At 64.5% G+C, this 230,686-nt stretch carries 200 protein-coding genes (1 of these 200 only partly in view); 94 read left to right on the forward strand and 106 right to left on the reverse strand.

The window, feature by feature from the left end; genetic code table 11:
- The 3 genes from oxc to ACR9YP_RS31990 all read left to right on the forward strand — a co-directional run.
- Positions 1-613 carry the 3' end of an oxalyl-CoA decarboxylase gene (oxc, locus tag ACR9YP_RS31980; protein WP_474217836.1) on the forward strand. The gene continues 1,121 nt to the left of window position 1, outside the view, so 613 of the gene's 1,734 nt are visible here — the last part of the coding sequence; its start codon lies beyond the left edge, outside the window; the stop codon is at positions 611-613.
- Between the two features lie 149 nt (positions 614-762).
- Positions 763-2,040, forward strand: a complete 1,278-nt coding sequence (gene frc / locus ACR9YP_RS31985) for a formyl-CoA transferase (RefSeq protein ID WP_370990854.1) — start codon at positions 763-765, stop codon at positions 2,038-2,040.
- Positions 2,041-2,644: 604 nt separating this feature from the next.
- Complete coding sequence (locus ACR9YP_RS31990; RefSeq protein WP_370990853.1) at positions 2,645-2,827, forward strand: hypothetical protein; 183 nt, start codon at positions 2,645-2,647, stop codon at positions 2,825-2,827.
- A gap of 92 nt (positions 2,828-2,919) precedes the next feature.
- Here the strand turns inward: ACR9YP_RS31990 and ACR9YP_RS31995 are convergent, their stop codons facing one another.
- From ACR9YP_RS31995 to ACR9YP_RS32025, 7 genes are all read right to left on the reverse strand, one after another.
- Positions 2,920-3,144: a hypothetical protein gene (locus ACR9YP_RS31995; RefSeq protein WP_370990861.1), complete on the reverse strand. Its 225-nt coding sequence runs from the start codon at positions 3,142-3,144 to the stop codon at positions 2,920-2,922.
- A 51-nt stretch (positions 3,145-3,195) separates the two neighbouring features.
- Positions 3,196-3,438: a transcriptional regulator gene (locus tag ACR9YP_RS32000; RefSeq protein WP_370990852.1), complete on the reverse strand. Its 243-nt coding sequence runs from the start codon at positions 3,436-3,438 to the stop codon at positions 3,196-3,198.
- A gap of 97 nt (positions 3,439-3,535) precedes the next feature.
- Positions 3,536-3,745, reverse strand: a complete 210-nt coding sequence (locus ACR9YP_RS32005) for a cold-shock protein (RefSeq protein ID WP_091892417.1) — start codon at positions 3,743-3,745, stop codon at positions 3,536-3,538.
- 391 nt (positions 3,746-4,136) lie between these two features.
- Positions 4,137-4,370 (reverse strand): hypothetical protein, encoded by a 234-nt coding sequence (locus ACR9YP_RS32010; RefSeq protein WP_438109693.1) that lies wholly within the window; start codon positions 4,368-4,370, stop codon positions 4,137-4,139.
- Between the two features lie 17 nt (positions 4,371-4,387).
- Positions 4,388-4,744 carry an alpha/beta hydrolase gene (locus tag ACR9YP_RS32015; protein ID WP_438109694.1) on the reverse strand — a complete coding sequence of 119 codons (357 nt, stop codon included), beginning with the start codon at positions 4,742-4,744 and terminating at the stop codon, positions 4,388-4,390.
- A 35-nt stretch (positions 4,745-4,779) separates the two neighbouring features.
- Positions 4,780-5,910 (reverse strand): alpha/beta hydrolase family protein, encoded by a 1,131-nt coding sequence (locus ACR9YP_RS32020; protein WP_438109696.1) that lies wholly within the window; start codon positions 5,908-5,910, stop codon positions 4,780-4,782.
- Between the two features lie 23 nt (positions 5,911-5,933).
- Entirely contained in the window at positions 5,934-6,908 is a 975-nt protein-coding gene (locus tag ACR9YP_RS32025) for an alpha/beta hydrolase family protein (RefSeq protein ID WP_438109697.1), read from the reverse strand.
- A 500-nt stretch (positions 6,909-7,408) separates the two neighbouring features.
- Here ACR9YP_RS32025 and ACR9YP_RS32030 point away from each other — a divergent pair, with 500 nt between their 5' ends.
- Positions 7,409-7,852: an SRPBCC family protein gene (locus ACR9YP_RS32030; RefSeq protein WP_091892246.1), complete on the forward strand. Its 444-nt coding sequence runs from the start codon at positions 7,409-7,411 to the stop codon at positions 7,850-7,852.
- Here the strand turns inward: ACR9YP_RS32030 and ACR9YP_RS32035 are convergent.
- On the reverse strand, positions 7,842-9,020 hold the full coding sequence (locus ACR9YP_RS32035) for an IS110 family RNA-guided transposase (protein ID WP_438109699.1): 1,179 nt from the start codon (positions 9,018-9,020) through the stop codon (positions 7,842-7,844). The genes ACR9YP_RS32030 and ACR9YP_RS32035 overlap by 11 nt on opposite strands.
- Positions 9,021-9,540: 520 nt before the next feature.
- Entirely contained in the window at positions 9,541-10,872 is a 1,332-nt protein-coding gene (locus tag ACR9YP_RS32040) for an Hsp70 family protein (RefSeq protein ID WP_474217837.1), read from the reverse strand.
- A 168-nt stretch (positions 10,873-11,040) separates the two neighbouring features.
- On the opposite strand from ACR9YP_RS32040, the gene ACR9YP_RS32045 reads away from it, so the two are divergent.
- The 16 genes from ACR9YP_RS32045 (at position 11,041) to ACR9YP_RS32120 (ending at position 29,345) form a co-directional block, all read left to right on the forward strand.
- The gene (locus ACR9YP_RS32045; protein ID WP_438109702.1) at positions 11,041-11,466 is read left to right on the forward strand and encodes an ATP-binding protein; all 426 of its coding nucleotides are present in this window, start codon (positions 11,041-11,043) and stop codon (positions 11,464-11,466) included.
- A 498-nt stretch (positions 11,467-11,964) separates the two neighbouring features.
- Positions 11,965-12,102, forward strand: a complete 138-nt coding sequence (locus tag ACR9YP_RS32050; RefSeq protein WP_164934547.1) for a hypothetical protein — start codon at positions 11,965-11,967, stop codon at positions 12,100-12,102.
- A gap of 463 nt (positions 12,103-12,565) precedes the next feature.
- Positions 12,566-13,573 (forward strand): Bug family tripartite tricarboxylate transporter substrate binding protein, encoded by a 1,008-nt coding sequence (locus tag ACR9YP_RS32055; protein ID WP_474217838.1) that lies wholly within the window; start codon positions 12,566-12,568, stop codon positions 13,571-13,573.
- 84 nt (positions 13,574-13,657) lie between these two features.
- Positions 13,658-14,155, forward strand: coding sequence for a tripartite tricarboxylate transporter TctB family protein (locus ACR9YP_RS32060; RefSeq protein ID WP_091892240.1), 498 nt, complete (start codon positions 13,658-13,660; stop codon positions 14,153-14,155).
- Positions 14,156-14,196: 41 nt separating this feature from the next.
- Entirely contained in the window at positions 14,197-15,753 is a 1,557-nt protein-coding gene (locus ACR9YP_RS32065) for a tripartite tricarboxylate transporter permease (RefSeq protein WP_438109704.1), read from the forward strand.
- A gap of 366 nt (positions 15,754-16,119) precedes the next feature.
- Complete coding sequence (gene oxlT / locus ACR9YP_RS32070; RefSeq protein WP_438109705.1) at positions 16,120-17,409, forward strand: oxalate/formate MFS antiporter; 1,290 nt, start codon at positions 16,120-16,122, stop codon at positions 17,407-17,409.
- A gap of 261 nt (positions 17,410-17,670) precedes the next feature.
- Positions 17,671-18,993 (forward strand): oxalate/formate MFS antiporter, encoded by a 1,323-nt coding sequence (gene oxlT, locus ACR9YP_RS32075; protein ID WP_370990844.1) that lies wholly within the window; start codon positions 17,671-17,673, stop codon positions 18,991-18,993.
- A 179-nt stretch (positions 18,994-19,172) separates the two neighbouring features.
- Positions 19,173-19,598: a CBS domain-containing protein gene (locus ACR9YP_RS32080; RefSeq protein WP_091892232.1), complete on the forward strand. Its 426-nt coding sequence runs from the start codon at positions 19,173-19,175 to the stop codon at positions 19,596-19,598.
- 103 nt (positions 19,599-19,701) lie between these two features.
- Positions 19,702-20,721 carry a 2-dehydropantoate 2-reductase gene (locus ACR9YP_RS32085; protein ID WP_438109708.1) on the forward strand — a complete coding sequence of 340 codons (1,020 nt, stop codon included), beginning with the start codon at positions 19,702-19,704 and terminating at the stop codon, positions 20,719-20,721.
- Positions 20,722-20,732: 11 nt separating this feature from the next.
- On the forward strand, positions 20,733-21,506 hold the full coding sequence (locus ACR9YP_RS32090; RefSeq protein ID WP_474217839.1) for a fumarylacetoacetate hydrolase family protein: 774 nt from the start codon (positions 20,733-20,735) through the stop codon (positions 21,504-21,506).
- A gap of 376 nt (positions 21,507-21,882) precedes the next feature.
- A complete protein-coding gene (locus ACR9YP_RS32095; RefSeq protein ID WP_061020029.1) occupies positions 21,883-22,086 on the forward strand; it encodes a hypothetical protein in 204 nt (67 codons plus the stop codon).
- A gap of 55 nt (positions 22,087-22,141) precedes the next feature.
- On the forward strand, positions 22,142-22,792 hold the full coding sequence (locus ACR9YP_RS32100) for a hypothetical protein (protein WP_370990840.1): 651 nt from the start codon (positions 22,142-22,144) through the stop codon (positions 22,790-22,792).
- Positions 22,793-23,109: 317 nt separating this feature from the next.
- Positions 23,110-24,105, forward strand: a complete 996-nt coding sequence (locus ACR9YP_RS32105) for an NAD(P)H-dependent flavin oxidoreductase (RefSeq protein ID WP_438109713.1) — start codon at positions 23,110-23,112, stop codon at positions 24,103-24,105.
- A 124-nt stretch (positions 24,106-24,229) separates the two neighbouring features.
- Complete coding sequence (locus tag ACR9YP_RS32110) at positions 24,230-25,198, forward strand: zinc-binding dehydrogenase (protein ID WP_474217840.1); 969 nt, start codon at positions 24,230-24,232, stop codon at positions 25,196-25,198.
- A 222-nt stretch (positions 25,199-25,420) separates the two neighbouring features.
- Positions 25,421-26,794 carry a cation diffusion facilitator family transporter gene (locus ACR9YP_RS32115; protein ID WP_474217841.1) on the forward strand — a complete coding sequence of 458 codons (1,374 nt, stop codon included), beginning with the start codon at positions 25,421-25,423 and terminating at the stop codon, positions 26,792-26,794.
- Between the two features lie 223 nt (positions 26,795-27,017).
- A complete protein-coding gene (locus tag ACR9YP_RS32120; RefSeq protein WP_474217842.1) occupies positions 27,018-29,345 on the forward strand; it encodes a PAS domain-containing sensor histidine kinase in 2,328 nt (775 codons plus the stop codon).
- A 224-nt stretch (positions 29,346-29,569) separates the two neighbouring features.
- On the opposite strand, the gene ACR9YP_RS32125 is transcribed toward ACR9YP_RS32120, so the two are convergent.
- Positions 29,570-30,463, reverse strand: coding sequence for a LysR family transcriptional regulator (locus ACR9YP_RS32125; protein WP_128934918.1), 894 nt, complete (start codon positions 30,461-30,463; stop codon positions 29,570-29,572).
- Between the two features lie 224 nt (positions 30,464-30,687).
- Here ACR9YP_RS32125 and ACR9YP_RS32130 point away from each other — a divergent pair, with 224 nt between their 5' ends.
- From ACR9YP_RS32130 to ACR9YP_RS32150, 5 genes are read left to right on the forward strand one after another with little or no spacing between them, the layout of a single operon-like run.
- On the forward strand, positions 30,688-31,161 hold the full coding sequence (locus tag ACR9YP_RS32130) for a formate dehydrogenase subunit gamma (protein ID WP_128934919.1): 474 nt from the start codon (positions 30,688-30,690) through the stop codon (positions 31,159-31,161).
- Positions 31,158-32,714 (forward strand): formate dehydrogenase beta subunit, encoded by a 1,557-nt coding sequence (locus ACR9YP_RS32135; RefSeq protein ID WP_438109722.1) that lies wholly within the window; start codon positions 31,158-31,160, stop codon positions 32,712-32,714. The genes ACR9YP_RS32130 and ACR9YP_RS32135 overlap by 4 nt, the downstream gene beginning before the upstream one ends.
- Positions 32,715-32,724: 10 nt before the next feature.
- Complete coding sequence (gene fdhF, locus ACR9YP_RS32140) at positions 32,725-35,598, forward strand: formate dehydrogenase subunit alpha (protein WP_438109724.1); 2,874 nt, start codon at positions 32,725-32,727, stop codon at positions 35,596-35,598.
- Positions 35,599-35,602: 4 nt separating this feature from the next.
- On the forward strand, positions 35,603-36,430 hold the full coding sequence (gene fdhD / locus ACR9YP_RS32145; protein ID WP_438109726.1) for a formate dehydrogenase accessory sulfurtransferase FdhD: 828 nt from the start codon (positions 35,603-35,605) through the stop codon (positions 36,428-36,430).
- Positions 36,420-36,653 carry a formate dehydrogenase subunit delta gene (locus ACR9YP_RS32150; RefSeq protein WP_164934545.1) on the forward strand — a complete coding sequence of 78 codons (234 nt, stop codon included), beginning with the start codon at positions 36,420-36,422 and terminating at the stop codon, positions 36,651-36,653. The genes fdhD and ACR9YP_RS32150 overlap by 11 nt, the downstream gene beginning before the upstream one ends.
- Here ACR9YP_RS32150 and ACR9YP_RS32155 read toward each other — a convergent pair.
- The 14 genes from ACR9YP_RS32155 to ACR9YP_RS32220 all read right to left on the reverse strand — a co-directional run bounded on the left by ACR9YP_RS32155 (position 36,628) and on the right by ACR9YP_RS32220 (position 53,974).
- Positions 36,628-39,600, reverse strand: coding sequence for a bifunctional [glutamine synthetase] adenylyltransferase/[glutamine synthetase]-adenylyl-L-tyrosine phosphorylase (locus ACR9YP_RS32155; RefSeq protein WP_438109728.1), 2,973 nt, complete (start codon positions 39,598-39,600; stop codon positions 36,628-36,630). The two genes, ACR9YP_RS32150 and ACR9YP_RS32155, sit on opposite strands and share 26 nt — an antisense overlap.
- Positions 39,597-41,057 carry a sensor histidine kinase gene (locus tag ACR9YP_RS32160; protein WP_474217843.1) on the reverse strand — a complete coding sequence of 487 codons (1,461 nt, stop codon included), beginning with the start codon at positions 41,055-41,057 and terminating at the stop codon, positions 39,597-39,599. Before ACR9YP_RS32160 ends, ACR9YP_RS32155 begins: the two co-directional genes overlap by 4 nt.
- On the reverse strand, positions 41,041-41,721 hold the full coding sequence (locus ACR9YP_RS32165) for a response regulator transcription factor (RefSeq protein ID WP_438110845.1): 681 nt from the start codon (positions 41,719-41,721) through the stop codon (positions 41,041-41,043). Before ACR9YP_RS32165 ends, ACR9YP_RS32160 begins: the two co-directional genes overlap by 17 nt.
- Before the next feature lie 284 nt (positions 41,722-42,005).
- Positions 42,006-43,583, reverse strand: a complete 1,578-nt coding sequence (locus ACR9YP_RS32170) for a Do family serine endopeptidase (protein ID WP_438109729.1) — start codon at positions 43,581-43,583, stop codon at positions 42,006-42,008.
- A 221-nt stretch (positions 43,584-43,804) separates the two neighbouring features.
- The gene (locus tag ACR9YP_RS32175) at positions 43,805-45,148 is read right to left on the reverse strand and encodes a methyl-accepting chemotaxis protein (RefSeq protein ID WP_438109731.1); all 1,344 of its coding nucleotides are present in this window, start codon (positions 45,146-45,148) and stop codon (positions 43,805-43,807) included.
- Between the two features lie 112 nt (positions 45,149-45,260).
- Positions 45,261-45,743 carry a cytochrome c-type biogenesis protein gene (locus tag ACR9YP_RS32180; protein ID WP_091890976.1) on the reverse strand — a complete coding sequence of 161 codons (483 nt, stop codon included), beginning with the start codon at positions 45,741-45,743 and terminating at the stop codon, positions 45,261-45,263.
- Between the two features lie 4 nt (positions 45,744-45,747).
- Entirely contained in the window at positions 45,748-47,730 is a 1,983-nt protein-coding gene (locus ACR9YP_RS32185; RefSeq protein ID WP_438109733.1) for a heme lyase CcmF/NrfE family subunit, read from the reverse strand.
- Entirely contained in the window at positions 47,727-48,236 is a 510-nt protein-coding gene (gene ccmE / locus ACR9YP_RS32190) for a cytochrome c maturation protein CcmE (protein WP_438109735.1), read from the reverse strand. The genes ACR9YP_RS32185 and ccmE overlap by 4 nt, the downstream gene beginning before the upstream one ends.
- A gap of 37 nt (positions 48,237-48,273) precedes the next feature.
- Positions 48,274-49,383 (reverse strand): c-type cytochrome biogenesis protein CcmI, encoded by a 1,110-nt coding sequence (gene ccmI, locus ACR9YP_RS32195; protein WP_438109737.1) that lies wholly within the window; start codon positions 49,381-49,383, stop codon positions 48,274-48,276.
- A gap of 130 nt (positions 49,384-49,513) precedes the next feature.
- A complete protein-coding gene (locus tag ACR9YP_RS32200) occupies positions 49,514-49,783 on the reverse strand; it encodes a hypothetical protein (protein WP_091890965.1) in 270 nt (89 codons plus the stop codon).
- Between the two features lie 99 nt (positions 49,784-49,882).
- On the reverse strand, positions 49,883-51,283 hold the full coding sequence (locus ACR9YP_RS32205) for a hypothetical protein (RefSeq protein ID WP_438109739.1): 1,401 nt from the start codon (positions 51,281-51,283) through the stop codon (positions 49,883-49,885).
- Between the two features lie 162 nt (positions 51,284-51,445).
- The gene (locus tag ACR9YP_RS32210; protein WP_438109741.1) at positions 51,446-52,822 is read right to left on the reverse strand and encodes an ATP-binding protein; all 1,377 of its coding nucleotides are present in this window, start codon (positions 52,820-52,822) and stop codon (positions 51,446-51,448) included.
- A gap of 84 nt (positions 52,823-52,906) precedes the next feature.
- A complete protein-coding gene (locus ACR9YP_RS32215) occupies positions 52,907-53,578 on the reverse strand; it encodes a response regulator transcription factor (RefSeq protein WP_128934932.1) in 672 nt (223 codons plus the stop codon).
- 240 nt (positions 53,579-53,818) lie between these two features.
- Positions 53,819-53,974, reverse strand: a complete 156-nt coding sequence (locus ACR9YP_RS32220) for a hypothetical protein (protein ID WP_164934544.1) — start codon at positions 53,972-53,974, stop codon at positions 53,819-53,821.
- A 234-nt stretch (positions 53,975-54,208) separates the two neighbouring features.
- On the opposite strand from ACR9YP_RS32220, the gene ku reads away from it, so the two are divergent.
- From ku to ACR9YP_RS32245, 5 genes are all read left to right on the forward strand, one after another.
- Positions 54,209-55,192 carry a non-homologous end joining protein Ku gene (gene ku, locus ACR9YP_RS32225; protein WP_474217844.1) on the forward strand — a complete coding sequence of 328 codons (984 nt, stop codon included), beginning with the start codon at positions 54,209-54,211 and terminating at the stop codon, positions 55,190-55,192.
- A 59-nt stretch (positions 55,193-55,251) separates the two neighbouring features.
- A complete protein-coding gene (locus ACR9YP_RS32230) occupies positions 55,252-55,488 on the forward strand; it encodes a hypothetical protein (protein WP_091890952.1) in 237 nt (78 codons plus the stop codon).
- 205 nt (positions 55,489-55,693) lie between these two features.
- Entirely contained in the window at positions 55,694-55,867 is a 174-nt protein-coding gene (locus ACR9YP_RS32235) for a hypothetical protein (RefSeq protein WP_438109745.1), read from the forward strand.
- A gap of 206 nt (positions 55,868-56,073) precedes the next feature.
- Complete coding sequence (locus ACR9YP_RS32240; protein WP_091890949.1) at positions 56,074-56,238, forward strand: Flp family type IVb pilin; 165 nt, start codon at positions 56,074-56,076, stop codon at positions 56,236-56,238.
- A 274-nt stretch (positions 56,239-56,512) separates the two neighbouring features.
- The gene (locus ACR9YP_RS32245; protein ID WP_438109747.1) at positions 56,513-56,932 is read left to right on the forward strand and encodes a hypothetical protein; all 420 of its coding nucleotides are present in this window, start codon (positions 56,513-56,515) and stop codon (positions 56,930-56,932) included.
- Positions 56,933-57,018: 86 nt separating this feature from the next.
- On the opposite strand, the gene ACR9YP_RS32250 is transcribed toward ACR9YP_RS32245, so the two are convergent.
- From ACR9YP_RS32250 to ACR9YP_RS32265, 4 genes are all read right to left on the reverse strand, one after another.
- Positions 57,019-59,514, reverse strand: a complete 2,496-nt coding sequence (locus tag ACR9YP_RS32250) for a cation-translocating P-type ATPase (protein WP_474221154.1) — start codon at positions 59,512-59,514, stop codon at positions 57,019-57,021.
- A gap of 243 nt (positions 59,515-59,757) precedes the next feature.
- Positions 59,758-60,390, reverse strand: coding sequence for a hypothetical protein (locus ACR9YP_RS32255; protein ID WP_438109749.1), 633 nt, complete (start codon positions 60,388-60,390; stop codon positions 59,758-59,760).
- 8 nt (positions 60,391-60,398) lie between these two features.
- Positions 60,399-62,654: a xanthine dehydrogenase family protein molybdopterin-binding subunit gene (locus ACR9YP_RS32260; protein WP_474217845.1), complete on the reverse strand. Its 2,256-nt coding sequence runs from the start codon at positions 62,652-62,654 to the stop codon at positions 60,399-60,401.
- Between the two features lies 1 nt (position 62,655).
- Positions 62,656-63,117 (reverse strand): (2Fe-2S)-binding protein, encoded by a 462-nt coding sequence (locus ACR9YP_RS32265; protein ID WP_438109753.1) that lies wholly within the window; start codon positions 63,115-63,117, stop codon positions 62,656-62,658.
- Between the two features lie 367 nt (positions 63,118-63,484).
- Here ACR9YP_RS32265 and ACR9YP_RS32270 point away from each other — a divergent pair, with 367 nt between their 5' ends.
- Entirely contained in the window at positions 63,485-65,140 is a 1,656-nt protein-coding gene (locus ACR9YP_RS32270) for a thiamine pyrophosphate-requiring protein (RefSeq protein ID WP_438110849.1), read from the forward strand.
- Positions 65,141-65,247: 107 nt separating this feature from the next.
- Entirely contained in the window at positions 65,248-67,746 is a 2,499-nt protein-coding gene (locus ACR9YP_RS32275; protein WP_438109757.1) for a GAF domain-containing sensor histidine kinase, read from the forward strand.
- 3 nt (positions 67,747-67,749) lie between these two features.
- On the opposite strand, the gene ACR9YP_RS32280 is transcribed toward ACR9YP_RS32275, so the two are convergent.
- Together ACR9YP_RS32280 and ACR9YP_RS32285 are read right to left on the reverse strand one after the other, a co-directional pair.
- Positions 67,750-69,327 carry an MDR family MFS transporter gene (locus tag ACR9YP_RS32280; protein ID WP_249760594.1) on the reverse strand — a complete coding sequence of 526 codons (1,578 nt, stop codon included), beginning with the start codon at positions 69,325-69,327 and terminating at the stop codon, positions 67,750-67,752.
- Positions 69,328-69,483: 156 nt separating this feature from the next.
- On the reverse strand, positions 69,484-69,999 hold the full coding sequence (locus ACR9YP_RS32285) for a YcgN family cysteine cluster protein (RefSeq protein WP_128934941.1): 516 nt from the start codon (positions 69,997-69,999) through the stop codon (positions 69,484-69,486).
- Between the two features lie 294 nt (positions 70,000-70,293).
- On the opposite strand from ACR9YP_RS32285, the gene ACR9YP_RS32290 reads away from it, so the two are divergent.
- The 4 genes from ACR9YP_RS32290 (at position 70,294) to ACR9YP_RS32305 (ending at position 74,641) form a co-directional block, all read left to right on the forward strand.
- Positions 70,294-72,573: a transglycosylase domain-containing protein gene (locus tag ACR9YP_RS32290; protein WP_438109759.1), complete on the forward strand. Its 2,280-nt coding sequence runs from the start codon at positions 70,294-70,296 to the stop codon at positions 72,571-72,573.
- Positions 72,574-72,582: 9 nt separating this feature from the next.
- A complete protein-coding gene (locus ACR9YP_RS32295) occupies positions 72,583-73,161 on the forward strand; it encodes a DUF1214 domain-containing protein (protein WP_091890931.1) in 579 nt (192 codons plus the stop codon).
- Positions 73,158-73,742 (forward strand): DUF1254 domain-containing protein, encoded by a 585-nt coding sequence (locus tag ACR9YP_RS32300; RefSeq protein ID WP_091890927.1) that lies wholly within the window; start codon positions 73,158-73,160, stop codon positions 73,740-73,742. Before ACR9YP_RS32295 ends, ACR9YP_RS32300 begins: the two co-directional genes overlap by 4 nt.
- Before the next feature lie 491 nt (positions 73,743-74,233).
- Entirely contained in the window at positions 74,234-74,641 is a 408-nt protein-coding gene (locus tag ACR9YP_RS32305; RefSeq protein WP_438109761.1) for a GFA family protein, read from the forward strand.
- 37 nt (positions 74,642-74,678) lie between these two features.
- Here ACR9YP_RS32305 and ACR9YP_RS32310 read toward each other — a convergent pair whose 3' ends face one another.
- From ACR9YP_RS32310 to ACR9YP_RS32330, 5 genes are all read right to left on the reverse strand, one after another.
- The gene (locus ACR9YP_RS32310) at positions 74,679-76,589 is read right to left on the reverse strand and encodes a TRAP transporter large permease (RefSeq protein WP_474217846.1); all 1,911 of its coding nucleotides are present in this window, start codon (positions 76,587-76,589) and stop codon (positions 74,679-74,681) included.
- On the reverse strand, positions 76,586-77,611 hold the full coding sequence (locus ACR9YP_RS32315; RefSeq protein ID WP_128939066.1) for a TRAP transporter substrate-binding protein: 1,026 nt from the start codon (positions 77,609-77,611) through the stop codon (positions 76,586-76,588). The genes ACR9YP_RS32310 and ACR9YP_RS32315 overlap by 4 nt, the downstream gene beginning before the upstream one ends.
- A gap of 165 nt (positions 77,612-77,776) precedes the next feature.
- The gene (locus ACR9YP_RS32320; protein ID WP_438109764.1) at positions 77,777-78,787 is read right to left on the reverse strand and encodes a transketolase family protein; all 1,011 of its coding nucleotides are present in this window, start codon (positions 78,785-78,787) and stop codon (positions 77,777-77,779) included.
- Positions 78,784-79,629 (reverse strand): transketolase, encoded by an 846-nt coding sequence (locus tag ACR9YP_RS32325; RefSeq protein WP_474217847.1) that lies wholly within the window; start codon positions 79,627-79,629, stop codon positions 78,784-78,786. Before ACR9YP_RS32325 ends, ACR9YP_RS32320 begins: the two co-directional genes overlap by 4 nt.
- A 22-nt stretch (positions 79,630-79,651) precedes the next feature.
- Complete coding sequence (locus ACR9YP_RS32330) at positions 79,652-80,413, reverse strand: SDR family NAD(P)-dependent oxidoreductase (protein WP_438109766.1); 762 nt, start codon at positions 80,411-80,413, stop codon at positions 79,652-79,654.
- A 136-nt stretch (positions 80,414-80,549) separates the two neighbouring features.
- Between ACR9YP_RS32330 and ACR9YP_RS32335 the strand changes: the two genes are divergently transcribed.
- Entirely contained in the window at positions 80,550-81,437 is an 888-nt protein-coding gene (locus ACR9YP_RS32335) for a LysR substrate-binding domain-containing protein (RefSeq protein WP_438110851.1), read from the forward strand.
- 70 nt (positions 81,438-81,507) lie between these two features.
- On the opposite strand, the gene ACR9YP_RS32340 is transcribed toward ACR9YP_RS32335, so the two are convergent.
- The 4 genes from ACR9YP_RS32340 to ACR9YP_RS32355 all read right to left on the reverse strand — a co-directional run bounded on the left by ACR9YP_RS32340 (position 81,508) and on the right by ACR9YP_RS32355 (position 84,072).
- Positions 81,508-82,392, reverse strand: a complete 885-nt coding sequence (locus tag ACR9YP_RS32340) for a DUF1259 domain-containing protein (RefSeq protein ID WP_438109768.1) — start codon at positions 82,390-82,392, stop codon at positions 81,508-81,510.
- 47 nt (positions 82,393-82,439) lie between these two features.
- Positions 82,440-82,673, reverse strand: coding sequence for a hypothetical protein (locus tag ACR9YP_RS32345; protein ID WP_370985269.1), 234 nt, complete (start codon positions 82,671-82,673; stop codon positions 82,440-82,442).
- 433 nt (positions 82,674-83,106) lie between these two features.
- On the reverse strand, positions 83,107-83,868 hold the full coding sequence (locus ACR9YP_RS32350) for a hypothetical protein (protein ID WP_438109770.1): 762 nt from the start codon (positions 83,866-83,868) through the stop codon (positions 83,107-83,109).
- Between the two features lie 15 nt (positions 83,869-83,883).
- Complete coding sequence (locus tag ACR9YP_RS32355; RefSeq protein WP_438109772.1) at positions 83,884-84,072, reverse strand: hypothetical protein; 189 nt, start codon at positions 84,070-84,072, stop codon at positions 83,884-83,886.
- A gap of 255 nt (positions 84,073-84,327) precedes the next feature.
- On the opposite strand from ACR9YP_RS32355, the gene ACR9YP_RS32360 reads away from it, so the two are divergent.
- Positions 84,328-85,305 carry a DUF2336 domain-containing protein gene (locus tag ACR9YP_RS32360; RefSeq protein ID WP_438109774.1) on the forward strand — a complete coding sequence of 326 codons (978 nt, stop codon included), beginning with the start codon at positions 84,328-84,330 and terminating at the stop codon, positions 85,303-85,305.
- Between the two features lie 204 nt (positions 85,306-85,509).
- Here the strand turns inward: ACR9YP_RS32360 and ACR9YP_RS32365 are convergent, their stop codons facing one another.
- From ACR9YP_RS32365 to ACR9YP_RS32375, 3 genes are read right to left on the reverse strand one after another with little or no spacing between them, the layout of a single operon-like run.
- Entirely contained in the window at positions 85,510-85,854 is a 345-nt protein-coding gene (locus ACR9YP_RS32365; RefSeq protein WP_091890887.1) for a DUF1491 family protein, read from the reverse strand.
- Positions 85,855-85,912: 58 nt separating this feature from the next.
- Complete coding sequence (locus ACR9YP_RS32370; RefSeq protein WP_130221062.1) at positions 85,913-86,614, reverse strand: peptidoglycan-binding domain-containing protein; 702 nt, start codon at positions 86,612-86,614, stop codon at positions 85,913-85,915.
- Complete coding sequence (locus ACR9YP_RS32375; RefSeq protein ID WP_438109776.1) at positions 86,607-88,484, reverse strand: PAS domain-containing sensor histidine kinase; 1,878 nt, start codon at positions 88,482-88,484, stop codon at positions 86,607-86,609. Before ACR9YP_RS32375 ends, ACR9YP_RS32370 begins: the two co-directional genes overlap by 8 nt.
- 408 nt (positions 88,485-88,892) lie before the next feature.
- Here ACR9YP_RS32375 and ACR9YP_RS32380 point away from each other — a divergent pair, with 408 nt between their 5' ends.
- Both ACR9YP_RS32380 and ACR9YP_RS32385 read left to right on the forward strand, forming a co-directional pair.
- Positions 88,893-89,327: a DUF5330 domain-containing protein gene (locus ACR9YP_RS32380; RefSeq protein ID WP_438109778.1), complete on the forward strand. Its 435-nt coding sequence runs from the start codon at positions 88,893-88,895 to the stop codon at positions 89,325-89,327.
- A gap of 66 nt (positions 89,328-89,393) precedes the next feature.
- A complete protein-coding gene (locus tag ACR9YP_RS32385; protein ID WP_091890882.1) occupies positions 89,394-89,822 on the forward strand; it encodes a SufE family protein in 429 nt (142 codons plus the stop codon).
- 3 nt (positions 89,823-89,825) lie between these two features.
- Here ACR9YP_RS32385 and ACR9YP_RS32390 read toward each other — a convergent pair whose 3' ends face one another.
- Positions 89,826-90,242 (reverse strand): Ros/MucR family transcriptional regulator, encoded by a 417-nt coding sequence (locus ACR9YP_RS32390; protein ID WP_091890880.1) that lies wholly within the window; start codon positions 90,240-90,242, stop codon positions 89,826-89,828.
- Positions 90,243-90,390: 148 nt separating this feature from the next.
- Positions 90,391-91,266: a DUF308 domain-containing protein gene (locus ACR9YP_RS32395; protein WP_438109782.1), complete on the reverse strand. Its 876-nt coding sequence runs from the start codon at positions 91,264-91,266 to the stop codon at positions 90,391-90,393.
- Between the two features lie 311 nt (positions 91,267-91,577).
- On the opposite strand from ACR9YP_RS32395, the gene ACR9YP_RS32400 reads away from it, so the two are divergent.
- Entirely contained in the window at positions 91,578-93,227 is a 1,650-nt protein-coding gene (locus ACR9YP_RS32400) for an ArnT family glycosyltransferase (protein WP_438109784.1), read from the forward strand.
- Positions 93,228-93,433: 206 nt separating this feature from the next.
- Positions 93,434-94,213 carry a class II aldolase/adducin family protein gene (locus tag ACR9YP_RS32405; RefSeq protein WP_438109786.1) on the forward strand — a complete coding sequence of 260 codons (780 nt, stop codon included), beginning with the start codon at positions 93,434-93,436 and terminating at the stop codon, positions 94,211-94,213.
- A 355-nt stretch (positions 94,214-94,568) separates the two neighbouring features.
- Here the strand turns inward: ACR9YP_RS32405 and ACR9YP_RS32410 are convergent, their stop codons facing one another.
- The 3 genes from ACR9YP_RS32410 to ACR9YP_RS32420 form a co-directional block, all read right to left on the reverse strand.
- Entirely contained in the window at positions 94,569-95,963 is a 1,395-nt protein-coding gene (locus tag ACR9YP_RS32410; protein ID WP_438109788.1) for a M20/M25/M40 family metallo-hydrolase, read from the reverse strand.
- Between the two features lie 40 nt (positions 95,964-96,003).
- Positions 96,004-97,332: a glycosyltransferase family 87 protein gene (locus ACR9YP_RS32415; protein WP_474217848.1), complete on the reverse strand. Its 1,329-nt coding sequence runs from the start codon at positions 97,330-97,332 to the stop codon at positions 96,004-96,006.
- Between the two features lie 139 nt (positions 97,333-97,471).
- The gene (locus tag ACR9YP_RS32420; RefSeq protein WP_438109789.1) at positions 97,472-99,094 is read right to left on the reverse strand and encodes a helicase HerA-like domain-containing protein; all 1,623 of its coding nucleotides are present in this window, start codon (positions 99,092-99,094) and stop codon (positions 97,472-97,474) included.
- 335 nt (positions 99,095-99,429) lie between these two features.
- Here ACR9YP_RS32420 and ACR9YP_RS32425 point away from each other — a divergent pair, with 335 nt between their 5' ends.
- The 9 genes from ACR9YP_RS32425 (at position 99,430) to ACR9YP_RS32465 (ending at position 107,638) form a co-directional block, all read left to right on the forward strand.
- The gene (locus ACR9YP_RS32425) at positions 99,430-99,795 is read left to right on the forward strand and encodes a hypothetical protein (RefSeq protein ID WP_091890866.1); all 366 of its coding nucleotides are present in this window, start codon (positions 99,430-99,432) and stop codon (positions 99,793-99,795) included.
- Positions 99,796-99,821: 26 nt separating this feature from the next.
- Entirely contained in the window at positions 99,822-100,229 is a 408-nt protein-coding gene (locus tag ACR9YP_RS32430) for a DUF4332 domain-containing protein (RefSeq protein ID WP_128934964.1), read from the forward strand.
- Positions 100,230-100,497: 268 nt separating this feature from the next.
- Positions 100,498-101,358 carry a dihydropteroate synthase gene (gene folP, locus ACR9YP_RS32435; protein WP_474221156.1) on the forward strand — a complete coding sequence of 287 codons (861 nt, stop codon included), beginning with the start codon at positions 100,498-100,500 and terminating at the stop codon, positions 101,356-101,358.
- A complete protein-coding gene (folB, locus tag ACR9YP_RS32440) occupies positions 101,355-101,723 on the forward strand; it encodes a dihydroneopterin aldolase (protein ID WP_008553485.1) in 369 nt (122 codons plus the stop codon). The genes folP and folB overlap by 4 nt, the downstream gene beginning before the upstream one ends.
- A 1-nt stretch (position 101,724) precedes the next feature.
- The gene (folK, locus tag ACR9YP_RS32445) at positions 101,725-102,216 is read left to right on the forward strand and encodes a 2-amino-4-hydroxy-6-hydroxymethyldihydropteridine diphosphokinase (protein WP_438109792.1); all 492 of its coding nucleotides are present in this window, start codon (positions 101,725-101,727) and stop codon (positions 102,214-102,216) included.
- Positions 102,217-102,297: 81 nt separating this feature from the next.
- Positions 102,298-104,169, forward strand: coding sequence for a methylmalonyl-CoA mutase family protein (locus ACR9YP_RS32450; RefSeq protein WP_474217849.1), 1,872 nt, complete (start codon positions 102,298-102,300; stop codon positions 104,167-104,169).
- A complete protein-coding gene (locus tag ACR9YP_RS32455; protein ID WP_438109794.1) occupies positions 104,166-104,630 on the forward strand; it encodes a GFA family protein in 465 nt (154 codons plus the stop codon). The genes ACR9YP_RS32450 and ACR9YP_RS32455 overlap by 4 nt, the downstream gene beginning before the upstream one ends.
- Before the next feature lie 23 nt (positions 104,631-104,653).
- Positions 104,654-106,810, forward strand: a complete 2,157-nt coding sequence (scpA, locus tag ACR9YP_RS32460; protein WP_438110854.1) for a methylmalonyl-CoA mutase — start codon at positions 104,654-104,656, stop codon at positions 106,808-106,810.
- Positions 106,811-106,849: 39 nt separating this feature from the next.
- Positions 106,850-107,638 (forward strand): RsiV family protein, encoded by a 789-nt coding sequence (locus ACR9YP_RS32465; RefSeq protein WP_474217850.1) that lies wholly within the window; start codon positions 106,850-106,852, stop codon positions 107,636-107,638.
- Between the two features lie 7 nt (positions 107,639-107,645).
- Here the strand turns inward: ACR9YP_RS32465 and ACR9YP_RS32470 are convergent, their stop codons facing one another.
- A complete protein-coding gene (locus tag ACR9YP_RS32470; protein WP_370985254.1) occupies positions 107,646-108,137 on the reverse strand; it encodes an SRPBCC family protein in 492 nt (163 codons plus the stop codon).
- 211 nt (positions 108,138-108,348) lie between these two features.
- On the opposite strand from ACR9YP_RS32470, the gene ACR9YP_RS32475 reads away from it, so the two are divergent.
- The 9 genes from ACR9YP_RS32475 to ACR9YP_RS32515 all read left to right on the forward strand — a co-directional run bounded on the left by ACR9YP_RS32475 (position 108,349) and on the right by ACR9YP_RS32515 (position 116,105).
- Positions 108,349-109,341 carry a tripartite tricarboxylate transporter substrate binding protein gene (locus ACR9YP_RS32475; RefSeq protein ID WP_091890852.1) on the forward strand — a complete coding sequence of 331 codons (993 nt, stop codon included), beginning with the start codon at positions 108,349-108,351 and terminating at the stop codon, positions 109,339-109,341.
- Positions 109,342-109,531: 190 nt separating this feature from the next.
- Positions 109,532-110,023 (forward strand): tripartite tricarboxylate transporter TctB family protein, encoded by a 492-nt coding sequence (locus ACR9YP_RS32480; protein WP_474217851.1) that lies wholly within the window; start codon positions 109,532-109,534, stop codon positions 110,021-110,023.
- Between the two features lie 4 nt (positions 110,024-110,027).
- Entirely contained in the window at positions 110,028-111,539 is a 1,512-nt protein-coding gene (locus ACR9YP_RS32485) for a tripartite tricarboxylate transporter permease (RefSeq protein WP_370985253.1), read from the forward strand.
- 89 nt (positions 111,540-111,628) lie between these two features.
- Positions 111,629-111,943, forward strand: a complete 315-nt coding sequence (locus tag ACR9YP_RS32490; protein ID WP_438109803.1) for a nucleotidyltransferase family protein — start codon at positions 111,629-111,631, stop codon at positions 111,941-111,943.
- Positions 111,944-112,285 (forward strand): HepT-like ribonuclease domain-containing protein, encoded by a 342-nt coding sequence (locus ACR9YP_RS32495; protein WP_438109804.1) that lies wholly within the window; start codon positions 111,944-111,946, stop codon positions 112,283-112,285.
- Positions 112,286-112,313: 28 nt separating this feature from the next.
- Positions 112,314-113,300, forward strand: a complete 987-nt coding sequence (gene meaB / locus ACR9YP_RS32500; RefSeq protein ID WP_438109806.1) for a methylmalonyl Co-A mutase-associated GTPase MeaB — start codon at positions 112,314-112,316, stop codon at positions 113,298-113,300.
- Positions 113,297-113,953 (forward strand): pyroglutamyl-peptidase I, encoded by a 657-nt coding sequence (locus ACR9YP_RS32505; RefSeq protein ID WP_438109808.1) that lies wholly within the window; start codon positions 113,297-113,299, stop codon positions 113,951-113,953. The genes meaB and ACR9YP_RS32505 overlap by 4 nt, the downstream gene beginning before the upstream one ends.
- 234 nt (positions 113,954-114,187) lie before the next feature.
- Entirely contained in the window at positions 114,188-115,558 is a 1,371-nt protein-coding gene (locus tag ACR9YP_RS32510; protein WP_438109809.1) for a TIGR03808 family TAT-translocated repetitive protein, read from the forward strand.
- Between the two features lie 238 nt (positions 115,559-115,796).
- A complete protein-coding gene (locus ACR9YP_RS32515; RefSeq protein WP_091890828.1) occupies positions 115,797-116,105 on the forward strand; it encodes a GIY-YIG nuclease family protein in 309 nt (102 codons plus the stop codon).
- Between the two features lie 125 nt (positions 116,106-116,230).
- Here ACR9YP_RS32515 and ACR9YP_RS32520 read toward each other — a convergent pair whose 3' ends face one another.
- From ACR9YP_RS32520 to ACR9YP_RS32535, 4 genes are all read right to left on the reverse strand, one after another.
- The gene (locus ACR9YP_RS32520) at positions 116,231-116,818 is read right to left on the reverse strand and encodes a TIGR03809 family protein (RefSeq protein WP_438109811.1); all 588 of its coding nucleotides are present in this window, start codon (positions 116,816-116,818) and stop codon (positions 116,231-116,233) included.
- 513 nt (positions 116,819-117,331) lie between these two features.
- Positions 117,332-119,041 carry a S8 family serine peptidase gene (locus ACR9YP_RS32525; protein ID WP_438109812.1) on the reverse strand — a complete coding sequence of 570 codons (1,710 nt, stop codon included), beginning with the start codon at positions 119,039-119,041 and terminating at the stop codon, positions 117,332-117,334.
- Positions 119,042-119,057: 16 nt separating this feature from the next.
- Positions 119,058-119,753, reverse strand: a complete 696-nt coding sequence (locus ACR9YP_RS32530) for a hypothetical protein (protein WP_091890819.1) — start codon at positions 119,751-119,753, stop codon at positions 119,058-119,060.
- Entirely contained in the window at positions 119,750-120,319 is a 570-nt protein-coding gene (locus ACR9YP_RS32535; protein ID WP_091890816.1) for a sigma-70 family RNA polymerase sigma factor, read from the reverse strand. Before ACR9YP_RS32535 ends, ACR9YP_RS32530 begins: the two co-directional genes overlap by 4 nt.
- A 437-nt stretch (positions 120,320-120,756) precedes the next feature.
- Between ACR9YP_RS32535 and ACR9YP_RS32540 the strand changes: the two genes are divergently transcribed.
- Complete coding sequence (locus ACR9YP_RS32540) at positions 120,757-121,914, forward strand: GGDEF domain-containing protein (protein ID WP_474217852.1); 1,158 nt, start codon at positions 120,757-120,759, stop codon at positions 121,912-121,914.
- A 62-nt stretch (positions 121,915-121,976) separates the two neighbouring features.
- Positions 121,977-123,080 carry a DUF2336 domain-containing protein gene (locus ACR9YP_RS32545; RefSeq protein ID WP_438109815.1) on the forward strand — a complete coding sequence of 368 codons (1,104 nt, stop codon included), beginning with the start codon at positions 121,977-121,979 and terminating at the stop codon, positions 123,078-123,080.
- Between the two features lie 10 nt (positions 123,081-123,090).
- Here the strand turns inward: ACR9YP_RS32545 and ACR9YP_RS32550 are convergent, their stop codons facing one another.
- Together ACR9YP_RS32550 and ACR9YP_RS32555 are read right to left on the reverse strand one after the other, a co-directional pair.
- Positions 123,091-123,729, reverse strand: coding sequence for an NrsF family protein (locus ACR9YP_RS32550; RefSeq protein WP_438109817.1), 639 nt, complete (start codon positions 123,727-123,729; stop codon positions 123,091-123,093).
- Between the two features lie 2 nt (positions 123,730-123,731).
- Positions 123,732-124,277, reverse strand: coding sequence for a sigma-70 family RNA polymerase sigma factor (locus ACR9YP_RS32555; RefSeq protein ID WP_474217853.1), 546 nt, complete (start codon positions 124,275-124,277; stop codon positions 123,732-123,734).
- A gap of 288 nt (positions 124,278-124,565) precedes the next feature.
- On the opposite strand from ACR9YP_RS32555, the gene ACR9YP_RS32560 reads away from it, so the two are divergent.
- From ACR9YP_RS32560 to ACR9YP_RS32580, 5 genes are all read left to right on the forward strand, one after another.
- On the forward strand, positions 124,566-125,231 hold the full coding sequence (locus ACR9YP_RS32560) for a hypothetical protein (RefSeq protein ID WP_438109819.1): 666 nt from the start codon (positions 124,566-124,568) through the stop codon (positions 125,229-125,231).
- Positions 125,232-125,337: 106 nt separating this feature from the next.
- The gene (locus ACR9YP_RS32565) at positions 125,338-126,117 is read left to right on the forward strand and encodes an enoyl-CoA hydratase (RefSeq protein WP_438109820.1); all 780 of its coding nucleotides are present in this window, start codon (positions 125,338-125,340) and stop codon (positions 126,115-126,117) included.
- Between the two features lie 199 nt (positions 126,118-126,316).
- A complete protein-coding gene (locus tag ACR9YP_RS32570) occupies positions 126,317-127,747 on the forward strand; it encodes a TolC family outer membrane protein (protein ID WP_438109822.1) in 1,431 nt (476 codons plus the stop codon).
- Positions 127,748-127,772: 25 nt separating this feature from the next.
- Complete coding sequence (locus ACR9YP_RS32575; protein WP_438109824.1) at positions 127,773-128,330, forward strand: ATP-binding protein; 558 nt, start codon at positions 127,773-127,775, stop codon at positions 128,328-128,330.
- 51 nt (positions 128,331-128,381) lie between these two features.
- A complete protein-coding gene (locus tag ACR9YP_RS32580; protein ID WP_438109826.1) occupies positions 128,382-129,344 on the forward strand; it encodes an amidohydrolase family protein in 963 nt (320 codons plus the stop codon).
- 3 nt (positions 129,345-129,347) lie between these two features.
- Here the strand turns inward: ACR9YP_RS32580 and ACR9YP_RS32585 are convergent, their stop codons facing one another.
- The 3 genes from ACR9YP_RS32585 to ACR9YP_RS32595 all read right to left on the reverse strand — a co-directional run bounded on the left by ACR9YP_RS32585 (position 129,348) and on the right by ACR9YP_RS32595 (position 135,295).
- Complete coding sequence (locus ACR9YP_RS32585; RefSeq protein WP_438109828.1) at positions 129,348-132,464, reverse strand: efflux RND transporter permease subunit; 3,117 nt, start codon at positions 132,462-132,464, stop codon at positions 129,348-129,350.
- A gap of 28 nt (positions 132,465-132,492) precedes the next feature.
- Positions 132,493-133,737 (reverse strand): efflux RND transporter periplasmic adaptor subunit, encoded by a 1,245-nt coding sequence (locus tag ACR9YP_RS32590; RefSeq protein WP_091890789.1) that lies wholly within the window; start codon positions 133,735-133,737, stop codon positions 132,493-132,495.
- A gap of 145 nt (positions 133,738-133,882) precedes the next feature.
- Entirely contained in the window at positions 133,883-135,295 is a 1,413-nt protein-coding gene (locus ACR9YP_RS32595; protein WP_438109830.1) for a CoA transferase, read from the reverse strand.
- Positions 135,296-135,352: 57 nt separating this feature from the next.
- On the opposite strand from ACR9YP_RS32595, the gene ACR9YP_RS32600 reads away from it, so the two are divergent.
- Both ACR9YP_RS32600 and ACR9YP_RS32605 read left to right on the forward strand, forming a co-directional pair.
- The gene (locus ACR9YP_RS32600; RefSeq protein WP_091890782.1) at positions 135,353-135,640 is read left to right on the forward strand and encodes a hypothetical protein; all 288 of its coding nucleotides are present in this window, start codon (positions 135,353-135,355) and stop codon (positions 135,638-135,640) included.
- Positions 135,641-135,799: 159 nt separating this feature from the next.
- The gene (locus ACR9YP_RS32605; protein ID WP_438109832.1) at positions 135,800-136,570 is read left to right on the forward strand and encodes an SDR family NAD(P)-dependent oxidoreductase; all 771 of its coding nucleotides are present in this window, start codon (positions 135,800-135,802) and stop codon (positions 136,568-136,570) included.
- A gap of 182 nt (positions 136,571-136,752) precedes the next feature.
- Here the strand turns inward: ACR9YP_RS32605 and ACR9YP_RS32610 are convergent, their stop codons facing one another.
- The 3 genes from ACR9YP_RS32610 to ACR9YP_RS32620 are packed head-to-tail and all read right to left on the reverse strand — an operon-like array spanning position 136,753 to position 142,545.
- A complete protein-coding gene (locus ACR9YP_RS32610; protein ID WP_474217854.1) occupies positions 136,753-140,271 on the reverse strand; it encodes an error-prone DNA polymerase in 3,519 nt (1,172 codons plus the stop codon).
- A complete protein-coding gene (locus tag ACR9YP_RS32615) occupies positions 140,268-141,860 on the reverse strand; it encodes a Y-family DNA polymerase (protein WP_438109837.1) in 1,593 nt (530 codons plus the stop codon). The genes ACR9YP_RS32610 and ACR9YP_RS32615 overlap by 4 nt, the downstream gene beginning before the upstream one ends.
- Positions 141,757-142,545, reverse strand: a complete 789-nt coding sequence (locus ACR9YP_RS32620; protein ID WP_438109839.1) for an ImuA family protein — start codon at positions 142,543-142,545, stop codon at positions 141,757-141,759. Before ACR9YP_RS32620 ends, ACR9YP_RS32615 begins: the two co-directional genes overlap by 104 nt.
- 165 nt (positions 142,546-142,710) lie before the next feature.
- On the opposite strand from ACR9YP_RS32620, the gene ACR9YP_RS32625 reads away from it, so the two are divergent.
- Together ACR9YP_RS32625 and ACR9YP_RS32630 are read left to right on the forward strand one after the other, a co-directional pair.
- Positions 142,711-144,105, forward strand: a complete 1,395-nt coding sequence (locus ACR9YP_RS32625) for a UdgX family uracil-DNA binding protein (RefSeq protein WP_438109841.1) — start codon at positions 142,711-142,713, stop codon at positions 144,103-144,105.
- A 98-nt stretch (positions 144,106-144,203) separates the two neighbouring features.
- Entirely contained in the window at positions 144,204-145,832 is a 1,629-nt protein-coding gene (locus ACR9YP_RS32630; RefSeq protein ID WP_128944816.1) for an inorganic phosphate transporter, read from the forward strand.
- A 176-nt stretch (positions 145,833-146,008) separates the two neighbouring features.
- Here the strand turns inward: ACR9YP_RS32630 and ACR9YP_RS32635 are convergent, their stop codons facing one another.
- Positions 146,009-147,181, reverse strand: a complete 1,173-nt coding sequence (locus ACR9YP_RS32635) for a M20 aminoacylase family protein (protein ID WP_474217855.1) — start codon at positions 147,179-147,181, stop codon at positions 146,009-146,011.
- A gap of 212 nt (positions 147,182-147,393) precedes the next feature.
- On the opposite strand from ACR9YP_RS32635, the gene ACR9YP_RS32640 reads away from it, so the two are divergent.
- Complete coding sequence (locus tag ACR9YP_RS32640) at positions 147,394-149,013, forward strand: GMC family oxidoreductase (protein WP_438109845.1); 1,620 nt, start codon at positions 147,394-147,396, stop codon at positions 149,011-149,013.
- 12 nt (positions 149,014-149,025) lie between these two features.
- Positions 149,026-149,913 (forward strand): alpha/beta fold hydrolase, encoded by an 888-nt coding sequence (locus tag ACR9YP_RS32645; RefSeq protein ID WP_438109847.1) that lies wholly within the window; start codon positions 149,026-149,028, stop codon positions 149,911-149,913.
- A 2-nt stretch (positions 149,914-149,915) separates the two neighbouring features.
- Here ACR9YP_RS32645 and ACR9YP_RS32650 read toward each other — a convergent pair whose 3' ends face one another.
- On the reverse strand, positions 149,916-150,149 hold the full coding sequence (locus ACR9YP_RS32650; RefSeq protein WP_438109849.1) for an L-2-amino-thiazoline-4-carboxylic acid hydrolase: 234 nt from the start codon (positions 150,147-150,149) through the stop codon (positions 149,916-149,918).
- Here ACR9YP_RS32650 and ACR9YP_RS32655 point away from each other — a divergent pair.
- Positions 150,148-150,468 carry a hypothetical protein gene (locus tag ACR9YP_RS32655; RefSeq protein WP_438109850.1) on the forward strand — a complete coding sequence of 107 codons (321 nt, stop codon included), beginning with the start codon at positions 150,148-150,150 and terminating at the stop codon, positions 150,466-150,468. The two genes, ACR9YP_RS32650 and ACR9YP_RS32655, sit on opposite strands and share 2 nt — an antisense overlap.
- A 120-nt stretch (positions 150,469-150,588) precedes the next feature.
- Here the strand turns inward: ACR9YP_RS32655 and ACR9YP_RS32660 are convergent, their stop codons facing one another.
- The 4 genes from ACR9YP_RS32660 to ACR9YP_RS32675 all read right to left on the reverse strand — a co-directional run bounded on the left by ACR9YP_RS32660 (position 150,589) and on the right by ACR9YP_RS32675 (position 154,281).
- Positions 150,589-151,821 (reverse strand): ABC transporter permease, encoded by a 1,233-nt coding sequence (locus ACR9YP_RS32660; RefSeq protein ID WP_474217856.1) that lies wholly within the window; start codon positions 151,819-151,821, stop codon positions 150,589-150,591.
- On the reverse strand, positions 151,821-152,540 hold the full coding sequence (locus tag ACR9YP_RS32665; RefSeq protein WP_474217857.1) for an ABC transporter ATP-binding protein: 720 nt from the start codon (positions 152,538-152,540) through the stop codon (positions 151,821-151,823). The genes ACR9YP_RS32660 and ACR9YP_RS32665 overlap by 1 nt, the downstream gene beginning before the upstream one ends.
- Positions 152,537-153,709, reverse strand: coding sequence for an efflux RND transporter periplasmic adaptor subunit (locus tag ACR9YP_RS32670; protein ID WP_438109854.1), 1,173 nt, complete (start codon positions 153,707-153,709; stop codon positions 152,537-152,539). The genes ACR9YP_RS32665 and ACR9YP_RS32670 overlap by 4 nt, the downstream gene beginning before the upstream one ends.
- A 188-nt stretch (positions 153,710-153,897) precedes the next feature.
- Positions 153,898-154,281 (reverse strand): hypothetical protein, encoded by a 384-nt coding sequence (locus ACR9YP_RS32675; RefSeq protein ID WP_474217858.1) that lies wholly within the window; start codon positions 154,279-154,281, stop codon positions 153,898-153,900.
- Positions 154,282-154,658: 377 nt separating this feature from the next.
- Here ACR9YP_RS32675 and ACR9YP_RS32680 point away from each other — a divergent pair, with 377 nt between their 5' ends.
- From ACR9YP_RS32680 to ACR9YP_RS32695, 4 genes are all read left to right on the forward strand, one after another.
- Positions 154,659-155,603 (forward strand): metallophosphoesterase family protein, encoded by a 945-nt coding sequence (locus ACR9YP_RS32680; RefSeq protein WP_438109858.1) that lies wholly within the window; start codon positions 154,659-154,661, stop codon positions 155,601-155,603.
- Positions 155,604-155,617: 14 nt separating this feature from the next.
- Complete coding sequence (locus ACR9YP_RS32685) at positions 155,618-155,953, forward strand: cupredoxin domain-containing protein (RefSeq protein WP_438109859.1); 336 nt, start codon at positions 155,618-155,620, stop codon at positions 155,951-155,953.
- A 115-nt stretch (positions 155,954-156,068) separates the two neighbouring features.
- A complete protein-coding gene (locus tag ACR9YP_RS32690; RefSeq protein ID WP_164939366.1) occupies positions 156,069-156,617 on the forward strand; it encodes a sigma-70 family RNA polymerase sigma factor in 549 nt (182 codons plus the stop codon).
- Positions 156,614-157,378 carry an anti-sigma factor family protein gene (locus ACR9YP_RS32695; protein ID WP_438109861.1) on the forward strand — a complete coding sequence of 255 codons (765 nt, stop codon included), beginning with the start codon at positions 156,614-156,616 and terminating at the stop codon, positions 157,376-157,378. Before ACR9YP_RS32690 ends, ACR9YP_RS32695 begins: the two co-directional genes overlap by 4 nt.
- Before the next feature lie 124 nt (positions 157,379-157,502).
- Here the strand turns inward: ACR9YP_RS32695 and hpnO are convergent, their stop codons facing one another.
- A complete protein-coding gene (gene hpnO, locus ACR9YP_RS32700) occupies positions 157,503-158,894 on the reverse strand; it encodes an aminobacteriohopanetriol synthase HpnO (protein ID WP_091890735.1) in 1,392 nt (463 codons plus the stop codon).
- Between the two features lie 140 nt (positions 158,895-159,034).
- Here hpnO and ACR9YP_RS32705 point away from each other — a divergent pair, with 140 nt between their 5' ends.
- A complete protein-coding gene (locus tag ACR9YP_RS32705) occupies positions 159,035-159,661 on the forward strand; it encodes a DUF2147 domain-containing protein (RefSeq protein WP_370985219.1) in 627 nt (208 codons plus the stop codon).
- On the opposite strand, the gene hpnN is transcribed toward ACR9YP_RS32705, so the two are convergent.
- Complete coding sequence (hpnN, locus tag ACR9YP_RS32710) at positions 159,629-162,217, reverse strand: hopanoid transporter HpnN (RefSeq protein ID WP_474217859.1); 2,589 nt, start codon at positions 162,215-162,217, stop codon at positions 159,629-159,631. The two genes, ACR9YP_RS32705 and hpnN, sit on opposite strands and share 33 nt — an antisense overlap.
- 462 nt (positions 162,218-162,679) lie before the next feature.
- Between hpnN and ispH the strand changes: the two genes are divergently transcribed.
- Both ispH and hpnH read left to right on the forward strand, forming a co-directional pair.
- On the forward strand, positions 162,680-163,606 hold the full coding sequence (gene ispH / locus ACR9YP_RS32715) for a 4-hydroxy-3-methylbut-2-enyl diphosphate reductase (protein ID WP_091890726.1): 927 nt from the start codon (positions 162,680-162,682) through the stop codon (positions 163,604-163,606).
- Between the two features lie 35 nt (positions 163,607-163,641).
- Positions 163,642-164,802 (forward strand): adenosyl-hopene transferase HpnH, encoded by a 1,161-nt coding sequence (hpnH, locus tag ACR9YP_RS32720; protein ID WP_091890723.1) that lies wholly within the window; start codon positions 163,642-163,644, stop codon positions 164,800-164,802.
- Between the two features lie 576 nt (positions 164,803-165,378).
- On the opposite strand, the gene ACR9YP_RS32725 is transcribed toward hpnH, so the two are convergent.
- From ACR9YP_RS32725 to ACR9YP_RS32755, 7 genes are all read right to left on the reverse strand, one after another.
- Positions 165,379-166,188 (reverse strand): hypothetical protein, encoded by an 810-nt coding sequence (locus tag ACR9YP_RS32725; protein WP_438109864.1) that lies wholly within the window; start codon positions 166,186-166,188, stop codon positions 165,379-165,381.
- Positions 166,189-166,356: 168 nt separating this feature from the next.
- Positions 166,357-167,106 carry a phosphorylase gene (locus ACR9YP_RS32730; RefSeq protein ID WP_474217860.1) on the reverse strand — a complete coding sequence of 250 codons (750 nt, stop codon included), beginning with the start codon at positions 167,104-167,106 and terminating at the stop codon, positions 166,357-166,359.
- Positions 167,103-169,070: a squalene--hopene cyclase gene (gene shc / locus ACR9YP_RS32735; RefSeq protein ID WP_474217861.1), complete on the reverse strand. Its 1,968-nt coding sequence runs from the start codon at positions 169,068-169,070 to the stop codon at positions 167,103-167,105. The genes ACR9YP_RS32730 and shc overlap by 4 nt, the downstream gene beginning before the upstream one ends.
- A gap of 51 nt (positions 169,071-169,121) precedes the next feature.
- Positions 169,122-170,390 carry a hydroxysqualene dehydroxylase HpnE gene (gene hpnE / locus ACR9YP_RS32740; RefSeq protein ID WP_438109869.1) on the reverse strand — a complete coding sequence of 423 codons (1,269 nt, stop codon included), beginning with the start codon at positions 170,388-170,390 and terminating at the stop codon, positions 169,122-169,124.
- Positions 170,390-171,229, reverse strand: a complete 840-nt coding sequence (gene hpnD, locus ACR9YP_RS32745; protein ID WP_370985212.1) for a presqualene diphosphate synthase HpnD — start codon at positions 171,227-171,229, stop codon at positions 170,390-170,392. The genes hpnE and hpnD overlap by 1 nt, the downstream gene beginning before the upstream one ends.
- The gene (gene hpnC, locus ACR9YP_RS32750) at positions 171,219-172,103 is read right to left on the reverse strand and encodes a squalene synthase HpnC (RefSeq protein ID WP_438109871.1); all 885 of its coding nucleotides are present in this window, start codon (positions 172,101-172,103) and stop codon (positions 171,219-171,221) included. Before hpnC ends, hpnD begins: the two co-directional genes overlap by 11 nt.
- Before the next feature lie 192 nt (positions 172,104-172,295).
- Positions 172,296-172,529 (reverse strand): hypothetical protein, encoded by a 234-nt coding sequence (locus ACR9YP_RS32755; RefSeq protein ID WP_128935013.1) that lies wholly within the window; start codon positions 172,527-172,529, stop codon positions 172,296-172,298.
- 461 nt (positions 172,530-172,990) lie between these two features.
- Here ACR9YP_RS32755 and ACR9YP_RS32760 point away from each other — a divergent pair, with 461 nt between their 5' ends.
- On the forward strand, positions 172,991-173,488 hold the full coding sequence (locus tag ACR9YP_RS32760; RefSeq protein WP_438109874.1) for a hypothetical protein: 498 nt from the start codon (positions 172,991-172,993) through the stop codon (positions 173,486-173,488).
- 78 nt (positions 173,489-173,566) lie between these two features.
- Here the strand turns inward: ACR9YP_RS32760 and ACR9YP_RS32765 are convergent, their stop codons facing one another.
- The 4 genes from ACR9YP_RS32765 to ACR9YP_RS32780 form a co-directional block, all read right to left on the reverse strand.
- Complete coding sequence (locus tag ACR9YP_RS32765; RefSeq protein WP_438109876.1) at positions 173,567-175,933, reverse strand: efflux RND transporter permease subunit; 2,367 nt, start codon at positions 175,931-175,933, stop codon at positions 173,567-173,569.
- Between the two features lie 215 nt (positions 175,934-176,148).
- On the reverse strand, positions 176,149-176,934 hold the full coding sequence (eutC, locus tag ACR9YP_RS32770) for an ethanolamine ammonia-lyase subunit EutC (protein ID WP_438109878.1): 786 nt from the start codon (positions 176,932-176,934) through the stop codon (positions 176,149-176,151).
- Between the two features lie 6 nt (positions 176,935-176,940).
- Positions 176,941-178,527, reverse strand: coding sequence for a B12-binding domain-containing radical SAM protein (locus tag ACR9YP_RS32775; RefSeq protein ID WP_091897464.1), 1,587 nt, complete (start codon positions 178,525-178,527; stop codon positions 176,941-176,943).
- Positions 178,528-178,679: 152 nt separating this feature from the next.
- Positions 178,680-180,062 (reverse strand): ethanolamine ammonia-lyase subunit EutB, encoded by a 1,383-nt coding sequence (locus ACR9YP_RS32780; RefSeq protein WP_438109881.1) that lies wholly within the window; start codon positions 180,060-180,062, stop codon positions 178,680-178,682.
- A 323-nt stretch (positions 180,063-180,385) separates the two neighbouring features.
- Here ACR9YP_RS32780 and ACR9YP_RS32785 point away from each other — a divergent pair, with 323 nt between their 5' ends.
- Positions 180,386-182,125, forward strand: a complete 1,740-nt coding sequence (locus ACR9YP_RS32785) for a methyl-accepting chemotaxis protein (RefSeq protein WP_474217862.1) — start codon at positions 180,386-180,388, stop codon at positions 182,123-182,125.
- A 47-nt stretch (positions 182,126-182,172) separates the two neighbouring features.
- Here the strand turns inward: ACR9YP_RS32785 and ACR9YP_RS32790 are convergent, their stop codons facing one another.
- From ACR9YP_RS32790 to hpaR, 16 genes are all read right to left on the reverse strand, one after another.
- On the reverse strand, positions 182,173-183,651 hold the full coding sequence (locus tag ACR9YP_RS32790; protein ID WP_438109883.1) for a hypothetical protein: 1,479 nt from the start codon (positions 183,649-183,651) through the stop codon (positions 182,173-182,175).
- A 106-nt stretch (positions 183,652-183,757) separates the two neighbouring features.
- Positions 183,758-184,990, reverse strand: a complete 1,233-nt coding sequence (locus ACR9YP_RS32795) for an acyl-CoA dehydrogenase family protein (protein WP_438109885.1) — start codon at positions 184,988-184,990, stop codon at positions 183,758-183,760.
- Positions 184,991-185,233: 243 nt separating this feature from the next.
- Positions 185,234-186,442 carry an ABC transporter substrate-binding protein gene (locus tag ACR9YP_RS32800; RefSeq protein WP_438109887.1) on the reverse strand — a complete coding sequence of 403 codons (1,209 nt, stop codon included), beginning with the start codon at positions 186,440-186,442 and terminating at the stop codon, positions 185,234-185,236.
- 127 nt (positions 186,443-186,569) lie between these two features.
- A complete protein-coding gene (locus ACR9YP_RS32805; RefSeq protein ID WP_128939008.1) occupies positions 186,570-187,145 on the reverse strand; it encodes an HdeD family acid-resistance protein in 576 nt (191 codons plus the stop codon).
- Positions 187,146-187,273: 128 nt separating this feature from the next.
- Positions 187,274-188,797: an FAD-dependent oxidoreductase gene (locus tag ACR9YP_RS32810; protein WP_438109889.1), complete on the reverse strand. Its 1,524-nt coding sequence runs from the start codon at positions 188,795-188,797 to the stop codon at positions 187,274-187,276.
- Positions 188,798-188,828: 31 nt separating this feature from the next.
- Positions 188,829-189,455, reverse strand: a complete 627-nt coding sequence (folE, locus tag ACR9YP_RS32815) for a GTP cyclohydrolase I FolE (protein WP_370985202.1) — start codon at positions 189,453-189,455, stop codon at positions 188,829-188,831.
- A gap of 135 nt (positions 189,456-189,590) precedes the next feature.
- Positions 189,591-190,481 (reverse strand): alpha/beta fold hydrolase, encoded by an 891-nt coding sequence (locus tag ACR9YP_RS32820; protein ID WP_474217863.1) that lies wholly within the window; start codon positions 190,479-190,481, stop codon positions 189,591-189,593.
- Between the two features lie 125 nt (positions 190,482-190,606).
- Positions 190,607-191,434 carry an HD domain-containing protein gene (locus ACR9YP_RS32825; RefSeq protein ID WP_130211834.1) on the reverse strand — a complete coding sequence of 276 codons (828 nt, stop codon included), beginning with the start codon at positions 191,432-191,434 and terminating at the stop codon, positions 190,607-190,609.
- A gap of 213 nt (positions 191,435-191,647) precedes the next feature.
- Entirely contained in the window at positions 191,648-192,526 is an 879-nt protein-coding gene (locus ACR9YP_RS32830; RefSeq protein ID WP_438109891.1) for a transglutaminase family protein, read from the reverse strand.
- Complete coding sequence (locus ACR9YP_RS32835; RefSeq protein ID WP_474217864.1) at positions 192,523-195,048, reverse strand: circularly permuted type 2 ATP-grasp protein; 2,526 nt, start codon at positions 195,046-195,048, stop codon at positions 192,523-192,525. Before ACR9YP_RS32835 ends, ACR9YP_RS32830 begins: the two co-directional genes overlap by 4 nt.
- A 27-nt stretch (positions 195,049-195,075) precedes the next feature.
- A complete protein-coding gene (locus ACR9YP_RS32840; RefSeq protein ID WP_474217865.1) occupies positions 195,076-198,345 on the reverse strand; it encodes a transglutaminase family protein in 3,270 nt (1,089 codons plus the stop codon).
- A gap of 311 nt (positions 198,346-198,656) precedes the next feature.
- Positions 198,657-199,964 (reverse strand): methyl-accepting chemotaxis protein, encoded by a 1,308-nt coding sequence (locus ACR9YP_RS32845; RefSeq protein WP_438109894.1) that lies wholly within the window; start codon positions 199,962-199,964, stop codon positions 198,657-198,659.
- On the reverse strand, positions 199,942-200,463 hold the full coding sequence (locus tag ACR9YP_RS32850) for a PAS domain-containing protein (protein WP_438109896.1): 522 nt from the start codon (positions 200,461-200,463) through the stop codon (positions 199,942-199,944). Before ACR9YP_RS32850 ends, ACR9YP_RS32845 begins: the two co-directional genes overlap by 23 nt.
- Before the next feature lie 186 nt (positions 200,464-200,649).
- Positions 200,650-202,173 carry a UxaA family hydrolase gene (locus tag ACR9YP_RS32855; RefSeq protein ID WP_091897425.1) on the reverse strand — a complete coding sequence of 508 codons (1,524 nt, stop codon included), beginning with the start codon at positions 202,171-202,173 and terminating at the stop codon, positions 200,650-200,652.
- 201 nt (positions 202,174-202,374) lie between these two features.
- Entirely contained in the window at positions 202,375-203,151 is a 777-nt protein-coding gene (locus ACR9YP_RS32860; protein WP_438109898.1) for an HpcH/HpaI aldolase family protein, read from the reverse strand.
- A 241-nt stretch (positions 203,152-203,392) separates the two neighbouring features.
- Complete coding sequence (hpaR, locus tag ACR9YP_RS32865; protein WP_438109900.1) at positions 203,393-203,911, reverse strand: homoprotocatechuate degradation operon regulator HpaR; 519 nt, start codon at positions 203,909-203,911, stop codon at positions 203,393-203,395.
- 111 nt (positions 203,912-204,022) lie between these two features.
- On the opposite strand from hpaR, the gene hpaH reads away from it, so the two are divergent.
- The 3 genes from hpaH to ACR9YP_RS32880 all read left to right on the forward strand — a co-directional run bounded on the left by hpaH (position 204,023) and on the right by ACR9YP_RS32880 (position 207,036).
- Positions 204,023-204,829, forward strand: a complete 807-nt coding sequence (hpaH, locus tag ACR9YP_RS32870; RefSeq protein WP_438109902.1) for a 2-oxo-hept-4-ene-1,7-dioate hydratase — start codon at positions 204,023-204,025, stop codon at positions 204,827-204,829.
- Between the two features lie 30 nt (positions 204,830-204,859).
- Complete coding sequence (locus ACR9YP_RS32875; RefSeq protein WP_438109904.1) at positions 204,860-205,258, forward strand: 5-carboxymethyl-2-hydroxymuconate Delta-isomerase; 399 nt, start codon at positions 204,860-204,862, stop codon at positions 205,256-205,258.
- A 149-nt stretch (positions 205,259-205,407) separates the two neighbouring features.
- Positions 205,408-207,036 carry a thiamine pyrophosphate-dependent enzyme gene (locus tag ACR9YP_RS32880; RefSeq protein WP_438109905.1) on the forward strand — a complete coding sequence of 543 codons (1,629 nt, stop codon included), beginning with the start codon at positions 205,408-205,410 and terminating at the stop codon, positions 207,034-207,036.
- Positions 207,037-207,088: 52 nt separating this feature from the next.
- Here ACR9YP_RS32880 and alkB read toward each other — a convergent pair whose 3' ends face one another.
- From alkB to ACR9YP_RS32900, 4 genes are all read right to left on the reverse strand, one after another.
- A complete protein-coding gene (gene alkB, locus ACR9YP_RS32885) occupies positions 207,089-207,742 on the reverse strand; it encodes a DNA oxidative demethylase AlkB (RefSeq protein WP_438109907.1) in 654 nt (217 codons plus the stop codon).
- A 9-nt stretch (positions 207,743-207,751) separates the two neighbouring features.
- On the reverse strand, positions 207,752-208,498 hold the full coding sequence (locus tag ACR9YP_RS32890) for a 2OG-Fe(II) oxygenase (protein WP_474217866.1): 747 nt from the start codon (positions 208,496-208,498) through the stop codon (positions 207,752-207,754).
- 156 nt (positions 208,499-208,654) lie between these two features.
- Positions 208,655-209,341 carry a DUF2848 domain-containing protein gene (locus tag ACR9YP_RS32895; protein ID WP_370985187.1) on the reverse strand — a complete coding sequence of 229 codons (687 nt, stop codon included), beginning with the start codon at positions 209,339-209,341 and terminating at the stop codon, positions 208,655-208,657.
- Positions 209,334-210,683 (reverse strand): amidase, encoded by a 1,350-nt coding sequence (locus ACR9YP_RS32900; protein WP_474217867.1) that lies wholly within the window; start codon positions 210,681-210,683, stop codon positions 209,334-209,336. The genes ACR9YP_RS32895 and ACR9YP_RS32900 overlap by 8 nt, the downstream gene beginning before the upstream one ends.
- Before the next feature lie 178 nt (positions 210,684-210,861).
- Between ACR9YP_RS32900 and ACR9YP_RS32905 the strand changes: the two genes are divergently transcribed.
- The 4 genes from ACR9YP_RS32905 (at position 210,862) to ACR9YP_RS32920 (ending at position 214,562) form a co-directional block, all read left to right on the forward strand.
- A complete protein-coding gene (locus ACR9YP_RS32905) occupies positions 210,862-211,275 on the forward strand; it encodes a Zn-ribbon domain-containing OB-fold protein (protein WP_091897396.1) in 414 nt (137 codons plus the stop codon).
- A 3-nt stretch (positions 211,276-211,278) separates the two neighbouring features.
- Positions 211,279-212,418, forward strand: a complete 1,140-nt coding sequence (locus tag ACR9YP_RS32910; protein ID WP_438109914.1) for a thiolase C-terminal domain-containing protein — start codon at positions 211,279-211,281, stop codon at positions 212,416-212,418.
- 5 nt (positions 212,419-212,423) lie between these two features.
- Positions 212,424-213,338, forward strand: coding sequence for an SDR family oxidoreductase (locus ACR9YP_RS32915; protein WP_091897391.1), 915 nt, complete (start codon positions 212,424-212,426; stop codon positions 213,336-213,338).
- A gap of 114 nt (positions 213,339-213,452) precedes the next feature.
- On the forward strand, positions 213,453-214,562 hold the full coding sequence (locus ACR9YP_RS32920; protein ID WP_474217868.1) for an SMP-30/gluconolactonase/LRE family protein: 1,110 nt from the start codon (positions 213,453-213,455) through the stop codon (positions 214,560-214,562).
- A 135-nt stretch (positions 214,563-214,697) separates the two neighbouring features.
- Here ACR9YP_RS32920 and ppc read toward each other — a convergent pair whose 3' ends face one another.
- The 3 genes from ppc to ACR9YP_RS32935 all read right to left on the reverse strand — a co-directional run bounded on the left by ppc (position 214,698) and on the right by ACR9YP_RS32935 (position 220,519).
- On the reverse strand, positions 214,698-217,496 hold the full coding sequence (gene ppc / locus ACR9YP_RS32925; RefSeq protein ID WP_438109920.1) for a phosphoenolpyruvate carboxylase: 2,799 nt from the start codon (positions 217,494-217,496) through the stop codon (positions 214,698-214,700).
- Positions 217,497-217,767: 271 nt separating this feature from the next.
- Positions 217,768-219,123, reverse strand: coding sequence for a group II intron reverse transcriptase/maturase (ltrA, locus tag ACR9YP_RS32930; protein WP_474217289.1), 1,356 nt, complete (start codon positions 219,121-219,123; stop codon positions 217,768-217,770).
- A 1,036-nt stretch (positions 219,124-220,159) separates the two neighbouring features.
- On the reverse strand, positions 220,160-220,519 hold the full coding sequence (locus ACR9YP_RS32935) for a hypothetical protein (protein ID WP_438109921.1): 360 nt from the start codon (positions 220,517-220,519) through the stop codon (positions 220,160-220,162).
- 342 nt (positions 220,520-220,861) lie between these two features.
- Here ACR9YP_RS32935 and ACR9YP_RS32940 point away from each other — a divergent pair, with 342 nt between their 5' ends.
- A complete protein-coding gene (locus tag ACR9YP_RS32940) occupies positions 220,862-221,053 on the forward strand; it encodes a hypothetical protein (RefSeq protein WP_370985180.1) in 192 nt (63 codons plus the stop codon).
- 508 nt (positions 221,054-221,561) lie between these two features.
- Here ACR9YP_RS32940 and ACR9YP_RS32945 read toward each other — a convergent pair.
- From ACR9YP_RS32945 to ACR9YP_RS32955, 3 genes are all read right to left on the reverse strand, one after another.
- Positions 221,562-221,966 carry a YccF domain-containing protein gene (locus ACR9YP_RS32945; RefSeq protein WP_370985179.1) on the reverse strand — a complete coding sequence of 135 codons (405 nt, stop codon included), beginning with the start codon at positions 221,964-221,966 and terminating at the stop codon, positions 221,562-221,564.
- A 241-nt stretch (positions 221,967-222,207) separates the two neighbouring features.
- Positions 222,208-223,752, reverse strand: coding sequence for an acyl-CoA synthetase (locus ACR9YP_RS32950; RefSeq protein ID WP_438109925.1), 1,545 nt, complete (start codon positions 223,750-223,752; stop codon positions 222,208-222,210).
- Positions 223,753-223,914: 162 nt separating this feature from the next.
- Positions 223,915-224,724 (reverse strand): crotonase/enoyl-CoA hydratase family protein, encoded by an 810-nt coding sequence (locus ACR9YP_RS32955; protein ID WP_474217869.1) that lies wholly within the window; start codon positions 224,722-224,724, stop codon positions 223,915-223,917.
- A 105-nt stretch (positions 224,725-224,829) separates the two neighbouring features.
- Here ACR9YP_RS32955 and ACR9YP_RS32960 point away from each other — a divergent pair, with 105 nt between their 5' ends.
- The 3 genes from ACR9YP_RS32960 to ACR9YP_RS32970 all read left to right on the forward strand — a co-directional run bounded on the left by ACR9YP_RS32960 (position 224,830) and on the right by ACR9YP_RS32970 (position 229,220).
- A complete protein-coding gene (locus ACR9YP_RS32960) occupies positions 224,830-225,702 on the forward strand; it encodes an SDR family oxidoreductase (RefSeq protein WP_128942983.1) in 873 nt (290 codons plus the stop codon).
- Between the two features lie 416 nt (positions 225,703-226,118).
- Positions 226,119-227,696, forward strand: a complete 1,578-nt coding sequence (locus tag ACR9YP_RS32965; protein ID WP_474217870.1) for a fatty acid--CoA ligase — start codon at positions 226,119-226,121, stop codon at positions 227,694-227,696.
- Between the two features lie 234 nt (positions 227,697-227,930).
- Positions 227,931-229,220, forward strand: a complete 1,290-nt coding sequence (locus ACR9YP_RS32970; protein ID WP_438103448.1) for an IS4 family transposase — start codon at positions 227,931-227,933, stop codon at positions 229,218-229,220.
- Positions 229,221-229,358: 138 nt separating this feature from the next.
- Here ACR9YP_RS32970 and ACR9YP_RS32975 read toward each other — a convergent pair whose 3' ends face one another.
- On the reverse strand, positions 229,359-230,633 hold the full coding sequence (locus ACR9YP_RS32975; RefSeq protein ID WP_438109931.1) for an acyl-CoA dehydrogenase family protein: 1,275 nt from the start codon (positions 230,631-230,633) through the stop codon (positions 229,359-229,361).
- Positions 230,634-230,686: the final 53 nt, after the last annotated feature.

Consider the following 230,686-nt stretch of genomic DNA (forward strand, 5'->3'; position numbering starts at 1 on the left):
GCTCATGAACAACAAGTCGCCGATGGACTATCACGGCGCGCTCGGCGTGCTGAAGAATGTCATCAAAGATCACCCCGAGGCGATCCTCGTCAACGAAGGGGCCAACACGCTCGACCTCGCCCGCGGCGTCATCGACATGTACCGCCCGCGCAAGCGTCTCGACGTCGGCACCTGGGGTGTGATGGGCATCGGCATGGGCCAGGCGATCGCGGCAGCCCTCGAGACCGGCCATCCCGTGCTCGCAGTGGAAGGCGACAGCGCGTTCGGCTTCTCCGGCATGGAGGTCGAGACCATCTGCCGCTACAACCTTCCGATCTGCGTCGTCATCTTCAACAATGACGGCATCTATCGCGGCACCGACGTCAACGGCGCCAACTCGGATCCGGCGACGACGGTGTTCGTCAAGGGCGCGCGCTACGACAAGATGATGGAAGCTTTTGGCGGCGTCGGCGTAAACGCGACCTCGCCGGATGAACTGAAGCGCGCGGTCAACGACGCCATGACCTCCGGCAAGCCGACGCTCATCAACGCGGTGATCGATCCGGCCGCGGGCTCGGAGAGCGGCCGCATCGGCAACCTCAATCCGCAGAGCGTTCTGCAGAAGAAGAAGTAACTCCGGGTCATTCCCCGCCCAGGCGGGGAATCCAGTATTCGCCGGACCATCCATTGTGGCGAGCACTGAGCCCAACCGAAACGACAGCGAATACTGGATGCCCGCCTTCGCGGGCATGACGGAAACAGAGTGGTAACAGGAGCAATACGATGACTAAAGCGCTCAAGGGCGTTCGCATTCTCGATTTCACCCACGTCCAGTCCGGACCGACCTGCACGCAGTTGCTGGCCTGGTTCGGCGCCGACGTGATCAAGGTGGAACGTCCGGGCGTGGGTGACATCACCCGCGGTCAGCTGCAGGACATCCCGAACGTGGACAGCCTGTATTTCACCATGCTCAACCACAACAAGCGCTCGATCACGCTCGACACCAAGAACCCCAAGGGCAAGGAAGTCCTCACCGAGTTGATCAAGAAGTGCGACGTGCTGGTGGAAAACTTCGGCCCCGGCGTGCTCGACCGCATGGGCTTCCCCTGGGAGAAGATCCAGGCGATCAACCCCAAGATGATCGTCGCCTCGATCAAGGGCTTCGGTCCCGGCCCCTACGAAGACTGCAAGGTCTATGAGAACGTCGCGCAGTGCACCGGCGGCGCCGCCTCCACTACCGGCTTCCGCGATGGCCTGCCGCTCGTCACCGGCGCGCAGATCGGAGATTCCGGCACCGGCCTGCATCTGGCGCTCGGCATCGTCACGGCGCTCTATCAGCGCACGCATTCGGGCAAGGGCCAGAAGGTCACCGCCGCGATGCAGGACGGCGTGCTCAACCTCGCCCGCGTCAAGCTGCGCGACCAGCAGCGCCTCGCCCACGGCCCGCTCAAGGAATACAGCCAGTTCGGCGAAGGCATTCCGTTCGGGGATGCCGTGCCGCGCGCCGGCAACGATTCCGGCGGTGGCCAGCCCGGCCGCATCCTGAAGTGCAAGGGCTGGGAGACCGATCCCAACGCCTACATCTACTTCATCACCCAGGCCCCGGTCTGGGAGAAGATCTGCGACGTGATCGGCGAACCCACCTGGAAGACCGATCCGAACTACGCCAAGCCCCCGGCCCGCCTGCCGCGCCTGAACGAGATCTTCGCGCGCATCGAACAGTGGACGATGACCAAGACCAAGTTCGAGGCGATGGAGATCCTCAACAAGGACGACATCCCCTGCGGCCCGATCCTGTCGATGAAGGAGATCGCCGAGGATCAGTCGCTGCGCGCGACCGGCACCGTCGTCGAGGTCGATCACCCGACCCGCGGCAAGTACATCTCGGTCGGCAACCCGATCAAGCTGTCGGATAGCCCGAGCGACGTGCAGCGCTCCCCGCTGCTCGGCGAGCACACCGACGAGATCCTGCGCTCGGTGCTCGGCTTCAGCGACCACCAGGTCGCCGATATCCACAAGTCCGGCGCGCTCGACCCGCCGCAGAAGCAGGCCGCTGAGTAAGTGGGAGCACTCTGACGCGAGACAAAAGGGCCGCCTGTCGAGGCGGCCCTTTTTGCATGAGAACACCTGCCATCACCGGCCCCCAACTAAAAAGTCGAAAAACAACCCCATGCACAGTAGCTAACTCCTTGGGCTAAAAGGGATTGCTGATTTTGCGAAATTCCCTTTGACGCGTCGGGCAAAACAGGGGTATTATGCCATCGTCCACAGATACGGATGTCAGGCTCGGCAAAGAGCTTGCGCCCTTCACCCGCCGTTTGCCATCGTCTGAAACGACACTGCGAATGTCCAGAACGCTTCGCCGAGCAGCTGGACCGTCTGGCGTTGAACCCCGGGGAATGTTCGACCAGCCGACGTTGAATTAAGATTGGTTTGGAGGAACCGATACGATGACCCACGGTTATTCTCCTGACCGGTGCGCTCTCGGAAGTGCGGGCGCGCCTCCTTCCAGCGAGTGACTGCGCGCCTCGCACGAGATCTGTCCAACGCTGAAGACTTGGCCGCCGTCTCGCCCGGAGGGTGTCTATCCCCGTCAGCGTAGGCGCCGGAGACGTGGCATTCAGCTGCCGTCCGGACCACGCTTGTTGATCAAATCGAGGTCGAAATGTTGAGAGATCAATCCTCTGATCGCGCAAAGCGCGAAGCCAACAAGGCGTTCAAGCCCGTCAAAACCCAAAAACCGATGAGTGACTATGCGAAGGACCAGCAATCCTTCCACGAGAATCGCGAACGACTGAAAGCGGAGCGATTGGCCCGCGAGGCCAAGCGCAAGAGCCACTCCGAATAGCAGCGTTGTGGACCAGCGTGAAGCGGTTCTCCAAAGAGATGATGCTTGAACAATAACCTGAAGCGCGACGACGATTCCCGTCTCATCATGCTTTAGAGCATCGAGAGCACGACGACCCCGTCTTCGAGCTCTCCCGAAGCGAGCCGCGTCCGCGCGATGCGCTCGAACTCCGTCCGATATTTCTGAAGATAGCTGAAGGCCTGCTTCTGCGTCTGAAACGTGGTGGCCAGTCGGCACATCTGCCGGCCCGCACCAAGCGCGAGAAAGAAGGTGATGGTGCCACCGCTGTCCGATTTAACTTGAGGCATGACCCGCATCCTTTGCATGTGACCGGTCCTCTCCAGATGTCGTCGGCACAATGGAGTCGACTATCGCGGCAGCTTCTTGTTGCGCTTGGCCTTTGCAGGCGCCGGCAACGATGCTTGTAGGGCCGCCTCAGCCGCCTCCTTGGCTTCGCGCAGTTCTCGAAGCCGCGCCATATTCTTGCGAACGTCGACGGCCTGCTTTTCGGCATCCGCCATGGCTCGCGCGCCTTCTTCAGCGGCCAAACGTTGACGATTGGACCGCGCAATAGCTTCGGGCGACGGTTCAGCCGACCTCTTGGCCCTCATTGTTCACCTACCCGACAACGGACAAAACCCGCTCAATCCGGGGATCGAGCGGGTAGCGTGGCCGTTTCAGTACATCCGTGAAACGGCGCCAGGGCCCCTAGGCCAGCGAGAGATTCTCTGCGCTGACCTTGCCCCGCATCTTGTCGGTCTTGAGCTCGAAGTTGACCTTTTGGCCCTCGGCGAGACCCGCAAGACCAGCCCGCTCGACCGCGCTGACGTGAACGAACACATCATTGCCGCCGTCGTCGGGTTGAATGAATCCGAAGCCCTTTTGGCCGTTGAACCACTTCACAGTACCTGTCGTCATGTTCTTCTCCAAAGCGCACACGCGCACGTTCCGCGTGATCGTCACGCAGAAAAATTCAATTCGTCGATGTCTCTGGAAAAAGGAGCCCGCGGGCGCATTCAACAAGGCACAGCGGCTGAACGAACAGACACAACGTATACCCCGTCATGGTCACTTACAAGGCTTTGGCCAGATATAGTTGCAAGCTCCGACTCTGGCAAAAGTTTCACGCGTTCGAGGACTCGCGCTGGTGCAGCACCAATAGGGAACCGCGGGTACAAGCTTTCGGCCGCCGCACCGTGAGCGCAACGACCAAGAGCCAAAAGCGTGCTGCGCAACGGAAGCCGCAATCCGGACCCTGAATGATCGGAGAACGACAGCAATTGTCGCTGCAATGATCAGGATTTCTTACTCAAGTCGTTCTTGCCGCACGGCATTGTTCTTGAAACACTATCGCCTCGGCCGCCCGGGCTCGGCGCCCGCCAGCCAAAAAGAACGCTAGCCACCTGGGAAATTTGTCTAACGGTTCCAGCGTCGAATACGACGAGCGCTCGATCGGCTCCTTTCGAGGCATGGAGTCTTCAAGCAATTTCATGATGAGCGGCCCGATTGGCTTGTCAGGCGCTGCTTGCTCGACGATGCCCATCCTCCCGATCATAACGCTCAACGCTCTCCGAACTGCTCGCGAAAGAACTTCACTAAGGTCGCGTTGAACTCGCGATGAAATGTTGCGCGGTCAAATCCCGCGGGCACGTCGGTGCAGATGCGTGGGACTGCCGCTGCAAGCTGGGGCGAGCAAAGCGCGAGAAATGCAAAGTGCCCGGCCGGCACGACGTGAATGTCAGGCTTGCCGGGCAGCCCCTCCGCGACGCGCGACGTGCCCGAACCGTCCCCGACAGCCGGGAGGCGCCGAACTGCGATCGCCAGAACTGGAAAGGCGCGTTGACGACGGCGAGGTGTTCCCGTCAGGACGGCCTGCCGCAGAAGCAGGCCGCGGAGTAGGCGGTTCACATCGATCAAGGGCCGCCGTTTCGGCGGCACTTTCTTTTCGAATGCTAACCGGGCGCCAGCGTCTGTCCGACCGCATAGAGCGAGCATTCTTTCCATGCGGCCATGCATTGGCGCATCGCCTCGGTCTTCGCGTCGTCAACCGTTCGCTGGTTGGAGGTAATTGACGAACAATGACCTTCCCGATTCCAGGCATATGCCTTGATGTCGGTCCACGCCTTCACATAAGCATCGAAATAGATCGTGCACGCAGCGTTGAGGGGCGTCGGCGCCGGAATGGCGGCGGGTGGAGGCAATTCGACAACCAGCGAGGTCGGCAGCCGCAACCGGTTCAGGAAGTTCTCCACCGCAGGCCACCAGATGTCGGCGGGACCCATCGGCACCATGGCATGCCCATCGACACCGAAGGGCGGCAAGATCTGAAACTGCGCCGGTGCGCCGGAGGAGACGTAAGCATCGAACATGCGACGGCCCAACGCCGGCGGAGCATTCTGATCGTTCTCCGAATAGACCCACAGCGCCGGAATTCGCGCCGCGCGGCCAAAGATGCCGGCGTCCGCCACGAGATGGTCCGGGCTGCACGTACGACCCGGGACCGAGCCGTGAGCCCCCTCGAAATTGAGGACGCCGATGACGCCGGCAGGATTGCTTGCCGCCGCGGCCGTCACCGCAAAGCCCCCCGTCGAATGTCCCATTAGCAGGACCCGATCGGGCTCGACCCAGGGCTCACTACGAAGCGTGGCAACAACGCCGATGACGTCTTCAGCCGCGATCCGCCCAACGGCTAGATAGTCCCGATCATCGCATGGTCCGGAAAGTGCCTCGGCAAACGGTCCCTCTGAACGACCGAAACCCCGACGCATGATCGATGCGACGGCATAACCGCGCTGTGCAAACGCGACGGCAGGATTGAGAAGATCGACCGGCGATTGTCGCGCTGCGGCCGCGCGAAACGCTTGCCCGGTGGCAGGATTTGTACCGTGAATCAGCAGAACCAGCGGAAAGCGCCCGGGCCGGTCCGGGCGAATGATCATGGTTTCAAGCTTGACCTGACTTCCATCGGCGAGCGTGATCGGGATCAGCCGATCTTCGCGAACGAGGCCCGACAGCGCGGGATCGGCCGCAGCCGGAGACAGCAGAAGCCCAAGCACACCCATCACACAGCCAAGTCGTCTCACCCTCGCCTCCCCGAACTCAATGCTCAGTGATCGCCGCCAGCGAGCTGCTCACGGAAGAACTTCACTACGGCCGCGTCGAACTCGCGGTGAAAGGCCACCCGATCAAAGCCTTCAGGATCCGAGCACACCTGCGGCCTCAATGCTGCGAGCTCCGTCGTGCAGGGCGGCAGAAATGCGTAGTGACCGGCCCCAACGACGTGAATATCAGGCTTGCCCGGCAGACTACGGGTTACGTATGCGACGCCGGTCGCATTGACGCCCCCTCCCCCTAGTTCGGATCGCCAGACCTGCAGCGGGATTCCGATGCCCGCCAGATTTTCGGGTGTGAATGAAAAACTCACAGCAGGATCGACGATCACTGCGGCCTTGATCCGGGCATCGTGTGGCGGGTCGGGAGGAATCTCGCCAGCGCGCAGTTGCTCGCAGACTGTCGATTTGTTCTCTTGCTTACAATTGGGGGCAAACCTGCGAAAATCGGGCTGACCGCCGACCAGAACCAGTCCGGTAAAGCCGCCCAGAGAGAAGCCGAACAAACCAACCTTGACGGGATCGATAGCGGCCCTGTCCTTCCATTCGTGCAGCATGAAATCCAGCAGGCGGACCATATGTACTGGACGCGATGACCAGACCGACATCCCGCGCTCCGACATGTCGTTGGTGTTGTTGCCTGGATGGTTGATCGCCGCGACGACAAAGCCGGCGTTTGCCAGCGCTTCTATGATGTCGAGGTGAAGGGCGAAGTAGCCGCTATTTCCATGGGAGACGATAACCAGTGGCAGTTTGGTCCCCGTGATGGGACAGTCCTTCGCTCCCTCCAGCCAATCGACTGTGGGCACTGAAAGCCTGCCAAGCGCCACATGCGTCGGCTCCGCCGCGCAGGGATACCAGATCGCGCCCGACAGCGCCGGATCGGACTCCAGGAGCTGAATGCCTGCGGCGTCCGCCGGCGAGCCAAGACAACAGAGAGTGACGACGAAAGCCCAAAGCGTGCTGCGCAACGGAAGCCCCCTGATTTCGCGCAGGAGTTGAACGAGGAACGATAGCGGAATTGTGGCTCAGCTTGTCACGCGGGCACACCTTCGCCGCTATTGGCGTTGAGGCAAACTGCCCGCAAAAAGGGAGGGCTATCGCATATGGTGCGAACGATGCTTCGGCGTCGGGACTCGGCTCCCTCTCCCGCTTGCCGGGGGAGGGCTGGGGTGGGGATATCTCCGCGGCGGGATTGTCGAGAAATGCGGAGGCTGTCCCTGGGTGGCAAGAGCCCTCACCCGCCGCGCTTTGCGAGCGCGTCGGCCTCTCCCGCAAGCGGGAGAGGCGAAGCACCTCCGTCGCGGCGGCGATCAAGCCTCATCCCATCATGCTTAGCAACCCGGCCGAACAAGACTCGACCAAAAAAATCCGAGACGCTTGTCGGATCGGCAGCTTCCCCGTCGTCCTCGTGACATGAATGGGCCATAGACGCCAAACTCGGGCCCATCAATCACTGAGGATAACAATCATGCCCAGCACGATCCGCTTGCACCGCGTCCTGGCCACTAGCCCGGAGAAAGTCTATCGCGCCTTCCTGGAGGCCGATGCGATGGCGAAATGGCTTCCGCCGAACGGCTTCACCTGCACCGTGCATCATTTCGAGCCCAAGGTCGGCGGCACGTTCAAGATGTCGTTCCGGAATTTCACCACAGGCAACGGCCATTCGTTCGGCGGTGAATATGTCGAGCTCGTGCCCGGCGAACGCATCCGCTACACCGACAAGTTCGACGATCCCAATTTGCCGGGCCTGATCGAGGTGACCGTGGTCTTGAAGAAGGTCTCGGTCGGCACCGAACTCGACATCACGCAGGCCGGCATCCCCGACGTCATCCCGCCGGAGGCCTGTTATCTCGGCTGGCAGGAATCGCTGCGCAACCTGGCCCGGCTCGTCGAGCCTGAGATCAACCAATAGCGACGACATGAGTATTGTAGCAACCATTAGAATGGCTCGTCTGCGCCTGCCATGATGACGCCGTGCTCGCGTCCGTCAAGGCGTGGCCTGGCAACAGACCATGTGAGGTTCGAGCGAGCGACGGCCATCCTTGACGGACGCTGCGCGCGACGTCATGAGGGGCCGTAGGTCGGGACGAAGAAGCGCGTCCCGGTCGAACTAAGAAGCAGAAAGTGATCCTACCGGCGGTTCGCCGCACCACGGCGGTACCGCGGGCCACCACCGTGTTGGCGAAGATCAGCATCTTCCTGGCGCAGGCAACGAGCGCGCGCTTGTGTTCCTTTCCGGCTGCGGTCAGCCTCTGGTAGAGCTGGATCAGCTGCGGGTTCCATCGAAACGATGCAGCCAGTGAAGCCGTATAAAGGGCGCGACGCAGCCGCTTGCGTCCGCCCTCGATATGCCGCACCCCGACCTGGTCGCCGCTGTCGTCGTCATAGGGCGCCAGCCCGGCGAGAGCGACAGCTTGCTCCCGCGTGATCCGGCCGATCTCTGGCAGACGCACCAGGATGGCAACGGCGGTCGGCAGCCCGATGCCGTCGACGCTGTTGATCAGCGCAAGCCTCTTGGCAAGGTCGGGATGCTCGCGGAGCGAGGCGACCAGAGCCTTGAGTGCGGCCCTCTCACGTTGCTCCAGACGAGTGATATCTTTGCGCCAGAGCTGGTTAATCGCCACATTACGGCAGCTCTCGATCCTGTTCTTGAGGCGCGCAATATCCTCGCCGATCTGATCGATCATGGTCAGTTGCTCGGCGAATGGCAGCAACCGAGGATCGGGAGCGGCATGGATCTTCCGCACCGCTGCGGTGCAAGCTGCGATAAGGGCGGCATCGATCTTATCGTTCTTGGCTCGCTGCAAGTGGAATTTGGCATAGCCCCGGACCTGAGCCGGCTGAAACACCACAACCACAAACCCCTTGCGTCGCAGTTCGGCGACGACAGGCTGTTCGTAACCGCCACTCGCCTCGATGCCGATGCGTTTGACGCGCTGCTGTCGCAGCCACGTCAGCAAAGCCTCATGGCCTTCCGCCGTGTTCTTCACCTGCAACTGCTCGCCGCGGCCCTCGATCGCCACATCGAGCTTCCGTTTGCCGGTATCGATCCCGGCACAGATCGTGCTATGCTTGGCCATCTTCGTCGATCCCTCCCTTGTTATGCGAACCTTAAGTTCGTTCAACCATTCGGGTCCCGATGAAGTGCCGATCGCGATCTCGCTACGTCAGACAGCCCTCAAGGCTTCGGTGGGTACCGATCCGATCGAACGGCGACCCAGCTCGGGCGGCTACCCGGGCTGGGCCATTCCTCACGGAACGGTTCAATATAACCGATCAGGCTAATACAAGGGTGGGCAAAGCGCAGCGTACCCACCAATGCTCTCTCAACCCGGAAAGATGGTGGGCACGGCGCTCCGCGACTTTGCCCACCCTACGGCACTGTTCGATGGGACGCGCGGATCTACCCACGTCGTCATTGCGAGCGCAGCGAAGCAATCCAGAATCGTTCTGCGGAGGGACTCTGGATTGCTTCGCTGCGCTCGCAATGACGGAGAATGAGGAAGTTTCCGAGAGAACAACTCACATCGAGTCTGCAGATATCTACACAGCCCAACTGCGGTTGCCAGTGAAGCAGATCCGACTGATTGCGAACGATTGTTACGCGCCTGTCCTCGGCTCGATCCCGCCACTCGCCGTCCATCGGCCCGGATCAGGACTATGTCCGATCAGCGCCAGCCCGTAGGCGATCGACTCGAACTGGTCGCCCGACATCAGCCGTTCGTTGCCGAACCGCTCGGCGAACAGCTTTCGGACGGCGGGCACGAAGGACGTGCCGCCGGTCAAGAACACTTTCTCCACCTCGCGCGCGGTGATGCCGGCCTCGCCCAGCACCTTGTCGACGGTGGCTCCCAACCGGGCAATGTCGTCGGCGATCCAAGATTCGAAATTCTTCCGTGTGATGGTCGCGCCGATGTCGACCCCGCCGCCCCTGAAGCGGAAGTCCACCTCGTCCTGCGCGGACAGCGCCACCTTGGCGTCGGACACCGCGCGGTACAGCGAAAAGCCGAGGTCGAGATCGACGATGGTGATGAAGTCCTCGAGCAGAGCCGGCTTCAGCGCGGTGCGCGCAAGCTCGCGGAGCTCGCGCAAATCGCCGTTGCTCTTCATCATCGCGAGCTGATGCCAGCGCGCGAGGTTGGTGTAGTGGCCGCTGGGGACCGGCAACACCTTGTCGAACGAGCGGAAGCTGGAGCCCTTGCCGAGGCGCGGCGAGACGACATGGTCGACAATACGGTAATCGAACGTGTCGCCGGCGATGCCGATGCCGGCGTGTCCGAGCGGCTCGGCGCGAAGGCTTCCGCCCGCACGCGAGAAACGCATCACGGAGAAATCGCTGGTGCCGCCACCGAAATCCGCAACCAGCACGGTGGCATCGCGCTCCAGCCGGCGGGCGAAGGAGAACGCCGCGCCCACGGGCTCGTAGACGTAGCGGGCGTGGCCGGCGCCGAGACGATCGAACGCGGCCCGGTAGCGCTGCATCGCCAGCGCCTCGTCGGGATTGCCGCCGGCAAAGCGGACGGGGCGGCCGACCGTGATGTTTGCGGCCTCGAAGCCAAACCGGTCCCCGCCACGGCGCGCCAGCGTCCGCAGGAATGCCGCCAAGATGTCCTCGAACTTGTAGCGCTGCCGGAACACCTGGGTGGTGTTGAAGCTGGAACTCGCCGCAAATGTCTTGAACGACTGCAGGAAGCGGTAGACGTGGCGTCCTTCGAGAAATTGCTCGATCGCCCACGGCCCGCCCTCGGCCTGGGCGCCGGCTCCCGGCCGGTCCTCCCAGAAGCACAACGCCGAGACGTAGACGCTGTGGCGCTGACCGCCGTGGTCGAAGCGGATGGCCTCGACCCGGCGATCGTCCGCCGCGAGCGCGACGACCGTATTGCTGGTCCCAAAATCGATGCCGATCGAGACGGCGGGCGAGGCGCTCGACATGAACCACTCTGACAGTTGATTGGATAAGGGGGCGGACCAATAGCGGCTTTGACCTGCCCTGCCAACCCGGTTCATTGAGTCCGTCAGAACAGCCCTTCTTACGGCCACCTATGCTCTGAGTGCGTCACCCATCTCGACGAACGTACTGCTCGAAAAAATCCAATCGTCGTGGACACCCCAGGTCCCCCGATCAATGAGGTCGCGCAGTTCGCGGGGCGGAAGGCCACCATCCAGCGATTACAGGATATTGCAATCGAGAAAGCTCGCCACGCCATTATTTTCGGCGAGAGAGGGGTCGGGAAGACCTCTCTGGCAAACATATTCCACAAGGATCTGAACTCCGAGACGAGGCGGGTTCGAGAGATTGCGGTTGACGCAGATAGTGCTGACAGTTTCGACAGCCTATGGAGGAAAGTGTTTAGGCGTATCAAATGGGAGGGTGATGATGCGACACTCGATCTTCAATTTCCTGCTCCAATCGAGCCCGACCACGTCTTTCTTCAGTTGGGGCGATTTGGTCAGAATGAAATTCCGATTATCATTATTGATGAGTATGATCGGATAAGTCCGACGAAATCGCTCGAGTGTTTGTAGAGTCCTTTTTGAGGCAGAAGCCTGCATTGTATACCACGCTAGCTATACAATTCACCTTCGAGTGTTTTGAGAACGTGTGCATGGCCCCGACCTGGTGGAACAGTCTCAAGAAAGTCGAACAAGAACTCCTGACTCGGCGCATGATGTCATTTGGACAAAGTGGGAACAACTATTTGGAGTTTGCGGGAGTTGAACGTCTCAAGAACCTCGAACCGTAGTGCCTTCCAATCGATCGCGCCTGCTGCCATTGATCTCGCTCCATTGCCGCGTAACCTTATAGCACTTACTCAATAAGTGCGAAAGTTACTCAATAGGTGCGCCATCGGCGCGCCTCGAAGATTTTGAGGCCGAAATACCCGTTAATCCGGCATTATGCTGCAATGCGAGAGATCGCGTGCTGCTATGCAAACAAGAACATGGACACTGGCATCTGGTATACATAGATTGCCCTTCGAAATGAGACAGCAAGATTGACTGTTCTCAAGAAAGGGATTTCCAATGTCCAAGACCGCTTCCGTTGCTCTCGCCCCCTCCTCCTCGCTGTTCGCCCGCCTGATGGCCGCGATCGACAGCCTCCTGATGGCGAGCGCCGAGATTTCGAATCACAACGGCGACCTGCCGCGTTTCGGCCTGTAAAAAAGGCCTTGCCCGCCCCGCCGAGCGGCGGGTTGGCAAGCCCCGCAGACGCTGCGTTTGATCAAATGGCCCCGCATGTCGGGGCCATTTTGTTTTTCGTCCTCGCCACGCTCGCGACCGCATCTGCGACGATTGGTCCGCCGACGTGACCCGCCGATCCGATTGTTTGGCTGCTGGCATCTCGCATACCATTCGGGAACCAAGAACGGTTTCACAATCAAAGGTGTAAGGCGGGGAAACGTAACGCGGGACGGGAACGGCCGAGGGGAGACGCGTGCCGCGAACCCCGGCAGAGCCTTAGCCGAAAGGAGCGGATGCCGCGCGTTGTCCCTGCTCATAGAGTTTCTATCGGGACTGCCGTGGGAGATCGACCGCAAGGGTGACCCCAGGGCAGGTGAATCGAGATGGGCTGACGCAAGCCGACAAAGAGCGGCTGCGTTCGAGGTTCGACAGGGAGAGAAACATGAAGCCATTCGTTCTGAATGTCGCTTTGGCGGCAGTCGCGATGTCGTGCGCCAACAGCACCCCAAGCCGTGCTGCCTGGGAGCCGGTCCGTCCGGTCGAGTTCATCGTGCCCGCGGGCACCGGCGGCGGCGCCGATCAGATGGCGCGCACCATCCAGGGCATCGTTACCAAGCACAATCTGATGAAGCAGCCGCTGGTCGTCATCAACAAGGCCGGCGGCGCAGGCGGCGAAGGCTTTCTCGATGTGAAGATGTCGTCGGGCAATCCTCACAAGATCATCATCACGCTGTCGAACCTGTTTACGACACCGCTGGCAACGGGGATTCCGTTCAACTGGAAGGATTTGAGCCCGGTGGCGATGCTGGCGCTCGATGAATTCGTGCTCTGGGTGAATGCAGAGAAGCCGTACAACACCGTCAAGGACTATGTCGACGCCGTGAAGAAAGCGCCGCCCGGCTCATTCAAGATGGGCGGCACCGGCTCCAAGCAGGAAGACCAGATCATCACGGTCGGCATCGAGAAGGCGATCGACTCGAAGTTCACCTACATCCCGTACAAGGGCGGCGGCGAAGTTGCCGTTCAGCTCGTCGGCAATCACGTCGATTCGACCGTCAACAATCCGATCGAGGCGGTCGCGCAATGGCGCGGCGGCAAGCTCCGTCCGCTCTGCGTCTTCGACGCCCAGCCGATGGCCTATGACGAGCCGATCGCCGACGGCAAGGCCTGGAAGGATATTCCGACCTGCAAGTCGCAGGGCCTCGCGATGGAATATCTGATGCTGCGTGGCATCTTCATGTCGCCCAAGGCCACGAAGGATCAGATCGAATACTACGTCGAGCTGTTCAAGAAGGTCCGCGCCACGCCGGAATGGCAGGATTTCATGAAGAACGGCGCCTTCAACACGACATTCCTGACCGGAGCAGAATACGCGAAGTGGGTCGAGGCCGAGGAGAAGCGCCACCAAGGCTTGATGAAGGAAGCCGGCTTCCTCGGGTCGGGAAACTGACCCGCGACATCGACGACGGCTGAGGACGCTACGCGTCCTCCCGTCTGCCGCGACCGCGAAAGACTGCGTCCGCCTGGAGGTCACATGACTGAACAATCCGGATCCGAATCCGGCCCCGCACACAAGACGCTGGAAATCGGCATCGCGCTATTGATCGGCGCCTTCGGCCTGGTCGTGATCTTCGGCAGCCTGAAGGCCGGCATCAACTGGGGCGCGGAAGGCCCGCGTGCCGGCTTCTTCCCCTTCTATGTCGGCGCCACCATCGTCGGCGCCAGCGCCATCAACCTCTGGAGCGCGCGACGCGACGGCGACGGCCGGCTGTTCGCAACATGGGGACAGCTTCGCCAGGTCATGAGCGTCGTCGTGCCCACCGCGATCTATGTCGGCTCGATGCCGTTCATCGGCCTCTACGTCGCCTCGATGGTCTTCATCGCCTGGTTCATGCGCTGGCTCGGCGGCTATCGCTGGCTGACGACCATCGCAGTGGCGATCGGCATGCCGGTGCTGACCTATCTTGTTTTCGAGCGCTGGTTCCTGGTCCCGCTGCCCAAGGGTCCGTTCGAGGAATGGCTCGGTCTGTAAGAGCCGCGCCGCCATCCGTTACTGCTGCAGGACGTATCGATATGGAAGAGTTGGCCAATCTGTTTCACGGCTTCGCGGTCGCCCTGCAGCCCTACAACATCATGCTGATGATCATCGGCATCACGCTCGGTGTCATCATCGGCGTGCTTCCGGGACTCGGCGGCGCCAACGGCGTCGCGATCCTCCTTCCCCTGACCTTCAGCATGCCGCCGACATCGGCGATCATCATGCTGTCCTGCATCTATTGGGGCGCATTGTTCGGCGGCGCCATCACCTCGATCCTGTTCAACATACCCGGCGAGCCCTGGTCCGTGGCGACCACCTTCGACGGCTATCCGATGGCGCAACAGGGCAAACCCGGCGAAGCCCTGACCGCCGCCTTCACCTCCTCCTTCGTGGGCGCATTGTTTGCCGTCATCATGATCACGCTCGTCGCGCCCCTCGTCGCGGGCTTTGCGCTGCGATTTGGTCCGGCGGAGAAGTTCGCGGTGTACTTCCTCGCCTTCTGCAGCTTCGTTGGCCTCAGCAAGGAGCCGCCGTTCAAGACGATCGCGGCGATGATGATGGGCTTTGCACTCGCGGCGGTCGGCCTCGATTCGATCACGGGACAGTTGCGGCTGACCTTCGGCGTCACCGAGTTGCTCAACGGATTCGACTTCCTGATCGCCGTGATCGGCCTGTTCGGCATCGGCGAGATCCTGCTGACCATGGAGGAAGGGCTGGCTTTCCGCGGCGGCAACGCCACCATCAACCTTCGGGTCGTGCTTCAGACCTGGCGGGAATTACCCTCCTACTGGATGACGTCGCTGCGCTCCTGCCTGATCGGGTGCTGGATGGGCATCACGCCCGCTGGTGCCACGCCGGCATCCTTCATGAGCTACGGCATCGCCAAGCGTCTGGCACGACGCGGCAACAATTTCGGCAGGGGCGAGATCGAAGGCGTGATCGCGCCGGAGACGGCCGCACATGCCGCCGGCACCTCGGCGCTGCTGCCGATGCTGTCGCTCGGAGTGCCGGGCTCCCCGACTGCCGCCGTCCTGCTTGGCGGCTTGTTGATCTGGGGCCTGCAGCCCGGCCCCATGCTGTTCGTCGAGCAGAAGGAGTTCGTCTGGGGCCTGATCGCGTCGATGTATCTCGGCAATCTCGCCGGCCTCGTCGTCGTGCTCACCTGCGTGCCGATCTTCGCCGCGATCCTCCGCGTGCCCTTCGGCATCATCGCGCCGCTCATCCTGGTGCTCTGTGCGATTGGCGCCTATTCCGTGCACAACAGCACCTTCGACGTGATGCTGATGCTGGTGTTCGGCGTGCTCGGCTATCTCCTGAAGAAGTGCAACTACCCGCTCGCGCCGCTGGTGCTCGCCATCGTGCTCGGCGACAAGGCGGAGGAAGCCTTCCGCCAATCGCTGCTGGGATCCCAGGGCTCGCTCGGGGTGTTTTTCTCCAATGGCCTCGTCAGCACGATCATGGCGCTCGGTCTGGTCGCCCTGTTCTGGTCCGCGATCCAGGAAGGCTACAGCCGCCTGCGCACGTCGATGGCGCGAGGCGCGCCGCCGGCGCAATCCGCGCCGAAAAGCGAAGGCCGAATCTCTCCGCACTAGGCTTCTGGAATAAAGAATTCCAGGAAATGGGCGGTCCCCGAACGTCCGCGCCTCGGGCCGCGCGGGCGGCGCACGCCCCCTCGGCAACTGAAAGTCCGAACGGAGCGGGTCTGCCGGCAGTTCTTTGCGCCCTTTGCAAAAACGAAAATCTCCTCACAAAATCAATCTGTTGACGTGACCCGGTCGCCGCCGTCGCGGTTACGCCGCAGCGTTTTGGGCTTTACAATTCCTCGGCAATCGCGCATGTGAACGACTCCCGCGATATTTCGCCGCACCTCCAGTCCTCTGCTTGAATCTTGGCATAATGAATACCAGGATGCGGGCAGCGCATGCATAAAAATGATCGGCGCGTTCGGGAGGGTTTTTATGACGGACATGGTGCAGTCAACAGCGGCCCCAAGTGCCGCGCGCGTCAGCGATGCTTATCGCTGGGCGCAATTGGCCATCGGCGTAGGCGCGATGGTGATGATCGCCAACTATCAATACGGCTGGACGTTCTTCGTCCCCGACATCCAGAAGAAGTTCGGCTGGGATCGCGCCTCGATCCAATGGGCCTTCACCCTGTTCGTTTTGTTCGAGACCTGGCTCGTGCCGGTCGAAGGCTGGTTCGTCGATAAATACGGCCCGCGTATCGTGGTGCTGGTCGGCGGCCTGCTCTGTGCCATCGGCTGGGCGATCAACGCGCAGGCGACAACGCTCAACGGCTACTATCTCGGCATGATCATCGCGGGCATCGGCGCCGGCGGCGTCTACGGCACCTGCGTCGGCAACGCGCTGAAGTGGTTTCCGGACAAGCGCGGTCTTGCCGCGGGCATCACGGCCGCAGGCTTCGGTGCAGGCTCTGCGCTGACCGTCGCGCCGATCCAGGCCATGATCAAGGACAGTGGCTTCCAGACCACCTTCCTCTATTTCGGCCTCGGGCAAGGCATCATCATCTGCCTGCTCGCCTTCTTCCTGCTGGCGCCGAAATCGGGCCAGGTGCCGAACGTCGTGGTCAATGCCGCGCTGCTCCAGTCTCGGCGCAACTACCAGCCGACCGAGGTGCTGCGCCAGCCGATCTTCTGGCTGATGTACTTCATGTTCGTGATCGTCGGCGCCGGCGGCCTCATGGTGACGGCGAACCTGAAGCCGATCGCGGCCGACTGGAAGGTCGACAACGTGCCGGTCACGCTGATGGCGGTGACGATGACGGCGGTGACGTTCGCGGCGACAATCGACCGCGTGCTCAACGGCCTGACGCGTCCGTTCTTCGGCTGGATCTCCGACATGATCGGCCGCGAGAACACGATGTTCATCGCCTTCGGCATGGAAGGGATCGGCATCTGGTTTCTCTACCTCTGGGGCCACGATCCGATCTGGTTCGTGCTGCTCTCGGGCTTCGTGTTCTTCGCCTGGGGTGAGATCTACTCGCTGTTCCCCTCGACCTGCACCGACACGTTCGGCGCCAAGTTCGCGACCACCAATGCCGGCCTGCTCTACACCGCGAAGGGCACCGCCGCGCTGCTGGTGCCGATCGCCAACTACATGCAGCAGTCGTCGGGCACCTGGGACAGCGTGTTCATCATCGCGGCAGGCGCCAACATCCTGGCTTCGCTGCTGGCGATCGTGCTGCTCAAGCCCTGGCGCAAGGTCGTGGTCGCGAAATCGACCGTCTGACCCGCTCCACCACAGTTCACTGAGCATGACGCCCGGCCTCACGGCCGGGCGTTTTCGTTTGATGCGAAGACACTGCGATGCCGTGGAGAGCGGCTGGAACCCGCGCATTTTGTTGGACGGGGAGCCAAGATAAGGCTTGCAATCTGGAATATGGTATACCAAGCTCCGCGCCGCGCTTGCGACGATAAGCCACAACATTTGCGACACTGGGTCATCTTGCAATCCCACGTCGCAGTTAATCAGCGCGTTGGGAGGTTCTTGATGATTTCCAGCTTGGACGGCGCCGTCACGGCCGCGCCTCTTCGCACCGGTTTCCGCTGGCTCCAGCTCGTGATGGGCATCGTCTGCATGGCGATGATCGCCAATCTGCAATACGGCTGGACGCTCTTCGTCGATCCGATCGATGCGGCCCATCATTGGGGACGCGCCGCGATCCAGCTCGCTTTCACCATCTTCGTCGTCACCGAGACCTGGCTGGTGCCGGTCGAAGCCTGGTTCGTCGACAAATACGGCCCGCGCATCGTGGTCATGTTCGGCGGCGCGATGATCGCGCTCTCGTGGATTCTCAACTCCTACGCCGATAGCCTCACCCTGCTCTACGCCGCCGCGATCATTGGCGGCATGGGCGCGGGCGCGGTGTACGGCACCTGCGTCGGCAACGCGCTGAAATGGTTTCCCGACCGCCGCGGCCTCGCAGCGGGCGCGACCGCCGCCGGCTTCGGCGCCGGCGCCGCGCTCACCATCGTGCCGATCGCGAGCATGATCGTTTCGAGCGGCTATCAGCACGCGTTCCTCACCTTCGGCATCGGCCAGGGCCTGATCGTGTTCGTGCTCGCCTTCTTCATCCAGCCGCCGCGGATCTCGATTCCGCCGAAGAAGAAGCAGCTCAATTTGCCGCAGACCAAGATCGACTTCACCCCGCCACAGGTGCTGCGGACCCCTATTTTCTGGGTGATGTATCTCGTTTTCGTCATGGTCGCTTCCGGTGGCCTGATGACCGCGGCGCAGATCGCCCCGATCGCGCACGACTTCAAGATCGCCGACACGCCGGTCACCCTCGCCGGCTTCCAGATGGCGGCACTGACCTTCGCGATCTCGCTCGACCGCATCTTCGACGGTTTCGGACGTCCCTTCTTCGGCTGGGTCTCCGACACGATCGGCCGCGAGCCCACCATGTTCATCGCCTTCGGCACGGCGGCGGTGATGCTGCTGGCGCTGTCGGCCTATGGCCACGTGCCCGTCGTCTTCGTACTCGCTACCGCGATCTATTTCGGCGTGTTCGGCGAGATCTACTCGCTATTCCCCGCGACCTGCGGCGACACCTTCGGCTCGAAGTTCGCGACCACCAACAACGGCATGCTCTACACCGCCAAGGGCACAGCATCCCTGCTCGTTCCGCTCGCCAGCGTGATCTCGACCGCCTATGGCTGGAAGGCCGTGTTCGTAGTCGCAGTGGCGCTGAACGCGACGGCGGCGCTGATGGCGTTGTTCGTGATCAAGCCGCTGCGCCGCTCCTTCATCCTCGGCAAGGAAGCCGAGAGCGCTGACACCGCAACCGGCAACGCCAAGACCGAGACGGCGTAAGCCACCAACGCGTTTTGCAGGGCTTGAGAAGGGGCGCAGCGATGCGCCCCTTTCTTTTTTGCACGCGGCAAACGTCAGCATTGCTGCCGCAAGATTTTTCGGATCAGCCAAATCCAGCGCTTGACGATTGGCATTATGTATACCACACTTGCCCCTGTCATTCACCCAGGGAGGTTGCAATGCTGGTCGGAGACATTCTGCGCAAGAAGACGCCGCGCGTTGTCACGGTGCGAATGAACGAAACGGTGGGTATCGCCGCCAAGCTGATGCGCGCCAACAACATCAGCGCGCTGGTCGTGAAGGACGTGGTCCGCTCCGAAGGCAACACCGCGGTCGGCATGTTCACCGAGCGTGACGTGGTGCGCGCCGTCGCCGAGCACGGCGCGGCCGCCGTCAACGTCAAAGTCTCGCAGCTGGTCTCGGTGCAGCAGCTCGTGTCCTGCACCTCCTCGGACACGATCGAGCATGTCCGGCACCTGATGAACCGTCATCACATCCGCCATTTGCCCGTGATCGACGATTACAGCCTCGTCTCGGTCATCAGCATGCGCGACATCGCCGCTGCCGTTGACGAGGCCACCAACTCGACGCCGCAAGCAGCCTAAAGCGGCAAGCCTTCCCCTGCGACTACCGGCCCCGGCTCGGATCCTTCCGAGCCGGACCGGATCTTTCGTCCCAAATTCCGGCTTCTGCTCCTTCGAGGACTTCATGAAGATCTGCATCTACGGCGCCGGCGCGATCGGCGGTTATCTCGGGGTTCAGCTCGCGCGCGCGGGCGCCGATATCAGTCTGGTCGCACGCGGCGCTCACCTTGCCGCGATGCGCGAGCGCGGCCTCTCGCTGCTCGCAGGCGAGGAGAAGCACATCGTGCATCCGCGCTGCACCGACGATCCCGCCGAGCTCGGCGTGCAGGATTACATCATCATCACGCTGAAGGCGCATTCGATCACCGGCGTGATCGAGAAGATGCAGCCGCTGCTCGGGCCTCACACCCGCATCGTCACCGCGGTCAACGGCATCCCCTATTGGTACTTCTACAAGCACGGCGGCCAATACGAGAATTCGACGCTGGAGAGCATCGATCCCGGCGGCCGGCAGTGGCGCGAAATCGGCGCCGAGCGCGCCATCGGCTGCATCGTCTATCCCGCCACCGAGATCGAGGCGCCCGGCGTGATCCGCCACGTCTACGGCAACAATTTTCCGCTCGGCGAGCCCTCGGGCGAGATCACGCCGGACGTACAGCGCCTCGCCGATCTCTTCGTCGCAGCCGGGCTGAAAGCCCCGGTGCTCGACCGCATCCGCGACGAGATCTGGCTGAAGCTGTGGGGCAATGTCTGCTTCAATCCGATCAGCGCGCTGACCCATGCAACGCTCGACGTGATCTGCACCGATCCGGCGACGCGCGCGCTGTCGCGCGCGATCATGGTGGAGACGCAAGCCATCGCCGAAACGTTTGGCGTCAAATTCCGCGTCGATGTCGAGCGCCGCATCGAGGGCGCCCGCAAGGTCGGCGCACACAAGACCTCGATGCTGCAGGATCTCGAGCGCGGCCGCCCGATGGAGATCGACCCGCTCGTCACAGTGGTGCAGGAGATGGGCCGTCTCACCGGCATCGCCACGCCCGCGCTCGACTCGGTGCTCGCGATGGTGACCCAGCGCGCCCGCATCGCCGGCCTCTATGACGGCGTCTCGACACCATCAGATCCTCGCGCACTGGCGGTGGCGTGATGGCGGGCGAGATGAAACAGTGGCTGCGCTTCCGCCACGCCGGTGCGACCGGCTTCGGCACGCTGACGTCGTCAGGCATCAGCGTGCACGAGGGCGAGATGTTCGGCCACCATGCGGCCACCGGCAAGGCTCTGGCGCTGTCGGACGTCGAGCTGCTCGCGCCTTGCGTACCCAGCAAGATCGTCGCTCTCTGGAATAATTTCCACGCGCTCGCCGCCAAGCTGAACCAGCCCGAGCCGCCGGAGCCGCTCTATCTGCTGAAAGCCACCACCAGCATCACGACGCCCGGCGCGGTGATCCGCCGCCCCTCTTATTACGACGGCAAGACCACTTACGAGGGCGAGCTCGGCATCGTCATCAGCAGGACCTGCGCCCGCGTCTCCCCTGGTGAAGCGGACAGCTTCATCTTCGGCTACACCTGCGTCAACGACATCACCGCCAACGACATCCTGACCAGCGACCCCACCTTCCCGCAATGGGCCCGCGCCAAGGGCATCGACGATTACGGCCCGTTCGGACCCGTTATCGCCACCGGCCTCGATCCGGCCAAGCTCGTGGTCCGCACCATCCTCAATGGCGCGGAGCGGCAGAACTATCCGATCTCGGATATGATCTTCAGCGCGCAGGAGCTGGTCAGCAGAATCTCCCATGACATGACCCTGCTCCCCGGCGACCTCATCGCCGTCGGCACCTCGGTCGGCGTCGGCGTGATGAAGGAGCCGGTGAACATCGTGACCGTCGCGATCGACGGCATCGGCGAGCTGACCAACGAGTTTCGGCTATAGCGGCAGGCACCGTCCCGTAGCGTAGCCGGATGAGTGAAGCGCCATCCGGGATCACGCTCTTCCGCGAACGTTTCCCGCATATCGCTTCGCTCATGCGGGCTACAAATAAAGGGGCGGGCGTAAGATGGGTAGAGCATAGCGAAACCCATCATCTCTCCTCAGCGAAGCGGCTGATGGGTTTCGCTTCGCTCTACTACGGGCTACGGACAGCCATCACGCAGCTCCGAAACATCCGTACACATCACATCTCCGCGCGCCCGACATATGCCGCCAACATGTCCCGCGCTCGCCGCAACTTGGACGCATTCGGCCGCCCTTCTGTGAGGCGTGTCTGGGGGCACGGCATCGCCGTGTTTGGACCAAACCTGCTAGGGGTATGACTGTGAAGAAGATTGTAATTGCTCTGGGTGCCACGCTTGCTCTGGTGACGGCTGCGAACGCTGCGGATCTGCCGCGCCGCCAGCCCGTGCCGGTCTATCCGGCTGAGCAGGCTCCGATTGGCAAGATGCCGATTGGCAAGAGCCCGGTTGGAAAGGCCCCGATCGGCAAGGCGCCCGGCCCGGTCGCAGCGCGTTACTGACGCGCAATACGATACGCATCTCGCGTAAAGCGGCTGAGAGTCGAGGGGCAACAGCGTGACGTACAAACCTGATCGATCCGGATCCTGCATCCTCGCGGGCTTCGCGCTCGCGGCCATGATCGCATGCACGATGCCCTCGGCCTCGGCCCATGAAGCGAACAAGCGCGTTGCCGATGCGAACGCGCTTGCTACGAACGACACCGCATCACGACCGGCGCCGCAAGCGACGCGGCGTCCCGTCGCGCGTGCGGAGAAAGGTCCGTACTACGTCGACTTCCGGGCACGAACCGCCGCAAGCTGGGGCCACGCCTTCGTCTGGTACGGCAAGACCAGCGAGCGTGCCGTCGAGGTCGCGGGCCTCACGCCCGCGGGCGACACGCTTGCTTACGTGCTCGGCCACATCACCTTTGTGCCCTCCGAGACCGGCGCGAGCTACGGCGATCTCGATCCGGAATATCTGACCGCGAGCTATCGCGTGTACCTCAACGAAGCCGACGCCAAGCGCGTATTCGCCTATATCAAGAAATTGCAGGCGAACTCGCCGGTGTGGAACGCCGAGACCGCCAACTGCACCGGCTTCATCGGCGACATCGCCGAATTCATGGGATTGCAGGTCCCCAACCGCTGGCAGCGCCCGGAAAACTTCGTCAACCGCCTCAAGGAAATGAACGGCGGCCGCCAGATGGTGCGGCTGTCGGCGGAGTAGTTCTTCGGTCCATACTCGGTGTCATTGCCCGCGAAGGCGGGCAATCCAGTATTCCAGAGGCTGCGAAGCTAGAGCCGAAACGCCGCGGCGTACTGGATGCCCCGGTCAAGCCGGGGCATGACGACGGCGTATGAGGAAGGAGCTTGCGCCGTCAGGTAGCGACGCAATCCAATTATCCGCCCCGCGGAATCCCCCTCGTCCCCGCATGATCGCCCCACCCCAATCGCACGCCCCGCTGATAGACTTTTGCCGGCCCGGGCGGCATCCTGACGCCAACACGCGATAACGGAGCGCCACACCGGCGGGGGAAACAGAGCATGTTGCAGACACGGTTCACCAAACTCGTCGGCGTCGAGCATCCGATCGTCCAGGGCGGCATGCAATGGGTCGGGCGGGCCGAGCTGGTCGCCGCGGTCGCGAACGCAGGGGCGCTCGGCTTCATCACCGCGCTGACCCAGCCGACGCCGGGGGATCTGACCAGGGAGATCGCGCGCTGCCGCGACCTCACCGACAAGCCCTTTGGCGTCAATCTCACCATCCTGCCCGCGATCAAGCCGCCGCCTTATGCCGAATACCGCGCCGCCATCATCGAGAGCGGGATCAAGGTGGTCGAGACCGCCGGCAACAAGCCGCAGGAGCATGTCGACGAGTTCAAAAGGCACGGCGTCAAGGTCGTGCACAAATGCACCAGCGTGCGGCACGCGCTCTCGGCCGAACGCATGGGCGTCGACGCCATCTCGATCGACGGCTTCGAATGCGCCGGCCACCCCGGCGAGGACGACACCCCCGGCCTGATCCTGATCCCGGCCGCCGCCAACAAGGTCAAGATCCCGATGATCGCCTCCGGCGGCTTTGCCGACGCCCGGGGCCTCGTCGCCGCGCTGGCGCTCGGTGCCGACGGCATCAACATGGGCACGCGCTTCATGGCCACCAAGGAAAGCCCGATCCACCAGCTCATCAAGGAGAAGATCGTCGCCAATGACGAGCGCGAGACCGAGCTGATCTTCCGCACCATGCGCAACACCTCGCGCGTCGCGAAAAACGAGATCTCGACCAAGGTCGTCGCGATGGAGAAGGAAGGCGCCAAGTTCGAGGACATCCGCGAGCTCGTTGCCGGTGCCCGCGGCAAGATGGTCTACGCGACGGGGAATTCGGACGAAGGGATCTGGTCGGCCGGCCAAGTGCAGGGCCTGATCCAGGACATCCCGAGCTGCGCCGAGCTGGTCTCCCGCATCGTGCGCGAGGCAGAGGCGATCATCCGCGGCCGGCTGGAGGGAATGATTGCGGGCGCAGCGGCGCAAGCGGCAGAGTGATCGCTGATGTGATTTGAACACGGCGCCCGCCACCGCGAAGGTATGCTCCCTCGCCCCGCTGCGGGGAGAGGCGAAGAGCACCGCCTCCGGTTAAACCGGTTCGTCAAATGCCAGAAAGCAACTTATGAAGGCTTACGTCTACGGCCCTGATGGCGCTACGATTTCCGACGTCGCTCAACCAAAACCTAAGGGCACGCAGGTGCTGGTCCGCGTCCGCGCCTGCGCCCTCAACCGCGCCGACACCGGCATGCGCAAGGGGCACGCCCACGGCGCGGCCGGCGGCGTCGGCACCGTGCTCGGCATGGAATGGGCCGGCGAAGTCGCCGAGCTCGGGCCGGATGCGAAGGGCGTGAGGGTCGGCGATCGCATCATGGGCTCGGGCAGCGCAGCGTTTGCCGAATATACGCTGGCCGATCACGGCCGGCTGTTTCACGCGCCCTCGAACATGAATTTCGAGGAGGCGGCCACCCTGCCCGTCGCGCTCGCGACCATGCACAACGCCGTCGTCACCGTCGGCGGCGTGCAGGCGGGCCAGACCGTGCTGATCCAGGGCGCGAGCTCCGGCGTCGGGTTGATGGCGATGCAGATCGCCAGGCTCAAGGGCGCAAAGCTCGTGATCGGCTCGTCGACCGACGCCACCCGCCGCGGCCGGCTGAAGGAGTACGGCGCCGATCTCGCCGTCGATAGCTCCGATCCGAAATGGGTCGACGACGTCCTGAAGGCAACGGACGGCGAAGGCGTCGATCTCATCGTCGACCAGGTCTCGGGCAAGGTCGCCAACCAGAACCTCGCTGCAGCGAAGGTCAAGGGCCGCATCGTCAATGTCGGCCGGCTCGGCGGCACCCATGCCGACTTCAATTTCGACCTGCACGCCGCCCGCCGCATCGACTATGTCGGCGTCACCTTCCGCACCCGCACCATCGAGGAAGTCCGCGAGATTTTTGAGGAGGTTCGGAAGGATATCTGGAGTGCGGTGGAAGCGCGAAAGCTGCAGTTGCCGATCGACAAGGTGTTCGCGTTCGACGACATCGACAAGGCGTTCGAGCACATGGAGGCGAACAAGCATTTGGGGAAGATCGTCGTGACGGTGTGAGGGTGTGCTGACCGAAGTAGAGCGACCGCCCCGCACTCTCCGCTCGTCATGGCCGGGCTTGACCCGGCCATCCACGTCTTTGCCACTCGGCACGAAGAACGTGGATGCCCGGGACAAGCCCGGGCATGACGGAGAGAGGTTGACTTCGCTCCTGCAACTCACTTGCGACTACAGCTGTGGATCGTGGCTTGATGTTCACCCACGCCCTGCTAAATCCCCGCCATGACCTCCCAGCCCAACAAGACCACGGTCGCCGCGATCTCGATCTTCGCCAGCGGCGGCATGGCGGCGGCCAAGTTCGTGGTCGGGATCGCGATCGGCTCGCTGGCGCTGATCTCCGAAGCCCTGCATTCCTCGATCGACCTGGTCGCGACCATCATCACCTGGGCGGTCGTGCGGGTGTCCGACAAGCCGGCGGACGAGGAGCACCATTATGGCCATGGCAAGCTGGAGAGCATCTCCGCGCTCGGCGTCACCGCCCTGCTCTACGTGCTCGCCGGCGGCATCCTGGTCGAGGCCTATAGCCGGCTGCGCGAGGGAACCCCGCCGCCGACCATTTCGGCCGTGCCCTTTGTCGTGCTGGTGATCGACATCGCCGTCAATCTCTGGCGCGCCCGCGCGCTGCACCGCGCCGCGCAGGAGACCAGGAGCCAGGCGCTGGCCGCCGACGCGCTGCATTTCGCCTCCGATGTCATGGGCTCGTCTGCCGTGATCGTGGGCCTGGTCCTCGCCGGGCTCGGCTTCTGGTGGGGCGACGCGGCCGCGGCCGCCGCCGTCGCCGTGCTGATCGCGGCTCTCGGCCTGCGCATGGCGGGCTCGACGGTGCAGACGCTGGTCGACCGCGCGCCGGAGGGCGCCCAGGAGAAGGCCACGGCCGCGATCCGCAGCGTGCCCGGCGTGATCGATGTCGAGCGGCTGCGCCTGCGCATGGTCGGGGCGACCATGTTCATCGACACCATCGCAAAGGTGCCGCGGACCTATCCGATCGACCGCGTCGAGGACATCAAGCACAACGCGCAGGCCGCCGTCACAAGAGCGTTCGGCGACGCCGACCTCACCTTCACCGCCGTCCCCGTCGCACGCAACAACGAGACCGTGCGCGACCGCATCATGGTGATCGCGCGCAATTCCGGCCTCGCCGTCCACCACGTCACGGTGCACGACCTCGGCACCAAGCTGATCGTCGGCATCGACCTCGAGGTCGACGGCGAGATGCAGCTCGAGGCCGCCCATGAGGTCGCCAACACGCTGGAACGCAACATCCAGGAGGAATTCGGCGAGGACGTCGAGGTCGACGTCCATATCGAGCCGCTGGAACCGGAGTTGCCGTTCGGCGTCGACGCCTCGCCGGAACGGGTGCAGACAATTGCCGCCGCGCTGGCCGAGTTTGCCGGCGAGGGCGAGATCCACGACATCCACAATGTGCGCGTCCGCAACACCGACGCCGGCGAGATCGTCAACTTCCACTGCCGCGCCGCGCCGTCGATGAGCGTGATCAGGGTGCACGAGCATGTCGACGCGATCGAGCGCGCATTGCGGCGCGCGTTCCCGAGCGTGAAGCGCGTCATCAGCCACGCCGAGCCGCCGCGCGCGTGACTTAGTGCGCCAGGAGTCACACGTTCTCGTTTCGGACTCCTCACGCACGTGAGTTTGCGGACTCTCGATGCGCAAACTGCGCGTTGGATAAGAATAATTTCGCGTTAACGATTCGTTGACTCTCGACAGCCCGCGAAAACTGGATTCAAATCGGTGTGATTCGAAAGCGACGTGGGGCTGCTTTCGAGCCTAGTTGCAAGCAGGTTTTCAGGGGGCCGAAGGCATGTCGCGTGCAGACGCCGCGAACGCGTGCGTCCAATCCGATTCGATCAAGGGATTGGCGCAATCGATCGCGAAACCTGCCTATCACCGGCTACTGATCGCGGAGCCAGCGCTGCGCCGCGCCGTGCCGACGCTCATCATCGCCTTCCTGATCACGATCTGCCTCGGCGCGTTCGTGCAGGTCGTCGACCAGACGCGCCAGAAGCGGCTGGTGATCCGTCACGACATCTCGGCGCTCGCCGATTTGCTCGCCGAACGCATCGACCGCCTCACCTCCGTGCGGCAGGAGCGGCTCAAGAACATCGAGAGCCTGCCGACGCTGCTGCCTGACCTCATTCCGTCCTGGGGCACGGCCTCGGGCCGCCATGTCATCGTCACCTCGGCCGGCATCGACCGCCGTATCCTCGCCCGCATCCCGATCGAGAGCGATCCCTCCGGCAACGACCGCCTGCTCGATGCGATCACGACGGCGCAACTTATCGCGGCGCCGCCGCGCGACGGCAACATCGCCGACATGACACTGCCGAACGGCAACGCCGCGATGGCGACCTCGCGGCAGATCAAGTCGCTGCCCGGCTTCGTCACCGTGATCCAGGAACGCAACGAGCCGATCTGGGGCTCGGACGCCGCGCTCTCGGTGACGCTGTCGGCGACCACCGGCTTCGTGGTCCTGATCCTCGGCTTTGCCTTCCACTGGCAGTCGACCCGCGCCCGCGAAGGCGACCTCATCAACGACGCCGTGCGCGGCCGCATCGACACCGCGCTCAACCGCGGCCGCTGCGGCCTGTGGGACTGGGACCTGTCGCGCGGCCGGATCTTCTGGTCGCAGTCGATGTTCTCGATGCTCGGCCTCGACGGCCGCAACGAGCTCCTCACCTTCGGCGAGGTCAACGCGCTGGTGAAGTCCGACGACATCGATCTGTTCGAGATCGCCGATCGGCTCATCTCCGAGAAGATCGACCACATCGACCAGACCTTCCGCATGCAGCATGTCGACGGCCACTGGATCTGGCTCCGCGTCCGCTGCGAAAAGACGCGCGGGGCGACCGATTCCAGCGTCCACCTAATCGGGATCGCCGTCGACATCACCGAGCAGAAGAGCCTCGCCGAGAAGACTGTGGAAGCCGATCTTCGCCTGCGCGACGCGATCGAGACCATTCCGGAAGCCTTCGTGCTGTGGGACGCGAGCGACCGCCTGGTGCTCTGCAATTCGCACTTCCAGCGCTTGCACAAGCTGCCCGACACCGCCGTGATCCCCGGCACCTCCTACGAGACCGTGCTCGAGGTCGGTCGCATGCCGGAGGTGCGCACCCGCCACAACGAGACCGCGGCCCAAGGCCCGGGCGCGCGTACCTTCGAGGCGCAGCTCGACGACGGCAGCTGGCTGCACATCAGCGAGCGCCGCACCAAGGACGGCGGCTATGTCTCGGTCGGCACCGACATCACCCGCATCAAGGAGCACGAGCAGAAGCTGGTCGACAACGATTTGCGCCTGCGCGCCACCGTCATCGACCTCAAGCGCTCGCAGGCCGCGCTCGAACGCCAGGCGGTCGAGCTCGCCGATCTCGCCGAAAAGTACCAGCGCGAGAAGACCCGCGCCGAGGAAGCCAACCAGACCAAGTCGAAATTCCTCGCCAATATGAGCCACGAGCTGCGCACGCCGCTCAACGCCATCATTGGCTTCTCCGAGATCATGGGCTCGGGCATGTTCGGTGAGCTCGGTTCGGAGAAGTACCAGGAATACTGCGAGGACATCCTGACCAGCGGCCACTATCTGCTCGAGGTCATCAACGACATTCTCGACATGTCCAAGATCGAGGCCGGCCGCATGAAGCTCGACATGGAAGAGCTGGACCTGTCGCGAACGCTGGCGGAATCCCTGCGGGTCGTCACCGGCCGGGCGCAGGACAAGCACCTGACGCTCGACGCCGACATCGCCAAATCCATCTCCGTCGTCGCCGACCGCCGCGCCACCAAGCAGATCATCGTCAACCTGCTGTCCAATGCGGTGAAGTTCACACCCGACGGCGGACGTGTCGTGGTGCGCAGCCGGCAGCTCGACGACCGGATCGTGCTGATGATCGCCGACACCGGCATCGGGATCGCGCCGCATTCGCTGGCGCGACTCGGCCGCCCGTTCGAGCAGGTCGAGAGCCAGCTCACCAAGACCTATCACGGCTCGGGACTGGGCCTCGCCATCGCCCGCTCGCTGGCGCAGCTCCACGGCGGCTCGATGCGGCTGCGCTCCAAGATCGATGTCGGCACGGTGGTGCGCGTGACGCTGCCGCGCGACGCGATCAAGGCCTCCGGGATATCGGCGGCGGCTTAGAGCTTCATGTAGATCCGGCTGGCTTTAGGTTGAATCGATTGCCGCGGCTCGTTCACCTCTCCCGCTTGCGGGAGAGGTCGGCGCGAAGCGCCGGGTGAGGGCTGTCTTCTCTAGGGGATTGTCCCATTGCGGAGACACCCTCTCCCCACCCCTCTCCCGCAAGCGGGAGAGGGAGTGCACCTCCGTTGTGGCAATCAAACGTGATCTCATTGCGCTCGAGATATCTACAATTGCAGCGTCGGCGCCACTTCGCGTGCGACATTGACCAATGCCGCGATCAGCGGCGTCATCGGATCGCGCTGCGGGATCACCATGCCGATGCTGTAATTGACGTCGGGATCGACGATCGGGATCGAGCGCACCGTGTCGGACAGGCCGAGCGTCTCGGCGAGCTTGGCCGGCATCACGCTCGCCCAGCGTCCCGTCTTGACGTGCGTGAACAGCACCAGCAGCGAGTTCGACGTCAGCGTCGGTGTCGCCTCGGCACCGACCGAGCGCAGCGCGCGGTCGATGATGCGGCGGTTCTGCATGTCGGGCGTGAGCAGGCATAGCGGCACCTGCCCGACCTCGGTCCAAGTCACCGTCTCGCGGTCACCGAACATCGCATCGGGCGCGGTCAACAGGCGATAGCTCTCGTTGTAGAGCGGAATGGTCCGCACCTTGCCGATCGGCTCATTCTCGATATAGGTCAGCCCCGCATCGACCTCGAGATTTTCGAGCAGTCCCAGCACCTCGGATGACGTGGTGGACTGGATGCGGAAGCGCACCTCGGGATGCTTGGCGCGGAACGGCGTCGTCAGCGCGGCGACCATGCCGAGCACGGTCGGGATAGCCGCGATGCGGATCTCGCCGGAGAGCTGATGTTTCAGCCCGTTGATCTCGTCGCGCATCGCGCGGGCATCGCCCACGATCCGCCGCGCCCAGTCCAACGCCCGCTCGCCTTCCGGCGTAAAGCCCTGGAAGCGCGACCCGCGCTGGACCAGCATCACGCCGAGGATCTCCTCGAGCTGCTTGAGCCCGGTCGACATCGTCGGTTGCGTCACGCCGCAGACCTCCGCCGCGCGTCCGAAATGCCGCTCCTTCGCCAGCGCCAGCAATAGTTCAAGCTTGTCGATCAACCGGTCGTCCCCTCGAGTTCTGTCGTGGCATGCAAGCTAGCACGCTCGCCCCCTCCCAACACGCAAAAACCGCCGGGCGGAACGGCTTTGATTGCAACCTCAAATCGATCGATAGCATCCGTCAATCGATCGGAATTCGCAATCGCAGCACGGGACAGCTTTATTGATCTTCGAATGATTCCAAATAGTTTGGGAGGAAGAAACGCTCTGGTTGAGAATGAAGAATGACAGCGGTTTATGATTGGGACGAGACGCGCGGCGCCGAGATCATCGCCGAACACGCTCAGCAGGAAGGCGCGACGCTCGTCATCCTGCATGCTCTTCAAGAGGCGTTCGGCTACGTGCCGGAGGCCGCCATCCCCATGGTGGCGCAGGCGCTGAACCTGTCACGCGCCGAAGTGCACGGCGTGTTCACGTTCTATCATGATTTCCGGCACAAGCCGGCCGGTCGCCATGTGCTGAAGCTCTGCCGCGCTGAAGCCTGCCAGGCCGCCGGCGGCGATGCGCTGGCGGCGCGCGCCGAGGCGAAGCTCGGCGTGGCGCTCGGCAACACCACGGCCGACGATCGCGTCACGCTGGAGCCGATCTACTGTCTCGGCCTGTGCGCGACCGCCCCGTCTGCGATGCTCGACGGCCGCCTCATTGGCCGGCTCGACCAGAAGCGCCTTGATGCGCTGGTTGCGGAGGCACAGCGATGAGCATGCGTCTCTACGTTTCACGTGATGCCGGTGCGGTTGCTGTCGGCGCTGACGAAGTCGCGCTGGCGCTGGAGCAGGCTGCAGCCAAGCGTGGCATTGCAATCGAGATTATCAGGACCGGCTCGCGCGGCCTGTACTGGCTGGAGCCGCTGGTCGAGGTCGCGACACCGCAGGGCCGCATCGCCTTCGGCCCGGTCAGCGAGACCGACGTGCCCTCCCTGCTCGATGCGCTGGCCAGCAACACGCCGCATCTGCTGCGGCTGGGGGCGACCGACGAGATCCCCTGGCTGAAGCGCCAGACCCGCCTTACCTTCGCCCGCTGCGGCGTGATCGATCCGCGCTCGCTCGACGACTACCGCGCCCATGGCGGCTACAAGGGCCTGGAGCACGCGCTGTCGCTCGGCACGGATGCTATCCTGAATGAAGTGACTGCGTCCGGCCTGCGCGGCCGCGGCGGCGCGGGCTTTCCGACCGGCATCAAATGGAAGACGGTGGCGCAGGCCAAGGCCGACCGCAAATTCATCGTCGGCAACGCCGACGAAGGCGACAGCGGCACCTTCGCCGACCGCATGATCATGGAAGGCGATCCGTTCCTGGTGATCGAGGGCATGACGATCGCCGGCATCACCGTCGGCGCGACCAAGGGCTACATCTACATCCGCAGCGAATATCCGCACGCGGTCGAGGCGATGAATGCCGCCATCGCGGCGGCGAAGCGCGGCGGCTATCTCGGCGCGAACATCGGCGGCTCGAAGCAAGCCTTCGATCTCGAGGTGCGTGTCGGCGCTGGCGCTTACGTTTGCGGCGAGGAGACCTCGCTGCTGGAAAGCCTCGAAGGCCGCCGCGGCATCGTGCGCGCCAAGCCGCCGCTGCCGGCGCATCACGGCCTGTTCGGCAAACCGACCGTCATCAACAACGTGCTGTCGTTCGCCGCCATCCCCTTCATCCTCGCCGAAGGCGCCAAGGCCTATGCGGATTTCGGCATGGGCCGCTCCCGCGGCACGATGCCGATCCAGCTCGCCGGCAACATCCGCTACGGCGGGCTGTTCGAGACCGCCTTCGGCGTGACGCTCGGCGAGCTCGTCGACGATATCGGCGGCGGCACGTTCACCGGACGGCCGGTGCGCGCGGTCCAGGTCGGCGGCCCGCTCGGCGCCTATTTTCCCCGCGCCCTATTCGACACGCCGTTCGACTACGAGGCCTTCGCCGCGCGCGACGGCCTGATCGGCCATGGCGGCATCGTCGTGTTCGACGACAGCATCGACATGCGCAGGCAGGCGCGCTTCGCCATGGAGTTCTGCGCCGTCGAATCCTGCGGCAAGTGCACGCCGTGCCGGATCGGCTCGACCCGGGGCGTCGAGACCATCGAGAAGATCATCAACGGCGAGCGCGTGAGCGAGAACCTCGCCCTCGTCGAAGACCTCTGCAACACCATGAAATTCGGCTCGCTCTGCGCGCTCGGCGGCTTCACGCCCTACCCCGTGCTCAGCGCATTGAAGCACTTCCGGGAGGACTTCGTCCCGGCGCCGACCACGCTTCAGGCCGCGGAATAGGAGAACGACAATGTCTCTGATCGAAGAAATCGACTTCGGCACGCCGCGCTCGAAATCGGAAACGATGGTGACGCTGACCATCGACGGCAACCAAGTCACGGTGCCCGAGGGCACTTCGATCATGCGCGCCGCGATGGACGCGGGCCACCAGATTCCCAAACTCTGCGCCACCGACATGGTCGACGCGTTTGGCTCCTGCCGTCTCTGCCTGGTCGAGATCGAGGGGCGCGCCGGCACGCCGGCCTCCTGCACCACCCCCGTGATGAACGGCCTCGTCGTGCACACCCAGACCGAGCGGCTGAAGCAGCTGCGCAAGGGCGTGATGGAGCTCTACATCTCCGACCATCCGCTCGACTGCCTCACCTGCGGCGCCAACGGCGATTGCGAATTGCAGGACATGGCCGGCGCGGTGGGCCTGCGCGACGTGCGCTACGGCTATGAGGGCGAGAACCACGTCTTCGCGAAGACGGATGGCTGCACCAACGACCACTGGATGCCGAAGGACGAGTCCAATCCCTACTTCACCTACGATCCCTCCAAGTGCATCGTCTGCTCGCGCTGCGTCCGCGCCTGCGAGGAGGTGCAAGGCACCTTCGCGCTGACGATCTCGGGGCGCGGCTTCGACAGCCGCGTCTCGCCGGGCATGAGCGAGAGCTTCCTCGGTTCCGAATGCGTCTCCTGCGGCGCCTGCGTGCAGGCCTGCCCGACCGCGACGCTGACCGAGAAGTCGGTGATCGAGATCGGCCAGCCCGAGCACTCCGTCGTCACCACCTGCGCCTATTGCGGCGTCGGCTGCGCCTTCAAGGCCGAGATGCGCGGCGAGGAAGTGGTGCGCATGGTGCCTTACAAGGACGGCAAGGCCAATCGCGGCCATTCCTGCGTCAAGGGCCGCTTCGCCTGGGGCTACACCAACCACAAGGAGCGCATCCTTAAACCGATGATCCGCGAACGGATCGAGGATCCCTGGCGCGAAGTGTCGTGGGACGAGGCGTTCTCGTTCGCCGCCACGAAGATGCGCGGCATCCAGAAGAAATACGGCCGCGACGCCATCGGCGGCATCACCTCGTCGCGCTGCACCAACGAGGAAACCTACCTGGTGCAGAAGCTGATCCGCGCCGGCTTCGGCAACAACAATGTCGACACCTGCGCCCGCGTCTGTCACTCCCCGACCGGCTACGGCCTCGCCACCACCTTCGGCACCTCCGCCGGCACGCAAGATTTCGACTCCGTGGAAGACACCGATGTCGTGCTCATCATCGGCGCCAACCCCGCCTCGGCGCACCCGGTGTTCGCCTCGCGGCTGAAGAAGCGGCTGCGCCAGGGCGCCAAGCTGATCGTGATCGATCCGCGCCGCACCGAGATGGTGGAGTCGCCGCATGTGAAGGCGCTGCACCTGCCCTTGATGCCCGGCACCAACGTCGCCGTCATGACCGCGCTGGCGCATGTCATCGTTACCGAAGGCCTCGTCAACGAAGCCTTCGTGCGCGAGCGCTGCGACTGGAGCGAGTTCGAGGAATGGGCCGCCTTCGTCGCGCAGCCCAAGAACAGCCCGGAAGCCACCGCGATCCTCACCGGTGTCGATCCCAAGACGCTGCGCGAGGCGGCCCGCATCTACGCCACCGGCGGCAACGGCGCGATCTATTACGGCCTCGGCGTCACCGAGCACAGCCAGGGCTCGACCACCGTGATCGCGATCGCCAACCTCGCGATGGCAACAGGCAATATCGGCCGCCCCGGCGTCGGCGTGAACCCGCTGCGCGGCCAGAACAACGTGCAGGGCTCCTGCGACATGGGCTCGTTCCCGCACGAGCTGCCCGGCTACCGCCACATCTCGGGCGATGCCGTGCGCGACCAGTTCGAGGCGCTGTGGAACGTCAAGCTCAACCCGGAGCCGGGCCTGCGCATCCCCAACATGTTCGATGCCGCGGTCGAAGGCACGTTCATGGGAATCTACGTGCAGGGCGAGGACATCCTGCAGTCCGATCCCAACACCTCGCACGTGGTGGCGGCGCTGTCGGCGATGGAATGCGTCATCGTCCACGATCTTTTCCTCAACGAGACCGCGAACTACGCCCACGTCTTCCTGCCCGGCTCGAGCTTCCTCGAGAAGGACGGCACCTTCACCAACGCCGAACGCCGCATCCAGCGCGTGCGCAAGGTGATAACGCCGAAGAACGGCATTGCCGATTGGGAGGTCACTATCGGCCTCGCCAAGGCCATGGGCTTCGAGATGAACTACAGCCATCCCTCCGAGATCATGGACGAGATCGCGGCGCTGACCCCGACCTTCGCCGGCGTCTCCTATGCCAAGCTCGACGAGCTCGGCTCAGTGCAGTGGCCGTGCAACGAGAAGGCGCCGGAGGGCACGCCGGTGATGCATATTGATGGCTTCGTCCGCGGCAAGGGCAAGTTCGTCGTCACCGAATATGTCGCGACCGACGAGCGCACCGGCCCGCGCTATCCGCTACTGCTCACCACGGGCCGTATCCTCAGCCAGTACAATGTCGGCGCCCAGACCCGGCGCACCGACAACGTGGTCTGGCATGCCGAGGACCGGCTGGAGATCCATCCGCACGATGCCGAGCAGCGCGGCGTGCGTGACGGCGACTGGGTACGCCTAAAAAGCCGCGCCGGCGAGACCACGTTGCGCGCGGAGATCACCGACCGCGTCGCGCCCGGTGTCGTCTACACCACGTTCCACCACCCGGACACGCAGGCCAACGTCATCACCACCGACTATTCGGACTGGGCCACCAACTGCCCTGAATACAAGGTCACGGCGGTGCAGGTCTCGCCCTCGAACGGCCCGTCGGACTGGCAGAAGGCTTATGACGCGCAGGCGCGGCAGTCCCGCCGCATCGTGCCGGCCGAGGCTGCGGAGTAACCGCATGCACGTTCCGGTTCAGGCCATCGACCGCGAGATCTGGCGCGACGGTGCGGCCTCAGAGGGCGCGCGGCTGATCCCGGAGGAGACGCCGCTGGCGCTGACCTACAACGGCGGCACCTACGCCGTCATGATGGGGACACCGCAGAATCTGGAAGATTTTGCCGTCGGCTTCAGCGTGAGCGAAGGCATCGTCGGATCGGTCGACGACATCCGGTCGCTCGAAGTGGTCCGCCTCGACGACGGCATCGAGCTGCGCATGTGGCTGGCATCGGAAGACGCCGCGCGCATCAGCGAGCGTCGGCGCCACATCGCAGGTCCAACAGGCTGCGGCATCTGCGGCATCGAGTCCATTGCCGAGGCGGTACGGCCGGCGGCCGTGGTGCCGCAGGGGCAGAGCTTTGTGCCGGATGAAATCATGGCGGCGATGCAGGCCATCGCGCCGTTGCAATCGATCAATCTGCAAACCCGTGCCGTTCACGCCGCCGCGTTCTGGTCCCCCGCCGGGGGCATCATCGCGCTGCGCGAGGATGTCGGCCGCCACAACGCGCTGGACAAGCTCGCCGGGGCGCTAGCGCGCAGCCGCACGGATGCGCGCGGCGGCATGGTGCTGCTGACGAGCCGCGTCTCGGTGGAGATGGTGCAGAAGACGGCCGCGATCGGCGCCCCCGTGATGGTCGCCGTGTCCGCGCCGACCGCGCTCGCGGTACGCACGGCGGAAGCCGCCGGCATCACACTGATTGCCATTGCCCGCCAGGACGGGTTCGAAGTGTTTTCGCATGGTGACCGGGTCGTCGCCCGCCATGCCACGGAGGTTGCCGATGTCGCCTGACCGCCTGATCTACATGGCCAACCAGATCGGCAAGTTCTTCCAGAGCCAGGGCCATGACAAGGCCGTGCCTGGCATTGCCGAACACATCAAGAAGTTCTGGGATCCCCGCATGAAGCGCGCGATCTTCGTCCATCTCGATGCGGGTGGAGTGGGGCTCGAGCCAAACGTGCGCGAGGCCCTCACCTCGCTGAAGCAAACTACAACCCTTCCAGCAGCGCCCTGAACACGCGCCGCACCTCGCTCTGCGTTTCCTTCACACGCGCCTCCAGCGACGAGAAGTCCGGCGCATCGCCAGCGCGCGCCATCACCCGCAGGAGGTCGGTGCCGGCGGTTTCCGGCTTGAAGCGCTCGCTGACGCAAAGCCGCAAGATCTGCGTCAGGTCGTGATAGAGCCGCGCTGCGGCACGCAATATCTCGGTCTCCGATTGCGCGAGCACGCCAAGCCTGCATGCATTTTCCAGCACCTGCAGGGTGCTGACGTCGAGGATCTCCGGCTTGTCGTGGGCATGCACGAGCTGGAGGTATTGTGCAATGAAATCGATATCGACCATGCCGCCAGCAGCATGTTTGAGATCCCAGCAATCGGCCTCGCCCTTCTCCTGAGCGATCGCGCGCCGCATGTCGGCAACATCGTGGGTGGTGATTGCGGGATCGCGGCGGCGGGTCAGAACATCGCGGATGACGCGCTCGATCCGTTCGCGGAATTCAGGCGACGCCGAGACCACGCGGGCGCGCGTCAGCGCCATGTGCTCCCAGGTCCAGGCCTCGTTGGCCTGGTAGTCCGCGAACGAAGTGAGGCTCGAGGCCACGGGACCGGCGCGTCCCGACGGACGCAGCCGCATGTCGATCTCGTAGAGCACGCCGTAATTGGTGCGGGTCGTGAAGGCGCTGATCAGGCGCTGAGTGAAGCGGGCAAAGTAATGCGCACCCTGCAGCGATTTCGCACCGTCGGAATCCGGATTGTCGCTGTCGAAATCGTAGAGCAGGATCAGATCGAGATCGGACGAGGCGGTCATCTCGCGGCTGCCGAGCCGACCCATCGCGATGATCGCGGTCTGCTGATCCCTGATGCGGCCGTGCTGGGCGGCAAAGCGATCGGCGACGAGGCCATGCACGGTGTGGACGATGCCTTCGGCGACGTCGGCAAAAGCGGTGCTCGCCTGCTGCGCCGAGACCGTGCCGGACAGGATGCGCGTGCCGATCAGGAACAGGCTCTCCTGCCCGAACAGGCGCAGGCGATCGAGAAACTCCTCGTATGAGCCCGCGTCCTGCACGGTCGTCGCGAGCCGTCCCGACAATTCCTGCCTGTCGGGCATGGCGCCGAAGAAGCGCGGATCGATCAGACCGTCCATGAGCTGCGGCTGCCGCGCCAGCATCTCGCCGAGCCGGGGCGCCGCGCCCAGCACCAGCGCCACCAGCGCGACGAGCTCACGGTTCTGGCCGAGCAGCGTGATCAGCCGGCCGCCGCGCTGGAGCGCCCCCAGGAACTGATCGAACGCCACCACCGCGCGATCCGGTTCCTCGGCATGGGCAAGACCGTCGATCAGGGCCGGCACGAACTCGATGAAGGCGCTGCGCGTCGCCTCATTGCGAAACACGCGATAATCGCCGGTGATCCAGTCGCGCACCGTCTGCGCGACGGCAGCCGGCTTCTTGAAGCCGAGCGTCACCAGGTGCTGAAGCAGGCGCGGATCGTCGGGACCGGCACTGTAGTCGAGCGTCGGCAGCAGTTTGTCTGTCCCGGTCGGATCGTCGCCCTCGAACAGTTTTTCGTAGTGTCCCTGAACGATTTCGAGCTGCCGCAACAGGTCGCGTGCAAAGGCCTCCCGATCCGGATAGCCGAAGAACCAGGCGAAGCGCTCGACGGCTTCCTTGTCCTCGGGCAGCGTATGGGTCTGCTCGTCGGCGATCATCTGCAGACGGTGCTCGACCCGGCGCAGGAATTCGTAGGCCGTGGTGAGCTCGTCGCGCGCCGCAAAGGTGATCCAGTTGCTGGAGGCGAGCACGTCGAGCGCTTTGAGCGTCGGCCGCACGCGCAATTCCGGATGGCGGCCGCCCGCGATCAATTGCTGGGTCTGGGCGAAAAACTCGATCTCGCGGATGCCGCCGCGCCCGACCTTGACGTTGTGTCCCTCGACGGCGACCTCGCTCTGGCCGCGATAGGTCTGCATCTGCCGCTTCATGTCGTGCACGTCGGCGAGCGCCGCGAAGTCGAGATGCTTGCGCCAGACGAAGGGCGCGATCTCCGCCAGAAGCGCTTCACCCGCGTTGGCATCGCCGGCGCAGGCGCGCGCCTTGATCATCGCAGCCCGCTCCCAGGTGCGCCCTTCCCGCTCGTAATAGTTCAGCGCGGCGTCGCGGGAGATCGCCACCTGGGTCGACGACGGATCGGGTCGCAAGCGCAGATCGACACGGAAGACATAGCCGTCATAGGTGCGCTGCTGGAGGATGCGCGCCATCCCCTGCGTCACGCGGACGAAGAACGGCTGCGGCTCGATATCTGGCGCGAGCGTCGTCGCATCGGGATCGAAGAACACGATGAGATCAATGTCGCTGGAATAGTTCAGCTCGCCCGCGCCCATCTTGCCCATCGCGAGTACGATCAGCCCGCAGCCTTGTTCGGGCGCCTCGGGATCGGCCGGTGAGAGCTTGCCGCGTGCGGCTTCCTGTCGCAGCAGGTACTGGAGCGCCGCCTGGACCGAGAACACCGCGACATCAGTCAGCGCCGCCGTCACCCGCATCACCGGCCAGACGCCGCCGATATCGCATAGCGCGGTCAGCAGCGCTGCCTCCGCCTTCATGCGGCGAAGCAGGCGCATCACCTTGGGCTCATCCGGCGCCGCGAGCACCGCGCCCCTTGCCTCCGCCATCAGCGCCGCCAGATGCACATCCGGATCGCATTCGAGCAACCGGATCAGGCGCAGGGGATCGGCGCGCACCAGATCGAACAGATAGGGCGAGAATTCCGCGATGCCGGTCAAAATATCCCGGGCGAAGGGTTGAACCAGCAGGGATTCGAGACGGGCCGATTGCGCCGGCTCGAGCTCGGCCAGCCAATTCCCAAAACGTCTTTCGTCGGTTGTGGAAGCGGCAACATAGGGAGCCTCCACGAAGCGTGCCGCGAGGCTCTCACCATGCTTGTCCGCGTTTCCCGGCGCGGAGTGGTTCATGCCACCTTCTGTGGCACATCCTGTATTGGCGGAGCAACCCTGTCGCCGGCGCCCGCGCGCGCCGGCAGCACCAGCGTGGCGACGAGACCGGGATGGGCATCGCCCAAGCGCAATTCGCCGCCGTGCAGTGTCGCAACCGCCGAGGCGAGGCTGAGGCCGAGGCCGGAGCCCGGCAGCGTGCGGCTGGCCTCCAGCCGCACGAATCGCTCGACGACGTGCTTGCGATCCGCTTCGGGGATCCCCGGACCACGGTCGGTGACGCTGAGCAGCACCTGGTCGCCATCGCGCCTCGCCTCGATCGTGATTTGCCTGGCATCCATGCTGACCACGGTTCCTGCAACCTGAGCCGCCGGCTTGCCGTATTTGATCGCGTTCTCGACGAGATTGGCGAGCGCCTGGCTGATCAGTTCGCGGTTGGCGTGAACCGGCGTCGGCTCGGCCTTGACCTTCAGGGTCATGCCGTCATCTTCGGCAAGCGGCTCATAGAGCTCATGGATGCCACCCGCGACCTCGGCGGCGTCGAAATCGTCCATGTTGCCGCGCGCCTGCCCGGACTCGGCACGCGCGATCATCAAGAGCGCGTTGAAGGTGCGGATCAGCCCGTCGGACTCCTCGATGGTGCGCTCCAGCGCGGCGCGGTAATCCGCCTCGCAGCCCGATTTCGCCAGGGCTTCCTCAGCGCGGTTGCGCAAGCGCGTCAGCGGCGTCTTGAGGTCGTGTGCGATATTGTCGGAGACTTCCTTCAGTCCCGCCATCAGCGCCTCGATCCGCTCCAGCATGGCGTTGAGGTTTTCGGCGAGGCGGTCGAGCTCGTCGCCGCTGCGCCCTACCGGCAGGCGCTCACTGAGATCGCCGATCATGATGCGATGCGCCGTACCGCTCATCGCGTCGATGCGCGTCAAGACACGTCGCGCCACGAAGATGCCGCCGCCGAGGCCGAGCACCACGACGATCAGGATCGACCATTGTGCGGCCTTGGCGACGATGCCGAACAGGCGACGCCTCTCGTCGAGGTCGCGGCCGATCAGGAGACGGAAGCCGTTCTCCAATTCGGTGACGCGAACGAGCGCGCGATGGTCGCGCTCATCGGCATCCTCGATCCGCCGATAGGCGGTCTCCGACCAGCCGCGCGTCGCCATCACGCCGGGCGCGAGCGAGCCGACATTGCCGGCGATCGCCTGCCCGGTCGGCGTCGTCACGAGGTAGAGGTTGGCGCCCGGGCGCAGCGCCCGATATTCGATCGTCCGCACCAGGCGAAACATGCCGCCACGGCCGTAGATCTCGTTGATCTCCGAGGTCTCGGCATTCACCGTCTGCGTGATCTCCTCGGTGATCAGTCGCCGCGTATTCCAGGCGAAATAGCCGAGCAGCGAGGCCGCGAACATCGCGAACAGCAGCAGATAGACCAGCGTCAGCCGGAACGCCGTGGTGCGGACGAGTTTACCGAATGCCGTCACGGATCATGTACCCCGCGCCCCGGATCGTGTGCAGCAGCGGGCGCTCGAAACCCTTGTCGATCTTGGAGCGGAGCCGCGAAATGTGCACGTCGATCACGTTGGTCTGCGGATCGAAATGATAGTCCCAGACGTTCTCGAGCAGCATGGTGCGCGTCACCACCTGGCCGGCGTGCTTCATGAGGTATTCGAGCAGGCGGAATTCGCGCGGCTGGAGCGTCAGCTCGTCCTTGCCACGGGCGACGCGGTGGGACAGCCGATCAAGTTCGAGATCGCCGACGCGGTAGAGCGTGTCCTCGGCCGGGCCGCCGCGGCGGCGCGACAGCACCTCGACGCGGGCCAGCAGTTCGGCGAAGGAATAGGGCTTTGGCAGATAATCGTCGCCGCCGGCGCGCAGGCCCTTGATGCGGTCGTCGACCTGCCCCAGCGCGGAGAGAATCAGCACCGGCGTGGTGGTGCCCTTCTCGCGCAGCCCACCGATCAGCGACAGGCCGTCGCGCTTGGGCAGCATGCGGTCGACCACCAGCACGTCGTAATCGCCGTTCTCGGCCATGGCGAGGCCTTCGTCGCCGTCGGCGGCGTGATCGGCAATGTGTCCGACTTCGCGAAACGCCTTCACGAGATAGTCGGCGGATTCGCGGTCGTCTTCGATGATGAGGAGGCGCATCGTGCGTTCGGCGGCGGTCAAGGGAGTGAACCTTCTCTAAACATGGCGCGAGCGGCAATCGCATGCAAGCCGAGCGGAACGATCTCGGATCGGGAAAAAGGCGGGCGGTGAAGCTGGGGGGACTTCACCGCCCTAGGCCTTCCGACGGAGGGGGGCGTAATTCCACCGGAAGGTAGATGAGGGAAGCAAACGTTGCGCTGCTCCCCCGAAGGGCGCCGGCGGCGGGGGCGACTGATGCCGGCGACACCCTTCATCTCGTAGACCTCCTGAGGCTTCAGCCCTTGTTAGCCCTTGGCGATGGGCACGGCGACGAAGCGCGACTGGCCGCCGCTCTTCACGCGCATCAGGACGCTGTTCTTGTTGTCGGTCCGCGCCGTGTTGATGGCGTCGCGGACTTCGCCGGCGGTGCTCACGCTCTTGCCGCCAACTTCGAGAATCACGTCGCCTTCCTTGAAGCCGCGTTCGGCCGCGGCGCTCTTCGGATCGACTTCGGTTACCACGACGCCTTCCTTGCCGGCACCGGCCACGGAATTGGCGGGCGCAACCGTCATGCCGAGCTTGGGAACGTCGGTGCCGCGGCTCGCACCCTTGCCCTTGTCATTGTCGTTGTCGGCCTTGGCCTCGATCGTGTTCGGCAGCTGGCCGAGGGTGAGGTTCACCACCTTGTCCTGGCCCTTGTGCAGCACGTTGAGCTTCACGGTCGCGCCGGGTGCCATGCCGCCGATGGTGCGGGCGAGCTCGCGGGCGTCCTTGACGGATTCGCCGTTGACCGAGGTGATCACGTCGCCGGACTCGATACCGGCCTTCGCCGCCGGACCGTTCGCCTGCGGCTCCGCCACCAGCGCGCCTTCGGCCTTCTTCATGCCGAGGCTGTCGGCGATGTCAGACGTCACCGGCTGGATCTGCACGCCGATCCAACCGCGGCTGACCGAGCCCTTGTCCTTGAGCTGGGCCACCACGCTCTTGACGGTGTTGGCGGGAATCGAGAACGCGATGCCGACGCTGCCGCCCGAGGGCGAGTAGATCGCGGTGTTGACGCCCATCACCTCGCCGTTGGTGTCGAAAGCCGGACCGCCCGAATTGCCCTTGTTCACGGGCGCATCGATCTGGATGAAATCATCATAGGGACCGTTGCCGATGTCGCGGCCGCTGGCCGAGACGATGCCCGCAGTCACGGTGCCGCCGAGACCGAAGGGGTTGCCGACCGCGAGTACCCAGTCCCCGATCCGCGGCTTGCTATCCGCAAGCTTGGCGAACGGGAAGTTCGAGCTGCCCTCGACCTTGATCAGGGCGAGGTCGGTACGCTGGTCGGTGCCGATCACCTTGGCAGTGTAGGTCTTGCCGTCGTCGGTGGTGACCTCGACCTTGTCGGCGCCGTCGACCACGTGGTTGTTGGTCACGGCATAGCCGTCGGGCGAGATGAAGAAGCCGGAGCCCTGGCCCTGCACGACGCGGCCACGGCCGCCCTTGAGGCCCGGGAAACCATCGGGACCGCCGAAGCGGCGGAAGAAGCGCTCCATCGGCGAGCCCGGCTGGAACGGCGAGGAGGAATCATCGCCGTCATCGTTGCTCGCGGTCTTCTCCTTGATGTTGACCTTCACCGAGATCACCGACGGCTTCACGCGCTCGACGATGTCGGCGAAGCCGATTGGACGCTCGACCTTCCGAACCTCTTGGTTGACCTGCGCATGCGCCGGGCTGGAGAACAGGTCTGCCGGCGAGGTCGACGGGCTGAAGCCATAGACGGCCGCGCCGAGACCGGCGACGACCGAGGCCATCAGCGCGATCTTGCGCGCGGAGAACACCGACCGGCGCGGCTGCCGGTAGGACGGAAGATTCGAGAGGTCGGGACGGTCGGTCATGCAGAGATCTCCAGGGCCTTGAAATTCATTTGGCGCCGGATAGCGGCACCTTACGGTTCTGAAGATGGGGGCTCCCGCCTTACCGTGCGCTGGCGGCGGGGTTAAACTTTCGTAATGAAGCAGCGGCGCGGATGCGGCAGTTTAGCGCAGCCCGAAAATCGTGGTTCTACAGGAACTTAATCGAGTTCCCGCGATGAGCGTGGAACCCTGCTCGGACGATTTTAGCTTGCCCTGACACTGACGATGAACTCGTCGACCTCGCGTTTCAAGGTCTCGGCCTGCCGCGACAGATCGACCGCAGAATCACGCGCCTCGGCGGCCATGCGCCCGGTCTCGGCCGAGGTCGAGGTGATCTGGACGATGTGGTTGGAGACGTCGAGCGTGCCGTGCGCGGCATCCTGGGCGCTGCGCGTGATCTCCTGCGTGGCATTGCGCTGCTGGGCGGTGTCGATCTCGATGCCGGACATGATCGACGAGATCTCCGACAGCGTCTTGGAGATGCCGTCGATCGCGCCGCGCGTCTGTGCGGTGATGCCCTGGATGCTGGCGACATGCGAGGTGATCTCCTCCGTCGCCTTGCTGGTCTGGTGCGCCAAACTCTTCACCTCGGACGCGACCACCGCAAATCCCTTGCCGGCCTCCCCCGCCCGCGCCGCCTCGATGGTGGCATTGAGCGCCAGCAAATTGGTCTGCGAGGCGATTGCCTGCACGAGCTGCACGACCTCGCCGATCTTGTCGGCCGCATCGGACAGCGTGTGGATGGTGTCGCGGCTCTTCTCGGCCTGGGACGCTGCGCCCTCGGCGCGCTGGGTCGCGTCGGTGACGCGGCGGCTGATCGTGCCGATCGAATTGGTCATCTCCTCGGCCGAGCCCGCAACGGTCTGGACGCTGGCGCTGGCCTGGCTCGCGGCGCTTGCCACCGCATTGGCCTTGGTGCTGGTGTCGTTGGCGGTCCGCGACAGCGTCTCGGCGTTGCTCTTCAGGTGCACGGCAGAGGACGCCACGCTGTCGACGACGCTGGCGACGAGATCGTTGAAGCGCTTGATCCGTGCGTCCAAAAATGTCGACCGCTCGGCCTGGTGCTGCGCCTCATGCAACTGCCGCTCGGTGAGGCGGCGCCGCTCGAGGCCATTGGTCTTGAAGACCTCCAGCGCACCGGCGAGCAGGCCGATCTCGTTGGTGCAGCCGAGTCCCGGAACCGGCGTCTCGAATTTCTGATCGGCGACCTCGCGCATGGCATGCACGATCGCTGCCAAGGGATTGAGGATGCCGTTGCGCACCGCAAACCAGGTGGTGAGGCAGATCGCGACGGCGACGACCGCGATCACGCCGCAGGCGACCAGGAAATAGGAGAACGCGGTCTGCGCCTGCTGGTAGATCTGCATCGCATGGTCGCGCGCCGGACCGCTCAGCGCGGCGAAGTCCGACGATAGGCTGGTGATCTCGTTGTTGAGGTAGAGCACCGCGACGAATCCGGTGCCGCCGCCGATGCCAAGCAAGAACAATAATGCAGCGACGACGGCGCCGACCAGGAAGCGGATCGTCAGATTGCTATTCGCGAACATTGGGGGACTCAGAGTTTGGAATCGAATCTCGCGACAAGTTTCCAGACAAAGGTCAACATAGCATGAAACACGGAGAGACCGGCGGCCTGCGCATCATGGCGCAGCCAGGACGCTAGGACGATTTGGCATCATCCGACATCAACGCGGCGAGCCGCGCCTCCTCGTCGGGCGAGAGCGGCGGTGCCGGTAGATCTGCACCGCTTCGCGCGCGGCGTCGAATTTGCAGCCAGAGCGCCAGGCCGCCGCCAACCAGCAGAAGCGGCGCGAGCAGCCATAGCAGCATGGTCTGCCGCTCGAAGCGCGGCTTCAGCAGCACGAACTCGCCATAGCGCGCGACCAGGAAGTCGAGCACCTGCGAATTGCTGTCTCCGGCGGCGATGCGCTCACGCACCAGCAGTCGCAAATCGCGCGCGAGCGGCGCGTCGGAATCATCGATCGACTGGTTCTGGCAGACCATGCAGCGCAGCTCGCGCGACAAGTCGCGCGCGCGCGCCTCCTTGGCGGGATCCGACATGATCTCGTCAGGCTGCACCGCGTGCGCCGCCGGCCAGGCCAGCAACATCAGCGCGACGATCACGAACCACATCCGGCGCATCGGATCACTCCGCCGGCTGGAGGCGCTGCTTGGCCCGCGCCGGCTTCGGCGCACCGACCCGCAAGCGGCGGTCGGACAGCGACAGCACGCCGCCGAATGCCATCAGCACCGGCCCCCACCAGATCAGCAGCACCAGCGGCTTGTGATAGATGCGCACCGCGATGGCGCCCTCGGCAGTGGCGTCACCGAGCGAGATGTAGAGCTGGCTCGCGCCGCGGGTCAGCAGCGCCGCCTCGGTGGTCGACGAGCCGCGGGTGGTGAAGCTGCGCTTGGACGGCGTCATGATGCTGAGCGTCTCGCCGTCGCGGCTGACGTTGAACTCGGCGATCATCTCGCGGTAGTTCGGGCCCTGGCGCTGAAACAGCCCGTCGAGCTTCACGTCATAGCCGGCGACGTGAGCGACCTCGTTCTGCTTCATCGTCGCGATATATTCACTGTTCCAGGTGGTCTCGCAGACGATCCCGATCAGCGCGACACCGAGGCCGGCATGCGCGAGCGCGGTGCCCCAGGCCGAGCGTGGCAGGCCGCGCGCCCGGTGCAGCACCGTTGCGAATGGCAGGCGAACCAGGCCCGTGCGCTCGACGATGTCGGTGACCGCGCCGGCGACGACGAAGACACCAAGCCCGATCGCGAGCGGCGCCAGCGCGCTGCCGCCCCGCGCCCAGGCCCAGGTGATGGCGATGACGACGAGGCTGGCAACGCCCGCCACGAGCAGGCGCTGCGTCACGCCGAGCAGATCACCACGCTTCCACGCCAGCATCGGGCCGAACGGCACGGCGAGCAGCAACAGGGCAAACAGCGGAGCGAAGGTGAGATTGTAGAAGGGCGCGCCGACCGACATCTTGAAGTCGGCGAGCATCTCCATCGCCAGCGGATAGAGCGTGCCGAACAGCACGACTGCGCAGGCGACCGTGAGCAGGAGGTTGTTCAGCACCAAGGCGCCCTCGCGCGAGATCGGCGCGAACAGGCCGCCCTGCTTCAACGAAGTGGCGCGGCCTGCGAACAGCGACAGGCTGCCGCCGATGAACAGGCAGAGGATCAGCAGGATGAACACGCCGCGGGTCGGATCGGTGGCGAAGGCGTGCACCGAGGTGATGACGCCCGAGCGCACCAGGAAGGTGCCGAGCAGCGACAGCGAGAAGGTCAGGATCGACAGCAGGACGGTCCAGACCTTCAGCGCGTTGCGCTTCTCCATCACCAGCGCCGAATGCAGCAGCGCGGTGCCGGCGAGCCACGGCATCAGCGAGGCGTTCTCGACCGGATCCCAGAACCACCAGCCGCCCCAGCCGAGCTCGTAATAGGCCCAGTACGAGCCCATGGCGATGCCGAGCGTCAGGAAGATCCAGGCGACCAGCGTCCACGGCCGCACCCAACGCGCCCAGGCCGCGTCGATCCGCCCCTCCATCAGCGCCGCGATGGCGAAGGAGAACGAGATCGAGAAGCCGACATAGCCGAGATAGAGCATCGGCGGATGCACGGCGAGACCGATGTCCTGGAGCACCGGATTGAGATCGCGCCCCTCGATCGGCGGATTGGCGATGCGCAGGAACGGGTTCGAAGTCACCAGGATGAAGAGATAGAAGGCGCTGGCGATCCAGGCCTGCACGGCCAGCACATGCGCACGCAGCGACAGCGGCAGATTGTTGCCGAAAGCCGCGACCAGCCCACCGAACAGCGCGAGAATCGACACCCACAGCAGCATCGAGCCTTCATGGTTTCCCCACACACCGGTGATCTTGTAGAGCAGCGGCTTCATCGAATGGGAATTCTCGTAGACGTTGGCGACGGAGAAATCCGAGTTCACGTGCAGCATCACCAGCGCCGTGAACGAGGCGCCGACGAACAGCAGCTGCGCCAGCGCGGTGGAGCGCGCTACGTTCATCAATGCAACGTCGCGCAGGCGGGCGCCGATCAACGGCACGACGGACTGGATCAATGCAAGCCCGAGCGCCAGCACCAGCGCGTAGTGTCCGGATTCTGCGATCACCGCACCGCTCCCTGCGGATTACCCTGCGCGGTCGTGGCCGCAGGTTTGCTGCCGCCCGAAGCCTTGCCGTCGTAATCGTCCTTCCAGTGCCCCTGCTTCTTCAGGGCATCGGCGACGTCCTTGGGCATGTAGGTTTCGTCGTGCTTGGCAAGCACGGTGTCGGCCTTGAATACGCCGTTGGCATCGAGCGCGCCTTCGGCGACGACGCCCTGCCCTTCACGGAACAGGTCGGGCAGGATGCCCTTGTAGGCGACCGGCAGCTTGGCGTTGCCGTCGGCGACCTCGAAGGTCACCGCGAGATTGTCGCCGCGCTGGAGCGAGCCGGGCTGCACCAGCCCGCCGAGGCGAAACCGCTTGCCGGGCCCGACGTGCTTCTCGGCGACCATGGTCGGGGTCGAGAAGAACACGATGGAGTCGCGCAACGCGTTGAGCACCAGCGCGGCCGCGAGGGCGAGCACGGCGAGCGAGCCGCCGATGATGGTCATACGTCGCTGCTTGCGCGTCATGGCGTATCCGTTCTCCGCTCGTCTCGTCTTAGAATCGTCATCCGTCGAGCCCGAGAGTCCTGAGCCCTTCGTTGAGCTGGCGCAGCCGCTCGGCGTCGCCGGCGACGGCCTGCCGGGCATCGGCCGATGCCCCCACCGCCTTGCCACGGTCGCCCATCACGAGATAGGCACGCACCAGGCGCAGCCACCCCTCGACGTCATCGCCGTTCTGTTTGAGGCGCGTGGCGAGGCGTTCGACCATGCCGCGCACCATCGCGTTGCGATCGCCCTCGGCCATATCCTTGGAAGCTGCGATCGTCTCATCCGACAGCGCCGGCATCGTGCCGCCGCCGACCCGCGCCAGCGAAGACTGCACCAAAGGACGCCACGGCGCATCCGCCGGCGCCTTCGCAAGCAGCGTGCGCCAGATATTGGCGGCATCGTCCTTGCGGCCGTCCTGCTCGGCGGCGAGCCCCAGGAAGTAGTTCGCCTTGGGATCGTCGGCGTTGAGCGCGCGCGCATGCTCGAATTCCGCCTTGGCCTCGGCGGTCACGACGCCGCCGGCAGCGGCCGAGAGCGCCTCGCCGAGATCGGACCGGCGCTCGGCGCTCTCGCCATTGTAGGTGAGCGAGTTGCGATAGGCGCGCACCGCATCGTCGAAGCGGCCGAGCCGCTCCAGCACCGGCGCGAGCACGTTCCAGCCGCGACCGTCGGTCGGATTCTTTTCCAGATGTTGCTCGACCTGCACGACGAGGTTCTCGAGCGATTGCGCCATGCCGGACCCGGATCCGCGCTCGCGCTGCGCCAAGGGAAAGTCCTGAAGCTTGGGCGAACCGAGCGGCATGTAGACGCCGATCGCAACCAGCGGCAGACCGGCGAGCGCCAGCACGGCGGCGGCGCGGCGCCATTTGAGGCTCGATTTCGGCGCCGTTGCGGGTTCGCTGGCGGCCGCGGCGAGCAGCCTGCGGCTGATCTCGACGCGGGCAGCCTCGGCTTCAGGAGCGGCGATCAGTTCCGCGCCGAGATCACGCTCGATCTCGGCCAACTGGTCCTTGTAGACCGCGACCTCGCTGCCTTGATTTTGCGCGCGTCCGCTGCGCCCGAGCGGCAGAAGCACGGCGAAAATCGCCGCGACCGTCATCAGCGCGAACACGAACCATAGCGTCATCTGGCAAGCTTCCGGCGGCGCACGATCCGCGCCCACAGGTGGCTTTACACCACGGCCGGACGAGGCGGCAATTGACAATTGTCAATTCGGCGCGACCGCGCGCGGCCCGAAACGATGAAACTCCAACGGCTTAGCCGATCTCGAAGTCCGCACTTTGTGCGGCATCCTCGCCGTGCCCGTTGAAGGCCTTCAGGAAGTATGTTCCGGGCCGGATTGCAGCGGGCATTCTGATGCGCAACGCCCCCACCGGAACCGGCGAGGCGACCCTGGTGACTGTCTCCGGCAGTTGCCGACCGCTTGCCTTCTCGACCAGCACCACCTTCGCGCCGACCATCAGTCGTTGATATTTGGCAGTGATGACGCGGTTCTCGATTTCGATGGAGCTGATAATGGGTTTCATGCGCCCACAAATAGAAATTCCCCGGACTTGCACGGGACCGTAGGGCTCGCCACCGGTAGCGTCAACCTCAAATTGTGATCACAAAAATATGCGCTTATATCAGCTTGCGCGCGACGATTTGCGCTCGCCCGTGAGCGCGTTTTCTGCCGCACGACTCATCAGCGAGGCGTAATCGTCGCCGAACAGCACCTGGCAGAAGCGGATCGCGGCCTGTACCTGCTGCTGCCGATAGGTGCGGACCTTGTGATCGGCGGCGCGCAGCGACTGCACCAGCTGTTCGGTCGAGCGTTCGACATATTGCTGGAGGTCGGAATAGGTGCGCAGCGTCACCTCGTTGATCGCAAGCTCGCTCGCATAGTTGCGGCAGGTCGCGACGAAATCGATCAGCGCCACGGTTTCCTCGACCTCGGTGCTGTCGATTCGCGCCCCCGGCGGAATGTCCTTCTCGGCGCGCTGGCGCAGGATGCGGCGAACGCGGCCGGGAACGCTGTCGATCTCGGATTGCAGCGCATTGGAGATGTCGGCCCGGATCGAGACCAACTGCTTGCCCCAGGCGGAATCGTTGCGCAGGTCGAGCTCGGTGCGCAGGCCGCGCACTCCGTCGTGCAGCGCCTTGAGGTTGCCGGCGACATTGTCGAAATGGCCGCGCTTGATGTCCATGCGCAGGATCGCAGCAACGCAGGACAAATCGTGCAGGGCGATCGTGACGGCGACACCGTAGGGCGTTGCGGCGACGCGGATCTCGTCATCCGACGCCGCAATCTTGATGGCGAGGCGGATGATCTGCCACGGCGCGGTCATGCGCTGCACCACCATCGACAGCGCGAAGGGCAGCATCTGCGGGGTCTGGAGAACGGGAATGTTGAGCGCTGACGTCACAGAAGCGATCTGCGAATCGCCGAAGGCGCGCAGGAAGCGCGGCAGCTTCTCGTTCAAGGCGGCGATGGCTTCCCGGACCTGGAGCACCGCGCCGATCGAACAGAGATCATCGATCACATTGGGCGGGCCGACACGGGCCAGCGCGCGCGACTTGTCGCCGCCGCCGGGCCCCGTCAGCGCGAAGATCGCGTCCGCAGCCACCGCCTGGAGCTTTGAGGCCAGCGCCTCGACCTGTCCGGCACTGTCTGCCGGCATGCGGGCCAGCGCCGCCTCGAATTCATTCACCTTGTCCGGGGCGCCGTCACGGCCGAGCCATTGCCAAATCGGATGCAGCGAGGAGCGGCGGATTTGTCCGACCCGGATCGGGGCGCCCGCCTCGACCAGGAACGGTTCCAACACTTGGAACAACAAGCGCGACAGATCGTCCGTACGCGGCGGCGGGGCCTCGTCGGCTTTGCTCTTGCGGACGATCTTGCGCAACTGCTCGAGCACGAGGGTCGCGACAGCCGTGTCCTGGCCACGCTCCAGCGCGCGCTCGAACTCCCGCATCAGCAGCGCCTGCGACTGCGGCGGGAGCTGCGCGAGATATTCCCTCAGCCGCTCGATCGATGTCTGGCTCATGCGCCCGGGTCATGCACGGTAAAATGGCGGACATGGGATGCGTCCGGGCGCGATCTTAAGAGGTCCCCACTTAAGAAGCCGTTTAGGAAGTCGCCTCGAATGCCTCCGGTTTTCTCCTGCAGCGGCATCGGCCGCAACGAAAAATCCAGTGAGAACAATGGACTATACCCCGGGAAGGACCAGTTCGGCCCGCAGGCCCCCGATCGGCGCCCCGCCGAGCGAGAGGCTGCCGCCATAAAGCGCGGCGAGATCGGTCACGATCGACAGCCCCAGCCCCGAGCCGGGCTTGGATTCGTCGAGCCGCTGGCCGCGCCGGGAGACCTTGGCGCGCTCGGTCTCCGACAGGCCGCGGCCGTCGTCATCGACGATGATCCGCAGACGCGGGCCGGCGCCGGTCTGGTGCGGCGTCTCGACCAGAACCTCGATGAAGACGCGCGAGGCCGCCCATTTGCAGGCATTGTCGACGAGATTGCCGACCATCTCCTCCAGATCCTGCCGCTCGCCCCGGAACTTCACAGACGGATCGGCCTTGGCCTCGACCACGATGCCACGATCGCGATGGATCTTCTCCATGGTCCGCCGCAGCGCCTCGATGGCGGGCGCCACCTCCGTCACGGTTGCGACCACCGAGACCCGCGCCGCAATGCGGGCGCGCTCGAGATGATGGGCGACTTGGTCGCGCATCACGTCCGCCTGCTCCATCACCTTGGACGCGAACGGATCGGCCGCGTGGGCGCCGGCCTCGTTGACGATGACCGACAGCGGCGTCTTGATGGCATGGGCGAGATTGCCGACATGGGTGCGCGCCCGTTCGACGATCTCGCGATTGGCGTCGATCAGCGCATTGGTCTCGCGCGCCAAAGGCGCGATCTCGACGGGAAATTCGCCCTCGAGCCGCTCTGCCCGCCCAGAGCGGATGTCGGCGATCGATTCCGAGATGCGCTTGAGCGGCGCCAGGCCAAAGCGGACCTGGAACACGGTGGTCAGCAGCAGCACGATGCCGAGCGCCGTAAACGTGCCGCCGAGATAATAGTCGAAGCTCCGCGTCTCGTCGAAAATCTCGGTGTCGTCGCCGGCGACGCTGACGAGAAATTTGCCGTCGGCGCCGAGATCGACCGGCCGCTCCACCATGCGCAGGTTCTGCCCTTCGGGACCGTCGACATAAGCGAGCCGGATGCCGGCGGCGGTGAGCTCGGCCCCCTGCTCTTCCAGCTTCGGCAGTTTCTTGTCCCAGAGCGAGCGCGAGGAGCGCACCTCCGGCTTCTCGGTGTCGGTCCGCGTGATCTGCCAGTACCAGCCGGACAGCGGCAGCTCGAACAAGGGCTCGCCGAGCGACTGGAACTGGCGGTCGGGCGGCTCGTCGGGGGTCGCGACCTCGGCGATCAGCGTGCGGAGATAGAGATTGAGCCGACGGTCGAAGGCGCGTTCGGTGGCGTTCTTGTAGACCGACGACAGCACCACGCCGGTGATGGCCAGGATCACCACGAGCCAGGCGGTCGCCGACAGGAACAGGCGGTTCGCAAGCGAGCTAGCGGGCATCGGAATGAACCCGGGAGGCGCAGGATGGCAGGGCGTCGGTCATGACCGGACCAAGGCCCCTGTCGAGCCGTCCGTCAAGGCGCTTCAAGCGCCGGGGGATGGCGGGGTCAGAAGATAGCCGAGGCCACGGACGGTCTGGATGATGTCGACGTCGAGCTTCTTGCGGATGCGGCCGACGAAGACCTCGATGGTGTTGGAGTCGCGGTCAAAATCCTGGTCGTAGAGATGCTCGACCAGCTCGGTGCGGGAGACCACGCGCCCGGAATGGTGCATCAGATAGGCCAGAAGCCGATATTCGTGCGAGGTCATCTTCACGGGATTGCCTGACACGCTGACCCGGCCGGTCCTGGTATCGAGCGTGACCGGGCCGCAGCTGAGTTCGCTCTGTGCATGGCCGGTCGAGCGGCGCAGCAGCGCGCGAATGCGCGCCAGCACCTCCTCCAGATGGAACGGCTTTGCGACATAGTCGTCGGCGCCGGCGTCGAACCCCTGCACCTTGTCGCTCCAGCGATCACGCGCGGTGAGGATCAGGACCGGCATAGTGCGGCCGTTGCGGCGCCAGGCCTCCAGCACCGAGATGCCGTCCTTCTTCGGCAGGCCGATGTCGAGCACCACGGCGTCATAAGGCTCGTTGTCGCCGAGATAGTGCCCCTCCTCCCCGTCGAAAGCGCGGTCGACGACGTAACCAGCGTCGGTCAGCGCCTTGGTGAGCTGGCGATTGAGATCGGGGTCGTCCTCAACAACGAGCAGGCGCACGCTTCTCTCCAAAGATTGGCTGCAAGAACAGGCTGCATGACCACGGCCAGAGATGAGCAATTCCGGCGTGAACTGAATATGAACGCGGGGAACCGGCACGTTACTTTTTGGTCATATACGACCTCCCACGCGCCGACGCGACTGCGCCCGCCAGGCAACCGGGCGAGCCGGCGGGATGGCGGGCGCAATGTGCCGCGTCACGCGGCGAATAGGAAGGTCCGAGGCGTTCGGATCTGCCGGTCAGGTCCGGAAGAACACGAACCAGATGACGGCGAGGATCAGGATCGCAAGGCCGGTCGAGATGGCAAGCAGCGCCGCCACCGACGGCCCGGGCTCGCCCTGACGGGCCTCGGTCGGAGTTTCCACGATCTGATGCCGCTCTCGCGTGGTTGCCATGATGCCCTCAATCTTTGGATGTCGCTTCAGATAGCCACGACCTCCTCGCAGCCGATATTTGAAGCCAACGCGTGATTGGATATGATGTTCCGGCCTTTGCCCGCGGATCGGGCAGCAACCGCGGACCCAGTGGCCGGTTAACGTAGTTGCAAGATTGAGCAACCCGTCTTGCTATGATTCGTTGTTCCCCGATGGTATCCTTATCATCCGTCCCCGTTGCGTTTGGAGTAGCCCATGGCCCCCCGCGCCAATTGGAAGGGTTTTTTGCGTCTGTCGCTCGTGACCTGTCCGGTCGCGCTCTATCCGGCCACTTCGGATACCGAGAAGGTTTCCTTCAATCAGATCAACCGCAAGACCGGCCACAGGATCAAGTACCTCAAGGTCGACGCCGAGACCGGTGACGAGGTCACGTCCGAGGACATCGTCAAGGGCTACAAGGTCGACACCGACACCTATATCGAGGTCACCAAAGACGAGCTCGACGACATCGCGCTGGACTCCACGCACACGATCGAGATCGACGAGTTCGTGCCGAAGGCCGATATCGACAACCGCTATCTGATCCGTCCCTATTACCTCGTGCCCGACGGCAAGGTCGGCCACGACGCCTATGCGGTGATCCGCGAGACCATCCGCAGCATGGACAAGGTCGCAATCGGCCGCGTGGTGCTGACCAACCGCGAGCACATCATCGCGCTTGAGCCGCTCGAGAGCGGGTTGATGGGCACCCTGCTGCGCTATCCCTACGAAGTGCGGAGCGAAACCGAGTATTTCGACGACATCCAGGACGTGAAGCTGACCAAGGACATGCTCGACCTCGCAAAACACATCGTCGAGAAGAAGTCCGGCGCGTTCGAGCCCGAGCTGTTCGAGGATCATTACGAAACCGCGCTGATCGATCTCATCAACAAGAAGCGCAGCGGCATACCGATCACCGCCAAGGCAGCGCCGAAGACCGGCGGCAATGTCATCAACCTGATGGACGCGCTGAAGAAGAGTCTCGCGAGCGAGAAGGAGGCGGTGCCCGCGGCAAAGGCCGTCAAGGAGACCGTCAAGGGCAAGAAGCCGAAGAAGCGCGTCGAGGGCCAGCGCGAAATGCTGCTGCCGATCGCCGGCAAGGGCGGCAAAGACGCCGCGGCGAAGACTGCGCCCAAGGAGGCTCCGAAGAAGGCCGACAAGCCGGTGCGCGCGCCGGCGCGGGCGAAGAAGGCCAGCTAGACGCATCGCACCTAACAATCGCACCGTGATGTCCCCCCTCGCCGGTCGGCCGGACTGACATGCCCTGGTCGGCGGAGTTCGACGATCCGGTTCGCGTGAGCAACAAACGCAAGCTGCTCACGCTTCAAGAGGCGGCGGACTACGTCATGCAGCTGCCCGAGGACGCCCAGCACGAGGCGCACTGGCAGACCGCGATCGAGACCTTGATCAATGCGGCCGAGACCGGCGGGGGCTGGATGATGTTCGCCCGCATCGCCATGTTGCGGGCGCTCAATGCGGACGGACGGCGCGAATGAGGGCGATAGTCGGCCCCTTCGAGCAGCATGCTTGCCGAGCCGTTGACGAACAGGCTCAATAATCCGTTAAGCGCGACCGTCGTTTGCCGATACGGCGGAGCTCTGCGCATGAACCAGGGTATTCCTACGGGAGACAAAATTAAGCACCGGTTGTCCTTGCGCACAGCATGATGCCAGCCCCAATCGAGCCAAGAGTACGCGTGCCGTGCAGCAGCAGGACGTCAGAAAGAGCTACATCAGCATCGTGAACGACGCACGCGAGAGCGAGCGGACCGCGGGCACGGGGGCGCGCTCGCAGCGGGGCGCGGTAAAGGACTTCGTTGGCCGCCTCACGGCCATATTGAAACGCCGCCTCCCCGGCGCCGCGATCACGTCCTAGCGGACCTGCGGCTGTCGCAGAGAGCGCGCCGATTTGCATCCATTTGGATGGGATGAGGGAACCTTAATTTAATGAATGTCACCGTATGAAACAGAGGCGCGTTCGCCCGGATTTAATTCTTTTGGCGCGCAGAAAATCTATTCGATCGATTTACGAGTTCGAAAACGACGCGGCCATACGTTGGTTCGGATGAAGAGGAGTTGGCAATGAGTTTGCTTAGGTCTTTCCTTGCCGATGAGACTGGCGCCACCGCCATCGAATACGGCCTGATTGCCGCCGGCATTGCACTGGCCATCGTAACCGTCGTGAACAACACGGGCAGCCAGCTCCTCAACAACAAGTTCAACTCGATCAGTTCGTCGCTGAAGTAACGGCCACCCTGGCCCGAGGCGACGTCTCCATGCGCTGACTTCAGCATGGCTCGCGGCGGCCTTGCCGGAGCATGCAGCCTCCTCAATTCCGTCATTGAGAGCCACCGGGTCCACGCGAAGCGCGGGCCCGGCGGCTCGCAATGACAGAGTGTGGAGCGACGCCGCGGTTCCATTGACTCGAATGTCTGCTTACGGGATTCTCGCTCTGCAACCGCGGCGCGGCTCGACGAGCCATGCTGTCTATCGATGAACCAGAGCTGCTTGAAGGATGCAGATGAGAAGCGTGACGCTGTTGGCGCTCAGCCTCATGTTTGTCGGCGTCTGGTCGGGCGACGGCGCGAGAGGACAGACCTCGGCCGCGCCGCCGGTTTCGCTTGCTCCCCCCAATGCGCCGCCACCACGCGGGAACGCCATAAATTCAAGAATTCCGCCGGCGGCATCCGGCAGAGAGGCTTCGCCACCTGTGGTCGGCGGGCTTCCGCAGGCGCCGAATCCGGCCGCCGACTACGATGGATTCAGCGTAGGCACCGACGACAATGACACCCCAAGTCAGGTGACGCCGCCCGTGAGGTCACGCGCAGCAAAGGGCTCCAGGTCCAATCCGGATACAAACGGCCTCGCCGGACAGTCATCGATCGATCAGGAAGACGAGGCGTTGCAACGAAAGCTGACGATTTGCAAGAACTGCAAATAGCAGGTTTGTCAGCCGTTGGTGAAACCGACCTTCGGCTGTGCGGCTGGCAAGCTCGTGGCCCGCACGGAGCGCCAGCGAAATCCGGGCTACGGGGCTGAGGCAGGCCAGCGATGACGCAACGGGTATTTCGATAGCTCCAGCAACACCAGGGACACAAGCGCTGCCGCCACCGTAACGGCGAGATCGTCGGAATGCAGCGGGCCAAAGCGGAACAGGTCGGCGGCGGCCGGCCACGCAAGGCTTAGGGAGAGCACGGTGGTCACGAACACGACAATGATGACCAGTGTCCGGTTCGGCCGGGTAAAGGCTTCGATAAGCGACGTCGAGAACGAGCGGTTGACGAAGATCAGGCTCACGATCACCAAGACCAGCGAGAAGAACGTCAGGGCACGCACCTCGTTCGCCGGCATGCCGTAGGCATTCGCCGTCACCATCACGCCCCCGGTCAGGGCCAGCGCGAGCGCACCCTGCAGCGCCGACCAGGCCAGCAGGGGCCTTGGCAGCAGCGGCTCGTCCGGCGAGCGCGGCGGCCTCCGCATCACGTCGCGCTCTTCGGTCTCTGCCTCGAAAACCAGGGAGCAGACGGGATCGATGATCATTTCGAGGAACGCGATGTGGACTGGCCCGAACAGGAGCGGCAGCCCGGTCACCAACGGCAGCAGCGCAAGCCCGGCAATCGGAACGTGGACCGCGAGGATGAAGCTCATCGCCTTGCGAAGATTGTCATAGATCCGGCGGCCGAGGCGGATCGCCTTCACGATGGAGCCGAAATCGTCGTCAAGCAGAACGATCGAGGACGCCTCGCGCGCCACGTCGGTGCCGCGCCCGCCCATGGCGATGCCAATATGGGCAGCCTTCAGCGAGGGCGCGTCGTTGACGCCGTCGCCCGTCATAGCAACGATTTCGCCGGCGCCCTTGAGCGCATTGACGATGCGTAGCTTCTGGGCCGGCGCAATTCGCGCGAAGACGGCTTGTCCCCGCGCCGCCTGGGCCAGTTCGGCCTCGGCCATGCCTTCGGCGTCCGCCCCCGTCAGAATGCGTTCGGGATCGAGGCCCGCTCGCGTCGCGATCGCAGATGCGGTCGCGGGATAGTCGCCAGTGATCATGACCACGCGGATGCCAGCGGAACGGCATTCGGCGACGGCGCCCTTCACTTGGGGCCGCAGCGGATCGGCAAAGCCGGTCAGGCCGCAGAATCGGAAGGAGAAACCGCGTTGCGTCTCGGGCGGATCCGTCGCCGCACAAGTCGCGCGCGCAACGCCGAGCACGCGAAGCCCGTCTCGCGCGAGGACGTCCACACCTGCCCGCAATTCAGCCAGCTCTTCCGCGCTCATACCGCAAAGCATGCCGATCGTCTCGGGCGCGCCCTTTGTCGCGACGACGCATTCGTCACCGCTTCCACGCCACACGTTTGACATGGCGAGCAGGTCGGGACGCAAGCCGTAGCTCTGCGCAAGCCGCCGGCCGGTGCCGGTCCCCGGGCCGAGCGAATGCAACGCCTTCTCCATGGGATCGAACGGCTCCGGGACGCAGGCCAGGATGCCAGTCTCAATCAATGAATGGAATGCATGCTCCGCGCGCGCCGCGATGTCAGGCGTGCATTGTGAACCATCGGGCAGCACCAGACGCGCAACAGTCATGCGGTTTTCGGTCAGCGTGCCCGTCTTGTCCGTGCAGAGCACGGTTGCCGCCCCCAGTGATTCGATGGCGGAGGCCCGCCGGGTTAGCACGCGAGCCTGCGAGATGCGCCAAGCCCCCATGGCGAGAAACACCGTCAGAACGACCGGAAACTCCTCGGGAAGCATCGACATGCCGAGCGCAATGCCGGCAAGCACGCCCTCGAGCCAGCCGCCGCGATAGAGTCCATACAGGAGCACGGTCAACGCGATCACGAAGGCGCTGGCGATCGCAAACATTGCCACCAGGTGCGTCGTTTGCTGTTTCAGGCGGGGCGCCTCCGTCGACAGTGAATGCAGCGATTGTCCGATCTTGCCGATCTCGCTTCGGACTCCGGTCGACGTGACTTCAGCCACGCCGCTTCCGCGCACCACCAGCGTCCCGGAGAACACGAATGGATGGTCATCGCCACCGGCAGGCGGCGCCTCTGGCTGCTCGAGCGCGGCCAGCTTGCGGACCGGGACGGACTCCCCCGTCAGCAGCGATTCATCCAGCAGGAGATCGTCGCACTGAAGGACCGTAGCGTCGGCTGCCACTCGGTCTCCCTCGGAGAGCATGATCAGGTCGCCGCGAACGACCTCGCGGCCTGGAATGCGGATGTGTTCGCCGCCGCGGATTACGAGTGCGCGGGGGCTGGTCAGATCGCGCAACGAGTCGAGCACGCGCTCGGTGCGTGCCTCCTGCACGATGGTGATGACAATCGAGATCGATGCAAACACGAGGAGCAACAGCGCTTCGCCGAGATCGCCCAGGACGAAGTAGATCAGCCCGCCCGCCAGCAGCAACAGCAGCATGGGCTCGCGCAGCACCTCAAGGATGAGTTGCACGATCGTTCGCCGCTCCGTGCGAGGCAGCTCATTGAAGCCTTCGGCCTTCAGCCGTGCCTGCGCTTCGGACGCGGTCAGCCCCCTGCAGCCCCGGCCATCGGTGTTGGAAGGGCACGGCGGCTTATCATTGTGTTTCTCGTTGGCGAACGTGCTGTCAGGATAGCGCGCGAGGCTCAAGTCCACGGGTCCCTAGGAGCAATTGAACGATGAGGGCCGTCATCTCGCCCTCAACGCCATCATGGCATGCCGCAACCGGCTGCCGGCTTGACCTGGGTCAAGCGTCTGCGCTCCCACGGGGCCTTGCTGGGGCTGGCGAACGCGTCAGTTCGGACAGGGTTGTCCGGCGGCGCCCCACAGGGCCATGTCCTTGACGTGATCTTCGAAGGTGCCCGGCGGCGTCGCGCGGCCGGCTCCGGGGGCCCAGCCCCGCGGAATGAAGCCGCTCAGCGACGCATCGTGCCGCAAGTGCTCGACGAGACCGGCAGCGTCACGACCGCCATTGCGCTTGGGATCCTTCATCTGCGCGCAAATCTCGGCGCCGCTCTTGCCGAACCAGATGAAATCGACCGGAGCGAGCTGCCAATCGATGCCGGCGCGCGGCGGCGATGGTGCCGGCTCGTTGGCCTGGGTGGAGGTCATGTGACAGGTCGAGCACGGGATCGCCTCCGCGCCGATGCGGCTCTCGCCGCCGTGGATGTTCATGCCATGCGCGCGCGGTTTGGTTTCGCCGGCCGGCGTCCAGATCGGAATTGCCTTGGCATCGACATGGCAATTGGCACAACGTGGATGTGTCACCACCGCTTCAATCCGCTTCCAGGCCTCCAGCCCCTCGGCGCGGCTGACGCTGCCCGGTGCCAGCACGTTCTTGGCGGCCTCGTCCTTGGCCGCGACAATCCCCGTGAGAGCGGCCATTGCCGCGCCGGCGAGGACGAGCGCAATCAGAGATCCCTTCATGGCCTGCCTCACACAAAATCGATAAACTTGTTGAAGGGCATTTCGCGGATGCGCAGTCCGGTCGCCGCGAAGATCGCGTTGGCGAGCGCGGGGGCGGCCGGCGGAACAGGCGGCTCTCCGACGCCTCTCACTTTGGGATCATTCTCGAGCCCACGAACTTCGATGACCGGGCACTGGTAGATCCGCATGGCCTCGTGGTGGTTGTAATTGGTCTGCTGCACCGCGCCGTTTGCGTAAGTGAGCTCGCAGTTGATGGCGTGGCCGAGTCCCCAGATGACGCCGCCCTGCACCTGGTTCTCGAAGTTGACGGGATCGACGACCTTGCCGACGTCGACCGCGACCCAGACCTTATCGATCCTGATGCCGCTGTCGGTCTTCGTGACCTCGACGACTTCGGCTGTCGGTGTCCCAAAGGCTTCGACGAATGCGACGCCTCGTCCTCGGCCGTTCCCGAGCGGTCCCTTCCAATCCGACATTTCAGCGAGCGTCTCGAGCAGCTTGCGGTAGGTCGGAACGGCGCACATCTCGATGCGCGCCTTCATCGGATCGAGGCCCGCCGCATGGATCAGCTCGTCGATGAAGCTCTCGGTGAAGAAGCCGGCCGTCGAGGCGCCGACCGACCGCCACGTGGTGCTCGGCGACAGGCCCTGCGCCTCATAGGTCGTAGCCCGGAAATTGGGGATGTCGTAATAGACGTTCCACAGACCGGCGGCCAATTGACCATCGGGATCCTTCGAGGGGATACCCGAACGCTCAAGCAGCCCCTTCAGCGGAGCCGTCGAGGCCAGTTGCAAATCGGCCGCGACGATCTTGCCTTTCTCGACGCTTCCCCTATGCCGGGCGATCGCAATCTGTCGCGGAATGTCCTGGAGGAAATCTTCCTCGCGCGAGAACACCAGCTTGATCGGCGTTCCGCGCATCTGGTTTGCGATCTCGGCGAGCACCCGCACGTTCTCGTATTCGAGACGGTGGCCAAAACTTCCGCCACTCCACTGATTGTGGAAGGTGACCTGTTCCGGCTTCAGGCCGATCGCCGTCGCGGCGACATGCTGCACGAATTGGGGGCTCTGGTGGCCGACCCAGATCTCCATCCCCTTGTCGGTGACGAGGCCGATCCCGTTGAGCGGCTCGAGCGGCTGATGCGCCACATAGGGCGCGCGATACTCGGCCTCGACGCGCGTGCCCGTGTTCAGGCCGGCTTCGACATCGCCGATCTTCCGCCACTCCTTGCCCAGGAATTCCGGCTTGAACGAGGATTCCAGAACTTTCCAATGGTCGGCCTGCTCAGCGGGATATACTGACGGCGCCCACTCGCAAGCGATCGCGTCGGCCGCCTTGATCGCGTACCAGCTGTTCGTGGCGATCACCGCAACGCCATTCTTGATTTCGAGGATCTTCTTGACCCCTGGCATCGACCGCGCCTTGCTGGCGTCGTACGATTTCAGCGGTTGTCCCTTGTTGGGGTTCAGCTTGACGGAGGCGTACAGCATGCCGTCCATCTTCTGGTCGATGCCGAACTTCAACTCGCCCATGACCTTTGCGCGAACGTCGAGGCGCGTCATCGGCTTGCCCAGAATGCGCCATTTGGACGGGTCGCGCGGCTTGGCATCGAGCACCGGCGGAATTTTCGCGGCCTCCGCCGCGAGCTCGACATAGGCGATCTTGGTTCCGCCCGGCAGGATCACATGGCCGGATTGGGTGCGGAGGTCGGCCACAGCGATGCCTGAACGCTTGGCCGCAGCCGCCTTCAGCGTCTCGCGCGCGACGGCGCCGGCAACGCGCAGCTTTTCATAGGTGTCCGGGATCGTGCTCGACCCGCCCGTCATTTGCAGGCCGGACTTTCGGAGATTTTCGAGCACCGCCGCACGTGCCTCCTCGGCGGCTGGACTTTGGTCAGCGGCCAGGAATGGCGCGAACTCATCTGCAAAACCCGTGTTGAAGTAGGCCGGGCTAGGCCCTGCAAACCGGATTTCGAACTGACCGGGATCGAGGTCCATCTCTTCGGCGATCATGATCGGCTGCACCGATCCAACGCCCTGGCCGATGTCGGCATGCTGCGCGATCAGCGTGATTTTTTCCGGACTGATCTCGACCCAGGGATTGAAGGTCACAGAGTCCGGCCCGAGGCCGGCAGCCAACGGATTGCCATTAGCGCTCGGCGTTGCGGCCTCGGCATTGCCGTAGGCGCCGAAGGCGATGCCGCCGGCGACGGCGGCGGAGCCGAAAACGAAAGCCCGACGCGAAAGGCTCTGCATGTGGCCCATCTCACTTCTCCGCCATCTTCTTGGCCGCCGCGTGGATTGCCGCGCGAATGCGGGGATAGGTGCCGCAGCGGCAGAGATTGCCGGACATCACCTGATCGATCTGCTCGTCCGTCGGCTGGGAGATCAGCTCAAGAAGCGAGATGGCCTGCATGATCTGGCCGGTCTGGCAGTAGCCGCACTGCGGGACCTGATGCGCGATCCAGGCCTGAAGGACCGGGTGCTGCTCTCTTTTGTCCAAGCCTTCGATCGTGACGACGGACTTACCCGCGACCTCGCCGATATGCGACTGACAGGATCGGACCGCCATTCCGTCGATCTGGACGGTGCAGGCGCCACATTGCGCGACCCCGCAGCCATATTTGGGACTGGTGATGCCGAGCTCGTCGCGCAGCACCCAGAGCAGAGGCATCTCGGGAACGACGTCGACCCTGTGCTTGATCCCATTGACGGTGAGCTCGATCATGTCGACGTGTCCCTTCGCAACGTTGGAACTAAGCGTGCCTACGAAGCTTCAACACTGTCAAACCGAATCCCCACCGCATCTGCGCTTACTTTCAAATTCGCACGACAACTGCGGGCGAGTTTGAATTCGGCGGCAAGCTGGATGCGGTGAGCTGCCCAATTCGACAGCAGCGCATCGCGTGAGTGCGCCTTCTCGTCGCGCGATAGCTTGATCGATTTTGCGAGCACACTGCGAACCGCAGAGCAGCGATGACGGTGCGTCCTGCGTATACCTCCTGCATGGCAGACCTACCTGCAGGCGCGATCAACTGCGCTTTACGCCTCTCCAATTTCCTGATCCTCTCTCCTCAATCGCCGGACCAACCGGCCTGCCCAGGGAGAGAGACGCCATGAAGCTCGGCACCGCCATTGCAGAAATCATGCGGCGTGAGGGGATCGAGATCCTCTGCGGCTATCCTGTCAACCATCTGATCGAGCATGCGGCGAAAGCCGAGATCCGACCCGTGATGGTGCGCCAGGAGCGTGTCGGCATCCATATGGCGGATGCGATCTCGCGGGTGACGTCGGGCCGCAGCATCGGCGCGTTCTGCATGCAGCATGGGCCGGGCGCGGAGAACGCGATGGGCGGCGTTGCGCAGTGCTTTGGCGAATCCGTTCCCGTGCTGGTGCTGCCGATGGGTTATCAGCGCCGGCTGTCGCATATCGAGCCGAACTTCAATTCCAGCGAGGCGATGAAGCCGTTCGCGAAATCCTCCGAGCCAATCATTCTTGCGGCTGAAGTCGCCAACATCTTTCGCCGCGCCTTCACCAAGCTGAAGAACGGCCGCGGCGGGCCTGTGATCGTCGAGATCCCCTCCGATATGTGGAACGAGGAGGTGCCGGAGCCGCTGAACTACACGCCGGTGCTGCGCACGCGCTACGGCGCCGACCCTGTTCACGTAAAGGAAGCAGCCAACCTGCTCGTGAATGCAAAACGGCCGGTGATCTATGCCGGCCAGGGCGTGCATTACGCGCAGGCGTGGCCACAATTGAAAAGGCTGGCCGAACGGCTGGCGATCCCCGTCACCACCAGCCTTGGCGGCAAGTCGTCGTTTCCGGAAACACATCCGCTCTCGCTCGGCTCGGGCGGGCTCGCGGTGCCGCGCGCGGTGCCGAAGTTTCTCTCCGAGGCCGACGTCATCTTCGGCATCGGCTGCTCCTTCACCGAGACCAATTTCGGCATCGCGATGCCGAAGGGCAAGACCATCATCCACTCCACGTTCGACCCGAACCATCTCAACAAGGATGTGGAAGCCAAGATCGGCCTCGTCGGCGATGCCGGTCTTGTACTCGATGCACTGCTGGAGGAAATCGGCAAGTCGGTTGCATCCGATCGCGACGCCTCGGCGGTCGCGGCCGAGATTGCGGCCTCGCACAAGGAGTGGCTGGCGAAATGGATGCCGAAACTCACCAGCAATGACGCGCCGCTCAGCCCCTATCGCGTGCTGTGGGATCTTCAGCACACCGTCGACATCCACAACACCATCATCACGCATGACGCCGGCAGCCCGCGCGACCAGCTCTCGCCGTTCTGGAAAGCGGTCGAGCCCCTCACCTATCTCGGCTGGGGCAAGACGACGCAACTCGGCTATGGCCTTGGGCTCGCGATGGGTGCCAAGCTCGCAAAGCCCGACAAGCTCTGCATCAATGTCTGGGGCGATGCGGCCATTGGCTTTACCGGCATGGATTTCGAGACCGCAGTGCGCGAGCGCATCCCGATCATGTCGATCCTGCTCAACAACTTCTCGATGGCGATCGAACTGAAGGTGATGCCGGTCTCGACCGAGAAATATCGCTCGACCGACATCTCCGGCGACTATGCCGCGATGGCGCGCGCCTTCGGCGGTCATGGCGAGCGGGTGACGAGGCCGGAAGACATCGTGCCCGCGATCAAGCGCGGCATCCAGAAGACGCAGGAAGGCGTGCCGGTGCTGCTGGAGTTCATCACCAGCAAGGAGACCGAGGTGTCGCGGCCCGGCACGTGAGCCGGGACGGGCTTCAGCGGCGAGGTCTCAGGCGCTGGCTCCGGCCGCACAAGATGTGATAATCCGGCGCGGTGCTACGCAAGCCGTGGCATCAAGCCGGATTAGGAATGACCACCCCTTCCAACGAAATCGAGGAACTCGAGCGCCGATTGCAATCGGCTGCAGCCGAGAATGCACGGCTGCGCGGCGAGCTTGCGGTTGCGCGTGATCGCCAGAGCGCCAGCGCCGAGATCTTGCGCACCATCGCGGCCTCGCCCTCCGACGCCCGGCCGGTCTTCGCGGCGATCGCGTCCAGCTCAAAGCGCCTGCTCGGCGGCTTCTCCGCCACCGTGCTTCAGTTCATTGACGATGAGCTGCACCTCGTGGCGTTCACGCCGACCAGCCCGGAGGCGGACGAAGGACTCAAGGCGTCGTTCCCGCGCAAGATCGCGGACTTCCCGACTTTTGCGCTCGTGCGCGACGGCGAGACGATCCAGTTTCCCGACAGCGAGGCCGCCGACGTCCCGGAGCTGAACCGGGAGCTGGCGCGACTGCGCGGCTTCCGCAGCGTGCTGTTCATGCCGCTGATGAACCGGGGCGCGCCGGTCGGCATGATCAGCGTTACGCGCGCCGAGCCCGGCGCGTTCGCGCCCGACCTCGTGCAGCTGCTCCAGACCTTTGCCGACCAGGCCGTGATCGCGATCGAGAATGCGAACCTGTTCAACGAGACGCGCGAGGCGCTGGAGCGCCAGACCGCAACCGCCGACATCCTCAAGGTGATGGCCGCCTCGCCTTCGGACGTGCAGCCGGTGTTCGCAGCCATCGCCGGCAACGCCAATCGCCTGATCGGCGGCTTCTCCACCGCGGTGCTGCGTTATGTCGACGGCGCCGCGCATCTTGCGGCATTCACGCCGACCGATCCCGCGGGTGATCGCGTGCTGCAGACCTCGTTTCCAGTGCCGTTTGCGCAATTCCCGCCTTACCAGCTCGTGGCCAATGGTGCGGCGGCGCAATTGCCCGACACCGAGCTCGAGCCGGCCGCGCGCGACATCGCCCGCGCCCGCGGCTATCGCAGCATGCTGTTCACGCCGTTGATGAGCGAGGGCGAAGCCATCGGCATCATCATCGCCACACGCCGCGCGACCGGCCGCTTCGCCGAGCATCACGTGCGGCTGCTGCAGACCTTCGCCGACCAAGCAGTGATCGCGATCAAGAATGTCAGCCTGTTCAACGCCACCAGGGAAGCGCTGGAACGTCAGACCGCGACCGCCGACATTCTCAAGGTGATCGCAGCTTCGCCTGCCGACGTCACGCCGGTGTTCCAAGCCATCTCCGACAGCGCCAAGGCGCTGATCGGCGGGCACTCCTCCACCGTCACCCGCGTCATCGACGGCATGCTGCATCTGGCGGCCTTCACCACCGACAACGAGGCCGGCAACGCAGACCTGCTCAGCTCGTTCCCGACGCCGCTGTCGGCGTCAGGCATTCACAGCCGGGTGGCAAGAAGCGGACAATATGCCTTCCGCAGCGACATGCAGAGCGAACCGGATCTCACCGAGGCCATGAAGGAGCTGGCGCGGACGCGAGGCTATCGCAGCATCCTCGTCGTGCCGATGCTGCGCGACGGCGTTGCGATCGGCACCATTGCCGTCACGCGGCCGGAGCCCGGTCATTTCCCCGACAAGGCGATCAACCTGCTCAAGACCTTTGCCGACCAGGCCGTGATCGCGGTCGAGAACACGCGCCTGTTCAACGAGGTGCAGGACCGCACCAGCGAGCTCGCCAAATCGCTCGATGATCTGCGCGCCGCGCAGGACCGGCTGATCCAGACCGAGAAGCTGGCCTCGCTCGGCCAGCTCACCGCCGGCATCGCGCATGAGATCAAGAACCCGCTCAACTTCGTGAATAATTTTGCCTCGCTCTCCGCTGAGCTCACCGACGAGCTGAACGAGGTGCTCGCCCCGGTTAGGCTCGCAGACGACGTCCGCGCGGAGGTCAACGAGCTGACGGGGCTTCTGAAGGACAATCTGCAGAAGGTCGTGCAGCACGGACGGCGCGCCGATTCCATCGTCAAGAACATGCTGCTGCATTCGCGCGAAGGCGGCGGCGAGCATGGACTGAGCGACATCAACGCGCTGGTGGAAGAGAGCCTCAACCTCGCCTATCACGGCGCGCGCGCCGAGAAGCCGGGGTTCGACGTGACGCTGAAGCGCGAGCTCGATCCCGCGGCCGGGCAAGCCGAAGTGTTTCCGCAGGAGATCACTCGGGTGCTATTGAACCTGATCTCGAACGGCTTCCACGCGGTCACCAAGCGCAAGGCGGAGGGCGCCGCCGATTACGAGCCGGTGGTGGTCGCCGCGACGCGCGACCGCGGCGACAGCATCGAGATCCGCATCCGCGACAACGGCACCGGCATTGCGGACGAGGTCAGGGAGAAGATGTTCAATCCGTTCTTCACCACCAAGCCGGCCGGCGAAGGCACCGGCCTCGGGCTATCGATGAGTCACGATATTGTGGTGAAACAGCACGGCGGCACGATCGACGTCGCGACCGAACCCGGCGCGTTCACGGAGTTCACGATCCGGCTGCCGCGGAAGAGCAGTTTTGCGGATGCAGGCGGCGGCTAAGCCCTACTCCGCCATCTCGACGGGTTGCTTCGCCGAGGGACCGGCCAGCGGCCGCTCCTCCATTGCGATCAGACAGAGTGCAGCACCGGTCATCAGCGCCGTGGCGGCGCCGAAGACGTAGCGGAACGCATGCCGCATGTCGTCGGCGGGAATCGTGCTGACGGCGGCGTGATGCTCGCCGAGCGGAATGTCGGCACCGAGCGCGATCAGCAGGATGGCCGCGAACGCCGCGACCGTGAAGGACGACATCAGCGAGCGGAAGAAGTTCAACGCACCGGTGATAGTACCGATCTGCGGCCGCGCGACCGAATTCTGCACCGAGACCACGCAGACCGGAAAGGTGGTGCCGAGGCCGAGCGCAAACGCGGCCATCAGCGTCAGCAGGCCCCATAGCGGCAGCGTCGTCAACGTGAGCCCGAGGCCGCACAGCGCGGCCCAGGAGGTGCCGATGATGGCGACGCGCTTGTAGTGCTTGGCCCGCGCCATCGTCCGACCGGCGATGGCCGCACCGCAGGTCGAAACGGCTGCGAGCGGAATCAGCGCAAGGCCCGCCTCGCTGGCGCTGAGGTGATAGACGGATTCGTAATAAAGCGGGAGCTGGACCGTGAGGCCCGTGATCGCGCCGAGCGCACAACCGCCGGCCATCAGCCCAAACGGTACGACACTTCCGCCGAGCAGCGGCAGCGGCAGGAACGGCTCGTCCGCCCGCCGCGCGTGCCAGACGAAGCTGACGACGAGTGCGACCGCGCCGCCCACCATCGCAAGCACAGTCGGCGACAGCCAGGGATAGCGCGTGCCACCCCAGGTCAGCACCAGCATGAACACGACGGCGGAAGCCATCAACAACACGCCGCCGAGCCAGTCGACCTTGCGCTTGCGGTGGAACACCGGGATTTTCTTCATCCTCGGCAGCAGCAGCGCGATCGCGGCGGCCGCGAGCGGCAGGTTGATCCAGAAAATCATCGACCAGTGCAGATGCTCGGCAAACACGCCGCCGATGACCGGGCCGAGGATGCCGCCGACCATCCAGACACTGGAGAAATAGGCCTGGTACTGGCCGCGCTCGCGTGGGCTCACGACGTCCGAGATCACCGTCTGCACCACCGGCATGATGCCGCCGCCGCCGAGCCCCTGAAGACCCCGCGCGAGAATCAGCATCGGCATGTTCGGCGCAATCGCGCACAGCACCGAGCCCGCGACGAACAGGCTGAGCGAGGTGATGATCATGGCCTTGCGGCCGTAGATGTCGCTGAGCGTGCCGAACACCGGCGCGACCGCAGTCGAGGCGAGCAGATAGGCCGTGATCACCCAGGACAGGCTGGAAACGTCCTGGAACTGGCGCCCGATGGTCGGCAGCGCAGTCGCCACGATGGTCTGGTCGAGCGCTGCCAGGAACATCGTCAGCATCAGGCTGATGACGATGGTGCGGACCTCATCCTGTGACAGCGGCACCGGCGGCGCGATGGACGGCGCGTCATCGACGCTGATGACCTCGCTCGGAAGGCGGGACAGCTCTTCGGCAATGTCGTCAGGCAACGGCTGGATGTCGGCAGAACTGCTCTGCCGGTCGAACTTGTTCATCTCGATCGGACGTCGTGGGGCGGCACAACGCCGCGAAGGATTCGTTCTATGCAGTCCAATGTAGACAGCAAAATCCTTCCCGGGCAGACACCGCGGCGCATGGGTGCATCCCACCGCAGGGTCATCCCGAACACGTGATCCGAGGCGCGCGGCGGATCAGTCCTTCGGACGTCGCTTCAGACGGGCTCGTTTCGGCAGCACGGCCGGCCATTGCACGATGTGATCCTCGAGATCCTCGTCGGGGATCTCCTCCTCGCTGCCCTCGACCCGGCCGCGCACGGAGACGCCGGCCTCATGCACGGTATTGGGATCGCCCGACACCAGCGGGTGCCACCAATAGAGGTCGCGGCCTTCGGCGACGAGCTTGTAGCCGCAGCTCGGCGGCAGCCAGTTCAGGGTGCGGACATTGGCCGGGGTCAGGCGGACGCAGTCCGGAACCTTGTCGGAACGATTCGGGTAGTCCTTGCAGGCGCAGCTTGCCCCATCCAGCAGCTTGCAGCCGATATGGGTGAAATAGATCTGCCCGGTGTCCTCGTCCTCGAGCTTGTTCAGGCAGCAGCGACCGCAGCCGTCGCACAGGCTTTCCCATTCGGCCGCCGACAGCTGCTCCAACGTCTTGGTTTTCCAGAAGAATCCTTCCTGGCCTGAAGGTCGTTTGGGAGCTGCGGTCATGCGCCTCAACAAAGGTTCGAAAGAGCTACGGCGAAGTCATCTAGAGCGAGCGGCCGTGACGGTGCAAGCAACGCCCTCGGAAGGCCCGTAATGTCCCGGGGTCAATTAGGCCTGTTGTTCAAAATCGCGAGCGTGGCCATTGGTTTATGGGCCCTGCTCGGCTAGAAGGAACAGCAAGTCCCCGAAGGACGCGAACCGGGCGCCTTGGGTTTGCCGCAACATTCCCGCAAGACGTTCCGATGCCGCCCCCGGCCGGGTGCTTGAACGCTTTCGAAGCAAGCCGCAAGGTTCTAGGTGCGCCAGATCATACCACCGCATTGGAAGCAGAGGATCCGGAATTTCTTCCTGGATCTCGATGCACGCATCGATTCCTCGCTGTTCTCCTCGGCCAAGGGCATCCGCGAGCTCTACGAGCGCTACTCCACCTTCATGGACCGGTTCTATGTCGGGCGGTGGAAGCGCTGGGTGTTCATCGAGCCGCTGTCGGAGGCCGCGACCCTCGGCCTCGGCGGCCTGGTCGTGATGCTGACGCTCGCCATCCCCGCCTTCCGCGAGACCGCGGACGAGGACTGGCTCAAGAAGTCCGACCTCGCGGTGACCTTCCTCGACCGCTACGGCAACCCGATCGGCAGCCGCGGTATCAAGCACAACGACTCGATCCCGCTGGAAGATTTCCCGGACGTGCTGATCAAGGCGACGCTGGCGACCGAGGACCGCCGCTTCTACGACCATTTCGGCATCGACATCGCCGGCACCGCGCGTGCCCTCGTCACCAACGCCCAGGCCGGCGGCGTCCGCCAGGGCGGCTCCTCGATCACCCAGCAGCTCGCCAAGAATCTGTTCTTGAGCAACGAGCGCACCATCGAGCGCAAGGTCAACGAAGCCTTCCTCGCGGTCTGGCTGGAATGGCGCCTGACCAAGAACGAGATCCTCAAGCTCTATCTCGACCGCGCCTATATGGGCGGCGGCACCTTCGGCGTCGATGGCGCTGCGCATTTCTACTTCAACAAATCGGCGCGCGACGTGACGCTGGCGGAAGCAGCGATGCTCGCCGGCCTGTTCAAGGCGCCGACGAAATACGCCCCGCACATCAACCTGCCGGCCGCCCGCGCGCGCGCCAACGTCGTGCTCGACAACCTCGTCGATGCCGGCTTCATGACCGAGGGCCAGGTGTTCGGCGCCCGCCGCAACCCGGCCTTCGCGGTCGACCGCCGCGACGAGGCGTCGCCGAACTATTATCTCGACTACGCCTTCGACGAGATGCGCAAGCTGGTCGACACTTTCCCGAAGTCCTACACCGAACGCGTCTTCGTGGTGCGGCTTGCGATCGACACCAATGTGCAGAAGGCCGCCGAAGACGCGATCGAGAACCAGCTGCGCCAGTTCGGCCGCGATTATCATGCGACGCAAGCGGCGACCGTGGTCGCCGATCTCGACGGCGGCATCCGCGCCATGGTCGGCGGTCGCGACTACGGCGCCAGCCAGTTCAACCGCGCCACCGACGCCTATCGCCAGCCCGGCTCCTCGTTCAAGCCTTACGTCTACACCACTGCGCTCCTGAACGGCTTCACGCCGAACTCGATCGTGGTCGACGGCCCGGTCTGCATCGGCAATTGGTGTCCGCAGAACTATGGTCACTCCTATTCCGGCTCGGTGACGCTGACGCAGGCGATCACGCGCTCGATCAACGTGGTGCCCGTAAAACTGTCGATCGCGATCGGCCAGAAGGAGCAGCCGAAGGCGCCGAACCCGGCCAAGATTGGCCGTGCCAAGATCGTCGAAGTCGCGCGCCGCTTCGGTCTCAAGGCGCCGCTGCCCGACACGCCGTCGCTGCCGATCGGCTCGGACGAAGTCACCGTGCTGGAGCACGCCGTCGCCTACGCGACCTTCCCGAACCGCGGCAAGGCGGTGACGCCGCATTCGGTGCTGGAGGTGCGCACCGGCGCAGGCGACCTCGTCTGGCGCTGGGATCGCGACGGGCCGAAGCCGAAGCAGGCCATTCCGCCGAACATCGCCGCCGACATGGCGGGCATGATGAGTCACGTCGTCAGCGAAGGCACCGCGCGCCGCGCCGCACTGGACGGGATTCCGACCGCGGGCAAGACCGGCACCACCAATGCGTATCGCGACGCCTGGTTCGTCGGCTACACCGGCAATTTCACCTGCGCGGTGTGGTACGGCAACGACGACTACTCGCCGACCAACCGCATGACCGGCGGCTCGCTGCCGGCGCAGACCTGGCACGACATCATGGTCGCGGCGCATCAGGGCGTCGAGGTCCGGGAGATCCCCGGCATCGGCATGGGCCAGAAGCTGCCGCCGCAGCAGATCGCCAACGCGCAAGCCAATGCGGCGCCGAAGGTGCTGGAGACCAAGCCCGGTCCACCGCCGGTGCTGACCAAGCGCGGCGCCGACATCCTGGTGCGCGTCGAGAAGCTGCTGGATGATGCGGCCAAGACGGCGAACAAATCGGCGGCCACCGATACCAAGCCGGCCTCGTCGACGAATGCGCTCGCCTTCCCGCAGAATTATGCGGAAGAGAACGCCAACACCTCCGCCCCGCGCAAGAACTGATCGAAACCCGTGCGGCTGATCCTGATCACATTGACGGCCCTTCTGCTCGCCACCGTCGTCGGCGTCGGCGCGACCTGGATGACGACGACGCGCGGCACCGAGATCGGCGCGCTGACCATCGGCCCCTGGACCGCCCGCCCGCGCACCGGCACCGCCGACGTCGATCCCTATTCGCGCGCCACCATCGTGCGCAACGGCGAGCTGCCGATCGGCACCGGCGATGGCGTCGCCTTCACCGCGACCGCCGATGACAAGAAGAAGGCGCTCGACGGCCGCTGTGATGTCGTTGTCTCCGGCGTGACACCGCCGGCGCGGTTCTGGACGCTGACGCTGTACGACCGCAAGGGCCACCTCGTCGCCAATTCGCTTGCCCGCTACGGCTTCACCAGCCAGGAGATCGTGCGCCAGTCCGACGGCACGTTCGAGATCCGCATCGCCTCGCGCTCGCGCGCCGGCAACTGGCTGCCAACCGGCGGCATCGAGCGCTACGCCTTGATGCTCCGCCTCTACGATACCCCGGTCGGCGTTGCCACCCGCACCCAGCGCGATGCGCCGATGCCCACTATCACGACGGTGGGCTGCTCATGATCCGGCTGCTGTTCACCATCGTTGCCGGCATCGTTCTGGGCCTCGTGGTCCATCTCGTCAGCGTGCTGGCGCTGCCGCGGATCGCGACCCAGGATGCCTATTCGCGGCTGACGCCGATGACGACGGTGAACGCCGTCACCCAGCTTCCCCTCGCCGACCCGCAGACCTCACCGATGCCGTTCATGGACCCGGCCTTTGCGCTCGCGATCTGCCGCTACGATCTGTCGGGCGGTCCTATCAAGCTGGCCGTGCCGGTGAGCCAAGCCTACACCTCGGTGTCGTTCTACACCCGCAACGAGATCGCCTATTACGCCATCAACGACCGCTCGGCGGGCCGCAAGGTGATCGAGCTCGACCTGATGACGGAAGCGCAGCACAACGAGCTGCCCGAGGACGAGGAGGTCACCGCGGCCGACCGGCTGATCATCGATTCCCCTGCGACCACCGGCCTGATCGTGATGAAGGCGCTCGCCCCCGAGCCCGGCCTGATGCAGCAGGCGCAGGCGACGCTTCAGGCTGCGACCTGCGCCCCGCAGACCGAGCCGCCCGCCAAGGCCGAAGCGCCGCGCGGCCGGCGTTGAAGCGGGCCGCTTCGGCGGCGCCAAACAAAAAAGTGCGAAAACAACCCCATGCACAGTAGCGGGGCATTGAAATCGTTGGGCTATCCGACCACCCAAAAAACGACGCGGCCTCGCATCAAGAATTCGGAAATTTGACACGTCGGGCAAAACACCGGCATACTGGCATCATCGAGAGTTCGTCACACCCGCGCGGAGCAGTCCGTCGCGGGTGTTTTCATGTCGGAGCAGAGGTTGAACGAGCCGGACCGGACACCGCTTAGCCATACTCGGCAGGTCTTTTCAGACTGCTGACACCGCGCTCATTCCGATGGCCCATGGCGAGCCGACCGCTCCTGACGCGATCGTCGGCATATGGGAAGCGGACGACGGCACCGTAAAGCTCGACATGGCTGTCAGGCGACAGTAGGACGCAATCGCAAATCGATTGCGCCGTTGAAGCAGCAAGCCTCGAGGGCTATCGATCGGCGATGCCTTCAAAACGGGAGGAACGCATGAGCATCATCACCGGCGGCTGTCACTGCGGTGCAATCCGTTATCAGATGGAAGGCGAGATGATCGTGCACGCGCTGTGCCACTGCCGCGATTGCAGGCTTCACGCCGGCGCCCCAGTGGTCGGCTGGACGATGTACGCGGAGGATGCCGTCAAGGTGACCAAGGGCGAGCCCAAGGTGTACCGGTCTTCGGAACATGTGCGGCGGTACTTCTGCGCTGACTGCGGAACCGGCCTGTTCTATGTCAACGCCAGCATGCAGCCCGGGGTCATCGACGTCCAGAGCGCGACCTATGACGATCCCGATTCCGTCCCGCCGACGATGCAGATCCAGGTCGCCGAGCGGCTTCGCTGGATGGAGCATGCGCACGAACTGCCGACGTTCGACCGCTTTCCCCCTCAGCCGTAGCGGCGAGCAATGACGCGCGCCGACAAGATCTCCCGCATCACAGGAATCCGGTCGAAATCCACGGGATCGCGGCAACCACCAGCGTGCCGATCAGCAAGGCCACGATATAGCCGACAATCGGCTTGATGCCTTCGTCGGGGCTGATGCGGCTGATCGCGCATGCGGCGTAAAAGCCGACCCCGAATGGCGGGGCGAACAGGCCGATGCCCATGGCGAGAACGACGACCATCGCATAGTGCACCTCGTGCACGCCGACCTGGCGGGCGATCGGAAACAACAGCGGCCCGAACAGCACGATGGCCGGAATGCCTTCGAGCACGCTGCCGAGAATGACGAACGCCACGATGGTCACACCGAGGAACACTGGCGTTCCGCCCGGCAGCGCAGTCATGAACTTCGCGAGTGATGCGGAGAAGCCTGATTGCGTCAGGGCCCACGCCATCCCGGTCGCGGCGCCGATGATCAGCAGGATCGCGCCGGACAGCGACGCGGTCTCCACTAGCATCGGATAAAGCCGACGCCAGGAGAACTGGCGATAGATCAGGAGCCCGGTGAGCGCCGCGTAGACGATACCGATCGTCGAAACCTCGGTCGCGGTCGCGACGCCCTCGACCACCGCGGCGCGGATGACGAAGGGCAGCGCCATGGCCGGAATTGCGATGACGAAGGCGCGGCCGATCTCTCTCCCCGTCGCGCGCTTCACATGCGACAGGTCCTCGCCGCGGTATCGCCACCAGACGACGGAGCAGAGACCGATCGCCAGCACGATGCCAGGCAGCAGGCCGCCGGTGAACAGCGCCGCGATCGACACGCCGGTGACCGAGCCGATGGTGATCAGCACCAGCGACGGCGGAATGGTCTCTGTCTGCGCTCCGGTTGCCGCAAGAAGCGCGACGAGATCGCCAGGCTTCGCGCCGCGCTTGGTCATCTCGGGAAACAAGACCGGCGCCACTGCCGCCATGTCGGCCGCCTTCGATCCTGAAATGCCCGACACCAGGTACATCGCCCCGACCAGGACATAATGCAGGCCGCCGCGCACGTGGCCGAGCAGGCTGGCGAGAAAGCCGACCATGGCACGTGCCATGCCGGTCATTTCGATCAGCAGGCCGAGGAACACGAAGAGGGGCACCGCTAGCAGGATCAGATGGCTCATGCCTTCGTCCATCCGTCCGATGATGACCACATCAGGCGTGCTCGTCGTCAACGTCAGATAGCCGACGGTGGCGAGGCCAAAGGCGAACGCGATCGGCACCGCCGCCAGCACCATGGCGCCGACGATGACCACGAAGAAGATGAGCAGGTTCAGATTGCCGAGCGGTTTCAGCATTGGCGCCGCGAGCACAAGTGCAGCGATGACGCCGGCGACGAGCGCCACGGCCGCGAGCAAGCTTCGCAGTCCCGCGATGCGAACGAGCCGCAGAACCGCCGCGACCAGCATCAATCCGATGCCGACGGGCAATGCCGCGGCACGCCAGCTGTTGACGATCTCGAGCGCCGGCGTCGTGACGAACACCTCGTCGGCCGCGAATTCGTAAGCCGGATGGATCACCAGCAGCAGGAACGCCAGTGACGCTGCGGCGGCAACGACATCCAGGAACGCGCGCGCATCGGGGCGGAGCATGCCGATGATGGCCGTCATCCGCATGTGCTCGCCGCGCTGAAAGGCGATCACGGATCCCAGCATGGCGAGCCACAGGAACAGGATGCCGGCCAGCTCGTCGGCCCAGATGATCGGGGCGGCCCAGATGATCGGGGCGTGAAACACGTATCGGCCGACGATGCCGGCCGACAGCACGACGATCTCAGCCAGCACCAGGAGTGCGGCCGGGATCGCAACCACATGGCCAAGTAGCTTGTTGGCCCTGACGGACCACAGCCGCACACCAGATTGAGATGCCGCGACAGCGGCACCTTCGTCGATGTCGGACCTATGGTTGACGGCCGTCATGACAGCTTGCCCGCCGCTTTCTCGAGCTGCGCCCAGGCCTCTTCGCCGAACTTGCCCTTCCAATCGGCGTAGAAGCTCGTCTTGGCGAGCGCCTGCCGGAACGCGCCGCGATCGACCTCGATGAACTGCATGCCCTTGGCGGTCAGATCCGCGCGCAGCGAGTCGCTCAGCTTCGCGATGTCGGCGCGCTCGTCCTTGGCCGAACGATCGAACTCGCGCGTCACGATCGCCTGCACGTCTTTCGGCAATTTCGCGAAGGCGCGCTTGTTGCCGAGGATCCAGTAATTGTCCCAGACATGGCCGGTCAGGGAACAGGTCTTTTGCACCTCGTAGAGACGGGCGGTCGCGATGATTGGCAGCGGGTTTTCCTGCCCGTCGACCACCTTGGTCTGGAGCGCCGAGTACACTTCGTTGAAATTGATCGGCGCAGGTCCTGCACCGAGGGCCTGGAACAGCGAGGTCAGATTGGGAGCCGCCGGCACGCGCAACTTGAAATTCTTCAGGTCCTCAGGCGCCCTGATCTCGCGGCCGGACGAGGTGACGTGGCGGAAGCCGTTGTCCCAGGGGCTCGACACCGCCATGATCGGCGTCTTGGCGATTTGTGCGCGGATATAGGCGCCGAGCTCGCCATCCATCGCCTTCCAGACCGCGTCATAGCTCGTGAAGAGAAAGCCGAGATTGACGATGCCTGCGGCCGGGACCAGCGTCGCGAGAATCAGGGACGACAGGTTGAAGAACTCGACGCCGCCGTTGCGCACCTGCGTCAGGAGATCGGTGTCTGAACCGAGCTGGTTGGCCGGAAACAGGTTGATCTCGAGCCGGCCGCCCGTGGCCTCGCGAATGCGGTCGATCGCCTCTTTTGCGCGAACGTTGACCGGATGGGTCGGATCCTGTCCCGTCGCGAGCTTGTAGGTGAACTCCGCCGCCGACGCCGGGCGTGTGAGAACGGCACATAGCGGCACGGCGGCGCCTGCCATCAGCAATCTGCGACGGCTGAGGGTGGTCGGCTTGCGCAAGGTCATCGTTTCCTCCTGTTGAGCATGGATTGAAGTGCGGCGACGGCTTCCGCCACCAGCTGTTGCTGCTGGCCGGCTCTCGATGCGCCGGCATTGGACAGCAGCTCTCGTTCTCCACAGCATTGCCGCGAAGCATGTCGATCTGGTCAGTTACGAAAGGTGGCCGCGGCGTTAGCGCAGCCACTCCTTGATCTGCCGCGTCACTTCCGCGGTCGAGATGCCGTAGCGATCGTGCAGGGTCGGAAGCGCGCCGGCGGCGAGAAATTCGTCGGGGAGCCCAATCTGCCGGAACGTCGGATGCACGCCCGCGCGCATCAGCAGCGCCGCCACGGCCTCGCCAAGGCCGCCGATGACGGTGTGGTTCTCGGCGACGACGACCAGGCGGCCGGGCTTGCCCGCTTCGCGCAGAATCGTTTCGGTGTCGAGCGGCTTGATCGTCGGCACGTGCAGGACAGCCGCATTGACGCGATCGTCCTGGAGGGACTGGGCCGCCTCCAGTGCACGCATGGTCATGATGCCCGAGGAGCTGATCAGAACGTCGGCGCCATCGCGTAGCAGCGCCGCCTTACCGAGCTCGAAACGGTAATTGTACTCGTCGAGCACCAGCGGCACCTGGCCGCGCAACAGGCGCATATAAACGGGCCCTCGATGCGCGGCGATGGCCGGGACGATCTGCTCGATTTCGTGGGCATCGCAGGGATCGATCACCGTCATGTTGGGCATCGCGCGGAATAGCGCGAGGTCCTCGGCGGCCTGATGGCTCGGCCCGTAACCCGAGGTCAGGCCGGGCAGCGCGCAGGCGATCTTCACGTTGCGGTCTTCTTCCGCGATGGTCTGGTGGATGAAGTCGTAGGCGCGGCGCGAGGCGAACACCGCATAGGTGGTGGCGAACGGCATGAAACCTTCGGCGGCGAGACCCGAGGCTGCGCCGAACAGAAGCTGCTCGGCCATGCCCATCTGATAGTAGCGATCCGGAAAGGCCTGCGCGAAGATGTGCAGATCGGTGTATTTGCCGAGATCGGCTGTCATGCCCAAGACGTCTTCGCGGCTGCGGGCAAGCTCGACCAGCGCGTGCCCGAACGGCGCCGGCTTGGTGCGCTGCCCTTCCGCCGCAATCGAGGCGATCATGGCCGACGTCGTCAGCCGCGGCTTCCCGGACGGTGTCGATCCCACGGACTTCATGGCTGCTCTCCCGCGTTCAGCACCGACAGCGCCAGCTGCCATTCATGCGGCTCGACGCGAATGAAGTGGTTCTTCTCGCGCTGCTCCAGGAAAGGAACGCCCTTGCCCATCAACGTGTCGGCGACGATCATGCGGGGCTTTGGCTCGGGATGCGCCATCGCGGCATCGAAGGCACCCACCACCGCGTCGAGATCGTTGCCGTCGACACGCTGCACGAACCAGCCGAACGCCTCGAGCTTGTCGACCAGAGGCTCAAAGCCCAGCATCTGCTTGGATGGACCATCGGCCTGCTGATTGTTGACGTCGACGATCGCGATCAGATTGTCGAGCTGGTGGTGAGCCGCCGACATGATGGCCTCCCATTTGGAGCCCTCGTCCAGCTCGCCGTCGGAGAACAGCGTGAAGATGCGCGACGTCGACCGCTTGCGCTTCAGCCCGAGCGCCATGCCGACGGCGATGCCAAGACCAAGGCCGAGCGAGCCGCCCGACATCTCCATGCCCGGCGTATAGGACGCCATGCCGGACATCGGCAGTCGGCTCTCGTCGAAACCGTAGGTTTCGAGTTCGGCCTCGGGAATGATCCCGGCCTCGATCAAGGCTGCATAGAGAGCGATCGCATAGTGCCCGTTCGACAGCAGGAAACGGTCGCGGCCTTCCCAGGCGGGATCTTCGGCGCGAAAACGCATGGCGTGAAAATAGGCCACAGCCAAGACGTCGGCGATGTCGAGCGCTTGGGCGATATACCCCTGGCCCTGGACCTCGCCCATCAGCAAGGCGTTGCGGCGAATGTTGCGGGCGCGCTGTGTGAGTGTCGGCGCGTTTGCGAGCGTTGGTGTTGCCATGATCGTCTCTCCCCTGCTCCGCTCAGTGGATCAGCATGCCGCCGTTGACGTCGATGACGGCGCCGGTCACGTAGGCCGAGAGGTCGGAAGCGAGGAAGGTGTAGATGCCGGCGACATCGGCGGCCTCGCCGAGCCGGCCGAGCGGAATGCCCTCGAGGATCTTCGCCCGCATCTCGTCCGTGAGCTTCCCGGCGGTGATATCGGTGCCGATCAGGCCGGGCGTCACGCAATTGACGCGGATGCCGTCGGGCCCGAACTCGCGCGCCATCGCCTTGGCGAGCCCAAGCACGCCGGCCTTTGCCGCCGAATAATGCGGTCCGCCGAAGATGCCGCCGCCGCGTTGAGCCGAGACCGACGACATGCACGCGATCGAACCGCTCCTGCGCTTCTGCATGTGCGGGATCACGGCCTGCGACAGGAACAGGATGCCCTTGAGGTTGACGTCCTGGATGCGGTCCCAATCTTCCGGCTTGATGTCGAGAAGTTTTACGGGCTGGGTCACGCCGGCATTGTTGATGAGGATGTCGATCTGGCCGAATTTGGCGATCACCGCTTCGACCGCCTTGATGCAGGCCTGCTTGTCGGCGACGTTGCAGGCAAAGCCGAGGTGCGGCTCGCCAGCGACCGGTTCGAGGCCGCGCGCTGCGTCTTCCGCGGCCGCACCGTCGATGTCGAGAATGGCGACCCGGGCTCCCTCGGCCGCAAAGCGGCGGGCGGTTGCAAGGCCAATGCCTCGCGGAGAGGCCGCTCCGGTGATGATGGCTGTCTTGCCGCGTAGCAGCATTGTGGTCCTCCCTGAATTGCTGTTGCCAGGCACCCGACGGCGCCGCCGTTCTTGACCCGTTTGATTATGCGGCAGCGCGCCTTCGGACAAACGCGCTGTTGTCTTGCATGGGTGAATTTGGTTCACTTATCGGATGCTGCTGTCGAGTATCCCGATATCGTCGATCCGCGCCTTCGAGGCGGCCGCCCGCACCGGCTCGTTCCGGGACGCGGCGAACGAGCTTCATCTCACTCCGAGCGCGGTCAGCCACGCCATTCGCAAGCTCGAAAGCGCGATGAGCACCGTCCTGTTCGAGCGCAGCGCCCGGGCGGTGCGGCTGACGCCGGCGGGCGAGAACCTGATGCGTCATGCCGGCGCCGCTTTCGACAATCTGCGCCGGGGCATCGAGGAGGTCGCAGGCCGCGGCCCGCAATTGCTGAGGGTGCATTGCGCACCGAGCTTCGCTGCCCAGTGGCTCGCCCCGCGGCTCGCCCGCTTCATGGCCGCCCAGCCCAAGCTCGAGGTTCGGCTCGCTGCCAACACGGAATACGCCCGGTTCAGCAACGACGATTTCGACATCGACATCGTCTACGGCCAGCCGAGGGCCGAAGGGGTCGAGATCATTCCGCTGGGCGAAGAGACCGTGACGCCGCTCTGCACGCCCGAACTCGCGAAGAAAATCCACAAGCCGAAGGACCTGCTCGACCAGGTGCTGATCCGCTCGGACGTCAAGCAGGTGCAGTGGCATCAATGGTTCACGGCCAACGGCCTCGAAGCGCCGGCCATCCACGGCATGCGCTTCGATCGCAGCTTCCTGGCAATCGCGATGGCGTCGAGCGGACTTGGCGTGACGCTGGAATCAACGCGGCTCGCCGAACGCGAGATTGCGACCAAGCTGTTGGTGGCGCCACTTGCCAGACGTTCCACCGACATTCGCTATGTCGGCCATCATCTGGTCTTTCCCCGCGCTGGCCAGCAGCGTCGGGCGATCCGCGCCTTTACCGAGTGGATCACGCGCGAGCTTGCGGCCGGCCGCTCGGCTTGAGCGATAGGCGCGGCCACGATGGCGGCAGTCGTCACGCGCGGCGAGCGATAATCACCAGCTCGGCTCCGCGTCAGCTTTTCGTGCTGGCGGTCTTGTCCAGCGCAGCACGCAAGCCCTCAGCAAGCTTGACGGCATCGTCGTTTGCCCAGAAATGCATGAAGAAGAGTCGCGGCTGCTCGTCCAGCATGTGACTATGCAGCGCCGTCACCTCGATGCCGTGCGTCCGCAGCGCCACGATGACCGGGTTCACCTCGTCGCTGGTGAGGACGAAGTCACCGGTGATGGCCGCCTTGCCGCCGCCGGTCGGCTGGAAGTTGATGGCGATCGCGACGCCCATCGGGCCGACGGGGGTCAGCAGCATGCCGTCTTCCGTGACGGGGTCGCGCCGCTTGACGTTGAACTGGTAAACGCCGCCATTGCCCTGCCCTTTGACGCCGATGATCTGGTCGAGCTTCGCCGTGTCGAGGTCGATGGCAGGCGGATTGCCCGCCGCCGCGACCGTCAGAGGAGTTTTGCTTTCGGCGAGGGCATCGTGGATTGCGGAGGCCAGCTTGACGGGATCGCCATGTCCGGCGACGTGCATGTAGAAGGTCGCCGGGCTCGCGCGCAGGAGATGATTGTGCACGGCGGTGATCTCGATACCGCTCGCGATCATCTTCGCCATCACAGGATTGATCTCGGTCTCGAGGAGCACAAGGTCACCCATGACCATGGCGCCGCCATGCGCAGGCTTGAACGCGAGCCAGCCGCCAAGCGCGAGCGCCGGCTTGATCGTGACTCCGTCCAAAGTCACGGTGAGATCGGTACGAGGGAAGCCGTAACGATGGACATCGTCCGCAACACTGGGCTTGCGGCCCAGCGTCTCGTCGACCTTCTTCCAGTCAACATCCTGCGCATGAGCGCTCGCGATGAAGCAGGCACTGACGCCGATCAGCGCCGAAATCGTCTTTCGCATTGATCTACTCCTTGAGCTTGGTTTCAGGCTCTCGCACCCCCAAGGGTTCACTTCTGTTCCTTGATCTGTCCGCTACTGTCCACGACGAGCCGCACGTCCTTGCCGTTCTTCACGGCCTTTGCGGTCGTGCCTTCTGCAGTCGACTTGATGTCGCTGACCTGCGAATAGCCGGCGGCCTGGAGTTTGGCGACGAACTCCTCCTGTGTCAGCGCATGTGCGCTCGAGAGCCCGCCTGCAGTCGCCAGAAGCAGGACTGCGTGAAAGATCGCTGGTGTACGCATGATCGTTCTCCTGGTGGTATTCCCCGCCCCAGGTGAAGCCCGCTGTGTGACGTCGCTTCCGGACGAAGGCCACGACGCGCAACAAGGTACCAGCACGCGATGCCCTCGCCTATCGCGCGTCGGCGCGGCGCGCCGATCAGTCGGGACAATTTGTGGAATGGCTTGGAGGTCGAAAATGACATGCTGCGTCCCAGGTGAAGATCAGGACGCGATTCTTCAGCATGTCGCCTCGCGGGGGGATCGCAAACCCCCGTCACCGCAAATAGAAACCGTGATGGCAGAGCTGTCAATCCGAGCTTTACCCTCAAATCGCCAGCGCGTGTCACGAAGAGTTCACCGCCGAACGGAACCGCTAACCACCAGCTCGAAACGACCGGAGGATCTCACATACATTGCCCGCGTTGAGGCGTGTCATTCGAGCGGGCTTGCGCGCTCAGCCCTTCGAGACGACCGCGCGGCCGTAAGGAGGCTGCGCTGCGACCGGCGGGTTGGCGGTCTGGGCGGCGAGCTCGCCGATCAGGCGGTCGGCATCGGCGGCCATGCCGTCGGGCGCCTGGATCACCAGCCGCTCCAGCGCCCAGCGGTAGGACGAGACGCGCTGCTCCAGGCACTGCTGCACCCACTGCACGATCAGCGAGTTCTCCTGCATGCGCGCGACCGCGTCATCCCTCTCTCTTGGCGAGAGCGCGGAGACGCGCGCCATGCTGGCATCGCGCTTCCTGTCGAGATCGATGACGCGGATTGCGCTGGCGAAGAACGGCTCGAACCGGGTGATGTCGTTGCGCACGTCCTCGATCAGCTGCGCATAGCGCGAGGAATGCGAGCGGTGCGGCTCGTCGATCAGCGTGCGTCCATACATGGTGCGGTCGAACACGATCTTCTGCCGCCAGGGCGAGGGCAGCGGCTTGTAGTCGCCGAACACGCTCTTCCAGGCCGGGCGCGACAACGGCGGCTCGATCATGGGATAGGCGAGATCGCGAAGCTGGCGCTCCTCGTCGGTGAGCTGGAATTGCGCGGGCTTCAGGCCAACGCTGGAGGTGACCTCCGCCCCTAACCAGCGATGCATGTCGTCGCTGCGCATGTCGGCGCGGGTGCGGCCGAAATCGCCGCCGCTACAGGCGCCGAGCGCAGCGCCAAGCAGCGTGAGCAGGACGGCCGATACGAAAGGCCGGATCTGGCGGATGGTGTCCGGCATTGCAAAAGCCTGAAGTCAGCGGCGGCGACGACGGCGCCCCGGCGCTGTGCCCTGCTCCGGCCCACGATCGCCTCTGGTTTCGTCCGCCTCGCGCTCGATACGGATCACCGGGAGGATCAGAACCGTTCCCGTTTCCGTGCGCGGTGCGGTATCCCCCGACGAGCCTGCCCGGCGAGCGGCCGGAAATTCGATGATCGTCCCCATATCCAGCTCTCTATCAATTGCCGTGCGACCAAACGCGCTTCATGCAACATGCATTCATTAAGATCAGTTATGGTTAACGGGATGTAAACGCGCTTTCCGGACCGTAACCGCACGGAGCGTGCCGCGCCGTCCCGTTGCGGCACGACTCGCCTTAAATTGCCGGGCCGGCTTCACGCCTCATTTTCCTTAACGAGGCTTTAAAGGAACCTGCGATAGGCTCGCGACAAGGATATCTCCCGAGTTGCGTACGCCTCCATGACCAAGTCGCTGTTTCCCGGATTCGATGGGCTGATGACCCTCTCCCGTCGCGAAGGCGTCGACATCCGCCCGACGCTGCTGCGCGTGCTGACCGATCTCTATGTGCAGACGCGCGTCCATAGCGATGACGAACAGCGGCAGTTCGTCGAGCTCGCCACGCGGCTGATCGACCAGGTCGACGATGCGACGCGCGCGGCCGTCAAGGCGCGGCTTGCGGTCTATCCGACGACGCCCGTCCCGATCCTCCAGAAGCTCGGACTGGTCGCCGCCCAGGAAGGCCGCAGGGTTCCGCTGGCGCGCGAGATTCCCACCTCGCCGCCGACACACGCCCCGGCCCGCACGCCCACCGAGGCCGAGCAGCGGCTGGCCTCGAACATGGCGATGCAGCCGAAGGACGCCGCCGAGATCCACGACATGTTCTTCCGCGCCGGCACCTCCGAGCGCGCGCTGATCCTGCACAATCTGGCGCAGACGCCGCTCAAGGCCGCGCCGCGGATTCCGACCGTGCGCGCCAAGCGCGCGATCCAGATCCTGGAGATGGCGGCGATCGCGGGCGACATCGAGAACTTCACCTTCGAGCTCGGCGACAGTCTGATCCTGCCCTCACGCGTCGCGGCTCAGATCGTCGACGATGCCGGCGGCGAGGCGCTCGCGGTCGCCGCACGCGCTCTCGAGATGCCGAGCCCGGTGTTCCAGCGCATCCTCTTGTTCTTCAAGCCGGAGATCGGGACCTCCGTGAACGACGTGTACCGGCTGTCGCGGCTCTATGACCGCCTCGGCGAGCACTCCGCGCTGGTGATGCTGGCGGCCTGGCGCGGCTCGACGCTCGCGGTCACCCGCGCAAAGTACCAGACCGCGCTACATGACGGCGAACGCCAGCGCGCACGTGCCGGTGCGAGCCAGACCCGGCCGGGCGTGCAGCCGGGCACGAGCCCGACGGTGCGCAGGGGCACCGGCGGATCGTCGGATCGCTAGAAGATTTAGATTGGTTTGTCGCTGAGAAGGCGGTGCGCTCCCTCTCCCGCTTGCGGGAGAGCGTCGGGGTGAGGGTGCCTCAACAGAGGGACTCTCCCAGTGGAGAGAGCCCCCACCCGGCGCTTCGCGCCGACCTCCCCCGCAAGCGGGAGAGGTTAAGAGCCTGCGGCCTGATCGTGGCAAACAACGGCTATCGCGCCCGCATCACGCCCGCGCCAGCTCAAGAAAATGCCGGCCCGCGCGGTCCTCGGTCTCGACGATCCAGGCGTCCGGATCGAAGCGGATTTCCTTGGTCAGCCGTTCCTCGATGGTGTGCTCCGGCAGAGGCTGCGGCGCGACCGGCACGAAGAAGCGATCGACCGGACGGCCGTCGTCATAGACCGTCTGCGGCGCCGGCGTATACAGCATCGCATTGCCGTCGAGCAGCGACACCTTCACGAACACCGCGCCCGCCTCCTCGGCGCCGCGGCGGCGCACGGCGCCGAACACGCCCTCGGTCTGACAGCGGCGCAAATAGGCCGCCACCCATATGTTGGATTTCAAACGCATGAGTTCGAACGATAGGCCAGTGCTGCAATCAGCACCAGCCTCCGTGCGGGCGCCAAAATTATTCGACGGGATGGCCGATCGCGGCCGCGAGCTCGCGCAGCAGGCGGTCTGAGACCTGGCCGGTGACCTGCATCTTGTGCTCGCGCTCGAATTTCTGGATCGCGGACTGGGTCTCGCCGCTCATCGTGCCCGTGATCTTCAAATTCCCGTAGCCATATTCGGACAGCGCGCGCTGCACGCCGGCGATACGTCGCGCGGCCGGGCTCTGCACCGGGATCGGCGCCGGCGGACGCAGGGCCGAGGGCGGCGTCGATGTCGTCGCCTTGACCAGATTGGTCATCGGATCGTTCGAGCGCGTCGAGGCGGTCGCCTCGACCGGCCTTTCGGGCGGCTTCTCGGCGGCGCGCTCGGCAGGTTTGGGCTCAGTGCGAAACTCCGTCGCGCGCGGCTCGAGCGGCGACGTCTCGGCACCGACGGGACGCGGACGCGGCAAGGGGTTCGCCAGCGGCACGGACGACGGCGCGGGTAGATTGATCACCGTGCCGAACATCGGCGCGGGATGCCGGCCGGTCTGCAGGAACAGCGCATTGGCAACGATCGCACCGATCGCAGCGACGGCGACGAGGCCGGCCAGCGTATCCTTGGGGCTGTGCAGCAGCACGCGCATGACGAGGTTGCGCTCGGTCTCGACGTCGATGACCGCGGCCTTGGCACCACGACGGCGCGGAGCGGCTTCGCCCTTTGCAGACTTCTTAGGCACTTTTCTTCACCAGCGCAGGTTGGTCTTGAAATTCTTCGTGAAGTTGGTCGTGAGATTGGTCGTGAGATTGATTGTGAGATTCCTGGCGCAGCACCGGCGTCAGCGTCGCGATCTTGCTCTCCGCCGGCTTGGCCTGCGGCGGCGTGTAGACGAGCGGCAGCTTGACGGTGACGGCGGTGCCCTCGCCTAACCTGCTTTGTACCGTCAATTCGCCGAGATGCAACGCTATGAGGCTCTTCACGATCGAAAGTCCGAGGCCGGTGCCTTCGTGACGGCGCTGATAGGTCTTGCCGGCCTGGAAGAACGGCGCGCCGATGCGTTTGAGATCGTCGGGCGCGATGCCGACGCCGGTGTCGCTGATGCGCAGCGCAAGCTGCGAACCCGACACCGCCGCCGTCACGGTGACCTGACCGCCGCGCTCGGTGAACTTGATCGCATTGGCGACGAGGTTGAGCACGATCTGCTTGAAGGCTCTGGGATCGCCGGTCATGACAGGCAGATCCTGCGGCGCATCGGTGATGAGGTCGATGCCGTTCTCCCGCGCCTTCAGCGCCAGCAAATTGCAGCAATGCATCAGCGAGGCGCGCGGCGCGAACGGCTCCGAGGCAATCTCGAAATTGCCCGATTCCATCTTGGACATGTCCAGGATGCCGTTGACGACCGACAGCAGATGCTGGCCGGAATCGTTGATGAGCTGGGCATATTCCTTGCGCTGGGCCGCTCCCAGCATCAAGGTCTGCTCCTGCGCGATCATCTCGGAGAAGCCGATGATGGCATTCAGCGGCGTGCGCAGTTCGTGGCTCATGGTGGCGAGGAAGCGTGTCTTGGCGGCGTCGGCCGCTTCGGCGGCGCTGCGGGCCTGATCGAGCGCCTGCTCGGAAAGCTTGCGGTCGGTGACGTCGCGCATCACGGCGACGACTTCGGCTTCGCCCGTGACGTCACGAGCCCTGTCCTGGTCGAGCGGGCGACAACGCATCTCGACCCAGATGAAGTCGATCTGGCCGCGCTCGGAGCCGGCAGGTTCCCGCCGCAGCCGGAACTCGACGCTGCACACGTCGCCGCGCGCCGCATCCGATAAAGCCGTGAGATAGGCCGGGCGATCGGCGACGTGCACGCGGTCGAACAGGCCGTGGCCAAGCAGTTGCGTGACGGGCATGCCGAGCATGGTCTCCGCCGCCGGCGAGATGAACTGCACCGCGCCGTTGCGCTGATGCCGCGAGATGACGTCGCTCATGTTGCGCGCGAGCAGGCGATAGCGCTCTTCCTCGCGCGACAGCAGCGCAACGCTGGTGCGCGCGAGCGATTCCGCGCCGAAGGCGAGGCCCGCGGCGTAGAGCGTCGCCGAGGCGACGCCGAGCGCCATCAGCACGCCGCGTTCTGTGGCGCTCGGCAGGTCGATCGGCAGCCAGCCGAGCTGGCTGACGAGGATCAGGATCCCGGCACAGGACAGCGCGAGCAGCGAGGCGAAGGCCGCGACGCGGCGCGAGGCCGACAGCGCGGCTTCGAGCGGAACTACGACCAGCCAGATCGCGGCGAAGGATTCGATGCCGCCGGTGGTGGCCGCCACCGCCATGATCAAGCCGGCAAGCGCCAGCGACGACAGCACATGCGCGCCTTCATAGCGGCCGGTGCGCGACAGGAACCAGGACAACAGGATCGGCGCGATCAGCCAGGCGAACGCGGCCACCTCGATCGCGCTCGGCGCGCCGCGCAGGACGAGATAGATCGGGAATGCGGCGAAGGCAGCCAGACTGCCAAGCAGCCGCGGCGCCATAAAGGCACGATGGCGCGCTCGCGTCAGCGCATCGTAACGCGCGGAGGGATGCAGCAGCGCATCGAGACAATCGCGGATGATACTCAAAACGGTCACGGGTCTCGCGCTTCGGCTCAATCGTCTTTAGAAGACGCGCCGGAACGCCTCCTTATCGTTGAGCCACCGTGTCAGAGCGACCTTAAACGAGTGCTAAGGCGGCGCGGCGTGCGGCCGGACACCGCGTCATCGCGGAGCTTTTTAGACGATTTGGCGACGTCTTCGCTGCGGATGGTGAACACGGAGTTTCACACTCCTCGGCATGGTTTCGAATTGGTGGATGCAGGGGGCCAGCAGAATCACGGGCGCGGGCGTCAATCGAAAATTTACGAGACCGTCGATCCCGAAGATTTTTGCGTAAATTTTCCGCGAATTAAGCTCAAGGCAATCACTTGCGATTTATCGAGGCTTGCTAGGTCCGACATCCGCGGAGATCGCCGCGGCGGGATCGAACGTACAGGTCGCAAGATGCGCTTTCTGATCCGCATCACATTCTGGCTCGGGCTGGTGCTGGTGCTGCTGCCGCGGGACAAGACGCCCGAATCGGAGAAGCTGCCGCAGATCGGCGCCGCCGATGCGGTGCAGGCTGCGACCGCAGCCGTCTCCGACGTGACCCAGTTCTGCAAGCGCCAGCCGACGGCCTGCGAGGTCGGTGGACAGGCCGCGACCATCATCGGCCAGCGTGCCCAGGACGGCGCGCGCAAGATCTACCAGATCATCAACGACAAGAAAGAGCAGATCACCAACGAGAAGAACGACAAGACGGACAAGAAGGCGCCCGACCATACCGGCTCGATCGCGCTGGCTGGCGAAGGCGATGCCGTTGCGAGCGAGGCGCCGCGCGACACCCTGACCCAGGACGACCTCGCGCTGGAATGGCGCGGACCTGCGGTCGCAAATTAGCCCCAAACCCTATCGATTTCACGGCTTCGCGTCCCTATATTGGCCTAAAAGGGAACATGGGCCAGCATGACGACGATCGACGAAATCAGGGACAATTTCGAACTTCTCGACGAGTGGGACGACCGCTACCGGTACGTCATTGAGCTCGGCCGCACCCTGGAACCCATGCCGCAGGCAGAGCATTCTGCCGCGAACAAGGTGCAAGGCTGTGTCAGCCAGGTCTGGCTCCAGAAGCTGGTCGAGCGCGGCAATGGCGCGCCGATCCTGAAGTATCGCGGCGACAGTGATGCGCATATCGTGCGCGGGCTGGTTGCGATCGTGTTCGCGCTCTATTCCGGCCGCACGCCGCAGGAGATCCTCGACACCGACGCGATCGCCGTGTTCAACGAGTTCGGCTTTCGCGATCATCTGACGCCGCAGCGTTCCAATGGCCTGCGCTCGATGGTCGAGCGCATCAAGACCGACGCCAAAGAGGCGCTCGCGGAAGCGTCCTGAGAGCTACTTCCGCTTCCGCTGCTGCTGTCCGAGGCCCATCTGCTTCGCCAGCTGCGAGCGTGCCACCGCGTAGTTCGGCGCGACCATGGGATAGTCGGCCGGCAAGCCCCATTTCTCGCGATATTGCTCCGGCGTCATGTTGTACTGAGTGCGCAGGTGGCGCTTCAGCGACTTGAAGCGCTTGCCGTCTTCCAGGCACACCAGATAATCCGGCGCGATAGACTTCTTCAGCGAGACCGCCGGCTTGGCCGGCTCGAGCGGCGCGGTCTCGGTACGACCCGACGAGACCCGCAGCAGCGCGCCATGCACCTGGCTGATCAGGTTCGGAATCTCCGCCGACGGCGTCGGATTGTTGCTGAGATAGGCCGACACGATGCTTGCCGTCAGCTCGATGAAATTCTTGTTCCCCGCATCCGACATGCGCCCGCCCTTTCTCCGCCATCCTTCTCACGGGATTGACGACGCCAGAGTATTCCCTGTCAACAATACGTTCGGCGGAACCACGACAACTGTCGAGGAAGAGCTGATTACTGGCGAACGGCGGCGCTTTACTTTCTGCGCGGCGGCCTCAACCCCGCTGGTCGAGATGTGCGCGGAGCTCGTCGATCGAGGCAAAGCGCATCATGCCCTCCGGCATCTGTGCTTCGATCGAACCGTCGGAATAGAGCGAATAGGCCATGCCATCGACGACGCCGGACTTGAGCACGGTGACGGGCGCCTGATCGGCCGCAGCCGCCGGCTCAGGCGCAGGCGGCGGTTCAGCTGCAGGCGGCGGCGGAGCGGCGTCCGCAAAGGTCGAGGGCGAGCGCGGCGGAGGCCGGCGCGAGGTGACCGGCGGCTCCGGCGGGCGCATGCGCTCCGGCTTCGGCCAGGCGTCCTCGAAACTGGCAGGCGGAACATCCGGGGCGGCGGGCGCTGCTGGTTCCTCATGAGGCGGCGACGGGCCCTCGGTGGCCTTCGCCTCCGCGCGCTCACGCTCCTTGCGCGAAGTCGAGGCGAACAACAGGTTGCGGCGGCGCGGCGCCTCCGGAGCCGCAGGAGGCGTTGGTGCTTCCGGCGCCTCGACGCGCGGACGTTCGCGCGCGGCGGCTTCGCTCTGCCACGGCGGAGGGGCTGCGGCTGGTGGTGGCGCCGGTTCGATCTTCGCAGGCTGGGCAAGCGCCGGCTCGGGCGCAGGCGCGCCAGGCATCGTCAGACCCGGCAGCACGGGCCTGACCCGAACCTCCGATGCGGCTGCTCCGGTGGCCAGCCGGCGGGCGATGCCCTTCAGCTCGAGCAGCAGGAGATGCAGGCCGACCAGTAACATTCCGGTGCAGACGCCGATAGTTCCGGAGATTATGAGGGTGCTGCCGACACTGAATTCCCTGACTGTGTAACCAAACAGGATCGCAAGGAGGCCCGCCAGAACGGCGAAAATCCCCACAATCAACATTGCCAAGGTCATCGAACTTACCCCCGGCCGCGCACCCACACGCGACACTCGTCAAACCACGATACCGTCATACGGTGTTCCACGCCAACGGCCAATTGTGGGCACTGTTCCTAAAGGGAAAGAAATCAGGGACTTATTCACATTCCCTTCAGCTGCGGCTCGCTACTGCTACAGTGCTCCAAGTTTCTGGTTTTGCTGCGTCGCATCAGGAATTTAGCCATAATGCCCAATTACTTGGTAATGGAACTGCGCTATAGGGATTCCGGGGAGCAGGCCCGCGCGCACCAGCAGGGCCGAGAGGGGATTCCGGGTCACCAATAGCCATGACATCCATCACGACTTCGGCGATCGACACGCCTCTGCGGCGCTCGGTCGAACGGACTTGCGACGATCTCGCCATGCTGGTGCTGGCCGCGGTCGCCGTCATTGCAGGATTGACCTTCCGCGACTACGGGCTCGGCTGGGACGATTACACCCACGCTGAATATGCCGACCTGTTGCTGCGCATGTTCGGTTCCGGCTTCAGGGACACGGCGGCGCTCTCCTTCGCCAATCTCTACATGTATGGCGGCGGCTTCGACATGGTCGCCGCTCTCCTGCACAAGATCATTCCGCTCGAACTGTTCGAGACGCGACGTCTGGTCGGCGCCATCGTCGGTGTGATTGGGCTTGCGGTGACGTGGCGGCTCGGTCGCCGCATCGGCGGCCCCCTTGCCGGTCTCGCCTCACTCCTGCTGCTTGCGCTCTGCCCGATCTTCTACGGCCACATGTTCATGAACCCGAAGGATGCGCCCTTCGCGGTGGCCATGATCATCCTGATGCTGGGCCTCGTCCGTCTCGCGGAGGAATATCCGCAGCCGTCGCCGCGCACGGTGCTGATCGTCGGCTTGGGTGCCGGCCTTTCGCTGGGCTGCCGCGTTCTCGGCGGTCTCGCACTGGTCTACGCCGTGCTCGGCTTCATGCCGCTGTTCCTGGAGGAGCTGCGCAGCGAGGGCCTGCGCGAATCGATCCGCCGCTTCGCCCATGTCGTCTACGTGCTGCTGCCCGGCCTCGTGCTCGGCTACCTCGTGATGGGGCTGATCTGGCCGTGGTCGATCATGCAGCCCGGCAATCCCTTCGAGGCGCTGACCTACTTCTCGCACTTCTTCGAGAAGCCCTGGAAGGAGATGTTCGACGGCGCGATCGTGTCCGTGCCCGACATGCCCTGGTCCTATCTGCCGACGCTGTTCGCGCTGCAGCTGCCCGAGGTCATGCTGGTGCTGATGACCGGCGCCGTGATTGGCACTTTCGCACTGCTGCCGCGCCGCGAGGTTCCCGCGCGCCGCAAGACCATCCTCTTGATGCTGACGCTGGCCGCGACCCTGCCGCTCGCGATCGCAATGGTGAAGCGGCCGGCGCTGTACAATGGCATCCGCCATTTCGTCTTCGTGATCCCGCCGATGGCGGTGCTCGGCGGCGTCGCGTTTGCCTGGGCCATGGAGCGCCTGCGCGCCAATCACCGCACCTGGCAGCCGGTCGTGCTCGCCACCTTCTGCTTCGGCCTTGCGCTGTCGCTCGCCGAGATGATCCGGCTGCATCCCTATCAATACACCCACTTCAACCACATCGCCGGCACCGTGCGCGGCGCCGACGACCGCTTCATGCTGGACTATTGGGGCCTGGCGCTGAAGCAGGCTTCCGATGAATTGCGCGAGCAGTTGATCGAGCGCCAGGAAGTGCCGCCGGTCAATCGCAAATGGAAGGTCGCGGTGTGCGGTCCGCAGCGTCCGGCCCAGGTCGCGCTCGGACCGGACTTCACCATCGGCTGGGATTCCAATGCGGCCGATTTCGCGATGACGCTGGGCGAGTTCTACTGCAAGGGCCTCACCGCGCCCGTCATGGTCGAGATCAAGCGCGACGACGTGGTGTTCGCCCGCGTCTACGATATCCGCGGCCGCAGCATTTCCAGCCTGCTGTCGATCCCGGCGCCGTAATCATTTTCTCTCGACCGTAGCCCGGATGGAGCGCAAGCGAAATCCGGGATCAGGCGTCCCGCATTGCGCTTCCGCCTTCGCTCTTCGAGCTACGGCGGAAGCTCCATGCAGGCTACGCGCGACAGCCACGCTCCTTGCGCCTTGCCGTCAACCCGGCGCAAGACTACGCTCTCTCCCCGCAACAACGATGTTCGGAGAGATCAGCCATGTCGCCAGCGGAAGCGCGCCTGAAGGAAGTGCCGTCGAACATGACGGAGGCCGAGTGGCAGCAACGGGTCAATCTCGCCGCCTGCTATCGCCTGGTCGCGCTGTACGGCTGGGACGATCTGGTCGACACCCACATCTCCGCGCGCGTGCCCGGCCCCGACCATCACTTCCTCATCAATCCCTACGGGCTGATGTTCGATGAGATCACGGCGTCGAGCCTCGTCAAGGTCGATTTGCACGGCAATCAGCTCTCCGAGAGCGAATACAGCATCAACCCGGCCGGCTTCACCATCCATTCGGCGATCCACGAGGTGCGCGAGGACGCGATCTGCGTGCTGCATCTCCACACGCTCGACGGCACCGCTGTGTCGAGCAGCGCCGAAGGCCTGTTACCGCTGAACCAGACCGCCCAGCTCGTCACCCACGATCTCGCCTATCACGACTATGAAGGCATCGCGCTCGACCACGACGAGCGGCCGCGGCTCCAGAAGGACCTCGGCGACCACAACCACATGCTCCTGCGCAACCATGGCACGCTGACGGTCGGCCGCTCGGTCGCCTCCGCCTTCGAGCGCATGTATCACCTCGAGCGCGCCTGCTCGATGCAGGTGCGCACGCGCGCGCTGGGCACGCCGGTCTATCCGGTCGACGACGTCGCGATCGACAAGAACACCGAGCTGCTGTCAAACCGCGACCGCGCCGAGCTGCGCGCCACCAACCTCGTGTGGCCGCCGCTGCTGCGCAAGCTCGACCGCGAGCTTCCCGGCTACCGCTCTTGAGATTTTCGTGGTTTCGTGTAGGGTAGACGTCAACTACCTCTGCACGTTTTGGAATGAAACGCCGCTCAATTCCGGGCGGCGTTTTTATTTGGGGCGGCGGTCGCAATCACCATCACCGTCACCCTGAGGTGCTCGCCTCTTCGGCGAGCCTCGAAGGGCGACGGCCCGGCTGCATCGGGGCCGTGCATCCTTCGAGGCTTACCGTGAAGCGCGTTGCGCTCCACGGCTCGCACCTCAGGATGACGGAAGGCGCTCTCGTAGGGTGGGCAAAGGCGCATAGCGCCGTGCCCACCATCTCGCAGTTCGCCTCGGAAGTGGTGGGCACGCTGCGCTTTGCCACCCTACGACACCGCCTTTACTTCACCTCCGCCAGCGCGGCGAGAATCCTGGCCCAGGAACGGATGCCCTTCTGGAAGCTGCGGAGGTCGTACTTCTCGTTCGGCGAATGGATGTTGTCATCGTCGAGGCCGAAGCCGACCAGCAGCGAGTCGAGGCCAAGCGTGCGCTTGAAGTCTGCGACGATCGGGATCGAGGCGCCCGAGCCCATCAGCACGGTCTCCTTGCCCCATTCCTCGGTCAGCGCCTTGCTGGCGGCGGCAAGCGGCTTCATGTTCCAGTCGAGCGCGACCGCAGGCGCGGCGGAATGGTCACCGAACTCGACCTTGCAATCGCCGGGAATGCGCGCCGTCACATAGTCGCGGAAAGCCTTGCGGATCTTTGCGGGATCCTGCCCCTCGACCAGACGGAACGAGACCTTGGCCGAGGCATGCGACGGGATCACCGTCTTTGAGCCCTCGCCGATATAGCCGCCCCAGATGCCGTTGACGTCGCAGGTCGGACGCGAGGAGGCCTGCTCGATCAGCAACCGGCCCTTCTCGCCCGCCGGGATCGACAGGCCGATCGGCTTCAAAAACATCTCCGGCGTGAGATTGAGCTTCTTCCACTGCTCGAGGATATCGGGCGGCAGGTCCTTCACGCCGTCATAGAAGCCGGGGATGGTGATGCGGTTGTCGTCATCGAACAGGCCACCGAGAATTTTGGTCAGCACCCGGATCGGGTTCATCGCGCTGCCGCCGAACACGCCGGAATGCAGGTCGCGATTGGCGGCGGTGATCTTAAGCTCCTCATAGAGCAAGCCGCGCAACGACGTCGTGATCGCCGGCGTGTTGCGGTCCCACATGCCGGTGTCGCAGACCAGCACGTAGTCGGCTTTGAACTCGTCCTTGTTGGCCTCGATGAAGGGCACGAAATTCTTCGAGCCAACCTCCTCCTCGCCTTCGATCAGGAAGGTGATGTCGATCGGCAGCGAGCCCGTCACCTTTTTCCAGGCGCGGCAGGCCTCGACGAAGGTCATGACCTGGCCCTTGTCGTCCTCGGCACCGCGCGCGACGATGATCTTGCGGCCATCGGCATGGTCGGTGACGACAGGCTCGAACGGCGGACGGTGCCAGAGATCGAGCGGATCGACCGGCTGTACGTCGTAATGGCCGTAGAACAGCACGTGCGGTCGTCCGCCTGCCCCGGTCTTGCCGACGATGGCGGGATGGCCGGCGGTCGGCCTCACTTCAGTGGCAACACCGAGGCTCGCGATGTCCTTGGCGAGATGCTCGGCCGCTGCCTTGCAATCGGCGGCGAAGGCCGGATCCGCGGAGATCGACTTGATCCGCAACAACGAGAACAGGCGCTCCAGGCTGTTGTCGAAATCCTTGTCGATGTGGTCGAGCACGGATTGAAGCTGCGCATTGGCCATGGTCGTGATCCTGACTTTCGAGTCTCAAGAAATCGGGGGCTCAAGGTGTCTGCGCTTTTAGCGCCGGCGCGGCCTCGGGGCCAGCCGCAACCGGCGGGTGCCGGATGTGCCATGCGAGGCTGCCGGCAAGGATGGCGGTCGCAACGAGATTATTGCCCCAGGCCTGGATGACATTGGGAAACCACGGCAGCGACAGCAGCATGAGGATGCCGGCCGCGGCCAAAGCGAGCCAGGTTCCCAGCCGCACATTCGCCCGCGCGTCGAAGGCAGCCCGATGCATCAGCACCGTCATCGGGAAGAACAACCACATGAAATAGTATTGTCGCGCCAGAGGCGAGGCAATCGTCATCAGGCAGAACAGGATGCCGAGCTCCTCGGCATCGGAGCGCGCCGTGCGCCGCGCTTGCCGAGGCATGATCGCGACGAAGCCGAGCCCGAGCAGTGCCGACAGCGCGAGCACGATCCAGTTCGCCGTCCGGTAGTCGACGTCGATGACGTTCATCGTACGCGGCGGCTTGTTGGGATCTTCCAGATTGTAATTGATCGGCCGGCCCAGGCGATGCGTGACGGCAATGAGGGACTGGTTGACCCACGACCAGTTCTGCTCGTCGCGCTGGCCAAAGCCTTTTTCCGAGCTGCTCCCGACCATGGCCTGGTACCAGGTCGCAAGTTCGGCCGCGTTGCGCTCGAAGCCGCGGATCGGCGCCGGCACGACGTAAAGAAGAATGCCGATGAAGGCGACGGTCGCGACCACGGCCTCCCACTTCCGCCGCCAGACGAGATAAGGCAGCACTGCGATCGGAAACACCTTGATGGCGGTCGCGAGCGCGAACATGAAGCCGGCAAGCCAGTGGTGCTGATGCCGCAAGCTCCAGAAGCCGTAGAGCATCATCGCGAGCAGGACGAGGTTCGGCTGGCCGAGGTCGAACATGTCGAACACGAAGGTGACGGTGACGAAGGCGGGCAGCGCTTCCAGCCACGGACCGGCCCTGCGGTCCGATCCGGCCAACACCTGGGAGAACGTACCGGTGCACCACCACGCCACCGCATTCAGGATCGACAGCACGACATAGAGCGGGATCTTGCCGAACCAGCTCGGGAACGCCAGCAGGACCGCCGGCAGCGGTGGATAGATGAACTCGAAATAGTCGCTGATGTCACCGGGATAGAGCGGCCGCCCCTGCAAGACCTGCTGCCCGGCCCAGTACCACAGCCCGTAATCCTTGGTCTTGCCGTGGCCGAAGATCTCGGGAATGAGCACGTCGGCAGTCAGGAGGAGGCAGCAGAACAGGAAAAGCAGGTCGAGCGGCGCACGCAACGACAGGCGTCTCGGCGCATCGGGTTTGGCTAACGGGGTGGCGGAGATCACGGTGGGGTCCAGTCGGCGGCGGACTACCACGTAGCAGACGGACGGATGTTTGGAGAGTCCCTCACCGGAATTTGTGCCGGTGGTGATGGCTCCCCGATGGCCGCTAAACCTTCCGCAGCGTCATGGCCGGACCTGCTGCCTACCGCCGCAGCAATCCGCCGAGCGCGCCGCGAACCAGGGTGCGGCCGATCGAGCCGCCGAACTGGCCGGCGACCGACTTGCCGATATTTGCGGCCATCCCCCCGATCACCTGGTTAGTCACCGATCGCGTCACGTCGCGCGCAATGACCTGGCCGGTCGACAGCCGGCCACGCTTGACGTTGGTGCCAAAGATGGTGCCGACGATCGAGCCGATCTGGCCGAGGACGCCGCCACCGCTTCCGCCTGCCGAACCGTCGGCCGTTGCCGCCGTGCCGGCGAGGCGCTTCTGAAGGATCTCGTAGGCGGACTCGGAATCGACGGCGGTGTCGTATTTGCCCATGACCGGGCTTGCCGCCATGATCGCCTTGCGCTCCTCCGGCGTGATCGGTCCGATCCGGGCCGATGGCGGCCGTATCATCACCCGCTCCACCATCGAAGGGGTGCCATTGCCTTCGAGGAAGGATACCAGCGCCTCGCCCTTGCCGAGCTCCATGATCACCTTGGCGGTGTCGAGCTTCGGGTTGGGCCGGAAGGTCTGGGCTGCGGCGGTGACCGCCTTCTGGTCGCGCGGGGTGAAGGCGCGCAGCGCATGCTGGACCCGGTTGCCCAGTTGCCCGAGCACGCGGTCGGGCACGTCGACCGGGTTCTGCGTCACGAAGTAGACGCCAACGCCCTTGGAGCGGATCAGACGCACCACCTGCTCGATCTTGTCCATCAGCGCTTTGGGCGCGTCGTTGAACAACAGATGCGCCTCGTCGAAGAAGAACACGAGCTTCGGCTTGGGCAAGTCGCCAGCCTCGGGCAGCTCCTCGAACAGCTCCGACAGCATCCACAACAGGAATGTCGCATAAAGTCGCGGGCTCTGAAGCAGCTTGTCGGCGACCAGGATGTTGACCATGCCGCGGCCGTCGCGGTCGGTCTTCATGAAGTCCTTCAGCGTCAGCGCCGGCTCGCCGAAGAATTTGGTGCCACCCTGGTTCTCCAGCACCAGGAGCTGGCGCTGGATGGTGCCGACAGTCGCCTTGGTGACATTGCCGAAGCCCTGGGCGGCCTTGCGGATGACGGCGAACGGATCCTCCTCCGCGTCCGCTGCCTTTTTCCCGCTATCGGGCACGATGGCGTCGAGCAGCGCGCGAAGGTCCTTCATGTCGATCAAGGCAAGACCGTTGTCGTCGGCGACGCGGAAGGCGACGTTGAGCACGCCTTCCTGCACGTCGTTCAGATCGAGCATGCGCGCGAGCAGAAGCGGCCCCATTTCCGTGACGGTCGCCCGCACCGGGTGGCCCTGCTCGCCGAACACGTCCCAGAACACCGTCGAGAACTGGTCGGGCTGGAAGGTCAGCCCCACCTCGGTGGCGCGTTTGACGATGAAATCTTTGGCTTCGCCGACCTCGGAGATGCCGGAGAGGTCGCCCTTGATGTCTGCGGCGAAGACCGGAACACCGGCGCGCGCAAATCCTTCCGCCATCACTTGCAGCGACACCGTCTTGCCGGTTCCGGTTGCACCGGTGACGAGGCCGTGGCGATTGGCGAGTGCCAGCGTCAGCCAGGCCTGCTCGTCTCCCTTGCCGACGAAAATCTTGGCGTCGGTGTCACCGAGCTTGCTGTCCTGTGCGGTCATAATTCTCACTGATCTCTGCAGGTTTCGCGTATCGAAACTCGAATGCATTAGTTCCGTAGTTTAACGCATGTTGTGCGTCGATTAAAACCATTCAACGCGTCCCAAACATGCGACATTGGCGGAAATATCAGCCGAAAGTCGGAATGGAGCGTTCGCACCGCGGTATTTTTTTGCTGATTCCATCTCCGCTCTTGCACCGCTGCAACACTGCTTACGCGTTCGAAGATGAATCGCGGCGAGGCGTGCGTTCATCGCTTGAATTTCACATCGCACCGGCTCAAGATCATTTTCGAAAGCAATACTCCGGCATGTGAACCGGCTGAGGGGCAGGCCATATGGACGAGCTGATCGGACGGCTGGCGACAAACGCCAGCATAGATAGTGCTGTCGCGGAAAAGACCGTCGGCATTATCCTGGGCTTCCTCCGCAGCGAGGGTCCTTCCGATAGCGTTCAGGCTCTGATTGATCAAATCCCCGGAGCAGAAGCCGCGATCGAGGCGTGCAAGAGCGGCGGCGGACTGTCGCGGCTGATGGGCGGCGGCCTGATGGCCGTCGGCTCGCGCCTGATGGGCCTTGGACTGGGCATGTCGGAGATTCAAAACGTCGCCCGTGAACTTTTCCGCTTCGGCCGAGACAAAATCGGAGCGGATCAGATGGGCAAGATCATCGCGGGGACGCCGGGCCTCAGCCAGTTCGCCTGAAGCCACGCATTTCATATTCGAGTATCATGACATATCCGATCTCCGAGATTGACGGCCTGTCGGCCTTTGCCGCCAACAAATTGAAGGCGCAAGGAATCCGCACCACCGACGCGCTGCTCGAAGCCGCCTCCACCGTGAAGGGCCGCAAGGCACTGTCCGCCAAGACCGGCATCAGCGAGCAGCTGCTGTTGGAATGGGCCAACGTCTCGGACTACATGCGCATCCCCGGCATGGGCCGGGCCAAGGTCGGCCTCGTTCGCGCCGCCGGCGTCACCACCGTACGCGAGCTTGCTTATCGTAATCCGGCAAGGCTCGCCCAGAGCATGCGGGACGCCAACGAGAAGAAGAAGCTCCTCCGCATCCTGCCTTCCGAGAAGTCGGTCGGCGACATCATCGCCAAAGCGAAGAAGCTGCCGCCGAAGATCACGTATTAGGGCGGCGTCTCTCTTAGCATACGGCTAGCCGCGTTAGCTCTCGGCGCCGTTTGCTGACGGGCATCACTGCATCCCCCAAACTCCGTCGTCATACCCCGCGAAGGCGGGGTATCCAGTACGCCGCGGCTGCTCCGTATCACGGGCTCGCCTCTGGAATACTGGATTGCCCGCCTTCGCGGGCAATGACAGCGAGGGTGTTGGCACCCCGCGGGCATGTCGGCCCCCCTTCCGTCTTGACTCCCCCTCCCCGACCGCTAAAGCCACCCGCATGAGTGCCTCGCCCTCTCCATCCGTCCCGCCGGCCGGCTCGGCCGGGGCCGACGTGCTGCGGACGCTGCTGGAACGATCGATTCCGGCGGTGATGGGGGTGCTCAACGTCACCCCGGATTCCTTCTCCGATGGCGGCGAGTTCATCGCGCCCGAGCAGGCCTTCGCGCGAGCCCGGGCGATGATCGCTGATGGCGTCGACATCATCGATATTGGCGCCGAGTCCACCCGGCCCTACAAGGGCGCCCAGCCGGTCACGGCGGAATACGAACTCGCCCGGCTGAAGCCGGTGCTGGCTGGTGTCGTGGCGCTTGGGGCGCCCGTCTCGATCGACAGCATGAAGGCGGAGGTGGTGGCCTTCGCGCTCGACCAGGGCGCGGCCATCGTCAACGATGTCTGGGGTCTGCAACGCGACGCCGCCATGGCACCGCTGGTCGCTGTGAAAGGCGTTCCGGTCATCGTCATGCATAACCGCGACAATGCCGACCCCACCATCGACATCGTCACGGACATGAAGACCTTCTTCCTGCGCTCGCTGGATATTGCGGCCAAGGCCGGCATCGCGCGGGAAAAAATCGTGCTCGATCCCGGCATCGGTTTCGGCAAGACGGCCGAGCAGAGCATGATCGCGCTGGCGCGGCTGCGTGAACTCGACATGTTCGGCCTGCCAATCCTGGTCGGTGCCTCGCGCAAGCGCTTCATCGCTTCGGTGTCGCCGTCGGAGCCGAAAGAGCGGCTCGCCGGCTCGATCGCCGCGCACCTCATCGCCGCGCAGCGCGGCGCCAAGATCATCCGGACCCATGACGTCGCCGAAACCTTGCAGGCCCTGCGGGTGGCGCACGCAATCGAGAGCAAGCCATGACCGATACGATCTTCGTGACCGGCCTGTCGATCCATGCCCGCCACGGCGTCATGGATCACGAAACCGAAGTCGGCCAGCGCTTCGTCATCGATCTCGAACTCTATACCGATCTGTCGGAGCCTTCGCGTAGCGACCGGCTCGCCGACACCGTGTCCTACGCCGAGGTCGTGGCGACCACGACGGCAGCGTTCAAGAACACTAATTACAAGCTCCTGGAGCGCGCGGCCGGCGCGGTCGCCGATGCCATCCTGTCGCATTTCCCGCGCATCCGCGCCGTGAAGATCACCGTGCACAAGCCGCATGCGCCGATCGCCGCGATCTTCGATGACGTCGGCATCATGCTGACGCGCTCGCGGCATCCATAAGATGGCAAGCGTGCTGATCGCACTCGGCGGCAATGTCGGCGATGTCCGCGCGACATTCGGCAAGGCGATCGCCCATATCTGCGGCATGGCGCAAGCCGCGCTGATCGCGCGCTCGTCGGATTATGCGACCCCGCCGTGGGGCGACGAGGACCAGGACCCCTTCATCAATGCCTGCATCGAGATCGAGACCAGCCTCGATCCGCATGCACTGCTGTTCGTGCTGCAGAAGGTCGAGCAGAAATTCGGCCGCACACGCGACAAGGAGCGGCGCTGGGGCCCGCGCACGCTCGATCTCGACATGATCGCCTATGACGATGTGAGCTTGCAGAAACCCGATCTGACCCTGCCGCATCCGCGCCTGTTCGAGCGCGCCTTCGTGCTGGTGCCGCTGGCCGAAATCGCGCCCGACCGCGTGATATCAGGCATTCGTGTGCGTGACGGGCTCGCCAGCGTCTCGACGCAAGGCATTGAGCGGCTTCCGGATACCGGTTAACCAAAAACAACCGTTTGCAGGGACGGTCCGCCGTGGCAATTTCGCCTGCGAATAACAAGATTGTCGGGAGCCCTGGGCCGTATGACCTCCGTGACTGACGACCTGCCGCTGGCGGCGGAATTCCCCAAGGCCACGATCGAAGACTGGCGCAAGCTGGTCGACGGCGTGCTGAAAGGCGCGCCGTTCGAGAAGCTGGTCGGCAAGACCTATGATGGCCTGAAGATCGAACCGCTCTACCCGCGCGCCAAGGGCGTTGCGCCCGTGGCGGGCCGGCCGCTGGCTGCGCCCTGGCAGATCATGCAGCGGGTCGACCATCCCGATGCGGCCGCCGCGAACGCGCAGGCGCTGACCGATCTCGAGAATGGTGCGACGGGGCTCGCGCTGGTGTTCGCCGGCGGCAGCGGCGCCCACGGTTTCGGCCTGGAACCGTCGGCCGATGCAGTCGCAAAAGTCTTGAAGGACATCCATCTCGATGCCGGCATCGGCCTCGAGCTCCAGATCGGGCCGCAATCGCGGATGGCCTCGATCCATGTCGCGGAATATGTGAAGAGCGCTGGCCTCGATCCTGCCGCCTGCAACATCCGCTTCGGGCTCGATCCGCTCGCGGCTAGCGCTGTGTGGGGTCACAGCCCTTATACGTGGGAGGAAATTGTTCCCGCCGTCGCCGGCGCCATCAAGGGCCTGGCGGCGCTCGGCTTCAAGGGGCCGTTCGCGTCGGCCGACGGGCGCGTGATCCACGATGCCGGCGGCTCGGAGGTGCAGGAGCTCGCCTTCGTGCTCGCCTGCGGCGTTGCCTATCTGCGCGCGATCGAAGGCGCCGGCATTGCGCTGGGGCAGGCGCAGGGCATGGTCTATGCGCGGCTTTCCGCCGATGCCGACCAGTTCCTGACCATGGCCAAATTCCGCGCGCTGCGGCTGCTCTGGGCGCGCATCGAGACGGCGTGCGGACTCACGCCAAAACCGCTGTTCATCGCCGCCGATACGGCCTGGCGCATGCTGACGCAGCGCGACCCTTACGTGAACATGCTGCGCGCGACCATCGCGACCTTTGCGGCGGGGCTTGCCGGCGCCAATGCGATCACCGTGCTGCCGCACACGCTGGCGCTCGGGCTACCCGATCCGTTCGCGCGGCGCGTGGCGCGCAACACGCAGCTTTTGCTGCTGGAAGAGAGCAACCTCGCCAAAGTCAGCGATCCCGCCGCCGGCGCCGGCGGCATCGAGACGCTGACGGCGCAGCTCTGCGACGCCGCCTGGGCGCTGTTCCAGGAGAGCGAGAAAGCCGGCAGCGCCTTCGCAGCGCTTCAGCAGGGTCTGTTCCAGGGCAAGGTCGCGGCGGCACGAAAAGCGCGCGACGCCAACATCGCAAAGCGCCGCGACGTGCTGACCGGCGCCAGCGAGTTTCCAAACCTGCACGAGAGCGAGACGCTCGTGCTGAAGGCGACGCCGGTCGCGCTTCCGCGTTACGGTGAGCAAAAATACAAATTCGAGTCGCTGCCACCGATCCGGCTTGCGGAACCGTTCGAAGCGTTGCGCGACAAGTCGGATGCCGCGTTGAAGGCACGTGGCGCGCGGCCAAAAGTGTTCCTGGCCAATCTCGGCACGCCCGCCGATTTCACGGCACGGGCGACCTTTGCCAAGAGCTTCTTCGAAGCCGGCGGCATCCAGGCCGTCGACAGCGAGGGCTTTGCCGATCCGGCCAAGCTCGCGGCCGCTTTCAAGGCCTCCGGCGCCGAACTCGCCTGCCTTTGTTCCAGCGACAAGGTCTATGCGGAACATGCCGAAGCCGCTGCACGGGCCCTGCAAACGACCGGCGCGCGGCATATCTATCTGGCAGGCCGCCCGACCAATGCCGAGGCGGCGCTGCGCGCGGCCGGCGTCACCGGTTTCGTCTTCGCCGGCGGCGATGCACTTGCGACGCTGCAAGACGCCTATCGACGGATGGAACAGGCATGACCGAAACCAGCAAACCCGTTCTCACCGGTGGCTGCCAATGCGGCGCCGTGCGCTTTGGAGTCATGACGGCGCCGACCAGGATCTCGATCTGCCACTGCCGGATGTGCCAGAAGGCGGCTGGCGCGCCATTCGCCTCTTTCGCCGACATCAACAAGACGGACTTTGCCTGGACCAAGGGGCAACCCTCATTCTTCCGATCCTCTTCGATCGCCCAGCGCGGCTTTTGCGCCGCCTGCGGCACGCCGCTGAGCTTTGGCCGCATCGACGGCGATCGGATCGAGATCATGACCGGCGCTTTCGACCATCCCGACCGGGTGATACCGACGCGGCAGTTCGGTACCGAGTCCCGTCTCGGCTGGGTGGTCGGCATCGCCAACCTGCCGAGCCAGACCACGCAACAGAATTACGGGCCGGAGAAGATGGCGACCATCGTCAGCCATCAGCATCCGGATCATGATTGAGCGTCTATCATATGGTTGAGACCATGAGCCGCATTCCCAATTTCGCCGATGTCGCCTTCGCGCGCACAACCACCGCCGCGCCGACCGGCAGCGCCGAGCCGTGGCTGACGCCCGAGGGCATTCTGGTGCAGCCCGCTTATGGCGAGGCAGATGTCGCCGGGCTCGATTTCCTCGAGACTTATCCCGGCATCGCGCCCTATCTGCGTGGTCCCTACCCCACCATGTATGTCAACCAGCCCTGGACCGTCAGGCAATATGCCGGCTTCTCCACGGCGGAGGATTCCAACGCGTTCTACCGCCGCAACCTCGCGGCGGGACAGAAAGGCCTCTCGGTCGCCTTCGACCTCGCCACCCATCGCGGCTATGACAGCGACCATCCGCGCGTTGGCGGCGACGTCGGCATGGCCGGTGTTGCCATCGATTCCATCTACGACATGCGCACGCTGTTCGCAGGGATTCCGCTCGACCAGATGAGCGTGTCCATGACCATGAACGGCGCGGTGCTGCCGATCCTCGCGCTCTATGTCGCGGCTGCCGAGGAACAGGGCGTGCCGCCGGAAAAACTCTCAGGGACGATTCAGAACGACATTCTGAAAGAGTTCATGGTGCGCAACACCTACATCTATCCGCCTGCGCCTTCGATGCGGATCATCTCGGACATCTTCGCCTACACCTCCACGAGGATGCCGAAGTACAATTCGATCTCGATCTCCGGCTATCACATGCAGGAGGCCGGTGCGACGCAGGATCTCGAGCTCGCCTATACGCTCGCCGACGGCGTCGAATATCTGCGCGCCGGCCTTGCCGCCGGCCTCGACGTCGACCGTTTCGCGCCGCGCCTGTCGTTCTTCTGGGCGATTGGCATGAACTTCTTCATGGAAGTCGCCAAGCTGCGCGCCGCGCGCCTGCTCTGGGCGAAGCTGCTGAAGCCGTTCAACCCGAAAGACCCGCGCTCGCTGTCGCTGCGCACGCACAGCCAGACCTCGGGCTGGTCGCTGACGGCGCAGGACGTCTTCAACAACGTGATGCGCACCACCGTCGAGGCGATGGCGGCCACCCAAGGCCACACCCAGTCGCTGCACACCAATGCGCTCGACGAGGCCTTGGCGCTGCCGACCGATTTCTCGGCGCGTATCGCCCGCAACACCCAGCTTTTCCTCCAGCAAGAGAGCGGCACCACCCGCATCATCGATCCCTGGGGCGGTTCGTATTATGTCGAGCGGCTGACGCGCGACCTCGCGGCGAAGGCCTGGAGCCATATCCAGGAGGTCGAGGAGCTCGGCGGCATGGCCAAGGCCATCGAGGCCGGCGTGCCCAAGCTGCGCATCGAGGAAGCCTCGGCCAAGACGCAGGCCCGCATCGATGCCGGCAAGCAGGCGGTGATCGGCGTCAACAAGTACAAGCCGACCGACGAAGCTCCCATCGACATCCTCAAGGTCGACAACACCAATGTCCGCCGCTTGCAGATCGACAAGCTGACGCGGCTGAAATCCGAGCGCAATCAGAAGGACGTCGATGCCGCCCTCGCCGCGCTGACGCGCTCGGCCGGCGAAGGCAACGGCAATCTGCTCGCGCTCGCCATCGACGCGGCACGGGCCAAGGCGACCGTCGGCGAGATTTCGGAGGCGATGGAGAAGGTGTTCGGCCGGCACCGCGCCGAGATCAAGTCCATCACCGGCGTCTACAAGCGGGAGGCGTCCAGCATGGGTAACCAGGTCGAGAAGGTTCAGGCGCTGATCGACGCCTTCGAGGAGGCGGAGGGCCGCCGCCCGCGCATCCTGGTCGCCAAGATCGGCCAGGACGGCCACGACCGCGGCCAGAAGGTGATTGCGTCTGCCTTCGCCGACATCGGCTTCGACGTCGACATCGGACCGCTGTTCGCCACGGCGGATGAAGCCGCGCGGCAAGCGGTCGAGAACGACGTCCATATCCTCGGCGTCTCCTCACTCGCCGCCGCCCATCTCACCGCCGTGCCCGCGCTGAAGGCGGCGCTGAAGAAGCAGGGCCGCGACGACATCATGATTATCGTCGGCGGCGTGGTGCCGCCGCAGGATTACGATGCGCTCTATGCCGCCGGCGCCGAAGCCATCTTCCCGCCCGGCACCGTGATCGCGGACGCAGCCGAGGAGCTGATCCGCAAGCTGAACGCCCGGCTCGGGCATAGCGAGGCGGCGGAGTAACCGACGCCGCCGATCTTCCGACAAGAAGGATTTTGCGTGATGTTTCCCGCGCCAACGTTCATGCGCGCGCTGGCTGCGGCCGCGGTTTGCGGCGCGCTGGTCGGTCTGGCAAACGCAGCCGAACCCAATCCCGACGCCGTCATCAAGACCAAGAGCATCGAGGCGCGAATCTTCCTCGACGATAAGGTCAAGGCAGATGCAGCGCTGGCGGCCGATTGCCTTGCTGAAGGCAGGAAATGGCTCGACAAGAACGCGGCCGAAGCTGCCGCCTCGCGCAAGGAGTATCCGCAGTTCTTCAAGGACGGCGGCTGGGATTTCGAGCGCAGATACACGATCCGCTCGGTGATTGCCGATCGCTACGTCAGCGTCCTGCGCAACGACTACATGGACACGCACGGCGCCCATCCGAACTCGGACGTAAACACGATCCTGTGGGACAAGACCGAGAACAAGCGCATCTCGATCCGCCCGTTCTTCGCCGAGACCGTCGACAACGGGGCGACTATGAAAGCGATGGTGAAGGCCGTGCTCGTCTCACTGAGAGCCGAAAAGAAGAAGCGCGACGCCAGCGAGACAGCGACCGACGAGTGGTTCAAGGGCGTCGCGCCGAACCTGCTCAGGATCGGCGCAGTGACGCTCGCGCCCTCAGCCGAAGCGGGCAAGAGCTCCGGCCTCACCTTCCATTACCCGCCCTACGCCGTCGGCCCCTACGCCGAGGGCGAATATGTCGCGTTCGTGCCGTGGGAGGCGCTGAAGCCCTACCTGACCGCGGAAGGCACCCGCATCTTCGGCGGCGCACGGCCGAAGGGCGACGCGGACGCGCAGTGAGCGCTCGCTAACGCGATCGCGGACTGACGCGAGCCAATGTCCGCGCAAGTGAGTCCGTCCAATCGGGAATCCAGGAGCCAAACAGCGCTTGCCAGCGATCGGCGTCCGCAGGTTCCGTATCGAGGGCGACCGACCATTCGATGAGGGTGCGGTCACCTTCGATGATCGGGCGCAGATGCATGGTGCCCTGGTAGCGCGTCGGCGCTGGCGCTTGGCTCCCCGCTTGGCTCCCGTCATCTTGCGGATACGGCAGCGCTTCGAGACCGGCATAGGTCAGGCTGTGCTGCCGGTCCGAGTGATCGACCAGGCGCTGGCGGATCCAGTTTCCGAGATAGCAGAAGCGCCTGATGGCGCCGACTTCGTCGCCGCGCTTGTCGTCTTCGATCACGCTCTCGCTCACCCCGTCGATGTAAGCGGGATAGTTGTTGAAATCGCGGATGAGCGACCAGACTTCGTCCAGCGGGTGGTCCAGCACGGCGCTGTAATAGGCTTGGGTCATGGCTTGCCTTCTTTCGTTACGCGCTGAGGTTGGCGACTTGCGCGGGCAAAACCCACCCGATTTCCGACTGGCCTTTCCGGTGGGCCTCCAGCTTTCACACAACAGTACGATCCCATTGGTAGCGCTACCTTGCAGCGGCGCCGCAAAGCCGACTAGAATGCCGCCGTTGACAAGAGCGCCCGACGTCACGGGCGCCGCTGGGAGGCATTCAATGTCCAAGATTTCGCGCCGCACCTTTGCGGCTTCATCCGCCGCCGTTGCGGCATCCGCCGCTTTCGGGTTCAAGCCCGCACGCGCGCAAACCTATCCGGCGCGGCCGGTCACCGTGATCGTGCCCTGGGGCGCCGGCGGTGGCACCGACGCGACTGCGCGCATCGTCGCGGCGCTGCTGGAGAAAGATCTCGGCCAGCCCTTCAACGTGGTCAACCGCACCGGTGGCTCCGGCGTCGTCGGCCACAGTGCGATCGCAACCGCGCAGCCCGACGGCTACACCATCGGCATGCTCACGGTCGAAATCTCGATGATGCACTGGCAGGGCCTCACCGACCTGACGCCGAAGAGCTACACGCCGCTGGCGCTGATGAACGAGGATCCGCCCGGCATTCAGGTCTCCTCCTCCTCGCCGTACAAGACGGTCAAGGAGCTCGCCGAGGCGATCAAGGCGGCGCCCCCGGGCAAGTTCAAGGCTTCGGGCACCGGCCAGGGCGGCATCTGGCATCTGGCGCTGGTCGGCTGGATGCAGGCGATGGGCCTACCCGCCAACCAGGTCGCCTGGGTGCCCTCGAACGGCGCGGCGCCAGCCATGCAGGATCTCGCCGCCGGCGGCCTCGACCTCACCACCTGCTCGGTGCCGGAAGCGCGCGCCATTATCGAGGCCGGCAAGGCCAGGAGCCTCGCCATCATGGCACCGGCGCGCAATCCGATCTTCAAGGACGTGCCGACGCTGAAGGAGGCGATGGGCATCGATTACGCGACCGGCGCCTGGCGCGGCATCGGCGCACCCAAGAACCTGCCGCCGGAGATCGCAACGAAGCTCACCGCGGCCCTGAAGAAGGTCTACGACTCCGCCGAGTTCAAGGACTTCATGAGCAATCGCGGCTTTGGCACTGTGTGGGGCGATGGCGCCCATTTCGCCGGCTTCATGGACAAGGGCGATGCCCAGATGGGCGAGGCGATGAAGGCGGCCGGCCTGAGCAAGGCGTGACCTGGTACTGCGACGCTCTGATCGCCTCTCCCCGCCTGCGGGGAGAGGCCGGAATTCGCGCAAGGCGCGGATTCCGGGTGAGGGGGACTCTCCACGAATCCAACTCTCACCGTCCTCGCGGAGAACCCCCTCACCCCAACCCTCTCCCCGCGCGCGGGGAGCGGGAGAACACTCTTTGTAGGACTCCCCCATGCGTCTTCCCGACTCCGTCACGGGATCGTTTCTCGTCACACTCGGCGCAGCCGCCGCCTATGGCGGTTGGATCTTGCCGCCGGTGCCGGGGCAGCCGGTCGGCCCCAACGTGTTTCCGCTGGTGATCGGGACGGGGCTCGCGCTATGCGGGCTCGCGATCGTGTTCGGCATCGGCCATTCCTTCGAGGAGGAGGAAGAGCTCATCCCGTTCGAGGACGGCCAGGCAGCTAGCCCGCCGCCGCAGGGCAAGCTCTACGGCCTGCGCGCGCTGCTGCCGCCGGCGCTGCTGCTGTTCTACGTCTTTGCCGCCGACCGGCTCGGCTTCATCATCACCGCGGCGATCATGGTCTACGTGACGTCGACCGCGTTAGGGGCGAAGTGGAAGCTGGCGCTGCCGCTCGCGGCGCTCTCGCCGTTCGCCATTCACCTCATCTTCGGCAAGCTGCTCCGCGTGCCGCTGCCTGCCGGCCTGCTGCCGACGCCCTGGTAATCCCATGCTGAAAACCCTGATTGATGCGTTCGCACTGATCTCCACCTGGGAGGTCATCATCGCGATGTTCGCGGCCTCCGTGTACGGGCTCGTGATCGGCTCGCTGCCGGGCTTGTCGGCGACGATGGCGACCGCCCTGCTCGTCCCCGTCACCTTCTACCTGTCGCCGATCGCGGCGATCGCGACCATCGTCGCGGCCTCCTCGATGGCGATCTTCTCCGGTGACATTCCGGGCGCGCTGCTGCGCATTCCCGGCACGCCGGCTTCCGCCGCCTATGCCGACGAAGCCTATGCCATGACCCGCAAGGGCCAGGCCGAGCTTGCGCTCGGAGCCGGCGTCTGGTTCTCCGCGGTCGGCGGCATTGCCGGGGTGCTGTCGTTGATGATCCTGGCGCCGCCGCTGGCCGAGATCGCGCTGTCGTTCTCGACCTTCGAATATTTCTGGCTGGCGCTGCTCGGCCTGATGTGCGCCACCTTGGTCGCGCGCTCCTCGCCGGTGAAGGCGATCGCGGGCATGTTCATCGGCCTCTTGGTCTCCTGTATCGGCATCGAGAACCCCGGCGGCGTGCCGCGCTTCACCTTCGGCATCACCGACCTGTTCGGCGGCATCGAGCCGATCCCGGCGCTGGTCGGCGTGTTCGCAGTGGCGCAGGTGATGCGCGCGATGCTGACGCCCGAGCCGCCACCGCTGCCGCGGCGTAAATTCGGGAGCATCATGGCCGGCCAGTGGAAGCTGACGAAGCTTTATCACTGGCAGATGACGCGCGGGAACATCGTCGGCATCATCATCGGCGTGCTGCCCGGCGCCGGCGCCGACATGGCCGCCTGGGTCTCCTACGCGATGTCGAAGCGGTTCTCCAAGGAGCCGGAAAAGTTCGGCACCGGTCATGTCGAAGGCCTGGTCGAGGCCGGCGCCAGCAACAATGCCAGCATCGCCTCCGGCTGGGTGCCTTCGCTGCTGTTCGGCATCCCCGGCGACACCATCGCCGCGATCGCGATCGGCGTGCTCTACATGAAGGGCCTCAATCCGGGCCCGACGCTGTTCACCGAGAAGGCGTCCAGCATGTATGCGATCTATCTGATGTTCATCATCGCGAACATTTTGATGATCCCGCTCGGCATCGCCATGATCCGCGTTGCCGCCTACATCCTGCTGGCGCCGCGCTCCACAGTGATGCCGATCATCATGCTGTGCTGCGCGGTCGGCTCGTTCGCGATCGGCAATAACATGTTCGGCGTCGTCACCGTCGCCGCCTTCGGCGTGATCGGCTATGTGATGGAGGCCAACGGCTACCCCGTCGCAGCCATGGTGCTCGGCATCGTCATGGGCACCATGGTCGAGCAGGCTTTCGTCACGTCGTTGATCAAGTCGGACGGAAGCATCCTGCCGTTCTTCGAGCGCCCGGTCGCGGCGATCCTTGCCGCGATGGCGATCGGCGCCCTGCTGTGGCCCGTGATGGTGTGGATCTGGCGCAAGATGAAACCGCTCCAGACGGCCGCGGCAACATCCCGGTGATTCCAGGCGAGCGGCGCCCTCGTCTGCCCATCGAGACGCCCCTAAGTCCGGCGCTGGGCCGCTTGGCGGCTTTGTGCTAGTATCCAGCCATGATCGAGGTCGCCGACATTCCGCTTCAGACAATTATTCTGAAGCTCAAGGAGATCGCTCCCGCCTTGAGGGCTGCGGGCGTGAAACGGCTATACATCTTCGGATCACGTGCCCGCGGTGATGCGCGGCCCGACAGCGACCTGGATGTTCTCGTCGAAACGACCTCGCGCGAGGAACCACCACGGTTCGATTTCTTCAAAGTCCTGCATCTGATAGAAGATGAGGTGGGCCTCACGACGCAAATTTCATTGCGAAACCTGCTGAAGCCCCGCATCGCCGAGCGGATCGCGGATGACCTGGTCGAGGTATTCTAGATGCCGCCGACCGCGGAAGACCGGTTGCGAGACATTCTCGAAGCCATCGTCGAGATCGAGGCATTGCTGGCAGGCTACAACCTCGACCTCTTCACTGCAGACAAGACGCGCCGCATGGCGACAGAACGCTATCTCGAAGTCATATGTGAAGCTGCCCGGCGCTTGACTGACGATATCAAGAAAGACGCGCCAGAGATCGACTGGCAGAGAATGGTCGATTTCGGCAACCACTTGCGCCACGCGTACCATGCAACAGACGTAGGGATTGTGTGGGACATCGTTCAAGATCATCTTCCGCCGTTGAAATCTTTCGTTGAACGGTGCATTCGGGCATCCAGCTGATGATGCATCCACCCGCTCGCCTGCAACGATGACCAGCCCCAAGACGTTCGACATCAAATCCCTCGCCCGCGACCTCCGCGCCGGCAGCCGCGCGGCGCTGGCGCGGGCCATCACGCTGGTGGAGAGCCGGCGCGGTGACCATCAGGCGCTGGCGCGCCAGCTGGTGCAGATGCTGCTGCCCGACACCGGCAAGGCATTTCGCGTCGGCATCACCGGCTCGCCCGGCGTCGGCAAATCAACCACGATCGACGTGCTCGGGACGTATCTGATCGAACAGGGCCACAAGGTCGCCGTGCTCGCGGTCGATCCGTCCTCGGCGCGCAGCGGCGGCTCGATCCTCGGCGACAAGACGCGGATGGCGCGGCTGGCGGCCTCCACTGATGCCTTCATCCGCCCCTCGCCGTCCTCGGGCACGCTCGGTGGCGTTGCGGCCAAGACGCGCGAGGCGATGCTGCTCTGCGAAGCCGCCGGCTTCGACGTCGTGCTGGTCGAGACCGTCGGCATCGGCCAGTCCGAGACCGCGGTCTGCGACATGACCGACTTCTTCCTCGCCCTGATGCTGCCGGGCGGCGGCGACGAGCTACAAGGCATCAAGAAGGGTCTGGTCGAGCTCGCCGACATGATCGCCATCAACAAGGCCGACGGCGACAACCTCAAGCGCGCCAAGATCACCGCGGCCGACTATCGCGGCGCGCTGCATATCCTCAGCCCCCGGTCAGAGCATTGGCACCCACCGGTCGAGACCTATTCGGCGCTCACCGGCACCGGCATCGCCGAGCTCTGGCAGAGGGTTCTGGATCACCGCAAGGCGATGAGCGCATCCGGCGAGTTTGCCGCGCGTCGGCGCGATCAGCAGGTGAAGTGGATGTGGTCGATGCTGGAGCAGCGGATGCTGGCGCGGCTGCGCAGCGAGGCATCGGTGCGGACCAAGGTCCGGAAGATCGAGGCGGAGGTGGCCGACGGCCATCTGACGCCGGCGCTCGCCGCCGAGCAGATCTTGGAGTTGCTGCAATGAGCGAAAAGCTCCGCGTTCTCCTGACCGGCTTCGGGCCGTTTCCCGGCGCGCCCTATAATCCGACCCAGCCACTGGTGGCGCGACTGGCGCAGCTGCGCCGCCCGGCACTCGACAATGTCGCGATTGCCAGTCACATTTTCCCGGTCACCTATGCTGCGGTCGACCGGCAATTGCCTGACGTGCTCACGAAGGTGAAGCCGGATGCGCTTCTGATGTTCGGCCTCGCCGCACGCACGCCTTACTTGCGCATCGAGACCCGCGCCCGCAATGCCGTCACCATGCTCTGGCCGGATGCCGCCAACACCCGCTCGAGCAAGCGCGGCATCGCCGGCCATGCGGACGCGATGATGTTCGGTCCGCACACCGCAAGGCTGCTGCGCGCCGCACGTCTCACCGGCATCGATGCGCGCTCTTCGCGCGATGCCGGCGCCTATCTCTGCAACTATCTGAGCTGGCGCGCGATCGAGAATGTGAGAGCGGGCGGGCCAAGGCTTGCGGCGTTCATCCACATTCCCCTGCTCGCGCGTAGCGGCGCCGTGCGCCGCAAGGGCGCAGCCCGGATCACATTGGACGAGCTGGTGGATGCTGGCGAAGCCATGCTGATGGAGATGGTGCGGTTGGCAAGGAAGGAGCGGAACACACCGGTTTCGTAGGGTGGGCAAAGGCGCACTTGCGCCGTGCCCACCATGCATCTGCATCCGAGGTGCCAATGGTGGGCACGCTTCCGCCTTCGCTCTCCGAGCTACGGCGGACAGGTCGTTTGCCCACCCTACCGCACCTCGCTTGCGTAAACATTTAACCCTACCGCGAACAATCCTCACGCCACCGGCCGCCCCTGCGCTACCTAGTCGGCGCGGACACCTCCCGCGTCCGCCGGAGGACGCGTCATGGACCTCAATCGCCGTCATCTCATCGGAGCTTCGACCGCCGGCATCGCCGGCGCGCTCGCCATGCCGGCTGACGCTGCGCGCGCGGCGCCGCTGACTTCCCTGCTCGGCCGCGACGCCACGCAATTCGGCGTGCGGCCCGGCAGCAGCGAGGACCAGACGCGAGCGCTTCAGCGTGCGATCGATGAGAGCGCGCGGGCGCAGATGCCCCTCGCCTTGCCGCCCGGCACCTACCGGACCGGCCTGTTGCGGCTCCCGAACGGCGCACAACTGATTGGAGTGCGCGGTGCGACGAAACTCGTTTTCACCGCCGGAGCCTCGGCGATCCAGAGCGACGGCGCGGACTCGATAGGCCTCACCGGGATCACCTTCGACGGCGGCAACATTCCGCTGCCGACACGGCGCGGCCTGATCCACGTCCTCGGCGGCCGCGACATCCGCATCACCGATTGCGCGATCACCGGCTCCGGCGGCAGCGGGGTCTGGCTCGAACAGGTGTCCGGCGACATTTCCGGCAATATGTTCACCAATATCGCGGTGACGGCGGTGGTCTCGTTCGATGCCAGGGGCCTCAGCGTTTCCCGCAACACAATCACCGGCACCAATGACAACGGCATCGAGATCCTGCGCACCGCGATCGGCGATGACGGCACGCTGGTCGCTGACAACCGCATCGAGGACATCAAGGCCGGCCCCGGCGGCTCCGGCCAGTACGGCAACGCCATCAACGCCTTTCGCGCCGGCAATGTGATCGTGCGCGGCAACCGCATCAGGAATTGCGACTACTCCGCGGTGCGCGGCAACTCCGCCTCCAACATCCACATCACCGGCAACAGTGTCAGCGACGTGCGCGAAGTCGCGCTCTATTCCGAGTTCGCGTTCGAAGCCGCGGTGATCGCCAACAACACCGTCGACGGCGCCGCCGTTGGCGTCTCCGTCTGCAATTTCAACGAGGGCGGCCGCATCGCCGTTGTCCAGGGCAACATCATCCGCAATCTGCTCCCGAAGCGTCCGATCGGCACCGTACCCGACGACGATGCCGGCGTCGGCATCTACATCGAAGCGGATTCATCGGTGACCGGCAACGTGATCGAGAACGCGCCATCCTACGGCATCGTCGCCGGCTGGGGCAAATATCTGCGCGACGTCGCGATCACGGGGAACGTGATCCGCAAGGCCCTGGCCGGCGTCGGCGTCTCCGTGGTGCCGGGAGCCGGCACTGCGCTCGTCAACAACAACATGATCTCCGAGACCCCGCGCGGCGCCGTGGTCGGGCTGGATCATGCGCGTGCGGTGACGTCGGACCTGTCGGCCGACGGTGCGCAGCGGTTCGCGCAGGTGGTGGTCGGCGGGAATGCAGTGCGGCGTTAACTGTGCGGCTGGCAGACGGGCCGAGCATCCTTCGAGGCTCCCCACGCGGCGCGTTGCGCCACGTGTCTCGCACCTCAGGATGACGGGACGAGCGAGCGAACTCGACTTCGCGAAGAGCTATTCGGCACCACACTCAAAGGCTGTTAAGTCTGATATTGACAACAAGCACGCTGCCGTCATCCTGAGGTGCGAGCCGTGCGGTGCGGAGCACCGCGCGGGGAGCCTCGAAGGATGATTTGTGGGCATCTTTGTCTACATGCTGCGGTGCGCGGATGGCTCGTTCTATATCGGGAGCGCCACTGGAGAGGACGTGTCCAAGCGCGTCGATGAGCACAATGCCGGCGCTTATCCCGGATATACCTATTCGAGGCGTCCGGTCGTCTTGGTGTGGTCCGAGCATTTCGAACGGATCACCGACGGCATTGCGGCCGAACGGCAGCTCAAGGGATGGAGCCGCGCCAAGAAGGAAGCGCTTGTTCGCTCGGATTGGAAGGCAGTAAGCCTGCTTGCGCGCCGACGTGCGGGAGCGCCGAGGTCCAAGAAGTGAGCGGCGACGCGGCTGGCAGACGGGCCGCACATCCTTCGAGGCTCGCCCTTGCGGTGCTCTTACCGCAAGGCTCACGCCTCAGGATGACGGGGTTGGAGAAGTTCGGCTGCCCTCTTGAACATCCCTTAGAACGCGTTCCGCAGCAGCGGGTATTTTGCCTGCAGGCCGTCGAGGCTGAAGGTGAATTCGACGACGCGCTCGGGGGCTGCGACGATTTCGGCGGCGGGCGGGGAGAACTGCGGCAGAAGCGTTGCCATCGTGGCCGGCGCCGTCGGCGGTGCCATCACGGCAGGTGCCGTGATCGGTGCCATCGCGGGCGGCGCGGAGAGCGGTGCGATCGGGGCGTCGGTGATGTCGGCGAGAGCGTCCGGCTTGGGATCGAGCCTGACCGGTACGGCGGTCTCGGGCGCGATGTGGACGGCCTTCGGCTGCACGGTCTGCGCCTGTTGCTCACGCGGAAACACGCGCGGCATCGTCGCCGGCGACCAGCCGAAGGCGGGCGTCACGCTCGCGGCTGCCGCGGCGACGTCCGCGCCCGTTGCAAGCGCGCGCCAGGTCTGGACCGCACGCTTGGCCTCCTGGATGTTTTCGAGGAATGCGATCTCGGAGTGGTAGCGGCGCCAGCGTCCGGTCTCGAACATTTCAGAGAGATGTTGCAGCCGCTGCTCGGCGAGAACGCACCAGCGTGCCGCAAGGTCGCGGCTAACAGCCACGTCGCGAATAGTCTCTTGGCGATGTGTCATGAACCAGCCCGTCAGGAGAAAACACGGACGCGGGGACGCAACGCACACGAATCAATTTAGACGCGACATGAATATTTTGTGGAAAAGTTTTGACTTGTCCAGCAACGACGCCGCGCCTGTCGTCAAAGACCGTAGTCGTGCGGAGATTTCCTGTGTTTTCGAGTCAAGCTTCGCACAAGCATGACGGGCTTGCGGCGTGCCGAGTCGACGATCGGCACGAACGCGGGCGCGATCCTTCAACCGGAAGCTGAACGAGCGCCAGGCTTCGAAAGATCAGATGCCTAAAAAGAAAAGACCCGTCCGGGGGGACAACCGGACGGGTCGAGCCATATGGGCGCTTGGGGTGGATGGGCGCTCGCGCCTGATATGACTGATGGGGAGGGATGACCGCTCCCACATAATTTGGTCGTGGCAGCTGGCTGAACGTTCAACGCGGGGTTTGCTTTTTTGACCTTCGCCGTGCGCGCATCTTTGTCGCAGCGGCTATCGCGGCGCCGGCCTATCCGCCTGAGAAATCGCGGATTTCTCTTCTGCGCTTGACAGCGAGGGTTGCTCGATCGCGCGGCTGCCCGGCTCATCGCGACGCTTGCCGGCGTCTTCACGTTTTGTTGTACCGGATGCCGCCGCAACCGGCGTCGCGCTGTCGGCGGGAACGGCCATGACCGCGGCAAACGCATCGGCCTCGCCGTCGCCGAACAGATCATCACGGCCGGGTGAACCGAGGTCGCGCGCGGTCTTCGCGAGCGCCATGCGCAGCTCTTCCGGCTTCAAGGCATGGTTGCGCTCGAACAGCAGCGCCGCGATGCCGGAAACATAGGCCGCCGAGAACGACGTGCCCGACGTCATCTGATATTTGCCGTCGGGCGCCGGCAGGAAGATGTCGACGCCGGGGGCTGCGACCGCGATGTAGTTGCCACGGTTGGAGGCGGTGAACAGCCGGTCCTGCTGATCGGTGGCGCTGACCGCGATCACGTTGGGATTGGCGGCGGGATAGAGCGGCGGCGATTTCGCGCCGGCATTGCCGGCGGCCGCAATCAGCACCAGCCCGCGCACAGCGGTCGCCGCGATGGCCCGCTCGATCACCGCGTCCTTCGGACCGGCGAAGCTCATGTTGACGATCTGCGCGCCGTGCTCGGCGGCATGGTTCAGCGAGCGCAGGATGATGTAGGACGAGCTCTCGGCGCCACCGGCGGTGCCGCCGAAGGCGCGGATCGCGATGATGCGCGCCTCGGGCGCGCTGCCCATCAACCGCGCATGCGCCACGATGGCGCCGGCGATGCCGGTGCCGTGAACGTGCGGCCCCTCGGCGCTGCCGAGCGCATCGAAATTGTCGGCAATGGAATTGGCGAGTTCGGGATGGCTGGCGTCGATGCCGGAGTCGATCACGGCAATCGTGACGTTGGCGCCGTGCGCCAGCGTATGCGCCTGCGGCAGGCGGAGCTTTGTCAGTGCATATTGCGCAGGATCGCCCTCGGTCGACCCCGACGATGTCTGGTCCTGGAGCACATAGCGGAAGTTCGGCTGAATCGAGCGCACACTTCCGTCGGCCGCGAATTCGCGCCGCACCGTCTCGTACGGCCGGCCGTCGCTGATGCGGAACAGGCCGAAAGTTGCGCCGATCAGCGGAAAATTCTCGGAGGCGACGCGCGTCAGGCCATGGCGGCGCGCAAGCTCATCGGCCTCGGCCGGCGCCAGCGCGCCGTCGATCTCGGCGACGAATTCGTTGGCGAAGCTGCGCAGGTTCACCGCGGCCGGCGTGCTGTTGCCACGCCCCTTGCCGGCGCTCTTCTTGCCTGATTTTCCACCGCCCTCGCCGCCCGCGTTCGGCTGCGCCAGGCATTCGCCGCCGGCATCGCGATAGGGTGCGGTGCAGGCCGGATAGAGGTTCGGCGAATAGCGCGCATAGGGCAGCACCGGCGTCGTCCGCATGCGCAACGGTGTGGTGCGGGGAATGGCCGCGATCGTCCGCGGGCCGCGGCCGACGCTGACCGCGCGCGCGGCAACACCGGGGCTGACACGCGGGGTAATGCTCGGAGAGATGGTCGGCGTGCGCGAGGGAACGCTGATCGTTGGCGTACGCATGATCGCCTGCGCCTGCGCCTCGGCGCCGAGACAGGCTGTGAGCAGCAGCGCGGCTCCAACCGACGAAACGTAGGCCCCGGCGCGTACCCTGCTCTCGGACTTGCGCATCATCGGTTCAGCGGCGCGTTCACGGCGTCGCGACGGCAAGATTGACGAACTTCTCGCGCTGCATCTTGCCGAGCAGCGAGGCGAGCTCATCCTGGCTCATCGCCTTGTTGAATTGGAGGCGGAACATGCCGCCCTTGGCTCCGTCGATGATCGACGCCTGATAGCTGTCGAGCAGCGCGGTGATGTCGGCGATGCGCGCCTCGGGGGTGAAGCGCACCAGCGCACGCGCCGGCGCGACCGTGCCACCAAGTTCGCGTGTGATCGGCGCACTGGTCGAGAGCGAAGCCGTCTGGAAGGTCGCCGGCTGGTTCTTCATCAGCACGGCGCCGATAATTCCGGCTTGCAGCACGAGCGCGACGGCGCCGAGGCTCGCCGACCAGGCCAGCGTCCGCGGCGACAGGCTCGCGAAGAAGGTCGCGATGCGTGCCGACAGCGGCAGCGAACCGGTCGCCCGCGCCGGCTCGGCATCGATCGCGGCAAACAGCTTCTGCATCGCGCGCGCCGACGGAGCGCCCAGGCTCTCGTTCAGATGAATGGTCTCTTCGTACTCGCCGCGGATCGCGGCATATTGCTTCGCAAGCTCCGGATCGCGCGCCAGCGCTTCCTCGACGCGGCGGGCATCGCGCGCGTTCAGCGTGCCGGCGGCGTGCCAGGGCAGCAGCAGTTCAATTTCACTGGGCTCTTGCTCCAGCATCTTCTTGCTCAAAGCCATCATGGCCAGCCTCGCTCAACGCCGGCTGCCTTCAGCAGTTCGGCCAGTTTCTTGCGCGCATAGAACAAGCGCGTCTTCACAGTGTTCTCCGGTATCCCGACGATTTCGGCCACCTCTTCCACGGACTTCTCGTGGTAGTAGACGAGATCGACGATTTCCCGGTGCTCCGGCGAAAGGCCCGTCAGACACTCCCGCAACGCCTCACTGGTATCCTTCTTCTGCACCACCGTTTCCGGATCGTCGGACGTATCCTCGATCGCGTTGGCGGCCTCTTCGTCCAACTCGAAATCCTTCCTGCGCCGAAGCGCAGACAGGGCCTTGAATCGGGTGATGGCCAGCAGCCAGGTGGAAACGGCGGATCGGCCCTCGAATTTGCCGGCTTGACGCCAGACGTCGAGAAACACCTCGCTGATGAGGTCCTCCGCCGCCTGCTCGTCCCGCACGACCCTGAGTCCGAACCTGTAAACCCTGACATGGTGCCGCCCGTACAGCACCTGCATGGCGAGCCGGTCGCCTTGAGCGATCCTGGCGATCAGGACCTCGTCCGAAGCCGCCTGTGTTGCGCTCAAAGGCCGTCTCGCAAAGTTGGTCGGGTCGGTGCGGCGGACGGTTCGACGGGGGGTACAAAATTATTCAAGTTACCGCACACATACGGGGGCCTATGTGATCTACCCCACATACGCGCTTTTTTCTCGTTCCATCGGCGGCGACCCGCCTCGATCCAGATCGGTAACATAATACTGAAATATTTCCCTGCGGAAGGACTGTCCGGCACAGGCAGCCCGGTCAAGTCTGGATCCATAGCAGCCCTGCACGGTGTATGTCTCACGAACCCCTGCTTTGGCTCGACCGCATCGCAAACCGATGCTTAACCGCCAGCAAATTTCGCTGCCGGGCCGACATTCCCCTGTTCCGCGCTGCACGGTTCGGATTCGATTTCGAAGGATACCAAACCTAAAGGCTTGCCACGTAGATTTTTGAGCTGACATCCACCATTGGCGGGACAATGAACACGGCCGCGACGTCGCTTCCCGAGAGGAATGCCGCTGAAGTCGCGGATCTCGTCCTCGCGCCCGCGACGGCGGCTCCGGAAGTCCTGGCTCGTCGGGCCCGGCAGCGCCGCCAGATGTATATCGGCCAGGTCGCGAGCTACTCGCTCGGCGCCTCCGTCCTGCTGCTGTACGCCTATGACGGTGCGATCTCCATGGGTGTGCCGTCGCTGTTCTGGCTCGGCGGCCTCCTGATCATCGGCACGTTCACCGTGCTGTCGGAAGCCGGCTTCGGCGATCGGTTCGAAGATCATTACCTCACCGTCTTCCAGATCTCGGCGCATATGGCGCTGCAACTGGTGTTCCTGCTGGCGGTGCCGACGGTCGGGGTCGCGTTCCTCGCCGTGCTGTTTCTAATCTTCGCATTTGGTACGCTGCGGATGACGTCGAGCCAGGCGATGCTCACCTGGGGTCTTGCCACCTGCGGGCTCGCCTTTGTCTTCCTTGGCTCGGATCTGCCGATCGGCCTGCCGGTTACGACCCGGTTGCAGCGGACCGGCTCCATGCTGTGCTTCGTGCTGGTGATCGGCCAGTGCGCTTTCCTCGGCCTGTTCGGCGCCACGCTGCGCAAGATCCTGTACCGGCGCAGCATCGAGCTGAAGGCCGCCTATCAGCGCATCGAGGAACTGGCCGAGCTCGACGAGCTCACCGGCTCCTACAATCGCCGCTGCATCATGCGGCTTCTCGATGCCGCGATCGACAGGTCGCGGCAGGCGTCAACGCCTTGCGCGATCGCGCTGATCGATCTCGATTGGTTCAAGCGCGTCAACGACGCCCACGGCCATCCCATCGGCGACGAGGTGCTGCGCACCTTCGCGATCACCATTTTCGCCAACATCCGCCAAGCCGACTGCTTCGGCCGCTACGGCGGCGAGGAATTTCTGCTGCTGCTGCCCGGAACCGATGGCGAGGCGGCATCGCGCATGCTCGAGCGCTTGCGCCAAATCATCGCCGATCTCGACTGGAGCGCATTTGCCCCCGGCCTGCGCGTGACCATTTCCGCGGGCGTCGTGACGCTGCGCGACAACGATACTGCCGACACGTTTCTAGCACGCGCCGACCACGCGCTCTATTCCGCCAAGGCGCAAGGGCGCAATCGCATTGCAACGGGCTGACCAATTCATTTTTTCCGACGCGTGAGAAGACGCCGCCGGACCAAACGCTCCAGGACAGGGCAATGAGATCGAAATCCGCAACACCATCCGAGAACCTGCTCGAGGAATTGCAGGCCGCGCTCTCCCACGGCACCGTGGCTCGCCGGGTCGAGACGCTGCGCCGCGTCACCGATCTCTTCGTGGGCAACGCGGTGGATTATTCCGACGACCACGTCCGCGTGTTCGACGACGTGTTCCAGTGCCTGGTCGAGCAGATCGAGATTTCGGCCAGGGCGCTGCTCGCCGAGCGCCTTGCACCGGTCGCGTCCGCGCCGCCGAAGATCATCCGCACGCTCGCGCTCGACGAGGTGATCGAGGTCTCCGGCCCGGTGCTGTCGAAATCGGAACGGCTGGACGAGGCGACCCTGATCGAGATCGCGCGCACCAGAGGCCAGGCGCATCTTAAGGCGATCTCGCTGCGGCGGGTGCTATCGGAGGCATTGACCGATTTGCTGGTGACGCGCGGCAACGAGGACGTGGTGCAGTCGACCCTCAGCAATCCGGGCGCGCGCCTCTCCGAGGGAAGTCTCACCGACCTCGTCAGCCGCGCCGAACGCGACGACGACCTCGCCACCTGCATCGGCCTGCGGCCCGACCTGCCGCGTCATCATTATTTGAAGCTGGTCGCGAAGGCCTCGTTGAGCGTGCGCAGGAAGTTAGAGGCCGCACATCCCGAGCTCGCGGACGAAGTGTCCAGCGTGGTCCAGGAAGCGACTCAGCGGGTCCGCGCCGCCGCCACGACCCGGCAGACCGAGATGGCGCGTGCGCTGGTGAAGTCGCTGCACGCGGACGGTCGCCTCAACGAATTCCAGGTCAGCACCTTCGCCGAGCAGGACAAGTTCGACGAGACCAATGCGGGGCTGGCCGCGCTCGCAGGCGTCGCGGTCGAGACCGCCGAGACCATGATGATCGACAGCCGGACCGAGGGTGTGATGATCCTCGCCAAGGTCGCGGGGATGTCGTGGTCGAGCGTGCGCGCGATCATCGCCATGCGCGAGAAGCTCTCCGGCGGCTCGCAGACCGATATGCTGGCGCTGCGAGACACCTACGAAGCCCTGCGCTCTTCGACCGCGCAGCAGGTGCTGCGCTTCCACCGCATGCAGCAGGGCACTACGCCGGCGGCGTGAAGCTGGCTCCTTAATACCGCAGGACTTTCGAGCCCACCGCCGCGCCGATCGCGGTCACGACCGCGGTCGCGATCGTGTACCAGGTCGCGACGAACAGCGGGGAATCGTCGGTGCAGTGCGAGGCGTAGAGCGTCGCGGCCAATCCCGCCGAGACCAGGCCGGCGAGCGCGCCGGCAAGCGCGGGACGCGAGGGCGCGCCGTGGCGCAGGCCGAACAGCGCCCCCGCAAGCAGCGGCAGCGACATCGCGGGGATCGCAAGCAGGCACACCCTGGAGTTCTTGCCCATCAAGCGCATTGTCATCGGCATGGCCGGCGCCATCATCGCCTCACTGCCGATCGCCACGGCAAGCAGTCCAACGGGAAGCAGCAAGAGCCAGCCCCAGCCGCGCAGCAGGGCTTCGGGGCGCGACAAATGCAGGCTGACGATGATCGCGGGGATCGCGAGCGACAGCGTCACCGCGAACTTCATGTCGAAAAACGGGTTGCGCATCGCGCTCATGACGTCCGGGCGCACGCCTAGGAACGTCGCGAAGATCAGGATCGAGAGCGGCGCGGCCACCAGCAGCGCCATGGTCAGCACGGCGCCGACGCGCGGCGCGCGAAGGACGTTGTCGGCCGCGAGCGAGCGAATCAGTTGATCGGTATCCATGCCTAGTGGTTCCGCAGTTTGGCAGTCAGCGCAGCAAGTCCGCGATGCAGCGCGACCCGCACCGCACCTTCGCTCATCGCAAACTTTGCTGCCGTATCCTTGATCGAGGCGGCCTCGACCGCGATCGACTGCAACACGTCGCGCTGGCGCTGCGGCAGAGTGCTCAGCTGCGCGGCGACCTCGCCCGCCGAAGCCGTCTCCTGCGGTGCCTCGCCCGGCAGCGTCTCGGCGAAATCATCGATGTTGACGAAGACGCGCCTGCCGCGCCGCCGCAGCGTATCGATCAGCTTGTTGCGGGCGATCGCGAACAGCCAGGGCGCGAAGGGAGCTTCGCTGTCCCAGGTGTGTCGCTTCAGATGCACCGCCAACAAGATCTCCTGCACGATATCCTCGGCCTGGTCGGGAGACTGGCCGGCCCGCGCCAGCCCACGCCTCGCAGCAGCGCGCAGCACCGGCGCGACCGCCTTCAACAGGCGATGATACGCGGCGTCGTCGCCAGCCATGGCCGACCGCATCAGGCCGGTCCATTCATCCTCACGTCCGCGCACGCGCGCCCCTCACCATGCAATTCGGCCGCTCTTTCAATTTGTTACCCCGGCACTGAGAGATCACGAACTCGTGATCAATGCCGCCTCCGTGTCCGGTGCGGCCGTAACAGCCCGCGCCGGCTCATAACACCGATCAGTCCGGCCCGCATCCGGCGGCCAGCCGCGAGGGGCGGTTTGCCCCGCTTTTGCCCGGTGTAGCCAGAAGATTCCCATTTTCTGCCCCGCTGTGGTCACGCCCCAGGGTCTCTGTTCGTTCCCGGGACGGGCGGAATTGGGGAGATCGTCAACATGATCAAAGCCATCGGGCGCGCGGCCCTGATCGTTCTGGCCGGACTTTTCTTGCTGTTTGGGGGCATTGCACAGGCGGCGCCGAGTTCAGCCGCAAGCAGCAACTCCGACAGCGCGGGCAAGCAGGCCGACGCGGCCAAGCCGAGCAAGCACCGGCGCCATGAGTCGCGCCGTACCAGCAGCAAGACGGCGCAGAAATCCGACGACAAGGCCGACAAGAACGATGCTGCGGCAAATACCGCCGAGGCCAAGGCCGACAATAACGCGCCGGCCTCGAGCCAGATGCCGCCGGAAGTCGCCAACGCCAATGCGCAGGTCGCCGCCGATACGCCGACCGCGGCTGCGGCCTCCGCGATGACGGGCCGTGCCAACGACAACGTCCAGGCGGCGGCCGATGATACCGCCAATAACACCGCACCGAACGCCGACACCCAAGTGGTGGCCCCCGATCAGCTCAACGACATCGACCGCGCGCTGCAACAGGACAGCCCGCCGACGCAGAAGGCTGTGATCGCCGCAACCGAAGCACAGCCGCGCCCCTCACCGGTGATGGCAAGCACCCAGCAGAGTTCGGCCTGGGACCAGAGCTCCCTGATCGGCAAGATCTTCATCGGCGTCGGCACGCTGCTGACGCTGGCCTCGGCCGCGCGCATGTTCATGGCCTGACCGTCAGTTCCGCCAGGACGCGACCCCCGCGTCCCGCGTCCGGCCCTCTTGAAGCCCACCGCGCCAGCGGGCACATTGCCCGCCCAATCAAAAGCGTGGGTGGAACATGAGCACGTTCGAACACATCATCGTCGAGAGCAAAGGCGCGGTCGGCATCATCAAGCTGAACCGGCCGAAAATGCTCAACGCGCTCTCCTTCGGCGTCTTCCGCGAGATTGCGGCCGCCGTCGACGATCTCGAGGCCGATGAGGCCATCGGCTGCATCGTCGTGACCGGCAGCGAGAAAGCCTTTGCCGCCGGCGCCGACATCAAGGAGATGCAGCCGAAAGGCTTCATCGACATGTTCTCCGAGGATTTTGCCGCGATCGGCGGCGACCGCATCGCACGCTGCCGCAAGCCGACCATCGCCGCGGTCGCGGGTTACGCCCTCGGCGGCGGCTGCGAACTCGCCATGATGTGCGACGTCATCATCGCAGCCGACACCGCAAAGTTCGGCCAGCCCGAGATCACGCTCGGCACCATTCCGGGCATCGGCGGCACCCAGCGCCTGACGCGCGCGATCGGCAAGTCGAAGGCGATGGACCTCTGCCTCACCGGCCGCATGATGGATGCGGCGGAGGCCGAGCGCAGCGGCCTCGTCAGCCGCATCGTGCCCGCCGACAAGCTCATGGACGAGGTGATGGCGGCAGCCGAGAAGATCGCCGCGATGTCGCGCCCTGCCGCCGCGATGGCCAAGGAAGCGGTGAACCGCGCGTTCGAGACCACGCTCGCCGAAGGCATGAGCGTCGAGCGCAACCTATTCCACTCGACCTTCGCGCTGGAAGACCGCTCCGAGGGCATGGCGGCGTTCATCGAGAAGCGCAAGCCGGTGAACAAGAACCGGTAAAGCCAAGCCGCGGCAAGGCTGGTGCAAGGCTGGTGTAAGGCTCTCTCGCTCCCCTGAGGCCCCCCTGTGACGAAGCTGCAACAAGCACGCATTTCATGGGGGTTTTCCCCGCGGCAGTTTGCCTGCGGGACCTGCGCTGGTTAAACAGTTAAGAGGGCCGCCGTCGGCGGGGGCGGACAGCCAGGGTTTGCGGGATTACATGATTGGGCGTGCCGCCAGAGCTGGTCGCGTGATGACGCGGCATCGATCGGGCGTGGCTCCTGTGCTTGCGACATGGACCACGCTGGCGCTCTCTTGCGCCCTGCCCTCGGCCGCGTCGGCGGAAGCCCTGCCCGAGGCGCTGGCCAAGGCCTACCAGACCAATCCCCAGCTCAATGCCGAGCGCGCGCGGCAGCGCGCGACCGACGAGAACGTGCCGCAGGCGCTTGCCGGCTACCGGCCGCAGGTCGTGGCCAGCCTCAGCGCCGGCCTGCAATCGGTGCGCAATCTGCTGCCCGACAACACCATCCAGACCGCCAATCTGAAACCCTGGATCATCGGCGTCACCGTGACGCAGACCCTGTTCAACGGCTTCCGCACCGCCAACAGCGTGCGGGCCGCCGAACTCCAGGTGCAGTCGGGCCGCGAGGCGCTGCGCAATGTCGGTCAGGGTGTGCTGCTCGATGCGGTCACCGCCTACACCAACGTGCTCGCCAACCAGTCGCTGGTCGAAGCGCAGCGCTCCAACGTCGCCTTCCTGCGCGAAACACTCGCCGTCACCCAGCGCCGCCTCAACGCCGGCGATGTCACGCCGACCGACACCGCCCAGGCCGAGGCGCGCCTCAACCGCGGTCTTGCCGATCTCAACGCCGCCGAAGTCGCGCTCGCCGTCAGCCAGGCCACCTATGCGCAGGTGATCGGCAATGCGCCGTCGCAGCTTCGGCCCGCCGAGGTCGTCGACCGCTATCTGCCGAAGAGCCGCGAGGACGCGATGACGATGGCGATCCGCCAGCATCCGGCGGTGATGGCCGCAAGCTTCGACGTCGACGTCGCCTCCACCAACATCCGCATCGCCGAAGGCACGCTTTTGCCGAGCGCCAGCATCCAGGGCAGCGCCAGCAAGAGCCGCAACAACGACCCGACGCTCGGCACCTTCGCCGAGGACCAGGCCTCGATCGTCGCCAACGTCACCGCACCGATTTACGACGGCGGCCAGGCCGCGGCGCAGACCCGGCAGGCCAAGGAGATCACGGCGCAGAGCCGGCTCGTGCTCGACCAGGTGCGCAACCAGGCGCGCACGGCGGCGGTCAGCGCCTGGGTTGCCAACGAAGGCGCCAAGATCACGGTTTCGGCCTCGGAATCCGAGGTGAAGGCGGCGACCGTCGCGCTCCAGGGTGTGCAACGCGAGGCCGCCGGCGGACAACGCACGACGGTCGACGTGCTGAACTCGCAGGCCGACCTGATTCAGGCCAAGGCCCGCCTGATCGGCGCATTGCGCGATCGCGTCATCGCCTCCTACACGCTGCTCAGCGCCGTCGGCCATCTCGACGTCAAGACCTTGAGCCTGAACACGCCGGACTACCTGCCCGAGGTGCATTACCAGCAGGTCCGCGACGCCTGGCACGGCCTGCGCACGCCGTCGGGGCAGTAGTTTCAAGTCTCTTGGCGGAGTACCGATGAAAAGCCGCCGCATCCATCTGATGGGAGCTTCGGGTTCCGGCGTGACGACGCTCGGTCGCGCGCTCGCCGATCGGCTTGCGCTGCCGCATCACGACAGCGACGACTATTTCTGGCTGCCGACGGTGCCGCCCTATCAGACGACGCGCCCCGCCTCCGAACGTCTGCGCTTGATGCGCGAGATGTTTCTGCCGCGTATAGACTGGGTGCTGAGCGGATCTGTCACTGGCTGGGGCGAGGAGCTCGTTCCGTACTTCGACCTCGTCGTTTTCGTGACCGCGCCGCGCGAAATGCGCCTGGAGCGATTGCGCGCTCGCGAGACCGCCCATTTCGGCGCAGATGCCGTCGCGCCCGGCGACTGGCGTCATGATGAGACCGAAGACTTCGTCGAATGGGCTTCCCATTATGAAGCCGGTGATCGCGAAGGCCGCAATCTTGCAAAGCATGAAATGTGGCTCGCGAGCTTGTCCTGTCCCGTCGTGCGTGTTGACGGCTCACGCCCGCTTGCCGATCTTGTCGAGCAGGTATGCAGCGAAGCGGAGCGGTTGCCGGGCTGATGTGATATTCTCTCGGAGCTTGCCTCTAAAGAATAAACAGGGAGAGAAACCGTGCTCAACCGACGCAGTGTCCTGCTTGCCTCCCTTGCCGCCGGAGTAGCCATGACCAGCAAAGCCCACGCCCGTGCGGCGCAGCCTGCGACTCCGATCAATTTCGATGTCCCGGCGCATGCCTGTGACTGCCACACCCACATCCATGGCGACGTCGAAAAATTTCCGTTCTTCGCGGGACGCGTCTATACACCGGAGCCGGCGAGTCCCGAAGAAATGGCCGCGCTGCACAAGGCGCTGCATATCGAGCGCGTGGTGATCGTGACGCCGAGCGTCTACGGTACCGACAATTCATCGACCCTGTTCGGCATGAAAGCACGCGGCGCGAATGCCCGCGGCGTCGCGGTGATCGACGACAAAACGCCGGAGAGCGCGCTCGACGCGATGCATCAGGACGGCTTCCGTGGCATCCGCCTCAATCTGGCGACCGGCGGCGTCAATGATCCCAATGTCGGCCGACCGCGCTTCACTGCCGCAGTCGAGCGCATGAAGGCGCGCGGCTGGCACGTGCAACTCTACACCACGCTTGCCATGATCTCGGCGATCAAGGACCTCGTCGAGACGGCGCCGGTGCCCGTCGTGTTCGACCATTTTGGCGGCCTTGAAGCCTCGCGGGGCCTGGAGCAGCCGGGCTTCTCCGATCTCGTCGCGCTGGTGAAATCCGGCAAGGCCTATGTCAAGATTTCGGGTGCCTACCGGTCATCAAAGCTCGCTCCCGACTATCAGGACATGGTGCCGTTCGCGAAGGCGCTGATAGCGGCAAACCCGGACCGCATCGTCTGGGGCACGGACTGGCCGCATCCGGATTCCAGCCGCGTCGAGGGACGCAAGCCCACCGACATCGCGCCGCTCTATCAGATCGACGACGGCCGGCTGCTCAATCAGCTTCCGGTGTGGGCGCCGGATGCGGACGTGCGCAAGAAGATCCTGGTCGACAATCCGGCGCGGCTCTACGGGTTCTGACTGTCAGCGCGCGCGGCGTGAGAAGAAGGAGATCAGAACCGGCAAGGTCACGAGGATCACCACGGGCGCCAGCATCATGCCGGTGACGACGACGACCGCGAGCGGCTTCTGCACCTGCGAGCCGATGCCCTCCGACAGCGCCGCCGGCAGCAGGCCGACGCCCGCGACGACGCAGGTCATCAGCACCGGACGAAGCTGCAATTCACCGGTGCGCACCACCGCGCTCATGCGGTCCATGCCTTCCTCGATGAGCTGGTTGAACTGCGACAGGATAATGATGCCGTCCATCACGGCGATGCCGAACAGCGCGATGAATCCGATCGCCGCGGAGACGCTGAACGCCGTGCCGGAAATCAAGAGGCCCAGCACCCCGCCGAAGATCGCCATCGGGATCACGCTCATCGCGAGCAGCGTATCGGTCATCGAGCCGAAATTGAACCAGAGCAGAACACCGATCAGCGCCAGCGAGATCGGCACCACGATCGACAGCCGCCGGATCGCGTCCTGGAGATTGCCGAACTCGCCGACCCAGTCCATGTGCGAACCCGGCGGCAGCTGCACCTGCTCGGCGATCTTCTGCTGCGCCTCGCGGATCGCGCTGCCGAGATCGCGCTCGCGCACCGAGAACTTGATCGGCAGATAGCGCTCCTGCTGCTCGCGATAGATGTAGGCGGCGCCGGAGACGAGGCTGATATTGGCGACCTCGCTCAGGGGGATTTGCGTGACGGTGCCGTTCGGCCCGGGCGCACCGATCCGCAAATTCTGGATCGCCTCCGCGCTTCTGCGGTATTCCGGCGCGAGGCGGACGATGATCGGGAAGTGGCGGTCGCTGCCCGGCTCATAGAGATCGCCCGCAGTGTCGCCGCCGATCGCGACCTTGATCGTGGCGTTGATGTCGCCGGGGGCGAGGCCATAGCGCGCGGCCTTGGCACGGTCGATGTCGATCTGGATGGTCGGCTGGCCGAGCGAAGTGAACACCGCAAGGTCGGTGACGCCCTGCACGGTGGCCAGCACCGATTTGATCTTGTTGGCGGTGTCGGTCAGCGCCTGGAGATCGCTGCCGAACAGCTTGATCGAGTTCTCGCCCTTCACGCCGGAGACGGCTTCGGAGACGTTGTCCTGGAGATATTGCGAGAAGTTGAACTCGACACCGGGGAAGCGGTCGTCGAGCTGCTTGAGCAGCTCGGCGGTCAGCTCCTCCTTGTCGCGCGTGCCGGGCCATTGGCTCGCAGGCTTGAGCGGCGCGAAGAACTCGGCGTTGAAGAAGCCGGCCGCGTCGGTGCCGTCGTCGGGACGGCCGTGCTGCGACACCACGGACTCGACCTCCGGCCGGGCGCGGATGACCTTGCGCATCTCGTTGACGTAGGTGTTGCCTTCCTGGAGCGAGATGGTCGGCGGCAGCGTGGCGCGGATCCAGAGATTGCCCTCTTCCAGCTTGGGCAGAAATTCGAGACCGAGCAGCCGGCCGAGCGCCACCGTCATCAGCACGAGCCCGACGGCGCCGCCGAGCACGATGTTTCGATTGGCGACCGCCCAATGCAGCAGCGGCGAATACAACCGATGCAGGATCAGCATCACCTTCGTCTCGGTCTCCTCGACATGCGCGGGCAGGATGATCGCGGATAGCGCCGGGGTGACGGTGAAGGTCGCAAGCAGCCCGCCGGCCAGCGCATAGGCGTAGGTGCGCGCCATCGGCCCGAAGATGTTGCCCTCGACGCCTGATAGCGTGAACAGCGGCAGGAAGGCCGCGATGATGATTGCCGCTGCAAAGAAGATTGAGCGCGAAACGTCCGCCGCGGCGCTGAGGATGGCATGGCTCTTCATGCCGAACAGCGTCTCATTCGACATTTGCTCGGTTTCCGACATCGGCGTCGTCTGGGTCAGGCGGCGGAAGATCGCCTCCACCATGATGACGGTGGCATCGACGATCAAGCCAAAATCGATGGCGCCGACCGACAGCAGGTTCGCCGATTCTCCGCGGAGCACCAGGATGATAACGGCGAAGAACAGCGCAAATGGAATGGTGGCGCCGACGATCAGCGCGCTGCGCAAGTCGCCGAGGAAGATCCACTGCAGCAGCACGATGAGCAGAATGCCGACCACCATGTTGTGCAGCACGGTGTGGGTGGTGAGCTCAATCAGGTCCCCGCGGTCGTAGATGCGCTCGATGCGCACGCCGGGCGGCAGGATGCTGGAGTTGTTGATGGTTTGAACGAGTTGGTGGACGCGCTTGATGGTTGGCGAGCTCTGCTCGCCGCGGCGCATCAGGACGATGCCCTGCACGATGTCGTCGGCCTCGTCGATACCGGCAATGCCGAGCCGGGGCTTCTGACCGACGGTTACGGTGGCGACGTCCTTGACCAGCACCGGATTGCCGCCGGACTGTGCCACCATGGTGTTGGCGAGGTCGTCGATCGACCGGATCAGGCCGACGCCGCGCACCACGGCCGATTGCTGGCCGATATTGACGGTGTTGCCGCCGACATTGACGTTGGAATTGCCGACCGCCTGGAGCAATTGCGGCAGCGTCAGGCCGTTGGCGACCAGCTTGTTGAAATCGACCTGGAGCTCGTAGGTCTTGCTCCTGCCGCCCCAGCCGGTGACGTCGATGACGCCGGGTACGGCGCGGAAGCGGCGCTGCAGGATCCAGTCCTGGATGGTCTTGAGGTCGAGCACGCTGTAGTTCGGCGGACCCACCAGACGATACCTGAAGATTTCGCCGATCGGGCTGAGCGGCGAGATCTGCGGCTGCACGTTGCCGGGCAGCGGCGCGAGCTGCGCCAGGCGGTTCAGCACTTGCTGCAGCGCCTCGTCATAGGTGTAGGCGAAGGAGAACTGGAGTTTGATGTCGGAGAGGCCGTAGAGCGAGATGGTGCGGATGGTCGTGAGGTTCTTCAGGCCCGCGACCTGGGTCTCGATCGGGATCGTGATGTAGCGCTCGATCTCCTCGGCCGACAGGCCCGGACTCTGCGTCACGATGTCGACCATCGGCGGGGTCGGATCGGGATAGGCTTCGATGTTGAGCTGGTTGAACGCGATCAGGCCGCCGATCAGGACGGCGACGAACATGCCGACCATTAGGAAGCGCCGGTTGACGGCAAGAGCAACGAGACGATCCATCAGGTCTTCAGTTTTCTTGGGTCGTCGATCAGCTGCCGGACGCCGCGCGGTCGATGAACAGGCTGCCCTTGGTGACGATCTGCTCGCCGGGTTTCAGATTGCCGGTGACCTCGACGAGGTTGCCGTTGATGAGGCCGATCTTGATCTGGCGCAGCTCGACCGATTTGTCTTCGCGAGCGACCCAGATGCGGACCTTGTCGGCTTCATAGATCAAAGCCTGTTTCGGCACCGCCGGCGCGGCACGGTCGCCGGCCGAGTAGATCGTGACGTTGGCAAACATCTCCGGCTTGAGCAGGCCGTCCTTGTTGTCGATGGTGGCGCGGACCAGGAGGCGGCGGGTGTTGGGGTCGATCGCGGCGGCGACGTAGTTGATCCTGGCGGTCAGCGGCCGACCCGGCAGGGCCATCACGTTGACGGTGATGTCCTGACCGATGCACACCGCGGCCGCATCGCTCTCGCGCACGAACGCGGTGAGCCAGACCGTGGAGAGGTCCCCGATCACGAAGACCGGATCGCTGGCACCGGAACTGACATACTGGCCAGGGCCGATCTTGCGCTGCACGACAGTGCCCGCGATCGGCGAATAGATCGTGATTTCCGGATTGATCGCGCCCTTCTCCTGGAACGCCTTGATGGTCTCGTCGGTGAAACCGAGGATGCGCAGCTTGTTGCGCGCGGCTTCCAGCGCCGTCCCCGAGGAGCGCATGTCGTTCTGCGCCTGGACCTGGGTCGCTTCCGCCTGCTGATAGTCCTTCAGCGGAATGGCATGGCCTTCATAGAGGTCCTTGGCGCGCTTGAATTGGATGTCCGAGAGCTCGAGCGCCGACCTCGCCTTGTTCTGCGACGTCATCGCCGCGACGAAATCGTTCTGAGCCTGCACGGTGTCGGCGGCTTCGATCGTGAACAGCGGTTGGCCTTGCTTCAGGGTCTCGCCCGGCTTGGCGAGCAGCTTGGTGACCCGGCCTGCATAGGGCGAGAACACCGGCGTCGAGCGATCCTCGTCCACCGCGACCTTGCCCTCGGTGACATACTCGGCTCGGAAGCTCTTGGCCTTGACCGGCTCGATCGTCAGCGTCGCCCATTCGGACGGTGTCGGCGTGAAGGTCTGCGCATTCCTGCGCGATTGGCTGGAGATGTCGGAGTGCTTCTTTTCCTTGGGCCCCGCCTGGAGGAAGCCGTAGGCCCCGGCACCGACGAGAGCTAGTAAAACTACGGAGGTGATCACCCGTGGTTTTGTAAGCACCTGCAATCGCTTGGTATTTTCAACTACCATTGAGCCCGGTCGTGTCTGCGACGATCTCGGCAAATGACTGCCTCATCGGTCGCGCTAATAGTGCTGAATTCAGATTTCAGACAACCTAAAAAACGCTGGGCGCCTCTTGGTTGGCGTTAAAAATTTGCGACGTGTCAGCTTCATGTCAGCTTCGCGCCGGCCACTGTGCCGGATGACTGCCCAGCGGCATCGCCGGACGGCTCCATTGTGCCGGCGTTGTCGATAGCACCGCCGAATGACGCACCGCCTTCAACGTGCCGAAGCCAGATGACATGCTCTCGATGAACGCAGCATGTACAGCGTCCCCCGTAAGATCCGGGGTGTTCAGTCCGCCGTCAAGGCGGCCGAGATTCCATAGCCAGCGTCCGGTCTGCGCCAGCGATACGCGCACGTGCCAGCTGCCGCCTTCGCGGGCCTGGCGCGCCTTGGCCACCATGGTGCCGAACGCCATCAGATAACCGGTGGCGTGGTCGAGCATCTGCGCCGGCAATTCCTTGGGACCGTCGATGCCGGCGGCCTGCCCCTCCGCCTGGTTGAAGCCGGTCGTGGTCTGCACCAGTGAATCGAAGCCGCGCCGCTCCGCCCAGGGGCCGGCATGGCCATAGGCCGACAGCGTGACATAGACGATGCCGGGACTAATTTGCGCTGCGTCCTCCGGCGCGAAGCCGAGGGCGGCGAGCGCGCGCGGACGATAGCCTTGCGAGAAGACATCGGCGTCTTTCAACAGCGCGCGCAATCGCGCCCTGCCCGCTTCGCTCTTCAGTTCGATGAAGGTCGTGAGCTTGCCGCGGCCGGTGTCGATGGTGAGCCAGGGGATGGCGGGTAGCTCCGGTCCTGAGACGAGCAGCACGTCCGCGCCGTGCGCAGCGAGCGTGCGGCCCGCGACAGGGCCTGCGATGACGCGGGAGAGATCGAGCACGCGGAGGCCCGCGAGCGGACGATCGCTGTTCGACAATCCTTGGGGCCACGGTTTCGCCGGGGCCTCGCCGATCTTCTCGATCGAGACCAGTTGCAGTTCGGCGAGCGCACGCGCCTGCGGCAGCGCCGACCATTCGTCGTAGCTGCGCATCAGGGCGACGACGCCGCCCGCAGCGTAAGCCGCAGTTTCGAAATCCTCGCCTTTCCATTGTATCAGCACCGCCTGCACCTTCTCGCGCTCGGGCAGGCAGCCGAGCACGTTGCAGACGGCGTCGCGGTGATGCGGGAAATTGGTGTGGCAGCGGACGAAGCGGCCATCGCCGGTCCTGTAGACGCCGGCGACGGCGTCCCAGGCCGGGGGCGGCGGCTTGTCGTCGACGCGCAAATAGCGCTCGGATCGGCATTCGACGACCGCGTGACGCATATCGACGGAGACGTCCTGCGCCTCGCCGCTGCGCAGTCGCCAGATTTCGGCGGCGGCGAGGCCGGCGGCAGCGATCGTCGTCTGGCCGGCGACGGCGACGCGAAACGAGGATGGGATCTGCGGCTCCTCGCCCGTCAGCTGCACGCGGCCGAGGGCAGCCGGATCGCCGCCGGCGGAGGTCCAGATGCACTTGAGAATGTCGGCGGAGCTTTGCATGGCCGCTTCTCTCCCTTTAGTTTTCGCGACCATCCCACGTTCAGAGAAAGGATTGCAATGGCCGCCATCGATCCCCTCACCGCGGGCGCCGTGTTCGTCGCAACGGCGGCCACCGACGCGGTCTATGTGATGTTCACTTCGGCCGTGGTCGCGCGCAAGCGCGTACCGGCCGCGACCTGGAGCGCGATCTGGTACCTGCTCTCCTCCTACGCCGTGATCAGCTACACCGAGAACGCCTTCTATGTCGCCTTCGCCGCGATCGGCTCCTGGGCCGGCGCCTACGTCTCGCTGACCTTCCTGCATCGCCCACCCGGCGGCCCGCCGGTGGGGGCGGCGCCGGAGTGAAGATCGTCATTGCGAGCGCAGCGAAGCAATCCAGAATCTTGCCGCAGATGCGGTCTGGATTGCTTCGTCGCAAGAGCTTCTCGCAATGACGATGTGGAGGCTTCTGGGCGTCTCTCGAAACCGCTACACTCGCGACGACCAACAAAAAGGAGCCAAACAATGGATCTCGGTCTCAAAGGCAAGAACGCCATCGTGCTCGGCGGCACGCGCGGCATCGGGCGGGCGATTGCGGTGACCCTCGCCGGTGAAGGCGCCAATGTCGCGGTATGCGCGCGCAACGCCGATCAGGTTGCGGCCACCGTCACTGAACTGAAGGCAAGCGGTGTCAGCGCCATCGGCAGCCCGGTCGACGTCACCGACGGCGCGGCGCTGAAAGCCTGGATCGAGAATGTCGCAAAAGAACTCGGCGGCATCGATTTGCTGTTCTCCAATGCCGGCGCGATGGCGCAGGGCCAGGATGCCGCGTCATGGGAGCAGAATTTTCGGCTCGACGTGCTCGGCGCCGTGCATGCGTTCGATGCCGCGCGGCCATTCCTCGAAGCCAGCGGCGAGAGAAGCGGCGATGCGGCCTTCGTCATCATCTCCTCGATCTCGGCCGCACAGGCTGACCTCGCCAGCTCCTACGGCCCGATCAAGGCGGCGCTGATCCACATGGCCAAGGGACTGGCGCGGCAATATGCGAAGAAGAAGATCCGCGTCAACGTGGTGTCGCCCGGCACCGTCTATTTCAAGGGCGGCGTCTGGAACATGATCGAGCAGAACATGCCCGAGCGCTACAAGGATGCGATGAGCCGCAATCCGACCGGCCGCATGGCCACGCCGCAGGAAATCGCGAGCGCGGCGGTGTTCTTGGCAAGCCCGGTGTCGTCGTTCACGACCGGGTCCAATCTCGTCGTGGACGGCGCGATTTCGAACCGGGTGAATTTTTAGGGGCGACAAGGTTCGTAACCGCCCCGTCATCCTGAGGTGCGAAGCTTGCGATGCAAAGCATCGCAGGCTGAGCCTCGAAGGATGAACGGCCACGATGCAGCCGGGCCGTCGCCCTTCGAGGGCCGCTGAAGAAGCGGCCGCCTCAGGGTGACGGTGAGAGATTGCGCGAGCTGAACAAAACCTCAATGAAAATCCCGCGACGGCGGCAGGATGCGGACGTTGCGGGGATGGCGGATTTTTTGCGCGGGGGTATCGGCATGAGCGCGGGGGTCGTCGTTGAGCGACTCGATCAGATCGGCGCCTGACGGCACCGGATGCTTGCGGCTTAAGGCATCGTTGGCCAATCCGATCAGATCGTGCGAGCGATCGATCATGCGCTGGGCGATGAGATGCGTCACCTTCTCGGGGCTGCTCTGGATATAGCCTTCGACCAGGATGAGGCGCGCGCCCATCACCTCCTTGCGGTATTGCTCCATGATCTTGGGCCACACCACGACATTGGCGATGCCGGTTTCGTCCTCCAGCGTCATGAACACGACGCCGCTGGCGCTACCCGGCCGCTGCCGCACCAGCACGACGCCGGCGCAGCGAACGCGGCGCCGCTCGTTCTCATGGCTGACGTCCTTGCAGGCGATGACGCGCTCGCGCGAGAACATCTCGCGGAGGAACTCCATCGGATGTCCCTTCAGCGACAACCGGATGGTCTGATAGTCGGCGACCACCTGCTCGGCGCGCGGCATCACCGGCAATGGCTGTGCGTGCTCGTCCGGCTGCTCGCGCGCGGTGGCCGCCTCGAACAGTGGCAGCGGCACGTCGTCGGGCAGCCGTCGCACCTGCCATAGCGCCTCGCGGCGGTCGAGTCCGAGCGAGCGGAACGCGTCGGCATCCGCCAGCAGGATCAGCGCGCGCTTGGGCAGGCCGGTATCGCGCGCAAAATCTTCCAGCGAGGTGAAGGGACGGCGGTTGCGGGCGGCGACGATGCGGTCGGCCCAGTCCTGGGCTCTCTCCGTATTGTTCTGAGCTACCTCTCCTTCATCATTCCGGGGCGCGCCACTTGGCGCGAGCCCGGAATCCATTCCTCCTCCAGGCGTACGCGGCCCCATGGATTCCGGGTTCGCGTTTCCGCCTTCGCTCTCAGAGCTTCGGCGGACAAGCCGCGCCCCCCGGAATGACAACTGGGAGCGTTTCAAGCGCTCCTCATCCTCGTCCAACCAGTGGAAGCCATCGATCTGGCGGAAACCGAGGCGCACGGCGCAATATTTGTCTCTTCCCTGCTCCAGCGTGTTCTGCGCAAAGCTGTAGGACACGTCGATGTCGCGCACCTCGACGCCGTTCTTGCGGGCATCGCCGACGATCTGTGCCGGAGCATAAAAGCCCATCGGCTGCGAGTTCAAGAGGCCGCAGCAGAAGGCGTCGGGATGGTAATGCTTCAGCCATGAAGAGATATAGACGAGCTGCGCGAAGCTCGCGGCGTGGCTCTCGGGGAAACCGTAGGAGCCAAAGCCCTTAATCTGGTCGAAGCAGCTTCTGGCGAAGTCGGCATCGTAGCCGCGCGCGACCATGTTGCCGATCAGCTTGTCCTCATATTTACCGATGGTGCCGACATTGCGGAAGGTCGCCATCGAGCGGCGCAGGCCATTGGCTTCCTCGGAGGTGAATTTTGCCGCCTCGATCGCGATGCGCATCGCCTGCTCCTGGAACAGAGGCACGCCCTTGGTCTTATGCAGCACCTTGTAGAGCTCGTCCGCAGGACCATGCTCGGGCGACGGCGAGGGATAACGCACCTCCTCCTGACCGTTCCGCCGTCGTAAATAAGGATGCACCATATCGCCCTGGATCGGCCCCGGACGTACGATCGCGACTTCGATGACGAGATCGTAAAACGTCCGCGGCTTCAGGCGCGGCAACATGTTCATCTGCGCACGGCTTTCGACCTGGAACACGCCGAGCGATTCCCCGTCGCAAAGCATGTCATAGACTTTGGGATCGTCCTGCGGAACGCTCGCCAGCACCCAGCGCTCGCCCTTGTGCTCCGCGATCAAATCGAAACATTTGCGGATACAGGTCAGCATGCCCAGCGCCAGCACGTCGACCTTCATCATGCTGAGCGCATCGACGTCATCCTTGTCCCATTCGATGAAGGTGCGGTCGTCCATCGCGGCATTGCCGATCGGCACATAAGTGTCGAGCCGGTCCTGCGTCAGCACATAGCCGCCGACATGCTGGGAGAGGTGGCGCGGGAATTCGATCAGCTCGGTTGCGAGCTCGACCGCGAGATTGATCATGGGATTGTTGGGATCGAGTCCGGCCTGCCTGACCTGCATGTCGTTGAGGCCCTTGCCCCAGCTTCCCCAGACGGTATCGGCGAGCGCGGCAGTGACGTCCTCGGTCAGGCCCAGCGCCTTGCCGACGTCGCGAATGGCGCTGCGCGGGCGGTAATGGATGACGGTGGCGATGATCGCGGCGCGGTGGCGGCCGTAGCGGCGGTAGACATATTGCATCACCTCCTCGCGCCGCGAATGCTCGAAATCGACGTCGATGTCAGGCGGTTCCAATCGCTCCTTGGAGATGAAGCGCTCGAACAACAGATCGACCTTGGTCGGATCGACCGAGGTGATGCCGAGCACGTAACACACGGCCGAGTTCGCCGCCGATCCCCGCCCCTGGCACAGGATATTCTGGCTGCGCGCGTAGCGCACGATGTCGTGCACGGTGAGAAAGTAATGTGCGTATTTCAACTCGGCGATCAGCGCGAGCTCCTTGTTCAGGGTCGCGCGCAACTTGTCGTCGATCTTGCCGCCAAAATATTTGTCGACACCCGCCCAGGTCAGGTCCTCCAGATGCCCTTGCGCGGTCTTGCCTGGCGGCACCGGCTCGTCCGGATATTGGTATTTGAGCTGATCGAGCGAGAAGTCGATTGCGTCTGCAAAGCGCATGGTCTCCGTGATCGCCTCGGGGAAATCGCGGAACAGCCGCGACATCTCCCTGGGCGCCTTCAAGAACCGCTCGGCATTGGCTTCCAGCTTCCGTCCGACCGACTCGATCGTGGTCTTTTCCCGGATGCAGGTCAGCACGTCCTGCAAGGGACGACGCGCCGGATGATGATAGAGCACCTCGTTGGTCGCGAGCAGCGGCACTCGTGCTTCTGCCGCGAGATCATCGAGCCGCGCCAGCCGGCGCCGGTCATCGCCACGATAGATCAGGCTCGCCGCCAGCCACACGCCCTCGGCGCGGCTGTCCTTGAGTTTTGCAAGAACATCCAGCGCCTGCGCGGATTCGAAACGATGCGGCAGCGTCGGGACCAGGAGCTGACCTTGCGAAAACGCGAGGAGATCGGCGAAGGTGAGACGGCATTCCCCCTTCTCGATCCGCGTGATGTCGTCGCCGCGCTTACCTTTGGTGAGAAGCTGGCACAGCCGGCCATAGGCCGCGCGGTCGCGCGGATAGACCAGAATATCCGGCGTGCCGTCGACGAAGACGATGCGCGCGCCGATCAGGAGCTTCGGCTTGTGCAGCACCTCGGCATTGTCGAGCTCCTTGTAGGCGCGCACCACGCCGGCGAGCGTGTTATGATCGGCGATGCCGATCGCGGGGATGCCGAGGATGCTGGCCTGATGCACATAGGCGCGCGGATCCGAGCCGCCGCGCAGGAAGGAAAAATTGGTGGTGATGCCAATCTCGGCATAGGCAGGCGTGTTCATGCGAAGAGACCGTGCACATACCAGCTGGGAGGAACGGGCTTGCCGTCGTCATCGAAGCACTCCCCCTCATAAAGACCGTCGCGAAAGATCCAGAAGCGCAGGCCTTCGGCATCCTCGATGCGGAAATAATCTCGCGTGAGCTGCTTGCCGTCCTGCCGCCACCATTCCATGGCGATGCGCTCGGGTCCCTCCACCCGCACCACCGCATGTAGCGCGCGGCGCCAGGTGAACTGATGTGGCGGACCGTCCGGCACGGTCGCGAACGGCACCTTGATCGGCTCCGGCTTGTCGAACAGCCGCAAGGGGCGCAGCGGCGGCTCGCTCTCGGCACGTGCCGGCCATTCGGCCTGCATGGCAGCGGCGAGATGATGCTGCGCCGGCGCGGCCAGCACCGCGCATTCAGGGATATGGGTATCCTGCGGCAGGTGCACGACGACACGCTTGCCGCCGATGCGCGCGGCAATGCGGTCGATCAGTGCGGCGAGCTCGTCATTGTCGTGGACATGAGCGTCGAGATCGCGCTGCTCCTGCACCACGATCTCGGTGCGGCTCGCCGACAGCCGCACCATGTCGAAGCCGAAGCCGGGATCGAGCGGATCAGCGAGTGCGTCGAGGCGCTCGCGAAACAACCGGTCGATGACCGCGCTTCGCGTCACAGGACGCCCGGTCTCGACCGTGATCGCGCGCACCACGCCGTCGGTGCGGAAAAAGGCAGCCTCCAGGCGCCGCGCGCCCTTGCCCTGCTTCTCCATGGACGCGATCAACGTGTCGGCGAGCCGCGACAGCGTCATCGCGATCATTGTGTCGGTCGCGATCGGCTCGGCAAAGCGCTTTTCCACGATGTAGTCGGGCAGCGGCTTGCGCGGGTTGATCGGCGCATCGCCCTGCCCCAGCGCATGCGCCAGCAGCGTGGAGAACCGCGCGCCGAACCGCGCCGTGATCTCGCTCGGCGTGCGCGAGGCGACATCGCCGATGGTCTTCAGCCCCGCGCGGCGCAGGCCGGTGGTGATGATCTCGCCTGCGCCGAGCGCGGATATCGGCAACCGGCTGATCGCCTCCGCCTCCTCGCCATCGGCCACGATGGTGCCCGTGGCCTGCCGCGTCAGCGTGCGCGCGCAGACCGAGGTGCCGGCGATCGCCGCGCTGACGGCAAACCCCTGCCGGGCCAATGCGCGGACCAACGTCCGCAACAACGCGGCCTCACCACCAAACAGATGCGCGCAGCCGGTGATGTCGAGGAACAGCCCGTGCGGCGGATCGAGCGCCACCAGCGGCGTGAAGCGGTCGCACCAGTCCGCGACATCGCTGAGCGTCTTCGCATCGGCCACGACATCGGCGTCGAACACACGCAGGTCCGGACACATCGCCCGCGCATTCGCCAGCGGCTGACCGATATACAGGCCGAGGCGCTCGGCGGCCTCGTCCAGCGCATGGATCACCAGCGCATTGTTGTCCTTGATGACGACGATGCTTGGATCATTGCTCTTATGCAGTCCGACGTTGCCAAAGAACCGCTGAATCCGGTCGATTGGCAGGCGCGGCAGCCACAGGCTGAGGACACGTCGACGGCTCACTGAACTGGCACTCATCACATTTCCATTCCATGATCCACCGGCCACATGGGCCATGACGATTGCGCAAGAGCTCGGCATCGAAGCGCGGCGCCCCCCAGGCACTCCACATCGGGCCCGGCGGTGAATGCGCCGCGCGCAGCATCCATCGTGTTTCCGCGGTCGAGGGCATCGGTTGCGCGGCCATGCGCAGCAAGAGCCCGGTGACGCCGGAAGATTGCGCGGCCAGCGTCAGCTTGCGGCTCGCCACGAGATCGAACTGCCTGATCTCGCCCCAGAGCTCGAGCACCACGGCCCCCAGCGCATCGCAGGCGAGCGCGTCGGCTGAGGTGCGTAGTGCGCTCTCGACATCGACGGCGCGCACCATCACCACGCGGCGCGGGTCGAGGCCGAGTTCGGCGAGCCCGCTCATCGACAGCGCGCCGGTTTCGAGCTCCGAAAAATCCTGCCGCACCCACAGCAGCGGTTTGCGTGCCGTCACGCGGCCCGCAAGCCCCATGACGAAGCCCGTCGCGGCCGTCCCCTGCCGGCCCTCGCAAAACACCTCATGGATCGCCGCGCGCGCGAGCCCGCCCTTCAGCGCGGTATCCGCCTCGCTGTGGCCGAGCGCGACGCGATCGCGATGATGCACGACCTCCGCCGTCTCGATGCGCTCGATTTGGCTGCGCAAGGTCGCAAGCGCGCTGATGCGTGCGCCGCTCATGCTCGCCGCTCCTTCAGAGATTGATGCCGTGGTCCTCAAAAGAAGAACCAACGGCTGGCTCATTTGTTCATGATATGTTCTAATATAAAGCTAACAGCGCCCCGCGAGTCAATCGAATTGGCGCTCAGTCGGATTCATGAGCAGAATCAAGAGGATTCAAGTGCCATGTACCTCATCACTCTCGACAGCCAGACCGATTTCGAGAGCTGGCGCAAAACCGCCCGCGCGCTCGCACTGCATCAGATCGCGCCGGCCGACGTGACCTGGAGCGTGCAGGGCCGCGCGAAAGAGGCGGTGCCGGCCGGTCTATGCGAAGCGCCAGGCCTTCCGCCGATCGAAACCGACGGCACCTTCAGCGTGCCGGCCAATTTCATCGAGCTCGCCCGCATCGCGGCCCTGCACCGCGACGGTGAACGCTTTGCACTGCTCTATCGCCTGCTGTGGCGGTTGCGGACCGACCACGATCTGCTCGAGACCAGAGCCGATCCGGACGTCGCGCAGGCGACAGCGATGGCCGTCAGCGTGCATCGCGACATGCAGCGGATGCGCGATGTCATTCGCTTCCGCGAGATCGGACGCGAGCACAACGCACATTACGCGGCCTGGTTCGTGCCGGAGCATCACATCGTCGAATTCACCGCCCCCTTCTTCGCGCGCCGTTACGCCGACATGCCCTGGTCGATCCTCACGCCCGACATTTGCGCCCATTGGGATGGCCACGCGATCTCATTCACCCCGGGCATCAGCCAGACGGAGATGCCCGCCCCCAACCGGTTGGAGGAAACCTGGCGCCGCCACTTTCCAGACCACCCGATCACGCCGGAAGCGCCGAAGAAGAGTCACAGGAACCTGTCGAAAGCCTCGATACTTGAACCGCTGCTCGCCGATGCCGAACGCTGGACCGGCGGGTGGATCACCCCGCGGCCGGAGGCTCCGATGAAACGCAAGCTAGCTGCCGATGATCTCGACGCGCTCCGTAAGGAGGCCGCGCATTGCCGCGCCTGTCATCTCTACAAGGATGCAACCCAGACCGTGTTCGGCGAAGGCCCGAAGTCCGCCAACATCATGCTGGTCGGCGAGCAGCCCGGCGACAAGGAAGACCTTGCCGGCCATCCCTTCGTCGGCCCGGCCGGCCAGATGCTCGACCGCGCACTGGAGGAGGCCGGCGTCGATCGCAAGAAGGTCTATGTCACCAACGCGGTCAAACACTTCAAATTCGTGCCACGCGGAAAGGTCCGCCTGCACCAGAAGCCGAATACGCCGGAGATCCGGGCGTGCCGGCAATGGTATGAGCGGGAAGTTTCGGCAATCCAACCCGATCTCATCGTGGCGATGGGCGCCACTGCCGCGCAAAGCGTGTTCGGCAAGATCACGCCCATTGGCAAAAACCGAGGCCGGCTGATCGACCTACCCGACGGGCGCAAGGCTTTGGTGACGGTGCATCCGTCTTATCTGCTGCGGCTGCCCGATCCGGAAACCAAGGTGCTGGAATATCAGCGCTTTGTCGACGATTTGAAGATCGCGGCCGGCTTGCAGAAGAAGGCTGCACGGGCTGCCTAATACTGGCAGCAAAAACGGCCTTCACGCCTTAGTTGTCATCCGGCCTTCAAATCCATCGCGGACAATACCCTTACTTGAAAGTTAAGGGGCGTCCAGACATGACCGATGTTGCATTTGACCGCGCGGTAACAGATCCCGCGCCCGTCCAGCCGGCCTCGCGGCCAAATCTCGACAAGGGCTTCAATCCGCTGACGTTGATCCTGTTCTTCGGCATCCTCGCCGCCGGCCTGCTGTTCGTCGCTTACAGCATCTATGTCGACATCAACGCGACCGGCACGCGGGTGACGACCTACCTGCCCTACATCCTCCTGTTCGTCGCGCTCCTGATCGCGCTCGGCTTCGAATTCGTCAACGGCTTCCACGACACCGCCAATGCGGTGGCGACCGTGATCTATACCCATTCGCTGCCAGCCGAAGTCGCGGTGATGTGGTCGGGCTTCTTCAACTTCCTCGGCGTGCTCTTGTCCTCCGGCGCGGTCGCGTTCGGCATCGTCTCGCTGCTGCCGGTCGAGCTGATCCTCCAGGTCGGCTCCAGCGCCGGCTTCGCCATGGTGTTCGCGCTTCTGATCGCCGCGATCCTGTGGAATCTCGGCACCTGGTTCTTCGGCCTGCCGGCCTCCTCCTCGCACACGCTGATCGGCTCGATCATCGGCGTCGGCGTCGCCAACGCCGTCATGCGCGGCCGCGACGGCACCTCGGGCGTGGATTGGAGCAAGGCGACCGAGATCGGCTACGCGCTGCTGTTGTCGCCGCTGTTCGGATTCATCTGCGCCGCCGTGCTGTTGCTGCTGCTCAAGTTCATCGTGCGCAACCCGGCGCTTTATGCCGCGCCCGAAGGCAACAAGGCGCCGCCGCTGTGGATCCGCGGCCTGCTGATCGCAACCTGCACCGGCGTCAGCTTCGCGCACGGCTCGAACGACGGCCAAAAGGGCATGGGCCTGATCATGCTGATCCTGATCGGCACCGTGCCGACGGCTTACGCTCTCAACCGCGCGCTGCCGGAATCCCAGGTCGCCCAGTTCCAGAAGACCTCCGAGGCCGCCTCCAAGGTGATCTCGGCCAAAGGCGCGGGCCACAGCATCATCGGCGATCCTCGTCCGGCGGTGACGCAGTACATCGCCCTGCACGAGCTCAACGACGGTACCTATCCCTCGCTCGCCGTGCTGGTGAAGGACGTCGGCGATCAGGTTGCCCGATACGGCACGCTGAGCAAGGTACCCGCCGAAGCCGTCGGCAACACCCGCAACGACATGTACCTGACGTCGGAAGCGATCCGTTTCCTGATGAAGGACAAGGCGAACGATCTCAACAAGGATGAGATCGCGGTGCTCAACACCTACAAGGGCTCGCTCGATGCCGCCACGAAGTTCATCCCGAACTGGGTGAAGATCGCGGTCGCCATCGCGCTCGGCCTCGGCACCATGATCGGCTGGAAGCGCATCGTCATCACCGTGGGCGAGAAGATCGGCAAGAGCCATCTCACCTACGCGCAGGGCGCCTCGGCCGAGCTCGTGGCTGCCGCCACGATCGGTGCCGCCGACGTGTTCGGCCTGCCGGTCTCGACCACCCACGTGCTGTCGTCCGGCGTCGCCGGTACCATGGCGGCGAACGGTTCGGGCCTGCAATGGTCGACGATCCGCAACCTGCTGATGGCCTGGGTGCTGACCCTGCCCTGCGCGATCATGCTGTCGGCCACGCTCTACGTGATCTTCTCGCGGATGTTCTAAACTTCTTTCCCTCTCCCCGTTCTTACGGGGAGAGGGTTAGGGTGAGGGGCTGCATCCACAATCACGGAGAGGGATGGACTCGCGGAGAGTCCCCCTCACCCGATCGCTTACGCGATCGACCTCTCCCCGCATCCGCCTTCGCCGAGGCTTCGGCGGACAAGAGCGGGCGAGGTGAACTACGACGCAGCCAGCAATTCCTCGACCAGCTTGACCCAATAGGACGTGCCGTAGACAATCGCCTCGTCGTTGAAATTATAAGCGGGGTGATGCAGGCCGGCGCTGTCGCCATTGCCACAGAAGATGAAGGCGCCGGGCCGCGCTTCCAGCATGTAGGCGAAATCCTCGCCACCCATCAGCGGCGGCATCTCGTGCACGTTGGCGTCCCCTGCGACCTGCTTGGCGATGCGCCTTGCCACCTCGGTCTCCGCAGCGTGGTTGTTCACCACCGGATAGTTGCGCTTGTAGCGCAGATCGATCTTGGCACCCGTGATCTGCGCCACGCCTGCCACAACCTCGTGCACGCGCTTCTCGACCAGCTTGCGCACCTCCGGCGACAACGTGCGGATGGTGCCCCTCAGCGTCGCCGTCTGCGGAATGACGTTGCGGGCATTGCCGGCGTGGAATTCACAGATCGAGATCACCGCCGATTCCAAGGGATCGACGCTGCGCGCGACGATCGACTGCAAGGCGGTGATCACTTGCGCGCCGACCAGCACGGAGTCCACGCATTTGTGCGGACGCGCGGCATGGCCGCCGACGCCCTCGATCATGATGTCGACCTCGTCGGTCGCCGCCATGATCGGACCCGGCCGGATTGCGAACGAGCCGATGGGGATGCCCGGGCCGTTATGCATGCCGTAGACCTGCTCGATGCCGAAGCGCTCCATCAGCCCGTCCTTGACCATAGCCGCACCGCCCGCGCCGCCCTCCTCGGCCGGCTGGAAGATCACCACGGCATCGCCGGCGAAATTGCGGGTCTCGGCGAGGTAGCGCGCCGCGCCCAGCAGCATCGCGGTGTGGCCGTCATGGCCGCAGGCGTGCATCTTGCCCGGGGTCTTGGAGGCGTAAGGCAGGTTGGTCTGCTCCTCGACCGGCAGCGCGTCCATGTCGGCGCGCAGGCCGATCACCTTGAGCCCCTCGCCGGCCCGCTTGCTGCCCTTGATTACGCCGACCACGCCGGTCTGGCCAAGGCCAGTCACGACCTCATCGCAGCCGAACTCGCGCAAACGCTCCGCAACGAATGCTGCGGTGCGGTGAACGTCGTACAGCAGCTCCGGATGCTGATGGATGTCCCGGCGCCAGGCCTGAATATCGGGTTGGAGGTCGGCGACGCGGTTCACGATGGGCATGGAGGGTCTCAAGCTTTGTTGGGAATACAGGACTGTCTACCATGCAAGCGCCGGTCCACCTAACTGCCGCGGATCGAGGGTAGCCCTGTCCTCTCGTCATGGCCGGGCTTGTAGCGAGCTTGTCTTCGCCATCCACGTCCGACTATTAGGACAGAAAGCGCTGGAGCCCCGGGACAAGCCCCGGGCATGACGCCTGTTTGGGTGGACGCAGAATGCCAAGACGGCTCGAAGGTGAGTTTGACTACATTGTCGTCGGGGCCGGCACGGCGGGCTGTATCCTCGCGAACCGGCTCTCGGCCGATCCGAAGAACCGTGTCCTCATTCTCGAGGCCGGCGGCGACGACAACTGGATCTGGTTCCACATCCCGGTCGGCTATCTCTTTGCCATCGGCAATCCGCGCTCGGATTGGATGTTCAAGACCGAGGCCGAGCCGGGCCTGAACGGCCGCGCGCTCGCCTATCCCCGCGGCAAGGTGATCGGCGGCTGCTCGTCGATCAACGCCATGATCTCGATGCGCGGACAGGCCGCCGACTACGATCACTGGCGCCAGCTTGGCATGACCGGCTGGGGTTATGACGACGTGCTGCCGCTGTTCAAGCGGCTGGAAGATCACTTCCTGGGCGCGAGCGAGCATCACGGCGCCGGCGGCGGCTGGCGCATCGAGGCACCGCGGTTGTCATGGGCGATTCTGGACGCGGTGGGCGACGCCGCCGAGGAGATGGGCATCAAGCGCATCCCGGATTTCAACACCGGCGACAACGAAGGCACCAGCTATTTCCACGTCAACCAGAAGCGTGGCCGGCGCTGGTCATCGGCGCGCGGCTTCCTCAAGCCCGCGCTGAACCGCCCCAATCTGCGGCTCGAGAAGCATGTGCTGGTCGAGCGTGTCATCATCGAGCAGGGCCGCGCCGTCGGCGTGCGCTTCATCCAGAATGGCGAGATCATCGAGGCACGGGCTAAGCGCGAGGTGATCCTCTCGGCCGGCTCGATCGGCTCGGTGCAAGTGCTGCACCGCTCCGGCATCGGCCCCGCCGACTGGCTGTCGCCGCTCGGCATCGACGTCGTCATGGACAAGTCCGGTGTGGGGCGCAACTTACAGGACCATCTGCAGCAGCGCGCGATCTACAAGGTCGAGGGCGTGCGCACGCTGAACGAGACCTATTACAACCTGTTCCGTCGCGGCCTGATGGGCCTCGACTACGCCTTCCGCCGTCGCGGGCCGCTGACCATGGCGCCGTCACAGCTCGGCATCTTCACGCGCTCGGATGCAACGCGCGCACGCGCCAACATTCAGTTCCACGTGCAGCCGCTATCGCTCGACAAGTTCGGCGATCCGCTGCACCGCTTTCCCGCGATCACGGTGAGCGCGTGCAATCTCCAGCCGACCTCGCGCGGCACCGTGCGCCTCCGTTCGGCGAGCCCGGACGAGAAGCCGATCATCGCGCCGAACTATCTGTCGACCGATGACGACCGCCAGGTCGCCGCCGACGCAATCCGCACCACGCGCCGTCTGATGCAGCAGAAGGCACTGGCAAAGTACCGCCCGCGCGAATATCTGCCCGGTCCCTCGATCGGCAACGACGATGCCTCGCTCGCGAAGGCTGCCGGCGATATCGGCACCACCATCTTCCATCCCGTCGGCACCGCGAAGATGGGCGCGGCGAACGATCCGACGGCGGTGGTCGACGAGCGCCTGCGCTTCTACGGCCTCGGCGGTCTTCGCATCGTCGATGCCTCGATCATGCCGACCATCACCTCGGGTAACACCAATACGCCGACCGCGATGATCGCCGAGAAAGGCGCGACGATGATCTTGGAGGATGCGAAGTAGCATCTTGCCACAATGATCGATCCGCACCGCTTTTCCATCGGCCCGGCCGGCTCCGAGATCGCCATGCTGCAGTGGGGCGAGCGCGGCAAACCGCCCGCCCTCCTTCTGCACGGCACCGGTTTCGTCGCCGACGTCTGGGACGAGGTCGCGCGTGAGCTTGCATCGACCTACACCGTCTATGCGCTCGACCGCCGCGGCCACGGCGCCAGCCACAAGCCCGGCGCATATCACTTCCTCGATTACGCCGACGACGTCTGCCGGGTGATCGATGCGCTGGAGTTGCGCGACATCTACGGCATCGGCCACAGCGCCGGTGCGACGGATTTATTGCTCGCAGCGAAACTTCGGCCCGGCCGTTTCACGCGCCTGTTCGTGATGGAGCCGACCGTGATGGATCCGCGCAAGGCACGCGATGCGTCGGCGGGATTGAGCGAATGGGCCATCGCCGGCATGCAAGGCGTGCTGCGGCGCCAGGCCGAGTTCGACAGTTTTGAGGCGGTCTTCAAGCGCTACCGCGCCGCGCCGGCGTTCGCGGATTGGACCGAGACCTCGCTGTGGGCCTATGTGAAGCACGGCTTCGCGCCTCTGGACAATGGCCGGGTGCGGCTCTGCTGCACGCCAGAGATCGAGTCAGCGATCCTGCGGCCGATCTTCGAGGCAATGGACCAGATCTACACCGGCGACGCCCGCGGAAACCCGTTCGCGTGGCTCATCGAGATCGATTGCCAAGTGCGCGTGACGACCGCCGCGACCTCGGGCGCGATCTACAAGGAGATGGCCCTGCGCGCCGTGTCACTCATTCCGCGCGTCAGCACGCAGGCCTTCGCCGGCATCGGCCATTGCGTTGCGCAGGAAGCGCCGGCCGTCGTGGTGCGGGCTGTGCGGGAATTTTCGGCGTAGCGCTACGACCGCTTGCGAAACCTGAAATCGCAGCAGGCTCCGCCCTCCATGATCGTCTGGCTTCGGGACAGTTCGAGTTCGTCGTTGAAGCCGGCCAGCATGGCATGGTCACGATTGCAGTGGACGCGAATGCCGAGATCAGCGAGACCCAGCTCCTTGTAGAACGCGGCGTATTGGCAGCGCGTAACATTGAAATCGAGGTGATCGTCGGACTCCGAGACCACCTCGACGTCCATGCTGCCGCCGCCCGCCCAGGAGCTCCTGCGCCACGGTTCGCAGCGACGCAGTCGTCTTGCCGTAGGTTGCTGCCCATCTCGCGCCGTCCTCGGCGGCGAGCCTGCGTATCGTTTCGTCAACGACTTCGCGCATTGCGCTTTGACCGAACCGGTCACGCAATACCTGAATGAACGGGATCAGCACGCGCCCTTCGATCTTCCGGCGCTGCAGGTGACTGATAGCAACTTCGCTCGCATCAACCATTGTCGCTCACCTGTTTCATGGTTCGGTGGGAGCTTGTTTCACGCCGCCATCCCCGGATCAAACCAGATCTTCTGACGCGTTGACTTAGATTTTCTATGCCATGAAGATTGGCTGGAGTTTGACAGCCGACCCGAATAACCCGGACGAGATCCCCATCGCACCAGCCCGCCAAGAGGGACGAGGAAACTCGTCTCCCTAACCGGACCTTAGTAACGCCGCCGGATCCAAGCGCGCAGCCCGCTCGGCCGGCAGAAGACCGAAGATAATGCCGATGAGACTGGAGCAGGCGACGGCGACCAGCGCCATCCCTGCGTTGAACTCGACGGGCCAGCCCAACGCGGAGGGCACAACGCGCGTGCAGGCGTAGCCGACAACGAGACCCGACAGGCCGCCGATGGTGCAGAGGAGCACCGCTTCCATCAGAAATTGTTTCCGAATATCTTGTGGCCGGGCGCCAAACGCAAGGCGAATGCCGATCTCATTGAACCGTTCGGTCACCGATACGAGCATGATGTTCATCACGCCGATGCCGCCGACCAGGAGCGAGATTCCCGCAAGCGCGGATACCAGCAACGTGAACTGGCGATAGGTCCGATCGCGCGTCTGGGCGATCTGGATCAGGTTCTGAATCCGGAAATCGTCGTCCTTATTTCCCATGATCTTGTGACGCTGCCGCAGGACGCGGGCAATCGCACCTCCCACCGCTGTCATTGACTGGGTGGAATCGGTCTTCACCAGAATCGTATGCACGGCATCCGGATTGGCCTGACTCCGTCCGGTGGCGAAGATTCTTGCGGACGACAGGGGAATGAAGATGACGTCGTCCTGGTCGCGGCCGGTGAAGTCCTGCCCCTTCTCGGCAAGCACCCCAATCACGACATATGAAGTGCGGTCGATACGGATGAAGCGGCCGAGCGGATCGCTATCGCGGAACAGTTCGCGCGCGACCGTACCTCCGATCACCGCGATCTTTGCGACTGATGCAACCTGATCCTGATTGAATAGTTGCCCCTCCCCTATTCGCCACCCACGGGCTTCAAAAAACTCCGGGGTCACGCCGGCAACAAGGGTTGACCAATTCAAGTCTCTCGCGATGACCGTCTTTTGTCCGCCCACGAATGGCGCCGCAATGACAACGTCGGATACCTCGCGAGCAACCGCGAGCGCATCGGTTGTCGTCAGCGACAGGACGGTGCCCGCCTGCTGTCGCACGCCTTGCGCGTTTTGCGCACCGGGCTGCACCAGCAATAGATTCGATCCAAGCGAATTGATCTGTCTCGAAATCTCGGCACGCGCCCCTTCCGCCACGGCGACCACGATCAGCACGGCGGCAATGCCGATGACAATGCCCGTTATCGCGAGAACAGAGCGCAATATGTGCGCACGTATCGACTGAAACGCCAGATAGACGTAGCCGAGCGATCGCATCAAACCTCCGCGATGATCGAAGTTGAGGACGTGCCGAGAGATATCGAGTCGCCGACGATTGCGCCGTCCCGGAGCCTGATCGTGCGCTGCGCGCGCCCCGCGACTTCGGCGTCGTGGGTTACAAGCATGACCGTGAGGCCGCCACGCCGGAGTTCGGCAAGTATCGAGAGGATAGTATCGCGTGTGCTCGTATCGAGTGCCCCGGTCGGCTCGTCGGCCAAGAGAAGGTCGGGTTCGTTGACGATCGCACGCGCGACGGCGACTCGCTGCTGCTCACCGCCCGAGAGCTGGCCAGGCATATGCTGCATCCTACTGCCGAGACCGACCCGCTCGAGCGCAACGCGTGCCCTTGCGATCGGATTGCGCAGCCCGTCACGCCGATAGAATAACGGCAACCCTACATTCTCGAGGGCGGTCAGGCGTGGCAACAGATTGAAGTTCTGAAACACAAAGCCGAAGCGCCGGTTTCGCAGTTCGCTCAACCGCCGCCTTGACTGCGCAAGTACATCCTGACCGTGAAGGAAGTATCCTCCGGAGGAGGGTCGATCGAGGCAGCCTATGATCGAAAGCAAGGTGGATTTTCCCGATCCGGACGGGCCCACGACGGCAACGAACTCTCCCGGATCGATTTGCATGGTTATGTCCGACAGCGCGTGAACGCTTTGGCTGCCGAGCCGGTGCCGCTTGTGGATATGGTCCAGGATGACGAGCGATGTCATGGCTTGCTACGATAACCGATGGCGACCCGCTGACCTATTTGGACGTCGTCCGACAGGATCTGGGTCAGAGAGTCGCTGGTGGCGCCCAATGAGACCGAGGCTGGGTCCAGATGGCCGGACTTCGTACGGACCCAGATCACTCCCTGTCCGGGGCCGCGATCGGTTGCGCCGTCCCGCACCGGCCGAAAGCTGAGTGCGGCATTGGGAACAACCATCACATCGTGTTGCTCCTGAACCACGATGCGAACATCAGCCGTCATCCCGGGAAGCAGCAGATCTTCTGGATTGGGCGCCGAAATCATCACGGTGTAGGTCACCACGTTTTGTACCATCCGTGCTGCCTTTCGGACCTCGAGTACGCGGCCCTCGAAGGTCCGTCCCGGATAGGAATCGACACTGAACAGCGCACGCTGGCCGGTTCGCACCGCGCCGATGTCGGCCTCGCTGACGGACGCACTGACGCGCATGTCCGACAGATCCCGCGCGATGGTAAAGAGGGTCGGCGCCTGGAGGCTTGCAGCCACTGTCTGGCCAAGCTCGACGCTGCGCCGGATGACTATTCCATCGATCGGCGACTTGACGGTGCTTCGTTCGAGATCAAGTCGAGCCCGTTCGAGGGAGGCACGCGCAACCATCGCACCGGCCGCGCGTACCTGCACGCGCGCCTGCGCCGCAGACAATTCAGCGCCGAGCGAGCGAGCCGTCATCTGCGCTCGCTCGGCGTCGCGTTGCGAAACACTGCCGTTCTTGCTGAGTGAGCTCTTGACCTGAAGATCGCGCAACGCGTCATCGTAGTGCGCCTGCGCGCCATCGACGGCTGCCTTGGCCTCCTCGTGTTGTGCGAGCGCGACGGTGAGCGCGGCTTCTGCTTCCTTGACCAAGACTTCGAAAGTGGCGCTGTCGAGTGCAGCAAGGGGCTCGCCGGCCCGAACGATGGAATTGTGGTCGGCCATCAGCTTGGCGACCTGCCCCGAAAGCTGCGAGCTGACCTCGACGGTATCAACGGCTTCGAGCGTTCCGGCAGCGGTGATGTTCTGAATGACGTTGTCGCGGGCAATGCTAACATAGCGCAGATCATCATGGTCGCCGCCGGCAGCTGTGAGCGAGCTGTCCGGAGCCCACAAGGGATAGGCAGCGGCAACCACGCAGCCCCCCAATGCTGCGCGCATCAGAAGGCTTCGGGGCGATGTCAATTGATTATCCGTGCGAATGATAATTTCGCCGCATTAGCTCTTGCGGCGCTCCACGCTGAACGTTGCCCCTCGTTGACGATGCCGCAGGCGGCGTGATCAGACCAGAAGAGCTGAGACTGAACGCGCCGCTTCTGGCCCGCCCCGAAGCGATCGCAGTGGCTGGATTAGGGCACCGAAGGGCTGCCCGTCGGCACAGTCTTCGTCCCGCTCTGCGCTGGCGGAGGCGTTTTAAGCAGCTTTACCCCGGTCGTCGTATCCGTTGCCGGGACGGTATGGTCCTCGCCCTGAAATACGCTGCCTTGACCTGGGACTTCGTCACCCGGTCGACCCGGATTGTTGAGTCCATTCAGGAATGGTTGGCTTTCTTGGCCGGGGGTGTTCGACAGTCCGCCCGCAGCCACGGCGGTGAACAGATGGTCTGCTGCATAGCTCGGGCAAGAGACTGCAAGCAGTGATGCGCCTGCCGCAAGGATCGCAAGTGTTCTCATCATCATCAACTCCTCTTCAGTTGCGTTCGCCAAGGCGTCAAACTCGGCAGCCTGCGTCATTGGCGAACCTTGAATGCAGTTGATCTCCAGCTGTTCCTATTCTTGCGATGCGAGCTCACCTTCGAACGAGTTAGTTTCTGACACCGAAGTCAGTCTCGTCGATTCGCGGATGATTGCTGCGACTGAACGCTGCATCCTGATCGTTGCGTAAGCACCAAGAAACGACGGCCCGGCGACGGCTTCCACAGCGCGAGATGGTTGCTCAGCTGCGCCACCATTGGCGTCCGCGGTGCGGAGACCACCTGTTTCGGGGTAAACCGGTTCTCGGAAACGTGATTAGCCGGTCCCGATCCATTTTATCTGGAGTCCGGGAATAAACCCGCCCCTCTCCCGATCACCTCCCGGCAAGCCCAATTCCGGGCCAGAGGAGATGCGCGATGAGCGGACACGACCATGGCGAAGACGGCGTCAGCCGCCGCAAGGTGCTGGAATGCATGACCTGGGCCGGCACCGGGGTGCTCTGGACCATCACCGGCGGGGTGCCGCGCTCGCTGGGCATCATCGATTCGGCGCAAGCCGCGACCGCGGCTGCGCCCGGCATGATCTTCCTCCAGATCAGCGACAGCCATGTCGGCTTCGACAAGCCGGCCAATCCCAACGCGCTCGGCACGCTGGAGGAAGCCGTGGGTAAGATCAACGCAATGCCGGCCAAGCCGTCCTTCATGATCCACACCGGCGACATCACCCATTTGTCGAAGGTCACCGAGTTCGATGACGCCGAGCGCATCATCTCGCAGACCAAGCTCGACGTGCACTACGTGCCGGGTGAGCACGACTTCATCGACGAGGAGGTAAAGCTCTATCGCGAACGCTACGGCCGCGGCACCAAGGGGCACGGCTGGTATTCCTTCGACGCCGGCGGCGTGCACTTCATCGGCCTCGTCAATGTCGTCGACCTCAAGGCTGGCGGCCTCGGCAATCTCGGCGCCGAGCAGCTCGCCTGGCTCGAAGACGATCTGCGCGGCAAGTCGAAATCGACGCCGATCGTGCTGTTCGCCCACATCCCGCTTTGGACCGTCTACCCGCAATGGGGCTGGGGCACCGAGGATGGTGGCCGCGCACTGGAATATGTCAAGGGTTTTGGCTCGGTCACCGTGCTCAACGGGCACATCCATCAGGTGATGCAGAAGGTCGAGGGCAACGTCACCTTCCACACCGCGCGCTCGACCGCCTTCCCGCAGCCGGCGCCGGGGGCCGCTCCCTCGCCCGGGCCGATGAAGGTCGAGGACGCTCGACTCCGGTCCATGCTCGGCGTTGCTAGCATCAACTTCAAGCAGAACGAGCAGCGCCTCGCCATCATCGATACGCCGCTCCAGGGCTGAGAGAAAGGCTGATCATGAAGACACTTAATCGCCGCGACTTCGGTATCGACTTCGGTCTCGCTTTGGTCGCGGCCATCCTGCTGCCCGCAACGGCTGCCCGCGCTGACGAGACGGAGGTGCACATCGACAATTTCGTCTTCCAGCCGGCCGAGCTCAAGATCAAGGTCGGCACCACCGTGACCTGGACCAACCGGGACGACATTCCGCACACCATCGTGTCGGCCGGCAAGTTCAGGTCCAAGACCCTGGACACCGACGACAAGTTCTCGTTCACCTTCACCAATGCGGGCGATTACAAATATTTTTGTTCGTTGCATCCGCACATGACGGGGATGATCAAGGTTGAGTAACATCTCGAGCCGAGACATCAACGTCTTGCCCGGCCGGTGGTCCCACGCCGGCCGGGCTCGGACGTCTTCGATCACGGCAAAAGAAGAAGCAAAGCAAGAGGCAAAGCGAGGAGCGATGCCCGCGACCGACGATTTGCAGAAGGCGCAGCGCTTCCGCGAAGCGGCACTGCCCCATCTTGACGACGTCTACACGCTCGCGCGCTACCTCCTGCGCGATGCCTCCGACGCCGAGGATGCGGTGCAGGAGTGCTATCTGCGCGCGCTGAAGCACTTTGACAGTTATCGCGGACCGGCGATGAAACCCTGGCTGTTCGCGATCCTGCGCAACGTCTGCAACGCAGAATATGCGCGGCGGGCGCACAGGCCCAGCGCGATCGAGGATACACCCGGCGCCGCGGAGCAGACGCCGATCTGGCAGGAGAGCGAGGCAAGCCCGGAAACCGAAGTGCTGCGCAGCCGCGATGCCGGCGCGATCCGCAAGCTGATCGACACGCTCGCCGAACCGTTCAAGGAGACCTTCGTGCTGCGGGAGATCAACAACCTGTCCTATCGTGAAATCGCCGAGACGGTCGGTGCGCCCATCGGCACCGTGATGTCCCGCCTCGCCCGCGCGCGCGCGATGCTGCGGGCGGCCTGGACGGCGGAAGAGGAGCAAGCAAGATGACCTGCGACGAAGCAAGAATCCTGCTTCACGCGCTGCTCGACAATGAGCTCGACGCCGGCCACGCGCGCGAGGTCGAAGCGCACATCGCCAGCTGCCCGACCTGCGCCGCCGAGCTCGCCGCGCAGCGCGAGATGCAGCACGTGCTCGCCGACACCGATTTGCGCTACACCGCGCCCGCGAGCCTCCGCGCTCGGATCGAGGCGTCACTGCCGCAAGCACAGCACCAACCAACTCGCCGCTCCTTGCTGCGCGGCTTTGCAATGGGCTCGGCCGTCTCCGCGCTCGCCGCCTCAGGCGTCGTCGCATTGGTGCTGCGCCAGGACGACCAGCAGCGCATCCTGTCGGAGGTCGTCTCCGCGCATCTGCGCTCGCTCCAGGCCGGCCACCTCACCGACGTGATTTCGACCGACCAGCACACGGTCAAGCCGTGGTTCAACGGCAAGCTCGACGTCGCCCCGCCCGTGATCGATCTCACCGCGCAGGGTTTTACGCTGGTCGGCGGCCGGCTCGACTACATCGACGCGCGCGCCATCGGTGCGGTCGTCTACCGGCGCCGGCAGCACGTCATCAACCTGTTCGTATCGCAGACATCGAACGTGGAATATCGCGCGCCGAAGACCGAGACCATGCAAGGCTTCAACTGCCGCCGCTGGGGCAATCGCGGCCTGAATTTCTGGGCCGTCAGCGATATCGCCGCCGACGAGCTCGCCGAGTTCGTCGACAAGTTCGAGGCGGCGATGAAGGCGAATGCGGAGGGGTAGATTCACCCCGCACCGTCATTGCGAGGAGCGAAGCGACGAAGCAATCCAGACTGCCTCCGCCGAGATAGTCTGGATTGCTTCGCTTCGCTCGCAATGACGAATGCCGAGATGGCTCGGCCAAAAATCAGGCCGACCGTCTCACCGCGTTGTCGACCAGGGTCTTGCCAAGCGACCAGATCGCACCGGGGACCTTGTGGCTGCCGGCGATGACATCATCGAAGGCGCGCTCGATCCAGCTGCAGTCTTCCTCGGTGATGGTGAGCGGCGGCAGCAGCTTGATGGTGTGACTGCCATGGCCGGCGACCTGGGTCAGGATCTTGTGATCCTTGAACAGCGGCACCGTGATGAGCTGGCAGAACAGGCCCTTGTTGGCGGTCTCCAGCACGTTCCAGGAGGCGCGCAGGCGCAGCGATTTCGGCGGGCCGAACTCGATGCCGATCATCAGACCCTTGCCGCGGACTTCCTTCAACAGTTCGTAGCCGGGCACCATGCGCGTCAGCGCCAGGCGCAGCTCGGCGCCGCGCTTGGCGGCGGACTCGATCAGCTTCTCGGACTCCATCACGTCGAGCGTGGCGATGCCCGCAGCCATCGCGAGGTCATTCTTGGAGAAGGTGGAGCCGTGCACCACCGCACGGTCCATCTGGTTGAAGATCTTGTCGAAGATGGCCTTGCGCGTCAGCACCGCGCCAACCGGCACGTGGCCGCCGGACAGCGACTTCGACAGCAGCACAATGTCGGGCTCGACGTTCCAGTGCTCGACCGCAAGGAAGCGGCCGGTGCGGCCCATACCGGTCTGGATCTCGTCGGCGACGAACAGCGTGCCGTATTTCTTGCAGAGCGCTGCCGCGCCGGGCAGGAACTCGTCGGTGGGCATGTTGACGCCCTTGCCCTGGATCGGCTCGACGACGAAGGCCGCGACCTCGCGTGAGGCCAGCGCCTTTTCCAACGCGGCCAGATCGTTGAACGGGATCGGGGTGCAGCCCGGCAGCAACGGCTCGAAACCGGTGCGGAAGTTCGAATCGCCCGTGAGCGACAGCGCACCATAGGTCAGACCGTGATAGCCGTGGGCGCAATAGACGATGCCGGGACGGCCGGTCGCGCCGCGCGCGAATTTGATCGCTGCCTCGACGCATTCAGCGCCGGAATTGGCGAAGAACGCCTTGTCGAGATAGGGGACGTATTTCAGAAGGCGCTCGGCGAGCACGCCGGCGAGCGTCGAGACGTCGAACTGGACGAGGTTCGGCAGGTCGGCATCGAGTACGCTCTTGAGCGCCTCGCGCATAACGGGATGATTTCGCCCGATCGCAAACACGCCGAATCCGGACAACAGGTCGAGATAGCGCGCGCCCTCGCGGTCGTAGAGGTACTGCCCCTGCCCCTTCTGGAAGCCGACATCGTAGCCGATGGTCTTGAGAACCCGAACGAACTGCTCGTTCAGATACCGATTATGCAGGGCGCTGCGCTGGGCCTGACGGTCCGCGAAGAGCTCAGACATGTCTGGATTTGGACTGTGCATCCGCTACATACTTCGGTTGAGGGCCGTCTAGTCAACTGAAAACGGACCGCTATCGAAACGGTCTGTGCGGCCTTTTGCCCTTTTTCGGACCATCTTCGCAAGCACAGCTTTAAACCATGTTGCACTGCCAAGGAACTATCATGCGTTTAGCCCTTTACACCGGAATAATACTGGCTGGCGGTTACACCTGTCTGACCCCCGCGCTCGCCACAGACCCGACCGGCGACTGGCGGGTCGCCGACGGCGTCGCCAACATCCGTGTCGCCCAATGCAGTGGCAGCATGTGGGGTGCCGTCTCCTGGGAAAAGCAGCCCGGAGGCCGCGACGAGAATAACCCGGATGTGTCAAAAAAGAACAGGCCGACGCTGGGCATGCCGACCCTGATCGACATGAAGAAGAAGCCCGGCGCCGATCAGTGGGAAGGACAGGTCTACAACGCCAAGGACGGCCAGCTCTACAGCGCGACCATCACGCCGGCCGGGACCGACCAGCTCGAAATCAAGGGCTGTGTGATGGGCTTCCTCTGCGGGGGCGAGACCTGGACCCGGGTTGGTCCGCCGATCCCCTTGAGCTCCGCCAACGCCATGGCCAAGAGCGCGCCGAAGTCCACCGGCGCGGCGCCGAAAGCCCAGGGCACGACGGGCGCCACGGCAGCTGCCCCCGCAGCCCCGAAGGCCGCCGGCGCAGCCAAGCCCGGTCAGAAGGGCGCCGCCGACCCGGTGGGCGACATCTGCCTACTCCCTGAGATTGCGGGGTTTGCCCATTAGGGCCGGCTGGAACAGCAATACGGCGGCAAGCGTCGTCACCAGCGAGAGTGCGAGCAACTTGCCCATGCTGGACGTGCCGGGATGGCTGGACAGCCACAGGCTGCCGAACGCAGTCGCCGTCGTCAGCGCGCTGAAAAAGATCGCGCGTGTCAGGCTGGTCTGGAGCAGATTCGTCCTGCCCGAGCGCCACGCCACGACATAATAGATCTTGAAGGCGACGCCGACGCCGAGCAGCAGCGGAAACGCGACGATGTTGGCGAAGTTGAGCGGCAGGCCGACCAACACGCAGATCTCGAGCGTCACCGCGCCGGCAACCAGGAGCGGCACCAGCGTCATCAGCACGTCGACGAACCGCCGCAACGTGATCCACAGGAGCAGGCCGATCACCAGCAGTGCATAGACGCCGGCATGGATGAACGCCTTCACCACGGTGTCCCCGGATTTCAGGATCGAGACCGGCCCGCCGATCGCGGTCGGCTCAGCCGCGAGCACGGCCGCGGCAAACTTGCGCAACGTGTCGTTGTCATTGGGATCGCCCTTGGGCAGCGCCTCGACGCGGATGACGCCGTCCTTGCTCTTCCAGGCGCTGACGAGATCCGGCGGCAGTGACTTCAGGGTCACCGGCTCGGCCTGCAGCGCGTTTTTGAGCTGGTCGAACACGATCTTCATCGGTGTGACGAACACGTCCTGCGCCTTGTTGCGCGTGGCCTCGTCGGAATTAGCGAGCTTCTCGAGCGCGTCGGCCAGCCGGCGCGAGGCGAGCGCACCCGGTCCCTTCGCATCGCCCGCGGTCCTGCGCAGATTGTCGACCGAGGATTTCAGCGCTTCGACGTTTTCCTGGTCCGACGGCGCCGCGTCGATCTGGTCGGGATTGAGCGCGGGATTCAAGACCTTAGCGCCCTGCGCGAGCAGCTTCAGCTTCGGCGGCTGGTCCTGCGGCACGAAGCTGTCGAGTGACATCACCCGCAATACCTCCGGCACCTTCTCCAGCTTCGCCTCGACCTGCTTTGCCTGCTCTTCCGACGTCGTCATCACGTTGATGGCATTGGCGCCGGTGTTGGGATCCTTGCGCAGGTCGAGGAAGGTCGCGATCGATTCGGCATGCGGATTGCGCAGGTTCATCGGGTTGAAGTCGAACTTCATGAAGTAGAGCAGCGGCAGGCCGCCGAGCGCCAGCAGCAGCGTGCCGCCGACGATCAGCACGCGGTGCTTTTCAAGGAAGTGATCGAGCGGCGCCAGGAAGGCGTAACCGACGGGCTCCGGCTCGCCGGGCGGGTTCAACAGCTTCAACAGCGCCGGCAGCACGGTGATCGACGAGAGGAACGCGACCAGCATGCCGACGCCGGCGATCTGGCCGAGCTCGGAGATGCCCTTGTAGTCGGTCGGCATGAAGCAGAGGAAGCCCGCGGCCGTTGCCATCGCCGCGAGCGACAGCGGCACCGCCGAGCGCTTGGCCGCCAGCACCAGCGCGCCCGAGAGATCGTCGTGCTTGTAGCGCTCGGAGCGGTAGCGGACGCTGTACTGGATGCCGAAATCGACGCCGAGGCCGACGAACAGCACCGCAAACGCGATCGACAGCAAATTGAGCGAGCCGACCATCATCAGACCGGCCGCGGTCGTGATCGCAAGACCCACGAAGAGATTGACGAACACCGCGAAGATGATCTTCGCCGAATGCAGCGCCAGCCACAGGATCAGCAGCACGACGAGAACCGTGCCGATGCCGTTGACGACCGCGCCTTCCTGGACGGTCGCGTATTCCTCGTTGGCGATCGGGACTGGGCCGGTCAGCCGCACACGCGCCTGGTATTTGGTCGGAAAATCCAGATCGGCTGCGGCCTTGCGGATCGCGTCGGTGGCGCCCTTGCCCGGCTCCAGCGCGTTGTAGTCGAGGACCGGCTTGAACTCGATGAAGGCGCGCTTGTCCGAATCCTTCAGCGGCTCGTCGCTGACGAGCTCGCGCCAGGAGAAGCTGGCATTGCCCTTGTTGAGCACGGTCTCGACCGTCTGCGCGATCAGGTTGAAAGGCCGCTCCGTGTTGTCGAGCTTGACCTGGCCGCGCTTGACGCCGGCAAGTCCGGTCTCGAGCGCGCCGGTCAGGCCGCGGATCGAGGGGTCGCCCGCCATGATCTCGATCAGGGGCGCTGCCGATTCGAATTGACCGGTAATCTTGCCGACCTCCTCGGTCGGCAAGAACAATAGGCCGTTCTTCTCGAAGAACTCGCCGCTGCCGAGCTGCTGCATCGATTGGAAGTTGGTCTTGTCGTCCTTGAGCTTGGCAAAGAGCGCGTCCGCTGCCGCGCTCGCCATCTCGGGCGTTTTGGCCTCGACGACCGCCGTGATGGTCGCGTCGCGGTCGAAGGCGCGGTCGAACTGCTGGTCGCGCTGGCGCCAGTCCAAATTCTGGGCAATCAGCGAATTGATGTCGGTGTTGATGGCGAAGTGACGCGCAGCGTAATAGCCCGCTCCCACCGACAGCAGGAGCCCGAAAATGACGACGAGGGAGGCAAACCGGGTACAGGCCCTGACGATGGCAACAACGACGCTTTGCAGCACTTCTTTTCTTTCTGCGGTTAACAGCTTGCCGGAAACGCCCGCTGTTTATCGGAGTTCCCGGGCGAAACCTATTGCTGTTTGAGTGGTTCTCGCCGCGACAAGGTTCGAGGTAAACGGCGGAGGACCCATGGCAAAATCATGCGGGGCGGTCGGTATAGCCGGGGAGTTGAGGCGGGAAAGTGACGAAAGAGTGAGCCAAATGTCGCCATGTTGCTCACCGGGCACGACCTACCAAAATACCATCGAACTGCCTTTGTTTGGGAACCCAAGGGTCGTTCGACTTCCCTTGCTGCCGATTTTTTGACACAAAGTATTGCGCCTCCATGCGCCGGAGCCCAAACGGGGGTGGGTGGCTACCGCTGCGCGAGACCAATGGTGCGGATATTGCACCTCATTGGTCGGTATCGAGGTGCTGCCGGGAACTTTGAAGCGGATTGATGCAACTTGCGTGATGGGCGTCCAATGGAAGTTTATCTGGCGCAGCCACGCGGCTTCTGCGCGGGCGTGGTGCGCGCGATCGAGATCGTGGAACGGGCCCTGGAGAAGTACGGCCCGCCCGTCTACGTGCGCCATGAGATCGTGCACAACAAATACGTGGTCGAGAGCCTGAAGAACAAGGGCGCGATCTTCGTCGAGGAATTGTCCGAAGTGCCGCCGAAGGCGGTGACCGTTTTCAGCGCCCATGGCGTCGCCCGCAGCGTCGAGGAAGAGGCCGCCGCGCGCGATCTTCCGGTGCTGAACGCCACCTGCCCCCTGGTCACGAAAGTTCACAATCAGGGGAAGCGCTACATCACCAAGGGCCGCACGCTGATTCTGATCGGCCATGCCGGCCACCCCGAGGTCGAGGGCACGATGGGCCAGGTCCCGGGGCCAGTGCAGCTTGTTCAAAGCGTTGAAGAGGTTAACGCCCTGACGCTGCCGGCGGATACGCCAATGGCCTACATCACCCAGACCACCCTGTCGGTCGACGACACCAAGGACATCATCGCGGCCCTCCAGGCCCGCTTTACAGATATTCAAGGTCCGGATATCCGGGATATCTGCTATGCGACACAGAACCGCCAAACTGCGGTAAGGGATTTGAGCAAGCTGGTCGACGTGATCCTGGTGGTGGGCGCTGCCAACAGCTCGAACTCGAACCGGCTCCGCGAAATCGGCACCGAAGCCGGCGTCGCGAGTTATTTGATTGCCGACGGCAGCGAGCTCAATCCGGCGTGGTTGAAGGATGCCAGGACCGTCGGCGTCACGGCCGGCGCTTCGGCGCCCGAGGTACTCGTGGATGACGTGATTGAAGCGATGCGGCGGATCGGACCAGTGAAGGTCTCGGTGTTGCCGGGCCGCGAGGAAAACATCGAATTCCGGCTTCCGGCCCAATTGGCTGCGAGCTGACTCACCCGAATTCAAAGCCCAGAAAGAAACTTGTAATGGCTATCCCGTTCTTCAAGGAAATGCGTATCGGCGGCTATTTGCTCAAGCAGAAACTGCTTGGCCGCAAACGCTATCCGCTCGTGCTGATGCTGGAGCCGCTGTTTCGCTGCAACCTCGCCTGCGTCGGCTGCGGCAAGATCGATTATCCCGACGCGATCCTCAACCGCCGCATGACGGCGCAGGAGTGCTGGGACGCCGCCGACGAATGCGGCGCGCCGATGGTCGCGATTCCCGGCGGCGAGCCGCTGATCCACAAGGAGATCGGCGAGATCGTGCGCGGCCTCGTCGCGCGCAAGAAGTTCGTCTCGCTCTGCACCAACGCGCTGCTGCTCGAGAAGAAGCTCGATCTGTTCGAGCCCTCGCCCTACCTGTTCTTCTCGGTGCATCTCGACGGCCTGCGTGATCATCACGACAAGGCGGTGTCGCAGAAGGGCGTGTTCGACCGCGCCGTCTCCGCGATCAAGGCGGCCAAGGCGCGCGGCTTCACTGTCAACGTCAACGCCACCATCTTCGACGGCCATCCGGCCGAGGAGATCGCGAAATTCCTCGACCTCACCGTCGAGCTCGGCGTCGGCGTCTCGATGTCGCCGGGCTACGCCTATGAGCGCGCCCCGGACCAGGAGCACTTCCTCAACCGCACCAAGACCAAGAAGCTGTTCCGCGACGTCTTCGCGATGGGCAAGGGCAAGAAGTGGAATTTCATGCATTCCGGCCTGTTCCTGGACTTCCTCGCCGGCAACCAGGAATACGAGTGCACGCCATGGGGCATGCCCGCGCGCAACATTTTTGGCTGGCAGAAGCCCTGCTACCTGCTCGGTGAAGGCTACGCGAAAACCTTCAAGGAGCTGATGGACACTACCGACTGGGACAGCTACGGCACCGGCAAATACGAGAAGTGCGCCGACTGTATGGCCCATTGCGGCTACGAGCCGACGGCGGCCACCGCTGCCCTCCACAACCCGCTGAAGGCGATGTGGGTGTCGCTGCGCGGCATCAAGACCTCTGGTCCCATGGCGCCGGAGATCGACATGTCCAAGCAGCGCCCGGCGCAGTACATCTTCTCGGAGCAGGTCCAGAAGAAGCTCTCGGAGATCCGCAAGGACGAGGCTGCTGCCGCGCAGGCGAAGGCCGCGCAGAAGGCTTCGACCGCCGCGTAAGCGCGCTGGTTGGCACCAACGAAAAAAGGCCCGGTCGCGAATGGCGACCGGGCCTTTTCTTTTGTTCAGCTCAGGCGCCTGGGAAAGAACAGCGCGGTGCGTAGACTGCGCTGCCTCCCCTCGTCACTTGGCCGCCCGGGAGCCCTCCTGCAAAAAAGTGAAAAACAAGCCCATGCACAGTAGAAACGCGGCCGCCGAACGGCACATCGTGTATTCGGCTAAGCCATTGCCGCGCCGAGGAAATCAGCGGCAAAAGGGTGAAGATCGCAGCATTTTGCGACGAGGAGCGATCTTCGCAAAAGCGACGACAGACGATGGCCAATTGGACCAACGCGCAGAAATCGCTCGGGATTACAATTCAAGGCCAGTGCGGATTTCGAATTTTACGAATATTGTTTGACCCGCCGGGCAAAACAGTGGCACTATTCTGGCCCCGTTCGAAAAGCGGCACCAACTAGTCGCCTCTTGCGGCTACAGGTTATCCTCAAGGTGCCCGTCAGAGGAATTGTCGTGTCTCACTTCAGGGGTGCAGTCCAGCAATGTCACCGTAATTACTACGGATGATTGTCTCAGGAGTTATCGCGTCTCGCAATTTCGTAGTGATCCCGCAATGACGTCAAACAGTTCAATGAATGTCTTAGCTCCAAGCAAGAGGTCGTCGCTGTCGAATGTTCGTTTGTATTCGACGACTCCCGGAATCAATCGATCGAAAGTTTCCAAATTTGTGATCTCAAAGGCGAGCTTCGGATCATTCTCACAGTAGATCTTGAAGATTACCGGCGGCCCAATGCAGAAATGATTTCCTCCGGTATCGAGCCCGACTTCAAAAGTCAGGGCGTCATCAGAGTCTGCAACTGTCTTCAGCCATCGATTGCGGCGGCGCGTGAAGCCAAGCGCCCTACAGAACTCATCTGCAAAAGGAGCAAAATCGCGCTTCTTTCCGGACCACGTGACTGGTTTGATACCCAGACGCTCTCTTTCAGGTTCACGTAGACTTCGGAAAAAGGCAGTCTCACCTTCACGAAATGCTGCGTCGAAGTAGATTTTCTTGTAGCGCTCAAACAAGCACGGGACCAACGGTGGCGCTCGAAAGGGTTCTTCAACGACCCTCTTGAGAAAAAGTTCGTCCAGAAGGCGCGAGCGATACCGCGGCTGGACAACGAACTTCCTCGTATCGGGGTCGCCCCGTCCGAGCGATTGCATCGTTTCCAGAGCGACGTCATCCCAATATCGATTGAGAATATCCGTCTGGTCCTCGCCGCAGGAAGCAATGACCCTTTGTTGCCAGGCCCGATGGAGCGAATAACCGCGTGCCTCGAAGGCAAGCTGTGTCGGACGCCGGCCGGACCAGGTTTCCATTCTTCGCAGAAGCCGATGCTCTTCCATGGGCCGGTGTTCCTCCCATTACTCATCTAAATTGGAGGCTCATGGCCGCTCGCGCGATGGTGCGATCGCCGCCGAACAGAACCTCGACCACCGCATGAGTACAAAAGAAAAAAGGCCCGGTTGCTATCGCGACCGGGCCTTTTTCTTTTCTCAGCTCTCCGTCCCCGCTCAGGCCGCCTCGGAGACCAGCGCCTCGCTGCCGACCAGCTCGGTGCCGATCAGGTAGTCGCGGCAGCCGCGAAGCGAGCGCAGGGCGCGGTTGAAGTCGAGGCCGGTCGAGACCAGCGCATGCAGCGTTGCCGGATTGCGCACGATGCCGCGCAGCACGGCCGCAAGGTCGATCTGGCCGTTCGGCTTGATGGCGGCGCGAGCGAGTGCCGGCAGCGCGCGATGGGCGGGGTCGCTGATGACGCGAACCGCGGCAAAGGGCAGCCCGGCCTCGGCGGCGTAGGCGGCCGCGATGTGGCTTTCCATGTCGACGGCAGCTGCCCCGGTCTCCGAATGCAGCGCCGCCTTGCAGGAGCGCCCGGTGACCACTTCCTCGGCACCGGCGAGGCTGCCGCGCACCACACGGCGGCGTCCCGAGGTCAGGCGATCGATCAGGTCGTCGCCGAGCGACAGCCCGGCGGCCCAGCGGGTGTCGCCGGACAGCACCTCGGTCGCCAGCACGACGTCGCCGGAACGCAGCGTCGGGTCGAGCCCGCCGGCCACACCGAACGAGATTACGCCGCGAATCGTCTCGGGATCCACCACCGTCAGCAGCGCCCGCAACTGGGTCGGGCTGCTGGATGAACAGATGACCGCCATTCCCGGCCCGGCTGCAATGCGGGCCTCCTGAACCAGTCCAGTCACGATCAGTATCGGCCGCGGGTCGATGGCATTACCCGCGGTAAAATAGTCCCCCGTCCCCAAAGTCACATTCCGACCCCTACCACCCTGCTGTTGGTGTTCCGTAAGTTCCGATACCGCGCCAGCGCCCACAGCGGGAAGAACTTTGGGTAACCATGATACCGTAGATAGAACACGCGGGGGAAGCCTGTGGCGGTGTACCGCTGCTCGTCCCACAGTCCTTTTTTGTTTTGTGTTGCAATCAGGTACTCCACCCCGCGGGCGACGGCCGGGTGATCAACCTCGCCTGCCGCCATCAGGGCAAGCAAAGCCCATGCCGTTTGCGAGGCGGTCGAGGGCGCGGCCTCCCAGCCCTTGTAATCCAGGCGGTAGCTGACGGCGTCCTCGCCCCAGCCGCCGTCCTCGTTCTGGATCGAGGCCAGCCAGGCCGCGGCTTTGCGAATCATGGGGTCCTTGTGATCGACGCCGGCCATGTTGAGCGCACAGAGCACCGACCAGGTGCCATAGATGAAGTTCATGCCCCAGCGGCCGTACCAGGACCCCTCCGGGTGCTGGGTCTTGCGGAGATAGGCAACGCCATCGGCCACGTGCTTGCTGGACTTCTCGGTCTCGCCGAGTTGGGCCAGCATCGAGATGCAGCGCGCGGTGACGTCCTCGGTCGGCGGGTCGAGCAGCGCGCCGTGGTCAGAGAACGGAATGTTGTTCAGGTAATATTCGAGGTTGTTCACGTCGAAGGCGGCCCAGCCGCCGTCGTCGCTCTGCATGCCCTCGATCCACTCCCGCCCGCGGTCGATCGCGGCGTCATAGCCGGTCACCCCGTGCTCCCGGCGCATGCGGTCCATCGACATCACCACGACAGCGGTGTCGTCGAGATCGGGATAATAGGCATTGTTGTACTGGAAGGCCCAGCCGCCCGGACGCACGTCGGGCCGCTTCGCCGCCCAGTCGCCCTTTACCTCGAGCTCCTGCTTCGGGATCAGCCAGTCGAGACCACGCTTGGCGGCCGGCACGGCTTGCGCGTTGCCAGCTTCCAGCAGCGCATGCGCAGTCAACGTCGTATCCCACACCGGCGAAACGCAGGGCTGGCAATAGGCTTCGTCGTCTCTGATTACGAGCAGCTTGTCGATGCCCCGGCGCGTGATCGCGCGCGGCGGATAATTCTCGTCCTTGCCGAGCGCGTCATACATCATCACGATGTTGGCCATGGGCGGATAGATCGCGCCCATGCCGTCCTCGCCGTTGAGCCGCTCCTCGATGAAGGCGAGCGCCGCATCGATCGCGCGCTTGCGCAGGCTCTTGGGAAACATCGGCTCGATCACGCGCAGAATCGCATCGAGCGAGCGAAAGAGCAGGAACCAGGCCATGCTCTGGTGTGGCGCCTTCGCGGTCATGCCGATCGAACGCGGATCCTGCAGGAATAGCTCGTCGATGCCGATCCCTTTCGGATTCTTCGCGCGCGGCTTCAGCGCGGCGATCACCATCAGGGGCACCATCGTGGTGCGTGCCCAATAGGAGATCTTGTTGAGGTGGAACGGCGACCAGAACGGCAGCAGCACGATCTCGATCGGCAGCACCGGCACCGCGCTCCAAGTCACCACGCCGAATGTCGCGAGCAGGAAGCGGGTGAAGACGTTGCTATGAATCGCACCGCCGCGGGCATGAATGGCCTCGCGCGCACGCACCATGTGCGGGGCATCGATGGAATCGCCGATCATCTTCAGCGCGAAATAGGCCTTTACGCTGGCGCTCATGTCGAACTCGCCGTCATGCACCAGCGGCCAGCCGCCATGAGCACCCTGGACGCGGCGCAGATAGTTGCCGATCTTGGCCTCGAGCACCGTGTCGACGGGCTCGGCGAGATAATGGCGCAGCAGGATGTACTCGGCCGGAATCGTGCAGTCGGCCTCGAGCTCGAACACCCAATGGCCGTCCGATTGCTGGAATCCGAGGACACCTTGCGTTGCCGATGCAATGCTCGATTCCAAGCTGCTCGGATCCAGGGCTTCGCGGCTGGTCGCGTTCACGGAATCCATGTCGCTCGATTGCTCCGATAGTCGATTGAAAGTGACCGGGACATTTGCCCGTCAGAGCCGCTGTGCGGCGAGAATCAGATCGGCGGCGCGATCGCCCGATCGGACCGATCCCTCGATGGTTGCAGGCAATCCCGTAGCAGTCCAATCCCCGGCAAGGAACAGGTTTTTCAGCGCAGTGACCGGCGCCGGACGCAAGGCATTCTGCGCCGGCGTCGCGGCAAAAGTGGCGCGGCGCTCACGCACGATCTGCCACGGAGGCAATTGAGGGGGCAGCTCACCGGAGAGGCCGCCGGCCTTGCAGACGTCGTCCCAGATCGCCTGCGCGAGCTCCTCGCGCGGCATGTCAACCAGGCGGTCGCCGTTGCTGATGGTGACGGAAAGCCGGTTCGGAAACGCGAACAGCCATTCCACCACGCCGCCGATCACGCCGAGGATCGGCGCAGAGCCCGGCGGCGGCTCAAAGCGGAAATGCGCGTTCACGATGGCGCGGAATTCGGTCGGCGTCTTCAGGCCGGGCAGCAAGCTCGCGGCAGCGCGCGGCGGCACCGCCATCACGATGACGTCGCCCTCGCTGAGCTGGATCACGTCCTCGCCGCCGAAATTCAGCGCACCAACCTTGCCGTCGCTGGTTGCAAACGAACGCAGCTCATGGCCAAGCTGAACCGTGTGGCCGCGCTCAGCCAAAAATTTCACGGCAGGCTCGATCAGCACGGCGCTGAGGCCGTCGCGCGCGATCAGGGGACGGCAGGCCTGCCCGCCCGCGAGCAGCGTCTCGCGCACGATCGCGCCGGCGAGGCCGGCCGAGCCCTCGGGCGGATCGACGTTGAGCGCCGCGAGCAGCAGCGGCTGCACCAAACGCTGATAGAGGATGCCCTCGCAAGGAATCGACTTGCCGACCAGCGTCTCCTCCGACGCCCAGACCAGCGGCGCCAGCTTGAGATAATCGGTGAGGCCGGTGTCGGGCACGCGGCGGCTTTCGTCGAGAACCCAGGTCGGCAGCCGGCCATCGCCGAGGTCGATCTGCCAGCGCTGCCCGGTCTTGATGTCGACGAAGGGAAACTGCGCGCGCTCGGGGCCGACAAGGCCGGCTTCGGTGCCGATCGCGCGCGCATAGGCGCGCGCATGGCTGTTGCCCGACAGCAGCAGATGATTGCCATTGTCGATGGTGAGATTGGTGGCGCCGTCGAAATAGGACCGGCAGCGGCCGCCGGCCTGATGTGTCGCCTCGTGCACGGCGACCTTGAAGCCGGCATTGGCGAGCCGCACGGCGGCGGAGAGGCCGGAAATTCCAGCACCGATGATGTGAGCTGTCTTTTGCATCAGATGAAAGCGTAACGGAGCAGGATCAGGATGCGTGTGATCTTCGACACACGCACCGGCTCGCGCGGCGCGTTGAAGCCGCGCGCGATCAGGAGGTCCAGAATGGAATGATAATATTTCGACATGATCCGCGGCGCGCGCACGGTGCGGCGCTTGTTGCGGTTCATGATCTCGTCCGACTTCTCGAAATGCGATTTCGCACGCTGCGTCAGCGGCAGGCAGACCTTCGGCAGCGCGCGCTCGGTGATGACGCGGCTGGGATCGTTGGAGGTGATGCCGGCATGCAGCAGCGCCTCGCGCGGCAGATAGAGCCGGCCGAGGCCGGCGTCCTCGTCGATGTCGCGCAGGATGTTGGTGAGCTGGAGCGCGCGGCCGAGATGATGTGCGAGCAGGATGCCGTCTTCTTCCGGCAGGCCGAACACCCGCACCGACAGGCGCCCCACGGCACTGGCGACGCGATCGCAGTAGAGATCGAGCGTCGCCATGTCGGGCGCGCGGATGTCCTGCGGCACGTCCATCTCCATGCCGTCGACGATGGCGAGGAAGTCCTCGCGCTTCAGCCCGAAGGTCTTCACCGAGGCGACATAGTCCTTCAGCCGCGGCGGCGGATTGCCCTGATAGAGCGCATCGATGTCGTTGCGCCACTGCTGAAGCGCGGCGAGCCGCTCCTCGCGCGGGCCGTCGGAATCGGCGATGTCGTCGACCTGGCGGCAGAAGCTGTAGATCTGGAACATGGCTTCGCGCTGGTCATGCGGCAGGATGCGCATCGCGGCGTAGAACGAGCTGCCGGATGCGGTCGAGCCATAATTGGCGCCGGGCGAGGTCGCCTCAAGCGTCATGTGCAGTCCCCGGTCTGGAAATGGCCTTGCGTCCGATCGCGCGGCGGCCGACTTCGCCGATCATGCCGGCGAGGCTGAAGGTGAGCAGCTCGAGCTTGTTCAGATGCACGCGCTCGCGCAGGGGATCGCGTACCTTGAGCAGGCGCACGATGCGATCGGCATAGGCCTGGATCACCGAAATGTCGACGCCGAGACGGAAGTCCCTCACCTCCGCGCTGAGCGACTTGCTCTCGTTCAGCAGCGCTTCGTTGCGCACGGCGAGCGCCTGAAGGCAGGCCAGCATCGCCGGCGGCGACTGCGTCAGCCCGAGCTGTTCGACCGAGGCGCCGCTCGCAGCCAGCGCATCGCGCGGCAGATAGACGCGGTTGAGCTCGCGAAAATCCTTGCCGCAATCCTGGAGGTGATTGTTGATCTGGAGCGCCGCGCAAAGCGCATCCGAGGCAGCCCAGGTCGACGTGCTCTCGCCATGGACATCGAGCATGAAGCGGCCGACCGGCATCGCCGAGTAGCGGCAATAGTGGATGACTTCGTCCCAATTCTCGTAGCGGAGCTTGGTCACGTCCATGCGGAAGGCGATGAGCACGTCGAGCGCATGGCGCGGCGCCATGCCGCGCTCGGCGAGCGCATGGCGCAGGGTGACGGCCTCAGTCTGGGTCTCGCCCTTGCCGAGCAGTTCCGCCTCGAGCAGGTCGAGATAAGCGAGCTTCTCGTCGGGCGGCAGCGTCGCGTGGTCGGCAATGTCGTCGGCGGTGCGGACGAAATTGTAATACGCCAGAATCAGCGCGCGATGACGCGGATGAATGATCCAGGACGCGACGGGAAAATTCTCGTCGCGGTCACCCTTGCCGGATCGCAATTCGCTCGCAGAGGTCATCGAGGGCTGGTTTACAATCGTTTGGACAGGAAGGGCTTTTTCACTCGCGCGGGCTCATGCCGGCAGTGCCGCCGCGGCCCCCATATAGGGGAATACGGCCGCAAAACCAATCCTGTCTCTCGATGGCTGCCCTTCGCGGATCGCACCCGAAAAGGCGGCCCGGGAGCCGCCTTTGTGGGCCAGCGGCCGAGCTTACTGGTTGTGGTTCTTCAGGACCTGGTCGCAGGCCTGCGAGATCTTGGCCCGGTTCTCCTTGAGGCAGGCCAGGACGGTGAAATCGCCCTGGTCGATGACCGGACGGCAGAACTTCTGCACATCGCGCGTGCAGGCCTTCTGCTCGGCGTCCGTGCCACGCCCTTGCTGAGCGAGCGCAGCCGTTGAAAGGGAGGCCGACAGCAGGGTGAGAGCGACGAGAAGCTTACGCATTGTATTCCTTCATTCTGACGACAGAATCGCACCGATCCCGGGCTGCACAGGGCGGATGGCCGGAACGGATCGTTCTGATGGCAAGTCGCCGCGGGAGGTGCGGCCTCAGAGAAGGCACAAGCACTGGCAAATGCGGCCAAATTGGCGCCACACCCACCAAATCAAGTCTTCCCCGCGCCTTCATTGGCAGATGTAAGGGCTTGATACTACGTCATAATTCAGGAACGCCGCATTTTACTGCACGGCTGTTGCAGAGCTGCATCTCTCCGCCCACCGTTTCTGCCAGAAACACACCGAAACACAGGAAATTGCAGGGTCGCACCACGGTGCGAGGACCGGGTGGGACCGCCATCTGAGGCAGTCAGGCGTTGAACCTGACAGGGGCTGGGAACACTAAACTTTCGATGTGGCGAGACGTTCTCAATCGTAAGCGGGCGTCGTTCCAAAACGGGATATTTGAGATGACATTCTTTGGGCGATCTGGACTGGCAATCAAGGCGGCGGGCATCGGGGCTGCGCTGCTCTTCTCGGTGTCGACAAGCCATGCTCAATCGTCCGGACCATTTGCCGGTTTCGACGGCGCGTGGACCGGCACCGGCACGGTGTCGCTGTCCGACGGCTCCACCGAGCGCATCCGCTGCAAGGCCGATTACAAGGTCGCCGGCAGCGGCCTCAGCCTTAAGCAGGCGCTGCACTGCGCGTCCGACAGCTACAAGTTCGACCTCACCAGCGACGTGACGAGCCAGGGCGACCGCATCTCCGGCAACTGGAGCGAGGCCAGCCGCAACATCTTCGGCAACCTCCAGGGCACCGCCGGCGGCGGCCAGATCGAGGTGTTCGTCGAGGCCAACGGCTTTGCCGCCAATTTGTCGCTGCGCACCAACGGCACCAAGCAGACGGTACAAATCTCTTCCAAGGGCGAGATCCGCGGCGTCAACATCACGATGACGAAGGGCTGACGCCCTTTCCGCTCAAGAACAACAAAGCCCCCGGCTCTCGCGAGCCGGGGGCTTTTTGCTGTAGCGCTCCCTGCGCGCTCAGATCGCCGGCTTGTCGGGCCCTTGAAGCCTGGCGTGCAGATTGATCAGCCACATCGCCGTTGGCCTGAGAATGAAGAGGTCGGCGACGAGGGCCATCACCATCGAGAAGGCGCTGAGCCAGCCGAACAGCCGCAGCGACGGCAGGTCGGAGAACACGGTGACGACGAGGCCGCAGGCCAGCACCACCGTGGTCAGGATCAGCGCCGGACCGACCAGCACGGTCGCCCGCTCCACCGCCAGCCCCGAGCCGACGCCCGGCTTGCTCTCGAGCCTGAGGCGGTTGAGGAAGTGGATGGTGGCGCTCAAGCCCAGACCGAACGAGACGGTGAGCGCGACGACGCTGGCGAATTGCAGGCCCTCGCCCATCGCCCACAGCACCGTCCCCGACATCACCACCGGGAAGATGCCCGGCAGGATGCAGGCGAACATCACCACCCAGGAGCGGAAGGCGAGGCCGATGAAGATCGCGACCAGCGCGAATTCGACGGTGAGACCGCGGTTCAACTTCTCGATCATGCTGGCCGAGTTGCGCGCGGCAATCGCAGCGAGGCCCGTCACCGCAATCTCGTAGCCCGGATGCTTCTTGCGGATGGTGTCGAGCTCGGTATCGAGCTTGTCGACGATTGGCAGGAGCTGGCTGGAATCCTTGTCCGGCACGCGGCCGGCCACCACGACCGCGTCCTGCTCGGCGTCGATGAAGCGTCGCACCAGATGCTCGGGGATGACGTTGACATATTCCTTGAGCGTCGCGACGTCGGCGCTGCCGGCCTTTTCCGCGAGCCAGCGGCGCAGGGTCTCGAGCGACCAGACGTTGCCGACACCGGCCGCCTTCTCCACGGTCGCATGCACGTCGGCGATGGTCTGGAGCGTCTCCGGCGAATAGAGCGATTCGCCCTTGGGGAACGCGATCAGAACGTTGACCGGATTGGCGCCGGTCAGCTTGGCGTCGAGTCGGTCGCTGGCGGCGACCGCCTGGCGCTTGTCCGGCACCTGGTCGGCAAGGCGGTAGCGCGGCTCCAGATTGGCGTAGATGACGCCGAGGCTGCCGACGAACAGCACCGCGATCAGGCTGAACAGCCCGGGCCGGCCGACCATGCGCACCGCGATCCAGTAGCAGAAATTGCGCAGCGCCTGGACGCCGGCATCGGCGCCCTGGAACTTGACCGCAAAGACCCTCTCATTGCGCACGAACAGCACGCCGAACACCGGCACCAGCGACAGCACCGCGACCAGCGCGATGATAGTGGCGGCGAGCCCCGCCTCGCCGAACTTGCGGATCAGGTCGGAGTCGGAGAATTGCAGGGCGATGAAGGAAATGCCGGCGGTGCCGTGCGTCAGCACGCAGGCCGGGCCCACCACCAGCACCGCGTTCTTGAATGCGGTGAACTTGTCCTGGCCCGCGATCAGCCGGTCGCGCGCGGCGAAGGTGAGCTGCATCGAGTCCGAGAAGCTGATGACCATGATGAGCGGCGTCATCACGTTCAGGAACATGTTGAGATTGAAATTGGCCCAGCCGAGCACACCGAGCGCCAGCAGGATCGCGATCATCGGCGGGAATGCCGCCGCGACCATGAACGAGATCTTGCGGAAGAAGATGATGGCGATGATACAGCCGGCGAGGATGCCGAGGACGTTGTAGGTGAGCCCGTCGCGCTCGACCGCGTTGCGGATCTCGAGCTGCATCACCGGCACGCCGGAGAGCTGCACGTTGAGCCCGGTGTCGCCGAGGTCCTCCTTCATCAAGGCGCGGATGTCGGCGACGGTCTTGGTCAGCTTGCTGGAGGCGACCACTTCCGGATCCAGCGACAGCACAACCAACGCAAGTGTCCCGTCCTCCGACAACAGCTTGCCGCGGATGATCTCGTTGTTCTTGACGGTCTCGATGAACTTGTCATAGGCCGCGCCCTCGGGCAGCTCGGGCGGGAACAGTGCCGCCGGCAGCTTGCCCGGCGCCGGCGCCTGGCGCGCTGAGAACAGCGAAACCAGTCCGCGGGTGCCTTCGACGAGCTGCATATCGGTGATGAAGTCGCGCAGCTTCTCAAGGTTGTCCCGCGCCAGCAGATTCTTGCCCTCAACCACGACGAGAACGTCGAACTCCTCGGCCGGGAACTTCTTGGTCACCTCTTCGTACTGGCGGAATTCGCGGGTGTTGGAGCGGAACAGCTGCGACAGGGAATCATCGATCTTGATCCGCTGGATGCCGAACAGGGCGCCGACGATCAGCGCGAGCAGGACGATGCAGGACACGATCGGGGTCCGGACGGCGATCAGCCCGAGCCGCTCCAGCCCGAAGGCGATCGAGGACGCAGGCCCCTGCTCGACCTTGTCGACGTGAACCTCATTCTCGCTGTGCTTTTCGAGCATGCCTTGTCCAGTTCCTAAATCGTCCTAAATCGGCTCGGTCTTGAGAGCTTATTGCGCGCCGCGAACGGCTTGAAAACGCCATACCAATGGGAGGCTTGCCCGTTGAAAATGCGCGGAAAATCGCCGCGAGGGTTTAGCAGGTCAATCACCCCTCTCGCAAGCCGGCGAAATGTGGCCAAATCGATCAAGATGCGGCGATTTTGCCGGAACGCCCGTCATTCGGGCCAAGCCGTGCCAATTCGACGTGGCGCACGGTCCGCGCTCTCGTCCTTCAGCGCCACGCCGGTAACCTTTCGTGCAAGCCCCTCGCGCACCAGCCAGGCGATCTTAAAGGCTGCCTCGTCATAGCTCAACCCAGCGTGGTGGATGTTGGACACGCAATTGCGCTCGGCATCGGTGCGCCCGGGCTTCGGCGCGAAGGTCAGATAGGCGCCGAGACTGTCAGGCGCCGACAGGCCCGGCCGCTCGCCGATCAGCATCGCGACCATGCGCGCGCCGAGAATCGCCCCGATCTCGTCGCCGAGCGCGACGCGCGCGCCTGAGGCGACGACGACATGGCCGATCGCGACGGCGCCGTCGGCCGCGAGCAGCGGCAGCAGACGTGTCAGCAGCGCCACCGCATGGGCGCGGACCGCTGCTGCCGACAGGCCGTCGCCGATCACGACCGCCAGCTGGCACGGCGCCGACGCACCTCGTGCTAGAAGCTCCGCTGATCCGGCATCAAGCTGTCGTCCGAGGTCCGGCCGCCGCAGATAGTCGCTGCGCTCGACCGCCCGGCTCCTCACCTCGGTCACGACCGGGCCAAGCGCACTGAGATCGGCGACCAGAGCCGGCACATCGAAGGCGGCATGCACGGCATCGCGGGCGCGGGCATGGTCCAGCGTGAAGTCGAGCAGCGCTCTTGTCGGCACGCTTGCGCCGCTGCGGCCCAGCGCAACGCGCGCGGGGGTGAACGCCCGCAGATCGAGCGTCGGACGGCGCGGCGGGGCCGGATCAGACATGTCGCATCATTCGGCGGGAACGGCGGCCTCGCGCAAGCGGATCGAGTAGTTCGAGGCGTTCTGCTTGCCGCTCGAAGCCGCGCGCGCGAAGGTGATGAGGTGATGCGCGATCGTGGCGCAGCCGATCAGGCCTTCGAGATCGCCGCGCCGGATTCGCCCCAAGGCGAACTTCCAGAACACGCGCCTGTAGTCGCCGAGTACCCCGATCTGCCAGAAGATGTTGCGCAGCATGATCAGGCCGCGCTTGATGTTGGGCCAGGTCTTCATCTCCGGTGCCACCGGCACGTTGAGGCGGTTGGCATAGGTGTAGTCGCACTGATGCTGATAGCGCGCATAGACCTTCTCGGGCGCGTAGGCGACCTCCATGCAGTGCTTCCAGGACGAGACGACCTCGTCATAAGGCAGCAGGAATTCGACGTTGGAATCGCGGCCCTCATCGTGGACCAGACGGCCCTCACGCTCCAGCCGGTCCCACAGCGGCGTCTTCGGCAGCGCCTGGAGCAAATTGATGGTGAGCAGCGGAATCTGCGATTCCTCGACGAAAGCGAGCAGCGCGTCCGACGTGTTCGGCTTGTCGGTGTCCAGCCCCATGATGATGCCCGAGACGACCTCCATGCCGTAGGAGTTGATGGTGCGCACGCCCTCCAGGATCGGGACCATCATGTTGTGGTCCTTGTGCATCGCATGCAATGCATCCGGATCCGGCGTCTCGATGCCGCAGAAGATGGTGATGAAAAAGGCCTCGCGCATCTTCTCCAGGATCTCGGGGCGCTTGGCGATGTTGAGCGTCGCCTCGCAGGCGAGCCGCACCACGTAGCCAGTCCGCTTCTGCCACTCGATCAGATGCGGCAACAGGTCCATCGCCGCCTTGCGGTTGCCGATGAAATTGTCGTCGACGAAATAGACCGTGTCGGTCATGCCGCATTCGCGCAGGCGGTCGAGCTCGGCGATGATCTGCTCCGGCGTCTTGATGCGGGGATTGCGCCCGTAGAGGCCGGGGATGTCGCAAAACTCGCACTGATAGGGGCAGCCGCTGGAATATTGGATGCTGCCGAGGAAGTATTTCTTGACGTCGGCAAGCTCGTAGGCCGGGATCGGAAACTCCGTCATCGGCACGCGGTCATTGGTGGCCAGCACCACCTGCTGCTCCGGCCGCGAGGTGTCGCGCGACAGAATCTCGATCAGCTGATTGGTGGCGTCGCCGAGCTCGCCGACATGGAGATAATCGAAGGTCGGATAATAGTCCGGGCAGGCGCTGACCGAGGGACCGCCGAGCGCGACGGGCAGATCGAATTCATGGGCGCGACGGCAGATGTCGTTCATCTGCTGGCGCTGGATGTGCATGCCGCTGACGAAGACCACCTCCGCCCATTCGAATTCTTCCCTGGTCGTGCTGCGAAGGTTCTCGTCGACGAATTTGACCTGCCACTCTTTCGGAAGATAGGCGGAAATCAGCAGCAGCCCCTGCGGCGGCATGAAGGCGCGGACGCCGTCGGTCAGGGGATAGGAATATTCGAACGTCCCGAATGACGAGGTGTAGCGCGGAAACACACAGAGAATCCGCCGGGACGTTCCGTTACTTTCAGCTCGCATCTAAGCTCCCCCGCCACGCTCGACCGATGGTGCGGAAATTGCCAGCCAGACACATACCGTAACGCTGCTGCCGGAATTTCTCAATATTGTGGCGTCCACTCAATTCGCGAGGGGCGCCAATAGTTTCCTGGGGAGCTGGCGTTTCCGCCGCCTCACGCGATCAGCCGTGAGGCAAAATCGGGCAATAGGCCTGCATCGCCGGCAAGGCGGAAGTCGGCGCCCGCAATACCGGCCTGCACCAGCCAATCGTCGAATTCCGGCGCGCGGCGCAGGGAGAAGACGTCACGGACATAGAGCGCGTCATGAAAGGACGTCGACTGATAGTTCAGCATGACGTCATCGGCGCCGGGGACGCCCATGATGAAGGTGACGCCGGCGGCGGCGAGCAGCGTCAGGAGATTGTCCATGTCGTCCTGGTCCGCCTCCGCGTGGTTAGTGTAGCAGATGTCGACCCCGAGCGGCAGGCCGAGCAGCTTGCCGCAGAAATGATCCTCCAGCCCGGCCCGGATGATTTCCTTGCCGTCGTAGAGATATTCCGGGCCGATGAAGCCGACCACGCTGTTGACCAGCAGCGGGGCGAAGGCGCGGGCGACCGCATAGGCGCGCGCCTCGCAGGTCTGCTGGTCGACGCCGTGGTGGGCGCCCGCCGACAATGCCGAGCCCTGGCCGGTCTCGAAATACATCACGTTCTGCCCCACCGTGCCGCGCTTCAGCGACAGCCCGGCCTCTTGGGCTTCCCTTAGAAGCGCGAGGTCGACGCCAAAGCTGCGGTTGGCGGCTTCGGTGCCGGCGACCGACTGGAAGACGAGATCGACCGGCACGCCCTGCCCGATCAGCGACAGCGTCGTCGTGACATGGGTGAGCACGCAGCCCTGCGTCGGGATCTTCAGTCGCGCGATGATCTCATCGAGCAGGCGCAGCAATTGCGCGATGACGGCGGGATCGTCGCTGGCCGGGTTGATGCCGATGCAGGCGTCGCCGGCCCCTAACAGGATGCCGTCGAGAATCGAGGCGGTGATGCCCCTGGCATCGTCGAACGGATGGTTGGGCTGGAGCCGCGTGCTCATCCGGCCCTTCAGCCCGATGGTATTGCGGAAAGCGGTGGTGACCTCGCATTTCCGCGCCGCCAGGATCAGGTCCTGGTTGCGCATCAGCTTCGAGACCGCGGCCGCCATTTCCGGTGTGATGCCGGGCGCGAGCATTTTCAATGCCTCGGGCGTGGCGGCGTCCGACAGCAGCCAGTCGCGGAAGGCTCCGACCGTGAGCGAGGCCACCGGCGCAAAGGCCCTTGCGTCGTGGCTGTCGATGACGAGGCGGGTGACCTCGTCGGCCTCATAGGGGATGACGGCTTCCTGGAGGAACTGAGCAAGCGGGACATCGGCGAGCGCCATCCGGGCCGCGATCATCTGCTCGGCGCTGGCGGCGGCGATCCCGGCCAGCCGGTCGCCGGAGCGCGGCGGCGTCGCCTTGGCGAGGAGGTCGCGCAGGTCCGGGAACGTATAGGTCGTGGCGTCGATGGTGTGGCGGTAGACCAAGGGCCTCTCCAGGGGTCATCGGCCAGTGGCCGAGTCCAAACTCAATCTCGAGCGCGATCCCGACGACAAGGGAATACGCTCTTGGCAGCCCCAGTGCACGCCTATGTTTGGGGGCGTCGCGCCGGACCCCCGGGCACGATCTGCCGGAGATCGATGAGGCATCCCCAACCAGCTGAAACATTTCGTATTTCCGCCGACCGGCCGGCTCTTCATGGGGCTGCGGCGTTAACGCCGCATCCATCTTCGTTCTGCATAATTTTGCATCAAATTCAAACGACCGCGCTCACCGGCCGCTTCAGGCCATCTCGGGCTCCTTGAACACCATGACATCAGACCGATCTGGGAATGCCGCCGGCCTCGCCGGCCGCTTCACGCTTGCCACCAAGCTCTACGCGATCTTCGCGCTGTTTGCGCTGCTCACGGCGGCGATCGCGATGTTGTCCGACTACAACAGCCGCCGCAGCGCGGAACTGACGAGCGCGATCGAGACGGCCAACGCCGCCGCTCAGAACGTCGAGCGCGTCAACTCGCTGGTCTATGCGGTCGTGATGGAATCGCGCGGCGTCTACATGTCGACCGAGCCCGCCGTGGTGAAGAAATACGGCGAGGGCCTGCTCAAGTTCAACGCGCAGATCCTCGACGTCGTGAAGCGCTGGGAGACCATCGTCAAGGCCGACGATGCCGAGCAGTTTTCCACCTTCAAGAAGCGCATCGAGCAGTTCGTCGAGTTCCGCAAGGAGCTGGTGCGCCGCGGCATCGAGATCAATGCGGCCGCGGGCCGCGAATGGGGCGACAACGATGCCAATCGCAGCGTGCGCTCGGCGCTGAACAAGGATCTCGAAGCGCTCTCCAAGGTCTATGCCGAACGCGCCAGGCAAATCGCCCAGCAGACCGAGACCAATCGTACGCTGTCTTTCGTCCTGACCTGCCTCGGCGGCGTGGCGCTGGCCCTGGTCGTGATCGGCATCGTCATCATCGCCCGCTCGATCGCACGGCCCCTCTCGGCCATCACCGCGACCATCAAGCAGGTCGCAGACGGGACCGAGAACGTCGTGGTGCCATACAGCCGCCGCGCCGACGAGATCGGCGCGCTGGCACGCGCGATCGAGGTCTTCCAGGAGGCGATGGGCCGCAACCGCAATCTCGCCTCCCAGGTCTCGCACGACTCCGCCGCGCGCGAGGAGCGCGCCCGCCATATCGAAAAATCCGTCGAGGCATTTCGCGAAGCGATCGGCGCCATCATGCGCGGCCTCAGCGACAACGCGTCCACCATGCGCGAGACCGCGCAGACCATCACACGCGTCACTGCGGATGCGAATAGTCGCGCCGGCACGGCGGCGAACGCCACCGAGCAGGCTTCGCACAACGTCTCGGCGGTGGCGAGTGCCGCCGAGGAGCTGTCGGCCTCGGTGGAAGAGATCGGCCGCCAGGTGCGGCAATCCGCCGGCGCGGTCGAGCAGACCGGCCAGCGCACCGAGAAGTCGATCTCCGAGATCGAGAGTCTCGCCGCCGCCACGCAACGCATCGACGGCGTGCTCAACCTGATCCAGGCGATCGCCGAACAGACCAATCTGCTCGCGCTCAACGCCACCATCGAGGCCGCCCGCGCCGGCGATGCCGGCCGCGGCTTTGCCGTCGTCGCCCATGAGGTGAAGGCGCTCGCGGGCCAGACCGCCAAGGCCACCGCCGAGATCGGCGAGAACGTCTCGATGATCCAGGCCTCCACCCGCAATGCGGTCGACGCCGTCCGCGAGATCGGCGGCGCGGTGCGCGAGATCAACGAGGTCACCTCGGCGATCGCCGGCGCCATCGGCCAGCAGGACGCCGCGACACGCGAGATCTCCTCCAACGCGCAAAGCGCCGCGCAGGGCAACGAGACCCTGGTCGCCAACATCACCTCGCTGCGCGATGCCATCGGCGAAACCGACACGGCGGCGACCTCCGTGCTGACGGCGGCGAGCAGCCTGACGGAGACGGCGGACACGCTGTCGCGCGAGGTGGAGAAATTCTTCCAGAACCTGCGCTCAGGCGCAGCGGACAGCCGTATCGCCAAGGCCGGGTGAACGAACGGCAAGTCCCGTTCGCGAAAAAAGTCGAAAACGAGAGCGGACTATCGTTGCAGTGATTGATCGACGAAGATGCGAACGCGGCCGACGTCCCCGACCTCGCGGTAGTGACTGAGCTCCTTTTGCAGTTCGGGATCCGAATTGGCCCAGGCCAACCAGTCAAACTCGAACGTGCTCAGCAAATAGGTATCCACGAGAATGACATTTGGGCGGCCGTTTCGCAGATCCGCCAGCAAATGCCGTCGTTCGAAATTGATGATGCCTTCCAATTTCGCCCGCTCCTCTTCGGTCGGTTGCGAGCTGTTCTCGCGCAGTATTGCGCCGGCCGCCAAAAGCTGCGCACACGAGCTGCCTACCCAAGTGCCGCCGATCTGACGGACGAGCGGATGCCCCAGACCGATGTGGTCGGTGATCGTAAGCAGTCGCGGCTGCTTCACGACGGCCTGGACACGCTCCTGCAGCGGCGGAAACCCCGGAGCCGGTGAGGACAAATAGAGCCCGAGAGCCACAATGGTAGCGAGGCCACCGATCACGATGGGCATTCGCACCGTCTTCGTGCAAACCTGTAGCAACGGCGCCGCAATCGCAAACAGGCAAAGCGCGAAAGCCGTATATGGCCAACCCTTGCCCTGAACAAGGAAACCCGCGGCTCCGCCGATCGCTGCGCCCAGCCAAGGGATTGCACCGCTGCGCATTTCGAGCGTTTCACGGCCAAACAGCCACAGGAAGCCGATGGAAGCGCCTATCACGGCAATTGGAATGGGGAGCAGGCTACCAAATTCCCTTCTGATCGGCAGATAGGCCTCGGCGACCATCGGGGCATAGGTGGAGAGATAGGCGGGGAAGAGCGCTACGACCACCGCCCCGTAGCCGATGACGACAGCGCCGGCCGTGCATGCTTCCGAGGTGAACACAGGCCTGAAAGAGCGCTGGCGGAGCGCGCCAAGGAGGATCGGGAGGCCGGCCACCAGAGCAAAGAAGGGCTTGATACTCATGGCCAGCCCCGCCGCCGCTCCGGCGACGATCGCGACCCATCCAGGATCGAGCCCACGCCAGCGCAGTGCGGTGATGGCGACAAACGGGGTCAGTGCGATGACCGCGATGTGTTCACGCTGTCCGAATATGGCACCCGGTAGAATTGCGAGCAGGAGCGCAAACGACCACGTTGAAATACTTCGCTCCCGGGCTCCCAGCTTTGCGGCCGCAGCTGCTCGGTCCAGCATCAGAAGCGCACCGGCGATCTCGATAATCACGAGGACGATGACGATGAATTCGGGTGCAACGCCGGTCATTCGCGACAGGATCACCGCCGGCATGTACATGTAGACCGACAGGGGCGGGTTGGACTCGAAGAGGTCGATCCCAAGCTTCCGGCCGTCCAGGATTTTTTCGTTTGCAGTCAGGAGCCAGCCCAAATCCGCGTTGAGAACGAGCGGGATTTGAGTGACCAGCGCCGCCAGGAGGATCGCAGCCACGACAATCCAACGTCGTTTTGCGCTGAATTTGTCATCTAGCAGACCCACGGCGCGACCTTCTCTTTCAGAGCAGCCCGTGGAGCCTTAAGCGGACGTCCGAATCCATCGGGCATCTGCGTCTTTAGCGTACGCGCCCTAAAAGAGGGTAACAGCCCTACCCCGCCATCACCCCGCCCCGCCGGATCAGTTCCTTGCCGACCGCGGCCAGATGCACCTGGTCCGGCCCGTCGCCGATGCGGATGAAGCGGGCGTAGACGTAAGCGCGGGCGAGGAACGTGTCCTGCGAGACGCCGGCCGCGCCGTGGATCTGAATGGCGCGGTCGATGACGCGGGCGGCCATGCTGGGCACCACGATCTTGGCGGCCGCGATCAGGTCGCGCGCTATCTTGTTGCCGTCACGGTCCATCTTGTCGGCGGCTTGCAGCGTGAGCAGCCGCGCCTGCGCGATCTCGCAGAAGGAGTGCGCGATGTCCTCGCGCACCGAGCCCTGCTCGGCCAGCGGCTTGCCGAAGGCTGTGCGGGAAACCGCGCGCTGGCACATCAATTCCAGCGCACGCTGGGCGCAGCCAATCAGCCGCATGCAATGGTGGATGCGGCCGGGGCCGAGCCGACCTTGCGCGATCTCGAAGCCGCGGCCCTCGCCGAGCAGGATGTTCTCGGCGGGCACACGGACGTTGTCGTAGACGATCTCGGGATGGCCGACCGGCGCGTCATCGTAGCCGTAGGTCAGCATATCGCGGACGATGCGCACGCCGGGCGTTGCCTTCGGCACCAGGATCATGGATTGCTGGCGATGACGATCGGGATGGTCGGGCGCGGTCTTGCCCATCACGATCAGAATCTCGCAATCCTCGTTCATCGCGCCTGACGTGAACCACTTCCGTCCGTTGATGATGTAGTCGCCGCCGTCGCGCCTGATCTCGCACTGAATGTTGGTGGCGTCGCTAGAGGCAACCTGCGGCTCCGTCATCGAGAAGCCGGAGCGGATACGTCCCTCCAAGAGCGGCTTCAGCCAGCGCTCCTGCTGCGCCGGCGTGCCGTAGTTTGCCAGCACCTCCATGTTGCCGACATCAGGGGCCGAGCAGTTGAAAACTTCGGGCGCCCAGAGGATGCGGCCCATGATCTCCTTCACGGGGGCATATTCGAGATTGGTCAGGCTTGAGTTGGGAAGATCTGGGCCGTGCTCGCCGGAGAGAAACAGGTTCCAGAGCCCCTGCTCCCGCGCCAGCCGCTTCAGGTCCTGAAGCACAGGCGGCGTCTTGTAGCGCGCAGCCTCCGGCTTCACCTGCTCGTAATAGAGCTCCTCGACGGGCTCGACATGCGTCCGCATGAATTGGCGGACGCGGTCCTGGAGCTCGAGCGAACGGGGAGTGTGTTGAAAGTCCATGGTGGCCTCCTCTTCCCTTCTCCCCTTGCGGGAGAAGGTGGCATAGGCGGCCTTCGGCCGCCGTCCTTGAGAACGCCGATGCTCCGCATCGGCTATGGCGCCGGATGAGGGGTATCTCTCCTTGCGTCCAAATAAGAGTTGGACCCGCGGAGACATACCCCTCACCCGGCTCGCCGCTTCGCGGCGATCCACCCTCTCCCGCAAGGGGAGAGGGTGCACCGTCTCTGTGGCGTTCGCCACCGCTCACGTGCCGCGCAGCAGCTCGCTTGCCACGACCCAGTCGTTGCCGTCGAACTGGAGCATGTAGCCGTCCTTGATCGGGCGGAAATCCTGCGGCGTGGTGTTGAGGGTGATGCCGGGCATCAGCAGCGACAGCGGCACGTTCTTCATGTGCGATGCCTGCGCCATGATGTTCTCGCGCGTCAGATTGTCCTTGCACTGCTTCAGCAGCACCACCAGCGCCTCGGCGACGGTGTAGCCGTAGAGGCCGGCGACGTTGTTGACGTCGGCATTGGGCAGGCGTTTCTTCATGAAATCGATATAGGCGGACATCGCCGGATCGTCCTTCGGCTGCTCGACGAAAGGCTTGAGCGCGCCGAGCGACAGCACGCCCTTGCCGGCATCGACGCCCGCCGGCACCATCACGGTCGCCTTGTTGGCGCAGCCGGAGGCGAGGAAGCGCGTCGGCTGCCAGCCGACCTCATGGGCCTTGCGGATCGCCTGCGCGCAGGCGCGCGGCGTCACCGAATAGATCATGAAGACATCGGCCTTGGTATTGGCGAGCGTCAGCACCTGGGAATCGACGGTGGGATCGGCGACCTCGAAGCTCGAGGCCATCGCGATCGCCTTGTCGGCATCGGCACCGAGCGCTTCCTTGACGCCGCGCAGATATTCCTTCCCGGCGTCGTCGTTCTGATAGAGCACCGCAAAGCGCGCATTCGGGTTCTTGGCGCGGGCATAGGCGACATCGATCGCGGCTTCGCTGGTGTAGTTCGGCGCCCAGGGCAGCGCCATCGACCAGGGCATGTTGGCGGGATCGTTCCACTTCGAGGCCGAACTGATCAAGAACAGCTGCGGCACCTTGTTGCTGTTCAGGTATTTTGCGATCGCCGAGCTCGGCGCGGTGCCCATGGTCGCGAAGATGAAGGCGACGCCCTCGCCCTCGACCAGCCGCCGCGCCGCTTCCATGGTCTTCGGCGGGGAGAACGCATCATCGAGCGAGACGAGATTGAGCTTGCGTCCGTTGACACCGCCCTTCTCGTTGACTTCGTCGAAATAGGCCGCGATCACCCTGCCGGTGATGCTGAGCGGAGAAGCCGGCCCGCTATAGGGCATGGTGTTGCCGATCTTGATCTCGGTGTCGCTGACGCCGGGACCGTAGGATTTTTGCGCGGCGGCGGGCGTGGACAGACAGGCAGCCAGCGCTGCGGCCAGGACCAAAGCGGCTTTCATGGTTTCTCCCCGATGATGATCGTCCGCGCGAGGCGGGCGCGCGGCGTGCTGCTGCTTGTCAGCGCGCCAGCTCAGCGGAGTTCCGCAAGATGGTCTTGCGTCGAGTTGCTGATGGCCTCTTCCACAGCTAGCGGCGCCGCTTCAAGCTGAAGCCGAGGCTGATCCAGCCGGCCCCCGCCATGATCAGGTCGATGCCGAGGAACAGGCCGAGGATGTAGACGCTGTTCACCGGCCAGCGCGCCACGATCAAGAGGCCGAGCAGCAGCGTGATGGCACCCGACAGCGCTACCCAAACCCAGGGGCTTTCGCGCTTCATGCTGAAAGCGAGAAACAGCCGGACGACGCCCGAGGCGACCAGCGATGCGCCCAGGAACAGCGTCAGCAGGACTGCCGCGAACAGCGGGTTCTCGAAGGTTAGGAAGCCCGCGATGACATAGAGCACGCCGAGCAAGGCCCAGACCAAAAACTTGCCCCAGCTCTTCATCTGAAATGCGCCGATGATCTCGGCCGCGCCGGCGACGATCATCATAGCGCCGACCACGATCACGCTCGCCACCGTCGCCATCACCACGCTGCCGAGCGCGACGAAGCCGGCGACGAGGTAGATGACACCGAGCGCGACGATCCAGCCCCATTTGGCATGCAGCGCCGCGATGCCCGAGCCAAGGCCAAGACGATGGGAGGTATCCGATGCACTTGTCATGACGCCACTCCTGCATGCGAAGCCCGGAGACACTCGCCAGGATAGCACAGGTCGATCCGGGACGACAGCCAGCAGAGCAGCCGCTGACGGCAACAACATTGACGCAAATCAAGATCGAATGCGGCGCGTCAGGCGCGCGACCGCTCCATCTCGAGCTCGGCCTTGAGGTTGTCGAGGTCGCGGTAAATCGAAGCGACCGCCAGCACCCGGCCGCCCCTGCGGTACTTCAGCAGGCAGTCCCTGCCTTCGATGCTGCCGTCGATCGCGATGTCGTCGAAGCTCTCGGCGTGGCCGACATAGTTGATCGGCACGTCGTAGTGCTGGGACCAGAAGAACGGCACGGCATCGAAGCGTTCGCGCCTGCCAAGCATGTTGCGCGCCGCGGTCTGGCCCTGGCGCTCGGCCACCACCCAATGCTCGACGCGGATGGTTTGCCGGGAATGCGGATCGGGCCAGCGCGCGATGTCGCCGGCGGCGAAAATCCCGGACACGCTGGTTTCGAGATATTCGCTCACGCTCACACCGCGATCGGCGGCAAGGCCCGCCTGCTCGGCGAGCGCGAGGCGCGGCTTGACGCCGATGCCGACCACGACGAGATCGGCCTCGATCACCGCGCCGCTCTTCAGCGTCGCGCGCTTGCCATCGAGCTTTTCCACCGTATCCTTCAAGTGGAAGATCACGCCGTTCTCTTCATGCAGTGACCGGACGAAATCGCCCATCTCGGCGCCGAGCACCTTCTGCATCGGCCGCTCTTCCGGCGCGACCACATGGACTTCCAGCTTGCGCGCGCGCAAGGAAGCCGCGACCTCGAGACCAATGAAGCTCGCGCCGATCACGAGCGCGCGTTTTGCGCTGCCCGCCGCCGTGATGATGGCGCGGCTGTCGGCGACGGATCGCAAGGTGTGGACATGCGGCTGGTCGGCTCCGGGGATCTGGAGCTTCACCGGCTCGGCCCCGGTCGCAAGCAGAAGCCGGTCGAACGGCAGCCTGTCACCATTGCCCAGCGTGACGCTGCGAGATTTGGGATCGATCGCAGAAACATTCGTGTTGAGCCTGAGATCGATACCGGCGTCCCGATAGTAATCCTCGGGCCGTAACGGCAGCCAGTCCTCCGGCGCGTTGCCGGCAAGATAGTCTTTGGAGAGGTTCGGCCGGTCGACCGGCATCGCGCCGTCACTGCTCAGCATGGTGATGGCGCCGGCAAAGCCCTCGCGTCGGAGCGTCTCGGCGGCAGCAAAGCCGGCGGCGCCGCCGCCGACGATCACGAATTTCTCCGGCGTCGGCGCGCTGCGGTGTGCTGCCGACGGTTTCGGTGCCTCGCGCTTGCGCCGAACGACGATGTTGTCCCGATCGCGCGTGACCTCCCACACCGCCAGCGCGTTCAGCGCCGGCGGGCGGGTGGCTTCGCCTGTGCGCAGGGAGAAACAGGCGTGATGCCAGGGACAGCGGATCGTGTCGCCGACCACCAGGCCCTCGGCGAGCGGGCCGTGGTAGTGGCTGCAGGCCGGCTCGATCGCAAAGATCTCGCTGCCGGCCTGCACCAGCAGGACGTCTTCCTCGCCGACATGGCCGAGCAATTTGCCGTCCTTGAAATCGGCAGGCGACACGCCCCTGGTCAGATCGGGTCCGCTCGGCTTGTTGTCCTCGGTCATGGCACCGTCTCCTTGGCTCGCGCCGCGTGGCTCACGTGTCCGAATTGGCTAACCCCAACAACTCCTGTCGTGTCAGCGCATTGTCACGGAACACCCCCAGCATGCGACTGGTGACGAGATCGGTCCCGGGCTTGTACGCGCCGCGCGTGGTCATGCAGTGATGCGTCGCCTTGATGATGACGCCGACGCCTTGAGGCTCCAGCACATCGTTGATGGTGTTGGCGATCTGCGCAGTCATCTTCTCCTGGATCTGGAGGCGCTTGGCATAGATGTCCACGACCCGCGCCAGCTTGGAGATGCCGACCACGCGCCCTTGCGGGATATAGGCGACCCAGGCGCGACCGACGATCGGCGCAATATGGTGCTCGCAATGGCTTTCGAAGCGAACCCCGCGCAGGACGATCATCTCGTCATAGCCTTCGATCTCCTCGAAGGTCTTTTGCAGGATTTCGGTCGGATCCAGCGCATAGCCGGAAAAATATTCTTCGAAGGCACGCGTAACCCGATCCGGCGTGTCGCGCAGACCATCGCGCGCGGGATCATCGCCCGCCCAGCGGATCATGGTCCGGACCGCCTGCTCGACCTCCGCCCGATCAGGCCGTTCGCTTGGCCTCTGCGCCACCGCGACACGTTCCAGCTTGCGCACTTGTGACTTCATCTAGATCCTCCCTGCAACGAGCCGCAGCACAGACGCGGCCCCACAGCTTGGACGGCTGCAATCGCAAAAGGTTCCCAGGATCAGGAAAAATCGGAAGGACGACAGACAAGCCAGCCGCGAGACCAGAAACGGGCTCTATGAGGCCGCTATCCGGACGTCGAGCACGACCTGCGCCCATTCGGCCGGCCGCTCCTGCGGCAGATTATGACCGGCATCGGTGAAGACGCGGCGCTCGAAAAATCCCTCGAACTTGCGGGCGTGATGGGCAGTGCCGGGATTGATGCCGTCGCTATCGCCGTCGATCGCAATGGTCGGGACGCGGATCTGCGGCTGGCCCGCAAGCTTCGCCTCGATTGCCGCATAGGCCGGATCGCCTTCCACCAGCGCGTAGCGGTGGCGGTAGGAGTGGATCACGACATCGACGAAATCAGGATTGTCGAAGGACACCGCGCTTTTCTCGAACGTCGCATCGTCGAACGCCCATTTCGGCGACCACATCGCCCAGAGCTGGCGGGCAAAGCCGCGCCGGTTGCGCTCCAGCGCGCGGCGGCCGCGCTCGTTGTGGAAGAGATATTGATACCAGAGCGCGGCCTCCTCCGGCGGCGAGGCCGGCTCCATGGATCGGGCGATGTTCTGGATGTTGTAGGACTCTCCGGAGACGAGACCGATCACGCGCTCCGGATGGAGCGCGGCGACGACGCAGGCCGCGCGCCCGCCCCAGTCATAGCCGCAGACGACCGCGCGCTGGATGCCGAGCGCATCCATGAAGGCCAACAGATCGGCGCCAAGCGCCGCCTGCTCGCCGGAGCGCAGCGTCTCGGCCGCACGAAACCGCGTCGGCCCGTAGCCGCGCAGCCAGGGCACCAGCACCCGTGCGCCGGCTTGTGCGATCAACGGCGCGGTTTCCGCGTAGGCGTTCACATCGTAGGGAAAGCCGTGGCCCATGATGCAGGGCCAGCCATCGGGCGCGCCGTAGTCGAGATAGGCGATGTCGAGGATATCGGTGGTGATGGTTTTTTGTTGCATGATTTGCTCACCGATTGACGCGATGTCGTAGCCACTATGGAGCGCAGCGGAATACGGGATTCGTGGACGCAGGCATCCCGCATTCCGCTTCGCTCCATGCGGGCTACAAGAGACGACGAGCCGATCTATCTCTGCGGACCTGACAGCGAGATGTCGCGTTCGGCGCGGAACACGTTGCTATAGAGATTGGCGATCCACTGCCGGCCGATTTCGGTCTTGTTGAGATAGCCGATCTCGGTCTGGATATGCGGTGCGACGCTGTTCCAGTAGAACTGCGGATAGCGGTTGACGATGTCGGCGGGCGAGTCGTAGCCGAGCTGGCGGTTGATGCCGACCTCTTCGAACTCGTAATAGAGCGCGTTGGCCTTGCGCAGATAGTTGGGATCGCCGAGCTGGCCGATGAAATCGGCGGCGCGCAGGATCGAGGCTTCGTCGTCGTACTCCTGGCCCTCGCGGGCCGGAAAGCGCGTGCCCTCGATGGCGCGGGCGATGCGGTCAGGGTCGACTCCAGGAATATGTCGCAGCCGGCGCGTCACATAAAGCTTCGACCGATCGACGTGATACATCATCAAGCTGGCGTCAGATGCACCGCGCGGCAGGGAGATCTTGGTGTCGGCCGCATCGATCACGAATCCGTCGCCATCATCCTCCTCGAACAGGCCTCGCACATAGCCGATGTCGTGGGCGAGGCAGGCGACCAGGACATGGACGTAATCTTCGGCCGACAGATGGGTATGAAGACTTCGGCCGCTGAGGATCGCCTGGGCTGCCAGCGTCACCAGCATCGTATGCTCGATATTGTGGTAGAGCGCATCGCTGTTGCCGATGCATTCCATCGCGGTGCGCGTGGCGCTCTCGACGATACTGGCAGACGTCTCATCGTACCGGCGGCGCATGAACCTACCGAGCAACTTCTCCAGGGTCTCGGCCGCCAGTCGCGGTAACGTCATCATGGATGCAGCCCCGTCTGTCGATGGTATTCCACGCCAACTCCCGACGTTTCATTCTTGTCCTCGGCGCACCAGTCAGCATAGCCCATCTTGGGCCGAGGGACCAAATCCCGGAACGAGAACGCGAAAATATATTGCAGTTGCGCTCCGCCATATCGCGGTTGCAGCGATGGGGCGACACATCCTAGAGGGGCCGGCGTCCAGACAAGATTGCGGTTATTCGACCGGCAGCACGTCGACGGCGACGCCGAGCTTCTGTTTCGGCGAGCCGACGATGACGCCGTCGACAGGCGAGACGTCGGAAAAGTCGCGTCCGACCGCGAGCACGATGTGGTCGTTGGCGATCAGGAGATCGTTGGTCGGATCGAAATCGACCCAGCCGAGCTCAGCCCCGCACCACAGCGACACCCAGGCGTGGGTGGCATCCGCCCCTTGCAGGCGCGGCTGGCCCGGCGGCGGAATGGTACGTAAGTAGCCGCTGACATAGGCCGCGGGCAGACCGAGCCCGCGCAGCCCTGCGATCATCACATGGGCAAAATCCTGGCAAACGCCGTGACGCTTATCGAAGACCTCGCCGAGCGGCGTCGAAATTACCGTCGCCTTGGGATCGTAGCGAAATTCGCTGCGGATGCGATGCATGAGATCGACCACGCCTTTGAGGATGCCCGCGCCGGGCGCAAAGCTCACCGCCGCATAGGCGCTGACCGGACGCAGCACCGGCACCAGTGGGCTCGCAAAGACATAGCCGACCGGCGAGGACGGCCCGAGGCTCGTCGCCTCGAAGGCCACGTCGCGAATGGTCTCCCAGGGAGGGCTAGCGGCATCGCGCGCCGGCGGCTGTCGCGAGACGGACACACGCGAACGTGAATCGATCCTTAAGTTGCGGTGCGCAGCTTCGATCACCACGCTCTCGGTGAGCGTGCCGAAGAAATCGCGGCGGACATTGCGCTCGGCCGGACGCGGACGGATCTCCACGCTGTGCGAGATCAGCTCCTGGCCATTGCCGCTTCTCGGCTCCAGCCGCAGCGTGCAGCGGGCGAAGTTGACCGGATTCTCATATTCGTAAGTCGTGACGTGGCGGATGTCGTAGATCACGCCAGCCCCGTCAGCTTTTCCGGCCGGCCGGCATTGGGGCCGTGCGGGAAGTAATGCTGCCCGAACGCCTCGGCGAGGCTGAGCAGATCCTGCTCCAGCGCAAACAGCATCTTGACCTCGAGCTTCTCGGCCTCCGCGGTCGCAAGCATCGCCTGCATCGCCACCGCAAGCCGCTGCGGCTGCTCGATCAGGCCGTGCTCCTTCAGGCTTGGCAGCGCGGCGATGTGCTCGTTCAGCGTCGTCACCTGGAACGCCACCGAACGCGGATTGTAGGGATCGAGCACGGCGAGGTCGCGCACCGGCGCCAGGATCGGCGCCAGCAGATAGCGCGAGCGATAGGTGATCTGGCAATCCACCAGCGTCAGCAGGATATCGAGATCCTCGTCGCCGGCCTCGTCATAGGCAAATTGGCGCGTGAAGCGCGTGGTGTTGATGGCGCGCTCGACGCGGCGGCCAACGTCGAGGAAGCGCCAGCCGGCGGCGCGGTTCATGTTCTCCTGCGCGAGGCCTGCGAAGCTCGCAAGCTCCTGCAAGGTCAGCTCGGCCGCGCTCAAGACGCTGTCGTCGTCCTCGACTTCGTAGGCGAGCCGCTCGGTCATCTCGGTGATGACCTGCCAGGCATCGGGCGACAGGCGCTCGCGCAACGAGGTCGCGGTGCGCTGGGCCGCGCGGACCAGCGACAATGCCGAGCCGAAACGCGCCTCGCTCTGCAACGCTTCGGCGACGATAGGTCCGGGCGCCGCGCGCGAGGTCTGCGAGATCGCGCCCCAGGCCACCAGCAGGCGCTGGATGCGTTCGGCCGATTGCAGCGAGGCCGCGGTGCCCTTGTTGGGCCCGCTCGGCGAGCCCAGCGCGCGCACCAGGCGCAGCGTCGCCTCGGCGCGTTCCAGATAACGGCCGAGCCAGAACAGATTGTCGGCGGCGCGGCTCGGCAGCACGCCGGCGATGCGGCGGATGCGCACCTTGTCGGTCGCCGGCAGCAGCGTCGCGGTCGGGACCTGCTTGTCCGAGACGACCCAGACGTCGGCGGCGCGGGCGCCGTCGCCCATCGACACCGCGCGCGCATCGGGCTGCTCGGCGATCCGGCAGAAGCCGCCGGGCATGATCACCCAGCCGTCGGGCGTGGCGGCGGCGAACACGCGCAGCACGAAGGGCCGCGGCGTGAGCTGCCCGTGCTCCCACACCGGCATGGTCGAAAGCCGCACCACCTCCTGGCCGACATAGTCCATGCCGCGCGCGGTGATGGCATCGATCAGGCGCTGGCGGTCGCTCGCATCCAACTCGCTCGCGAGCACCGGCCCCGTGCTGTCGAAGCCGGGAACGCCGCGCCGGTAGGCGCCCTCGATCGCGACCTCGTCGAGCCGCGCCAGCACCTCATCGCGCGCCGCGCGCTGGCCGCACCACCAGGTGGCGATGTGCGGCATCTTCAGCTCCTCGCCGAGCAGGCGGCGGCTCAGCGCCGGCAGGAAGCCGAGCAGCGCCCGCGCTTCCGGCACGCCCGAGCCCGGCATGTTGGCGACGACGACGCCGTCCTTGCGCAGCACGTCGATCAGGCCGGGAACTCCTAACCGCGAGGAGGCATCAAGCTCGAGCGGATCGAGCGAGTTGGAATCGACCCGGCGGAGCAGCACGTCGAGCCGCTTCAGGCCAGCGACGGTGCGGATGTGGATACGGCCGTCGCTGACGGCGAGATCGTCGCCCTCGACCAGGAGGAAGCCGAGATAGCGCGCCAGCGTCGCGTGCTCGAAATAGGTTTCGCTGAAACTACCCGGGGTGAGCACGCCGATGCGCGGCTCGTCGCGGTCGGCGCGCGCGCGCAGAGAGTCGCGAAACGCCTCGAAGAACGGCGCGACGCGCGGCACGTTCATCGACTTGTAGAGGTCGGAGAAAGCGCGCGAGAGCACCAGGCGGTTCTCCAGCGCGTAGCCCGCGCCCGAGGGCGCCTGGGTGCGGTCGCCGAGCACCCACCAGCGGCCGTCGGGCCCGCGGCCGACATCGGCGGCGTAGATCGAGAGATAGCGCCCGCCGGGCGGCGGCACGCCGCAGAGGGGACGGAGATATTCGGGACTGCCGGCGATCGCGGCCGCCGGCAGCGCGCCCTCGGCGACGAGACGGCCTGCGCCATAGATGTCGCGCAGCACGAGCTCGAGCAGCTCGGCGCGCTGGATGATGCCGGCGGACAGCTGCTGCCAGTCGGCCTCGTCGATCAAGAGCGGCAGATGGCTGATCGACCACGGCCGGTCGGCACTATCGCCTGGGGCACGATAGGTGACGCCGGCCTCGCGGAGATGGCGGTCGGCCATGCCGAAGCGACGCTCGACCTCGTCCGGCGCGAGCGCGCCGAAGGCGTCGAAGAAGCGGCTCCAGACCGCGCGCGGGGCGCCGTCGGGTCCCAGGAACTCGTCGGGAATGCCGGGCAGGCGGCTATAGTCGCGGACCCATTGCGCCAGGCGGCGCTGGCCGTCACGCTGACCTTGCGCCCTGCCCGCTTGGTCGTCCTGTTCGGCTGCGCCCTCGCCCATGCGCCTCTCCCTGCCCCACCATCATACTCATTGCAGGAGCGGGGTCCGCAAGTCGAGGGTCAGCGGAAACTCATTTGTGCGTTCCTCCGGCGGCGGCTGGACCGGGCCCGGCGTATGGCCGTGGTCCTGGAAGCGCGCCAGCCGCCGCGCCTCGGCCTCATAGGTGTTGACCGGCTTGGTGTCGTAGTTGCGCCCGCCGGGATGGGCGACGTGATAGACGCAGCCGCCGAGCGAGCGGCCGTTCCAGGTGTCGATCAGGTCGAAGGTCAGGGGTGCGTGGACCGGAATGGTCGGGTGCAGGCCGGAGGCCGGCTGCCAGGCCTTGAAGCGGACGCCGGCCACGGCTTCAGTCGAGCGGCCGGTCGATGTCATCGGCAGCCGGCGGCCGTTGCAGGTGACGATGTGGCGGCCCTCGATGAATCCCTCGGCCTTGACCTGAAGCCGCTCGACCGACGAGTCCACATAGCGCACCGTGCCGCCGGCCGAGCCCTCCTCGCCGAGCACGTGCCAAGGCTCCAGCGCCTGCCGCAACTCCAGCGTGACGCCGCCATGATGGACGCGGCCGAAGGCGGGGAAGCGGAATTCGAGCTGGGCCAGATACCATTCCGGCTCGAAGGGATAACCGAACTGCTTCAGCTCGGTGAGCACGTCCTGAAAATCCTCCCAGATGAAATGCGGCAGCATGAAGCGGTCATGCAGCGCGGTGCCCCAGCGCACGAACTTGCCGGCCTGCGGCTCGCGCCAGAATTTTGCGATCAGCGCGCGGATCAGGAGCTGCTGCGCCAGCGACATGCGCGGATCGGGCGGCATTTCGAGCGCGCGGAATTCGACGAGGCCGAGGCGGCCGGTGGGGCCTTCCGGCGAATAGAGCTTGTCGATGCAGATCTCGGCGCGGTGGGTGTTGCCGGTGATGTCGACGAGCAGATGCCGGAACAGCCGGTCCACCAGCCACAGCGGCGTCTGGGTGCCCGGCGGCGGTACATGCGAGAGCGCGATCTCGAGCTCGTAGATGCTGTCGTGCCTGGCTTCGTCGATGCGCGGCGCCTGGCTGGTCGGGCCGATGAACAGGCCGGAGAAGAAATAGGACAGCGCCGGATGGCGTTGCCAATACAGCACGAGGCTCTTCAAGAGATCGGGCCGCCGCAGGAACGGCGAATCCTGCGGTGAGGAGCCGCCGACCACGACGTGATTGCCGCCGCCGGTGCCGGTGTGGCGGCCGTCGACCAGGAAGCGGTTGGCGCCCAGCCGCACCTTCGCAGCATCGTCGTAGAGACCGGTGGTGATCTCGACCGCATCGCGCCAGCTCTTCGCCGGCTGGATGTTGATCTCGACGACACCGGGATCGGGCGTCACCTTGATCACCTCGATGCGCGGATCGAACGGCGGCGGGTAGCCTTCGACATGGACCTGGAGCTGCATCTCCTCGGCGGTGTCTTCCAGCGCCGAGATCAATTCGAGATAGTCTTCGATGCGCTCGACCGGCGGCATGAAGGCGCAGAGCACACCGTCGCGGATTTCCACGGCCATCGCGGTACGCACGGGAATCGCCGTGTTGAGATGCTCGGGGGCGGTCCGCGGCGGCGATGGCGGTCGCGCCATGCGGGTGAACACCGGCAGTCTGTCCCGCGGCTCCATCGGGTCCTGCTCGACGATGTAGGGATATTGGTTCGGCGGGACGTAGCCGAGCGAGCCCATCGGCAGGCGCAGGCCCAAAGGTGAATCACCCGGCGACAGGAACAGGTGATTGCGCCGGAGCGGCCAGCGCTCGCTGCGCCAGCGCGGCGGCGCATTCCAACGCTGGATCGGCAGTACGAAGCCGCGCGGCGTGGTAAGGCCTTGGTCGAACACGCGCGCCATCCGCGCGCGCGCTTCGGGATCGGACAATTTGGAATCGGTGGGGTCGACGTTGATTGGAAGCTCGGCTTCCTTCTGCAGCCAATAGGCGGGGTCCTCATAGGCCGGCATGATGTAGCCGAGATCGAGCCCGAGCCGCGCGGCGGTGCCTTCCATGAAGGCTTCGGCGTCTCTCACTTCCGGGCGCGTGGGATTCTCGATCCTGGCGATGAGATCGGCGTTCTTCCAGATCGACACGCCGTCCTTGCGCCAGTACAGACCAAAGGCCCAGCGCGGCAGGCTCTCGCCCGGATACCATTTGCCCTGGCCGTAATGCAGCAGCCCGCCCGGCGCAAAGCGCGTGCGCAGGCGGCGGATCAAATCGTCGGCGAGCACGCGCTTGGTGGGGCCGACGGCTTCCGTATTCCACTCGCCTGCCTCGAGATCGTCTACCGAGACGAAGGTCGGCTCGCCGCCCATGGTGAGCCGCACGTCCTGCGCGGCGAGGTCACCGTCGACCTCCTCGCCGAGATCGTTGAGCCGCGTCCAGGCTTCGTCGGAGAAAGGCTTTGTGATGCGCGGCGCCTCGCGGATGCGCTTCACGCTCATGTCGAAAGCGAATTCGACCTCGGCAAAGCCGGCGCCGCCGGAGATCGGCGCGGCCGAGCGATAGTGCGGCGTCGCCGCAACCGGGATGTGCCCCTCGCCTGCGAGCATGCCGGAGGTCGCGTCAAAACCGATCCAGCCCGCGCCCGGCAGGTAAACCTCGGCCCAGGCGTGCAGATCGGTGAAGTCGTTCTCCACCTCCGGCGGTCCCTCGATCGGATCGATGTCAGGACGGATCTGAATGAGATAGCCGGAGACGAAGCGCGCGGCGAGCCCGAGATGGCGCAGCGTCTGGATCAAGAGCCAGGCGGAGTCGCGGCACGAGCCGGCGCCGGAGGCGAGCGTCTCCTCCGGCGTCTGCACGCCCGGCTCCATGCGGATAATGTAGCGGATCTTCTTCTGCAGCTCGCGATTGAGCTCGACCAGGAAGTTGACGGTGTTCGGCGCTTCGTGCGGGATCGTATCGAGATATTTCGCAAACAGGCGATCGGGTTTGATGGTCTCGAGATACGGCGCAAGCTCCGTCTTCAGGTCCTTCGGATAGTCGAACGGAAAACTGTCGGCATAGGGCTCGACGAAGAAGTCGAACGGATTGACCACGGTCATCTGCGTCGTGAAATTGACCTCGAATTTCAGCTCGGTCGTCTTCTCCGGAAAGACATAGCGGGCGAGCCAGTTGCCTTGCGGATCCTGCTGCCAGTTCACGAAATGATTGGATGGTGTGACCTTGAGCGAATAGCTCAGGATCGGTGTGCGCGTATGCGGCGCCGGGCGCAGGCGGATGGTCTGCGGGCCGAGATCGATCGGGCGGTCGTATTGGTAGTGCGTGACGTGGTGTAATGCGACGTAGATCGACACGGGGTGCGGTGCTCCGGCAGCTTTTTTGAGCAGAACACCTGATGTCAATGCGATCAAGCACTAACAACGGGCAGACCGTGCCTAGGTAAGGTGCGGAGCGAGTGTTTGTGGGGCGCTATTCGGTACGTCGGCGGCGCCTTCCCTTCTCCCCTTGTGGGAGAAGGTGGCGCGAAGCGCCGGATGAGGGGTATGTCTCCGCTCGCAAGGCCGTTCGTGAGGATAGAAACCCCTCACCCGTCTCGCCGCTTTGCGGCGAGCCACCCTCTCCCACAAGGGGAGAGGGAAAGAGAGCACGTCCTCTTCGAAAATCCCTACGCCGCCGACATCAGCCGCTGCAGGAACTGCGTCACCTCGCGCCGGAGCGTCTCGACCTCGCCATGGACGCGTTCGGAGGCACTGTTGACGCGGCTCGCGACGCGGCCGGTATCGGCGGCGGCTTCGTTGATGCCGGTGACGTTGGAGGACACCTGCGTCGTGCTGGACGAGGCCTCCTGGACGTTGCGGGCGATCTCGCGCGTCGCGGCACCCTGCTGCTCGATCGAAGCAGCAATGCTGGCGGTGATCCCGTCGATCTCTGCGATAGTTTGCGCAATCGCCTCGACCGCCGCGACCGAGTTGGTCGTCGATTGCTGCATCTCGCCGACCTTGGCGCTGATCTCCTCGGTCGCCTTCGCAGTCTGGTTGGCGAGGCTTTTCACCTCGGACGCCACCACCGCGAAGCCGCGGCCGGCTTCGCCCGCCCGCGCCGCCTCGATCGTGGCGTTGAGCGCCAAGAGGTTGGTCTGCTCGGCGATCTCGCTGATCAGCTTGACGACGTCGCCGATCCGCAGCGCCGCGTCCGCGAGCGTGCGGATCTCGCTGCCGGCGCGATTGGCTTCGTTCACCGCCCGCCCCGTGCTCGTGGTCGAGCCGGCCACTTGGCGGCTGATCTCGGCGATCGAGGACGCGAGCTGTTCCGCTGCGCTCGCCACCGTCGCGACGTTGTTCGAGGCTTGGTCGGACGCGCTGCGCATCCCGGACGTCTGGCGGCTGGTCGTCTCGGCCGCCGCGGCCATCTGGCCGGCGTCGGCCTCGAGATCGGTCGCGGCGCTCATCAGGCCGCCGGCGACCTGGTCGAGATGCGTACCGAACTGCTTTGCGAGCTCTGAGATCTCTACGACGCGGCGGCCGAGGCTGTCGGTGCCGGAATTGATCACGGAAGCCGAACGGCGGAACGAGCCGGGCAATCCGCGCGCCAGGATCTTGCGAAAATGCTTGCCGCGGCTCGCATAGTCCATCGACGCCGAAGCTTCGCGGACGAAGGCATCGGTGACGTCGAGCATGTCGTTGACCGATTTCTGAATCATTCCGATGCGGCCGGGTTGCCGATCGCCGAACGCGCGCGCCTCGAGGTCGCCATGGGCGGCCTTGCGGCACACCTCCGCGGCTTCATCGATCGCGGCCAGCGAACGGCGCTGATTCCAGAGCGTGTAGCCGAGCAGCAGCACGATGGCGCCGAGCAGCGCAGCGGCCGGAGCAGCGGTCAATGCGCCCGCGATCGACGATGCGAGGGCAACGACGGCGAGCAGGCAGGCAAGGCCAGCAGCGGCTTGCGCCTTAGAGAGAGAGCACAAATTCATCGTAGGCGACACCGTTTTGCTTGAGCAGGCCGACCATCATCTCGAAGCTCGCGCGCATGCCGTTCTTGGCATTGGCGTGGCGCGCCTCTTCGGCGCACAGCGCCTTGTAGATCGGCTTGATGCGCTCGATCTGCGCAGGATCGGGTTTGCGGCGGTTGGAGTGGTAGCCGATGATATTGCCGCGATCGTCCAGCGTCGGGGTGACGTGAGCAAACACCCAATAATGGCTGCCGTCTTTGGCGAGATTGACGACGTAGGCGAAGATTTCCTGCTTGGCCTCGAGTGTATCCCACAACAGCTTGAAGACGCAGCGCGGCATGTCGGGGTGGCGGATCAGACTATGGGGAGCGCCCATCAGCTCGGCATAGCTGTACTTCGCCATGCGGATGAAAATGTCGTTGGCGTAGGTGATGCGGCCCTTGAGATCAGTCTTCGATACGATCAGCTCCTCCTCCCCGAGGAGATTTTCCACGCCGGTCGGCCGTATCGCACGCGTCATCGTTGACGAATCCTCACGAAGGGCGAATGCCCCGAGTGAGTGGAGCTCGCATTTCTCCAGAACTACGGCGAGAGATGTTAATCAGGCGTGACCACGGGAACCCGCGCGATCACTTGACGCCTCCGTATCATTACCTAGGTGCGTCGCCGTGCAGTGTTTAGCTACCGCCGGCGCACGATGATGGGATTACATCGTCGCCCCTAGCACCCACGGCGCGAACTCGGCGCCGCCGAAATCGAAGCTTTCGCTCTTGGTCGGCTGTCCCGAGGCGGTCTTGAGAATGAGTTCGAAGATGCGCTGGCCGCAACTCTCGACGCTCTCCTCGCCTTCGAGGATGGTGCCGCAATTGACGTCCATGTCCTCTTCCATGCGCTTGTACATGGGCGTGTTGGTGGCGAGCTTGATCGATGGCGCCGGCTTGCAGCCGAACACGCTGCCGCGGCCCGTGGTGAAGCAGACGAGATTGGCGCCGCCTGCCACTTGGCCAGTCGCTGCGACCGGATCGTAGCCGGGCGTGTCCATGAAGACGAAACCCTTCTTGGTGACGGGCTCGGCGTAGCGCAGCACCTCGACGAGATTGGTGGTGCCGGCCTTCGCCATCGCGCCGAGCGACTTTTCCAGGATGGTGGTGAGGCCGCCGGCCTTGTTGCCGGGGCTTGGATTGGCGTTCATCTCCGCGCCTTCGCGCTCGGTGTACGCGTCCCACCAGCGCATGAGATCGACCAGCTTCTCGCCGACCTCGCGGCTGACGGCGCGGCGCGTGAGCAGATGCTCGGCGCCGTAGGTCTCGGGCGTCTCCGAGAGGATCACGGTGCCGCCGTGACGAACGATGAGATCGCTGGCAGCACCGAGCGCGGGATTGGCGGATACGCCGGAATAGCCGTCCGAGCCGCCGCATTGCAGGGCCACGGTGAGCTCGCTTGCCGGTACCGTTTCGCGCTTGACCTTGTTGGCATCACCGAGCGCCTCGCGCACGAAGGCGATGCCCGCCTCCACCGTCTTGCGGGTACCGCCGACCTCCTGGATGTCCATCGCGCGCAAGCGGCCGGCGAGCTTCTGTTCTTCCATCAGGCCGCCGATCTGGTTCACCTCGCAGCCGAGGCCCAGCACGATGACGTGAGAGAAATTGACGTGCCGCGCATAGCCGCCGAGCGTGCGGCGCAGCAGCGCCAGAGGCTCGTTCTGCGTCATGCCACAGCCGGTCTTGTGGGTCAGCGCGACCACGCCATCGACATTGGGGAAGTCAGCGAGCGGGTTGTCGCCGGTGAAGGGATTCTTCTTGAAGACGTCGGCGACGAGGCTAGCGACATGCGCGCTGCAATTCACCGAGGTGAGGATGCCGATATAGTTGCGCGTGGCGACGCGGCCATCGGGGCGGCGGATGCCCTCGAAGGTCGCGGGCAGGTCGAAGTTCGGCGTCGGCTTGACGTCGGCACAATAGGCATAGTCCTTGGCGAAATCGCCCATGCCGCAGTTTTGCGTGTGCACGTGCTGGCCCGGCGCGATGGCTTGGGTGGCAAAGCCGATGATCTGGCCGTAGCGTTTGACCGGTTCGCCCAACGCGATCGGCTTGATCGCGACCTTATGGCCGGAGGGAATGCGGTCGACCGTGGTCACGCCGTCGGCGACCACCGTTCCGGGCGGCAGGCTCGCGCGCGCGATCACCACGCCATCATCGGGATGCAGGCGGATGACGGGGCTGATGGTCATGGGTATCTCCTTCGGTCTTACTTCACCTCTCCCCGCTCTTGCGGGGAGAGGTCGGATCGCGTTTGGCGATGCGAAGCATCGTCCAATGCGATCCGGGTGAGGGGCGAGCTGCGCGCTCGATCGTTAGATTAGTCCGTGTTGAGAGAGGCCCCTCACCCTAACCCTCTCCCCGTAAGAACGGGGAGAGGGAAAGGAGAGAGATCAGGCCTTGCCGCCCGACTCCTTGCGGGTCGCATTCACCTGCATCTTGGCGTAGGTCGTCATCAGGCCGACCTCGTTCGAGAGCGTCACCAGCTTGAAGCCCATGTTGATGGCGCGCGCTGCGCCTTCGGCGCCGCTGCAATGGATGCCCGGGTTGAGGCCGCGCTTGCCGCACTCCTTGATGATCTTCTCGTAGATCGCGAGGATCTCCGGCTCGCTGCGGTCGAGCTTGGGCTCGAGGCCGTAGGAGAAGCCGAGATCGGACGGGCCGATATAGACGCCGTCGATGCCTTCGACGTCGAGGATCGCTTCCATGTTCTCGACCGCGGTCCTCGTCTCCATCATCGGCAGCAGCACGATCTCGTCGTTGGCCGTCTTCTGGTAGGAGCCCGCGGTGCCGTACATGCCGGCGCGGATCGGACCGTTGGAGCGAACGCCCTTCGGCGGATACTTCGAATACGAGACGAGGTTCCTGGCTTCCTGCGGCGTGTTGACCATGGGGCAGATCACGCCATAGGCGCCGCCGTCGAGCACCTTGCCGATGATGCCGGGCTCGTTCCAGGGCACGCGGACCATCGGCGTGATCGGATGCTTGTCCATGGCCTGGAAGCACTGGACCATCGACAGATAGTCCTGCACGCCGTGCTGCATGTCGACGGTGACGCTGTCGAAGCCGCATTGCGCGATCATCTCGGCCGAGAAGCCGGAGGGAATCGCGAGCCACGCGTTGACCACGGCCTTGCCCGACTTCCAGATCTCTTTGACTTTGTTCGTCACGTTGCCTTCCTTCTTTGTTGTTTGGACCGTCGTCACCATGACGAGTGCCGCGACAAGGCGATGCCGTTATTACCGCGAACTCGATCGCCGCGCTACGCTCGCGATAACGCAAGATGTCATCCGACAAGAGGGGCGCCATCCGTCCCGGCGCCGACTTTCCAGCGATCGGCTTGGGGGCACTTTGAGCGAAAAAACGCGGCTATGTCCATGGCTGTTGCCGCGCGCTCGCGCATATCTGCTTTCACTCCTCGGCACTTGCCTCATCGCCGGCGCCGAGGCTTGCAAGACTCTGCTCGAGCTCGCCGAGCATGTCCTGCAACTCGGCGAGCTTGCGCGCGCCAAAGCGTCGCGTGATCTCGGTATAGATCGCCTCCGACGTCGGCGCCACGGAGGCCATCAGCTTCACGCCCTCTTTCGAGATCGAGACCATGCTGCGGCGCTGGTCCGCCTTCGCGGTCTTGCGCTCGATCAGATTGCGGGCCTCGAGGTCGCGCAGGATGCGTGACAGGCTCGGCCCGAGCAGGAACGCCGTGCGCGCGAGTTCCGTGACCTCGACCGTCTCGATAGCTGCGAGCGCGCGCAGGATGCGCCATTGCTGCTCGGTCAAGCCGTGCTCGCGCAGCGAAGGGCGGAATTGCCGCATCACCGCCTCCCGCGCCCGTAGCAATGACATCGGCAGCGAGCGCGAGAAGTCGCGCATCGGCACCTGCCGCGCGGCAGGCGCGCTTCCGTTGGCGGGATCAGCGGATTTCTTCGTCATGACGCCCTTTCAAGCCGCAAAATGTTTGCAGTGCAGCAAGCCCGATTTGTGTTTGACGCATTCACTTAACATGTTAAGCATCTCCGGGCACCACGATTTGTAAGATCACAAATGGCGCTTTCCAACGACGATATCCAAGCTTGCGCGAGGCGTCTGCACCAGGCGGAGAAGACCCGCACGCAGATCCGGCAGCTCTCGCAGGATTTCCCTGACATCACCATCGCTGACGCTTACGCGATTCAGAAGGCTTGGGTCGACCTCAAGACCGCCGAGGGGCGCGTCGTCAAGGGCCACAAGATCGGCCTGACCTCGAAGGCGATGCAGAGCGCACTCAATATCGACGAGCCGGATTCCGGCGTGCTGCTCGACGACATGTTCTTTGCTGACGGCGGCCTCGTACCGACCGAGCGCTTCATCGCGACGCGCGTCGAGGCCGAGCTCGCCTTCGTCATGAGCAAGCGCCTTTCAGGACCCGACTGCACGATGTTCGACGCGCTCAACGCCACCGACTTCGTGGTGCCGGCGCTGGAGATTTTGGACACGCGCATCGAGCGCATCGATGCCAAGACCAAGGCGACGCGAAAGATTTTCGACACCATCGCCGACAATGCGGCCAATGCCGGCATCGTGCTCGGTGGACGCCCGATCCGGCCGCTGGAGGCCGATTTGCGTTGGATCGGCGCGCTCTGCTTCAAGAACGGCCAGCTCGAGGAAACCGGCCTTGCCGCCGGCGTGCTCAACCATCCCGCAACTGCGGTGGCCTGGCTCGCCAACAAGATCGCGCCACTTGGGCTAGCGCTGGAGCCCGGACAGGTGGTGCTCGCCGGCTCCTTCATCCGTCCGATCGAGACCCGCAAGGGCGACACAATTCAGGCCGACTATGGCGCCTACGGCTCGGTCAGCTGCTACTTCGCTTAGGCGAACAAGAAGACAGGGAGTGAAACCGCGATGCCGCATTTCACGATCGAATATTCGGCCAATCTCGATGGCCACCTCGACATGGGCCTGGTATGCGAAATCGTGCGCAAGGCGGCGGTCGAGACCGGCATCTTCCCGCTCGGCGGCATCCGCGTTCGCGCGATCAGGTGCGAGCATTACGCGATCGCGGACGCGCGGCAGGAGTACGGCTTCCTCGACATGGTGCTGCGCATCGGCGAGGGCCGCGATCTCAAGACGCGTCAGAAAGCCGGCGAGCACGTCTTCCAGGCGCTCTCAAGACATCTCGATCCCGTCTTCGCGGCCAGCAAGTTTGCCTTGTCGTTCGACATGCAGATCAACGACAAGGAAACGAGCTGGAAGCGCAACAACATCCATGACGCCCTGAAAGCGGGGGCGCAGCCCGGCTGACGTTCCCATTCCCTGCCCTGGCAGCGACATCTCGACCTTTGCCGCACTCGCATTTGGGAAGGTGATCGACGTCGAAGCTGAGGGCATCGGAAGCATGCGCAACTGCCTCGTCGATGAAGCCTGGACAACACTCGAAGTGGAATAGCACCATGACCACCCTCACCGGCGGCGAAGCGATCGTAAACGGGCTCGTTGCTCACGGAGTCGACACCGTATTCGGCCTACCCGGCGCGCAGGTCTACGGCCTCTTCGACGCTTTCCATCAGGCCCAGCTCAAGGTGATCGGCGCGCGGCACGAGCAGGCCTGCGGCTACATGGCCTTCGGCTATGCGCGCTCCAGCGGCAGGCCCGGCGTGTTCAGCGTGGTGCCCGGCCCCGGCGTGCTCAACGCCAGCGCGGCGTTGCTCACCGCCTTCGGCTGCAACGAGCCGGTGCTTTGCGTCACCGGCCAGGTGCCGACGCCATTTTTGGGCAAGGGCCGCGGCCATCTGCACGAGATGCCGGACCAGCTCGCGACCTTGCGCAGCTATGTGAAATGGGCCGATCGCATCGAATATCCCGGCAACGCCCCGACGGTCGTCGCGCGCGCCTTCCAGGAGATGATGTCCGGCCGGCGCGGGCCTGCTTCGGTCGAGATGCCCTGGGACGTCTTCACCCAGCCCGCCGACACCGCGGCTGCACAGCGGCTGGAACCGCTGCCGGCGCCGCAGCCCGATCCTGACCTGATCAAGCAGGCCGCCGCGCTAATCAAGACCAGCAAGGCGCCGATGATCTTCGTCGGCAGCGGCGCGATCGAGGCGCGCGAGGAGATCCTCGAACTCGCCGAGATGATCGATGCGCCCGTCGTTGCCTTCCGCAGCGGCCGCGGCATCGTCTCAAATGCGCACGAGCTCGGGCTCACCATGGCTGCCGCCTACAAGCTGTGGCCCACGACCGATTTGATGATCGCAATCGGCACCCGCGCGGAGCTGCCGGCCTCGGGCTTTCGCTGGCCCTATCAGCCGAAGGGACTGAAATCTGTCAGGATCGACATCGATCCGGCCGAGATGCGCCGGCTCGCTTCCGATACAGCTATTGTCGCCGACGCGAAGGCCGGCACGGCCGATCTCGTCGCGGCCGTGAAGAAGGCCGGCTATGCGAGAAGCCGCGGACGGCGCGGAGACATCCGCGAGGCCACCGCAACCGCGCAAGCGGAGATCCAGCGCATCCAGCCGCAGATGGCCTATCTCAACATCCTGCGCGAGGTGCTGCCGGCGAATGCGATCGTGACAGATGAATTGTCGCAGTTCGGCTTCGCCTCCTGGTACGGCTTTCCGGTCTATGAGCCGCGCACCTTCATCACGTCAGGCTATCAGGGCACGCTCGGCTCCGGCTTTCCGACCGCGCTCGGCGCCAAGGTCGCCAACCCCGACAAGCCGGTGGTGGCGATCACCGGCGACGGCGGCTTCATGTTCGGCGTGCAGGAGCTCTCGACCGCCGTGCAGTTCAACATCGGCGTGGTGACGCTGGTGTTCAACAACAACGCCTACGGCAATGTGCGCCGCGACCAGCGCGAACGCTTTGACGGCCGCGTGGTGGCCTCCGATCTCGTCAATCCGGATTTCGTCAAGCTCGCGGAGTCCTTTGGCGTGGCAGCTGCGCGCGTCACCGCGCCGGACCAGTTCAAGGCGGCGATGGAGAAGGCGCTCGCCCATGGCGGGCCCTATCTGATCTCGGTCGAGGTGACGCGGGACTCCGAAGTCAGTCCGTGGGCGTTCATTCACCCGCCGAAGCCGTAAACGAAGCATCATCGTTTCTGCTTTCCCTTCTCCCCTTGCGGGAGAAGGAAGATTAGCGCGTCCTGCGGAAGGTCAAATTGATCCGCTTCCGTCCGAGCAGCGCATGTTCGCCGTCGGCGAGCGGCGCGACGCCGTGATAGGTGAGCCTGCTAGCGCCGCCCCAGACCACGACGTCGCCATGCACCAGGCGGAAGCGGCGCGGCTTGTCGCTGCGCGCCAGGCCGCCGAACAGGAAGGTCGCGGGCAGGCCGAGCGAGACCGAGACGATCGGGGCCGAATAGTCGAGCTCGTCCTTGTCCTGATGCAGCGACAGCCGCGTGCCGGGCTCGTAGCGATTGACGAGGCAGGCATCGGGCGCAAATCCAGCGAAACCACCCTGCGCCGCCGCGCGGCGGGCGAGAGCCTGAAACACGGGCGGCATCGCCGGCCAGGGTGCGCCGGTTCGCGGATCGATCGGATCATAGCGATAACCGGTGTGATCGGTGATCCAGCCGCGCTCGCCGCAATTGGTCATGGCCACCGACATCTGGTAGCCGCCGGGCGTCGTCATGCGCCGGAACGGCGATTGCGCTACGATGGTGCGCACGGCTTCGATCAGCTCGCTCTCGATCGGCTTGACGAAGCCGCGCAGCAACACGGCGCCGTCGGCGATCTCCTCGCGCGATGGCTGCGCCTCGGCGACGCTGTCGAACAGATCACCCATCAATCGCAGCGCTCATTTGGCATCATGAAAAATCACACCCAGCGTGTGGCGCTGGCCGGACCTGATACGGCTGACGCCGTGACGCAGGTTAACGCGGTAGGTGCCGCGTGTCCCCTGCACCGGTCGGTGATGCACGGCGAAGGCGACGGCGTCGCCCTGCGCCAGCGGCACCACCTCGGCGCGGGACTGCATGCGCGGCCGCTGCTCGGTCAGCACGAACTCGCCGCCGGTGAAATCGCGCCCAGGCTCTGACAGCAGGATCGCGACCTGGATCGGGAACACGTGCTCGCCATAGAGGTCCTGATGCAGGCAATTGTAGTCGCCAGCCTCATATTGCAGCAGTAGCGGCGTCGGCCGGCTCTGGCCGGCCTCGTGGCAGCGCTTCAGGAAAGCTGCGTGCGCGGCGGGATAGCGGATGTCGATCCCCATCGCCTCGTTCCAGCGGTTGGCGACACCCTGAAGATGCGCATAGAGCGCCGGACGCATCTGCGCGATCAAGTCGGGGAGCGGATAGGAGAAATATTTGTACTCGCCGCGGCCAAAGCCGTGGCGGCCCATGACGATGCGGCTGCGGAAGTGCGTGTCGTCGGGATAGAGCGCGGCGACGGCGCGGCATTGGTCCGGCGTGAGCAGGTTCTTCAGGACGGCGCAGCCGTGGCTGTCGAGTTCGTTGGTGATCTGGGGCCAGTCGAGGATGTCGACGTGGCAGGCAATGTCGACGGATAGCTTAGGGGCTGATTTGCGTGCTGTTGCTGTCATGGCTACGACTCTCGCAATATGCCGCCCTCCGCCGCCACCCGATTTCCGACTATCTCCCCGTCATTGCGAGGAGCCCTTGCGACGAAGCAATCCAGAGTCCCACCACGGAACCAGTCTGGATTGCTTCGCTTCGCTCGCAATGACGATGGAGAGCTATCAGCCCCTCACCGGCAACGTCACCACGTCGTAGCCGTGCTTGATCGTGCGCTTCAGCACCGGATCTTCCAGCTCGAATTCGAACCGGCCGGCGGGGCGGATGCCGCCCTTGGCGGCGAAGGTGCCGCCGAACATGGCGCAGCCGTCGGGCAGCTTCCCGCCCGGAAAGCCGCGCGTGATGAGGTCAGGGACCGGGAGCATCGCATCGAGCGTGCCCTCCTGGTAGAGCACGCGCTCGCCCTTGATCCAGGCGTAGGAACGCAAAATCATCCTATCCCAATGGCCGATGACGTCCTCGAGCTCCCACAGTGTGGAGGCGATCGGCTTGTCGCACATCTGCTTTGAGACCGTGACGCTATAGGCCTCGACCTTGCGGTCGGTGTGATCGGAGCCGCAGCCGACGAAGATGCGTCCCTGCCAGCCGATCAGCACGAACTCGACCTCGCCGGACGACTCGCCGCCGGTACATTCGATGCGGTCTTCCATCGTCAGCCGCCGCGCCGAGGCGCGGTAGTAGATCGGCGTCGAGGCTGGCGGGGCGATGCCCATCTCTTGCAGCTCGGCGATGTGCTTGTCGCGCGCGACAGGATCGCGGCCGGTCCAGCCGGCGATGACGACCTGGTCGATCGCCAGCGTCAGCGGCGTCGTGGTGTCCTGGGCGTCGACGGTGAAGGTCAGGTCAAACACGGATCACGGCCTCCATGCCGGCAGCAAGCTCGAAGATACGGCGGTCGGATCCGCCCGCTCCGGCCAGCATCAGACCGACGGGAACGGCGCCCTGACGATGCGCAGGCAGCGAGATGGCGCAGCCGTCGATCATGTTGATCAGGGTGCAATTGCGCAGGGCACGCAGGTTCTGGGTGGTGAACGCCTTGTCGTCGGCGAGATCGGCAATCTTCGGCGGTGTGTTGGCGGTGGTCGGCAGCACCAGGGCGTCATAGGGCGCGATGCGTGCATTGACGCGGGCGATCAGCGAGCGGCGCTCGTTGAGCAGATCGATGTAGTCGGCCGCGCTCTGCGCCTCGCCGCGCATGATGCGGACAGCGACGCGTGGATCGTAGACATCGCCCTTGGACGTGATGAGATAGCGGTGCCAGGCATAGCTCTCGGCCGCGGCAAAGCCGCCCTTGGCGTTCATCGGGCCGATGTCGTGGAATTCTGCCATCTCGATGCGCTCGATGATGGCGCCGTGATCGGCGAGCGCCTTCAGCGCGCGCTCAAACGTCTCGGAGACTTGCACATCGAGGTCGTCGAGCGCGATCGTGGTCGGCACCGCGAGCCGCATGCCCTTTACGGGGCGCGGCTTCACCGCGGTGATCGGCTCGTTGGCGAGCACCGCATCGAGTATGGCACAGCAGCTGACCGATCGCGCCAGCGGGCCGATGCTGTCGAGCGAGAACGACAGCGGCACCGAGCCGTCGAGCGGCACACGGCGCTGCGTCGGCTTGTAGCCGACGATGCCGTTGAAGGCGGCCGGAATCCGACAGGAACCGCCAGTGTCGGTGCCGAGCGCGCCATGCGCCATGCCATCGAGCACGGACACCGCCGCGCCCGAGGACGAGCCGCCGGGCACGTGGCCTTCCGCCCGGTTCCAGACGCCCTTCGGGGTGCCGAAATGCGGATTGATGCCAATGCCGGAATAGGCGAACTCGGTCATGTTGGTGCGCCCGATCACGACGAAGCCGGCGCCGCGCAGCCGCGCAACCGCCGCCGCATCGTGTTCCGCCGGATCGGAATCGTCGAGCGCACGGGAGCCGGCGCGCGTCGTCTGCCCCTTGATGTCGAAGAGATCCTTGATCGAGATCGGAATACCGGCATAGCGCGATGGCGCGGCCTTGACCTTGCGCAAGCCGTCCATCGCGTCCGCCGCTGCGAGCGCGGCGTCCTTGTCGACATGGATGAAGGCGCGCTGGCCCTCGCCGGCGGGATCGGCGATCCTGGCGATGCAAGCCTCGACCAGCTTGCGGGAGGTGGTGCGGCCGCTTTCGAGGTCTTCGGCGAGCTTCGCCAGCGTCGGAAAATCGGGCATGTCTGTCTCACGGAATATTGGCGCGCGCAATCTATAGCGCTGGCTCAGTTCGACACAAGCATTGTGCGCATGATGGCATGCATGCGCATTGCTGGACCGTTGACGCACTATAGTCGATTGTCGCATCAAGATCGAAACAGGCGGGCGCGAAGCCTGTCTCTTGGGAGGAGCTGCCCATATGGCCGAACCGCAGCGCGCGCGACCGAAACCAACGCCGGAAACCCAGCATTTCTGGGACGGCACGAAAGTCGGCGAATTGCGCCTGCAGCGCTGCGACGCCTGCGCGCATGTCTACTTCCCGCCGCGCCCGTTCTGCCCTTCCTGCGCCTCGCGCAAGGTCTCGGTGTTCAAGGCGAGCGGCAAGGGCTTTCTTTACAGCTACGTGATCAACCATCGTCCCGCTGCGCCCGGATTCACGCCGCCGTACGCGATCGCGGTGGTCGAGCTCGCCGAGGGGCCGCGGATGATGAGCAACATCATCGACTGCCCGCAGACGCCGGAGGCACTCGAGCTCGACATGAAGCTCGAGGTCGCCTTTGAGAAACTCGACGACAAGATCACCCTCCCCGTTTTCCGTCCGGCGAAGGGGTAAGCCATGCGCAAGAACCAGGTTGCCGTCGTCGGCGCGGCCGAGACCACCGAGCTCGGTGTCATCCCCAACGCCTCGCAGCTCCAGCTCCACGCCGACGCAGCGCTCAATGCCATCGCCGATGCCGGGCTGAAACTCTCCGACATCGACGGCTTTGCCACCGCGGTCGAAACGCCGCAGCAGGTCTGCCATTATCTCGGCATCAAGCCGACCTGGGTGGACGGCACTTCGGTAGGCGGCTGCTCCTTCATGCTGCACGTCCGCCACGCGGCCGCGGCGATCGAGGCCGGCTTGTGCAATACCGTGCTGATTACCCATGCCGAGAGCGGCAAGTCGATGATCGGCAAATTGCCGCGCTCGACACCGGCAGACAGCCTCAACGGCCAGTTCGAGGCGCCCTATGGGGTCTACGGCCCGCCCAGCATGTTCCCGATCCCCGTGCTGCGCTTCATGAAGACCTATGGCATCACGCATGAACAGCTGGCTTCGGTCGCAGTGGTGCAGCGGGAATGGGCGGCGAAGAATCCGCGCGCGATGATGAAGGACCCGATCACGGTCGCCGATGTCCTCAACTCGCGCATGATCGCCTATCCGTTCCGCCTGCTCCAATGCTGCCTGGTCACCGATGGCGGCGGCGCGCTGATCCTGACCTCGGCGGATCGGGCCAGGGACTTTCCGCGCAAGCCCGTCTACATCATGGGCACCGGCGAGAGCGTGGAAACACCGATGGTCAGCCAGATGGAGACCTTCAACTTCTCGCGCGCGTTCAAGACCGCGGGGCCGCTGGCATTCAAGGAAGCCGGCATCGTGCACGGGGACGTCGACCATCTCATGATCTACGACGCGTTCGCACATCTGCCGCTGTTTGGTCTCGGCGATCTCGGCTTCATGCCCTATGAGGAGACCGGACAGTTCATCGCGGACGGCAACACGCGGCCGGGGGCCAAGCTGCCGCTCAACACCAATGGCGGCGGATTGAGTTACATGCACTCCGGCATGTACGGCATGTACGCGCTTCAGGAGAGCGTGCGCCAGATGCGCGGCATCGCGCCAGCGCAGGTCGCTGGCGCGAAGATTTCGGTGTGTCACGGCGTCGGCGGCATGTTCGCGGCATCAGGCACGATCGTGTTTACGAACGAGAGGTAGTTCACATGAGCAAATCACTGCAGGACAAGGTCATCATCGTCACCGGCGCAGGCCGCGGCATCGGGCGGGAGATCGCGCTGCTGTGCGCCGCGGAAGGTGCCAAGGTCGTCGTCAACGACCCCGGCGGCGCCGCCGACGGCGCCGGCTCGAACGCGGCGCCCGCTGAAGAAGTGGTCGAGGAGATCAAGAAGCGCGGCGGCGCTGCGGTTGCGAACTTCGAGTCGGTGGCCGAAGCGATCCCCGCCAGCAAGATCGTGAAGACCGCGACCGATCATTTCGGCCGGCTCGACGGCGTCGTCAACAATGCCGGCATCTTGCGCGACATGATTTTCCACAAGATGAGCGTGGAAGCGTTCGAGGCCGTCATCAAGGTGCATTTGATGGGCTCGTTCTACGTCTCGCATGCCGCGGCGCGGATCTTCCGCGAGCAGGAGTCGGGCTCCTTCGTGCACTTCACCTCGACCTCCGGCCTCATCGGCAACTTTGGACAAGCCAATTACGCCGCCGCCAAGCTCGGCATCGTCGGGCTTTCCAAATCGATCGCGCTCGACATGGGCCGCTTCAACGTCCGCTCCAACTGCGTCTCGCCGTTCGCCTGGACCCGCATGATCGGCACCATTCCGACCGAGACCGAAGCCGAGAAGGCGCGCGTCGAGAAGATCAAGCAGATGGGGCCGGAGAAGATCGCCCCGCTCTGCGGCTATCTGCTCTCAGATCCCGCCAAGGACGTCACTGGGCAGATCTTTGGCGTGCGCATGAACGAGATCTTCCTGTTCAGCCAGAACCGTCCGATCCGCTCGGTGCAGCGGAGCGAAGGCTGGACGCCGCAGTCGATCGCGGAACACGGCATGCCGGCGCTGAAGGGATCGTTCTACAAGCTCGACCGCTCCGCCGACATCTTCACCTGGGATCCCGTCTAGCGCGTTTCCGGCATCCCTGCCCTGCGATCTCTGGCTGCCTCGGCCAGAGATCGCCCCGTTTTACGCCCGAATGCGGGCGGATGGTGCCCTCCCAACAAACTTTGGGAGGAAACCATGACAAGAATACTGACCAACCCCGACATCTTTGCCACCGGCGGCCTCGGACGCCGCACTCTCCTCAAAGGCACGGCGGCTCTCGCCGCCTCCGCCGTCCTCGCCTCGCGGGCCGACGCGCGCGACTTCGGCGCCAATGCCGAGCCGCAGCGCTATCCCGACCCCGACATCGTCGTCATCGACCCCAAGCGCTTCAAGGCGAAGGTCGGCAACACCGCGATCAAGCGGCTCTACACCGGCTGCCTGTGGGCGGAGGGACCGGCGTGGAATGCGCAGGGGCAATACCTCGTCTGGAGCGACATCCCAGCCAACCGCCAGCTTCGCTATCTCGACGACGACGGTCACATCTCCGAGCAGTTCCACAAGCCGTCGAACGAAGCCAACGGCAACTCGTTCGACACCGAAGGACGCCAGATCAGCGCCGAACGCACCCGCCTCGTCCGCTACGAACACGACGGTTCGGTAACGGCGCTGGCCGAGCAGGCAGGCGGCAAGCCGCTCAACGGCCCGAACGACATGGTGGTGCATCCCAACGACAAGGCGATCTGGTTCACCGATCCCGGTTATGGCGCGATCAGCATCTACGAAGGCAAGCTTGCCAATACCGGATCGCTGCAACCTCATCAAAAGGAAGCCGTCTATCGCTTGGACACGCAGACCGGGCAGGTCGCGAAGGTTGCCGACGAGCCGTTCAAGCCGAACGGCATCGCCTTCAGCCACGACTACAAGAAGCTCTATGTCTGCGACACCGGCATCACGCATTACCCGCAGGCTGAGAACGTGGTGTGGTCCTACGACATCGACGGCGCCAAGCTGTCGAACCCGAAGAAGCTGATCGACATGAAGCTCGACAGCAAGTCAGGCTTCCCTGACGGCTTGCGCGTCGACACCGAAGGCAACATCTGGGTCGGCGCCGGCTGGGTCGGACCCGGCTATGACGGCGTGCAGGTGTTCGCGCCGACCGATGGTGCGCGCATCGGCCAGATCCTGCTGCCCGAGACCTGCGCCAATGTCTGCTTCGGCGGCAAGAAGCGCAACCGCCTGTTCATGACCGCGAGTCAGTCGCTCTATGCGGTGTATGTGGAGACGCAGGGCGCGCATTTCTGTTGATGCGCTCCGCACTCTCACCACGCGTCATGGCCGGGCTTGTCCCGGCCATCCACGCACTGCCGCAAGTGAGGAAAGACGTGGATGCCCGGGTCAAGCCCGGGCATGACGAGCGAGGGTGTGGCGGCTGCGTCGCCCCTATCCCGTGTTCCTCAGCCCCGCCGAGATGCCGTTGATCGTGAGCTGGATCCCGCGCAGCACCTGCTCGTCCGGGTTCTGCGCGCGGTGCTCCTTCAACAGCTCGACCTGCACATGATTGAGCGGGTCGAGATAGGGGAAGCGGTGGCGCACGGAGCGCTCCAGCAGCGGATTGCTCTGAAGCAATCGATCCTGGCCCATGATGTCGAGCAACGTCTCGATGCAGGAATGCCACTCGCGACGGATGCGGCCAAAAATCTTTTCGCGCAGGGCTTCGTCCGGCACGAGCTCGGCATAGCGCGAGGCGATGGCGATCGAGCTTTTCGCCAGCACCATGTCCATGTTCGAGAGCAGCATGCGGAAGAACGGCCATTCCCTGTAGAGCTCTTTCAGGAACGGCATGCCCTGGTCGGGATGATCAGCGATCCACTGCTCGACCGCGCTGCCAAAGCCGTACCAGCCCGGCAGCATCAGGCGGCATTGCGCCCATGAGAACACCCAGGGGATCGCACGCAGATCCTCGATCGCGCGGGTCTTCTTGCGCGAGGCCGGGCGGCTGCCGATGTTGAGCGTTGCGATCTCGTTGATGACGGTGGAGGCCCAGAAATAATCGACGAAGCCGTCGGTCTCGTAGACGAGGCCGCGATAAGCCCTGAAGGCGAGGTTCGACAATTCGTCCATTGCGGTCAGATATTCGCGGCGCGGCGCGCTCTGGCGCGGATTCAGAAGACTCGCCTCCAGCGTCGCCGCGGCGAGGATCTCCAGATTGTTGCGGCCGACCTCGGCGTTGGAATATTTCGACGAGATGATCTCGCCCTGCTCGGTGATGCGGATCTGGCCGTTCACAGCACCGCCGGGCTGCGCGATGATGGCATCATAGCTCGGGCCGCCGCCGCGGCCGACCGAGCCGCCACGGCCGTGGAATAGGCGCAGGCGGACGTGATGCCGCTCGAACACCTCGACGAGCCCGATCTCGGCCTTGTAGAGCTCCCAGCCCGAGGTGACGAAGCCGCCATCCTTGTTGCTGTCGGAATAGCCGAGCATGACCTCCTGCACGCTGCCGCGGCTATCGACGAGCCGGCGGTAATCGTGCAGCGACAGCATGCGGTCCATGATGCCGGCGGAGGCCTGCAAATCCTCGATGGTCTCGAACAGCGGCACGATGTTGATGGCGCTGCGCCCGGAGGGATGGACGAGACCGACCTCCTTCAAGAGCACCGCGACCTCGAGCATGTCCGACATGCCCTTGCACATCGAGATGATGCATTGGGGAATGGCGTCCGAACCGAACTTTGCATGCGCTTCCGCGGCGGCATGGAACACGTTGAGCTCGCCCATCGTCTCGTCGCTGTACTTGACGAAGGGCGACACCAGCGCGCGCGTTGAGCGCAATTCGTTGGTGAGTAGCGAAATGCGGGCATCCTCGCCGAGCGCGAGATAGGACATGCCGGGGTTTGCAGCGTCCATCAGCTCGGCGATGGTGCGCTCATGCACGGCAGAGTTCTGGCGGATGTCGAGCCGCGCCAGATGGAAGCCGAAGCAGTCCACCGCGCGCCGCAAGCGCCGCAACCGGCCGCGGGCGATGACGCGGGCATTGTTGGAAATCAGCGAGCGGTGCAGCACGTCGAGATCGGCTTGCAGCTCCCTGACGCTCTCGTAAGGCTTGCCCTTTCCGACCGGCCGGCGGGTGATCTCGACCTCGAGCTTTTCGGCGGTCGCGGTGAGGCGCGCATAGATGCCGGAAACCGCGAGGCGATAAGGCTCGCCGCTTCGGTGCGGCGAGGTGTCCGGCGAGCGCTCCGCCAGCGTGCGCAGCTCCTCGGAGACATCGGCGAGATGCGCGGCGATCGACAGCTCGGAGCCGAGCACGTGCAGCTCGTTGAGATAGAACTGCATCACGCGGCTCGACTGCAGCCGCAGCGTGCCGCGCATGACGTCGGCGGTGACGAAGGGATTGCCGTCGCGATCGCCGCCGATCCAGCTACCCATGCGCAGGAACGAGGCGAGCTCGCTTGCCGCCTGCTCGCCGCCCTCCTCCAGCCGGTCTTCCAACGCGTTGACCAGGCGCGGCACCTCGCGCAGGAAGGTGTAGTCGTAGAACGACAGGCCATTGGAGACCTCGTCGAGCACGGTGAGCTTGGTCCGGCGCAAGAGATTGGTCTGCCACAGCGTCAGCACCTCGCGGCGGAGCTGCTCGTCACTGGCGGCGGCCTCCTCCGTGGTCAGCGCGACGCGCTCGCGGCGATCGAGCAGGGCTGCAATCTCCATCTCGCGGTCCATGGTGCTCTTGCGGCGGACCTCGGTCGGGTGCGCGGTCAGCACCGGGCTGACCAGCGCGGACTTGAAGAAGTTGCGCAGCGCGTCGGGGCCGATGCCTGCCGCCTTGGCGTGGGCGAGCGTTTCCGCCAGCACGCCGGAGCCGCCGTTTTTGCCCGCGCCGCGGGCGCGCATCTGGCGGATGTTGTTCTGGTCCTCGGCGATGTTGGCGAGGTGGGAGAAATAGCTGAAGGCGCGGACGATCCGCACCGTCTCGGAGGTCGACATGCCGTCGAGGATCTGCTCGAGCTCGCGGCGGGCGAGCCGGTCCTCGTCGCGATGGAACCGGATCGAGGTCTGGCGGATGCGCTCGACCAGGTCGAACACGTCAGCGCCCTCCTGGTCGCGCACGGTATCGCCCAGAATGCGCCCGAGCAGGCGGATGTCATCGCGCAGGCGCGCATCCGCTTCCATCGCCTGGACGTCCTCCGGGCGGTTGGGGCGATGCTCAGTGGCGTCGGATGATATGGTCTGGAGGGACATGGCTCGCTCCCCTTTAAGAGCTCCCTGGCTCCTCGGTCCGGAGGAGTGTGCGATATTTTTCTGCCGCAGTGCAAGATGAACTTGGTGGCGGCGCGGCAGAACGCCGTGCACACGTCCTCGGTCTCGCGGCGCAGGCGCCCGAGCTTTGCTGTCGGTTTCGCCCTCATCGAGAAGAAAGGGCGATCGGCATAGAGGCGTGGAGTTTGGCTCCACGTCCCCTGCCACACCACCCGGCATGCGGGTCCGCACCGGGCGGTTCGATGGGTTGAGGTTAGCTTGCGAGGGAGGGGACTCCCAGCCGTCTGAAGCGTTCATTTGGCAACGCTTTGTTGAGCGCCACCTTCGAGGTGCGCCACCAGCGCCGTCTGTTGATGGCCACTCGCCTGGCTTCGTCGGGATGTACGCCGCGCGCGATCAATTCGCGGTAGACGACATGCCCGTTCTTCCAGTGCTTGAGCTGAACCGCCCGCAGACGATGCCGGATCCACCCGTCGATGTCGGCAAAGACGCCGGGCGTCTCTGCAAGGCGGAAGTACCCCTTCCACCCTGTCAGATACTTGCCGAGCGGCTTGCACATTTGTGCGAGACTGCGTCCGGCACTGCGCCGGGTCATGTCGCGCACGCGCTCTTTCATGCGTTCGATGGCCTGTGGTGCGACGCGCCGCCTGATCGTCCGTCCCGCAGCCACCCAAAAGGAGAAGCCGAGGAACTTCGATGCCGTGGCGCGTCGTACCTTGCTCTTGGTTTCGTTGACGCGGAGCTTCAGCTTCCCGAACAGCTCGCGCAGTGAGGTCATCACCCGCTCGCCCGAACGCTGCGTCCGAACGTAGACGTTCAGATCGTCGGCGTAGCGGACGAAGGCATGCCCGCGCCGCTCCAGCTCCTTGTCGATTTCGTCCAACAGCACGTTGGCCAATAGCGGAGACAGCGGACCGCCTTGCGGCGTCCCCTCACCCCGCTCGATCACCACCCCGTCTGCGAGCACGCCCGCATTGAGGTAGCGGCGGATCAGCCGCAGCACCCGACGGTCCGCGATCCGTTTGGCCAGCCTTCCCATCAGGATGTCGTGGTTGACCCGGTCGAAGAACTTCTCCAGATCGATATCCACCACGAAGCTGCGGCCTTCCTGCACATAGGCTTGCGCGCGACGCACCGCGTCGTGCGCACTCCGTCCGGGCCGGAAGCCATAGCTTGCATCCGAGAAGGTTGGGTCGAACTGCGGTTGCAGAACCTGCAGCAGGGCCTGCTGGATGAACCGGTCGAGCACGGTGGGGATGCCGAGCTCGCGCTCGCCCCCGCCGGGCTTCGGGATCGCCACCCGCTTCACTGGCTGCGGCTGGTACTGCCCCGCGAGCAATTTCTCGCGCAGGAGCGGCCAGTGCACGCGCAGATGGTTAGGTAGCTCCTCCACCGTCATCCCGTCGATGCCGGGACTGCCCGCATTCTGCCGAACACGCTTCAGTGCGGCCTGAAGGTTCTGGCGTTCACACACCTTCTCCATCAGATCGCTGCTTCCTGGGCGCTCGTCTCCACTTCCAGTCAGGGGCGCTTCCACGCGCCCGGCCGGCCGCTGCAGCTTCACCGCAGCGGTCGATCGTGCGTCCGGGGCTTCCGGCTTCTGTGGCATAATTCCCCCGAGGTTTGTGGGCGTTTCGCCCTTCCCATCGTTCGGCCCTTCACGGCTTTAAGCCGCTACTACGGCCTCTGCTGACTTCTCGCTCCGAGGGCCTTGCAACCCTCGTCACCCTTTCAGGTGCAAGCGAGATCTCCCCGGGTAAGACCTTCGACCTTCGCTGCACGACCGCCGGATCTACGTCGCCTGCCTTGATCACAACGGCTTTGCGGCTCCTGGCCCGCTCGCCCTGCTCGGCTCCGCCTCATATCCGATTTCTGTTCGTCGGCCCGCAGCTTCGCTCCCCGCTTCCTTCACGCCGGCCTCGCGGTCCGACACTCTGCGGTTCACTTCGCTCGCTGTGATCAGCTCACGGAAGGACTTTCACCTCCAAGTCGAAGCCCATGCCGGGCACACCAGGGAAGGCCGGGCGCCGGCTGGCACCCAGGGTCCGCACGCGAGAAACGCACGCGGGGTGACCACAGGTGACGCCGGGACATCCCGGCCTTCCCTGCGCAATGGTTTTACGGCTTATGGCGCGCTCTCCCCGGGGAGCGATGCACTATTGCCCCCGTCGCCTTGCGGATGACTGATGCGCGCACCCGGTCGGGCCGCTTCACCACCGCAAGCCTTGACGCACAGACCCCGGGCGTCAGGACCACACGCTTTTGCCGCCGCGGACGTCCCTCCCAAACGTTCGGAAGCTCGCGCGTGCTCGCCCCCGAAGCCGAAAGGAAACGCTGTGACCGCGCCGTGTCGATCGCGCGGATCGCGATGGCTCACAGGCGTAGCCCGCCCTGCCACCCCGTCACGCGCCGGCGCTACCGCGTCCATCGCATCCCGGCCTACGTATCGTGACGATCGCGAAACGTCCCTTTGACGGACCGGGATGCCTTGCGGTTTAACCGAAGGCGTGAATTCGGTCAATCAGAATAATTCGCGCCGGGTCGCTTGACCTTCATGTGGCGTGTTTTGCCCGACGGTAACGCGAGGAATTGGGGGCGAAAGGCGGCGCTCCCTGCGGGCGACCTCCGGCCTTGGCTCAGCGCCTTCAATTGCGCTGTGCGGTCCAGTAGCCTGAACAGCGCGCGTTTCCTGAATGGCCGCTCCACGTCCCGCGGCCAAAATTGCCCGAGAGCCTGCCTGAGCCGGAGGCGAATTTGTCCTGAACTGTCACCGACGCCCGGACTGCGCCGGAACGCGCCACATAGCCTCTGAACCTGACTAAATTCGGATGTGTAACTATTCCGTTGGTGATGTTGACGGTGAAATTATAGGTCGCATCGCAAGGTCCTCTTTGCGTCACGAAAACGAGGTCCCAGGCGCCGTCGAATGCAGAGCGGGCTTGCGCGACGGAGTGGAAGGCGATCAGGCAGCCCACGGTCGCCACACAGGTGAAAAGCTTCTTCATTGTCTGCTCCAAGCTGTCTCCCACACATGGCGAGCGGAGCTGGCGAGTTCAATGCGGCTCGCCGGTGGGCCGGAGAAGTAATGTCGGCTGCGGGTCCGAATGCGAAGAACTCAACCTGAGCAAATCTAATCCGCGATGACTTCCTCAGCGAGCCTTAAGGGGGTGCGCCGCTACTTCGCTGATCGGCCAGAAGCGGACTAGATTAATGCTCTGCATTTCGAGGTTGCGGCGCCAGCGGACGTTTAGGCCGATATGATCTAGCCGCAAAGGAAGACCGACTCGACTTGGCCACGCGCTTTCCAATAGGCTCCTGCTTTCCAATTACAACTAGCGGGCAGCGAAATGGCTGAAAGAATCGATGTCGAGGTTACCGGCAAATCGCAGTTTGAAGTCGCCTACGAAATGGCGAGATTCATTCTCATCAATATGGAAGGTCGTCAGGTGAAAAGCATAAAGCGGCAAGAGTTCTTGCATTTGGTAGCTGACTGCATCGAGGCCTTGCGCGGCATCAAGGCCAAGGAGATTATCAGCTAAAGGCTTGCACTCCTGCAGCGACCGTCCACCCGCATTCTGCAACGCCCGCCGCAAATTTTTGTGGGAGGTCTTGGAGAGCACGGAGGATGGGTTGAGCCCTTGCGAAACCCATCATGCTTCGTCACAGGCGGAGGGATTGATGGGTTTCGCTGGCGCTCTACTCATCGGGCTGCGACCGTGTTCAACGTGTCAAGCCTGTTCAACGAAAGTCCGCCCTGGTCATAAGCCGCCAGTGATGGGCGATTTCCGCTCTGCCGGCGAAGAGCCCGCGTTTGTGGCAGGGCTATCGCATATGCCTTTCGAGCGATCTGAGTGCACGCCTCGTCCTTCGAGACGACCGCTTCGCGGTCCCTCAGGATGAGGCTGAACGGCATCGGCTCCCGCAGAAACTGCTGCCACACACTCCGCCCTCATCCTGAGGGTCCGCCAGGGGCGGGCGTCTCGAAGGATGCGCCGCGGGAAGACCGCCTGAAATGCGATAGTCCTGATCTTTCTGGGTACGCGCGTCCTAAGCCGGCACGATCACCTTGCCGATCGGCCAGAGCGCGATGCCGGCGAGCTTCAGATGGGCCCAGGCGAAGGGGATGCCGATGATGGTGACCGCGAGCACCAGCGCGGTCACGAGGTGACCGAGCGCCAGCCACCAGCCGGCCAGCACGAACCAGATGATGTTGCCGATCACCCCGAGCGGGCCGGTGCCGATATCCTCGACACCCGTGACCTCGTAGCGGCTGACCGCCTTCGAGCCGAACGGCAGCAGCGTGTAGACGGCGATGTTGAACGCCGCCCGCGCCCAGGGCAGGCCTATGATGGTGACGGCCATGATGATCGCAGCGATCAGCCAGCCGAACGCCATCCAGGCGCCGCCGATCAGGATCCAGAGCAGGTTGAGCAGGATGGAAACGGGAGCCATGGGATGATCCGGAAGTGGATGACCACGTCTATATAGGCTCGAAATCTGTCGCCGCTAAGACTGTCCGATCGGCGCAACCGGCTACCGCCCCTCGAATTTCCGGTCGCGCTTCCAATGTTTCCCCATCCGTTATCTCGTAGGGTGGGCAAAGGCGCGTTTGCGCCGTGCCCACGATCAATACCTGCGACCGTCCTGGTGGGCACGCTCCGCTTTGCCCACCCTACGGCACTACCGACTGCGGCTAGATCTTCCGTCCTGCCTGCTCCCAATAGGGATCGCGCAGGCGGCGCTTGAAGATTTTTCCGGAGTCTTCGCGCGGCAATCCCGAGCGGATCTCGATGTGCTTGGGCACCTTGTAATCGGCGAGCGAGGTCTTCAGCCGCGCACGGACGGAAGCTTCATCGAGCGTGACGCCGGATTGCGGCTCGATCACCGCCATCAGCGCCTCACCAAACTCGGCATCGGGGATGCCGAACACCGCGCAATCGTGCACGCCGGGCACCGCGTGCAGCACGGATTCGATCTCGGCCGGGTAGATGTTGACGCCCCCCGAGATCACCATGTCCCGCTTGCGGTCGCAGATGAAGACGTAACCCTCCTCATCGATATAACCGACGTCGCCGGAGGTGATGAAGCCGTCGCGATCGATCTCGGCGCGCTTCTCCGGCTTGTTGTGATAGGTGAAATCGGCCATCCCGGCCATGCGGGAATAGATCTCGCCGATCTCGCCGACGCCGAGCACGCGGCCGTCCTCGCCGAGGAAGCGCAGCTCGGCGCCGGGCGAGATCTTGCCGACCGTGCCGGGCTTCTTCAGCGCGTCCTCGGAGGTTGCGAAGGTGACGGCGCCGGATTCGGTCGAGCCGTAGAATTCGTAGATCACCGGCCCCCACCATTCGATCATGGCGCGCTTGACGTCGGCCGGACATGGCGCGGCGGCATGGATGACGTGGCGCAGCGAGGAGACGTCGTATTTCTTTCGCACCTGCTCCGGCAGCTTCATCAGGCGGATGAACATGGTCGGCACCATGAAGATGGTGTCGATTTTGTAGCGCTCGATCAGCTGCAAAAACTCCTCGGCCTCGAAGCGCGGCAGCAGCACCAGCGCGCCGCCGAGCTTGCCGGCACGGATGCCGAATGAATTCGGTGCGGAGTGATAGAGCGGGCCCGGCAACAGCGCGCGGGCGCCGGGCTTGAGCCCATAGATCATCGCGCGCATGCGTTCGCCGGCGGCCTGCTGCTCAGGCGTCGGCGCAGTGCGGCGTACGCCCTTGGGATGGCCAGTTGTTCCGGAGGTGTAGATCATGTTCATCGGCTGTGGCACGACCGGGCCATCATAAGGCTGGTGCTGCGCGAGCCAGGACTCGAAATCGATCGCAAAGTCCGGCGTCGCCAACTGATCGGGATCAATCCTGTAGTTGGACAGGATCTCCGGCGGCGTCGGCACGCTGAGCACGGTGACGCCGCTTGGGATCGCATCGCGCAAGGCGTGCAGCATGTCGGCATGTCCGATCAGCACGGACGTGCCGGTATCTCCGAGGATGTAGCTGATCTCCTCCGGCTTGAAATGCCAGTTGATCGGCACGCCATAGGCGCCGAGCCGCATCGCGGCATAGGCGGCCTCCAGGAAGACGATGTCGTTGCGCATCAGCATGCAGACGCAATCGCCTGGCTTGACGCCGAGCTTGGCGAGGCCGGAGGCGATGCGGTCGGCACGACTGGCGATTTCGGCGTGGGACCGACGACGGTTGCCGGAGACGATGCCGAGGAATTGGGACGTTTCGCTCATTTTTGTTTTCCGATCTTTCGTCGGGTTAAGAAATGTGGAGGCCACCAGCTCGTCATTCCGGGACGATGCGAAGCATCGAGCCCGGAATCCATTTCACCTCAGAAAATGCGGCTCGATGGATTCCGGGCCTGCGCCTACGGCGCATCCCGGAATGACAAGTTGCTAATCCGCAAACTTCGGCGCGCGCTTCTCCAGATTGGCGCGCACCGCCTCGGTCTGGTTCGCGCTGCCGATCAGCTTCTGCTGCTCGACGGATTCGGCGAGCAGCGCGGGGCCGGGATCGGCCGAGAGATTGTTGAGCAAACGCTTGGCGGCACGGATGGCATCGGGACTCTTGCCGGCGATCTCGCGCGCGATCTCGAATGCGGCGGCACGCGGGTCGTCGCAGATGCGCGTGGCGAGGCCGTAGGTCATCGCCTCCTGCGCCGAGAAGATGCGCCCGGTGTAAGTAAGCTCGCGCAAGATATCGTCGCGCACGAGCGAAGCCAGGATCGGCGTGCCCGCCATATCAGGGACGAGGCCCCATTTGATCTCCATCACCGACATCCGCGCATCCGCCGAGAGAAACCGCATGTCGGCGCCGAGCGCGAGCTGGAAGCCGCCGCCGAAAGCGACGCCGTGCACGGCCGCAATCACCGGCACCGCCAGCTGGCGCCAGCCCCACACCGCCTGTTGCGGGAAGTTCGCCTGGCCATGGGTGCGCTTGGTGAGGTCACGATTTTCGCCACCCGGAATTCCGTTGCCACCCTTCTCCTTCATGGCGGCAAAGCGCCCCATGTCGAGGCCGGCGCAGAAGGCGCGCCCCTCGCCGGACAGCACGACGACGCGTACGCTCTTGTCCTTCGAAAGCCGCTCGGTTGCGGCGACAAGGGCCTCGAACATAGCCTGATCCAGCGCATTCATCTTGTCGGCGCGCATCAGGCGCACGTCGGCGATGCCTTCCGAGATCGAGATCGAGACGCGCTCTTCCATGGATGAATTCTCCCCTGTTCTTGTTCGGTGCCGCTTTACAGGAAGCCGGCGGCCGGATTTAGTCAATCGACCAATTAACTGACAATCCGTACGGGAGAAACAGCCATGTTCAAGGAAAATCTTCTGGCCGGACGGCGCATTCTCGTCACCGGCGGCGGCACTGGGCTTGGCAAGTCGATGGCGGCGCGGTTCCTCCAGCTCGGCGCCGAGGTGCACATCTGCGGCCGGCGCAAGATCGTGTGCGACGAGACCGCGACGGAGCTGATGGATCTCTATGGCGGCCGCGTCACCAGCCACGGCGTCGACATCCGCAACGCGCTCGCGGTCGAGGAGATGATCGAGACCATCTTTCGCGACGGTCCCCTCACCGACCTCATCAACAACGCCGCCGGCAATTTCATCTCGCGCAGCGAGGAGCTCTCGCCGCGCGGCTTCGATGCCGTCGCCAACATCGTCATGCACGGCACGTTCTACGTCACCCATGCGATCGGCAAGCGCTGGATCGCCTTGAAGCAGCCCGGCAACGTCGTCTCGATCACCGTGACCTGGGTGCGCAACGGCTCGCCCTACGTGGTGCCATCGGCGATGAGCAAGTCGGCGATCCACGCCATGACGATGTCGCTCGCAACCGAATGGGGCCGCTACGGCATCCGGCTGAACACGATCGCGCCGGGCGAAATCCCGACCGAAGGCATGAGCAAGCGCATCAAGCCCGGTGATGAAGCCGGTGCGCGGACCAAGGCGATGAACCCGATGGGGCGCGTCGGCACCATGGAGGAACTGCAGAACCTCGCAGTGTTCCTGATCTCCGGCGGCTGCGACTGGATCAACGGCGAGACCATCGCCATGGATGGCGCGCAGGCGCTCGCGATGGGCGGCAATTTCTATCAGCTCCGCGACTGGAGCGACGACGACTGGAAAGCCGCGCGCGAGAGCATCATGGCGCAGAACGAGAAGGACCGGGCGAAGCGGGGGTAGTTATCGTCGTCCCGGCCTAGTGCGCAATTGCGCACGGGGGCCGGGACCCATAGCCACCGAATTGGATTTGGCGAAGATTGGTCATGACCTGTCTTCGCCAAATTGCGCTCGATGGCAATGGGTCCTGGATCGGCGCTCCGCTTCGCTGCGCTTGTCCAGGACAACGAGAATTTTCGATGGTCGTCCCGGCGAAGGCCGGGACCCATACGCACTGAATTTTGCTTGGCGAAGATTGGTCACGACCAGTCTTCGTCAAATTGCGTTCAGTGGTTATGGGTCCCGGCCTTCGTGCGCAATTGCGCACTAGGCCGGGACGACGGCGTTGAGAGAGTTGCGCACTCTCCCTCCCCACCTTGTCTTCACCCGCGGATGACGCCACACTTCCCCGCATAAAAACAAGACGCGACGGGAGAAACATGACCACACAGCCATTGGCCAATCTCGCCGACATGGTGCGCGAGCGCGCGAGAAGCCGCGGCAACGCCATCGCCTACGAGTTCGAGGGCCGCCTCACCAGCTTTGCAGAGTTCGATATCAAGACGAACCAAGTCGCCAACGCACTGATCGCGATGGGCGTGAAGAAGGGCGACCGCATCGCCTATCTCGGCAAGAACAGCGACTTCTATTTCGAGCTGTTGATGGGCGCGATGAAGGCCGGCGTGGTGATGGCGCCGGTAAATTGGCGGCTCGCGGGACCCGAGGTCGCATTCATCGTGGAGGACTGCAAGGCGCCGGTGCTGTTCGTCGGGCCGGAGTTCATCACGCTCGTCCGCCGGATCAAGGACAAGCTACCGAGCGTACGGACAATCATCACCACCGAGGGCGGCGCGCCGGAATGGCCGGATTTTGCGGCCTGGCGCGATGCGCAGAGCGGTGACGACCCGAAGGTGCCGATCGATGCCAAGGACATCGCGATCCAGCTCTACACGTCGGGCACGACAGGCAAGCCGAAGGGCGCGATGCTGTCGCACGCAAATTTCCTCAACCTGGTGCAATCAGGCAATGCCGAAGACAAACCGGAGTGGAACCGGTGGTCGACCGACGACGTCTCGCTGGTGGCGATGCCGGTCTTCCACATCGGCGGTTCGGGCTGGGGCGTGATGGGGCTCTATCACGGCGCCCGCGGCGTGATCGCGCGCGAGTTCGATCCGGCAAAAGTGCTGGATTTCTTCGAGCAGTCGGGGATCACAAAGCTGTTCATGGTGCCGGCGGCGATGCAGTTCGTGGTGCGGCAGCCACGCGCCAGGACGGTCGATTTCTCGCGACTGAAATACATGCTCTATGGCGCCTCGCCGATACCAGCGGCGCTGCTGAAGGAGTGCATCGAGGTTTTCAAATGCGGCTTCGTGCAGCTATACGGCATGACCGAGACCACGGGCACGATCGTCGCCCTGCCGCCGGAAGACCATGTCGAGGGTCTGGAGCGGATGCGCTCGGCCGGCAAGGCGCTACCGGGCGTCGAAATCGCGATCCTGGACGTGGCCGGCAAGCCACTGCCGCCGCGTGAGGTCGGCGAGATCGCGACGCGCTCCGGCTCGAACATGGCCGGCTATTGGAACCTGCCCGAGGCGACCGCCGCGACGCTTCGTTCCGACGGCTGGATGCGCACCGGCGATGCCGGCTACATGGACGAGGATGGCTATCTCTACATCCACGACCGCATCAAGGACATGATCATCTCCGGCGGCGAGAACATCTACCCGGCCGAGGTCGAGAGTGCGTTGTGCAATCATCCCGATGTCGCCGAGGCCGCCGTGATCGGCGTGCCCGACGACAAATGGGGCGAGGCGGTGAAGGCCGTGGTGGTGATGAAGCCGGGGAAGCAAGCCACGGCCACAGACATCATCAACTTCACCCGCGAGCGCATCGCCGGCTACAAGACGCCGAAGAGCGTGGAGTTTCTGCCGGCGCTGCCGCGCAATCCATCAGGCAAGATTTTGCGGCGGCAATTGCGCGAGCCGCATTGGGCGGGGAAGGACCGAAGGGTGAATTAGCCACGGCTCTCTCCTATCGTCGTCCCGGCGAAGGCCCTAGGGCATGCACATATCTGGTGCGGCGGATTGACTCGGATCGGCCTGGGAGGATTCCAGAATCAGAGTTCTGTGTGATTCGTATTGCGGCACTCCATGATTTGGACGGGGTGCCGCGATGTTGTCACGGATTGACTGGACGCTGGGCCGGTTCGGGGATCGTCGTCTCGATAAAGGGGGGCGGCGTTCGTCGAACGCATGGTTGTGGGCAAAACTGTCTGCCTTCGGCAGCTCTCCAGGGGGAACCGCGCGCTGGAAGTGCGGTTCAACCGCTTTCTTGGCCATGACAAGGTGACGGTGGAGCGGATCATCGAAAGCTGGAGCGAAAGCACGGTCGCTGCGGTAGAGGGCCGCCACGTGCTGGCCATCCAGGACACCAGCGAGATCCACTTCAACACCACACCGCAACGCCGGCGCGGGCTCGGAGAAATCGGCAAAGGCAATAACCACGGCGTGCTGCTGCATCCGCTGCTGGCTGTGGATGCCGATGACGGCAACTGTCTTGGACTTTTGAGCGGGCAGATATGGACGCGCACAGGTCGCCGCACGACCTCGCACGACGATCGGGAGTTATCGGACAAGGAATCGCAGCGCTGGATATCCACTGCCATGGCGGCCAAGCCGCTCCTCACCAAGGCCACAGCGGTGACGGTGCTGGGTGACCGCGAGAGCGATATTTTTGCCCTTTATGCCAGCTCGGCCGAGCAACACTTCCACGTCATCGCGCGCAGCATGCATGATCGCAAGCTTGCCGACCGCAGCGGCTTGTATGAGGTCAGCGATGCCATGGCCGCGGTGGATCGGCGTGCGATCCAATTGCCTGCGCGCGCCGCGCGGCCCGCCCGCCTGGCTCACCTCGAACTTCGCTTTGGCGCAATCGAGCTCGCCCGCCCACAGAGTAAGTTCCTGCGCCATCTGCCGGAAAGCTTGCCATTGGCGGTGGTCGATGTGCGCGAGATCAATGCCGAAACCGGGGTAGAGCCGCTGCACTGGCGGCTTCTCACCTCTCACGAGGTTACCGGCATCGAGGACGCCTGGCGCATCGTCCAATGGTACAAGCAACGCTGGATCATCGAGCAGTTCTTCCGCATCCTGAAGACACAAGGCTTCAAGCTCGAAGACAGCCAGATCGGAACCGCCGATCGCCTTCTCAAGCTGGTCGCGATTGCCGCTAAGGCGGCCGTCATCACAATCCAACTTCTGCAGGCCCGCAATGGCAGTCGCCAACCCATTCTCGCTGCCTTCGACAACGGCCAAATTAACGTGCTCACCGCCCTCAACCGTCAACTCGAAGCCGGGAGCAAGCGATTAAAGAACCCACATCCGCCCGATAGCCTCGCTTGGGCCGCCTGGATCATTGGTCGCCTCGGCGGCTGGGACGGCTACCCATCGTCCAAGCCGCCGGGCCCGATCACCTTCAAGAACGGCCTCGAATACTTCCACGCCGTCGCAGCAGGATGGAGCCTCAGAGATATGTGCATGCCCTAGGGCGAAGGCCGGGACCCATACCCACCGAACGTGGTTTGGCGAAGACCGGCGGTTGCAATCTCGCCTCAAACTGCGTCCTGGGGTATGGGTCCCGGCCTTCGCCGGGACGACGTTGGAGAGAGAGAGCGCCGCAGGAAGCTAATGCTTCCCCGGCCCCATATAGCCGAACAAAAACCCCGCCACCTTGCGCATTTGAATCTCCTCGCTGCCCTCGGTGATCCGATAGCGCCGGTGGTGGCGGTAGATGTGCTCGAACGGCTTGTGGCGTGAGTAGCCCATGCCGCCGTGAACCTGCATGGCGCGGTCGGCGGATTCGCAGCAGAGGCGGTTTGCCCAGTAGTTGCACATCGAGACGCGATCGGAGAGCGTGCGCTCGATCTGCTCCTCGGTGAGCTGGTCCATCTCCCAGGCGGTCTTGCGGATCAGAAGACGCAGCATCTCGGCTTGCGTGGCGAGCTCAACCAGCGGGAACTGGATCGCCTGGTTTTCGGCGAGCGCCTTGCCGAACGGCTTTCGCTCGCGCGCATACTTCACACTCTCGTTGATGCAGTAGACGGCAGCGCCCAGCGAGCTCGCGGCCTGCCGGATACGGTTCTGATGCACGAAGCACTGCGCCAGCGACAGGCCGCGGCCGACCTCGCCGAACAGCGCATCCTCAGGCACGAACACGTCGGTAAAACTGACGCGGGGATGATCGGTCGGCATGTTGAAGGTCCACATGTATTCCTCGACCTTGACGCCGCGGCTCTTCGCCGGCACCAGGAAACAGGTGATGCCGCGCGCATCGCCGTCATTGCCGCCCGTGCGCGCAAACAGCGCGCAATGCGTGGCGACATGCATGCCGGTGGTCCACATCTTCTCGCCGTTGATGATCCAGCCCTTGACGTTATCGCGGGTCGCCGGCACCGCACGCGTCTCCATATGGGTCGCGTCCGAGCCATGATGCGGCTCGGTCAAGCCAAAGGTGATGCGGTACTTGCCTTTGATCGAGCCGTCGATCATCGCCTTCTGGTCGTCACGGCCGTAGCGATCGAGCATGGTGACGACGGGGAAATTGCCGACGATGGAATGCTCGTTCTGGAGGTCGTTGTGCAGGCCGAGACCCTTTGCGGCAAAGTGCTCGCGGATCACGGCCATCCAGAGGTTGGAGCCGTCCTTGCCGCCATATTGCTTCGGCACCGGAAAGCGCAGGTGGCCGGCAGCGTCCGCAAGGTCCTTGGCCTTGCGCAGCAACGTCTCCCATTCGTGGCGTGGCAGGCCGCCATTCTCGAAATCGGTGCGCGCCCATTCGCGGCGGTGATCGAAGAAGCGGATGTTGTCGTCGGCCTCTTCCAGCGGCTTGATCTCGCGTTCGATGAAACGGTCGAGCTCCCCGAGATAGGCGACGAGATCGGCAGGCAATGAGAAATCCAAGGGCTCTCTCCCGGAATGATTTTTCGTTTTGCGTTAAGGCGCTACGCGCATTC

Source organism: Bradyrhizobium sp. BR14999 (genome assembly GCF_056106085.1).

Excerpts from the sequence above, each read along its gene's own strand:
- ACR9YP_RS32655 (WP_438109850.1), top strand. The coding sequence starts at position 150,148 with ATGCTGCCGCCGCCCGCCCAGGAGCTCCTGCGCCACGGTTCGCAGCGA.
- ACR9YP_RS32470 (WP_370985254.1), bottom strand. The coding sequence starts at position 108,137 with ATGACCCAAGCCTATTACAGCGCCGTGCTGGACCACCCGCTGGACGAA.
- ACR9YP_RS32280 (WP_249760594.1), bottom strand. The coding sequence starts at position 69,327 with ATGAACAAGTTCGACCGGCAGAGCAGTTCTGCCGACATCCAGCCGTTG.
- ACR9YP_RS32155 (WP_438109728.1), bottom strand. The coding sequence starts at position 39,600 with ATGAACCACTCCGCGCCGGGAAACGCGGACAAGCATGGTGAGAGCCTC.
- hpaR (WP_438109900.1), bottom strand. The coding sequence starts at position 203,911 with ATGACGAAGAAATCCGCTGATCCCGCCAACGGAAGCGCGCCTGCCGCG.
- fdhF (WP_438109724.1), top strand. The coding sequence starts at position 32,725 with ATGTCTCTGATCGAAGAAATCGACTTCGGCACGCCGCGCTCGAAATCG.
- ACR9YP_RS31990 (WP_370990853.1), top strand. The coding sequence starts at position 2,645 with ATGTTGAGAGATCAATCCTCTGATCGCGCAAAGCGCGAAGCCAACAAG.
- ACR9YP_RS32900 (WP_474217867.1), bottom strand. The coding sequence starts at position 210,683 with ATGCCCGATTTTCCGACGCTGGCGAAGCTCGCCGAAGACCTCGAAAGC.
- ltrA (WP_474217289.1), bottom strand. The coding sequence starts at position 219,123 with ATGCCACAGAAGCCGGAAGCCCCGGACGCACGATCGACCGCTGCGGTG.
- ACR9YP_RS32905 (WP_091897396.1), top strand. The coding sequence starts at position 210,862 with ATGGCCGAACCGCAGCGCGCGCGACCGAAACCAACGCCGGAAACCCAG.
- ACR9YP_RS32380 (WP_438109778.1), top strand. The coding sequence starts at position 88,893 with ATGCGCTTTCTGATCCGCATCACATTCTGGCTCGGGCTGGTGCTGGTG.
- ACR9YP_RS32220 (WP_164934544.1), bottom strand. The coding sequence starts at position 53,974 with ATGGCAACCACGCGAGAGCGGCATCAGATCGTGGAAACTCCGACCGAG.
- ACR9YP_RS32325 (WP_474217847.1), bottom strand. The coding sequence starts at position 79,629 with ATGGCAACACCAACGCTCGCAAACGCGCCGACACTCACACAGCGCGCC.
- ACR9YP_RS32230 (WP_091890952.1), top strand. The coding sequence starts at position 55,252 with ATGCCCTGGTCGGCGGAGTTCGACGATCCGGTTCGCGTGAGCAACAAA.
- ACR9YP_RS32010 (WP_438109693.1), bottom strand. The coding sequence starts at position 4,370 with ATGGGCATCGTCGAGCAAGCAGCGCCTGACAAGCCAATCGGGCCGCTC.
- ACR9YP_RS32540 (WP_474217852.1), top strand. The coding sequence starts at position 120,757 with ATGAACACGGCCGCGACGTCGCTTCCCGAGAGGAATGCCGCTGAAGTC.
- ACR9YP_RS32810 (WP_438109889.1), bottom strand. The coding sequence starts at position 188,797 with ATGACCGAGGACAACAAGCCGAGCGGACCCGATCTGACCAGGGGCGTG.
- ACR9YP_RS32330 (WP_438109766.1), bottom strand. The coding sequence starts at position 80,413 with ATGCTGCTACGCGGCAAGACAGCCATCATCACCGGAGCGGCCTCTCCG.
- ACR9YP_RS32945 (WP_370985179.1), bottom strand. The coding sequence starts at position 221,966 with ATGGCTCCCGTTTCCATCCTGCTCAACCTGCTCTGGATCCTGATCGGC.
- ACR9YP_RS32805 (WP_128939008.1), bottom strand. The coding sequence starts at position 187,145 with ATGACAAGTGCATCGGATACCTCCCATCGTCTTGGCCTTGGCTCGGGC.
- ACR9YP_RS32320 (WP_438109764.1), bottom strand. The coding sequence starts at position 78,787 with ATGAAGTCCGTGGGATCGACACCGTCCGGGAAGCCGCGGCTGACGACG.
- ACR9YP_RS32315 (WP_128939066.1), bottom strand. The coding sequence starts at position 77,611 with ATGACCTTGCGCAAGCCGACCACCCTCAGCCGTCGCAGATTGCTGATG.
- fdhD (WP_438109726.1), top strand. The coding sequence starts at position 35,603 with ATGCACGTTCCGGTTCAGGCCATCGACCGCGAGATCTGGCGCGACGGT.
- ACR9YP_RS32760 (WP_438109874.1), top strand. The coding sequence starts at position 172,991 with ATGACATTCTTTGGGCGATCTGGACTGGCAATCAAGGCGGCGGGCATC.
- ACR9YP_RS32345 (WP_370985269.1), bottom strand. The coding sequence starts at position 82,673 with ATGCGTACACCAGCGATCTTTCACGCAGTCCTGCTTCTGGCGACTGCA.
- ACR9YP_RS32425 (WP_091890866.1), top strand. The coding sequence starts at position 99,430 with ATGGACGAGCTGATCGGACGGCTGGCGACAAACGCCAGCATAGATAGT.
- ACR9YP_RS32940 (WP_370985180.1), top strand. The coding sequence starts at position 220,862 with ATGGCTGAAAGAATCGATGTCGAGGTTACCGGCAAATCGCAGTTTGAA.
- ACR9YP_RS32605 (WP_438109832.1), top strand. The coding sequence starts at position 135,800 with ATGGATCTCGGTCTCAAAGGCAAGAACGCCATCGTGCTCGGCGGCACG.
- ACR9YP_RS32050 (WP_164934547.1), top strand. The coding sequence starts at position 11,965 with ATGTCCAAGACCGCTTCCGTTGCTCTCGCCCCCTCCTCCTCGCTGTTC.
- ACR9YP_RS32525 (WP_438109812.1), bottom strand. The coding sequence starts at position 119,041 with ATGATGCGCAAGTCCGAGAGCAGGGTACGCGCCGGGGCCTACGTTTCG.
- ACR9YP_RS31995 (WP_370990861.1), bottom strand. The coding sequence starts at position 3,144 with ATGCGGGTCATGCCTCAAGTTAAATCGGACAGCGGTGGCACCATCACC.
- hpnO (WP_091890735.1), bottom strand. The coding sequence starts at position 158,894 with ATGCACAGTCCAAATCCAGACATGTCTGAGCTCTTCGCGGACCGTCAG.
- ACR9YP_RS32970 (WP_438103448.1), top strand. The coding sequence starts at position 227,931 with ATGGTTGTGGGCAAAACTGTCTGCCTTCGGCAGCTCTCCAGGGGGAAC.
- ACR9YP_RS32110 (WP_474217840.1), top strand. The coding sequence starts at position 24,230 with ATGAAGGCTTACGTCTACGGCCCTGATGGCGCTACGATTTCCGACGTC.
- ACR9YP_RS32090 (WP_474217839.1), top strand. The coding sequence starts at position 20,733 with ATGAAACAGTGGCTGCGCTTCCGCCACGCCGGTGCGACCGGCTTCGGC.
- ACR9YP_RS32260 (WP_474217845.1), bottom strand. The coding sequence starts at position 62,654 with ATGGGCCACATGCAGAGCCTTTCGCGTCGGGCTTTCGTTTTCGGCTCC.
- ACR9YP_RS32825 (WP_130211834.1), bottom strand. The coding sequence starts at position 191,434 with ATGATGACGTTACCGCGACTGGCGGCCGAGACCCTGGAGAAGTTGCTC.
- ACR9YP_RS32265 (WP_438109753.1), bottom strand. The coding sequence starts at position 63,117 with ATGATCGAGCTCACCGTCAATGGGATCAAGCACAGGGTCGACGTCGTT.
- ACR9YP_RS32595 (WP_438109830.1), bottom strand. The coding sequence starts at position 135,295 with ATGCAAAGCTCCGCCGACATTCTCAAGTGCATCTGGACCTCCGCCGGC.
- ACR9YP_RS32960 (WP_128942983.1), top strand. The coding sequence starts at position 224,830 with ATGTTCAAGGAAAATCTTCTGGCCGGACGGCGCATTCTCGTCACCGGC.
- ACR9YP_RS32530 (WP_091890819.1), bottom strand. The coding sequence starts at position 119,753 with ATGATGGCTTTGAGCAAGAAGATGCTGGAGCAAGAGCCCAGTGAAATT.
- ACR9YP_RS32965 (WP_474217870.1), top strand. The coding sequence starts at position 226,119 with ATGACCACACAGCCATTGGCCAATCTCGCCGACATGGTGCGCGAGCGC.
- ACR9YP_RS32205 (WP_438109739.1), bottom strand. The coding sequence starts at position 51,283 with ATGAGCCAGACATCGATCGAGCGGCTGAGGGAATATCTCGCGCAGCTC.
- ACR9YP_RS32875 (WP_438109904.1), top strand. The coding sequence starts at position 204,860 with ATGCCGCATTTCACGATCGAATATTCGGCCAATCTCGATGGCCACCTC.
- ACR9YP_RS32675 (WP_474217858.1), bottom strand. The coding sequence starts at position 154,281 with ATGACGCAGGCTGCCGAGTTTGACGCCTTGGCGAACGCAACTGAAGAG.
- ACR9YP_RS32855 (WP_091897425.1), bottom strand. The coding sequence starts at position 202,173 with ATGACCATCAGCCCCGTCATCCGCCTGCATCCCGATGATGGCGTGGTG.
- ACR9YP_RS32600 (WP_091890782.1), top strand. The coding sequence starts at position 135,353 with ATGGCCGCCATCGATCCCCTCACCGCGGGCGCCGTGTTCGTCGCAACG.
- ACR9YP_RS32890 (WP_474217866.1), bottom strand. The coding sequence starts at position 208,498 with ATGACAGCAACAGCACGCAAATCAGCCCCTAAGCTATCCGTCGACATT.
- ACR9YP_RS32065 (WP_438109704.1), top strand. The coding sequence starts at position 14,197 with ATGGAAGAGTTGGCCAATCTGTTTCACGGCTTCGCGGTCGCCCTGCAG.
- ACR9YP_RS32670 (WP_438109854.1), bottom strand. The coding sequence starts at position 153,709 with ATGCGCGCAGCATTGGGGGGCTGCGTGGTTGCCGCTGCCTATCCCTTG.
- ACR9YP_RS32175 (WP_438109731.1), bottom strand. The coding sequence starts at position 45,148 with ATGTTCGCGAATAGCAATCTGACGATCCGCTTCCTGGTCGGCGCCGTC.
- ACR9YP_RS32495 (WP_438109804.1), top strand. The coding sequence starts at position 111,944 with ATGCCGCCGACCGCGGAAGACCGGTTGCGAGACATTCTCGAAGCCATC.
- ACR9YP_RS32935 (WP_438109921.1), bottom strand. The coding sequence starts at position 220,519 with ATGAAGAAGCTTTTCACCTGTGTGGCGACCGTGGGCTGCCTGATCGCC.
- ccmE (WP_438109735.1), bottom strand. The coding sequence starts at position 48,236 with ATGACGCGCAAGCAGCGACGTATGACCATCATCGGCGGCTCGCTCGCC.
- ACR9YP_RS32920 (WP_474217868.1), top strand. The coding sequence starts at position 213,453 with ATGACAAGAATACTGACCAACCCCGACATCTTTGCCACCGGCGGCCTC.
- ACR9YP_RS32630 (WP_128944816.1), top strand. The coding sequence starts at position 144,204 with ATGACCGATGTTGCATTTGACCGCGCGGTAACAGATCCCGCGCCCGTC.
- ppc (WP_438109920.1), bottom strand. The coding sequence starts at position 217,496 with ATGTCCCTCCAGACCATATCATCCGACGCCACTGAGCATCGCCCCAAC.
- oxlT (WP_438109705.1), top strand. The coding sequence starts at position 16,120 with ATGACGGACATGGTGCAGTCAACAGCGGCCCCAAGTGCCGCGCGCGTC.
- ACR9YP_RS32800 (WP_438109887.1), bottom strand. The coding sequence starts at position 186,442 with ATGAAAGCCGCTTTGGTCCTGGCCGCAGCGCTGGCTGCCTGTCTGTCC.
- ACR9YP_RS32725 (WP_438109864.1), bottom strand. The coding sequence starts at position 166,188 with ATGGAAGAGCATCGGCTTCTGCGAAGAATGGAAACCTGGTCCGGCCGG.
- ACR9YP_RS32080 (WP_091892232.1), top strand. The coding sequence starts at position 19,173 with ATGCTGGTCGGAGACATTCTGCGCAAGAAGACGCCGCGCGTTGTCACG.
- ACR9YP_RS32285 (WP_128934941.1), bottom strand. The coding sequence starts at position 69,999 with ATGACCGCAGCTCCCAAACGACCTTCAGGCCAGGAAGGATTCTTCTGG.
- ACR9YP_RS32340 (WP_438109768.1), bottom strand. The coding sequence starts at position 82,392 with ATGCGAAAGACGATTTCGGCGCTGATCGGCGTCAGTGCCTGCTTCATC.
- hpnD (WP_370985212.1), bottom strand. The coding sequence starts at position 171,229 with ATGACGCTTGAGGCGACCTCGCCCGGCGCCAATTATGGCTCGACCGCA.
- ACR9YP_RS32570 (WP_438109822.1), top strand. The coding sequence starts at position 126,317 with ATGATTGGGCGTGCCGCCAGAGCTGGTCGCGTGATGACGCGGCATCGA.
- hpnH (WP_091890723.1), top strand. The coding sequence starts at position 163,642 with ATGGCTATCCCGTTCTTCAAGGAAATGCGTATCGGCGGCTATTTGCTC.
- ACR9YP_RS32180 (WP_091890976.1), bottom strand. The coding sequence starts at position 45,743 with ATGCGCCGGATGTGGTTCGTGATCGTCGCGCTGATGTTGCTGGCCTGG.
- ACR9YP_RS32105 (WP_438109713.1), top strand. The coding sequence starts at position 23,110 with ATGTTGCAGACACGGTTCACCAAACTCGTCGGCGTCGAGCATCCGATC.
- ACR9YP_RS32665 (WP_474217857.1), bottom strand. The coding sequence starts at position 152,540 with ATGACATCGCTCGTCATCCTGGACCATATCCACAAGCGGCACCGGCTC.
- meaB (WP_438109806.1), top strand. The coding sequence starts at position 112,314 with ATGACCAGCCCCAAGACGTTCGACATCAAATCCCTCGCCCGCGACCTC.
- ACR9YP_RS32915 (WP_091897391.1), top strand. The coding sequence starts at position 212,424 with ATGAGCAAATCACTGCAGGACAAGGTCATCATCGTCACCGGCGCAGGC.
- hpnE (WP_438109869.1), bottom strand. The coding sequence starts at position 170,390 with ATGCAAAAGACAGCTCACATCATCGGTGCTGGAATTTCCGGCCTCTCC.
- ACR9YP_RS32835 (WP_474217864.1), bottom strand. The coding sequence starts at position 195,048 with ATGGGCGAGGGCGCAGCCGAACAGGACGACCAAGCGGGCAGGGCGCAA.
- ACR9YP_RS32610 (WP_474217854.1), bottom strand. The coding sequence starts at position 140,271 with ATGAACACGCCTGCCTATGCCGAGATTGGCATCACCACCAATTTTTCC.
- ACR9YP_RS32135 (WP_438109722.1), top strand. The coding sequence starts at position 31,158 with ATGAGCATGCGTCTCTACGTTTCACGTGATGCCGGTGCGGTTGCTGTC.
- ACR9YP_RS32395 (WP_438109782.1), bottom strand. The coding sequence starts at position 91,266 with ATGACCTTGGCAATGTTGATTGTGGGGATTTTCGCCGTTCTGGCGGGC.
- ACR9YP_RS32450 (WP_474217849.1), top strand. The coding sequence starts at position 102,298 with ATGACCTCCGTGACTGACGACCTGCCGCTGGCGGCGGAATTCCCCAAG.
- ACR9YP_RS32410 (WP_438109788.1), bottom strand. The coding sequence starts at position 95,963 with ATGGCCAATGCGCAGCTTCAATCCGTGCTCGACCACATCGACAAGGAT.
- ACR9YP_RS32055 (WP_474217838.1), top strand. The coding sequence starts at position 12,566 with ATGAAGCCATTCGTTCTGAATGTCGCTTTGGCGGCAGTCGCGATGTCG.
- ACR9YP_RS32240 (WP_091890949.1), top strand. The coding sequence starts at position 56,074 with ATGAGTTTGCTTAGGTCTTTCCTTGCCGATGAGACTGGCGCCACCGCC.
- ACR9YP_RS32310 (WP_474217846.1), bottom strand. The coding sequence starts at position 76,589 with ATGACGGCCGTCAACCATAGGTCCGACATCGACGAAGGTGCCGCTGTC.
- ACR9YP_RS32585 (WP_438109828.1), bottom strand. The coding sequence starts at position 132,464 with ATGGATCGTCTCGTTGCTCTTGCCGTCAACCGGCGCTTCCTAATGGTC.
- ACR9YP_RS32575 (WP_438109824.1), top strand. The coding sequence starts at position 127,773 with ATGAAAAGCCGCCGCATCCATCTGATGGGAGCTTCGGGTTCCGGCGTG.
- ACR9YP_RS32620 (WP_438109839.1), bottom strand. The coding sequence starts at position 142,545 with ATGAGCGGCGCACGCATCAGCGCGCTTGCGACCTTGCGCAGCCAAATC.
- ACR9YP_RS32480 (WP_474217851.1), top strand. The coding sequence starts at position 109,532 with ATGCGTCTTCCCGACTCCGTCACGGGATCGTTTCTCGTCACACTCGGC.
- hpaH (WP_438109902.1), top strand. The coding sequence starts at position 204,023 with ATGGCGCTTTCCAACGACGATATCCAAGCTTGCGCGAGGCGTCTGCAC.
- ACR9YP_RS32255 (WP_438109749.1), bottom strand. The coding sequence starts at position 60,390 with ATGAAGGGATCTCTGATTGCGCTCGTCCTCGCCGGCGCGGCAATGGCC.
- ACR9YP_RS32405 (WP_438109786.1), top strand. The coding sequence starts at position 93,434 with ATGTCGCCAGCGGAAGCGCGCCTGAAGGAAGTGCCGTCGAACATGACG.
- ACR9YP_RS32305 (WP_438109761.1), top strand. The coding sequence starts at position 74,234 with ATGAGCATCATCACCGGCGGCTGTCACTGCGGTGCAATCCGTTATCAG.
- ACR9YP_RS32635 (WP_474217855.1), bottom strand. The coding sequence starts at position 147,181 with ATGCCCATCGTGAACCGCGTCGCCGACCTCCAACCCGATATTCAGGCC.
- ACR9YP_RS32545 (WP_438109815.1), top strand. The coding sequence starts at position 121,977 with ATGAGATCGAAATCCGCAACACCATCCGAGAACCTGCTCGAGGAATTG.
- ACR9YP_RS32120 (WP_474217842.1), top strand. The coding sequence starts at position 27,018 with ATGTCGCGTGCAGACGCCGCGAACGCGTGCGTCCAATCCGATTCGATC.
- folK (WP_438109792.1), top strand. The coding sequence starts at position 101,725 with ATGGCAAGCGTGCTGATCGCACTCGGCGGCAATGTCGGCGATGTCCGC.
- ACR9YP_RS32505 (WP_438109808.1), top strand. The coding sequence starts at position 113,297 with ATGAGCGAAAAGCTCCGCGTTCTCCTGACCGGCTTCGGGCCGTTTCCC.
- folB (WP_008553485.1), top strand. The coding sequence starts at position 101,355 with ATGACCGATACGATCTTCGTGACCGGCCTGTCGATCCATGCCCGCCAC.
- ACR9YP_RS32680 (WP_438109858.1), top strand. The coding sequence starts at position 154,659 with ATGAGCGGACACGACCATGGCGAAGACGGCGTCAGCCGCCGCAAGGTG.
- ACR9YP_RS32695 (WP_438109861.1), top strand. The coding sequence starts at position 156,614 with ATGACCTGCGACGAAGCAAGAATCCTGCTTCACGCGCTGCTCGACAAT.
- ACR9YP_RS32850 (WP_438109896.1), bottom strand. The coding sequence starts at position 200,463 with ATGACGCGTGCGATACGGCCGACCGGCGTGGAAAATCTCCTCGGGGAG.
- ACR9YP_RS32390 (WP_091890880.1), bottom strand. The coding sequence starts at position 90,242 with ATGTCGGATGCGGGGAACAAGAATTTCATCGAGCTGACGGCAAGCATC.
- ACR9YP_RS32245 (WP_438109747.1), top strand. The coding sequence starts at position 56,513 with ATGAGAAGCGTGACGCTGTTGGCGCTCAGCCTCATGTTTGTCGGCGTC.
- ACR9YP_RS32060 (WP_091892240.1), top strand. The coding sequence starts at position 13,658 with ATGACTGAACAATCCGGATCCGAATCCGGCCCCGCACACAAGACGCTG.
- ACR9YP_RS32950 (WP_438109925.1), bottom strand. The coding sequence starts at position 223,752 with ATGAGCGAAACGTCCCAATTCCTCGGCATCGTCTCCGGCAACCGTCGT.
- ACR9YP_RS32590 (WP_091890789.1), bottom strand. The coding sequence starts at position 133,737 with ATGGTAGTTGAAAATACCAAGCGATTGCAGGTGCTTACAAAACCACGG.
- scpA (WP_438110854.1), top strand. The coding sequence starts at position 104,654 with ATGAGCCGCATTCCCAATTTCGCCGATGTCGCCTTCGCGCGCACAACC.
- ACR9YP_RS32300 (WP_091890927.1), top strand. The coding sequence starts at position 73,158 with ATGATCCGGCTGCTGTTCACCATCGTTGCCGGCATCGTTCTGGGCCTC.
- ACR9YP_RS32660 (WP_474217856.1), bottom strand. The coding sequence starts at position 151,821 with ATGCGATCGCTCGGCTACGTCTATCTGGCGTTTCAGTCGATACGTGCG.
- ACR9YP_RS32615 (WP_438109837.1), bottom strand. The coding sequence starts at position 141,860 with ATGAGTGCCAGTTCAGTGAGCCGTCGACGTGTCCTCAGCCTGTGGCTG.
- ACR9YP_RS32645 (WP_438109847.1), top strand. The coding sequence starts at position 149,026 with ATGATCGATCCGCACCGCTTTTCCATCGGCCCGGCCGGCTCCGAGATC.
- ACR9YP_RS32350 (WP_438109770.1), bottom strand. The coding sequence starts at position 83,868 with ATGCCGGACACCATCCGCCAGATCCGGCCTTTCGTATCGGCCGTCCTG.
- ACR9YP_RS32035 (WP_438109699.1), bottom strand. The coding sequence starts at position 9,020 with ATGGCCAAGCATAGCACGATCTGTGCCGGGATCGATACCGGCAAACGG.
- ACR9YP_RS32085 (WP_438109708.1), top strand. The coding sequence starts at position 19,702 with ATGAAGATCTGCATCTACGGCGCCGGCGCGATCGGCGGTTATCTCGGG.
- ACR9YP_RS32485 (WP_370985253.1), top strand. The coding sequence starts at position 110,028 with ATGCTGAAAACCCTGATTGATGCGTTCGCACTGATCTCCACCTGGGAG.
- ACR9YP_RS32880 (WP_438109905.1), top strand. The coding sequence starts at position 205,408 with ATGACCACCCTCACCGGCGGCGAAGCGATCGTAAACGGGCTCGTTGCT.
- ACR9YP_RS32430 (WP_128934964.1), top strand. The coding sequence starts at position 99,822 with ATGACATATCCGATCTCCGAGATTGACGGCCTGTCGGCCTTTGCCGCC.
- ACR9YP_RS32400 (WP_438109784.1), top strand. The coding sequence starts at position 91,578 with ATGACATCCATCACGACTTCGGCGATCGACACGCCTCTGCGGCGCTCG.
- ccmI (WP_438109737.1), bottom strand. The coding sequence starts at position 49,383 with ATGACGCTATGGTTCGTGTTCGCGCTGATGACGGTCGCGGCGATTTTC.
- ACR9YP_RS32355 (WP_438109772.1), bottom strand. The coding sequence starts at position 84,072 with ATGGGGACGATCATCGAATTTCCGGCCGCTCGCCGGGCAGGCTCGTCG.
- ACR9YP_RS32030 (WP_091892246.1), top strand. The coding sequence starts at position 7,409 with ATGCCCAGCACGATCCGCTTGCACCGCGTCCTGGCCACTAGCCCGGAG.
- ACR9YP_RS32095 (WP_061020029.1), top strand. The coding sequence starts at position 21,883 with ATGACTGTGAAGAAGATTGTAATTGCTCTGGGTGCCACGCTTGCTCTG.
- hpnC (WP_438109871.1), bottom strand. The coding sequence starts at position 172,103 with ATGACCTCTGCGAGCGAATTGCGATCCGGCAAGGGTGACCGCGACGAG.
- ACR9YP_RS32365 (WP_091890887.1), bottom strand. The coding sequence starts at position 85,854 with ATGCGTTTGAAATCCAACATATGGGTGGCGGCCTATTTGCGCCGCTGT.
- ispH (WP_091890726.1), top strand. The coding sequence starts at position 162,680 with ATGGAAGTTTATCTGGCGCAGCCACGCGGCTTCTGCGCGGGCGTGGTG.
- ACR9YP_RS32200 (WP_091890965.1), bottom strand. The coding sequence starts at position 49,783 with ATGAAACCCATTATCAGCTCCATCGAAATCGAGAACCGCGTCATCACT.
- ACR9YP_RS32550 (WP_438109817.1), bottom strand. The coding sequence starts at position 123,729 with ATGGATACCGATCAACTGATTCGCTCGCTCGCGGCCGACAACGTCCTT.
- ACR9YP_RS32115 (WP_474217841.1), top strand. The coding sequence starts at position 25,421 with ATGACCTCCCAGCCCAACAAGACCACGGTCGCCGCGATCTCGATCTTC.
- ACR9YP_RS32775 (WP_091897464.1), bottom strand. The coding sequence starts at position 178,527 with ATGCGAGCTGAAAGTAACGGAACGTCCCGGCGGATTCTCTGTGTGTTT.
- ku (WP_474217844.1), top strand. The coding sequence starts at position 54,209 with ATGGCCCCCCGCGCCAATTGGAAGGGTTTTTTGCGTCTGTCGCTCGTG.
- ACR9YP_RS32210 (WP_438109741.1), bottom strand. The coding sequence starts at position 52,822 with ATGCCCGCTAGCTCGCTTGCGAACCGCCTGTTCCTGTCGGCGACCGCC.
- ACR9YP_RS32490 (WP_438109803.1), top strand. The coding sequence starts at position 111,629 with ATGATCGAGGTCGCCGACATTCCGCTTCAGACAATTATTCTGAAGCTC.
- ACR9YP_RS32765 (WP_438109876.1), bottom strand. The coding sequence starts at position 175,933 with ATGCTCGAAAAGCACAGCGAGAATGAGGTTCACGTCGACAAGGTCGAG.
- eutC (WP_438109878.1), bottom strand. The coding sequence starts at position 176,934 with ATGTCTGATCCGGCCCCGCCGCGCCGTCCGACGCTCGATCTGCGGGCG.
- ACR9YP_RS32005 (WP_091892417.1), bottom strand. The coding sequence starts at position 3,745 with ATGACGACAGGTACTGTGAAGTGGTTCAACGGCCAAAAGGGCTTCGGA.
- ACR9YP_RS32150 (WP_164934545.1), top strand. The coding sequence starts at position 36,420 with ATGTCGCCTGACCGCCTGATCTACATGGCCAACCAGATCGGCAAGTTC.
- ACR9YP_RS32130 (WP_128934919.1), top strand. The coding sequence starts at position 30,688 with ATGACAGCGGTTTATGATTGGGACGAGACGCGCGGCGCCGAGATCATC.
- oxlT (WP_370990844.1), top strand. The coding sequence starts at position 17,671 with ATGATTTCCAGCTTGGACGGCGCCGTCACGGCCGCGCCTCTTCGCACC.
- ACR9YP_RS32640 (WP_438109845.1), top strand. The coding sequence starts at position 147,394 with ATGCCAAGACGGCTCGAAGGTGAGTTTGACTACATTGTCGTCGGGGCC.
- ACR9YP_RS32625 (WP_438109841.1), top strand. The coding sequence starts at position 142,711 with ATGTACCTCATCACTCTCGACAGCCAGACCGATTTCGAGAGCTGGCGC.
- folP (WP_474221156.1), top strand. The coding sequence starts at position 100,498 with ATGAGTGCCTCGCCCTCTCCATCCGTCCCGCCGGCCGGCTCGGCCGGG.
- ACR9YP_RS32685 (WP_438109859.1), top strand. The coding sequence starts at position 155,618 with ATGAAGACACTTAATCGCCGCGACTTCGGTATCGACTTCGGTCTCGCT.
- ACR9YP_RS32755 (WP_128935013.1), bottom strand. The coding sequence starts at position 172,529 with ATGCGTAAGCTTCTCGTCGCTCTCACCCTGCTGTCGGCCTCCCTTTCA.
- ACR9YP_RS32795 (WP_438109885.1), bottom strand. The coding sequence starts at position 184,990 with ATGGACTTTCAACACACTCCCCGTTCGCTCGAGCTCCAGGACCGCGTC.
- ACR9YP_RS32705 (WP_370985219.1), top strand. The coding sequence starts at position 159,035 with ATGCGTTTAGCCCTTTACACCGGAATAATACTGGCTGGCGGTTACACC.
- ACR9YP_RS32420 (WP_438109789.1), bottom strand. The coding sequence starts at position 99,094 with ATGACCGCACAGGACAGCAAGCTCGGTGACACCGACGCCAAGATTTTC.
- shc (WP_474217861.1), bottom strand. The coding sequence starts at position 169,070 with ATGGATTCCGTGAACGCGACCAGCCGCGAAGCCCTGGATCCGAGCAGC.
- ACR9YP_RS32510 (WP_438109809.1), top strand. The coding sequence starts at position 114,188 with ATGGACCTCAATCGCCGTCATCTCATCGGAGCTTCGACCGCCGGCATC.
- ACR9YP_RS32040 (WP_474217837.1), bottom strand. The coding sequence starts at position 10,872 with ATGTCGAGCGCCTCGCCCGCCGTCTCGATCGGCATCGATTTTGGGACC.
- ACR9YP_RS32650 (WP_438109849.1), bottom strand. The coding sequence starts at position 150,149 with ATGGACGTCGAGGTGGTCTCGGAGTCCGACGATCACCTCGATTTCAAT.
- ACR9YP_RS32955 (WP_474217869.1), bottom strand. The coding sequence starts at position 224,724 with ATGGAAGAGCGCGTCTCGATCTCGATCTCGGAAGGCATCGCCGACGTG.
- ACR9YP_RS32385 (WP_091890882.1), top strand. The coding sequence starts at position 89,394 with ATGACGACGATCGACGAAATCAGGGACAATTTCGAACTTCTCGACGAG.
- ACR9YP_RS32560 (WP_438109819.1), top strand. The coding sequence starts at position 124,566 with ATGATCAAAGCCATCGGGCGCGCGGCCCTGATCGTTCTGGCCGGACTT.
- ACR9YP_RS32360 (WP_438109774.1), top strand. The coding sequence starts at position 84,328 with ATGACCAAGTCGCTGTTTCCCGGATTCGATGGGCTGATGACCCTCTCC.
- ACR9YP_RS32785 (WP_474217862.1), top strand. The coding sequence starts at position 180,386 with ATGACATCAGACCGATCTGGGAATGCCGCCGGCCTCGCCGGCCGCTTC.
- ACR9YP_RS32465 (WP_474217850.1), top strand. The coding sequence starts at position 106,850 with ATGTTTCCCGCGCCAACGTTCATGCGCGCGCTGGCTGCGGCCGCGGTT.
- ACR9YP_RS32910 (WP_438109914.1), top strand. The coding sequence starts at position 211,279 with ATGCGCAAGAACCAGGTTGCCGTCGTCGGCGCGGCCGAGACCACCGAG.
- ACR9YP_RS32165 (WP_438110845.1), bottom strand. The coding sequence starts at position 41,721 with ATGCGCCTCCTCATCATCGAAGACGACCGCGAATCCGCCGACTATCTC.
- ACR9YP_RS32690 (WP_164939366.1), top strand. The coding sequence starts at position 156,069 with ATGCCCGCGACCGACGATTTGCAGAAGGCGCAGCGCTTCCGCGAAGCG.
- ACR9YP_RS32565 (WP_438109820.1), top strand. The coding sequence starts at position 125,338 with ATGAGCACGTTCGAACACATCATCGTCGAGAGCAAAGGCGCGGTCGGC.
- frc (WP_370990854.1), top strand. The coding sequence starts at position 763 with ATGACTAAAGCGCTCAAGGGCGTTCGCATTCTCGATTTCACCCACGTC.
- ACR9YP_RS32455 (WP_438109794.1), top strand. The coding sequence starts at position 104,166 with ATGACCGAAACCAGCAAACCCGTTCTCACCGGTGGCTGCCAATGCGGC.
- ACR9YP_RS32275 (WP_438109757.1), top strand. The coding sequence starts at position 65,248 with ATGACCACCCCTTCCAACGAAATCGAGGAACTCGAGCGCCGATTGCAA.
- ACR9YP_RS32845 (WP_438109894.1), bottom strand. The coding sequence starts at position 199,964 with ATGAATTTGTGCTCTCTCTCTAAGGCGCAAGCCGCTGCTGGCCTTGCC.
- ACR9YP_RS32820 (WP_474217863.1), bottom strand. The coding sequence starts at position 190,481 with ATGCAACAAAAAACCATCACCACCGATATCCTCGACATCGCCTATCTC.
- ACR9YP_RS32000 (WP_370990852.1), bottom strand. The coding sequence starts at position 3,438 with ATGAGGGCCAAGAGGTCGGCTGAACCGTCGCCCGAAGCTATTGCGCGG.
- folE (WP_370985202.1), bottom strand. The coding sequence starts at position 189,455 with ATGAAGTCACAAGTGCGCAAGCTGGAACGTGTCGCGGTGGCGCAGAGG.
- ACR9YP_RS32475 (WP_091890852.1), top strand. The coding sequence starts at position 108,349 with ATGTCCAAGATTTCGCGCCGCACCTTTGCGGCTTCATCCGCCGCCGTT.
- ACR9YP_RS32170 (WP_438109729.1), bottom strand. The coding sequence starts at position 43,583 with ATGACCGACCGTCCCGACCTCTCGAATCTTCCGTCCTACCGGCAGCCG.